This is a genomic window from Rahnella contaminans, from assembly GCF_011065485.1.
Classification (GTDB): Bacteria; Pseudomonadota; Gammaproteobacteria; order Enterobacterales; family Enterobacteriaceae; genus Rahnella; species Rahnella contaminans.
The window spans coordinates 172399-403084 of record NZ_JAADJS010000005.1; the positions used below are offsets into that span (position 1 = coordinate 172399).

Consider the following 230686-nt stretch of genomic DNA (forward strand, 5'->3'; position numbering starts at 1 on the left):
TCCTGCGTGATGAACCTGAAGTAGTTCGTCACACGCTCTGGCAGGCCGTGATAATGGTTACGACGCAGTTTGTCATCCTGAGTTGCCACACCCGTTGCGCAGTTATTCAGGTGGCAAATACGTAGGTATTTACAACCCAGCGCCACCATCGGGCCGGTACCGAAACCGAAGCTTTCAGCGCCAAGGATTGCCGCTTTGATGATGTCCAGACCGGTTTTCAGGCCGCCATCCACTTGTAAACGAATCTTGTGACGCAGGCCGTTAGCCACTAACGCCTGTTGTGTTTCCACCAGACCCAGTTCCCACGGACAGCCCGCGTATTTGACCGAAGACAGCGGGCTAGCGCCGGTGCCGCCGTCGTAACCTGCGATGGTGATCAGATCTGCATATGCTTTTGCCACGCCGACCGCGATGGTGCCCACGCCCGGTTCTGAAACCAGTTTTACCGAAATCATTGCTTTCGGGTTGACCTGTTTCAGGTCGAAGATCAGCTGTGCCAGATCTTCGATGGAATAAATATCGTGGTGCGGCGGTGGAGAAATCAGGGTCACGCCCGGCACGGAATAACGCAGCTTCGCGATGTACGGCGTCACTTTATCACCCGGCAACTGGCCGCCTTCGCCTGGTTTTGCACCCTGCGCCACTTTGATCTGAATAACGTCTGCATTCACCAGATAGGCTGGCGTTACACCGAAACGACCCGATGCGACCTGTTTGATGCGTGACACTTTATTGGTGCCGTAACGCGCAGGATCTTCGCCGCCTTCGCCGGAGTTAGAACGTCCGCCGATGCTGTTCATCGCTTCGGCCAGAGACTCATGCGCTTCAGGGCTTAACGCACCGATAGACATTGCCGCGGTATCAAAGCGGGTAAACAGACCTTCGGCCGGTTCTACCTGATCAACCGGAATCGGCTGGCCTTTCGGCGTGACTTTCAGTAAGTCGCGCAAGGTTGCTACCGGACGTTCGTTGACCAGTTTTGCATAGACTTTATAGTCGTCGTAATCGCCGCTGTTCACTGCGGTTTGCAGCGTGGTGACGACGTCAGGGTTGTATGCGTGATATTCGCCGCCGTGGACAAATTTCAGCAGACCGCCCTGATCCAATGTTTTGCGTTTCAGCCAGGCGCGTTTGGACAGGTTCAGCAGATCCTGTTCAAAGTCGCTGTAACCGGCACCGCCGATACGGCTGACCACGCCGTTGAAGCAGGTGTTGCACAAATCTTTCGCCAGGCCGACGGCTTCAAACAGTTTCGAACAACGGTAAGAGGCGACGGTGGAAATGCCCATTTTGGACATGATTTTGTACAGACCTTTGTTGATGCCGTTACGGTAGTTCAGCATCACTTCACGGTATTTTTTCTCGATGACCTGCGAATCCACCAGCTTGGCCAGCGTTTCGTAGGCCAGATATGGATAAACCGCGGTCGCACCGAAGCCGATCAGCACAGCAAAGTGGTGCGGGTCGCGTGCGCTGGCGGTTTCAACAATGATGTTGGCGTCGCAGCGCAGGCTTTTTTCCACCAGACGCAACTGCAACGCGCCGACGGCCATTGGTGCAGGCAGCGGTAAGCGGTTTGGTGCGATGTTGCGGTCAGACAGCACCAGCAGAACCGCGCCGTTACGCACTTTCTGTTCGCCTTCGTCACAGAGTTTCTGAACGAACTGCTCCATATTCTGCTCGGTCGGATCGTAAGTCAGATCCAACGTTTCCGCGCGATAGTGTTTGCTGTCGAGCGTGGTGAGCTGTTTGAAATCAGACCACAGCAGGATTGGCGATTTGAAGCTCAGACGGTGCGCCTGACCTTCTGCTTCGCAAAATACGTTCATCTCGCGGCCAATGCTGGTCGCCAGAGACATCACGTGCGCTTCACGCAGCGGGTCGATTGGCGGGTTGGTCACCTGCGCAAACTGCTGGCGGAAGTAGTCATACACGATGCGCGGACGGCTGGAGAGCACGGCAAATGGCGTGTCGTCGCCCATTGAACCGACGGCTTCCTGACCGTTCTCACCCAACACGCGGATGATCTGATCGAGTTCTTCGCTGCTGTAGCCAAACTGTTTCTGGAAGGTTTCCAGCGTGCTGTCATCGAGTTCGCGGCTGCCGACCTGATCTTCCGGCAGGTCTTCGAACGGCACCAGGCGCTGAACGTTTTTCTCCATCCATTGCTTATAAGGATGGCGGCCTTTCAGGTCGTTATCGGTTTCAGCTGAGTGGTGGATCTTGCCGCTGCGGGTGTCGATCACCATCAGCTCGCCTGGCCCGACGCGGCCTTTTTCGACCACTTCGTCCGGCTGGTAATCCCAGATCCCTACCTCAGAGGCACAGGTGATGAGCTTATCTTTGGTGATGACATAACGCGCCGGACGCAGACCGTTACGGTCGAGGTTACAGGCGGCATAACGGCCATCTGACATCACGATACCGGCCGGACCGTCCCACGGCTCCATGTGCATGGAGTTAAAGTCGAAGAATGCGCGTAAATCGTCGTCCATATCCGGGTTTTGCTGCCAGGCTGGCGGAACCAGCAAACGCATGGCGCGCAGCAAATCCATACCGCCTGCCAGGAACAGTTCCAGCATGTTATCGAGCGAGCTGGAGTCCGAGCCGGTTTCATTCACGAACGGTGAGGCATCTTGCAGATCGGGGATCAGCGGCGTTTTGAATTTATACGCACGGGCGCGGGCCCACTGGCGGTTACCGGTGATGGTGTTGATTTCGCCGTTGTGCGCCAGATAGCGGAAAGGCTGAGCCAGTTGCCAGCGCGGTACGGTGTTGGTCGAGAAACGCTGGTGGAACAGGCAAATTGCTGATTCCAGGCGCAGGTCGGCCAGATCTAAGTAGAAGCGTGGCAGATCCGCAGGCATACACAGGCCTTTGTAGATCGTGACCACGTTGGAGAAACTGCACACATAGAAGTCTTTATCCTGAATGCGTTTCTCAATACGGCGGCGCGCCATATACAGACGGCGTTCCATGTCACGCGGACGCCAGCCGGCGGGCGCGTTAACAAAAATTTGTTCGATGCGGGGCAGGGAGGAAAGCGCGATTTCACCGAGTACGTCCGGGTTAGTCGGAACGTCACGCCAGCCCACCACGGACAGCGTCTCGTTTTGCAACTCTTCTTCAACAATGCGACGGCTCGCCTCAGCTTCTTTTTCATCTTTGCTGAGGAACAGCATGCCGACGGCATAGTTTTTCGCCAGGCGCCAGCCGCGCTCTTCGGCAATCATGCGGAAGAAGCGGTCAGGTTTTTGTAAATGCAGGCCGCAACCGTCGCCGGTCTTGCCGTCAGCAAGGATCGCGCCACGGTGTTGCATACGGGCCAGTGCGTGGATCGCGGTACGCACGACCTTATGGCTAGGTTCGCCTTCTATATGGGCGATCAGGCCGAAACCACAGTTGTCCCTCTCTTGGGATTTATCGTACAACATAACGTGAACCTCCCCAGGCTCTGCGAGACTCTCACACCAACCGCGAGCGGACTTATTCACAGAGCGGACCCGCAATTTCGCGCACTCTTGCGGTGCGTTAATTGCCCGGGCATCTCCGTCAAAGGCCTCTCGTGATGGTTCTCACAAGTGGTGGTTGACTTGTTTTAATGAGGGAGTCTTCAATTACTGCATAAATATGACGAGTTGCTCACCCGTCGAGATTGCTTCCAGCGGACTCCCAACTTAGCGAGAAAGCACAAGGAGGTCAAATGGCGAATTAACTTATATTAAAAGTGATATAAAGACATTTAATTATTTGAAATATATATGATTTATGGTGTTTTTAATGGCGTAATGTCGGTGGGGTAATGCGTGTAAAGTGTGAGCTGACTCACTATGGGAAAAGCTTCATATCTCCGAACCGTGCTGGCAGGTCCGTAATTCCCAGTATTTTATACTGGAAAACACTGCGGGCATGCGGTTTGTCACTGTTTTTAACCTGACAGTAATAATGTACTAATCGGCTCTTCGTAATAAGAATTATTTATACTGGCGTGAATGATTTTATTTGCAGTAATAATGAATATTTATGCCTGCGCGGAGTGCGCCGACTGAGAATGAATTCGGAGAGAATAAGGAAAAGATGTTTGCTGCGCGGCAGTTGGCAAAGCCTGTGACGAAATTAAGCCGGCCGATATTAATAATATCACGGCGTAAATTAGTCAATAACTCTGCCCTTATTTCCTGCATTGCACCATGGCAAGCCCCCGCAAGGTGCATCTCACAAACTTCATGCTCAATCTTGCCTGCAGACTCACCACGGCGAGGTTTTGCGGTATGATTCAGGCGACTTCGTTTTAAGGGAACCGTTATGAAGCAAATCCGGGTTTTAGCGCAGTATTATGTCGATCTGATGGTCAAGCTGGGGCTGGTGAGATTCTCTCTGCTGCTGGCGTCTGCGCTGGTGGTGCTGGCGATGATTGTCCAGATGGCGGTGACCATGCTCCTGCGCGGGCAGGTTGAAAGTATCGACGTCGTTCGCTCCATCTTCTTTGGTTTGCTGATTACGCCCTGGGCGGTGTATTTCCTGTCGGTGGTCGTTGAGCAGCTTGAGGAATCACGCCAGCGTTTAGCGCGTCTGGTGGATAAGCTCGAAGAAATGCGCCACCGCGATCTCGAACTGAACCAGCAGCTTAAGGACAACATTACGCAGCTGAATCAGGAAATCGCCGACCGCGTGAAAGCCGAAGAGGCGCGTCTGGCAGTGGTGGACAAGCTGAAGCTTGAAATGCATCACCGCGAACAGGCGCAAATTGAACTGAGCCAGCAATCGGCGCTGTTACGCTCATTCCTCGATGCTTCCCCGGACCTGGTTTACTACCGCAATGAAGATAAGGAATTTTCGGGCTGTAACCGTGCGATGGAATTGCTGACCGGCAAAAGCGAAAAACAGCTGATTGGCCTCACGCCGAATGATGTGTATACCCCGGACATTGCCGAAAAAGTGGTGGAAACCGATGAGAAAGTCTTCCGCCACAACGTTTCCCTGACTTACGAACAATGGCTGGTCTATCCGGACGGGCGTAAAGCCTGCTTCGAGCTGCGCAAAGTGCCGTTCTACGATCGCATTGGCAAACGGCATGGGCTGATGGGCTTTGGCCGCGATATAACCGAGCGTAAGCGTTATCAGGACGCGTTAGAGAACGCCAGCAGGGAAAAGACCACTTTCATCTCTACGATCAGCCACGAGCTGCGTACGCCGCTTAACGGCATCGTCGGGTTGAGCCGCATTCTGCTGGACACCGAACTCGACAAAGAACAGCACAGTTATCTGAAAACCATTCACGTCAGCGCAATCACGCTCGGGAATATCTTCAACGACATTATCGAAATGGACAAAATCGAGCGTCGCAAAGTGCAGCTCGACAATCAGCCGGTGGATTTCACCGAGTTCCTGTCCGATCTCGAAAACCTCTCCGGCCTTCTGGCACAACCGAAAGGTCTGAAATTCGTCATGGATCCGGATTTACCGCTGCCGCGCAGTATTACGACGGACGGCACGCGTTTACGCCAGATCCTGTGGAACCTGATTGGTAACGCCGTCAAATTCACCCGCGAAGGGGAGATTGTGCTGAGCGTCCATTACGAAGCCAACGACATGCTGCGTTTCGTTGTCCGCGATTCCGGCATGGGCATCCCGCAGGACGAGCAGGACAAAATTTTCGCCATGTACTATCAGGTGAAAGATCAGAACGGCGGCAAACCGGCGACAGGAACCGGTATCGGGCTGGCCGTTTCAAAACGTCTGGCGCAAACCATGGGCGGCGATATCACCGTCAGCAGCGAACCGGGCAAGGGTTCCTGCTTCACGCTGACAGTGCGCGCGCCAAAGCTCGATGCGCCGGTCGCCGAAGTGGATGAAGAAGAGGATATGCCGCTGCCCGCGCTGCACGTGCTGCTGGTGGAAGATATCGAGCTGAACGTGATTGTGGCGCGTTCGGTGCTGGAGAAACTCGGGAACAGCGTGGAAGTGGCGATGAACGGTCACGACGCGCTGGAGATGTTCGATCCTGACGAATTTGACCTCGTCCTGCTCGATATCCAGCTGCCGGACATGACCGGGCTGGATATCGCCCGCAAACTGCGTACCGATTACGCAGGCAAGCATCTGCCGCCGCTGATTGCGCTGACCGCCAACGTTCTCAAAGATAAGAAAGAGTATCTCGATGCCGGAATGGACGATGTGCTGAGTAAGCCGCTGTCCGTCTCTGCGCTAACCGGCATGATCCAGCAGTTCTGGGATCACCAGCCTGAAGTTTCAGTAATGGAAAAGGAACCTGTCGAAATGAAAAACAGCGAAACGTTGCTTGATACCGCCATGCTTGAACAGTACATCGATTTGGTTGGGCCGAAACTGATTTATCAGAGCGCAGATATGTTCGAAAAGATGATGCCGGGCTATCTCGCGGTGCTGGATTCCAACATGACCGCGCGCGACCAAAAAGGGATTGCGGAAGAAGGCCACAAAATCAAAGGAGCGGCGGGTTCCGTAGGGCTTAAGCACCTGCAACAACTGGCGCAACAAATTCAGACGCCGACGTTGCCTGCGTGGTGGGATAACGTTCAGGAATGGATTGATGAGCTGAAAGCAGAATGGCGTCATGACATACAGGTGTTACGTGACTGGACGGCAAACGCTGAAAAAAAATAACCCCAGCCGAAGCCGGGGTGCGCGAATACTGCGCCAACACCAGGGAAAGAGGTAACCCACGATAGTTATAAGGGTTCGGTTTTCGCAGGTCTTGGAATTCAGTCTTAAAGTCTAATACATCCTGTAGCAATCAACATAACAAATATAAGCAGGACTGTTACAACATTCATTAAAAACTGTGATGTAGATTAGTCTTTGTCTATACAAAACATCAAGTCTTTATCGCAGGATTTTTGACAGAATACAAATGAAGCCTGTTGATGTTGTACCGGTGTCATGCAATTTTGCTTATGGAAGTGAACAATGTCATGCCATTTTGCTGCTTGTTTCGCCGTTAATTTAACCTGAAAATCGGCGTTGGAATGGCTGAATTCACTGACAAGTACTTGTTATTCATCATTTATGCGATTATTGCGTTGTCTTCAGTATTTTGATTTCGATCCATTTTTAAAAATTGTGATGAGTGAAAAAATTTCACTTAGGATGATCAGGTTTTTATCGGGTTAAGTCGCCAGTCTGCAGGCAGTTTTCTGCCATTTTTTACTGTGCGATTTGACTTAGTCAGCACCACGGTATACCGGAAAATGGTGAAAATTCGTTCACTTTTGGCATTTTCATTTATTAGCATTGTTAATGTTTATTTATTGAGTTTATTCACAAGTAATTTACATGCTGTCTTTAAATACCCGATGAATGAAAAACTGGAAATGCCGACGACTATGACGGAACCCCTTGATGCCAGTGATCAAAACGCAATTTTGAAATGGAGTTTTTAAGGATGAGTTATGCTTTTTCGCACAATTGTTAGCAGGATTGTGGAGCATTTCGCTAGCCCGCATTATCGGGTCTCCGTTGGGATTGATTAGATGGTCAGATGTGTTGTGGAAACCGCAGAATGAAGAAATTTGCTGGAAAGGGCATTTGGGGAAAACCGGTATTATGGCTGAAACGTGCCGTAATACTGTTGTTTGGCTTATGGGTTGCGGGCATCGTACTTTTTGCTTTTTTACCCGTTCCTTTTTCTGCCGTGATGGTCGAACGTCAGGTTTCCGCCTGGCTCACCGGTGATTTCGGGTATGTGGCGCATTCCGACTGGGTGCCTATGAGCGAAATTTCTGCGCCAATGGCGCTGGCGGTAATGGCTGCAGAAGATCAAAAATTCCCCGAGCATTGGGGCTTTGATGTGGATGCCATCCAGTCAGTTCTGGATAAAGACGGCGGAAAAATGCGCGGAGCATCTACGCTTTCCCAGCAGACGGCTAAAAATCTCTTTCTGTGGGATGGCCGCAGTTGGATGAGAAAAGGGCTGGAAGCGGGTCTGACCGTGGGGATTGAAACGGTCTGGACGAAACGCCGGATCCTGACGGTTTACCTGAACATTGTTGAGTTTGGCGACGGTGTGTTTGGCGTCGAGCAGGCCTCACAGCATTTCTTCCATAAACCCGCCAGCCGCCTGACGGCTTCGCAGGCCGCATTGCTGGCCGCCGTATTGCCGAATCCTCACCTGTTTAAAGTCAACGCACCGTCGGCCTACGTGCTGCGTCGTCAGCAGTGGATCCTGAGGCAAATGAGCCAGCTCGGTGGGGAATCTTTCCTGCAAGAGCATAAACTGCATTAATTCATGCGGTTTCAGGGCGTAAAAAAGGACAGCCTGAGCTGTCCTTTTTGCGTTAACCGACTGAATTATTTAACGTAAGTAAACGCTGTCGTCACGTGTTTCACGCCACTGACACCGGCAGCAATCCCCGCCGCGGATTTACCTTCTTCCTGCGTAACCAGGCCGAGCAGGAACACTTCGCCATTCTCGGTCGTCACTTTGACGTTGGAAGATTTAACGGAATCGCTGGTCAGCAACTGAGAGCGAACTTTCGTGGTGATCCACGTATCCACAGAGGCGGTGCCCATGCTGACTGGTTTGCCGGTGCGGATCTCGTTATACACTTCCGTTGCGCCTTCTACGCCCATCGCAATTTGTTTCGCACGGGAGGCCATATCAGCGGACGGCGCCTGACCGGTTAACAGGACTTTACCCTGATACGCGGTGGCGACAATGCGGGCTTCATCTTTCAGTTGTTTATCTTTGCTTATCGCGTTGGAAACACGGGCTTCCAGCGTGCTGTCATCAACCTGAGTGCCCACAGTGCGCGGGTCAGTGGTGGTTTTAGTTGCGACACCGGCTGCACCAACAACCGCAGCCGCAACACAGCCTTGTAACAGAAGGGCGCTTAACAATACAGCTAAGAGAGGGCTCGCCTTCATTGGATCTCCTTAATCGTCCTGGTGTGGGAACAGCGTATTATCTATCAGGTCACAGAGGCAGTTTACTGTGAGCATATGCATTTCCTGAATGCGGGCGCTGCGATGGGAGGGGATCCGGATCTCAACATCATGAGGCCCCAGTAAACCCGCCAGTTCGCCGCCGTCATAACCCGTCAATGCGACAATCGTCATATCGCGGGTGACCGCTGCTTCAACGGCTTTGACAATATCACGGCTGTTGCCGCGGGTAGAAATCGCCAGCAAAACATCGCCAGCCTGACCTAAAGCACGCACCTGTTTGGCATAGATTTCTTCGTGCAGCCGGTCATTAGCAATCGCTGTCAGAACAATATTGTCTGCACATAGTGAGATTGCAGGAAGGCTCGGACGTTCAGTTTCAAAACGATTAATCAGACTAGCAGAAAAATGCTGCGCATTTGCCGCAGAGGTGCCGTTACCGCAACACAGGATTTTGTTGCCGTTGAGCAGCGATTGCACCAGCGTCATCGCGGCACGGGAAATCGCGTCAGGCAAGGCTTCAGCCGCTGCAATCTGGGTTTGGATACTTTCGGTAAAGCAGACTTTGATTCTATCCAGCACGGGTTTTCGTCCAGTCAGTCGTCGTAATATTTATTCCGCATTGAATGCATCGGGCAGCCATTCTAACTGGCTGCCGGTGATGGCTAAAACATCAAAACGGCAAGGTGATGTGTCAAAGCTTGCGTTGTGGCTTGCAAGCCAGAAAGATGCCGCGCGTAACAAGCGCTGTTGTTTTTGACGCGTTACGCTGGCCGCAGCGCCGCCAAAATTTGCATTGCGCCGGTAGCGAACTTCAACAAACACCCAGGTTTGTTGGTCACGCATGATCAGGTCAATTTCACCTGCACGACAGGCCACATTGGCCGCCACAAAGGTTAATCCGGCTCTTTCAAGATAGCGTCGCGCGTAAGCTTCATATTCGGCTCCGCACGACCGCGTTTTTGACAAAAAATTTATCATCAGTACGTCCTTGTACTTATTTCGTACGGAGAATTCCGGTTTCTCTGCGCAAGTTAACTGCGTTTCTTATGAAGAAACCGGAACCAGCGAGCCCTGACGGTATTGCAGCCACGGCAGTTTGCGATGAATCACGCAGTTTTCATTGGCACTTAAATCACCGGTACTGCCGGAGACCTGGAAGCCAGGCAGCGTCCGCATTTGTGAGAAGTGATTTGCCAGACTCCAGGCATCAATCCCCATGGCGTACAGACGAACCAGCGAGTAATCGTTGCCGAATTTCGCCGCGGCCTGCTGCATCAGCGCAGGGTTAGAACCCGCCAGTAATGGAATGTCGCTAAATTCCACGCCTTCCATTTCCAGACGATAGTCCGGGCCCGCTCCCGCCTGATAGCTGCGTGAACTTGCGTAGACGGATGGATGAGAGCGGCCACTAACCGCCAGATCCAGCATCGGTTTAATCAGCGTGAGTTCGCTCTGAGTCGCTACGACGTAAACGGAATCCACCGCACCGCCGGTGCTGCCTTGCGTAATCTGCGCATCGGTTGGCGGAGCCGGAATGGTAATACCGCCAATCGTGACACCCTGCGCTTGCGCGGGAACTGCACTGTCGCTTGCGGTAACCGGCGCACCGGTCAGGCGTATGCCGCTGCCAATAGATGAACGTAATTCACCGGCAGAGCCCAGCCCTTGTTTCAGGACAGTTTGCCCGCCCAGTTTCTGCCATTCATTGGCAAATGCCTGCGCAATACGGTCACCGAAGGCACCGCGTGGAACCAGTAACAACGGCGAACGTTTCTGTTCTGCCCACATGTGACGGGCGGCATCCTGTGCTTCGTCTTCCGGCGAGAGCGCAAAGTAACAGATATTCGGACTGTTTTTCTCAGTTTCTGGCTGATTGAGCGCTAAAACATTCAGAGGCGTCTGGGCGTTACCCAGCTCATTCACCTGATCTTTCAGCAACGGCCCGACCACCAGTGTGGCGCCGTCCTGTTGTGCCTGCGTCAGTAACGCTGCCAGAGGCTGACCGTTGGTGTCATAAACTTTTACCTGCGCATTGCTGCTGGCAACCGGCGCAACGTCAGGCGTTGGTGCAGGCTGGGCTGGTGCGGTTTGTGGCTGCGCAGTGGTATCCGGGGCGGACGTGCTGACCGCAGCATTCGGATCAACCGGCGTTGTCTGCGCTTGTGCGTTAGGATCGGCTGCCGTTGCCGGTTGTGGCGCGGCCTGACTGACCTGGCCGTTCATCGCCGCATTGAAGCCCTGCTGAATAGCATTGCCGTAAACCTGTGCAGGCCCGCTCATTGGCAGGAACAGCGCAATTTTACCGGTAGACGCAGGCTGGAAAGTCAGCACATTATTCAGCTGTGTCGGCAGGGTTTTGGCCGCCGGATTGACCGGATAACGGCGCTGCCAGTCTTTGATACCGGCTTTCAGTAAATCAGGATCTTGCTTGTTGCTCTGCCAGACACTCAGCAAATCCAGCCAGCCTTGCAGGGTATTTTCATCCGCGTTAATCACGATGCTGTTAACGTCCTGCGCAGACATTTGTGTCAGCGCGGTCCAGGTTTCATCAATGTTCGTCTGATGAAGCTGGCCCTGCAACAGCGGTTCCTGCGCGATGTAAGCACGGATCAGGCCAAGGCTGGTACGGCCCTGGCTGGCATCAATTTGCGCCTGGTAATAACGGGCTTTCTGGTCATTGTTCAGTTTGGCCGGGTCGACCTGGCTCAGAGTGGTTGCCGCTGCCGGGTAATTCTTCTGGGCCACCTGAACTTCTGCACTGGTCAGCTGCTGTTCAACAGTTTGTGCTGCGGTCAGATTTTGCGGCACTTTGGCGAGTTGTTCGGCGGCCTGAGGCACTTTGCCTTCACGTATCAGGGCACGGACTGCAAGCAATTGCCAGTCAGCCTTGTTATCATCACCGCTTTGTTGTGCCTGCTGCAGATAATAATCAGAGCTGCCGGACGCTGCACCCTGGACACTTTCAGTCGGTGCCTGCGGCGCCTGACCGGAACAGCTGGCGAGAAGCATAGCCACGATGATGGCAGGGAGTAAACGTCCCGAACGGGTACGAAAAGTCATTGAGGAAGGCATTCAGTTTCCAGTGATGTTTTTTCAAGATGCTCAATATTAAATCGGCAATCCGGATGAAACAATGAATCAAGACGATCAAGCAGATATTTCTGCCTCAACGCTGTATATCGTACCGACGCCAATTGGCAATTTAGGGGATATTACCCAACGCGCGCTGGCCGTACTCAACAGTGTAGATTTGATTGCCGCAGAAGACACCCGCCATACCGGATTGCTGCTGCAACACTTCGCGATCAGCGCCAAAATGTTCCCGCTGCATGACCACAACGAACAGCAAAAAGCCGAGCATTTGCTGGCGAAATTGCAGGAAGGCCAGACTATCGCGCTGGTTTCTGATGCCGGTACACCGCTGATTAACGATCCGGGTTATCACCTCGTGCGCCGCTGTCGTGAAGCGGGCATCCGTGTCGTGCCTTTGCCGGGGGCATGTGCTGCCATTACCGCGTTGTGCGCCGCCGGTTTGCCCTCCGACCGTTTCTGTTACGAGGGGTTTCTGCCTGCTAAAACCAAATCCCGTAAAGACACTTTGCTGGCGCTGATCGAAGAACCGCGCACGCTGATCTTCTATGAATCCACGCATCGTCTGATCGATAGTTTGCAGGATATGGTCGAAGTTTGGGGGCCGCAGCGTTATGTGGTGCTGGCGCGTGAACTGACCAAAACCTGGGAAAACATTCACGGCGCGCCGGTTGGCGAACTGCTGGCATGGGTGCAGGAAGTGGAAACCCGCCGTCGCGGCGAAATGGTGCTGATTGTGGAAGGCCATAAAGTCGATGTGGAGGCGTTGCCCGCTGAGGCCCTGCGTACGCTGGCGCTGCTGCAAAAAGAGTTACCGTTGAAAAAGGCCGCCGCGCTGGCCGCAGAAATCCATGGCGTGAAGAAGAATGCGTTGTATAAATACGCGCTTGATGAGCAAGAGGGTGACAAATAGGGCGTAATACCCTATTATCCGCCGCGGAGTTGACCAGACAGTCGCCGCTTCACTGCCGTCCCTTTCGGGGGAGACAGGTGGAGGGGAGGAAAGTCCGGGCTCCATAGGGCAGGGTGCCAGGTAACGCCTGGGAAGCGCGAGCTTACGACAAGTGCAACAGAGAGCAAACCGCCGATGGCCCACGTAAGTGGGATCAGGTAAGGGTGAAAGGGTGCGGTAAGAGCGCACCGCGCGGCTGGCAACAGTTCGTGGCAAGGTAAACTCCACCCGGAGCAAGGCCAAATAGGGGTTCACATGGTACGGCCCGTACTGAACCCGGGTAGGCTGCTTGAGCCAGTGAGCGATTGCTGGCCTAGACGAATGACTGTCCACGACAGAACCCGGCTTAACGGTCAACTCCCTCGTCAAAAGAAAGCCCGCGTAGTTAAACTACGCGGGCTTTCGCCTTTCTGCTATCCGCAAAATCCGTTATCCGCGAATGTTAAACCGGCATGTCGATCAGCAAAGCGCGTAACGGCGTGCTGGCAGAAACAGTCAGGCTGTTTTCCTGATGAATAAACGCCCCGTCTCCGCAGGCCAGTTTTTGCGATTCGTGGCTGACTGACCCTTGTGCATCTATCTGCCCGTGAATCGATTGCAGATACGCCCGCGGGCCACGAACTGGCAGGGAAATCTGTTCACCCGGTTTTAAATCCAGATGATGTATCCAGACATTTTGCCGCAATTGCAGGCTGCCGTTTTTGCCGTCCGGTGATGCCAGCAGGAAATGTTTCGCATCCGGCAGCGTCATTTTCTGGGTTAACGGATTTTCATGTTCGGGGCAGGCGTCCAGCCATAACTGCATGCGCGTCAGCGGCTGGTTCGCGCGGGTATTCAGTTCGCTGTAACTGACGTTTGCCTGCGTGGAAAGCAGCGCCGCTTCACCGGCTTCGACCCGCACGCTGTTACCTTCGCTGTCGCGGTATTCCGCCGAGCCCTGTAAAACCAGATTCAGCACATCAACCCGCGGATAAGTCCGTGGCTGGAAGCTGGCACCCGGCGCCAGCACTTCCTGATTCAGGACGCGCAGCGACGCATAGCCCATCAGCTTCGGATCAAAGTAATGTCCAAAGGAGAAAGTGTAACGTGCCTGCAGCCAACCAAAGTCAGCGGTGCCGCACTCTTTTGCCGTTCTGCTGGTGATCATGGCGGTCGCCTCTCTTAAAAATTTCGATGTATAAATGGTAAGCGTCTGGACGTGCGATTGTTAGCCAGTTAATCTGGTCGCTATATTCAAATTTCCTGACAGAGAAAAGAATGGCTAAGGATCGCGCACTCACACTGGAAGCCTTACGGGTCATGGATGCCATTGACCGCAGAGGAAGTTTTGCCGCCGCCGCTGATGAGCTGGGCCGCGTCCCGTCTGCGTTGAGCTATACCATGCAAAAGCTGGAAGAAGAGCTGGACGTGGTGTTATTTGACCGTTCAGGTCATCGGACAAAATTCACCAATGTGGGCCGGATGTTGCTTGAGCGTGGCCGTGTCCTGCTCGAAGCCGCCGACAAACTGACCGTCGATGCCGAAGCGCTGGCGCGCGGCTGGGAAACGCACATCACCATCGTTTGCGAAGCGTTATCGCCTGCCGCGCAGTTGTTCCCGCTGATTGAAAAGCTGGCGCTGAAAGCCAATACGCAGGTTTCTCTGATAACGGAAGTGCTGGCCGGTGCGTGGGAGCGTCTGGAGCAGGGGCGTGCGGATATCGTCATCGCACCCGATATGCATTTCCGCTCTTCCACCGAAATTAACAGCCGCAAGCTGTACAAACTGGTCAGTGTCTATGTGGCAGCGCCGGATCATCCTATCCATCAGGAAGCCGAACCGTTATCGGACGTCAGCCGGGTGAAATACCGCGGGATTGCTGTCGCCGATACTGCCCGTGAACGCCCCGTGCTCACCGTTCAGTTACTGGATAAACAACAGCGGCTGACGGTCAGTACGATTGAAGAAAAACGTAAGGCGTTGCTGGCCGGATTAGGCGTAGCGACGATGCCTTATCCGATGGTCGAGAAAGACATCGAGGAAGGGCGTCTGCGGGTGGTCAGTGCGGAATATAACCGTGAAACCGACATCATTATGGCGTGGCGTCGCGACAGCATGGGCGAGGCGAAAGCCTGGTTCCTGCGTGAAATTCCAAAGTTACTGGCAACGCGGGAAGCGAAGTAAAATGCCCTTCCCCTTTATGAAGGGGGAAGGGAAAAGACAAGATTAAAAGCGTTTGTCGCGGCCGTGCTCAGACTCTAAGTCCTGTGCCGGTCCGGTAGAAATAATGCCGTACGGATTGATGGTCGCGTGGCTGCGGTAATAGTGATTACGGATATGCGCAAAATCCACCGTTTCACGGATGCCGGGCATCTGGTAGATATCGCGCAGGAACCCATACAGATTCGGATAATCGCTGATGCGGTGACGGTCGCATTTGAAATGCGTGACGTAGACCGGATCAAAGCGAACCAGCGTGGTCCACAGACGGAGATCGGCTTCGGTGAGCTTGTTGCCTGTCAGATAGCGGTGTTTACCCAGTAATTCCTCAGCGCGTTCCAGCGCATCAAACACGCCATTCACCGCTTCGTCGTACGCGTCCTGAGAGGTCGCAAAACCGGCTTTATACACGCCGTTGTTGATTTGCGGATAGACCCACTCATTAATCTCATCAATCGACGGGCGTAACGACGGCGGATAATAATCCCCGGCTTTTGCGCCCACGGCATCAAATGCGCTGTTAAACATGCGGATGATATCTGCCGATTCGTTGCTGACAATCGTCTGCTGCTTTTTGTCCCACAGGATCGGTACAGTCACGCGGCCTGTGTAATCATTCTGCGCACGCAGATAGATTTCATACGCATAATTCAGATGATATAAATCATCGCCGGTAGCGGCCGGGAAATCGGTTCCGAACGTCCAGCCATGTTCCAGCATCAGCGGGTGTACGACGGAAACAGGGATAATGTCTTCGAGCCCTTTCAGGGCGCGCATCAGCAGTGTCCGGTGTGCCCACGGACAGGCCAGTGAAACATAAAGATGATAGCGGTCGCGCTCAGCGGTAAAACCGCCGACGCCGTGCTCGCCCGGTGCACCATCGGGTGTGATCCAGTTACGGAACTGCGCCGCAGAACGTTTGAAATGACCGCCGGTAGATTTGGTGTCATACCAGGTGTCCTGCCATTTGCCTTCGACCAGTTGTCCCATGATATTTTCCTTACTGTCAGTGACCTTTCAGAATTAAAAAGGGCGAGGTGATTAATCACATCGCCCTGCAGGTGCTTTTTTATTGTCTTATTGAATTATAGCCTGGGTTACAGCGCCCTGGTGCCGGAGCAGTGATTACCAGTTTTTCTTGATCAGACGGTCGATGCTGAATGCGCCCGGGCCTGAAGCAAACAGAACGAAGAAACCGCCAGCGATGGATAGGTTTTTCATGAACATCATCTGGTTCACGCCCTGTGCAAAATCAGTATGGAAGATCAGCGCCGTCAGGATGGTGAAGATGGCTGTGATCAGCGCAGTAGTGCGGGTGAAGAAGCCGAACAGGATTGCCAGACCGCCGCCAAATTCTAACAAAATAGTCAGTGGCAGGAAGAAGCTTGGAACGCCCATGGAAGTCATGTAACCCGCGGTTGCGGTGTAACCGTTAATTTTTCCCCAACCGGCAACGATGAACAGAATTGGCATCAGGATACGGGCTACCAGTAAAGCAGTGTCTTGTAACTTAGTCATTTTCTTCTCCAAAACGTAGTGTGCTCAAATTGAGCTTAAAGTGTTACCGGTCCGGTCAGAAAATGTTTCTCGCCGTTACCGCATCAGTTGATGACGAGATAATAAGTCTAACGATTACGCTTTGTTAGCAAGTAAAACTGTTGGAATGATTCAAATAAATTGAACGGCGGAAGGATTGTTATTCAAAAAGAAAAGGGTCGGATGAATAGTCATCCGACCCTTTGATGTGAATGTCGCTAAGCTTATTTGCTGGCGAAAGTCTTGCGGAAAAGCCGGACGGTGCCCCAGATACCAAATGCCCGCCGTGACCAGCGCACAATGCTGCTGGGATGGCGGATGCCGTAGACGGCAATCAGGCTGGAACCCACGACCAGATACTTACGCATATCCACGATTTTCACCCAGCCGCGATCAATTTTCGCTGTGGCATCCAGCCAGTCAGAACCCGCCTCAGATAGCTCGGCGCGCTGGCGCTCAATCTGGCGCAGAAGTCTGACTTTTTCGATAGCGCGGTTAGGGATACTCATAGATTGTCATCCTTTTCCAGCAACGCCCGATCGATATCCAGCTGTTTGCGGGTGAGGCTCAAAAGCGTTGAACGTTTGGCTTTTGCCAGCGTCATCGCGCCTAAAACCACAGCAAGGAACAGCAGAACACCGGTCGCCGTACCGATCGCAATCAGGCGATATGCCGGGTCAATTGCCCAGAAAAGGAGGACCAGCAAACTCATAAGACCAAAGGCGGTAAAAATCAGGGTAATGCCAGCCATGAGCAGCAATTGGAAAATATTGGCCTTTTCCTCTTCCAGCTCAACAACAACCAGCCTGACACGCGTTTCAACCATGCCCACCACCACGGTGGCGATGCGTGAAACGATGTCAAAAAGCCCTTTACCCGGTCCCTGTGGTGCCGGTTTTATCGGTTCAGACATAATTAGCGACGGGCTAACAGAACGCCAATCACAACACCGACAGCGGCACCAATACCGACGCCTGTCCACGGTTTTTCATGTACGTAATCATCGGCTTTGCCAGCGATTTCTTTGGTCTGAGTGGCAATCTTATCGCCCGTATCGCTCAGACGTTCGCGGGTATCTTTCAGCAGGGATTCTGCTTTGCCGCGTAACTTATCGAGTTCAGCTTTCGGCTTATCGGTAGAGGTCTGAAGAACTTCTTCCAGCGTATCTGCCAATGACTTTAATTCAGCGCGCAGTTGTTCTGATGTATTACTAGCCATGTGTAAGTCACTCCATACGTTAACTGATTCGAACTTTTAACATAGCGGATATTCAGGTGATCGCAAATGCGAATTGTCTGTTTTAAAAAGCAAGATCCCGCATTAAAGCGCCGGCCGGGCGCTTTAAGAGAGGGGATTACAGACCCTGAGCCTGTTTAAGTTCAGACTGTGCTTCTTCCAGTTTTTGCTGCTTTTTGGCGATTTTTTCGTGATTGCCATTCGCCTGAGCTTCTTTCAGTTCCTGCTCACGTTCGCGGACTTTCTCACGTTTTTCTTCGACACGTTTCTGGTTTTCAGCTTTAAGCCCAGCATCGGTGCAGTGCGCTTTATTCTCACGCAGTGCCTTTTCCAAACCGTCGACGCGGTTCTCGTTTTTGTGCAGGCGGGCTTCGTCGATCTGTTTCTGAATTTCGTGCTGTTTCGTCACGCAGCTTTCTGGCTGAGGCGCAGCAAAGCTTGCGGTGGTGAATAACATTGCCGGGGCTAAAACGAGTGCAGATAAAGTGATTTTCATCGTCGGGCTTCCTTTTGATGGTTAAGTGATTGTGGCACTTATTTCCGTGAGTAGAGATTTTTTGAATAACTAGCCTTGAAATCATATCACTGACAAATGGGTTGTGATATCAGACAAATCCGCTGTCAGTTACCCTACCTTTAAACGATCACGGTCCAGCTTGGTCAGCCAGGCTTTGGTATGTGGCGGTTCGCAATATTGAATCACAAAGCCTGCGGGCAAAATGGTTTGCAACACGTCCTGTGCCATTTTGCGCTGTGCAGCAGAATCGAGCTGAACGACCAGACCATCTTCCAGCGGAGTAATACTTTTGATATGAATGCCGCGCTCGGTCAGGCTCTGGTAAACATAAAAACCATCGGGCAGTGCCACGCCAGAACGTGCCGGGCGGATTTGCAGCGCGCTGGCCGGTGCCGGAAGACGCGATATCGCCAGCCCAATCATGGCCGCGGCGGCCAGCAGGATAAACAGCGCTGGCCAGATAAATGAGTGCTTTCTCAACAGGCGATTCATTATGCGCTTTTGCCTTTGTTCTGGCGGTCAGCGTGCTTTTTACGCCACAAAACGACAATGGAACCGATCAGCCCGCCAATCAGCAAAAGCACCGGCAGCAGCATCAGGCAATTCATCACCAGATCTTCGTATTTTAGGAACAGCGGCGTTTTGCCCAGGAAATACCCTAACGAGGTCAGGATCAGGATCCAGAGCAGACCGCTCACCCAGTTGAAAAACTGGAAACGGCTGTTGCTCAGGCCCGATAAACCGGCAATTGTTGGCAGCAGAGTGCGGACAAAGGCCAGAAAACGGCCAACCAGCAGCGCGGAAAGCCCGTGTTTATGGAACAAGGCGTGTGCACGTTCGTGATATTGCACCGGCAAATGGGCCAGCCAGCTTTGTACTATCCGGTTATTCCCCAGCCATTTCCCCTGCGCATAACTGAGCCAGCAGCCAAGGCTGGCGGCGGTCGTCAGCAGGAAAATCGTCAGCGGGAAATTCATGGCACCTTTGGCAATCAGTACTCCCACGAGGATCAGCAGGCTGTCGCCAGGTAAAAAAGCCGCAGGCAGTAAACCGTTTTCCAGAAAGATGATCATGAATAAAATCAGGTACAGCGCCCAGACCAGAGAAGGGTTGGCGAGGGTGACATAATCTTGTTGCCAGAGGGCATCGATAAGCGAGCTGATAATTTCCATCTGTCGTGTAAAACTCCATCATTTTCAGTGGGTCAGCATTGACATCAGCGGAGAATATGTCTCGACGCGGCCTGTAAGCTGATAAGGTCGCCATTTCCCTGGCGGGCTATCTGGTTTTGAATTCATCGGGGATTTACACGTTTAAAGCGCTGTTTCATGCCTCGTAAACGCGTAAAAAAACGGGTCTAACTGTAACAAAATAACAATAACTCAGACAGGTAAATATAGCGCGTTGAGACCGATCATTTAAGTCCGGCGCACGTAATGGAAAGGGGTTTTACATTGGCTGACACTACTCGACAGTGTCTGACAGGATAATGCGAAATCACGCAGATGGGGAGAAAAGGCCGGTTGGAGAGAATTTCCGGCCTTAAGGGGAATTTATTTGGTATTAAGCAGCGGTGGATCCAGATGAACAACCGGATTTTCTGAATAGAGATAACGGTCTACGTTAAATTCAAAATCATCGCTTGTGGCGCGGAAAAGCATTTGTTTGGTATTTTCCAGATGCTGCCACATGGCAAGTTTCGAGGCATGCGGATCACGGCGAATCAGTGCTTTAAGGATCAGGTCGTGATCTTCGCACCAGCTCTCAATCGATTTCTCATCAATGTGCTCGTGCAGCTTACGCCAGTAAGGGTTATGCAACCGCTGGCTCCACATTTTTTCAACGATAGTTGAAAGCGCATTATTCTGCGTGGCTTGCGCTACCTGCACGTGGAACTTCAAGTCCCATTCGGAATCACGGAAACGATCTTCCTGGCGCGCGTGCTCCTGAATTTCCATCAGGCGCATGATGTCCTGTTTGGTCACTTGCGTGGCGGCGAACTCCGCGATATTGCTTTCAATCAGCTGACGCGCCTGAAGCAGCTCGAACGGGCCAGCGGTGCCAAACTCGATGCCATTATCAGGTACCACCAGATGGCGCTGCTGATTTGACATCACATGAATGCCCGAGCCTTTACGGACTTCCACATAACCTTCAACTTCCAGCATGATGATCGCTTCGCGCACCACTGTGCGGCTGACGTCCATCTCATCGGAAATGAGACGTTCAGCAGGTAACTTCTCGCCAACCGGATACACACCTGTTTCGATTCGTTCCTTGAGCGTGGCAGCCAGTTGTTGGTAAAGGCGTCTGGTGTCTGTGGATTCCATATGAGTGCTCTTTAAAAGTAGTGAAACCTGCAAGATGCGAGTGTCGGACAGACCTGCAAACCTATTATACAACTACCAGTATACGATTTACGAAAGGTTGATGCACCGTGCATCGGCCACAAAGGCACTGGAGAAATGTCAGAAAGAGACAAACCCGGCAAAGAATTTTACCGGGTTTGTGATTGGCGGATCAGGCTTTCGCGGTTTTCAGCGGGGCCGGGGCTGCTTCTACTGCGGAACGGTTCTGCAGTACGGTCCAGATGATGATTGCACCAAGCAGGTCGAAGACGGCAAGAGCGGCAAACAGCGGGCTGAAACCGATGGTATCGGCCAGCGCACCGACGACCAGAGCAAACATGGTACTTGCCATCCACGCCGCCATTCCGGTCAGACCGTTGGCTGTCGCCACTTCGTTACGGCCAAACACGTCAGAAGACAGAGTAATCAGCGCGCCGGACAGTGACTGGTGAGCAAAACCACCGATGCACAGTAAAGCGATTGCCGCGTACGGGCTGGTGAACAGGCCAATCATGCCAGGGCCGATCATCAGGACCGCACCCATGGTAACCACCAGTTTACGGGAGACAATCAGGTTCACTTTGAAATACTTCTGGAACAGCGGAGGCAGGTAGCCGCCAAGGATACAACCGAGGTCAGCGAACAGCATCGGCATCCACGCAAACATCGCGATTTCTTTCAGGTTAAAGCCATACACTTTGAACATGAACAGCGGGATCCAGGCGTTGAATGTGCCCCAGGCAGGTTCAGCCAGGAAGCGTGGCAGCGCGATGCCCCAGAACTGGCGGTTACGCAGGATCTGCCAGGCAGACATTTTCTTGCCGTTGGTGGTCTGGTGCTGTGCTTCCTGACCATCGAGAATGTAATCGCGTTCTTCGTTACTCAGTTTTTTCTGATCTTTCGGGTGTTTGTAGAACACCAGCCAGCTCAGTGCCCAGATCAGGCTCAATGCACCGGTGATGATGAAGGCGAGCTGCCAGCTGTGCATCAGGATGCACCAGACAACCAGCGGTGGCGCAATCATCCCGCCGATTGAAGAACCGACGTTAAAGTAGCCCACGGCGATAGAACGCTCTTTGGCCGGGAACCATTCACTGCTGGCTTTAAGGCCGGCAGGGATCATCGCGGCTTCAGCCATACCGACAGCACCACGGGCGATCGCCAGACCGCCCCAGCTGCTGGCCAGCGCGGTCGCCATACAGAAGATGGCCCACATAATGGCGAACATGGCGTAACCGACTTTCGTGCCCATGACGTCAAGAACATAACCGGCAACCGGCTGCATCAGGGTATAGCAGGCGGAATAAGCCGCGATAATATAAGAATATTGCTGAGTGGTGATGTTGAGCTGAGTCATCAGCGTCGGTGCTGCGGCGGCAATGGCGTTACGTGTTAAATAGCCTAATACAGTGCCGCATGTCACCAGTGCGATCATGTACCAGCGTAACCCTTTAATCTTACCCATTTAACTCTCTCCCAGTAAATAATCCGGCAATGACAACGCACGCTGTCATGGCGTATTTCGCACCACGCTGCCTGAGCATGGGCTTCTGGCTTCCTTAAAGTGTTTTCCGGGGATATCGCCGCCAGATGATTTCACTGGGAGCGGCCCGATGTTTACGCACTGGTTTATTGTTATCTGTGCGTAAGATCCGATGAGCGTCCTGAACACCAGAATTGTTGCTTCGCCATGAGGCTGACTGCGCCTGGGAAGTGTTTTGCCCGGGCAACAGCGAAAGGACGTGGCAGGTAATCTCTGACGCTCTTGTCCGGGCGAAGCAAAGATAACTTGTCATACAGATTTAAAATTTGAATGACATCACAAAACCACATTTAAATTGTGTGGTTACTTAACTTTTTTAACTACACACTTATTTAATTGAATTTACTGAGAAAATTGATTTTTAGTTGATCCTGTTCACACTTTTATGTGAAGGATTAACATCAGAGACCGGATAACTGAAACGAAATTGGTGTAACAACTTTACGGGTTGATCACATTTCGTCCGTACGCTTAACGCGGCGGTGTTTTGAGTACAGATCGTGCGTTTTATTGTGCTGTTAATCAGAAGAACCCGAGGAAATGGCGCAGGTGCGAGGCGGGAGAGGTTGATCAAACGGCGGCATCACGTGGAAAAGGTGAAATTGGTTTTGTCACATTTGGTACGAAATAACCTGTCATACAGATTTAAAGTTTGAGTGACATCACAAAATGACACTCTGATTGTGAGGATAATAAGTACCCGTGCAGTAAGGCTTCAACGTTATTATTTTACAGAGAGTTAGTGAGTTTATTGGGTCCTGAATTGCCTGCTATTACCGGCACATACCCCTAAAAAGAGCTGGACGACAACCTGAATTGGTGTGATAACTTCGCACCATTGAGAGACAACTCTACAGATTTCATGATGAGGAACCTAAGATGGCGCAGTTTTTAACAGAAGACTTCCTTCTCGACACTGAATTCGCACGTCGCCTGTATCACGACTACGCGAAAGATGAGCCAATTTTCGACTACCACTGCCATTTGCCGCCTGAGCTGATTGCTCAGGACTACAAATTCAAAAACTTGTATGACATTTGGCTGAAAGGCGATCACTACAAATGGCGTGCGATGCGCACCAACGGTGTTCCTGAACGTATGTGTACTGGCGACGCCACTGACCGCGAGAAATTTGACGCGTGGGCCGCTACGGTTCCTCACACCATCGGTAACCCGCTTTATCACTGGACGCACCTTGAGCTGCGTCGTCCGTTTGGCATTACCGGCAAACTGCTTTCCCCGTCCACCGCAGGCGAAATCTGGGAACGCGGTAATGAATTACTGGCGCAGGACAACTTCTCTGCCCGCGGCATCATGAAACAGATGAACGTGAAAATGGTCGGCACAACCGATGATCCGATCGATTCTCTGGAACATCATAAAGCTGTCGCCCAGGACACCCGCTTTGATATCAAAGTGCTGCCAAGCTGGCGCCCGGACAAAGCTTTCAACATTGAAGCCGCCACGTTTGCGGATTACGTGAAGAAACTGGAAGCTGCGGCTGATGTTTCCATCACCCGCTTCAGCGATCTGCGTGATGCGCTGAAAAAACGTATGGATCACTTCGCGGCGCACGGTTGCAAAGTTTCCGACCACGCGCTGGATGTTGTGGTGTATGGCGAAGCGGATGACGCCACGCTGGACGGCATTCTGGCCCGCCGCCTGAACGGTGAAACGCCAACCACAGAAGAAATCGCCCAGTTCAAAACCGGCGTGTTGCTTTATCTGGCTTCTGAATATCAGCGCCGTGAATGGGTGCAGCAGTACCACATTGGCGCGCTGCGCAATAACAACACCCGTATGTTCCAGCTGATCGGCGCAGACGTCGGTTTCGACTCCATCAATGACCAGCCGCTGGCAGAACCGCTGTCCAAACTGCTGGGCGCGCAAGGTCTGGCCGGTGGCCTGCCGAAAACCATTCTGTACTGCCTGAACCCGCGTGATAACGAAGTGATCGGCACCATGGTCGGTAACTTCCAGGGTGAAGGGATGCCGGGCAAAATGCAGTTCGGCTCCGGCTGGTGGTTCAACGACCAGAAAGATGGCATGCAACGTCAGATGACGCAGCTCGCCAATCTGGGCTTGCTGAGCCGCTTCGTGGGGATGCTGACCGACAGTCGCAGCTTCCTGTCTTATACCCGTCATGAATATTTCCGTCGCATTCTGTGCCAGATGATTGGCCGCTGGGTAGAAGACGGCGAAGCGCCGGCAGATATTGAACTGCTGGGCAATATGGTGAAAAACATCTGCTTCGATAACGCCAAACAGTATTTCCAGATTGAACTGAACTAAAAGCACGACGGAGCGCAGATTCCTGCGCTCCTGATAAAACACAGAAATAACAAACTATTATCCCAATAAAGAACGACGGCCACGGGACAAAGTGATGTCCTCAAAGACCGGCGTCTGACCAAATTAAGGTGAATGTGAGATGCAAAGGTTAAATCGCCGTGACTTCCCAGGCCGTCAACATCCAGACAAAATTATCCAGTTCGGTGAAGGCAACTTTTTGCGGGCGTTTGTCGACTGGCAAATAGATTTGCTCAATGAACATACCGATCTGGATGCCGGGATCGTGGTCGTTCGCCCGATTGACACCGATTTCCCACCTTCACTGAGCACGCAGGACGGTCTGTACACCACGATCATCAGCGGCCTGAATGAGCAGGGCGAAACCGTGCGCGACACGCGCATCATTCGTTCCGTAAACCGCGAAATCAATATTTACCATCAGTTTGACGAATATCTGGCACTGGCCCGCGATCCGAATATCCGCTTTGTGTTTTCTAACACCACCGAAGCGGGTATCAGTTATGTCGAAAGCGACAGCCTGAACGACGCGCCTCCGGCCAGCTTCCCGGCCAAACTGACCCGTCTGTTGTTCGAACGCTTCACTCACTTCTCCGGTGCCGCTGATAAAGGCTGGGTTTTACTGCCGTGTGAACTGATTGATTATAACGGCGAAGCCTTACAGGAACTGGTGTTGCGCTACGCACAGCAATGGGCATTGCCGGCGGCGTTCACACAGTGGCTGGAAAACAGTAACACCTTCTGCTCGACGCTGGTTGACCGCATTGTGACGGGCTACCCGCGCAGCGAAATCGACAGCCTGCAGGAAGAACTCGGTTATCAGGACAGCTTCTTCGACAGCGCCGAACACTTCTATCTGTTCGTGATCCAGGGGCCAAAAAGCCTGGCTCAGGAACTGCGTCTGGACAAACTGCTGCTGAATATCCGTCTGGTTGACGACATCAAACCGTATAAAGAACGCAAAGTGGCGATCCTCAATGGCGCGCACACGGCGCTGGTGCCGGTGGCCTTCCTGGCAGGTCTGAACACCGTGGGCGAATCAATGAACGATCCGCAAATCAGCCGCTTTGTTGAACTGGCCATCGCCGAAGAAATCTCGCCGGTGCTGGATTTGCCACAGGATGAACTGACGTCCTTCGCGCAGGCGGTGCTCAGCCGTTTCCGCAATCCGTTCATTCAGCATCAGTTGCTGTCGATTGCCCTGAATGGCATGACCAAATACCGCACCCGCATTCTGCCGCAGCTGCTGGCGAGCCAGGCAAAGAATCAGCTTCTGCCTCCGCGCCTGACCTTTGCCCTGGCAGCGTTGCTGGCGTTTTACCGCGGGGAACGTAACGGTGAAATTTATCCTCTGCAGGACGATGCCCACTGGCTGAGCCGTTTCTCCGGACTGTGGAGCGATGTGCGTAACGGCAGCCTGCCGTTAATCGGGCTGGTCGAAACCGTGCTGGCGGATGAAGAACACTGGGGACGTGACCTGAATACCGTGCCGGGTCTGACGGCGAAAGTGACCGAACAATTGCAGGCGATTGAAGATCGCGGCATGCGTGATGCGTTGGCGGCTTATAGCTAAGAGAGCAACTATGCAAAGTATCATTCAAATTCATACCGCTGATAACGTCGCTGTGGCTTTACGCGATATCGGGGCGGGCGAGCAAGTTGAAGCGGGCGGGTATCGTGTTGTTCTGGCTCAGCCTGTGGTCCGTGGTCACAAATTTGCTCTGCGCCCGATAGCGGCCGGGGAAAATATTGTGAAATATGGCCTGCCGATTGGTCATGCGCTGGCGGCGATCGAACCGGGCGTGCATATCCATTCACAAAACGCTAAAACCAATCTCAGCGATCTGGACGAATACCAGTATCAGCCGGATTTCGCCACCGTGCCTGAACAGATGGCTGATCGCGAAGTGCAGATCTACCGTCGTAAAAACGGTCAGGTTGGGATCCGGAACGAGATTTGGCTGATCCCAACAGTCGGCTGCGTGAACGGGATTGCGCGCCAGATCCAGTCACGTTTTCTGAAAGAAACCAATGACGCAGAAGGCACCGACGGCGTTTTCCTGTTCACCCATCCGTTTGGCTGTTCGCAACTGGGCGATGACCACGTGAACACCCGCACCATGCTGCAAAATATGGTGCGCCATCCGAACGCGGGCGCGGTGCTGGTGATTGGTCTGGGTTGTGAAAACAATCAGGTAGACGTCTTCCGTGAAACGCTGGGTGAGGTTGACGAAGATCGCGTGCGCTTTATGACGTTGCAAAAATTCGACGACGAAGTGGAAGCGGGTCTGGAACGTCTGCGCGAACTGTATGCCGTAATGCGTGACGATAAACGCGTTCCCGGTAAACTCAGCGAGCTGAAATTCGGTCTGGAATGTGGCGGTTCTGATGGCTTGTCCGGTATCACCGCGAATCCGCTGCTCGGGCGTTTTTCCGACTATGTGATCGCCAATGGTGGCACTTCGGTGCTGACCGAAGTGCCTGAAATGTTTGGTGCCGAACGTATTCTGATGAGCCGCTGCCGCGATGAAGGCACGTTTGAGAAAACCGTTCACATGGTGAATGATTTCAAACAGTACTTCATCGAACATAATCAGCCGATTTACGAGAACCCCTCCCCGGGCAACAAAGCGGGCGGTATTACCACGCTGGAAGAAAAATCGCTGGGCTGTACGCAGAAAGCAGGGCAAAGCCCGGTGATGGATGTGCTGAAATACGGCGAACGTCTGACGACGCCGGGCCTGAACTTGCTGAGTGCGCCGGGTAACGACGCCGTGGCAACCAGCGCGCTGGCCGGTGCCGGTTGTCATATGGTGCTGTTCAGTACCGGTCGCGGCACGCCTTACGGCGGTTTTGTTCCGACGGTAAAACTGGCGACCAACAGCGAACTGGCGATGAAAAAGCCACACTGGATCGACTTCGATGCAGGTCGCCTGATCCACGATGTCAGCATGGATCAGCTGCTGGGTGAGTTTGTGGATCTGATCGTTGCGATCGCGGATGGCCGCAAAGCCAAAAACGAAATTAACGATTTCCGTGAACTGGCGATCTTTAAAAGCGGTGTCACATTGTAACTCTTCCGGATACTCGTTAGAATGAAACGGCGTTTCAAATATGAAGCGCCGTTTGCTTTTTCTACGCATCCTACGAATGAGATCTCCGAAAAATGACGTATTACTGGTTTGCCCAGTCAGTCGGTGTTCTGGCCTTTGTGGTCGGTATCACGATGTTTTTCAACCGCAGCGACCGTCGCTTTAAACAGCAGCTTTCCGCCTACAGCGCCATTATCGGCGTGCATTTCCTGATGATGGGAGCCGCACCGGCAGGCATGAGCGCCTTGCTGAACTCCCTGCGAACCCTGATTTCCCTGCGTACGCGCAATCAGTGGATCATGGTAATTTTCATCGTGCTGACGCTGGTTCTCGGCCTGAACCGCGCACATCACTGGGTGGAATTATTGCCGGTCGGCGCAACGGTCGTCAGCACCTGGGCGCTGTTTCGCACCAGCGGGCTGACCACGCGCTGCATCATGTGGTGCTCAACCTGCTGCTGGGTATTCCACAACATCTGGCTTGGTTCGATAGGCGGTTCGCTTATCGAAGGCAGTTTCCTCGTCATGAACGGCTTTAACATTATCCGCTTCCGCCGGTTACAGCTGCGCGGCATCGATCCGTTCGAGGTCGAGAAAAAGATTGTGCAGAAGATGGATGAAAATAAAGCGACGGAGTAGGGATCACTCCGCCGGAAGAGAATTTACTCGTCTAATTTCAGCGGCGGCAATTGAGAAAATATACTCAGCAGGCCTTCGCCCCAGCCTTTGCGGATCATGTCAAAATACGGATGGGTTTCGGTGATCCGGTGCTGCTGCGCAGCACTGAAACTGTGGGTCGGATAGGTCATCACATCCAGCGGCAGGCCGACGGAAAGATTGCTGCGCAGCGTAGAGTCCATCGAAATCAGCGCGCATTGCATTGCCTGATCCAGCGGCGTCTCGAAGTTCAGCACGCGATCAATAATCGGTTTTCCGTACTTGCTTTCGCCAATCTGGAAATACGGCGTATCGTGCGTGGCCTCGATGAAATTCCCCTGCGGATAAACATGGAATAACCGCAGACCTTCGCCTTTTATCTGGCCGCCCAGCAGCAAGTTGCAGCTGAAATCCGTGTTTCCGCCCTGGTTCGCACCGCTGTCGCGGGCGATGACTTCGCGAACCGTGTCGCCCAGCAGGCTCGCGGCGTCATACATGGATTTCACGTTGAGCAGGTTTTCCCGCTCATCGTCTACGCAGCGGCGATGCAGCAGGCTGATAATGCTCTGTGTGGTCGCCAGATTTCCGGCGCTCTGGATCACCAGCACGCGCTCATCACTTTGATGAAAAACATGCAGTTTACGGAAAGTGGAAATATGGTCCACTCCGGCGTTGGTGCGTGAATCTGAAACAAACACTAGGCCAGAGGACAAGCGCATGGCCACACAGTAAGTCATAAAAAATTTTCCTCAGGCGTCAGGTTTATTGTGGCACGTCGAGCATCGCAACGGCTGCGACAGTGCGCATATCTTCGCTGCCTCCACCCAGCCGGATACCGCGGACCGGGCACGCATCAAGATAATCTATGCCGATAGCCAGTTTCAAATGCTGATTCGGTTTGCAGGTGTTGTTGGTAACATCAAAGCTCTGCCAGCGATCATCCAGCCAGGCTTCCGCCCAGGCGTGCATGGCAACATGTGTCGAATCTTCTGAGTATAGATATCCGCTGACGTAACGCGCCGGGATCCCCAGACTGCGGCAGCAGGCGAGGAAAACGTGGGTATGATCCTGACATACGCCGGTTTGCGCTGAAAAAGCCTGCGAGGCACTGTCTTTCACCGTGGTGCTGCCGGGGCTGTAAGGCATTTTCAGCAGTAATTCGCCCATCAGATTGCACAGACTTTCATGCTGATCCTGCGGGCGATAATAGCGGCTGGCGAAATCGCGGATCGCGCCGTCGGCCTGTGTCAGCGGGCTGGTGCGCAAAAAAACCAGCGGCGATAAATGCCCGCAATTATCATCTTCTGTGTTGTCTTCAATTTCGACCACGCCGTTGGCTTCGATAGTGATTGCCTGATGCGGCTGATCCAGCGTCAGCACGTGTAATACGTTGCCGTATGCGTCCAGCGTTCGGGTGGCGTACTCCGGCAGCGTCAGATCCCATGAAAGGATCTTCTGATGGCTGGAATCCTGCGGCGTCAGGCGCAGATATTGCGTACTGTGTTTGACCTGCTGCGCATAGGTGTAATGCGTCTGATGACTGACATTCAGTTTCATTATTGTGCCTCCAGATAGGTTTGATGAATGCTCTCAGCGATGGCGTTGGTCTGGCCAAGAAACTGCATTAACCACGGGCTGAGGCCCATTTCGACTATCTCGTCCATTTCGGTGAAGCGGAGCTGAGCGTGAAGGGTATGAATGCGGCGACGCGGCAAATTTCCCGCTGACCCGCCGATTTCCTCCAGCTGTTCGGCGATAATTTCTACACAGGACAACAGGGATCGCGGCAGTTCGCGGCGCAGTACCAGCAGTTCGGCAATGCGTTTCTGGCTGAGCTGCTGTTTGTAGAGCGTATGGAATGCTTCGCGGGCACTGACGGCGCGCAATAAGGTGTCCATCCGGTAGTATTCGCGCACAGGATCCTCATCGGCATTGAGCAGCTGATTTTTGGCGTCCAGCAGCCTTGCGGTGCTGTCAGCCCGCTCAAGCATGGTGCCCAGGCGGATGAAATTCAGGGCATCGCTGCGCAGCAAAGTGCCAAACATCGCGCCACGGAACAGATGTGAGCGCTCCTTAACCCAGTCGAAGAAAGAATCCGCGCCCGCCGATCCGACGCCCTGACGTCGGATCAGTTTCATCTCAATCCAGGTGGCATTGATGCTTTCCCAAACTTCAGAAGACAGACTACCGCGCACCGCGTGCGCATTGTTCCAGGCCATTTGCAGACAGCTGAAAATGCTGCTGTGGTTGAAACTGTCCAGCGCGAAAAAGTTGAGCAGATTGCCCATTGTTTCCTGCGGATAGTGTTCATTGAATAATGTGCGGGTGCCGGTCATGGTCAGCGGGACCAGCAGATCGTTATTTTCGTCGCGGGCGCTGACGTCACGGATCGACATCATCGACAGCTTATTGGTCACGTCCAGCAGGCGTGCGATATTCTCGGCGCGTTCCAGATAACGCGCCATCCAGTAAAGTTCGCTGGCTGTTCTGCTTAGCATGCGTCACCCTCCGTCGGATCTTCCGACTCTTCTTCCAGCACCCAGGTATCTTTGGTCCCGCCGCCCTGAGATGAATTTACCACCAGCGAGCCTTCCGCCAGCGCAACGCGGGTTAAGCCGCCCGGCACCAGACGGATTTCAGCGCCGGTCAGGGCGAAAGGCCGCAAATCGATATGCCGCGGGGCCAGCCCGTTCTCCACAAACGTCGGGCAGGTTGAGAGCGCCAGCGTTTCCTGCGCGATATAGTTTTCAGGCCGCGTTTTCAGCAACTGGCGGAAGCGTTCGATTTCAGCCTTGCTGGCGGTCGGGCCAATCAGCATGCCGTAACCGCCTGCACCATGAACCTCTTTCACCACCATTTTTTCCAGATTCGCCAGCACGAAAGACAGGTCACTCTCTTTGCGGCATTGCCAGGTCGGGACGTTATTAAGGATCGGATCTTCGGCCAGATAGTAGCGGATCATTTCCGGCACATAGGGGTAGATCGATTTGTCATCGGCGACGCCGGTGCCGATCGCATTCGCCAATACCACGCCACCGGCGCGATAAACGGAAAGCAGGCCGGGCACGCCGAGCATCGAGTCGGCGCGGAAGGCCAGCGGATCGAGGAATGCGTCGTCGATACGGCGGTAGATCACATCGATTTTGCACGGGCCCGCAGTTGTACGCATAAACACCGCGCCGTCCTTCACGAATAAATCGACGCTTTCCACCAGTTCCACGCCCATTTGCTGCGCAAGGAAACTGTGCTCGAAGTACGCGCTGTTGAACCTGCCGGGTGTCAGAACCACGACGGTCGGATCGTTAACCGGTGTGCTTTCACGCAGCGTTTGCAGCAGATGGGAAGGGTAGCGAGAAACCGGCGCAATGCGCTGTTCTGCGAACAGTTCCGGGTATAACCGCATCATCATTTTGCGGTTTTCCATCATGTAAGAAACGCCGGACGGTGTGCGCAGATTATCTTCAAGCACGTAATATTCGCCGTCGCCACCCCGCACCATATCGGTTCCGGCGATGTGCGCGTACGTATCCCGGTGAAGATCGATGCCCTGCATACAAGGCTGATACTGATCGTTTGCCAGAACCTGTTCGGCCGGAACGATCCCTGCTTTCAGTATTTTTTGATCGTGATAGATGTCGTGCAGAAAAGCATTCAGCGCCTGAACGCGCTGACGAATGCCGCGATCGAGCATTTGCCATTCGCTGGCCGGGATGATCCGCGGAACGCTGTCGAACGGGATTAAACGTTCTGCGCCATCATCTTCACCGTAAACGTTAAAGGTAATTCCCACCCGATGGAATAACAGCGCGGCTTCCTCTTTTTTGCGCTGGACCGCCTGTTGATCGGCTTGCTGCAACCATTGCCAGTAGGCCTGATAATGGCTGCGGTGCGTCCCGTCAGCCATTAACATCTCATCAAAAAAGGGTGAATCGGAAAGGTCAATCTTGATCATCATCACCTCACAAACTGGACAGGCCGCAATTGAATCGTTCAATAACAATGAAGATCAGGCATAAAGTGTGCCAGCGTGCAAAACGGGCTGAAAATCAGGGGAAATAAGGGGGGACTGCTTAATTATAGAGCGTTAAAGGGTTTCTTTGCCTGAAAATAGGGCAAAAAAAACCAGCCCGCAGGCTGGTCTGGTGCATCGGGGACGCGGATTAACGGCGGACGGCGATGGCTTCGATTTCGATTTTCACGTCTTTAGGCAGGCGGGCAACTTCAACGCATGAACGGGCCGGGAAAGGCGCTTTGTGCTCGGTGAAGAAAGCTTCGTACGTGGCGTTAACGGTGGCGAAGTCGTTCAGATCTTTCACGAAAACGGTAGTTTTCACGATGTCTGACACTTTCAGGCCAGCGGCTTCAACGATAGCCTGGACGTTTTCCAGAGACTGACGCGCCTGAGCGGCGATGTCGTCGGCCACGGCACCGGTTTTAGGATCAACAGGGATCTGGCCTGAAGTGATGATCATACTGCCCAGATCCACGCCCTGAACATAAGGACCGATTGCGGCGGGTGCGTTTTCAGTACTGATTTCGCGGGACATAATGTCTCCTGATTTTGGGTTATGGGTAAAAATCCGGTCGTCAGTATACCTGCTCAGTCGTTGTTGAGCACAACCTGATGTTCGAACTCTTTCTCACAGTATTTGCATTTCAGGTGAACGCCATCTGCGCGCTGTTTCACCGCAAAGCTGGAATCCACCGGTTCAAATCGGCTGATGCAGTTGCCGTTCGGGCAGCGTAAAACCCCGATAATACGGTCCGGCAACGTCGGCATCAGCTTCTTCACAACTTCATAATTATCAATGCGGTTCACCGTAGCGCGCGGGGCATAGACCGCCAGCTGATTAACCTGTTCGTCGGTCAGAAAGGTGTTTTCAATTTTGATAATATCTTTGCGGCCAAGCTCGCCGGAAGGCAAATTCAGGCCGACGGTAACGCGTTGTTCTGTCTGCGTAAATTTAAATAACGACAGCAATTTAAAGCCGACCTGCGCCGGAATATGGTCGATTACCGTGCCGCATTTAATGGCTTCAACCTGAAGTTTATTGTCGTGAGTCATGATCGTTTTCTCCTCAAGCTGACTGTGCAATATCTGCGTTCAGAACCAGCGCCAGTAAAGCCTGACGCGCAAAAATCCCGTTACCGGCCTGCTGGAAATACCAGGCGTATGGCGTTTTATCGACATCCGGCGTGATTTCGTCGATGCGTGGCAGCGGGTGCAGGACTTTCAGGTGCGGCTGAGCGCCGTTCAGATCCGCCGCGCGCAGGACGAACTGGGCTTTGACGTTGGCATATTCAGACGGGTCCAGACGCTCTTTCTGTACGCGGGTCATGTACAGAATGTCGATTTCCGGCACGACGTCATCGATGCTGCTGTGCAGGCTATATTCGATGCCTTTCTCTTCCAGCAGCGCCAGAATATAGCCCGGCATGGCGAGTGCGTCGGGGGCGATAAAGTAGAAGCGGTTGCCGTTAAATTTCGCCAGCGCCTGCGCCAGAGAATGAACGGTACGGCCATATTTCAGGTCGCCGACCATCGCGATTTTGATGTTATCAAGACGTCCCTGCGTTTCCTGAATGGTGAACAAATCCAGCAAGGTTTGCGTCGGGTGCTGGTTCGCGCCGTCACCGGCGTTGAGAACCGGAATGCCGCCGGAGAATTCTGTCGCCAGACGCGCCGCGCCTTCCTGCGGATGGCGCATCACGATGGCATCCACGTAAGTGCTGATCACCGAAATGGTATCGGCCAGCGTCTCGCCTTTTTTGCCGAGCGACGTATTGCTGCTGTCAGAGAAACCGACGACGGAAGCCCCGAGACGATGCATGGACGTCTCAAACGACAGGCGCGTACGGGTTGAGGCTTCGAAGAAACAACTGGCGATCACTTTGTGTTTCAACAATTCCGGTTGCGGATCCGCTTTCAGGCTGGCCGCGGTGTCGAGCACCAGCTCCAGCTCCTCGCGGCTGAGATCGTTGATAGAAATGATGTCTTTTTGATATAGCGGGTTAGCCATAGTCATTCTCCTGTTTCTTTGTTCTTAAAAGAAATTCGCTCAAAAACCGATGTTCTTAAATTCCGGACAAAAAAAAGCCCCTCAATGAGGGGCTTTCAGTAAAACGGTAATGCCACGGAAGAACAACGGCAGCGGGCTGCCTGATGGCACGGTGTTTGGTCGATCATCTGAGCACAAAACGTGGCAATTGTTCATAGGTTCTCCCGGCAAATTGTGGCGCATTATACGCGCGTCACCGGCGACATCAAGCGGAAAAATGGACTAAGGCAAACGATTGCTGCTCGGGTTTCCTTTGACCATCAATACCTGCCTGATTAACTGACAAACCTGCCCGATCTCGCGGGTTTCCCTTGGCGCGACGAAGACGGCGGTGCTGGATGCGATGACGCCGAGAACCTCATGCAATCCCTGATGGTCAATGATTTTCCCCACCGCCCGCCCGTAGCCCGACGACACATGCACGATGACAAACTGCGGGTTGTAATCCACGCTGGTCACCATCTCAGTGACCGGGCGCAACGCATCGGGAACGGGCTGATATTGCTCATTCAGCGCGTACATTTTTTTGCCTTTGGCATTCTGGATCTTCACCACCCCCAGCGTTTTCAGCAGCCGCGATACCGTGGACTGGCTGATATTCCGGTATCCCGCACGCTGAAATTCACGGCGCAGCGCTTCCTGTGAAGCAAAACTTTTGCTGGCGATCAGCCGGTGACACAAGATCAACTGCTCGTGTTCTTTTTCAAGTGCAGACAACGTTCTTTTCATGGTCATATTCCCTGATGAATAAAGGACGTCAACATGGCAAAAAAATCATCATCAACGAAGGGTTAAAACAAAGAACCCAGACTCAGCGCTAACATTAGCAACACCAGCAGTATCCCGAGCAAAGGCGCAACCCATTTCAGCCAGCGGACATAGGGCACGCGCGCAATGGCCAGACCGCCCATGACGACCGCTGATGTAGGCGTCACCAGGTTCACAAGACCGGAAGCTGACTGATATGCGGTGACCACCAGTTCGCGGCCGATGTGCGCAAAATCGGCCAGCGGGGCCATGATAGGCATGGTCATCACGGCCAGACCCGATGAAGATGGCACCAGAAAAGACAACACAACTTCGAGCAAAAACATCACATTGATGAACACCACATTGGAGAGCCCGGAAACAATGTTTTCGGCGCTGTGCAAAATGGTGTGCGTGATCATGCCGTTATCCATCACGACCACGATACCGCGCGCGATCCCGATGATCAGCGCGACGCCGAGAAGATCGCGTGCGCCGTCAATGAAAGTGGTGGTCAGCTCGGTTTCGCTCATCCGGGCAATTAACCCGACAAAGATGGCGGCGGCAAGAAAGACGGCGGAGATTTCGCCCATCCACCAGCCTTTGACGGAGACGCCATAAATCATCAAGACAAAGGCCAGCGCGAAGATCGTTAAAACGATTTTCCGCACGCCGGTAAACGGCAGCAGCTCTTCGCGGCGATCGCCGAGGAAGTGTTCGCGGTTTGATTCCCATTGATCGGCGACGATTGACAGCGACGGGTCCCGACGAACTTTACGGGCGTAGCGCATCACCCATACAACGCATATTAGCCAGCCAACCACCAGAATGACTGCGCGCAGGCCGATGCCACTGGTGAAAGGAATGTCGGCGGCATTGGCGGCGATCACGGTTGCAAAGGGATTAATGGTGGAACCGAGGGTTCCGATACCTGCGCCGAGGAGAACTGTCGCGGCGGCTACCAGCGGGTCGAAGCGGGCGGCCATCATGACCGGCACCAGCAGGGTGTAAAATGGCAGGGATTCCTCGGCCATGCCATAAATAGTGCCCCCGGCGGCAAACAGCGCCATCAGGATCGGGATCATCCATTCTTCTTTGCCGCGCAGGCGATGAGTCACCCGTTCAATCCCCGCATCAATGGCACCGGTTTTGGTCACCACGCCGAGAAAACCGCCGATAATGAGGATAAACAGCGCCACGTCGATTGCGCCCGCCTGCCCGGTAACGTGGTTATAAAGGCCATCAATGGGGGCAAGAAAGATATCGATAATCCCCTGAGGATTACCGGCAACAGCGTGATAAGTGCCGGAAACCGGGACTTCTTTCCCAAGACCGGCGTTCATCGCCATGTTGTATTCGCCGGCGGGGATAATCCAGGTCAGGCCCGCGACGACGGCGATAAGAATAAAAAGAATGGTGTAGGCGGAAGGAAATTTGAATGTACGCATCAACATAATCCTTAAAAAAGGCGTGAAGACCTCAGACGGGCTTCACGCAAAAAATTCAGGCATCGCCCAGGGTGGCCACCATGACCGCTTTTATGGTGTGCATGCGGTTTTCGGCCTCATCGAACACAATGGAATGCGCCGACTCGAAAACGTCATCCGTTACTTCCAACCCTTTCATTCCATAGGCGATTTCCAGCTCTTTCCCGAGGGTAGTTTCTTCGTTGTGAAACGCGGGCAGGCAGTGCATGAATTTCACATCAGGATTGCCGGTGGCTTTGATGACGGCGGCATTGACCTGATACGGCGTCATCAGGCTGATGCGTTCGGCCCAGGCAGATTTGGCTTCGCCCATCGAAACCCAGACATCGGTGTAGAGGAAATCCACCCCGTTCACGCCTTCATCGACGTGCTCGGTCAGCAAAATGCGGGCACCGGTGGTTCCGGCTATTTTCCGGCACTCACTGACCAGCGCAGCGTCTGGCCAGAAGGATTTCGGTGCGACCAGGCGGATGTCCATGCCCATTTTGGCGGCGCCGACCATCAGCGAATTGCCCATGTTGTTTCGTGCATCGCCCAGATAGGCAAAGCTTAATTCGCTGAGTTGTTTTCCCGGCGCGTGTTCGAGCATGGTCATCAGGTCGGCGAGAATCTGTGTGGGATGAAATTCATCCGTCAGCCCGTTCCAGACCGGGACGCCGGAAAACTCGGCCAGCTCCTCAACAATCCTTTGCGCAAAACCCCGGTATTCAATGCCGTCGTACATCCGGCCCAGCACGCGGGCGGTGTCTTTCATCGACTCTTTATGACCAATCTGGCTGCCGCTCGGGCCGAGATACGTCACTTTTGCTCCCTGATCGAAAGCCGCCACTTCAAACGCACAGCGGGTTCTCGTGGACGTTTTTTCGAAAATCAGCGCGATATTTTTGCCGAGTAAATACTGCTGCTCCCGGCCACTCTTTTTGTATGTTTTCAGGGTAAAGGCGAGATTAATCAATTGCTGGATTTCATCCGGCGTAAAATCCAGAAGTTTGAGAAAATGACGGTTTTTTAAGGTGTTACTCATAGTTTTATTCCTTTCATGACGTTATTACGACGCACGGATGGAGGTGCCTCTCAGGCCCGCGAGAATCGCTTCGCCGTCGGTCAGGGCACCGATCCCGGCTAATCCGTGGCAGGCATCGACAAACTGGCAGGCTGCGGCGATTTTTGGGCCCATAGAGCCCGCATCGAAAGTCATTCCGGCCAGGTCGCGTGTGGTGGTCTGTTGAAGCGGACGCTGCGTTGGTTTTCCCCAGTCGAGGTACACCGCATCAGCGTCGGTGAGGATCAGAAGCGCATCGGCGTGCAGTTGCCGGGCGAGCAGGGCGGCCGAGAGATCTTTGTCGATGACCGCTTCCGCGCCTTCCAGTCCTTTAGCGGTTTTGCAGACCGGAACACCGCCGCCGCCATTGCAAATAACCAGATGTCCGTCCTGAAGCAGCGCGTTGATCGCGTCGGTTTCGATAATGCTTAGCGGTTGCGGCGAGGCCACGACGCGGCGGAAATGCTGCCCGTCCGCTTTCATCGCCCAGCCCTTTTCTGCGGCCAGCGCAGCAGACTGTTCGCGGGTGTAAACCGGCCCGATGTATTTGGTCGGATGATTGAAAGCCGGATCCAGCGGACTGATTTCCACCTGTGTGAGCAGCGTGCAAACGCGGATTTCCGGCAGGCAATTTTTCAATTCCTGTTGCAGGAGATAGCCGATCATTCCCTGCGTCTGGGCGACCAAAATATCCAGCGGATAAGGCGAAACGGCGGTATAAGCACTGTTTTGCAACGCCAGTAATCCGACCTGCGGTCCGTTGCCGTGAACCAGCACAACACGCCATTGCTGACACAATGCGCTGAGTGTTTCTGCCGCCAGCTGAATATTTTTCCGCTGAATGCTGGCTTCCAAAGGTTCGCCGCGACGCAGCAATGCATTGCCGCCCAGTGCGACGACCAGTGTGGGTTTTGTCATGGTATTTTCCCTGGTGTGGTTTTTCAGATGTCGTCGCGTTCCAGCGGGCAACTCATGCAACGAGCGCCGCCACGGCCACGCCCGAGTTCATCTCCGGGAATAGGCAGCACGGTGATCCCGGCCTTATCGTATTTTTCGTTGGTCCACGTATTGCGCTCATAGCCAATCACGACGCCGGGACGTACGGTCAGCACGTTGTTGGCGTCATTCCATTGTTCGCGCTCGGCTTCAAAACTGTCGCCACCGGTGGTGATCAGTTTCACTTCATCCAGCCCCAGCGCTTTTTCGATGGCTTTCAGGAAATGCGGTTCTTCCTGACGACGAAGGCCCCCGCGGCCGTCATCGGTCAGAGTCCAGCACTGCGTGGTGTCACGTACGACTTCGGGATAAACCGAGAAAGTGTCGATATCGATGTGGGTCATGACGGTGTCGAGATGCATACAGGCGCGGTGTTTTGGTAATTCCAACGCGATAACTTTGGTCGCCTGCTGATGTTTAAACAGAGAACGGGCGAGGAACTCAACGCCCTGCGGTGTGGTTCTTTCTGACATCCCGATTAACACTGCGCCGCGACCAATGACCAGGACGTCGCCGCCTTCCAGCGTGGCATGGTCGTAATTGAAATCATCGTCACCGAAATAAGTAATGAATTCGTTATCGCTGAATAATGGATGCCAGCGATATATGGCACGCAGATTATTTGTTTCGCGCTTTCTTGCCGCTTTGGCCATCGGGTTCACGGAAACCCCGTTATATATCCAGCAGGAGGTATCGCGGGTAAATAAATGATTCGGCAGTGGCTTAATAATAAAATCATTCGCCATATGGGTATCAACGACCATATTGTGGATAGTCGAAGGGATCTCGTTATAAGTTAATCCGCCACTCATGAAACGCGCCGTTTGCCGGTGAGGAAGATCGGCCAGCCAGCCACGGATCTCTTCAGCAAATTGCGGCCCCAGACGGTAGTCGGAGATCTGCATATTCAGCAGCCAGTCTTTGGCCTCGCGATTATCCAGCGTTTCGGTCAGTAAATCAGTCAGAAGCAGAACTTCAACCCCTTGCTGGCGCAGTGTCTGGCTGAAAACATCATGTTCCTTACCGGCTCTTTCAACGGAAAGTACGTCATCAAATAACAGTTCCTGGCAATTCGAAGGGGTTAAGCGTTGCAAGCTTAAATTAGGCCGGTGCAGCATGACGCTGTGCAGTTGACCTATTTCAGAACCGACATAATGCCTTTTCATATTTATTCCTTTCTTATGAAAAAAGTAATCTGGTTAATATTTCAGGCAAAACGAAACCTTGATGAATAAATGGAGTTATTCAATCTTTTTTCATCTCGTCTGCAACGAAGTGAATAATATTCCGCTGAAGCATTTAAGATGTGATTCCGATCTCATCAGAATGAATGAATACAATGGAGTGATAATTAATTGATGATGCGCATTGTTTATTTTATTAATCAATTATCCGTTATGAATAAATAACGTGTGATAGGAGTAATTATTTTACTTGTTAGAAAAATGACTGGTTGGGATATAATTCATGCAATCGTAATGCATTGAAATAAAGGGGTTTAAATTATCATACGCATAGGGATTAAATTTGTTTGAATAAAAATCCTAAAAATGGGAAATAATCAAAATAATTATTGTGATTTCAAGCGGTTTTTATATTCGTCATTTTGTGATCGGCAGAGGAGTTTTTGAAAATATCGTTTCAGACCAGTCACCTGGTCGCGGGTATTTGTGGCTGAAGATGCAATCTATGCACTACGGATGCATAACCATTCTTCTAAGGCACGCATAAAACCGGGAAAATTAATTTTAGCGAAAAAGGGAAATCTTGATCTGAAAGGTAGCCACCCGTACATAAAGAGGATTATTATTTCTGAAACAACGTTTCACTAATGAATCACTCTCACGAGGTTATGATGATCACCGGAAACATCCATCAACTGCATTTAGTGCCTTATCTGCCCGCTGAACTGCGCGAAGCCATTGAGTATGTGAAGAAAAATATCACGGCGGAAACCCCCCTGGGTAAACACGATATCCACGGCAATGACGCGTTTGTTCTGATTTCAAATGATTCAACGGCGCCGCAGGCAGATCGCCGTGCGGAGTTTCATGCCCGTTATCTGGATATCCAGATTGTCCTGAACGGAACGGAGGGAATGACGTTCAGCAATCTTCCTGCGGGGTACATTGATACCGACTGGCTGGAAGATAAAGACATTGCGTTTCTGGCTGCCGGCGAGCAGGAAAAAACCATGATTATGCAGGCCGGTGATTTCGTGGTGTTTTATCCGGGCGAGGTGCATAAACCGCTGTGCGCCGTTGGCGAATCGGCTAACGTGCGCAAAGCGGTCGTCAAAATGGACGTCAATAAGCTGTCTGTTTAATACATTGTCAGTTTAACGCTTTGTTCGTTTGAACAACTTCATCCGCCAGCGACGCAGCCTGCCGAGACGTTCTGGCGCTTTGAGCTTGTGTTTGATCCACACTACCTGCCACGGCTGGAGCCTCATCTGGCCGTTAAACACTTCTCCGCCAATCAGATCTTTGCCTTCCACCGCCAGTTTCAGCATTTGTGAATGATCGCTGATGTTAAACACGCAGGTGATCCGATCTTCGCTCTTTGGATCATAACGTTCCATGGCGAATAACGATTTGCCCAAATCAAACACACGCTGGCCAGCCTGCGGCGAAAATGCCGGATGCGCGCGGCGGTGTTTAATCAGTTCCTCTAAGCCGTAAAACACGCGGGAGCGCAGGCTGTCTTTCTTCTCAAGTTCAGCTTCCAGCGTACCCAGCTCCAGCTTTTTACGGTTGATGCGGCGGTTAATCCCGGACTGATGCATACCGTCGAGATCGTTCTCGCTGCCGAGCAGGCTGTGGATGTAAATGGCCGGTACGCCGATAAACGACAGTAACAATGCCTGCGCCGCCAGGAACTTACGGGCTTTCAGGTCAACATCATCTCCCGGCTCGGTCAGCGCACTCAGGTAATTAATATTCAGCTCGTAAGGCGAATGGGTACCGTCGCCGTTGTCTTTATACGAGACCCGACCTTCTTTGCGCAGCGTTTCCTGCGCCATGTATTTACGTTCATCATCGCTGAGGAAGGTTTCCGTCGGGCGTAGCCCAATGCCATCGTGACTCGCCAGAAAGTTGAAATACGTGGTGTCCGGGTAGCGCGCTTCCGCGTTCAGGCTTTGTGCCCATTGCGTCAGCGTCGTGGTGTCCTGACGTAAAAATGCATGAAGCGTCAGCGGCGGCAGCGGGAACTGATACACCATATGTGCTTCATCACCTTCACCGAAATAACTGATATTTTCGTGATGCGGCACGTTGGTTTCCGTAATGAGCCGTGTACCGGGGATCACTTCGTCGAGGATCGTGCGCCAGACTTTAATAATGTTGTGCGCCTGCGGCATATGAATGCAGCGTGTGCCCACTTCTTTCCAGATATACCCGATGGCGTCGAGGCGAATAGATTGCCCGCCGCTGGCCGCGTACTGTAACAGTACGTCGATGCTCTCCAGCAGAACCTGCGGATTTTTGAAATTGATATCCACCTGATCTTCGCTGAACGTCGTCCACAGATACAGCTCGGTGCCGTTGGCTTTAATAAAAGGCGTCAGCAGCGGAGAGGCGCGCGGACGCACCACGCGGCTGTAATCCAGCTCGGGATTCGAGGCAATAAAGTAATCTTTGTAATACGGATCGTCGTGCAAATAGCCCTTCATCCATTCGCTGGAGCGTGAGATGTGGTTGATCACGCAGTCAAACATCAGATTGAAATGAGCGGAAAGGTGATGAATGTCGGACCAGCCGCCGAGATGTTCGTCGATCCGGCGATAATCAATAACGCTAAAACCGTCGTCCGAGCTGTAGGGATACATCGGCAGAATGTGGATGTCGCTGACGATCTCGCGCAGATAGGTATTGGCGAAATGGTTTAAGGTTGCCAGCGGCGGTTGGTCGCCATGACGAATGTTGTCGCCGTAGGTGATCAGATAAATATTGGTGCCATCGACCCAACTTGTCGTGCGATGTTTGCCGTAATTCCATTTTTCAGCGAGATGCAGGATTTTTTTCAGCAGGTCAGCAATGTGTTCTCTGGGGTAAATCCGGCTTAAAAGACTTTCCAGCCGCAGGACATACTCGAGATTAACTGAGCTCATAGCGGTTCCTTCTTACAGAATTCTTTTTGTATGAAAAATAACAGCGCTCTGAAAAGGTTAGTTGAAAATACGGGGCGCGGGCAGCGGAAGGGCGATATAGCAGAGGATTCTGGGGGAATAACGCGGCATCACTTTGCCTTGTCGCAAAATGATGCCGGATAAAATCAGGCGTTGCCGAGGGTGGCGACCATCACCGCTTTGATGGTGTGCAGACGGTTTTCAGCCTGATCGAAGACTACGCTGTGGCTTGATTCGAACACTTCGTCGGTAACTTCCATGCCGCCGTGCAGACCGTATTCTTCCGCCATTTGTTTGCCGAGTGTGGTCTGGTCATCGTGAAACGCAGGCAGACAATGGAGGAATTTCACCTTCGGATTGCCGGTCAGCGCCAGCATGGCGCTGTTAACCTGATACGGACGCAGCAGATTAATACGCTCTTTCCAGGCTTCTTTCGGTTCACCCATCGATACCCAAACGTCCGTATACAGGAAATCGGCATCTTTCACGCCGGTCGCGATATCTTCTGTCAACGTTATGCTGCCGCCATTTTCTTTTGCCAGATGTTCGCAGGTGGCGACCAGTTCGGCTTCCGGCCAGCAGGCGGAAGGTGCAACCAGGCGCAAATCCAGCCCGCACAACGCCGCCGCTTCCAGTAGCGAGTTCCCCATGTTATTACGGGTATCGCCCAGATAGGCCAGACGCATACCTTTCAGCGGCTTACCCGGCAGATGCTCCTGCATAGTGAGCAAATCCGCCAGCAACTGCGTTGGATGGAATTCGTTGGTCAGACCGTTCCAGACCGGGACACCGGCATATTGCGCCAGTATTTCCACTTTATCCTGACCGTAACCACGATACTGAATACCGTCATACATCCGGCCAAGCACGCGGGCAGTGTCTTTCATCGATTCTTTATGACCTATCTGGCTGCCGCTTGGGCCGAGGTAGGTGAGTTTTGCCCCCTGATCGTAAGCGGCAACTTCGAAAGAGCATCGGGTACGGGTCGAGTCTTTTTCGAAGATGAGCGCGATGTTTTTGCCTTGCAGGCTGGCCTTCTCGGTGCCGTTTTTCTTAGCGGCTTTTAATTCTGCGGAGAGTTTCAGCAGGGACGAAATCTCTGACGGGGTAAAATCCAGTAACCTGAGAAAATGACGTTTACTCAACAAACTCATGATGTCGCTCCATAGCACGTTAGCATTTCGGATTGAATTTAAATTCAATTTAACTGTATGAATATGCAATTACAACCCCGAAGCAAAAACTTTGTCGTTTATAGTGGAGGCGCGCCCTGTGGTGTGTGAAAATAGCGGTCAAACGTCACATTGATTGAGGACTGAGATATGGCAAACCGTGAATTGCTGGACGAACAACGTGAAGAGACTCGCTTAATCATCGAAGAGCTGCTGGACGATGGCAGCGATCCTGACGCGCTTTACACCATTGAACATCACTTATCTTCAGAGAAGTTCGAAGTTCTGGAGAAAGCAGCGGTTGAGGCTTTCAAGCTGGGTTACGAAGTTACCGACCCTGAAGAGTTAGAAGTTGAAGACGGTTCTGTGCTGATGTGTTGTGACGTAATCAGCGAAATCGCGCTGAAAGCGGAACTGATCGACGCTCAGGTTGAACAACTGATGAATCTGGCCGAAGCTAACGGCGTCAACTACGACGGCTGGGGCACTTACTTCGAAGGCGATGACGACGAAGAAGGTGAGGAAGGCGAAGACGAAGATTTCGTTGATGAAGATGATGACGGGAAACGTCATTAATTTTTATCGCGAGTAATATAAAAAAACCGGGCAATGCCCGGTTTTTTTATTTCCGCCAGTTCAGAAGAATTAAAGTACTTCCCCGTTGCTCTCAATCACTTTCTGATACCAGCCAAAACTCTCTTTTTTCGAACGTGCCATCGTGCCGGTGCCGTCGTCATTTTTATCGACGTGGATAAAGCCATAGCGTTTGCTGTACTGGCCGGTGGTGAATGACACGCAGTCAATACAGCCCCACGGCGTGTAGCCCATCAGATCCACACCATCTTCCAGCACGGCTTTCTTCATCTGTTCGATGTGCGCTTTCAGATAAGCGATGCGGTAATCGTCATGAATAACGCCGTCGTCACCCGCTTTATCGATAGCGCCAAAGCCATTTTCGACAATAAACAGCGGTTTCTGGTAACGCTCGTACAGAATGTTCAGGGTATAACGAAGGCCAACAGGATCAATCTGCCATCCCCAGTCGGATGCCTTAACGTGCGGATTCGGGACGCTGCCTGCAAAGCCGGATAACCCGTTATCATCACTTGGGTTGTGCGCTGAAATCGCGTTGCTCATGTAATAGCTCAGGCCGATGTAGTCCGCGCAGCCTTCTCTCAGTGCCTGCAAATCTCCGTCTTCCATTTTGATGTTGAAGCCGCGACGTTCCCATTCTTTCAGTGCATACGCAGGGTAATAACCGCGCATATGCACATCGCTGAACAGGAAGCGTTCATGCATCGCTTCGACCGAATACATCACGTCATCCGGGTGGCAGGAGAACGGGTACAGCGGCACCATGGCGATCATGCAGCCAATCTGGAAATCCGGGTTGATCTGATGGCCGAGTTTGACCACTTTGGCGCTGGCCACGAACTGGTGATGCAGCACCTGATACAGGGTTTCTTCGGGGTTTTCCTGTTCGGTGAATACCACACCGGAGCAGCAATAACCGAACAGCGGATATTTCCAGTTGCGCTGGTTATTGATCTCGTTGAAGGTCATCCAGTATTTCACTTTGCCTTTGTAACGCTCCATCACGACCTGGCTGAAACGCACAAAGAAATCCACCACCTGACGGTTTTTCCAGCCGCCGTATTCCTTCACCAGATGCCATGGCATTTCGAAGTGAGAAAGGGTGATCACCGGCTCAATATTATGTTTGAGCAGCTCATCAAACATGTCGTCGTAGAATTGCAGACCCGCTTCGTTTGGCTGTAATTCGTCACCGTTCGGGAAGATGCGCGTCCAGGCAATCGAAGTACGGAAACATTTGAAGCCCATTTCGGCAAACAGCGCGATGTCTTCTTTGTAGTGCGAATAAAAATCGACGGCTTCGTGGTTAGGGTAGCTGTAACCCTCCAGCACGCCGTCTGTCATCACGCGATCGACGCCGTGTGCGCCGCCGGAAAGCACGTCGCAAATGCTCACGCCTTTGCCGCCTTTGTTCCAACCGCCTTCAACCTGATGTGCTGCAACTGCGCCGCCCCATAAGAAATCTTTCGGTAAATGTTGACTCATTTTCGTTCTCCCTTGAGGCGGGCTGTGGCAGCCCGCGTGGTAAATGTAATATCCGGTTTAATTCATTTCTGCCTGTGCGGCGCGCTGACTTTCAGCCTGGATCTTTTTCGTGGCCGCGACATCGGGCTCATCTTTGAAACCGACCAGCCAGGTAAACAGGGCGCCGAGCACAAAGGCGACGGTAATCGAGAGCAGGAAACCGAGGAACTGCGGCATGTGGCCTTCTTTGAAGAATACCGGCAATACCGCAATGCCCGGCAAACAGTAGCTCCATGACACGGCGTTGAAGGACCCGGCAATCGCACCGCCGATACCACCCGCCACGCAACTGCACAGGAAAGGTTTTTTCAGGCGCAGGGCCACACCGTAAATCGCAGGTTCGGTAATCCCAAACAGGCCGGTAACGCCCGCGGAGAGGGAAATCCCTTTCATTTCACGGCTGCGGGTTTTCAGATATACGCCAAACATACTGCCGGTCATTGCAAAGACGGCGGATGCCTGCAGGCCGGTAAAGGTGTCATAACCCAGCGTTGCGTAGTTGCCGACAGTAACTGGCGTAATGCCCCAGTGAACACCGAGTGTGACCAGCGGTTGCCAGAAAGCACCGACAACAAAACCGGCAATGGTCGGGCTGAGGTGATAGAGATAGTTGTAAACGCCGCCAATCGCGCCGCCGATCAGGTTGCCGATCGGGCCGAATACCAGAAGCGTCATCGGTACCATAATGGCGATACAAAACATCGGGGTGAACAGGTTGCGGATGACGACTGGCAACACTTTATTGAAGAAGCGTTCGACGTAAGACATCGCCCAAACCATCAGGATGATCGGAATAACTGACGCGGTATAGCTGAGATATTTCACCGGTATCCCGAGGAAATCGAGCGTTGGCGAAGCCAGCGGAATGCCGACAATGTTAGTCAGGATGCTGGCGATTTCCGGATTGTTCACGGCTTCACGCATCAGTTGCTGCATGGCCGGGTCGGCGGAGTTGATCGAGGTGATTTTGAACGCGGTCAGCATGTTCATATAATCAGGGCTGATCAGCGCACAGGCCGTAATGACAGCGGTAAACGGATGGACGTTGAATTTTTTTGCCGCCGTAAACGCGATCATGACCGGCAGGAAGGTAAACGCCGTCCAGGAAACGAAATTGAGAATACGGTAGGTGCCGCTGCCTGAGTCCATAATCCCGACGGCTGCGAGGAAAGAAATGATCCCCTGTAAAATACCGCAGGCGGCGAGCTGATAAAGGAATGGCGTGAAGATACTGGAAATGACATCCATCACGCGGCTGACGATGCCGACGTTCGGCGCAGAGACCGGCGCGTTTTCGTCGACGTGGATCAGTTTCAGAACCTGTTTATAAGCGTCGCTGACGTGGTTACCAATCACCACTTGCATCTGGCCGCCGGCCTCAATCACCGTGATCACGCCCTTGACGCGTTTTAATTCTTCTTTATCGACGGCTTTATTATCTTTCAGAACAAAACGTAAACGGGTGGCGCAATGTGTGATGCTAATCACATTATTATCACCGCCAATATATTTAACAATTTCCTGAGCTGTCTGAGCGTAATCAATGGCCATTATTTATTATTCTCCTGCGGGTAAACAGAGGTGAGCTTTTTTGTTTTTTTACTCGTTGGCAGGAGTGTAGCAAAAGAAAGGGTATTGTCACGATATAACAAAAAACAACTCAGGTGATTTGTTACACCTTAAAAACACCCTGTTTTTTCATTGCGCTGAGTCACGTTTTATTAAAGGTAATTTCTTTCCAATCGTTTCGATAATATAAAGTACGGGGATCTGCGTTGTAATATTGTACTGGCCTTCTAATACAATTTGCGGCATGTGGTAGGAGATGTTGAGGTCTGCCATACGCGCCAGCGTTGAGTTTTCGCTGTTCGTCAGGCTGATGATCTGGCAGTTGTGCTGGCTGAACTGTGTAGCGAACCGTAATACTTCCTCCGTCTCCCCTGAGACAGAAAGAATAATAGCGATGGCATCTTTATACATATCGCTGTTAATCGGAAAATAAGGATCGTCAATAAAGGTACTGAATTTCCCGACGTTTGAGAAAAAACGTGCGCTGTATTTCCCTAATGAACCTGATGTTCCTACGCCGACAAATATAATTCGCTGCGCGTCGGAAATTCTTTTGGCCGCCTGATCTAATAATTCATCAAATTCGCTGTTATTAATACTTTTGAAATAGCTGATTATTTCACTGATGCCAAAGGAGACCGGCGGTTTTTCTTCATGTTCTAAAAACAATTTAAAACGGATACGAAACTCAGAATATCCTTCACAATCCATTTTTTTGCAAAAACGCAGAACCGTGGTGGTGGATACCCCGGCGGCATCTGCCAGCTCACGGATAGTCATGTACATCACTTTATCGCCATTTTTGACGATGTAGTTATAGACCGTCAGTTCCAGTTCGTTTAACGCTGAAATGGCTTTATGTGTGAACATGAGATGCCTGTTTTTTTATGGATTGCGAAAAGGATATCAGAGGTATTTTAACATCGTCACTTCACAATCGACATGCCCCGTATTGCCCAGTGAGCCATTAATATGTTGAAAACCCAGACGCTCATACAGCGCGATCGCCTGCGTCAGACTGGCAGTTGTTTCCAGATAGCAGCGCGCGAATCCGTTCTGGCGGGCATGTTCCATTGCCTGTAACGCCAGTCGTTTCGCCAGACCCTGGCCGCGCAGCGAAGGCAGGAAATACATTTTTTGCAGTTCGCACAAATCATCTTCGCCGCCAGAAAGCGGTGCAACACCGCCGCCGCCGGCGACTTTACCGTCGACTTCCACCACCCAGTAAGCGCAACGTGGCTGACTGTAGCTTTCATACAGATGATCCAAATTCGGGTCTGCTACGGTATAGCCTTTATCGGCAGTCAGGCCAAATTCAGCAGATACATGGCGGATCACGTGTGCGATAGCCGCGTTATCTTCAGGGCGAATCGGGCGCACCAACACGCTGACAGGAAGGGAGGTCGTCATATTGCTCACTCAGTTTCAAATAATAAGATAAATAAACAGACCGTTTTAATACCATCTAAGGGCAGGTGGGTGCAACGTTACCGGCTGTTATCGCAGAATAAAAAAGGCCGCTTTCGCGGCCTTTGTCATCTCATGTATTTACCCGGATAACCGGCACCAAAATTACAGAGCAGCGATTGTTGCTTTCTGTTCTGCAATCTTGATTTTGGCTTCACCGCAGGCTGCCAGACGTTCGCGCTCTTTTGCGACTACGGCTTCCGGCGCACGCGCCACAAAACCTTCGTTAGACAGTTTGCCTTCGATAGACGCAATCTCGCCATCCAGCTTCGCCATCTCTTTGTCCAGACGCGCCAGCTCGGCATCTTTGTCGATCAGACCGGCCATTGGGATCAGCAACTCAGCGCCTTCAACCAGTTTGGTGACAGACACAGGGCCTTTGTCACCTGCAGGCAGAATGGTAATGGATTCCAGACGCGCCAGAGACTTAATGAAGCTCAGGTTCTGTTCAACACGACGCTGTGCATCGGCACTCGCGCCGCGCAGCAGCAGTTCCAGCGGCTTGGCCGGAGACAGATTCATCTCGGCACGCACGTTACGGATAGCGATGATCGCCTGCTTGATCCACTCAAGATCGGCCAGCGCCAGTTCGTCTGCTTTCGCCGCGTCAAATTCCGGGAAAGGCTGCAGCATGATGGTTTCTGCTGTGATGCCTTTCAGCGTTTTCACGCGCTGCCAGATGGTTTCTGTGATGAAAGGAATGATCGGGTGCGCAAGACGCAGCAGACCTTCCAGCACTTCAACCAGCGTATGACGGGTGCCGCGTAGTTGTGCTTCGCTGCCACCGTTCATGACCGGTTTAGTCAGCTCCAGATACCAGTCGCAGAACTGGTTCCAGGTGAATTCATACAGAATGCTGGCAGCCAGATCGAAGCGGTAGTTATCCATCGCTTCACGGTAAGATTTCACCGTGCGGTTATATTCCGCGAGGATCCAGCGGTCAGCCAGTGACAGCTCAAGTTCGCCACCATTCAGGCCACAATCCTGATCTTCGGTGTTCATCAGTACGAAGCGGCTGGCGTTCCACAGTTTGTTACAGAAGTTACGGTAGCCTTCAAGACGCTTCATGTCCCAGTTGATGTCACGGCCGGTAGAAGCCAGTGCCGCCAGCGTGAAGCGCAGGGCATCGGTGCCGTGCGGTTCGATGCCGTTCGGGAATTGCTTCTCGGTGCGCTTGCGGATTTTTTCCGCCAGCTGCGGCTGCATCATGTTGCCGGTACGTTTTTCCAGCAGATCTTCCAGCGAAATACCGTCAATCATATCCAGCGGATCGATGACGTTACCTTTGGACTTGGACATTTTCTGCCCTTCGTCGTCGCGGATAAGACCGGTCATGTAAACGGTGTTAAACGGAACCTGTGGCTTGCCATTCTCGTCTTTCACGAAATGCATGGTCATCATGATCATGCGCGCAATCCAGAAGAAGATGATGTCGAAGCCGCTCACAACAACGCTTGAAGGGTGGAAAGCTTTGAGATCAGGCGTCTGTTCTGGCCAGCCCAGTGTAGAGAATGTCCACAGGCCGGAAGAGAACCAGGTGTCGAGCACGTCTTCGTCCTGAGTCAGCACAACGTCTGCGCCCAGATTGTTTTCACTGCGGACTTCCGCTTCGTCACGGCCAACGAATACGTTGCCTTCGGCGTCATACCACGCAGGAATACGGTGTCCCCACCACAGCTGACGGGAAATACACCAGTCCTGAATGTCACGCATCCAGCTGAAATACATATTTTCGTACTGTTTAGGTACGAACTGGATTTCACCTTGCTCAACGGCCTCCACCGCGACTTTCGCCAGTGGCGCAGTGCGGACGTACCACTGGTCAGTCAGCATGGGTTCGATAACCACGCCGCCACGGTCACCGTAAGGTACGGTCAGGTCGTGAGGTTTGATTTCTTCGAGCAGACCGGCTTCGTCAAATGCAGCGACGACCGCTTTACGCGCGGCAAAGCGCTCCAGGCCACGGAACTGTTCAGGGATATCGTTAGCACAGGCATCGCTTTCTTCGCCGTTAGTGTCGAACACTTCAGCAGTCTGGCGGATATCGCCATCGAAAGTCAGAATGTTGATCATCGGCAGACCGTGACGTTTACCGACTTCATAGTCATTAAAGTCATGCGCAGGCGTGATCTTCACACAACCGGTGCCCTTTTCCATGTCGGCATGTTCGTCGCCCACGATGGGAATACGGCGGCCTACCAGCGGCAAAATGATTTCTTTGCCGATGAGGTCTTTATAACGCGGATCTTCCGGGTTAACGGCCACGCCGGTATCACCGAGGACGGTTTCCGGACGGGTGGTCGCGACAACCAGATAATCTTTGCCTTCAGCGGTTTTCGCGCCGTCAGCCAGCGGATAGCGCAGGTGCCACATGGAACCTTTAGATTCGCGGTTTTCAACTTCGAGGTCGGAAATCGCGGTGCGCAGTTTTGGATCCCAGTTCACCAGGCGTTTGCCACGGTAAATCAGATCTTCTTTATACAGGCGTACGAACACTTCGCGCACGGCGTTGGACAGGCCTTCGTCCATGGTGAAGCGCTCACGCTCCCAGTCCACGGAATCGCCGAGACGGCGCATCTGACGGGTAATGGTGCCGCCGGATTCTGCTTTCCAGTCCCAGATTTTGTCGATAAACGCTTCACGGCCGTAGTCGTGACGGGTTTTGCCTTCTTCGGCTGCGATTTTACGCTCAACCACCATCTGCGTTGCGATGCCCGCATGGTCGGTGCCCGCCTGCCACAGAGTATTTTTACCCTGCATGCGCTGATAGCGGATCATGGCGTCCATGATGGTTTGCTGGAAAGCATGACCCATGTGCAAGCTGCCGGTAACGTTCGGCGGCGGGATCATGATGGCAAAGCTTTCTTTACTGGTATCACCATGTGGCTTGAAATAGCCCTGTTGTTCCCAGTGCTCGTAAAGCGGCTGCTCGATGTCTTGCGGGTTATATGTCTTATCCATTTCGCTTCGTATTTTCGTCGGTCGATGTGGTGACTGAGGGCGGCGTGGCCGTCGTCAAAGAGAAACCCACGCTGCGATAGGCTTTGTAGCGTTCGCGCGCAAGCTGTTTAAGGGAATCTTCGTAAGGAACGAAGTCTACCACTTCATGGAAAGCAGTAGCAAAATCTGCAAATTCAGGCAGGAGGCTTATCAGCAGGTCGCGTGGCGCATTGCCGCGCTTACCCGGCCAGCAAAGCTCCACCGGTGCACCAAATCTCGGGCCTTCACCCGCCAGATTGTGTGGCACAAAATGGTTTGGATCACGCTTCCACAGCGCTTCATCCAGACGCTCGGCCTGTTTTTGATCTTCACAGGCCAGCAGAACACGTTTGCCCATCCGGTAACGTTCGGCGGCGACCTGACAGGCCAGCGCTTCGTGTGAGCTGAGCTCGCCACTTGCATCCGGCGCATCGAGAAGAAAGAAGGTTGCCTGTTTCATGATGAGTTCACTGTGCTGCTGAGAAAAAACAGGGGCGCAACTGGGTGCGCCCGCCTGTGAAGGGTCTGAGGATATTTCCAGACCCTGACTGGAGAATTATACCTTATTTAGCGAATGAATCATTCATCGCCATCAAGGCCAGCGCGGTTCAGCAGGAACTGCGCCAGAAGTGCGACCGGACGACCGGTTGCGCCTTTGTTTTTACCTGAACGCCATGCGGTACCGGCGATGTCCAGATGCGCCCAGCTGTATTTACGGGTGAAGCGCGACAGGAAGCAACCCGCGGTGATTGCACCACCCGGACGGCCACCGATGTTCGCCATATCAGCAAAATTGGAATCCAGCTGTTCCTGATATTCATCCGCCAGCGGCAGACGCCACGCGCGGTCACCGGCCTGTTCGGACGCGCCGATCAGTTCGTGTGCCAGCGGATTGTGGTTCGACAGCAGACCGGTGATGTGATGGCCAAGGGCAATCACGCAGGCGCCGGTCAGCGTGGCGACGTCAATCACCAGCTCAGGATCAAAGCGTTCAACGTAAGTCAGTGCATCGCACAGCACCAGACGGCCTTCTGCGTCGGTATTGAGCACTTCAACGGTCTGGCCGGACATGGTCGTCAGAATATCGCCCGGACGGAACGCCTGACCGCCTGGCATGTTTTCACAGCCTGCCAGCACGCCAATCACGTTGAGCGGCAGATTCAGTTCAGCCACCACGCGCATTGCGCCGTAAACCGCTGCGGCACCGCACATGTCGTACTTCATTTCATCCATATCAGCCGCTGGCTTAATGGAAATACCGCCGGAATCGAAGGTCAGACCTTTACCGACGAGCACGATAGGCTTAGCGTCAGGATTAGGATTTCCTTTATATTCCATCACCGACATCAGTGATTCGTTTTTCGAACCCTGACCTACCGCCAGATACGCATTCATCCCCAGCTCTTTCATCTGCTGTTCGCCGATTACGCGAGTGGTGATGTTGGTGCTGAACGCATCTGCCAGCTGACGGGCCTGCGACGCCAGATACGCGGCGTTACAGATGTTCGGTGGCATATTGCCGAGATCTTTTGCGGCTTTGATACCGGCAGAAACCGCCAGACCATGGGAAATTGCGCGCTCACCGCTGGTCAGTTCACGGCGTGTCGGCACGTTGAAGACCATTTTACGCAGCGGACGGCGAGGTTCGGTTTTATTGCTTTTAAGCTGATCGAAGGTGTAAAGCGATTCTTTGGAGGTCTCGACCGCCTGACGCACTTTCCAGTAAGTATTGCGCCCTTTAACGTGCAGCTCGGTGAGGAAGCAAACGGCCTCCATAGAACCGGTGTCGTTCAGGGTGTTGATCGTTTTCTGGATCACCTGTTTGTACTGGCGCTCATCCAGCTCACGCTCTTTGCCGCAACCAATCAGCAAGATACGTTCGGAAAGGATATTCGGTACATGATGCAGTAACAGGGTCTGGCCCACTTTGCCTTCAAGTTCGCCACGGCGGAGCAGGGCGCTGATGTAGCCATCACTGATTTTATCGAGCTGTTCGGCAATCGGTGACAGGCGGCGAGGTTCGAAAACGCCGACTACAATACAGGCACTGCGTTGTTTTTCCGGGCTACCGCTTTTTACGCTGAACTCCATGCACTCTCCTGAATCTTAAAGACAAGGGCGGGAGGTACGGCTAGAATGAGTCGCCGGAGACACTCTCCCGTCATTGTGTTAACGACCTGTGTTAACCTTAAACGGCGTTAGTTTTTATTTTGGCGGCTATAAGCAAGTTCCTATAGGACACCCCAAATCTCGGTGTTGTAATACTATTTTAGCTGCGAAGGTTGCCATATGATGAGAATAAATGACGGATTAGCGATGAAACTAGCGATTTTCCTTCAAAAAGACAAGTTTTCACAGGCGTATTAAGCGTGATCATCATTAGATATCTGGTTAGGGAAACCTTCAAGAGCCAATTTGCCATTCTGTTCATTTTACTTCTTATCTTCTTCTGTCAGAAGCTGGTCAGAGTGCTTGGAGCAGCGGTCGATGGCGATATCCCAACAAATTTAGTTCTGTCACTTCTGGGGCTAGGTATTCCGGAAATGGCGCAGCTTATTCTTCCACTCAGCCTGTTCCTTGGTCTGCTGATGACGTTCGGCCGGTTATATACCGATAGCGAAATTACCGTCATGCATGCGTGTGGCCTTGGAAAACGCTCACTGGTTATCGCGGCGCTGGTTTTGGCGCTGTTTACGTCATTTTTCGCCGGGATTAATGCCATCTGGCTGAGTCCCTGGTCGTCAAAACATCAGGACGCGGTTCTGGCGGAAGCGAAAGCTAACCCGAGCATGGCGGCGATGGTTGAAGGCCAGTTCCAGCAGGCGCAGAACGGCAATGCGGTTCTGTTTGTCGGCAGTGTAAAAGGGAAAGAATTCCACAACGTTTTCCTCGCGCAGTTACGCCCGAACGGCAACCAGCGACCTTCCGTCGTGGTGGCAGATAAAGGGCACATGTTGCAGCGTGCTGACGGTTCACAACAGGTGATGCTGGATAAAGGCACGCGTTACGAAGGCACCGCATTGTTGCGTGATTTCCGTGTTACGGACTTCACCGATTATCTGGCGGTTATCGGCCATCAGACCGTGCAACTTGACCCGAATCAGTCTGATCAGATGACCATGACGCAGCTCTGGAATTCCAATGAACCGGAAGCCAGTGCAGAGCTGAACTGGCGTTTAACGCTGATCGTTTCCGTGTTTATTATGGCGTTGCTGGTGGTTCCGCTCAGCGTGGTCAACCCGCGTCAGGGCCGCGTTCTGAGTATGCTGCCGGCTATCCTGCTCTATCTGATTTTCTTCCTGCTGCAAACCTCCCTGCGGTCTAACGGCGCGAAGGGCAAGCTGGATCCGTTCCTCTGGATGTGGGGAACGAACCTGCTCTACCTGGCACTGGCACTGGTGCTTAATGCGTGGGATACCTTGCCGGTTCGCAAGATCCGGGCGCGTCTGAGAGGAGTTGCCTGATGTTTGGCGTATTAGACCGTTACATTGGTCGCACTATCTTCAACACCATCATGATGACGTTGTTCATGCTGGTGTCACTCTCCGGCATCATCAAGTTTGTCGATCAACTGCGTAAAGTCGGGCAGGGAGGCTATTCCGCCGCCGGTGCCGGGTTGTACACCTTGCTTAGCGTGCCAAAAGATATCGAGATTTTCTTCCCGATGGCGGCGTTACTGGGTGCATTGCTTGGCTTAGGTACGCTGGCAACACGCAGCGAACTGGTGGTTATGCAGGCTTCCGGTTTCACCCGTATGCAGATAGCCGCTTCCGTGATGAAAACGGCGATCCCTCTGGTGCTTCTGACCATGGCGATTGGTGAATGGGTGGCGCCGCAGGGCGAACAAATGGCCCGTAATTACCGTGCGCAGGCGATGTACGGCGGTTCGTTGCTTTCCACTCAGAACGGTTTATGGGCGAAAGACGGGCACGACTTTATCTACATTGAGCGTGTGGCTGGTGAAAAAGAGCTGACAGGCGTCAACATCTATCACTTCAATGATCAGAACAAATTGCAGTCCGTCCGTTATGCCTCTTCGGCAACCTTTGACGGCGGTGAGTGGAAACTCTCTCAGGTGGATGAGTCTGACCTGACAGATAACCTGCAAATCACCGGTTCTCAGACGCTGACCGGCGTGTGGAAAACGAACCTGACGCCGGACAAACTGGGCGTGGTTGCGCTGGATCCTGACGCATTGTCGATCAGCGGTCTGCACAACTATGTGAAATATCTCAAGCAGAGCGGGCAGGAAGCTAAACGTTATCAGCTGAATATGTGGAGTAAAATCTTCTCGCCACTGTCTGTCGCGGTGATGATGCTGATGGCGCTCTCGTTCATCTTCGGACCTCTGCGCAGTGTGCCGATGGGCGTGCGTGTGGTTACCGGTATTTGCTTCGGTTTCCTGTTCTACGTACTTGACCAGATCTTCGGCCCGTTAAGCCTGGTTTATAACATTCCGCCGATCCTTGGCGCACTGTTACCAAGCGGATTGTTCTTCGTCATCAGTATGTTTTTGCTGCTGAAAAAAAGATAAACTTGCCCGTGCGGATAAACAAAAAGCAGGCCTTTCATGAGCCTGCTTTTTTTACGTCTGAAGATTGTGAGCCGGGCGTTAAATCTCGTTATTACGCACCAGATCCGCCACCAGATCGTTCACACCATCACTCATATTCTTAAACTTGGTCAGTTCACTGCGGGTGACCACCACGAACACGCCGACACCGCGTTGGGGTACCATTGCAACATACGTGATAAAGCCGCCACCGCCGCCGGTTTTCTGAATGATGCGCGGCAGCAACGGCGTCGGAGCCATCGTTACCCAGCCCATTCCCAGTGAATCCGCCATGCCCGGAACATCCATCCCTTTCAGCGAGACCAGATCGGTACGCTTGTAATACATCTTTTGCGCCATTTCAGCCGTGGTGGTGCGCTGCCCGAGGAACTGACGCATCCAGCGGCCCATATCGGCTGGCGTGGAATAAATCCCACCGCTGCCCGCGGCTGCAATGGTGTTAATGCAAGGACTTGGACGCAGACCTTCCATCAGGCGCGAACACTGGCTGGCGTTTGGCGTCAGCGTTGTATCGATCATGCCCAGTGGCTGAGTAATCTGATCACGCAGCAACTGCGTGTAAGGCTGATTAGCCGCTTTCGATAACGCATCAGAAAGCAGGTCAAACGCCAGATTGGAGTAAGACGCGCGGGCACCCGGCGGCACAGTGAGTTTCGCGACACTCAGCCAGGTCCAGCGATCGCTTTTCGTCGGCCAGGTGAACACGGCACGATGCGCGACACCGCCCGGCTGCTCGCGTGGCAGTCCGCTGGTGTGCGTGGCCAGATTCAGCAGCGTAATCGGATTAGTGCCGCTGTAAGAGGGCACGCGGGCACCGGCCGGAGCGTATTTACGTAGCGGATCGTTAATGCTGACTTTGCCTTGCTGCGCCATTTTCACCAGCACTTCGCTGGTAATGAGTTTGGTCAGCGACGCGATACGTACCACGGAGTCTTCACGCGGACGGATATCGGAACCCGGTTTTGTTTCCCCGAAACTGCGGAAAACCTGCTGATTATTATCAACGACTACCAGCGCCATTCCCATTGCGCCGCTGCCGTAAAAGATGTGTTCTGCATGGTCATCCACGACCTGCGACGCCAGACGCGCATTGGCCTGCGCGTGGCTCCATAAAGGCGTACTGGCGAGGGCCAGCGCGAGGAGCGAAAGTGAGAGTTTTTTCAACAAGCTGGTATCCATCAACAGGGCATAATCTATTCGTGATTTGTATACTAATGCGAAGTTTGATAAACGGCATCGGAAAAACGAAGACAAATCGAAGTTTTTTGTCAGCAAAACCCCTCCGGATTGCGGTTCGTGTCTGTTTTTTCAACACTTAAACCGTACAACACGGGATAACTATTGCGTGACCGGCTGGGCTGGGTATAATGCCCACGTTTTCCGCATACTACTTTCAGTGCCGAAGTGGCGAAATCGGTAGACGCAGTTGATTCAAAATCAACCATCGAAAGATGTGCCGGTTCGATTCCGGCCTTCGGCACCATCGGAACATCAATAGACGTCAACGGACGTCTTTTTTTGTGCCTGAAATTCAGTATCCGCAAGGCTTTCCTCGCTTTTTCACTCAACCTAAGTCAACCTGATTCAATCTACATCAACTTACTGATGCGGGTACAACTGCGGGTATATCCCGGTTCGATAATGTTTGTACCCACACAGAACCCTTGAAAGGATACTTATCATGGCTCTGAGTGATGTGAAGGTTCGTTCGGCAAAGCCTGAAGCAAAAGCCTACAAACTGACTGACGGTGATGGCATGGTTTTGCTGGTTCACCCCAACGGCTCCAAATACTGGCGGCTACGTTATCGCTTCGGTGGTAAAGAGAAAATGCTGGCGCTGGGGAAATACCCTGAAGTGTCGTTGGCGGATGCTCGGGCACGCCGGGACGAAGCCCGTAAGCTGTTAGCTAATGGCGTCGATCCCAGTGAGAACAAGAAAGCCGTTAAGGTAGAGCAGGAGCAAGAGGCAATAACGTTTGAAGTGGTTGCCAGAGACTGGCATGCCAGCAACCAGAAATGGTCGGCGTCGCACAGTGCTCGTGTATTGAAAAGCCTGGAAGATAATCTCTTCGCTGCTATCGGTAAGCGGAACATTGCTGAGTTGAAGACACGGGATTTGCTTGTACCCATCAAAGCGGTGGAGTCATCCGGGCGTCTCGAAGTTGCGGCTCGTTTGCAACAAAGAACTACCGCGATTATGCGCTTTGCTGTGCAGAGTGGGTTAATCGACTACAACCCTGCGCAAGAAATTGCCGGTGCGGTTGCTACGGCTAAAAGACAGCATCGTGCGGCATTAGAACTTAACCGCATTCCCGAATTACTTCATCGAATTGATCACTACTCCGGTAGGCCGTTAACCCGGTTAGCTGTTGAACTCACCTTGTTGGTTTTCATCCGTTCAAGCGAGCTACGCTTTGCTCGCTGGTCAGAAGTGGATTTCCAAACTGCTATGTGGACGATTCCGGGCGAGCGTGAACCGCTGGAAGGTGTCAAACACTCTCAGCGCGGCTCTAAGATGAAGACCCCGCATCTTGTTCCCTTGTCGCGACAAGCTCTCGCCATTCTGGAAAAGATCAAAAGCATGAGTGGAAACCGCGAATTGATTTTCGTTGGTGATCATGATCCTCGTAAACCGATGAGTGAAAACACAGTTAACAAATCACTACGAGTCATGGGCTACGATACGAAAGTGGAAGTATGCGGTCATGGTTTCAGAACCATGGCTTGTAGTTCATTAATTGAATCAGGATTGTGGTCGAGGGATGCAGTGGAGCGGCAGATGAGCCATCAGGAGCGTAGTTCTGTGCGTGCGGCTTATATCCATAAGGCGGAGCACTTGAGTGAACGCAGGCTAATGCTGCAGTGGTGGGCGGATTATCTGGATGCGAATCGGGATAGGGGGGTAAACCCGTTCGATTTTGGGAAGTATTTCAAGATCTAAATGTTTCTAAGTACCCATTGGACAGTACCGTATGGCAAGGGTGTGGATATTTGAGAATATAAATTTCAAATATGTATTTTTGAGTATCCATGAGAAAATGCCTAAACATTTAGGTTGATACAATAAAGCTGTATTATGTGAAAATGAATACTTAACAGACTAATGATCAACATCTTAGGATGGTATAATGAATGACTACTCCGATGTAACACGTTTATACACTATGGAAGGCGCAACGCATCTGTATTCAAGCGAACCTGCCTTACTGACTACTGCTGATCTTTACCAAGTCAATCGCAACCCTGCCTATCTGAAGGCATTAGAGGGCTGTAATATTTATCTTATTACTTGCCGTGAAAGGATATTTATAAAGCCAGAATACTTTTCACTGAATGGTAGAACTGTTACTGGCTCATTTCTTGTTAACAGAGTGACTGGATTCACTGAGGTACCGTTTGAGTATTACATCTCTAAAGAAATGGTGCCAGAAGAAGATCGGATCATTGATATTGCAGTTGATTTAAACGGAACCAAACTTGTTGTAATAACTGACAATATCAAACAGATTGTATCTGTTAGTAACTTGATCGCTGAAGCCCGTTCAAATTTGCTTCCCACCGATACTGATTTAAAGGTTATGTATGTTGGCCAAGGTATTGGGCGGAAGGGGACGCGTACTGCTGTTGACAGATTGCGAGCTCATTCAACTCTACAACGTATTCTTGCAGAAATGAGTACTCATTTTCCAGCATCCGAAGTATTGCTGCTACTTTATCGGTTTGAGCATGGACGAACCATTATAAGCAATGGTGGCAATATGAATGTAGAGCCGCTTTCTTCAATAGCAGAAGATTCTCTACATTTCAACAGACTAAGTAATGTTAAATTGACACGTGCTGATATAGTTTCTTTAGCTGAGGCGGGATTAATAAACTATTTTAAACCCGAATATAACGTTTTGATCAAGCATTCAGATTTTGCATCAAGATCACGCATGAAAATTCTTAACCGCCTTTTGAACAGTGGTATTACCGGTCTGATAATAGAGATTGGTAGTGCAAATATTCGTTCTAGAATTGGAACCGAACATGCTATACCAAAGAATCTCGCAGATTTATATACATCAGATGTTTTAGAGGGAAAAAATATCAAGGATGCAGAGATACGTAAGCAATGGCAATCCGATCTGTATGTCCAGAGCCATAGTCATTGTGCCTCATTTCCTCTAACAAACACATATGAAAGAAATACCTTTTTGCATGGAACTATATTCATCGATGATAGTGAAGTTCCATTCAATACTTAAATTGAGTTGAAATAACTCCAAAGGGAGGGTGCTCTATCAAAAAGGTTTTCTTACAAAGGATCTGATTAAAATATTACATTTATTAGGATAAGTGTATAGAGAATGAGATATCCTAATCATATAACAACAATACTGATAGAGATCGGGTTGTATGTGAAACAACCCGATTAAATAGATCAAACTCTCGAGAATGGAACTGCATGCTTTATATACATATTAAAAAATTGTCCCTTAGAAGGGGCTGATTTGAATTGCTCGTAAAGATGCTCATTAACATTATAGTATTGGTAAACAGCCCCATCCTTAAATTCGATTTCCATGGTTTCACTGGCGGAATCATAACCAGCAGACATAATGTTTGATGATGATACGGCGTCGCGGTGCATATTTAGCTCTCCTCAGGTTCATCTTCGATTGGTGAACGGGTGATTTCAAGTTTTTGGACAACTGCGTTAGTCTGCTGACTACGCCAGGAGGCAACCACGCGGTCATAGCCTTCGGCTGAACGCCTACTCGCCCAGGCTTGGGTGACCTTGGGATCGTTACTACGGGGTAAGTGCTTTTGGCAGGGCAAGGTAATGCGACAGCGGACAGGGAGTCGAGCAGCTTCCCCAGTGATTATGGCTTCACCAGTTCTCAACACGGGTAAAAGGTCCATCAGCCCAGCTAAGTTGTCCGGCAAAGTTCCTTTCACGCGCGCACGATCTACGGGATTTGATAACCGAAGCGCGATGATCGTGCCACATTGAGATAAAACGGTCTCATCTATTTCTGCTGGTCGCTGGGACACAATCATAGCACCTACACCATATTTACGGCCTTCTTTTGCTATGCGTTTTACCACTTCAGAAGCGACTGTTCCAGCATCAGGTCCTAGATAACGATGAGCCTCTTCCATCACTACTAAAAGAGGACGCTCTACACCTCCCTCTGATTTTTCTCGACTCCAAAAAAGTGCTTCATAAACAATACGTAATATAGAACCGATAAGTCGAGTCAAAACTCCACTGGGGACCCCGGACAAATCCAATATTGTGATTTGCTTATCATGGCCGAGCCAACCTTCTAACAATTTGTCGAGATCTGTTTTAACTGTTCCCGTAAGGTCTGGCTCCCAATCGCCAGGATGAAGAAGAAAATCATAGCGGCGATCTAGTAGGCGGGAACGAAGTAAATTTAATGGTCTTCGAATACCTCTAGCTGCTGTGTTGGTGAATGGTCCTTTGGCGCCCATAGCATGAGGTTGATACTTTGGCGCGACCAAGGCATCTGCATCCCCGGATTCTTCAAGTGCAGGTTCATCACGATTTGCACCGATATAGGTGGTTGTTTCAAAATCAACTAATTCATACCAAAGTTGTTTTAAGCTAAACGGCACGGGGCTATCTACAGTAAGAGTTCTGGAATCAATACCTGACTTTGGATTTAATTTAATACCCTTGTCTTTTAACTCCACAATTTTATCTGTAAAGGCAATTTCGTGAGCTTCAGAAAGCCCTCCTGTTATGAAATCTAAAAGTTCACCAGCCTCTAAAGCCCAATATGGAACAAATAACGGTTTTTGATCTTGATTAGGGGTTGCACTGAAGACAGTCGATACATCTTCCAAAGCTTTGGTGTATTCACCATGGATGTCGAGCATAAGGATACGAGCGCCAGGTGATCCCTGAATTTCATCTTTCCGAATAATTGATCTCAGGAGGCTAGCAACAGTTGTGGATTTACCAGCCCCAGTTGACCCTAGTATTGCTGAATGGCGCGTTACAAGAGCATCTAAGGAAAGACGTACGTCAATGTTTTCCGCGCTCGCAAGATGCCCTATGCTCACTTGGTCGTCACCGATTGAACCGTAAATTCTTCTTAGATCAGCTTCAGTAACCAAGTGTACTGAGTCATTTATATTAGGATGCTGGCTTAAGCCTCTTTCGAATTGACCACCGACAGTTTCACCGGCAAGCTGGACTGTCATCCATCTACCTGAGTCAATTTCAGAAATATCAGTTTGTGAGGGTGCAGCTGTGGCCCCGACCTCAGAAACAATACCAAATAGATCCTGATAGCCTTGAGGAATTCTAACAAAACTGCCAACTTGGCCAACTCTATATGTATGCCCTTTAATGACGGCAAAACCAGAGTCTAAGGACTCAGCAAGTTTTATCGTGAGGGTGGCACCAGAAACAGCACTAACGACACCTAAATATGTCGGATCATTACCGCTCATTTTTGGCCTTCCTTTAGCTGAACCTCAATTATGCCGCTACCCTGAGTTTCATCATCAGATCTATCTGGTTCATCTCTTTTCAAAGATTGTGCGATCAAGTCATTAGCTTGAGCTAATGCACAGAAGCGAGCAAAAGCTGCAAAGTCCCCTAATAGAAATTGATTTGGTCCTTTCGGCCATCGCGCTGCCCAGAAACTTTCACGAATACTTCCCCAGTTTTTAGGTAACTCCCCTGGACGCCATTTTCCTGGAACTCCTCCAATGACGGCACCATCTGCTGCATAGACGCTCAAGTTAGGCCTGTCACTTGCTAATTTTACAGCAGGTTCTTCCTTTGCAAGATCTTGATATTGAAACGCCAATACTGCGGTATTGGCGTTCATAGCCAAACTTTCATCAAGAACTGCGCAAATATGTGCATCCCTAAATGAAAATCCAACCGTGAGCAACAAAGAGTCGGGTGTAAGTAAAAACCTTTTAAGTCTCTCAAAGAGAGCCGAATAAGGTTGTTTTTGAGTTAGGTCATATTTTAAATGATCTGGATAAACTAATTCGGCGGCTTCTCTCCCATGCCCTCGGATAACAGCACCATCTTCCAAGGCCCAACCTAGGGAACCATGCATTTTCCACAGTTTTGCCCATCGAGCTGGTAAGTCGTCGCCTGCTACTGAGACTGGGTCAAAGAAAGGCTTACTCCCTCCAGAAAATCCGTCAAAATAAGGAGATCTAACTCTTTCAAATGCTTCTTCGAAAAGAAAATCATAGTTCGTGGTGAATATTTCTACAGAATTAGAACGAACGGTACCAGTAATCCATGCGATTAAATCAGAATATGCGTTACGTTCTTTAGGTAAATATACCCCGACAATTTCAGAAATTTTTTTACAGATATCTTTGCCAAGTTGCTTATACTCTTCTGAGTCTAGCCCCTCTACTTTCGTGTTCCCCAACGCTTGTTCTAATAAACGGATACGTGATAGCACTGACTCAATATTAGCGGTACTTCCCAAACTTGCTTTTATTGCTTCGACCGCTTTCGTTTGAATCTCTGTTAGCCCAGAGGTTGCCTGCAGCGTCAATGCCTCTACGCCTGGAATAAGCGATTTTCCGTTTGGGTCAATTTCATTCTTATCATTTACGCGGATTGCGAGTGGCGCTCCTGCGCCAACAAGAATTCCAATACGCTTCCTACCCTGTGATAGTACCTGTCGCAGATCAGACATAAACCGATCTGGATTGTGGAACGTTTCCATGGTCTCCCCTTACTAGATGTGGCTAACGAACGCACTCCGTGTAGCCCTAAAAGTTGATAGCCTCCTGCATAGCAGTTACCCCAACAATCTATCTAATCCAAAATTCTAAACTTTAACATTCTTGGGACCAGAAAAATTTTCTTAACCGTTGAGAGAGTATTAGTAGCAGATTAAGCACTTCGGACAATATGTTCATCTTGGATTTATTTGACTTGCTTCATGGTTGTCAATATTGGCGTGATGGAGGTCACACATTGAAGCCGCTTAGTTACGATTGAATCTAATTTAGATGAAGTGGATAGATGCTGTTTAGTTCCACAACCTTGTGGCAAGAACGTTTCATGCCCGGCTTTGGGAAAACTGCCATTTTTTGTTTATGAAAACTCTGGTTGAGCTTCGTCTGCTTCCTTGCTCTACGGTAGTTGCATCAAACTTGTACCCGTTTTGGCAAAGTGCAATTAAATCAGGCTGAATTTATGAGATAATCTTGGTCAATGTGACTTTGCATACAGTGTCGGATGCCCGCTTAAAGACTAACTATTATGGGGTTTCCACTTGTCAGTCCTGGCCATTAAGGCGATGGACTTAGATTGTTTTTCATAAGAAAAAGAGAATGCATTACATGGCCAAATTACCAACCAAGAAAGCTAGCAAAGGCTTCGAAGAGACTCTTTGGGATACTGCCAATCAACTGCGTGGCAGCGTGGAATCCTCCGAGTACAAGCACGTAGTGTTGAGCTTGGTATTCCTGAAATTTATCAGTGACAAATTCGAAGCCAAGCGTAAGCAGTTAATTGATAACGGACAGGAAGCCTTTGTCGATATGGATGTCTTTTACCAGCAGGATAATGTCTTTTTCCTGCCACAAGAGGCACGTTGGTCTTATGTCAAAGCCCGCGCGAAGCAAGATGATATTGCGGTGATCATAGATACGGCTCTTTCAACCATAGAGAAGTGCAACGCGTCGCTGACAGGAGCTCTGCCTGATAACTACTTCTCCCGTCAGGGATTGGAGGTGAAGAGGCTCGCTTCTCTCATTGATAGTATTGAGAACATTGATACGCTCGCCAGCGAATGCGATCTGACCGAAGAGGACCTCGTGGGCCGCGTCTACGAGTATTTCCTTGGCAAGTTTGCCGCCAGCGAAGGGAAAGGTGGTGGAGAGTTTTATACCCCAAAAGCAGTGGTGACTCTTCTTGCTGAAATGCTTGAACCCTATCAGGGTAAGATCTATGACCCTTGCTGTGGATCAGGCGGCATGTTTGTGCAATCTCTAAAGTTTGTTGAAAGTCATCAGGGTAAGAGCAAGGACATCGCCATTTACGGTCAGGAGCTGACCAGCACCACCTACAAGCTGGCCAAGATGAACCTTGCTGTGCGCGGTCTCTCCGGCAATTTAGGAGAGCGTCCAGCCGATACCTTCTTTGCCGATCAGCACCCAGATCTCAAGGCCGATTTCATAATGGCCAATCCACCCTTTAACCTGAAGGACTGGCGCAACGAGGCGGAGTTAACCAACGATCCACGTTTTGCCGGTTTTCGCACTCCGCCTACCGGCAACGCTAACTATGCCTGGATCCTGCATATGCTATCCAAGTTGAGTGAAGACGGTACTGCGGGCTTTGTGCTGGCAAATGGCTCCATGAGTTCGAATACTGGCGGTGAGGGAGAGATTCGCCAAAAGCTGATTGAAGATGACCGTATCGAATGCATGATTGCCTTGCCGGGGCAGCTTTTCTTCACCACCCAGATCCCAGTTTGCCTGTGGTTTATTAGCAAAAATAAACAAGCAAATCCTCAATATGGTTACCGCGATCGTCGCGGTGAGACCTTGTTTATCGATGCCCGCAATCTTGGCACTATGGTAAGCCGTACCCAAAAAGAGCTGACCAAAGAGGATATCGCTACTATAGCCGATACCTTCCATGCCTGGCGTAGTAGCGAGAGCGAACTCGAGCGCCGTATTGATGCAAAAGAGATTGGTGTCGAGACATATCAGGATCAAGCTGGTTTCTGCAAGGTTGCGACCCTTGATGAAATTAAGGCCAACGACTTTGTCCTCACTCCCGGACGTTATGTCGGAGCCGCTGATGTGAAAGATGATGGTATCGCATTCGAAATCAAGATGCAGGAGTTGGCACAAACTCTTTATCGACAGTTGGATGAAGCTAAGGAGCTGGATCAGGCAATCCGGGGTAGTATGGAGGTGCTGGGGTATGGGAAGTAAGTGGATAGAGTGTGAGCTTGGAGATGTACTTGAGCTTAAGCGTGGCTATGACCTACCTAAGACAGCTAGGTTTGAAGGTAGAACACCAGTGGTATCCTCATCTGGTGTATCTGGTTTTCACAATGAGAGTAAGGTTACTGCCCCAGGGGTAGTAACAGGACGATATGGCACTATTGGTGAAGTATTCTATTTAGATAACGATTTTTGGCCTCTAAATACTACGTTGTATGTGCGTGACTTCAAAGGTAATGACCCTTTATTTATTTATTATCTTCTTAAGACACTCTCCTATTCTGATTATACGGATAAGGCAGCTGTACCTGGCATAAATCGTAATCATATCCATAAAGCAAAAGTAAAAATTCCAGAAAATGTTGATTGTCAGAAAAAGATTGCTCAAAAATTAAGAAATCTTGATAACAAGGTCCTTCTTAATCGACAAATCAATCTGACCCTGGAAATAATGGCTCAGACCTTATTTAAATCGTGGTTTGTTGACTTTGATCCTGTAATTGATAACGCACTTGATGCGGGCTTCTTTGAGCAGAATGCAGAGTTACCCGAAGAGTTGCTGCACCGTGCTGAGACCCGCAGAAAACTACGAGCAAGTGATGATTACATACCACTCCCTGATGCTTTACGTCAGCAATTCCCAGCAGCTTTTGAATTATGCTCTGAGCCTTCCCTTGGTCTGAGAGGTTGGGTGCCACTAACATGGAAAGTAAATACAGCAGGTGACGTATTTACTGTGAAAGGTGGCTCTACGCCAAGCACTGCCAACCCTGAATTTTGGGAGGGTGGCGATTTCCATTGGACTTCTCCCAAAGACCTCTCAGGTGGTAGTGATAAAATTTTGCTAACAACTGAGCGTAAAATCACTTCAGCAGGATTGCAGAAAATCTCATCAGGATTATTACCTCCGGAAACGGTGCTAATGTCTTCTCGTGCACCTGTCGGCTACCTGGCTTTGACCAAAATTCCTACAGCAATAAATCAGGGCTATATCGCAATAACTGAAACGAAATGCCTGTCGCCGGAGTTTACGTTGTATTGGCTTGATTCAAACATGGACATAATTAAAAGCATGTCCGGAGGTACCACTTTTGCAGAGATTAGTAAAAAGACGTTTCGTGGTATACAACTAGTCATTCCAAGCATTGATGTTGTAAATTTTTTCTCGACGATAGTCGGTTCTTACTTATCCAAAATAACTAAAAATTCTGAAGAATGCAGCACGTTAGAAGACCTCCGAGATTATTTATTGCCAAGGTTAATCAATGGTGAATTCGAGGTTAATTCATGACACAAAATGCATTTCGCCTCAGCCTGAGTACAAAAGCGATAGCGGAGACAGATTCTGCTATTCATCTTATTGAGCAGAAAGAGAGATTAGAGGCAGCTATCCAAGCTCAAGATTCTGCTCTGTCGATCGACCTGTCAAAGGCTTTCCTTGAGTCAATTTTTAAAACCATAATTTCAGACCGATTGGAAGAACCAGACTTACGTAAAGAGTTTTTTCCACTTTTCAAGGACGTAAAGGATCAGTTGTCATTCAGTGACGATGCGGGCATTGCTGATAAGATTTCTCGGCTTGCAGGTATGATAGTCAATGTAACTAATGAGCTTCGTAATAGGTACGGGGCAGCCTCCCATGGAAGTGATGGTTATCACCAAAGCGCTCTGCGCATGAGCGATGTGGAATTTATAGCTTCTTCAGTTGATGGCCTGGCAGCATTTCTTTATAAAAAACATCGTGAAACACTTGAGCCTGAGAATCATTATCGTATTCGCTATGAAGATTATCCTGATTTTAATGATTGGCTTGATGGTCAGTTTGATAGTTTTTCAATGCGTTTATCCGAGAAAATAGCTATAGAATACCTCGCAAGCCAAATGCTATTCGAGCAAGATCCCGCCACTTATAGGGAGATGTTACTTCAATTTACCTCAACAGAAGAATCGGAGGATGAAGATGACTAGTCCCTTGCACTTCACAGAATCAAAGCTGGAACAGGCTATTATTTCCCTACTGGGACAGCACTCGAATGCGGAAGGCCAACCCTGCTATCCTCATTTTGCTGGTAGCAATGTGCCGCGCAAAGAGAAAAGTGAGGTGCTGATTACGGACGACCTGCGTCAGTATCTGGCCATCCAATATCAGGCTGAGGGGATCACTGAAGAGGAGATTTCTCACATCCTGCATCAGCTGCAGGCTCTGCCTGCCAGCGATCTCTACCAGAGCAATAAAACCTTCTGCCGCTTGCTCAGCAATGGTTTTTTGCTGAAACGTGAAGACCGTAATAAGAAAGACCTCTATATCGAGCTGATGGATACCAGCACCCTGTCAGAGCAGTTAGCCAGCTTATTTACAGGGCATGGCAAAGAGATAGCCGAGGTGGGCAATAATATCTACCGATTGGTTAATCAACTGGAGATAGAAGGCCAGACACGTGACGGCGGACTGCAACTGCGTATCCCCGATGGCATCTTGTATGTGAACGGCCTGCCGCTGGTAGTCTTCGAGTTTAAATCGGCGGTACGTGAAGAAGAAGCCACCACCTATGACGCTTGGCGCCAACTTTGTGTACGCTATAAGCGCGATATACCTAAGCTGTTTGTCTATAACGCGCTGTGTATTCTCAGTGACGGGGTGAACAATAAGCTGGGAAACCTGTTTGCACCTTACGAGTTCTACTACGCCTGGCGCAAGGTGAACGGTAACGAGTCCACCGAGCAAGATGGTATCAATGGTCTTTACACTCTGATCCAAGGGCTATTTCATCCGGCCCGTTTGCTGGATGTGTTGAAGAACTTCGTTTTCTTCCCAGACACCAGCAAACAGGAAGTGAAGATCTGCTGTCGCTACCCGCAGTATTACGCCGCCCGCAAGCTTTACTACAACATTAAAAAAGAGCGCAAGCAGATAGCGGCCAACGGCGATAATATCGGTGGCACTGGTAAAGGGGGAACCTACTTTGGTGCTACTGGTTGCGGCAAGAGCTATACTATGCAGTTCCTTGCCCGGTTGTTGATGAAGAGCGTCGATTTTGCCAGTCCGACCATTGTTCTAATTACCGACCGCACCGATCTTGATGAACAGCTCGCGAAGCAATTCTGTAATGCCACCGCTTTTATCGGCGATGCAGTGATTGAACCGGTCACCAGCCGTCAGGATCTGCGAGACAAGCTTGCCGGATGCGCTAGCGGCGGGGTTTTCCTGACCACCATCCACAAGTTTACTGAAGATATTCAACTGCTCTCCAGTCGCAGCAATATCATCTGTATTTCTGACGAAGCCCACCGAAGCCAGATAAACCTCGACCTAAAGATCAGCATCGATGCTGAAACCGGAACGGTAAAAAAGACCTACGGCTTTGCTAAGTATCTACACGACTCGCTGCCTAACGCTACCTATGTTGGCTTTACCGGCACCCCTATTGACGCCACTCTGGATGTATTTGGCCCTACCATCGATAGCTACACTATGACCGAGTCGGTTAACGATGAAATCACGGTGCGGATTGTCTACGAAGGGCGAGCTGCCAAAGTGGTGCTTGATAACAGTAAGCTGGAAGAGATCGAGCAGTATTATCAAGAATGCGAAAAACTGGGTGCCAGTGAACACCAGATTGAAGAGAGCAAGAAAACCACGGCCAATATGAATTCTATCTTGGGCGATCCGGATCGCATCGAGGCATTAGCTAAGGATTTCGCCCAGCATTACGAAAAACGGGTGACGGAAGGTTCGACTATTAAAGGCAAGGCGATGTTTGTCTGTGCCAGCCGCGAGATTGCCTACGATTTCTATAAGAGTCTGAAGCTACAGCGCCCCGATTGGTTCGAGGCGAAACAGGCTATCGATGGTGCCACTCTTACCGAGCAAGAGAAGAAAGAATTGATGAGTCTTCCTCTGGTCAACATGGTCATGACCCGAGGCCAAGATGATGATGAGGCCATGTATAACTTGCTCGGTACTAAGGAGTACCGCCGTGAGCTAGACAAACAGTTCAAGAACCCTAAGTCCAACTTCAAAATTGCCATCGTGGTGGACATGTGGCTAACCGGTTTTGACGTGCCCGAACTTGATACCATTTACATCGATAAGCCGCTGCAAAAGCACAATTTGATCCAAACTATCTCGCGGGTAAACCGCCGCTTTGAGGGCAAAGAGAAGGGCTTGGTAGTCGATTACATTGGCATCAAAAGTCGAATGAATATGGCGTTAGCGATGTACTCGAAGGCTGATAAATCCAACTTTGAAGATATCCAACAGTCGCTGATTGAGGTGCGTAATCACCTACACCTGCTTGCTCAGGTGTTTCATAATTTCGATAGCCGCGGTTACTTCTCTGGCACACCGGCGCTACAGCTGGAATGCCTTAACCGGGCCGCCGAGTTTGCTTTGCAGACCAAGAAGATTGAGCTGCGCTTTATGGGATTGGTGAAACGCCTGAAAGCCGCCTATGACGTTTGCGTGGGTAGTGAAGAGATCACTCAGGACGAGCGTGAGCGAATTCATTTCTATCTGGCCGTACGCTCTATCGTCTACAAGCTTACTAAGGGCGATGCGCCAGACACCGCGCAGATGAATCAGAAAGTGCGTGAGATGATTGCCGAGGCGCTCAAGGCTGAAGGGGTAGAAGAAATCTTCACCTTAGGCGAAGATAAAGCCGAGACTATCGACATATTTGATGACGAGTACATGGCTCGTATCGGCAAGATCAAGTTGCCCAACACCCGGATGCAACTACTGCAAAAAATGTTGGCAAAAGCCATCAGCGATTTTCAAAAGGTGAACCAGCTGCAAGGCATTAATTTCTCCAAGCGTTTCCAGGCATTGGTTGAACAGTACAACCAGCGCAAAGAGAACGACGTGCTAAACGGTGAAGAGTTCGACACGTTCACTCAGCAGATGGCCGACATGATCTACGATATTAAGTCCGAGATGATGTCGTTTGCTGATATCGGCATCGACATGGAAGAGAAGGCCTTTCTCGATATCCTCGCGCATATGTGCGAGAAGTACGATTTCACCTATGACAAAGATAAGATGTTGGAATTAGCCAAGGATATGAAGGTGATTGTCGATGACAGTGCCCAGTACCCCGACTGGAGCAACCGCGATGACATTAAGGCCAAACTCAAGGTAGACCTTATCCTGCTGCTACACCGCTATGGCTTCCCTCCGGTTGCCAATGATGAAGTCTACAGGAGCGTTCTGGAGCAGGCGGAAAACTTTAAGAAGTATCTTCATAGCTGATTTATCAGATTGAGGTTTGGCATGACGTTTCATGTGTAACTGATTGCCACCTCAAGCTGAACTGACTCTGATTTTATAGGTACTTTAGAGTCATTTTAAAAGTGTCCAACCCCAATGGTTAAAACAGTTGGAAAGGTACCTATACGCTAGGTATATCACTTACCCACATCATCCTCTCCCCGGGCTTTCCTGTTATTTGGTATGGCACAACCCATAATTTTAAGGTGTTAGAAAAAGCAAAGTGCTGCGGTATCGGTTGGCTAAAGTCATCATGCGCAGGGTAAATCAGATACATTTCGCCACTCCCATCAAGATATTTTTGGCCGTAGGCAAACATTTGATAGAAGTCAGCTTGTGCCAGCCCATATAGTGATTTTGTGTGCTTGCTGCCATTCACCAGCTTCCATTTCGTATCCATCACCATTTTGGTTTGAACTGGTAGGCGTGATTGAATTAACAAGTCTGGGCGAAGCTTAAAGCAGTCGTGAAATCCATGTTTCACAAGAGAATAAGTGGAAACCTGTGGTTGAACTTTAAAGTGAGGGGGAAGCTCGTGGGGGAGGGTTTGTGCAACAAAAGACTCAAACACCGCTTCCATAGGGAACAAGAGCGATATCGCATTAGTATTTCCCTGCAAGGCACTTGGGCTCATTCCTCTCAGGATCAATTGCGCCCACGCCATTGGCTCGTTGTAATGAGACATACCACGATCGAGGCGTAAGCTGTTTATATCACCGTCAATATCCCGGCTAAGTGGAATACCGTCAAACGCAAAGCGCAGTTCGTAAAGCCAGCGTTGATTCTCTGATGACAGCTGCAGACTAAGTAACTTATCCAGTGCGGAGTGTAAGAGACGATTGGCTGCACAATCAGGCATATAGTCATCATAATTGACACAAAACTTATGGCGATTCACCGAGTTATGTCTCAGCTGTGCAGAAAGCATCAGCTTGCCCTTCATAAAAGCCAGATTACCTTGCTCACTCACATAGTCGGAGCGTAAACCTTGTTTAAGCAATTGGCTGACGCTAAGCAAGAACTGACTGATAAAAATCTCAAGCAAAGGCATACGCTGAGCCTGAAGAGTGGCCTGTTGGGTTTGAATATGTCGAAACCCAGGCAGATGGCTTAGCATTGTCAGCAATGTTGCACGTGCATTCGCAGCTGTGAGGTTTTTACCAACCTTGGGCAGTATCTCAAGCTGGAAACCGTGAGGTGTTGAAAGCATCCCCGCGTAGTTTTGCACCTGAAGCAATTTGAAGCCTGAGCGAGAGGTGAGTTTGAGAAACTGGCTTCCTTGAATGCTTGCCAGGCTAAGTGCTTCTAAATAATTGAAGACATGTTGAGGCACCAGCTTCACGCCAACGGAAGCCGCTTTTCCACTCCCTAGCAGGTCATATTCAAAAACTGAGATAACTTCACCCATGATTTACAGCCTGCTCATCGAGGGGGGGCCTGCTGGGGCTGATAAATTGAACGATAAGCCTGTGGCATATTCCAGATCTCTTGATCGAAATCTTCGAGCTCGTAAGCTGTCGATTGCTGCTTATGGCGTTGTAAACCATGGTTATTACCAAAAAGCGTATCGAAATCGTCTGTTTTCTCAATCACGAATTGCAGGCTGTCGTCTTGCTTTTGGTTGTCAGCCAGCACCAACCTGATCTTGTTCCAGTCATCGAAAAAGTATTCCTGTAAAAGCGGAATGATCTTTTTCTGGAATGCGATCTTCAATTGTTTAAACGCAGCTTCTTCATCACCGGCATCGAGTGCATTTTTTACTGGCATAAAGAACGCATGTCCCAGAGTATGCTCACGATCGTAAAGCGCTTCTATGCGGCTATTGAGTTTCTCTAACAACGGCTCGAGCTCTATGCCTTTCACCTTAGCTCCACTCAGTAAAGAGAGATCTGGCATCATTTCGACAAAGTCAAAGCGGCGGCGTAAAGCCGTGTCCATCAGAGCTAAAGAACGGTCTGCGGTATTCATGGCTCCGATGATGTCGACATTGGCGGGTACGCTGAAGTGATCACCGCTATAAGACAGTTGCAGGCTCATTGCATTGGACATACCCGTACGCTTGTCTACTTCAATGAGTGAGATTAGTTCACCAAAGATCTTGGATATGTTTCCGCGATTGATCTCATCAATGAAAATGGCGTAGCGATGTGCTGGATCGGCATTGGCACGCTGACACAGCCGCATAAAGATACCCGGCTCAATAGGGTAAGAGATGTTGCCACTTTCGTCAGAGCGAGCGCGGATACCCTCAATAAATTCTTCGTAGCCGTATGATTGGTGGAACGTAACAACCGAAAATCGTTGAATGGCTTCGGCAGATTTTGGACCACGTTTAAGTTCGGCGTAGAGTTCTACCAAATCCTCCACTTGCTCGAGCTGTGAATCAACTATCAACCACTCGCTGTTATCTGTTTTGTTAAATACGGCAGGCTCACGCCGATTCTTATAATCAACGGTTAACGACTCGGGAACTGTATAGGCTTGCAAAGCCGCCCAGGCAGTATTCGATAGGTTGCCATTACGACCGTTTAATAATGCCTTACGTTGAAACCACATATGTTCAATAATTTGGCGAACTTTGGCTCGTTTCCCAAGATCGAGCAGCACCAGCGTTATAACCTGCATCCAGTTCAACGATTCAAGGCGAGAATCCAGCCAGGCATCACGATCAGCAGGAACTGCATGAGAAGTGTACTCTTTCATTTTTTGCTGCAACGTGAAGGTCTTGCCAGTGCCTGGGGGGCCAAAGAAGATCACGTTAGTTGGTGAATGTGGAATGGTCTTGTTCTCGACGGGCTCACTGCTGGTTATGGATGTCGTGCTAGCTACTTTCTCCTGCTTTTGTTCATTATCGCGTTCACGGAGCAATTCATAGAGATGCCAGATGGCCATATTCACGTAATAAGGATCTTTGTTAGGAGATTTGGCGTGTATGGCTTGTTTCAAATCATAGTTTTTCTGTAACCAATTTCCGGTCAGTACCAAACCGAGATGGAAGTGTTGATTTAGGAATTCTGCTGCTTTATTAAAAGCATTCTCATCCACAGTACTGGTGAAGTTATCTGGCGAGAACGCGGCAAAGACACGATTTCTTAAACTCCAATACATGCGCTTAAGCTGTCCGGTCTCTTTAGCCTGCTGTAGCGCATTGCCTACGTATTGGTAGGTTGCTTCATTCGGTTGCTGACGAATCCGTTCGGTGAGTTCTCTAAGCAATGGGAGGCTTTGCTGATATTCTGCTAATGATGGAACGCCCTGACGAATACTGGCAATACCGTTATCGCGTTCATACCAGAGCCTCTTGACTAAATCATCCGTTTCAGGCGCAGAAAAAGTTGAGGTTTGTTGTAGCAAGGTCGTAAATTCACGGTATCGCTGATCCCACTTGGAAGCTGAGTAATTTTTATCTTTCGCCAGGACATCAATCAATTCACTGATCGTCAGCTTGCCTGCTTCAATACTATCAACAAGATCCATCGTAGTTTTTCCTTTGATGCCACATTTCTTACAAGGTAGCCAATGAGCTGTTTTATGATCTATCTTACCAAGCATGAGTTTGCAGCCAAGTGCCATGAGTAAGATTTTCAATGGAAAGTACAGTTTTGACATGTCATTGAATTGATTGCTCTCAAACGAGTTTTTGGCATCTTCACCTTAAGTCGCGATTATCAAGTTACTTTGTTGTGCTGAAGCGCTGTTGGTATCAATAGAGTATGAGCTGTGCGGATACTAATGCAGGGCATGCTCCCTTCTTGGGTCAGCAAGGTGCGATGATTTTGAGTTGGAAGAGGAAAGTACGGGGAGTTGTGTTCGCACCTAAGTAAAGGCCTGAACAATTTAGTCAGAAAGCGTGAAATTACGCTGTGCGCAGGTGTCGTGTAGCAACGCACAACTTATCAGAATAGCTTGCCCAGCAGCTTAATAAAGAAAAACACATCGCTAAAACTGCTGATACCTCTGAATAAATGGGCTGCGAATATGTTCGCTTTGAAGTAGTCCTTCATGCCCGATTTATCCCCAACGCGATTGCGGTAAAGCCCCAAAAAGTGACGAGCCTCCACCAGCGCATGCCGGTACAAAAATACCTTTATTTTTTTGTTTTGTTCCGCTAACTCGATGATTTCCGCGATCACTTCAACATAGCTTATAGCACGAACATCATAGTAATCCGGTCGGTGTGTGATAGAGGTCTTAGTACTGATATAGATATAGTCCTTAACATCCAACACGCAGAACCGGCCATTGCTCGCTGCAAGATGAACCGTCCAAAGAATGTCTTTATGGCTCCTACCAGGCTGGAAGCGCAGTGAATGCTGCCTGACATAGGATGACCTGACCATTTGCAGCCACAGGTAATGTGGCCATTCACGGCGTGTTACACAGTGTCTTATCCACTCATGCCCTGACAGAATCGCCCCATATGGTTGCTTTCGGTGGACTGCTCTTCGATAGTGGTGGTCAGCATCAGAATGCCAGCCATTAAAGATCATGACGTCGGCCTGCAATGCACTAGCTGCTTGCCATCTTTTTTCAATGAACCCATCTGCTATATCGTCGTCCGCATCAAGGAATATAACCCACTCTCCCTGGTGCAAGGCTAGAGCAGTATTTCGGGCAGCATAGACACCTTGATTGGCCTGCTCGATCAGAATGAGCCGGTCATCGTGGATTTGTCGGACAATGCTGCCGGTACCATCGGTAGAACCGTCGTCAACAACGATAAGTTCAATAGCTACGTGGTTTTCGCTAAGGATTTTATTAACCAGACAACCAATGGTCGCAGCGGCGTTGTAAACAGGGATAATGATGCTAACGTCGATTTTATTTTTCATGCTGAATTACGACCTCCTTTCGTTACCGTCGTTCTGACGTCTGATCGGGATAATTCGTCTTTCCCTGATTTCCTGGTCGATATCAAATAAGCACTCATCGCAAAATTCTTTATCGAGTGAGAGCCATCGCTCAAGGACACCTCTTTTTTTGTTGCAACGTGCACATCTCTTCATCTTTCTGCGCCCTGGAGATCTCATTCTGTGGGTTACATGGAAAATGGACGTAGCAAGCCTCAGCTAGATAACTAACCGTAATTAAAGGCTTTTCTGCGAGCAATGTATGATAAGGATAACTAGGCAGGGCGCATGAAAGATAATCGTTTTGATAGATCAGTTTCTCGATATTGATCGTTCGTGCCGATCGATATGGTGTGTGGCTAAGTTAAAAGGGAAAGGTGGAACGTGGCCTAGAAGCGCTTAGCCCGGAGTTCGCTCAATGCTATAGATTCCAGAATGGCAATTTATACAATGCTTATTGCCAACGTAATCCTCGCTACAGAGTACGCAATGCCAGTGAGTAGGCGGTTTGCTGGATGTATCGATAGCATAAGTGACCTGCCGTAGTTTTCTGATGCGGGCAGCTTCTTTCTCCAGCGGGTCGACCCAGGCGCACATCATCAGTTCGTGGTGAGATATTGAGTGCTGGATATGTTCAAACCAGGGGCCTTCTTTCTCATCCTCTTTATGTAAGATAAGCCTGCAGCCGCAGCTGGCGCAGGTCCAATGGCCTCCTGTTTCGTCAGAGGCCTCTTTTGCATTAACAAATTTGTTCCGGGCATTGTTGGCCAAATAGCATTTTAAAATCCGCATGAGTTTTTCCTTTGAGCCGTGCTTTAGGCCGACGGATGACACGCATGGGCAAGCCGCCCCTAAATGGGTAATGCTAGTCAGGCTATCGGCGGAGTTAAATCTGGGAGGGAGAGGTTATTGGCGGGATTGGTCGATACGCTGCTGTAACCAAGCTTCTACTTCGCTTTGCAACCAACGAGAGCTTCTGCCCAGCTTAATGGGTTTCGGGAACTCGCCGTTTTTTATAAGGAAATAAAACCATTTATCCGTCAGGCCTGTGAGCCGGGTGATAAACGCCATCGTCACCAGTTGGTCGTTAAGAACGCTGTAGTCTGTGGTCATCGTCTTTCTCCTTGAGTGAATGGGAGAAGGAGTCGGGTCAGGGAAACGCAGACTCCTTCAAACGATGAGGCACTGGCGTATTTTTTAACTGACCTTCCGCCGTCTGCCCGCTGCCGGTGGAGCAGGGATGTCACTTAACTGGCAGATAACGCCCATAGTCTTCTGCTCCTGCTTGCTGAGATAGCTCAAGATGTACTGCATACTCTTGCGGCCCTTAATGTCGTCGTAGGGCGTTACCCATTCACCCCGTGCTCTGTACTCCTCCCTGGGCTCGCACCGGTGTGTATGTCCTTCTCCCCATGTCACGTATTTCCAGGTATCCCTGAGCGTTTCATAGACGGTCCATGCACGGCGGTGTTTCTGACCATTGAGGTAAAACGACGCGTGGATGTGAAAACCATGTCGCTCGGTATGCTCCAGTACCCATGCGTAGCCCACCAGCCCCTTAATATCTTGGCTACGTTGAATCAGTAAGGTGATATCGGCCACTGTAGAGTGAATATCGCCCTCACCATGGGAATCACTGTCCTGCAGATACGAGAAGTCCACCCGTAGCATCAGCAGCTTGGAATAACGCTCAAATAATTGATCCTGATGACGTCGCAGCTTTCGGTTCAGGGTCGGGTGCTGAACATAACTAAGATTGATATCGTTAATGTCGCGGTATGACATGTCTGGTTCTCCATGTGAGTGTAATCGTCATGGGAATGGACATTGGCGTCAGTTTTGAAATGGGATGCAGGTGAGCGGCATTGTAATCTCAGTACAGTACTGGTTACTTAACTCGTGGTGTTGGTCCGGTGAGAAGGGGGAATAGTTATGAAAGTGCTTCTCTATGAAATATCATTTTATTCCTTAATTAAACGCTCGCCCTTCAGGCTGATGAACCCGCCGAAAAGGTAAATCCATCGTTGTTTAAGGCCCCCAATGGAGGTAGAGAACCTCCCCGCCGATAGCCACCTTGCTATATAAATTTTGTGCAAAAGCTGCTAAGGGTTAATGCATTGACTTATAATGATTTAGCTATAACATGTATGTTAATTTACATAACTTGTATGTTTTAAAAATGAACAGCTACTACTCAGCTCGCCAGGCCAAAAGCATCGGTAAATCCTTTACGACATTATTCCAGAATCTTTCTGCTGACGGCTCGGTCAAGGCCCTGAAATTCTCTTTTGTGATAACACCGCTGGATGGGAAGACTGCTTATCATGACGACAGAGGTGCTGAGCATTCAAAGAAGGTTCATCTTGCTCTGAAGCTGTTTTTGAACCACATGCGGGTGCTTAAATATGGGAAGTGCGTTACCGGGTATTCATGGCTAATGTGCAACGAAAAGCGTGTAAACCGACCCTATATTTATATGCTGTTTTACATAACCGGGAGTACTGGCGCCGATAAAGTTGCGGAATGCCTGCGCGATTTATGGATACGTTCGGTTGAAAAGGCGAGCCTGAAAGAAGGCTGGTACGGTTACCCGGTGGTGTTCAACTATAATCTTGAATTGGGCAACAAGGTTTTTTGCAAGGGTAATCATGCACTACTGGATGGTAATGTCGAGTGTCAGAGCGGATCATTCATTTTCGATGACCTTTGTGGCGGTACGGCTAATTTTAAAATTAGCTCGGATAATCCGAAATTGTTCCTGAGTTACCTGGGTTCACTCAGATTGAGCATGCGCTCAATTTCCGGTGTGAGAGCATGGGGCTGTTCGCAGCTAAAAGATAAAAACTAAAAAAATTACAGTTATATATCATCTTACTGAATTCCCTTCCGTATCACTTCAACAGGCCATCCACCCGGATGGCCTTTTTGCTATCTGGAATCTACCATGAAAAAACCTTCAGGTTATGCCCTGATCCGCCGTCACCTGCGGCGCTATCCACGTTCTTTACGCCAGTCCTTAATCCATGAGCTGGACCAGCTTGTTACCTGCGAACCGGTGATTGGCATCATGGGCAAAACTGGCGTCGGCAAATCGTCGCTTTGTAACGCGCTGTTTCGCAGTGAAGTCTGTGCTGTTAACGCGGTTGAAGCCTGTACCCGCGAGCCTCAACGGGTTCGTCTGCGCTTTGGCTCTCACTATTTGACGCTGATTGACCTGCCCGGCGTGGGAGAAAGTCTGCAACGTGATGACGAGTACCGCGAACTCTACCGGGAACTGATGCCACAGCTTGATATGGTGCTGTGGGTGTTAAAGGCGGATGACCGCGCCTTCACGATAGAGGAGCAGTTTTATCAGGCGGTCTTTGTCGGGTACAACGGGCCGCAGCCTCCATTGATATGGGTACTGAATCAGGCGGACAAAACCGAACCGGCAGAGCAATGGAACTGGTCTTCCGCGCAACCCTCAGTGCTGCAGGCTGAACATATTGCTCAGAAACAACAGGCTGTCGCCCGCCAACTGGGAATTGCAGAGCGTGATTTGCTGGTCATCTCCGTCAGGGGGCGTTACCGGCTGTCGCGCCTGGTGGAGGCCATGATTACCCGTCTCCCAAAGCAGACCCGCAGCCCGCTGGTGCCGCACCTGCAAACCGGCTATCGCACTGAAGTCGTGATTAGCAGCGCCCGCACCGGCTTTGGCGAGGCGGTCGTGGAGGTGATTGACCGCATCATTGATTTGGCCCCGCTACCGCAGGTTGCCCGCTCGGCCCTTCAGACCGTGACGCATACCGTGGCCCGCGCCGCCCGCACGGTCTGGTCCTTCTTCTTCGGTTGACTTTCTCCGTGCATTCCACATTTCGATAAGTTTTTTCGTTCATACACGATCGAAATTCTCGATCGACCCGATCGGATATCTTCATTATCCAGGCGAAAAACCCACTTATAAAATCCCCGGGCACACATTCACTGAGTCAGCGCGACAGCGCACCTGTCGCATCACAAGGAGCCAATATGAACATGTTCTCTGCCGCCGCCGCCGTAATGGCGTTGCTGGCAGGCCTCGTCTCATCTGCGGTAAGCGCAGAAAATGACGTCATCAAAGTCGATATCCAGAAAAGTGGCTGGGAGTGCAATGACTGTGTCTACGTCACTGTGACTGCCCGCACGGAGCGGATTCAGATAAAAAATATCGATGTAAACCGGGGCAAATGCCCGCAGCTGAAGCAGGGCGTGACCACCATTCAGGGTCAGAAGATGGAGGGGTGGTGGCCCAATAAAGACCCGTTCACGCCCCGTACGATGCAGTTTGCTGACAGTCTGACCTGGCGATTTGGCAACACGCTCTGGCAGAAGGGTATTACCTGCAATGTTATTGAAGCCCGGATATTCACTGACCTAGGCGTATTCACTTACAGCTGAAACCATGATGAAAATAAAACAAACAACCCAAAAAATTGTCTCCCTGTTGATAATGGTCAGTCTGGCAATGAGCGTCGGAGTATCTGCGGCACCCGCCGGGAATGAGTCCCGACTGATTACAGATGAGGCCGGATATCTGGTCTGCCAACGGTGTGGCCCGGACCACAAGGACATCTACCTGATGGCAGAGTATCCGGCGGGCTCGCGGGAGAAATCCGTGAATTATCACCTGGTCCGGGATATGAGTCGCTACACCTTTCTGATGTCTTCGGATGCCCCGGCGACTGCGGTGAATCAGACGCCGGATTTCTGGTACATCGATAAGCAATCATCCACCCCGGCGCTGAACAGCATTGTCTTTGACGACGATAATTCGGCACTGTCATCCGCAGAGCACATCACCGTGACAGAGGCTGGTGGCAAGACCCGGCTCAACGTTATCTGGGCGAATGGGAAGCGCAACATCTTCATCCTCGATAATCCTTAACCCTTACCCAGTCAGTACCCCCCCAGCGCCCTGCTCATTCGAGCGGGGCGTTTTCTTTTGTGCCTTCAGATAAGGAAACAACCATGAAATTAGCCAGCCGTTTTGGCGCGGTGAACCTTGTTCGCCGTGACCGCCCGCTCACCCACGAGGAGCTGGCGCACTATGTGCCGAGCGTGTTCAGTGAAGACAAGCATGAATCCCGCTCAGAACGTTATTCATATATTCCGACCATCACCCTGCTTGAAAACCTGCAGCGTGAAGGGTTCCAGCCCTTCTTTGCCTGTCAGACCCGCGTGCGGGACCCCGGCAAACGTGAACACACCAAACACATGCTGCGCCTGCGCCGTGAAGGGCAAATCACCGGTAAGCAGGTGCCGGAAATTATTCTGCTGAACAGTCATGATGGGTCCAGTTCCTATCAGATGCTGCCGGGACTGTTTCGTGCTGTTTGTCAGAATGGGCTGATATGCGGGGAGAGTTTTGGAGAAGTACGTGTGCCGCATAAAGGCAACGTGGTGGAGAAAGTCATTGAGGGGGCATACGAAGTGCTGGGGATATTTGACCGGGTGGAGGAGAAGCGCGATGCGATGAATTCACTCATGCTACCGCCACCTGCTCAGCAGGCGATGGCGAAAGCGGCACTGACTTACCGTTTTGGGGAAGAGCATCAGCCGGTCGCAGAGTCACAAATTCTTGCGCCACGCCGCTGGCAGGATGAGAGCAATGACCTGTGGACCACGTACCAGCGCATTCAGGAAAACCTGATTAAAGGCGGTCTGTCCGGTAGAACGACCAAAGGCAAACGGGCCCATACCCGCGCAGTGAAAGGCATCGATGGGGATGTGAAGCTCAATCGTGCCCTTTGGGTCATGGCTGAAAACATGCTGGAGCTCGCATCATGACCGCGCAGAAAGAAAAGGGCCAGAGCCTGCTTCCGGCCGGACCTTTTACCCGCCAGCAGGCGGAGTACGTCACCGCGGCATACCAAAACATCTTCATCGAGGATGACCAGGGAAGCCATTTTCGGCTGGTCCTGCGCGATGCGAATGGCCGGATGCTGTGGCGGGACTGGAACTTTGAACCGGAGGCCGGGACCGGGCTTAATGCGTACATCCGGGACTACGGCATCCTGCAGGGCCCTCTCAGCCGCCTGCCTTATTAACCACATTGCCACGCATTCATTTTTCCCCTGACCCGCCAGCCTGAACCGCTGGCTTTTCATTACCGGAGAAACCCATGACTGACACCACAACTGAACTCATCATTTCCCCCGCTGTTGTTGCCGACGAGCAGCGTATCCACTTCTGGCCGCAGCACTTTGGCAGCATCCCGCAATGGATAACACTTGAGCCCCAAATCTTCGCCTGGATGGACGGTCTGTGTTCCGATTATCACGGCGGCATCTGGACCTTTTATACGCTTAACAACGGGGGCGCGTTTATGGCCCCGGAGGCTGATGAAGACAACGAAGATAAATGGACGCTGTTTAACAGAATGAACGGTAACGGGGCTGGACTCCCCCGCGAAGCTGCAGGGATAGTCGTTTGCCTGATGGCATACAGCCACCATGCCTGTCGTACCGAATGTGACGCGATGACTGAGCACTATTATCGCTTACGCGACTACGCGCTGAACCATCCGGAATGCAGCGCCATTATGTATCTCATTGACAGAGGAATGCCTGACATGAATACCGTATTATCCCCGGTGTCATCGCAGCCTGAACTCTTTCCGCTGACGGTTATGGCCCAGCATGGTTGTCTGCTCCCCGCGACATCTGGATTGACGCCCTATGCCCAACGGACCATCCGCCGCGCTATCAACCTGCTGGATAAATATCTTCGTCAGCCAGGCATATCATTTACCTCAAGTACGGGAGCCCGTGACTGGCTTCGGTTACAGCTGGCAGGACAAGAACGGGAAGTGTTTATGGTGCTCTATCTCGATAACCAGCATCGTTTACTGGAGAGTGAAACGCTATTTGCCGGTTCGATTAACCATGTCGAGGTCCATCCTCGAGAGGTAGTGAAGTCAGCGCTTCGCTTCAATGCAGCAGCTGTCGTGCTGGCGCATAACCATCCATCCGGCGACCCAGAGCCCAGCCAATGCGATCGCAACATTACCGGTAGGCTTAAAGAATCCCTGGCACTGGTTGATGTGAACACGCTTGATCATTTGGTCGTCGGTTCAGATGGCATTGTGTCGTTTGCGGAGCGAGGGTGGATATGAAAATCATCAGTAAACGCCAGGCAATGGCTTTGTACCGACAGCATCCAGGCTCCCGGCTGTTTCACTTCTGTACCGGCAAATATAAATGGTCTGGAAGTATCTGCCATTATGCTGGCCGGGAAGTTCAGGACATACGCGGTGTTCTGGCCGTGTTTGCTGAACGCCGTCAGGACCGCAATGGTCCCTATGTCATTCTTAGAAGTGTCACTCTCAATTAATCCTTCCCTTTAATCAGGAACAATAATGAACAATCACTCAGACCCCGGTACCAAACCGGAGAATCCCACCTGTCAGCAGTGGGGGCTTAAACGCGCTATTACACCCTGTTTTGGCGCTCGTCTGGTACAGGAAGGCAGTCGAGTGCACTTTCTCGCTGACCGAGCCGGGTTTAACGGTGCTTTCAGCGATGATGACGCGCTGCACCTGGATCAAGCCTTTCCGTTGATACTCAAGCAACTGGAGCTGATGCTCACCAGCGGAGAACTCTCTTCACGGCATCAGCACTGTGTCACGCTTTACCACAACGGACTCACCTGCGAAGCCGATACGCTTGGTAGTTGCGGCTACGTATACATCGCTGTTTATCCCACTCAACTTTAATCTCTTTCACGGGAGCCATCAATGAAGTTTCTACCTGCAACAACTCTGCGTGCAGCGAAGTCATGCCCGCCACCTGTCGCTATCTGGCAAATGTTACTTACTCATCTGCTATCGGCATAGTCTTTACCAAGTTGACTTTAAACGGAGACTTAGTGTCCGCTTTGTGCCAATAGCGGACATTGATGGCACATGGTATGTTAGTTAAAGAGTGCAGGTCATGCCCTGTATTCCGCCGTGGTACAATTGTTGCACAAATCATTGTAGCAACGAATAAAACCACCATATTAAAAGCAGTTCACAATCCGTTTATTCTTGAATTTTAATAGCGCAGGTCATACATGGATATTCGTTCACGCAAGAAAAATTTTTTAGATTCGTTAGATTCAACAGAAGTGATACGCAAAGCAGTAAGTCTTGCTATAGATTGCATGATTGATAATGATAATAGTAGTGAGGATACCCCCTTAGTTGTTACCAGCTATGATGACTTCTGTAGGAACCAGGTGCTGAAGTATGTACAGGAATTTTGTGAAGCTGCGTACCCTGATACGGATAAATATTACTTTATTCCTAACATGCTTCACATTAACGGTAGAACTAGTGAAGAAGCCTGTATTAATTTAATTAAACTCTTAAGAGTTACAAAAGGCATTCTATTCTGGTCAGATGCCCCATCGTGGTTTGCTAGCCTCCCCGACGGGTTATTCCATGTTGTTAACATTGATCAAAAAACCGTCACTCGCGGCCTTAATAAGAAAAACTCTCAGCCGACGATCATCAATAAAGAGTACAGTGTAGACACACTACTATCTGAACTATTTTTGAATGGCGCGCACATGGAACAATCCAACGCAAACAACGTTGTTGAGGCAGACATGAAGTTCTATGATGAATGCCATGCTGGATTAATCAGACCAATACCCGCTCCAGTAGGCGAGTCATATGATGAAGAGATCAAAATTAATTCTCCATATTGGCAGAAGCTCGCGTGTGTAGCGTTACGCCGCTATCAGTCAAAGGAATGTCATGACGGAATGCAATGGGATACAACCGATAATGGCTGGATTGATGTTGTTGCGTATCCGTTCATCAAAGAAATACAATCACTTGATAATAGTGGTTATCGCCAATGTTTAGTTGGGCTGGTCACAATAAACATTTCAAACGCAAATTACCCGTACCTATCTACCGTTTGGATACATCCATTTTATCGCAGGGGAGGGTTATTAAGTAAGTTATGGCCAAAATTACAAGAGCGATATGGAAGTAACTTCGAAATTGAGCAACCTAATGAAAATATGAAAGCATTTTTGAAAAGTGTGAAACATGCAGGTTACTAATTTATGAATCAGCCAGTTGAGTTATTGATGGTGTGAATGAGTGGAGTAACAGTTCAACGTGATCCTATGCAGATTTTTAACATGCCTCGGGTTGCTTCAAGTTTGAGAGATTCGGTCAATCGGCGGTTGGTGGACTGACCGCATTTGCGGATGACAAGTCCTTCGGCACCTGAAACCTGGTAACAATTGATAAGCCGTCACGCCTGACGTTCTGAGATTCCTGGCTGTGATGCCGCATCGCGACGGCGTAGTGACCTGCTTCCCGTTCAATAAAATATATCAATACCAGTCATGCCCACCTTGACGATGGTTGGCATCACCAACTTCCGCTTTTCTCTCAAAGCTGACCTAACGGTGCCTCATGCGGTCTGCTTCGTGCCAAAACCGGACGTTGCTGACACCAATAAGAAAAACATTTTCGTGATACCACTCACGCTATTGCTCCTGGTTCTGAATATTCTCCAGTCATGATCAGGAATAACCAGTTTCAGCCTTGACAATGAAATAGGGGACATCAAACTTTGCCTGCTACAAAGATTAGTAACATAGGATTTAATTTAAACACAATATTTCCTCACATGAGGAAAATAATTTCTCGCCACAGTAATTAGCTACACAGGAAATTAATCTGTCAATATGAATTGTTTTAAAAAATTAATATTTGGCATCTGGCGTAATAAATACCTACGTATTGCGAAAGAAAAATTTAGTTAGGGGTTTGGGTTAGGGAATTGTTTGATAGGAGGTGGGATTTAGGGATTTGGCTACATAAGAAATTGAATAGAAAGGCTCTAAATATTGAGAGCCTTCACAATACGAAGCACGCTATATTAAAAAAATAAAATTAGCCATCATCTTGGATAGCACAGATACAATTTGCTAGCCGTGTCGGTTTTAAAAGTCGATAAGCATATTTATCTTTTAAACGCTGAATATGCCCTGCCAATGTGTATCCACTACGTCTTGACAGGTTACTTTTTAAATCGGATTCAACTTTAGTATAGTCTTTCACAAAAGCATTGTTTGGTGACTCAATCATAGCTTCTATAATATCAGCCAACCCTTTAAAACCCATTTTTAAATTGTCTAGAGCGACCACATTTAACTCTTCAATGGTTAGTGTCAGGTCAGAACTTATATCTGTTACACTATCACTTTTAAAAGCGACAACCCATTGTCCATGAGCAATCCTATTCCTGAGTGTGCTTGGCGTTTTCACATAGTCAATGATTAATTTTTTAATATAAGTCTCAGCGGAAGATAATTGAACAGGATTGAATGTTGGTGCTGATAAAACTTTAGCGTGAGCTAGTTTTAAGCACCTACGCCATTTAGCCTCCATTCCTTTCCTGTTTTTTATATCCTCTATTTCGCTTAATTCAAAACCATAAGGTGTATGAATTAATTTTGAGAATAACGCCTCAGTCCAAGCAGAATAAATTAGCGAAAGAGTTTTCGTATGGATTCTTGCCTCGGTAACTCGATCATTTTTTAAGGCAAGATTCAAACCAATCTTAGCGATGCGCCAAGCGCGATCCAATTCTTTTACGTTCTTTGTTTGAGATTGGAACACGATAAGTTGTTGGGCTCTATCCATAACACGCCTTAGGATGAAATTTGTGACTCACAAGTATGGAAAAAACACTTAGAAAATATTTTTTCCATACCTGGAATTGAACCAGGAACCTCCTTCAAACCTCAATAGATGCAGATTTAAAGGCGCTCTACCAAATTTGAGCTATATGGGCACAGGTATAGTTACAAACAGGTTATGTTTTGTCAATTTTTTTCGGCAACCCAATGTTCAGCCATACAATGGATGTAATCGACTAATGCATGAGTAGAAAATTCAGACTGATAGCCATCATCAAAGCTATAAAATAAAGCTAGCTGCGCTGATCTGCTTACTGTGTTTAATACGCCAAGTTTTAAGTAATAACTTCATCATACTGCGAATGTCTTCTCTTCGCTCATAGCTGACTACAAGTGCTTAGATTCTGCCCACCTTGTACCAGAAGCTGTCAATGTTAGTATTGTGATGTATCGATCAACGAGTGAAGGTTAGGAGAAATGATTGTAACCAGGGAAAGCATGAAAAAATGGATCATCGAGTGTCTTCAGGAACGGGGTGGTAGTGCTTGGCCACGTGAAGTCTCAAAGTATGTATGGGACAGCTACGAGGCTGAGCTTAGGGATTCCGGCGATATGTTGTATACGTGGCAATATGACATTCGTTGGGCCGCTCAACAATTGAGAAACGAGGGTACTCTAAAACCAGTAAATAGACGCAGAGATTTGCCATGGGAACTAGCAAAGCAAAGCAAGAGTTAACGTTCATTTCGCAGCCAAATCTGACTTTGTTCTGAGTGGATGGTAATTGATACCTCTGAAGAAAACGTTCCTGCCTGCCTGAATCTTGCGTTGACTGCCATATCGGTGTTCTACTTGTATGGCTTTATACCCATTCGTGATGTCTATTTTTTATACGGATTTTAACTTGTGGGTACAAGTGCGGGTATAACTATTTATTCCTGCTTATAAAATACACTGATATCAGTTTATTAGGTGTGAAATTCGAGTCCGGCCTTCGCACCATTAGTATGAAAATCAAGTCACCCACGGGTGGCTTTTTTTATACCTGAAATCCTTCCCTTCTCTTTTTATCCCTATGTGTAATATACGGAAATTAAAAAATCCATTATGTAGATGCATTTCTAGCCTGAACGATATCCCTTCTGCTATGCGGCGTGTCATGAATACCTGAGTTGAAGATGGCATGATCTATTCAAGAACAGTACAATCCCCCTATCTATTTTTGCGCGATGTCTCGCTGACCTGCCCCCAAGGTTAGATACAACGCTCAGTTAGTAATGTCGGATCCTTCACTCTCAGAATTACCCTTCCTCCAGCCCACCGCAAATTCAGACGGCGTCTGATAATTCAGCGCTGAGTGCGGGCGGCACTCATTATAATCCTGACGCCATTCACTGATAATTTTCCTTGCATGACTGACGTCACTGAACCAGTGTTCATTCAGGCATTCATCGCGAAAGCGTCCGTTAAAACTCTCAATGAATCCGTTCTGTGTCGGCTTGCCGGGCTGGATAAGTCGCAGCTCCACGCCATGCTCAAAGGCCCATTGATCGAGCGCGCGGCAGGTAAATTCCGGGCCCTGATCAGTTCTTATCGTCGCCGGATAGCCGCGAAACAGCGCAATACTGTCCAGAATACGCGTGACCTGCACGCCTGAAATCCCGAAGGCAACGGTTACAGTCAGGCACTCCTTCGTGAAGTCATCCACGCAGGTCAGGCTCTTGATCCTCCGACCGGTCGCCAGCGCATCCATGACGAAATCCATCGACCAGGTTAGATTGGGTGCCGCCGGGCGGAGCAGCGGCAGACGTTCTGTTGCCAGCCCTTTACGTCGTCGTCTACGTTTTACCCCCAGGCCACTGAGATGATAAAGCCGGTACACGCGCTTGTGATTGACATGAAGCCCTTCGCGGCGCAGCAGCTGCCAGATGCGGCGGTAGCCAAAACGTCTGCGCTCCAGTGCCAGTTCGGTGATGCGTCCGGATAAGTGCGCATCTGACGCCGGACGCTGCGCTTCGTAGCGGCAGGTCGACAGGGACAAACCTGTCAGCCTGCAGGCACGACGTTGCGACAGACCGGTCGCATGACACATCAGTACCACGGCTTCCCGCTTCTGGTCTGTCGTCAGTACTTTCGCCCCAGAGCCACCTGAAGCGCCTCCTTATCCAGCATGGCTTCGGCCAGCAGCTTTTTGAGTCTGGCGTTCTCTTCTTCAAGCGACTTCAGGCGCTTAACCTCGGGCACCTCCATACCGCCATACTTCTTACGCCATGTGTAAAGCGTGGCATCGGAAATGGCGTGCTTGCGGCAGAGTTCACGGGCGGATACCCCGGCTTCAGCCTCGCGGAGAATACTGATGATCTGTTGGTCGGAAAAACGCTTCTTCATGGGGATGTCCTCATGTGGCTTATGAAGACATTACTAACATCGGGGTGTACTAATCAACGGGGAGCAGGTCAAATCTTACTGCCAATGGCCTCCGCGATGGATATTCCATCGGTTCCAGCAGAACTGTTCTCAAAATTCCAAATCAGCTTCTATTCAGAACCTGTTGATGCAGTTTATAAAGCTTTAGGATGAGCTAGCATAAAAGCAGACTACATAAAGTAATTCCACAGCCTCGCTTAAATTTTCGAGGCTTCGGATTTAATTTCGAGTGCTAACTCAGTCAGTGCGATCATCCGGTCATATCGCATTATTAGTTGGTAGAAAAATATTGAGATGAAGGTTAGCCCTATATACCCGTAAGCGATAGCGGTTACCCAATTATAAGCACCTGGGATTTTGATTAATGTTGCTATGGTAGCCACGACGCCAGGAAGAATACCGAACTTATCAATAGGTCCGATCATAAGTGTCATTCGTTTTTCCAGACATGTTCTTTCATGCTTGACCTCTAAAATTCCTAGTCGCAATTCTTCATTTTTCAATTTAGTGAGGTATGGGAGATATTTCCCATCTATAAAAAACTCAGATTTTATATTGAGATCAACTGAATCACGAAAAGGCAGAGAAAATGACCTTTTTATTTTTGCTCGGTGTGAGTAGATTTTATATGCATTCATGACAGGAAGAGTGATATAAGCTAGTAGAAGTAGAACTATACTTGATAATTTAATCCAATCATTTTTAGTTATATGATAGATAAAAGCAAGTGTTACAGAAATGGCAACTAACACAATACACAAAAGCAGGATAAATACGTCAGAGTCATGTTTTTCTTTTTTTACTCTCTTTCTTTTTTCTTCAATCTCAATTAATTTTAATATATTAAGGTATTTAGTGCTCATCATTATATCCTTATGTTTTTTAAAATAACCGAGATATTCTATCTTATTTGATTTATTTTTGCACAATCATCGATATATATAATTTATTTTCAGATTGGGGTTGATCATTAGTTATAGTAGCTTCAAGATATTTCCTCTTTCTGATAGCCGCATTACACTCCTAAATTCCCCCCACACTCAGGAAGATCCCCCATGCCTCTGGAACCCGAAATCGCCTCCCTCGTTAGTGATTTTATCGCCGCAGGTCGTCCGTCATCACGCAGTCAGACTTATGAGGCACGTCGTGCCGGGTATGTTGATAGCACGGTTTTAGCAGGGGAGATCGAGCAGCGCGTAAATGTTGAAGATGTGGTTATCGATGGCATTTCATTGCGCGTTGTGTCGCCTTCAAATGCGGATGAAATACTGCCTGCGGTGATCTATTTTCATGGCGGCTGTTTTGTGAGTGGCGGTTTTGCGACGCATGATAATCAGTTGCGTCAGCTTGCCTTTTTCAGCGGCTGTCGGGTGATTGCAGTTCAATACCGTTTGGCACCTGAGCATGTTTATCCGGCAGCGCATGATGATGCAGAACGTGCTGCAAATCTGATCCGGGAACATGCCGGGAGGCTGGGTGTTGATCGCCGCCGCCTTGCCTTTGCGGGAGACAGCGCGGGCGCACATATTGCCCTTATAACAGCGCTTCGTCTGCGCGATGCGGGGCATTGGTTGCCTCAGCAATTGGTTCTGATTTACCCGATGATTGACGCCACTGCGTCATCTGCCAGCCATCAGCGTAATGGTTTTGATTACGTCCTCACCAGCGACACGTTGCTCAGCGGTTTTGAAGCTTATTATCCTGACACGGATTTTATGCATCCCGAAGTCAGTCCGTTATGGCGTGATGATTTCTCCGGGCTGCCGCCGGTGTATATCATTACAGCCGAATACGATCCGTTATGCGATGAAGGTGAAATGTTGTTTACCCGACTGACGGAACAGGGCGTCAGCTGCACAGCGCAGCGTTATCCGGGCGTTATCCACGGTTTTTTCCAGCTTGGCGGAATCAGCCAGACGGCGCGAAATGCCATGCGCGATATCGCAGCCCGCCTCAGCACTCTGTAAGCCATGAATTTTCAGACAAAAAAAAGCGGCCTGTCAGGCCGCTGAAGACACAGGGAATCAAACAAATGGAACAAGCGCATTAGATTTTAAAACAGTTAACCTTTCACCCCGCCTGCCGTCAGGCCGCCGACCAGCCAGCGTTGGGCTATCAGGAACACTGCCGTAATCGGGATGGCAGACAGAATTGCGGCAGCCGCGAAGTCGCCCCACAGGTAGTTTTGCGGGTTGAGATACTGCTGCATACCCACCGCCAGGGTGTAGCTGTTCACGTCGCGCAGTAACAGCGATGCTACCGGCACTTCGGTAATCGCTGCGATGAATGACAGAATAAAGACCACTGCCAGAATCGGCACCGACAGCGGCAGCAGCACCAGGCGGAAGGCCTGCCACGGAGTGGCACCGTCGAGTGAGGCGGCTTCTTCCAGCGAGCCGTCGATGGTTTCGAAATACCCTTTGATGGTCCAGACGTGCAATGCGATGCCGCCCATATACGCGAAGATCACGCCGCCGTGGGTGTTCAGCCCGAGGAACGGCACGTACATGCCGAGGCGGTCGAAAAGGGCGTATAACGCCACCAGAGAAAGGACCGCCGGGAACATCTGGAAGATCAGCATCCCTTTAAGCAGCGAGCTTTTACCGCGGAATTTCATACGGGCAAAGGCGTAGGCGCAGGTAGTGGAAAGCGCCACGATCCCGACGGCGGTGATCCCGGCGATCTTGATCGAGTTCCACAACCACAGCATCACAGGGAAGGGCGGCGGCGTAATGCTGCCGTCACTGTTGGTCACTGCAATTCCCAGCGCCAGTTTCCAGTGATCCCACGAGACCTGATCGGGGATCAGGCTGCCGGTGGCGAAGTTACCCGGCCGCAGCGAGATGGCGAACACCATCAGCAGCGGGAACAGGATCAGCGCCAGAAAGCACAGCAGCAAAAGATGCGTCACCAGTAATCTGACTTTTTGCGACTTAGGCTTAACCATTGGCATTTTCTGTTTCTCCTCAGTCGAATTTCATGCGTGAAGCTTTCAGGTTCACGATAGCCAGCGCGCCTACCAGCAGGAAGATCAGCGTGGCAATCGCCGCCGCCAGCCCGAAGTCCTGCCCGCCGCCACCTTCGAAGGCGATGCGGTAGGTATAACTGACCAGCAAATCGGTGTGTCCGGCCGGTGTGGTGGTGCCGAGCATGTCCGGGCCGCCGTTGGTCAGCAGCTGGATCAGCACGAAGTTATTAAAGTTAAAGGCAAAACTGGCGATCATCAGCGGCGTCAGCGGCTTGATTAACAGCGGCAGCGTGATGCGGAAAAAATTCTGCATCGGCGTGGCACCGTCCATTGCCGACGCCTCATAAAGGTCGTCAGGAATGGCTTTCAGCAGGCCCATGCACAGGATCATCATGTACGGATAACCGAGCCAGGTGTTGACGATAATGATCATGCTTTTGGCGGTCATCGGATCGCTGAACCACGCCGGTTTGATACCAAACAACGCGCTGAGCATCAGGTTGATTTCCCCGAAGCTCTGGTTGAATAACCCTTTGAAAATCAGTATCGAAATAAAAGCCGGAACCGCATAGGGCAGGATCAGCAGGATGCGGTACGCTGCTTTGCCTTTAAGCTCTTCCCACTGCACGACGCAGGCCAGCACCATGCCGACGGCGACGGTCAGCACCACGGTCAGCAGCGCGAAAACAATCGTCCAGACGAAAATAGACAGGAAGGGTTTTTGGATCCCTTCGTCATGCAGTACACGCAGGAAATTTCCCCAGCCGATCCCGACGGTAAAACCGGGGCTGAGTTGTTCGGCCTGCCATTCACCCTGCGAATTCACTGCCTGATAGAAACCGGTTTTCATGTTCGGGCGATAAATCGTGCCAGTCTGTACGTTGGTCAGCTGCTTATGGTCTTCGCCCAGCTTGTACAGCGGCTGCGTGCCGGAGAACTGGCGCAGGGAACTCATGCGCAGCGTTTCGCCGTCGGGTAAGTGAGCCGAAAGCTGGCCCAGCGCCGCCCGGTTTTGAGTTACTACGCGCAGCCCGGCTTTTTCAGCAGAAGGGGCAGTTTGCGGAAGCATCTCCAGCGTTTGTGGCGCAGAAGCGTTAAAGGCGAAAGGTGGAGAAACCAGCGTCTCGCTGTTATCCGCTGACGTCAGCGCCAGCTGCCATTTATCACCTGCCGGATAGAGGGCAAAGTTCAGCGCTTTTCCGCCCTGAAACTCACGTCCCATCAGAACGGATTGCGTACGTTCGAACGTCAGCTGGTTGGTGCTGCTGTAGTTGGTGAAGGCGATCGCGATGGTACAAATCAGCGGGAACAGGACAAACAGCCCCATTCCTGCAAGTCCAGGGTAAACGTAGCGCCATGAATACGCGTGACGGTTACCGTAAATGTATAGGCCGAGGCTGGACAGTATCAGCGTCAGAACGGCAAAAAGGGTTTCACCCTGCGCATACATCAGCACGATCAGATAACCGGTAAAGCAGGCGAGCAGGCTGATCACCAGCCATTTTAACGCAGTGCTGAACGGCCGTTTTTTTCGAGCATTCATAGGGAAATCCTTTTATTCACGGCGCGGAACCCGTGAGTCCCGCACCGTTCATTGAGCTAATGCTTCGGCATTACTTGGTAATGCGTGTTTCGACGTCTTTCAGGGCTTGAGGAACAGTCTGACGGCCATTTACTGCGTTGATGATGGCGCTGCGTTCTGCGTACCAGAAGGCGCTCATCTGCGGAATGTTTGGCATGATTTCGCCATTCTTGGAGTTAGCCATCGTAGCGGCGATGCGCGGATCTTTTTCCAGCTGTTCCTGATACGTTTTCAGCGCCACGGCGCCCAGTGGTTTGTCTTTGTTGACCAGAGCCAGACCGTCGTCGGTGATCAGATAGTTTTCCAGGAACTCTTTCGCGAGTTCTTTGTTCGGGCTGGCGGCGTTGATCCCGGCAGTCAGTACACCGACGAACGGTTTAGACGGTTTGCCGTGGAAGCTCGGCAGCAGCGTCACGCCGTAGTTGATTTTACTCTTGTCGAGGTTTGACCATGCCCACGGGCCGTCGATGGTCATCGCGGTCTGGCCTTTGTTGAACGCGGCTTCGGCAATGGAATAGTCGGTGTCGGCGTTGATGTGTTTGTTTTTCACCAGATCGATGATGAATTGCAGGCCAGCCTGAGAACCTGCGTTATTTACGCCGGTGTCTTTGATGTTGTATTTGCCGTTTTCATACTTGAACGCGTAACCCCCGTCAGCGGCAATGATTGGCCAGGTGAAATACGGTTCCTGCAAGTTCCACATGATGGCGCTCTTGCCTTTGGCGCGCAGCTCTTTGTCCAGCGCAGGGATTTCTTCCCAGGTTTTTGGCGCTTCTTTAATGATGTCTTTGTTGTAAATCAGCGACAGCGCTTCGACCGCAACCGGGTAGCCGATCAGCTTGCCGTTAAAGGTCACGGCGTCCCAGGTGAACGGGAACAGTTTGTCTTTGAAGGCCTGATCCGGGCTGATTTCAGCCAGCAGGCCGGATTGTGCGTAACCGCCAAAACGGTCGTGCGCCCAGAAGATGATGTCAGGGCCGTCGCCGGTGGCTGCCACTTGCGGATATTTTTCTTCCAGTTTGTCCGGATGTTCTACCGTGACTTTAATGCCGGTGTCTTTCTCAAACTTCTTACCGACTTCCGCCAGACCGTTATAGCCCTTGTCACCGTTGATCCAGATGACCAGCTTTCCTTCTTCTATTTTGGCAAACGCGGAAGATGACAGCACCAGGGTAGCCAGCGCCGAAAGTGCCAGTGTATTTTTCATGATCTTCTTAATGCTGAGGCTCATAATCCAGTCCTTTTATTCCTGTTAGGAGTCGGTTTTCTTCCCGTCTTAGACGGAAAAGGCAAGGTACGACGCCAGTGTGGATTTAACCCGTCAGGGCTTCATCATCCCCCCCTCTACGCCCCCGTCCCTCAGAATGTGATCCCGCCGACACTCTCAGGCGTTATGTGGCTTATCACTCAAAAAAATGGTTCGTTTTTTGCCATTCAGATCACGAATTTGATTTTTGACGTGAACTTTCATCCGGTTGCATGAATTGGTCATCCTCCCTGCTCCTCCCCCATGAAAAACTTTGTTACGGATGATTACGCTTAACCGCTAATCCTTCACTCTTCGTTGCATTGAGATTTCCCGCTGGCAGCAAGTACAGGAGTTCAGGATGGCGAGCGTTTCCCTTAACAGCGTGTACAAAGCCTTTGGCGAAACCGTGATTTCCAGCGACATCAATCTGGAAATCGAAGAGGGCGAATTTGTAGTGTTTGTCGGGCCATCGGGCTGCGGCAAATCGACGTTGCTGCGCATGATTGCCGGCCTGGAAGACATCACTTCAGGTGAGTTAAAGATTGGTGATAAACGTATGAACGAAGTGCCACCTGCGGAACGTGGGATCGGCATGGTGTTCCAGTCTTATGCGTTGTATCCGCATTTGTCCGTCGCTGAAAACATGTCTTTCGGCCTGAAACTGGCGGGCGCGAAAAAAGCTGAAATCAACCAGCGGGTGAATCAGGTCTCCGAAGTATTGCAGCTGGCGCATCTGCTCGACCGTCGCCCGAAAGCGCTTTCCGGCGGACAACGTCAGCGCGTGGCGATTGGCCGTACGCTGGTCGCTGAACCGACGGTATTCCTGCTCGATGAGCCGCTTTCCAACCTCGATGCCGCGCTGCGTGTGCAGATGCGTATCGAGATTTCCCGTCTTCATAAACGCCTGAAACGCACCATGATTTACGTGACGCACGATCAGGTCGAGGCGATGACGCTGGCCGATAAAATCGTGGTGCTCGACGCCGGACATATCGCGCAGGTCGGTAAGCCGCTCGAACTCTATCACTATCCCGCCAACCGTTTTGTCGCCGGTTTTATCGGCTCTCCGAAAATGAATTTCCTGCCGGTGAAAGTCACCGGCGCTGAACCTGCACGCGTGCAGGTCGAGTTGCCAAACCGTCAGCAGGTCTGGCTGCCTGTCGAAGGCACCGACGTGAAAGTCGGCAGCAACCTTTCACTGGGTATCCGTCCTGAACATCTTCTGCCAAGCGACGTCGCGGAAGTGACGCTTTCCGGTGAAGTCCAGGTCGTCGAGCAACTGGGTAATGAAACACAGATCCACATCCAAATTCCGGCAATTCGTCAGAACCTGGTGTACCGCCAGAACGACGTGGTGCTGGTAGAAGAAGGTGCAACATTCGCCATCGGGTTGCCACCACACCGCTGCCATCTGTTCCGCGAGGACGGAACTGCATGTCGCCGGTTACATCCCGAATCTGGTGTTTGAAAGCACGCGATCCCCTACAGGAGAAAATGATGATTACAATGCGTAGTTCTTCCCTGGCGCTGGCAGTGGCTGCCGGAATCCTTTCTACACAAGCAATGGCAGTAGATTTTACCGGTTATGCCCGTTCGGGCATTGGCTGGACGGGCAGCGGCGGCGAGCAGCAATGTTTCAAAGCGACAGGCGCTGACAGTAAATACCGTCTGGGTAACGAGTGTGAAACCTATGCGGAGTTAAAACTCGGTCAGGAAGTGTGGAAAGAAGGGGATAAGAGCTTCTACTTCGACACCAACGTAGCGTATTCCGTATCACAGCAGAACGACTGGGAGTCAACCGATCCGGCTTTCCGCGAAGCAAACGTGAAGGGTAAGAACCTGATCGAATGGCTGCCGGGCTCCACCATCTGGGCCGGTAAGCGTTTCTACCAACGTCATGACGTTCACATGATCGACTTCTACTACTGGGATATTTCAGGTCCGGGTGCCGGTCTGGAAGATGTGGATCTGGGCTTTGGTAAATTGTCTCTGGCAGCGACCCGTAACACCGAAAGCGGCGGTTCCTACGGCTATATCGCCGATCAGCGTAACGAAGTGCCAACGTCTAACGACGTGTTCGACGTTCGTCTGGCAGGCCTGCAAACTAACCCGGGCGGCGTGCTGGAATTAGGTGTGGATTACGGTCGTGCCAATGCGCGTGACGGGTATTCCTTCGCAGACAATGCGACCAAAGACGGTTTCCTGGTAACTGCGGAACACACGCAAAGCATCTACAACGGCTATAACAAATTCGTACTGCAATACGCCTCTGACTCCATGACCGATCCGGGTCAGGGCGCGGCAAACGGCCACTCCAACGGTGCCGCTATCGATAACAACGGCAGCATGATCCGCGTTCTCGACCACGGTGCCATCGACTTCAACGATACCTGGAGCCTGATGTACGTGGCGATGTATCAGGACGTTGACCGCGATAACAATAACGGGACAACCTGGTATACCGTCGGTGTCCGTCCGATGTACAAATGGACCCCGATCATGAGCACCTTGCTGGAAGTCGGTTACGACAACGTGAAATCCCAGCGTACCGGCGATCGCAACGGTCAGTACAAAGTCACCCTGGCGCAGCAATGGCAGGCTGGCGACAGCATCTGGTCACGTCCGGCCATCCGCGTGTTTGCAACCTACGCAAACTGGGATGAAAAATGGGGCTACGACACTGACAGCGGCGCAAACAATGGTTTAGCGATGAATGACACCAGCACAAGAACCTTCAGCCGTGGTAATGACGATGAAGTGACATTTGGTGCCCAGATGGAAATCTGGTGGTAATTCTCTTTGTCCTTTGAGCCGCAGGTGCGTTAGCTGCCCTCACTCACCCCGGTCACATACTTGTGTATGCTCCCGGGGATGAGTTCAGTTGCCGCCTTCCTGCAACTCAAATGACGTCGAGAATCTTTGCCAGTTTTCAAAAGTACAAGCAGTAAAGAAGATGTGCTGGCTGGCGGTTGTCCGCTGATGACCGCCAGCCTTCATGGTGATTTCAAAGGAAACAATAATGAAAAAGAATCTGCTGTCACTGTGTCTGTCGCTGAGCCTGCTGGCTGCTGCACCTGCGGTCGTGAATGCTGCGCAGAATGATGCGAATACCGCTCCGGCGATTTCCAGCCAGACCTTACGCAACCTTTCATGGACGCCGCTGGTTCCGCCAGTGACGCAGGATGTGACACTTGGAACCTCCAGCGCACAGATTAATCAGGGGCAAATTCAGGGTGCCGTCGGGGCATTTGCATTGCCTGCCGACCGGGGTTCACTTGAAATTACGCTGACCAGTATCGCGACCGGTAAAACCGTGTATGCGCCAAATGTTCTGGTGCTGGATGAGCAGATGCGTCCGGCAGCCTTTTATCCTTCCAGCTATTTCCCGTATCAGAAACCAGGTATCGTCTCCAGCGACCGTCTGGAAGGCACGCTGAAACTGACGCCTGCACTGGGCCAGAAACAAATTTATCTGCTGGTTTACACCACCCGTCAGGATCTGGCTGAAACTACGCAGATGGTGAACCCGGCGAAAGCCTTCGCCGCTGGCGTAGGTAACGCCGTGCCGGATATCCCGGATCCGATTGCCCGTCACACCCCAACCGGTACGCTGAGCCTGAAAGTCACCGCTGAACAGAAAACCGGTAACGTGATGATTGGTCAGTTCCTCCCGTCATCCGCACCGGCGGCCGCTGCGCCGGTTGTGGTCGGCAGCACCCAGGCACCTGCACCCGTGGCAGCCCCGGCGAAACCGTCTGAACCCATGCTCAGCGATTCAGAAACCTACTTTAACGACGCGATTAAGAAAGCAGTGAAAGCCGGAGACGTTGATAAAGCCCTGAAACTGCTCGATGAAGCCGAACGTCTGGGTTCGAAAACTGCCCGTAAAACCTTTATCGAAAGTGTGAAACATTAAGTGTTTTAACTCCTCCCCCTGCGAAGGGTGAGGTTGGGAGGGGGTTTTAAGGGCTAACACTTTGTTTAAATACATTTTAAGTTCTTGGTTTTGAACTTCATACCCCACCCCAACCCTCCCCTTCGCAGGGGAGGGAGCACACCGTGCCATACCACAATATCCTCATTTCTTTTTCTCCCTTCTATTTGTTACCCTGTTGTTAATTCATTCGGCGGGGGATCTATGGCGTCTGCAAACTGGGTCGATTTATCGAAAGATAAAGACAGCGGGATCGAGACGATCCACGCCCATTTCGAAGGCCATGCGTACGATCCTCACTGGCATGACAGCTATTTAGTCGGCGTTACCCAATACGGATTGCAGCAATTCAGCTGCCGTCGTCAGAAACATCAGAGCCTGCCGGGTAAAGTGTTTATGCTCGAGCCGGGCGAAATTCACGACGGCGATGCGGTGCAGCCCGGTGGTTTTACGTACCACATGTTGTATCTCGACCCGCAATGGCTGGGCCGCGAACTGGCAGCACGACGCGATTCCCTTTCTTCTGCCGGTGACCCGAGTTTCGAAAATACCTTAGCGCAGGATCCGCAGCTGGCGCAGGCGACGTCGCTGGCGTTTCAGGCACTGCATGGCAATGACTTGCGTATCGTCCGCCAGACTGCGCTCGACGGATTGCTCAGTGCGTTGGGCGGGCATCTCACCTGGCAACCACCACGTCCGGAGGGCGAAGCGCCGTGGTCACGTGTGGCGCATCGGGCGCGGGAATATCTGCACGCGCATTTGCACGAGGATATCGGCCTTGAGCAACTGGCGGCGGCGACCGGTGAAAGCCGTTTTGTGGTCAGCCGTGCGTTTAAAGCCGAATTCGGATTGCCGCCGCATGCGTATCTTATTCAGCTGAAACTCACCCGTGCGCGGGAGGGGCTGGCGCTCGGACACACGCCGGCCACCGTCGCAGCAGATTTAGGGTTTGCCGATCAGAGCCACCTCGGGCGCTGGTTCCGCCGTGCTTATCAGCTCACGCCAGCACATTACCGGCGTCTGTGCACAAATCTTCCAGATTGAGAAAAAGTGACGGGTTAAGCTCAGATTTCAACTGAAACGGAGCCTGTCATAATGAATACGCCTGCCACCCCTTTATCTTCGCTGCCCGAACGCTGTGTGATTGTCATCAACCAGCAACTCGCCGCCGGACATGCCGCTAATGCCGCCGCTGTACTGGCGCTGACGCTCGGACAACGCCATCCGGCGCTGGTGGGCGCGCCGCTGATTGATGCCGATAACCGTGAACATCCGGGGCTGATCCCGATCGGTATCAGCGTGTTAGTGGCCGATGCGGAGCAACTGACGCAACTGCATCAGCATCTGCTTAATGACGATGATATGGACGGCATTATTTTCCCGGTCGAAGGTCAGCAGACCACTGACTATGCGGCGTTTCGTGAAGCGGTCGCCATCGTGCCAACCGGTGATTTAGTGCTGCTGGGGATCGCGCTGGCGGGGAAAAAGAAAGTCGTCAGAAAGCTGACCGGAAAACTCGGCCTGCTGGGCTGAATTTGTCATTTAACCGTCATATTCCTTCTCTATTCTCCTGATATTCAAAATATCAGGAGTTTCACCGTGCGTAAGTCACTTGTCGCTTTACTGCTTTTCACTCTGGGTTCGACGTTTGTTGTTCAGGCTGCTGACGAAGCGAAGCCGTTCATCACTTCTGAACAGCTTGATCTGACGAAGTATTTGCCTGCGCCACCAGCTGATGATTCCGCTCAGACCAAAGCCGAGCTGAAAGAATTACTGGAAATTCAGGCGACCCGTACGCCGGAACAGGAAAAAGCGGCGATTGCCGATGCTGAAGAAAACGTCTGGCGTTATGCCGATGTGATGGGCCCTGATTTTACAGCCGAAAAACTGCCGAAAACCGCCGCGCTGTTTGACCGCGTCGTCGCGACGGAAGACGTGGTGGACGATCACGCCAAGAAAGCGTTTAACCGCCCACGCCCGTATATGCTGGATGAGCAGATTCATCCACTGCTTAAAAAATCCAAATCCGGTTCATGGCCCTCCGGGCACTCCACCATTGGTTACCTGATGGCGACCGTGCTGGGCGAAATGGTGCCGGAAAAACGTAATGCGCTTTTCACCCGCGCCGCCGGTTATGCCGAAAATCGCCTGGTGGCCGGTTTTCATTACCGTTCTGATACCGTGATGAGCCGTACCGGTGCCGCGCTGATTGCGCAGAGAATTTCTGAAGAGCCTGAATTCAAAGCTGAATTTGACGCCGCAAAAGCCGAGCTGCGGGCACAGATGGGCCTGAAATAACCACATTTCTCTCCGGCAGTATCCCTACCCCTGAAGCGTTACATTCAACAATGTAACGCTTTCATTTTTCGAAGATTCTCTGGAAGACATCCCGCAAATCCCTGTTTTGCCTCTTGGTCTGTTTCGCGGCTTTCCGGTAAAGTGGACAGCGTATAACAGGCTGAGGAAAGCACAAATGGAATACAGATTTAAGCGGGTAGAATCACCGGTCGGATTACTCACACTGGCGGCAAAAGGCGACAAGCTGACGGCTATCTTGTGGGAATGCGAAATCGATGGCCGGGTGAAACTGGGCGAAATGATGGAAGACCCGACGTTTCCCATTTTGCTGAAAACCGAACAACAGCTGAATGAATATTTTGCCGGTAAACGCACGCGCTTTGAGCTGGATCTTGATTTCACCGGCACCGAGTTTCAGAAAGAAGTCTGGGCGGCACTGCTGGAAATTCCCTTTGGTGAAACGCGCAGCTACAGCGATATCGCCCGACGTATTGGCCGCCCGAAAGCCGTCCGTGCCGTGGGTGCCGCCAATGGCCGCAACCCGATTTCCATTGTCGCGCCGTGCCATCGGGTAATTGGTGCGTCCGGAAAACTCACCGGTTTTGCGGGTGGTCTGGATAACAAAGCATTATTACTTAAGCTGGAAGGCCGTAAATCCTAGGGTTTTTATCGGGTAAATAAATCACTTGATGTCCGCTTGTCAGTCGATGCATAGTCAAAAAATAAGCAGCAAATAACAAAGACAACATCACTTACGAAACGGAGTTTTACCCTCATGGATCAAATTCATTCCCTCGAACAGTTCTTATCCTCAGTTCAGCAACGCGACCCGCATCAGGTCGAGTTTTCTCAGGCCGTTCGTGAAGTCATGACCACGCTCTGGCCGTTCCTCGAACAAAATCCGCAATACCGGCGTTCTTCTTTATTAGAACGTCTGGTGGAACCGGAGCGCGTGATTCAGTTCCGCATTGCGTGGGTTGATGACAAAAATCAGGTACAGGTAAATCGCGGCTGGCGCGTGCAGTTCAGCTCGGCCATCGGCCCGTATAAAGGTGGCATGCGTTTCCACCCGTCGGTCAATTTATCAATTCTGAAATTCCTCGGTTTTGAACAGACGTTTAAAAATGCGCTGACCACGCTGCCAATGGGCGGCGGGAAAGGCGGCAGTGATTTCAATCCGAAAGGTAAAAGCGAAGGCGAAATCATGCGTTTTTGTCAGGCGCTGATGCTGGAGCTTTATCGCCATCTTGGGCCGGATACGGACGTACCGGCGGGCGATATCGGCGTCGGTGGGCGTGAAGTCGGTTATATGGCGGGGATGATGAAAAAACTCTCCAACAACACTGCGAGCGTGTTCACCGGTAAAGGCCTGTCGTTTGGCGGCAGTCTGATCCGCCCGGAAGCCACCGGTTATGGCCTGATTTATTTCACTGAATCCATGCTTAAACGTCACGGTCTGGATTTTGAAGGCATGCGCGTGGCGGTGTCCGGCTCGGGTAACGTGGCGCAATATGCGATTGAAAAAGCCATGTCGCTGGGCGCGCGCGTGATTACGGCGTCAGATTCAAACGGTACCGTGGTCGATGAAGCCGGTTTCACGCCGGAAAAACTGGCGCTGCTGGCGGAAATCAAAGCCAGCCGCGATGGCCGCGTATCTGATTACGCACAAAAACTGGGGTTGACGTATCTCGAAGGCCAGCAGCCGTGGAATGTGCCGGTAGACATCGCGCTGCCGTGCGCTACCCAAAATGAGCTGGGCGTGGAAGCGGCCCGGGTGCTGATCGCCAACGGCGTAAAAGCCGTGGCGGAAGGCGCAAATATGCCGACGACCATTGAAGCCACTGACCTGTTCGTTGAAGCGGGCGTGTTGTTCGCGCCGGGTAAAGCGGCCAATGCTGGTGGCGTGGCGACGTCCGGGCTGGAGATGGCACAAAACGCCGCGCGTCTGAGCTGGAAAGCTGAAGAAGTGGACGCACGCTTACGTCACATCATGCTCGATATTCATCATTCATGCGTGGAGTACGGCGGTGAAGGCAGGCAGACGCAGTATGTGCGCGGCGCCAATATCGCCGGTTTCGTGAAAGTCGCGGATGCCATGCAGGCGCAGGGCGTGCTGTAACCTGAAAGTCCGTTGCAGAAACAATATAGCCACCTTTGCAGGTGGCTTTTTTACAGGTCAGAGGCTGAGCTTAGAAGTGTGTGTTCAGGCTCATGTAGAAAGTCCGGCCCGGTTCGTTGTAGGTTGCTGCACCCGCGCCGTACATATAGGCGTTAGTGGTAGCGTTACCCACGGTCTGGGCATTACCCGCGCGGAACTGACGCTTGTCGAACACGTTATCAATACCGGCGGTTACGCTGACATTTTTAGTCGCAACGTAGGTGCCGCTCAGGCCGACCACTGAATACGGGCTGACTTCATTCTTCTCACTTCCGGTTACGGCTTCACCTTTGTAGTTGTATTTTTTCGGCTTCTGACGGCCATACCAGGTCAGGGTGGACTGCACGGAGAAATCTTCCGTTGCCTGCCAGCTCAGCGTAGAGTTGATCGTAAATTCAGGGATGATCGACAGATAATCGCCGGTCTCTTTGTTTTTACTTTCAATCATGTAAGTCCCGTTGTTATTCCAGGAAATGGTACTGGTGACCGGAATATTCAACGTCCCTTCCAGACCCTGAACGACGGCTTTAGGAACGTTTTGCCATTTATAAACGTCAGTGGTGCCCGTCGTTGATGTGCCGGTTGGCAGATAACCCGCCTCGATTTTGTTGCGGTAATCGTTACGGAAGTACGTCACGCCTGCCTGATAGCCGTTGCGGTGGAACTCAAGACCGATCTCTTTGTTGATGCTGGTTTCTGCATCGAGATCTTTATTCCCTACCAGATAACAGCCACCGCCGCTGGCGGCACAACCCTGGCCTTTACTGTAAAGCACGTAGTTCGGGTTGGTCTGATACAGGCTTGGCGCTTTGTAGGCACGCGCGATCCCCATTTTCAGCGTGAAGTCATCGCCCAGTTCCTGAGACAGGTTCAGGGAAGGACTCCAGTTATTGCCGACAATAGAATGATGATCGAAACGAAGGCCCGGAACCAGCATCGTGCTGTCGGTCAGTTCGATGTTATCTTCTGCAAACAGCGAGAAGATTTCCGCCTGCGAATACGGGCTGCGACCGGTGCTGTCGATACCGTCAATGGCACCGCCGAGCATAGACTGAACGTTGGAAGACGGGTCTTTCATCTTTTGCTGGTTCCATTCAGTGCCCAACGTGGCGGTTTGCGGCACGCCTAAATCAAACGGAATGCTGACTTCGCTGTGCGCAAGAATGTCGCCCAGCGCGATGGTGTTGAAGCTGTCGTCAGAGAAGATCCCCTCCGTGCCGCCCGCCAGACCTTCATCCATGCGTGAGTTACGGGTTTTTTCGTACTGCACATAGTTGGTGGTGGAAACGCCGTTGTCCCATGCGCCTTTGTACGTCAGGGCGTAGGACTGGCGGTAAATACGGTTGGTCTCTTTGCCGTACATACTTTTAACCAGCGCGCTGGTATTGGTGTTTTGCGTGTCACCGGCGTACAGGTTGCCCTGACGGCTGTTGGACACCTCAAACTCAAGTGACTGCATGCGGGCGAAATCCCAGTGCAGCATGGCGTCGATATTTTTATTGATGACGCCTTCGCGACCGGCCGGAACGGTGTCGGCATAGGTGCCGGTGCGTTCGGACTGATGGCCGTCGTTGATATACTGCGAATCAGCCTGTGTTTTGCTGTAGCCGCCAAACAGACGGAAACTGAACTGGTCGCTGAGCGGGCCGGACAGGCTGAAATCGGTGCGTTTCGTTGAACCTTCTTCTTTATGCTGTGGCGCGTTCATGTAGGTATTCCATGAGCCGTGCCATTCGCTGGTGTCTTTTTTGGTGATGATATTCACTACGCCGCCCGCCGCACCGTTGCCATAACGCGCGGCCGCCGGGCCGCGGATCACTTCGATGCGATCAATCATATCTGGCGGAACCCAGCTGGTATCGCCGCGGGTATCACGCTCGCCGCGCCAGCCCTGACGCACGGAGTTGCGGCTGTTCACCGGTAAACCGTCGATCAGGATCAGGGTGTTTTCCGGGCCCATGCCGCGGATATCAATCTGGCGGTTGTTCCCGCGCTGTCCGCTGGTGGAGTTACCGGTCAGGTTTACGCCGGGCATGGTGCGGATCAGTTCGTTGATGTCGCGTGCCGGTGGGCGTTTTTGGATTTCATCAGACGTAATGGTGGAAACACCCGGAGCCTGAAGGTTTTGCTGTGCAGCGGTGACGACCAGCGTGTCTTCGGTTTTTTTCGGCGTTTCAGCGGCCGTAGTCCCGGTTTCTGTTGCGGTTGTTGCGGAGGTTTCTGCTGCGCTGACGGGGAAAGTAAGCGCTGATCCCAGCCCGATTAAGGTTGCCAGCGAATAGTGTGGTAGCCTGCTTTTCATGTCGGATTCTGCCCTGAAATTCCATCCTTTCCTGAAAAATAGCGAGATTGAACAGGAGGATGGCCTGTTGTGTGTGTAGTTTTTGTTGACCCGCGTTACGGGCGGTAACACACTATTGCAAATAAAAACAATTATCAATTAGATTCCCATTCCTAATTTGTAGGGAAAGTGTAAAGCGCCATACCGGGAATGTTTTTTCTTGTCTGCCAGAAGGCTGTAAAGCGTAAAAAATGATGAAATATCAGCATCCGCAAAAACCTGCGGCTCAGGTCATGTTGTTGGAACCTCTGGCTGGAAGTGCCGCGTGGTGGAATGAAATTGCTGCGCGGGGAACGCCGTGGACGGAACCTTCGCGCGAAGGTTTTTATCGTGTGACGTTCTTCTGGCGGGATCCGCAGGGCAACGAAACGACTTCGGAGACCCAGCGTGTCTGGATCAACATCAACGGCATCACCGATCACCATCAGTCGTCGCCGCCGCAGAGTTTGCAGCGGCTGGCCGGAACGGATGTCTGGCACTGGCAGACCGAATTGCGTGCGGACTGGCGCGGAAGCTACAGCCTGATCCCACGTACCGAATCCGGCGCTGAATTTCCGCAAAATAACGATGACTATCAGAGCATGCTTGCCGCGCGTGAATGGTGGAAAAAACTCTTCCGCCACGCGACGCACGATCCGCTGAATCCGCATCGCCCGTGGCCCGGTGCAAAATCCCATGCGTTGTCCGGCCTGCATATGCCGGAAGCGTTGCCACAGCCCGCCTGGGAAGAGTTTGATCTTGATGGCCCGAAAGCGCCGCAAGCTCCGGCGGCGTTACAAACATTCCGCTGGAAAAGTGCGCGTCTGGGGAATATGCGAAACGTCTGGGTGTTTACCACCGGCGAAAGCCAGGAGCCTGCCTTGCGCCCGCTGGCGATCCTGCTCGACGGCCAGTTTTGGGCGAAACAGATGCCCGTCTGGCAGCCACTGACGCAGCTCACGCGCGAAGGGGCGCTGCCCGACGCGGTGTATGTGCTGATCGATGTTATTGATATTCAAACCCGCAGCCGCGAGCTGACCTGCAATCCGGAGTTCTGGCTGGCGGTGCGGGACGAGTTATTGCCGCAGGTGAAAAAACGGGCCGCGCACAGCGATAACGCGCAAAAAACGGTGGTCGCGGGGCAGAGTTTTGGTGGCCTTTCGTCGCTGTATGCCGGTTTGCACTGGCCTGAACGTTTCGGGTGCGTGCTGAGTCAGTCGGGGTCTTTCTGGTGGCCGCGCCGCCATCGTCAGCAAGCCCGTGATGCTCAGCAAGAAGCGGAAAGCATCCTGTCGCAGGTTGAAAAAGGGCTGGGGGAACGCAGCCATTTGAAAATCTTTATGGAAGCCGGCAGAAACGAAAAGCTGATTTATGACGTGAATAATCAGATGGAGGCGCTGCTGAAACCGACCCCCAATCAGGTGCGTTACCGGGTGCTGGAAGGCGGGCACGACGCGCTGTGGTGGCGCGGCGGTTTGCTCGACGGCCTGTGCAGTCTGTGGGATGAGACGCAGTGGGCCGCCGGAGATCCTCCGTCAAACGGCTAAATTGCCGAGTGGAATAATTAACGGCGTATGTGACACCGGGCAGTCGATGATTGAGCAACGCAATCCGAAAACCTGCTCAATCAGTTCCGGCGTCACGATATCGGCAGGCGCGCCTTCTGCGAGGATTTTTCCGTCGCGCATGGCGATAAGATGCCCGGCGTAGCGGCAGGCCTGATTCAGATCGTGCAGCACGACGACCAGCGTCCGGCCATTTTCCTGATTCAGGCGACACATCAACTCCATCAAATCAATCTGATGGGCGATATCCAGCCAGGTCGTCGGCTCGTCCAAAAGCAATAGCGGCGTTTGCTGCGCCAGCACCATGGCAATCCACACCCGCTGCCGCTGCCCGCCGGACAGTGAATTTACCGTGCTTTCCGCCAGTTCATAAACTCCGGTTGCCCGCATCGCGTCATCGACTGCCTGCGTATCCTGCGCATTCCAGCGGCTGAACAGATTCTGGTGCGGATAGCGCCCGCGACCGACCAGATCGGCCACCGTGATATCACCCGGCGCGGTCGAACTTTGCGGTAATAAGCCCAGCCTTTTTGCCACGTCTTTCGTGCCGTAATCGCCAATCAGTTTTCCGTCGAGAAAAACCGTGCCGGACTGCGGCTGCATCAGGCGGCTCAGCGTACGTAATAACGTCGATTTTCCGCAGGCGTTAGGCCCGATAATCACCGTTAGTTTTCCTTCTGGGATCGACACCGATAAATCCCGCGCAATGACTTTTTTGTCGTAACCGAGCGTCAGGTTCTGCGCATACAACGGTGAAAAATGTTCAGTCTTCATGAGCGGCGGGACTCCCGGATGAGCAAACCAATCAGATAGATACCGCCGAGACTGACGGTGAGCACGCCGACGGGCAGTTGATAAGGGAGGAAGAGACGTTGCGCCGCGACGTCTGCGGCGAGCAGCAGCAGTGCGCCGGTCAGCGCGGCAAAAAATAACGCGTGCTGCTGGCTGGCGCACAGGCGTCGGGAAATCTGTGGTGCCACCAGCGCGATAAAGGAAATGGGTCCGGCCAGCGCCGTCGCGGCGGCGGTTAATGCCACACCCGCCAGCATCAGTAGCAGGCGTGAACGTTCCACCGGGACACCCAGCGCGCACGCGGTATCGTCACCCATTTCCAGCAAACGCATTCGCGAGGAAAGCAGCCGGGCGAGGAACAGAGCCAAGACAATCAGGGCGATCACCGGCAGGCTTTTTTCCCATGTAATTCCGTTGAGCGAACCCGCATGCCATAACCCGGCGGTGAGCGCAGACTCAAGCGAGGCGTTGATAATCAGCCTGGTATTGCCCGCAATCAGCAGTGCACGCACACCGATACCGACGATAATCAGGCGGAAGGTTTCGACGCCCTGACGCCATGCCAGCGCATAAACCAGCAGCGCACTGACGATGCCTCCGGCCATGGCGCAGATCATGGTTTCAGCCGCGCTGGCGTTGAATAGCACGATGGCCAGCAGAACGCCGCTGTAGGCGCCGGTGTTAAAACCGATGACGTCCGGGCTGCCCAGCGGATTGCGCAGCAGCGACTGGAAAATCGCGCCGCTGACGCCCAGTGCCGCGCCGGTGATCAGTGCCATCACCACGCGCGGCAGACGCCACTGAGTCACAATAATATGCAGGTTTTTTGGGCCATCGCCCAGAAGGGCGCTGACGACCTGAGCCGGTTTCAGCGCCAGCGTGCCGCTGCCCAGCGCAAATATCGCCAGTAAGAGTGTGCATAAAGCTAACCCAAGCGCTGTCAGAAATGGCCGCGAAATTAGCGGGTTTTTTTTCAGCGTGCGGGATTCAGATAATATCTGGCTCATGGCTAACCTCTGCGCAATCCGCCGGGGCGGCGAACCAGAAAAATAAGCACCGGCGCGCCGATAAAGGCGACGACGACAGAAACCCGCAACTCACCGGCGACCAGTAGCCGTCCGGCGATATCTGCCGCAAGCAACAGCGTCGGCGTGAGGATCAGCGTCCACGGCAACAGCCAGCGGGGATCCGCACGGCAAATCCAGCGCGCCATATGCGGCACCATCAGCCCCACAAATGCGACAGGGCCGACGGCTGCTGTCGCGCTACCGCATAACAGCGTGATGGCCAGTAATCCCAGCAGCTGGGTCGTGATGATTTTAGTGCCCAGCGCGGTCGCCAGTTCACTGCCCATTGTCAGATTATTCAGGGAACGGGTCATCAGCAAGCTCAGGAAAATGGCGAAAAGGATCGGCGGTGTGACGGTGCGGATCACCGCCATGTTGCGGATATCCAGCGAACCGGCCTGCCAGAAGCGAAGCTGATCGTAAACCTGCGGATTCAGCAGGGAAATCCCCGACGAGAATCCTTCCAGAACGGCCGCCAGCGCAACGCCTGCCAGTGTGAGACGAACAGGGTCAAGCCTTCCGCGCCCGAGTGCACCAATCATGGCGACCAGCAACGCCGCTGATAAAGCTCCGGCAAACGAGAACCACAGATAACCGCTGACATCGGTGACACCAAAGAAGGCAATTCCGAGAACGACCGCAAACCCGGCACCGGCGTTAACGCCAAGAATACCGGGGTCGGCCAGCGGATTGCGGGTCAGGATTTGCATCAGCGCGCCTGATAATCCGAGCGCCATTCCCGCCAGTAAACCTGCCAGCGTTCTCGGCAGCCGGGCGTCGGTCACGATCACGCAGTCAGCACCGGTGCAGTGCCCGTTGAGTGCTGAAATCACGGTGCTGAAAGAAAGGGATTTCCCGCCCAGCAACAGACTCAGCGCCATCATCAGAACAAGCAGCAGCACGGCAAACAGTATTCCGGTGGCCTGTCGCGGAAATTGCCCCGGCGATGAAACGCGAGGCGCAGGAATTGCGTGCATACGACGAGGCATCAGCGGGCGGTGAACAGGGTTTCAAGCTGCGTCAGCATATTGCTGGCGCTGTAATAATCCAGCCTGAAAGTATCATCGCCCATCGCATAAACGCGCTTACCTTCTACTGCGGGTAATTTCGCGAGGAACGGATTGGTCAGCAGACGCTCAGCGTCGGTTTGACTGGCAGAGAACAGCAGCAGGGTCTGGCCGTTTAGCGCGTCAGGCATTTTCTCTCCGGAAAGCTGAATGATGTCATGACGTTTGCCCTGACTCAGGCTGGCGGCAATATTCAAAGGCACCAAGGCCAATTTAAACCCTAACTCTTGCAGCAACTGTCCCTGCGGCGAGACGGGGGTCCAGAGATTTGATGTTTTGCCATCGGCGCTGTAAACCAGCGCAGAAACAGGCTGCGGTGGCAGTTTTATAGCTTTTTTTAATGCAGCTTCGCGCGCCTCAAACCGGGCAATAACGGCAGCAGCATCGGCTTCCTTGCCGGTTGCCTGACCTAATTCCTTCGCCAGATCCTGCCAGCTTTTGTTGTCATAATTAACCACCATGACCGGCGCAATCGCGGACAGCTGATCATAAAGCTTCAGGGCGGAATCACCGCCGGTGGCCGCAATAATAATTAAGTCCGGAGCCTGACCGGCAATGGCTTCGGCATTCGGTTCGCCGATGTACAGACGTTCAACTCCGCGCTGTTTCGCGATATCTCCCCACTGGCGGAAGAAGCCCTGCTGATCGGCAAATCGGCTGTTTGGCCCGGAAGCCCCGCTGGCAATCACGGGCGCGTTGATGGCCAGCAATGTCCCTGTGACCGTCACGCTGGTGGACACAATTCGCTGCGGAGGTTGCTGCAATGTGAGGATGCCATGAGAAGTTTTTATCTCGCGAGGCCAGCCTTCCGCAAAGGCGTGAGTGGTGAAAATCAGTGATAAAAACAGCCCGGCAATCCCTGCAAAAATGCGAAAACCAGCGCTAATCATTGGATCCATTCCCTAATCTTTAATGTTAATGGTTCTCATTATTATATTTGAGCGAGGCCGGGTCAATCGCGGGAGGGGAGAATGAGGGTAAAGGTCTGGTTAAGAAGGGAGTTATGGTTTCTCGCTTAGCTTCTTTGAATCTGATTTTTGTTCCTATGCAAGATGCTTAATTCGCTAACAAACATCTGAAAATTTCAATTTTTTGAACTTGCATGCTGATGAACATTTCAGCAGGCGTATGTTTGCACAACTCAATAACTCACAGCAGGTGTTAAGAATGGCTATACCCATTTATTTATGGCTCAAAGATGATGGTGGTGCTGTGATTCGTGGTGGCGTAGACGTCAGGGGGCGGGAAGGGAGTATTGAAGTAACGGAAATTCAGCATAATGTTGTGTTACCGACGGATCGCCAAACAGGAAAAATAACCGGTACACGAATTCATACTAGTTATTATTTTGAGAAGGAAATTGACGATTCCAGCCCGTATTTATATAAGGCATTAACCACCGGGCAGCGATTGAAAAATGCCGAATTCAAGTTTTATTCGATTAACGATTCCGGTCAGGAAGTCGAATATTTTAATACGCTTTTAGAAGGTGTGCGCGTGACTTCCATTATGCCAGTAATGTTGGATATCAAAGCCCCTCTCTTTGAAAAAAAAGGCCATATGGAGTGTGTAGAATTCGTATATGAAAGAATAACGTGGCGGTACGTTGACGGTAATATCATTCACTCTGATTCGTGGAATGAAAGGAAAGGAGCTTAAGATGGCATGGGAATATGACCGCGCAAGCGGAACGTTAACGCATAACGGCACGGTGAAAACGACCGGTTATTCTGGCAAGGGGCACTACAAAAATCATCCTGAAACGGAAGCTATACACGCCCCGCATGGAAGTCCTGACGCCGCTCCACTTCCCTCCGGCAGTTACACTATCTCGGCGCCGTTTAATTCACATGTCACCGGCGCTTATGCTATGCGCCTGAATCCAAATAGTTCGAATACCATGTTCGGGCGGGGTGACTTTGAAATACACGGAGATAGTCGTCAACATCCGGGCGAGGCGCTGTGTTGTGATCGCGCCATCCGTCCGTCGAGAAATCTGGGCAAGTGGTGATCGTACGTTGAAGGTTAAATGATGAGGAAAATAACGCTAACGTTAATTGCCAGTCTTTTGCCACAGATTGGATATTGCCAGACGTCGTCGGATAGTCTGCATGAACGAGTCATATTTGCTATTGCTCATAATGACGCTGCCGCCTTAACGAGTCGTGACTATGAGGAGATTCAGAATAAAATTACACGCGGAGACACCGAGTACATATCTCTTTATCCTGAATTAACTCAGGAACCGTTTTTAGGTGCCGCTGCATTTCAGGAAGGCATCGATACAGCATTGGCGCTGGCGCTGACAGTTAATACGCCAGCAACTTTAAAGCAGGTTACGCCGCATAATATTAACATTGTCTGTGGAATGCCATTTATAGAACCCACGGAAAAAATGATTGAGCGCTATTACACCAGCGCACACGCGCAGTTAGCAGGAACAGGAAAGAGCGGAGCAGCGTGTCTCGATATTCTCGAAGGTCAGATGAAAGATATCAAAGCAGCGGATAAAGCTGGAAAAATGGAATGGGGAGAAGATGAGTACTGATCACTCTCACGGTAATTGGTCAGAAGAGTGGATAGGTTTTATTGCAGTCAACAACCGGTAAGCACTCTGATTATCCGTGCAAAAATCTCCGGTTTAAACTTTAAAAAAACAAAGGACTCACGTTTTTTGACGCAAGTCCTTGTTTAATTTGGTGGCCCTTGCTGGACTTGAACCAGCGACCAAGCGATTATGAGTCGCGTGCTCTAACCAACTGAGCTAAAGGGCCGAGGTGCGGGATTATACGGTAAACCTTGCTAACAGGTCTATATGTGTTCGGTTTGTATGCGCGTTTTGTGCACAGTTCTAGTATGTTGTGTTCGCAGACTTTTTTACCCATAACTCGAGCAAATACGTCTCAGGAAAACAATATGCTTACAGATATCCTCGTGGAGGATCTTCAGGTTGTGTTCTGCGGCATTAATCCCGGTCTTTCGTCCGCCCACAAGGGTTATCCTTTTGCGAATGGCAGTAACCGTTTCTGGAAAGTCATTCATCAGGCGGGTTTTACCGGGCGTCAGTTAGCGCCGGAAGAGTGGCAGCAGTTGCAGGATTTCGGTTGTGGTATCACGGCGCTTGTAGCGCGTCCGACGGTTGAAGCCAGCGAGCTAAATCGTGATGAACTGCGTGATGGCGGTGAGATGCTAAAAGAGAAAATCTTGCGCTATCAGCCGCGTGCATTAGCCATTCTGGGTAAGCAGGCCTTCAGCAAGGCGTTTGGCATCAGCAAAGTGAACTGGGGGCATCAGGCGCTGAAAATTGGCCGGACAGAGGTCTGGGTTTTGCCAAATCCCAGCGGGCTGAACCGTGCGACGCTCGATGAGCTGGTCGCTTCATATCGTGAGCTGTATACGTCGCTGAATCCCTGAATTTCTGGTGAATCCGGATAAAAAAAGCCCCGCCATTTCCAGAGAAAGGCGGGGCTTTTAATGGCTGACAGCCTGAGGACGATTAATCGTCCAGGAAGCTGCGCAGCACTTCGGAGCGGCTTGGGTGGCGCAGTTTACGCAACGCTTTCGCTTCGATCTGACGGATACGTTCACGGGTAACGTCGAACTGTTTGCCCACTTCTTCCAGAGTGTGGTCAGTGTTCATGTCGATACCGAAACGCATACGCAGAACTTTCGCTTCACGTGCGGTCAGGCCAGCCAGAACGTCATGCGTCGCAGAACGCAAGCTTTCAGACGTTGCAGAATCCAGTGGCAGCTCGAGGGTAGTATCCTCGATGAAATCACCCAGATGCGAATCTTCATCGTCGCCGATTGGCGTTTCCATGGAGATTGGCTCTTTCGCGATTTTCAGTACTTTACGGATTTTGTCTTCCGGCATCAGCATACGCTCAGCCAGCTCTTCCGGCGTAGGTTCGCGGCCCATCTCTTGCAGCATCTGACGGGAAATACGGTTGAGTTTGTTAATCGTCTCAATCATATGTACCGGGATACGGATGGTACGCGCCTGGTCGGCGATGGAGCGGGTGATAGCCTGACGGATCCACCAGGTCGCATAAGTTGAGAACTTATAACCACGGCGATATTCAAACTTATCAACGGCTTTCATCAGGCCGATGTTACCTTCCTGGATCAGGTCGAGGAACTGCAGACCACGGTTGGTGTATTTCTTGGCGATAGAAATAACCAGACGTAAGTTTGCTTCAACCATCTCTTTCTTCGCGCGACGGGCTTTCGCTTCGCCGATCGACATGCGACGGTTGATATCTTTAACCTGCTCGATAGTCAGGCCAGTTTCTTCTTCGATCTGACGCAGTTTCATCAGGCCGCGCTGTACATCTTCGGTGACTTCTTTCAGCTTCTCAGACCACGGTTTACCCATCGCCAGAGCTGCATCGAACCAGGTATCGCTGGTTTCGTTACCGGCGAACAGATTGACGAAGTTTTTCTTCGGCATTTTGCACTGTTCAACGCACACTTTCATGATCAGACGTTCCTGAGCACGAACGCGATCCATCATGGAACGCATGCTGTTGACCAGAAAATCGAACTGTTTTGGCACCAGACGGAACTGCTTGAACACATCAGAAAGTTTCAGGATTTCTTCTGCTGCGCTCTTGTGACTACGGCCATTTTTCTTGATGACCAGACGCGTCGCTTCATGCTGTTCACGCAGTTCGGTAAACTTCTGGCGAGCCAGTTCCGGGTCGATGCTGTTGTCGTCTTCAGCATCGTCGTCTTCATCTTCGTCTTCGTCGTCATCATTCTGCTCTTCAGTGGTCAGTTCAGAACCCACGTGAGTTGCAGTTGGCGCGATTTCTTCTTCGGCGTTAGGGTCAACAAAACCCGTGATCAGGTCAGACAGACGAACTTCACCTGCTTCAACACGGTCATATTGCTCTAACAAATAAGTGATAGCTTCAGGATATTCAGCAACGGAGCACTGGACCTGATTGATACCGTCTTCGATACGTTTGGCGATGTCGATTTCGCCTTCACGGGTCAGAAGTTCAACGGTACCCATCTCGCGCATATACATACGCACAGGGTCGGTGGTACGGCCAATTTCAGATTCAACGCTGGAAAGTACCTGCGCCGCCGCTTCTGCAGCGTCTTCGTCGGTATCAGGGCGGTTTTCGGCCAGCATCAAATCATCGGCGTCCGGTGCTTCTTCAAGTACCTGGATGCCCATGTCGTTAATCATCTGGATGATGTCTTCGATCTGGTCGGAATCGACGATATCTTCCGGCAGATGGTCATTGACCTCAGCATAGGTCAGATAGCCTTGCTCCTTACCACGGGTGACAAGTAGCTTAAGCTGTGACTGCGGGTTTTGCTCCATAAGACGGTATCCACACTTCAGAGTATTTGGGTTGGTGTCGGTCGGGTAACATCGCCAACAATAACGTTAGGGGCGTTTATTGTGCCGCGGCCCACCAGGGCGGCTCTGCGCAGGGCCATGCCCCGCTATATATCGGCACTTAAGCCGTGTTTTCTGTGGTAACGCCTGAAGCCTTACCTTTATATGTTTTTGTTAACTCTTTCTCGCTAACACCTGATTCAGGGAACTGACTTCTGTACGTTCCTCTGGACTCAGGCCATGCGTCCTGGCTTTTGCTATCAGGGTTTCAAGCCGCTGCTCTAAAATAGAGTCATACAGGCTGGCCAGCGTGGCACGAAATTCTTCTTCGACCATCTCCTCTACGATCATGTGGTTCCATGTCGCCAGAGTTTCAAGTTGCTGGTAGAACTTATTGTCACGATACAGTTCCAGTAATTGGCCTGTTGTGAGCCCTGGCTGGGCTAAGCAAGTAGTCACTAACTCGCTGAACAGATCTAATCCTGGTTGCTTCGCTTGCTCCAAACCTTGCAGCGAGGGTATAAGTGTAGCCAGTTGTGGGTTTTGTACCAGTAACCCTATAAGTATACGCATGGTTGTGCGTTTTAGCTGGGGCGCCTGGTAGACATTGCTCCCTTCTGCCTGTTTAGGCATCAGCTTTTCTAACTGGCTGTCATCTAAAATGCCGAGCTTATTCCCTAACTGCTGACGCAAATACATCCGTAACGTTTCACCGGGAACCTGGCGGATCAGCGGCAATGCCAGCATGCTCAATTTGGTCCGCCCGTCAGGGCTGCTCAAATCAACCTGCGGCATCAGCGAATCAAACAGGAAAGTGGAAAGCGGCATTGCCTGTTCCATCCTTTGTTCAAACGCATCTTTGCCTTCTTTACGCACCAGCGTGTCCGGATCTTCGCCGTCGGGTAAAAACATAAAACGCAGCTGACGGCCATCGTTGAGATACGGCAATGCCGTTTCCAGTGCGCGCCACGCGGCTTCACGCCCCGCGCGGTCACCGTCATAACAACAAACGATGTTATCCGTGCTGCGGAACATCAGCTGAATGTGGTCCGCCGTCGTGGAGGTTCCCAGAGACGCAACGGCATAATCGATGCCGAACTGCGCCAATGCGACGACGTCCATATACCCTTCAACGACCAGCAAACGTGCCGGAGAAGGGGCTTTCAGCTGTGCTTCATACAGGCCGTACAACTGGCGGCCTTTATGGAAAATCTCGGTTTCCGGTGAGTTCAGGTATTTCGGCGTATCGTTGCCCAAAACCCTGCCACCAAATGCAATCACACGGCCACGTTTGTCGCGTATCGGGAACATCACCCGTTCACGAAAACGATCATAGCTTCGTCCGTTGTCATTGGTGACCAACATACCGGCGTCGATCAGAGACGCTTTATCATCGGCATTCTTACCGAAACGCTTTAACACGTTGTCCCAGCCCGGTGGGGCGAAACCGATGGCAAAATGATTGATGACGTCTTCACTTAAACCGCGCCGGGCAAGATAGTCTCTGGCCGGTGCACCCGCCGGTTGTTTAAGTGATTGCTGATAGAACTCGCTAAGCGGTGCCATCAGCTGGTAGAGGCTTTGACGCTGATGACGCTCCATCTGAGTCGGGCCAGTGCCTGCTTCATACGGCACTTCCAAACCTTGCATTGTCGCCAGTTCCTCAATGCTTTCGACAAACTCCAGTCTGTCATAGTTCATCAGGAAATCGACGGCATTGCCGTGGGCACCACAGCCGAAACAGTGATAAAACTGCTTATCGCCATTTACGGTAAATGAGGGTGTTTTCTCATGGTGGAAAGGGCAGCACGCGTGATAATTTTTACCCTGTTTCTTGAGCTTTACACGAGCGTCGATCAAATCGACGATATCGATACGAGCCAGCAAGTCATTGATAAATACGCGCGGAATTCTCCCAGCCATAAGCCCCTTACTCACTAGCCTATAAACGAGAACAAGCCGCGCATTCCTTTCGGAAAGCACGGCCTTCGTATGCTACTACGCAGTCTGCGCGTTCTTGATATTGCAAATCACGCGATTTGGGGTTGCCCCCGAAGATTAATACAGACGAGTGCGGCGTGCGTTTTCGCGAGCCAGTTTCTTGGCGTGGCGTTTTACTGCAGATGCTTTAGCGCGTTTACGTTCGGTAGTCGGTTTTTCATAGAATTCACGACGACGAACTTCTGCCAAAACACCTGCTTTTTCGCAGGAACGCTTGAAGCGACGCAGAGCTACGTCGAACGGCTCGTTTTCACGTACTTTAATTACAGGCATGTGCCTCTCACCTCGATAAAATCGGTTTGTTTGCTGATGTTGTACCAGCACATTTCAAAATGGTGCGGAATTTTACTCCAATTCGCGTCGTCTTGTAAAGCACAACGGCAAATTGAAGCGGGCGCCTTTTGCAACCCTTCTGCAACATAGTGCGCTCGCTTTTGCGTCGGGCGGCGATTATATACCAATCAATCCAAATTGCTCGACATTAATTGCCGGCCGCGTGAGGAATTCCTACACCAGTGCAGCACTGGTCGGGGCTTGTGTGCTAAACTGCGCGCCGCGAGTTAGCGCGAAACTATGACGGAAAGAGTGATGCGAGTACTGGGTATAGAAACGTCCTGCGATGAAACCGGAATTGCAGTTTATGACAGCGAAGCCGGTCTGTTAGCCAACCAACTGTATAGTCAGGTAAAACTGCATGCAGATTACGGCGGTGTTGTGCCTGAACTGGCCTCGCGTGACCATGTACGTAAAACAGTACCGCTTATTCAGGCTGCGCTGAAAGAGGCCGGGCTGACCGCTCAGGATATCGATGGCGTGGCGTATACCGCCGGTCCGGGGCTTGTCGGTGCGTTGCTGGTCGGCGCAACCATCGGGCGTTCTCTGGCGTTTGCCTGGAATGTGCCGGCGGTGCCTGTTCATCATATGGAAGGCCATTTGCTGGCCCCAATGCTGGAAGATAATCCGCCTGATTTTCCGTTTGTCGCCTTGCTGGTTTCTGGTGGCCACACGCAGTTAATCAGCGTGACAGGCATCGGTGAATATACCCTGCTGGGTGAGTCCATCGACGACGCCGCAGGCGAAGCATTTGATAAAACAGCCAAATTATTAGGGCTGGATTATCCTGGCGGCCCGTTGCTGTCGAAAATGGCGGCGCAAGGTGTTGCCGGGCGATTTACGTTCCCGCGTCCGATGACCGACCGTCCGGGGCTGGATTTCAGTTTTTCCGGCCTGAAAACATTTGCCGCCAATACGATCCGCGGTAATGACGGCGATGCCCAAACCCATGCCGATATTGCCCGCGCATTTGAAGATGCCGTGGTGGATACGCTGGCCATTAAGTGTAAACGCGCACTGGATCAGACCGGTTTTAAGCGCCTGGTCATGGCCGGTGGTGTCAGCGCAAACCGTACGTTGCGCGCGAAATTAGCCGAAATGATGTCTAAGCGTGGAGGCGAAGTATTCTATGCTCGCCCTGAATTTTGTACCGATAACGGTGCGATGATCGCTTATGCGGGTATGGTGCGCCTGAAAACGGGTGCAACGCCGGACTTAGGGGTGACCGTACGCCCGCGCTGGCCGCTGGCTGAGTTGCCGCCAGTCTGAGCGGGGCTGCGTTGTTAAACTAGGGCAAAAAAAACGACCTTCATTGAGGTCGTTTTTTTGTGTCTGAAATCTGACGTTATTCTGCTTTTTCGTCTTTCGCGGCTTTACGCTTTTTCTTCAGCTTATCCCAGATTTTCCCTTCCTGACCGCGCCACAAACGCTGAATATTGTCGTGATGACGCAATAAAATCAGGCAGGAAAGCATGGCGACCGGGAATGTGAATTCAGGTTTAAACCACCAGACGTAGAAAGGTGCGATGAGCGCACTGACAATCGCGCCCAGCGAAGAGTATCCGCTGAGCAGTACGGTCAGAAGCCATGTGCCGGTCATCAGGCCGGTTAAGTCCCAGCCGATAGGTGCAATGGCACCGAAAGCGGTGGCCACGCCTTTGCCGCCTTTAAAACGGAAGAAAACCGGGTAGATATGGCCGACGCACGCCGCAATGGCGGTCAGACCGAGATACATCGGAGGAATGTTCAGACGGTACGCCAGCCAGACGGGCAGCATGCCTTTGAGGACATCGAAAATCAGAACGGCCGCTGCGGCCACACGTCCACCCAGGCGCAAAACGTTCGTAGCACCGGGATTGCCAGAACCTGCCGTGCGCGGATCCGGTAAGCGGGCGACCCGGCAGACCAGAATCGCACTCGAAATTGAGCCGCAAAGGTAGGCGAAAATAATCATTCCAAGCGCGGTAGCACTCATAAAGCCGTTCCGTCTAATAAGGGTCGTTTTAATCGCAACATCCATGGATAATACGCATTTTCTGCTGGAAGTGGTATCCGGCTGGGCCAAAAACAGAGAATCGCGTGATGGATATCGTATTTATTGAGCAACTAAATGTAATCACCACTATTGGCGCTTACGACTGGGAACAGACCATTAAACAGAAACTGGTGTTCGATATCGAAATGGCGTGGGACAACCGAAAATCCGCCGTCAGTGACGATGTTAATGACTGTTTAAGCTACGCCGATGTCAGTGACGCCGTCATAGAACATGTCTCCTCACAGAATTTTGCCCTGGTTGAACGTGTTGCCGAAGAAGTGGCGGCGCTGCTCCTGGCGCGTTTTAACTCGCCGTGGGTACGCATTAAGCTCAGCAAACCCGGCGCGGTCGCGCAGGCGGCGAACGTTGGCGTGGTGATTGAGCGCGGAAAACGCAGTTAAATCCTGCCCTGAATAAAATTCAGAATCCGGTCGTATTTTAATTGTCATAAAAAAGCGTTAAAAGAGCACTCGGGGCTACGGGGCACCCTTTGCAGAAGCGGCGCAGATGAGCCGCTTTTTTATTGTTTGTTGTTTTAGCTGTTTTTTCCGATTAGCGGATACTTAATAGGGTTGGGTCGATAATGATTGCTGAAAGTCATTCATTGCTTGTAGCGGCTATTTTGGGTGTTGTTGAAGGGCTGACGGAGTTCCTGCCTGTCTCCTCGACTGGTCACCTGATTATTGTGGGTAATCTCCTGGGCTTTACGGGAGATACGTCGAAGTCCTTTGAGGTGGTTATTCAGCTGGGATCGATTCTGGCTGTGGTTGTGATGTTCTGGCGTCGATTGTTTGGCATGATTGGCCTGCATTTTGGCAAGCCACCAGCTCATGAAGGCACGGGGACGCGCCGTCTGAATCTCGGGCATATTATTTTGGGGATGATCCCGGCGACCGTACTAGGTTTGCTTTTGCATTCACAAATTAAATCTCTTTTCGAGCCTAAATACGTCATGTACTCGCTGGTTGTCGGCGGTGTTTTACTGATTGCCGCTGAATTGCTAAAACCCAAAAAACCGCGCGCGGAAGGGCTCGATGACATTACCTACGTGCAGGCGTTTATGATTGGCGTTTTCCAGTGTCTGGCGCTCTGGCCGGGATTTTCCCGTTCGGGTGCAACCATCAGCGGCGGGATGTTAATGGGCATCAGTCGTTTTGCGGCGTCTGAGTTCTCCTTCCTGCTGGCGGTGCCAATGATGATGGGCGCGACGGCGCTGGATTTGTATAAGAGCTACAGCTTCCTGACCATGGCCGATTTGCCGATGTTCGCGACCGGTTTTATCAGCGCATTTATCATCGCGCTGATTGCCATTAAAACCTTCCTGGCGGTGATTAAGCGTATTTCGTTTATCCCGTTTGCTATCTATCGCTTCTTTGTTGCGATCGCCGTGTACTATGTCTTTATCGCCTGATAATTGCTTAGCGCAACAATAAAAAAGCCCCGCAGGATATTCACCCTGCGGGGCTTTTTTGACAGATGATACGGGTTAACTCGCCACTTCCTGCTTTTGTTTCCAGTCTGCCAGTGCTTGTGTCCGGCGCTTTTTAAGCTCATCGCGGATTTCTATTCCCTGAAAACCGGCATCCAGCACCTCTTTATTGCTAATGCTGCTCGCCACTTTGAAGGCTTCGCGCAGGTAATCACCCTGCGGATAAGGGTTATTTTCGAACGTTGTACGCCCCCGTGCGTCAGCTTCGCTGGTCATGATCATCTGTTCCAGACGCTGCGGTTTACGCCAAACGTCGATGGTATCGAACAGTTTCAGCAAGGTTTCCGGGCGCAGCTTATTCACGGTGTGGATGAGGTCATGGAACTCGGCCACCAGTTTTGCCAGATCGCGGATATGTGTCGGCACTTTCAGGCGCTGACAGATATTCTCCACCAGTTTCACACCCGCCGGACCGTGGCCATGATGAGCCGGCCAGAATTGCGGCGGGGTCAGCGCTTTGCCCACATCATGGCAAAGCGCTGAAAAACGTACATCCACTTCCGGCGTCAGTGTGCTGGCGATTTTCAGTGTCATCAGCGTATGAATGCCGGTATCAATTTCCGGATGCCATTTCTCCGGCGCGGGCACGCCAAACAACGCATCGATTTCAGGGAATAACACTTTCAGCGCACCGCAATCCCGAAGCACCTGGAAATACACCTGCGGATCCTGCGTTTGCAGTGCCTTTTCGGTTTCTTTCCAAACGCGTTCTGCCGTCAGGGCTTCCAGCTCACCGCTTTCGGCCATCTGTTGCATCAGCGTCTGTGTTTCAGGGGCAACGGTAAAACCTAAATGAGCAAATCGCGCCGCGAAACGGGCTACGCGCAGAACGCGTAACGGATCTTCTCCAAACGCATCTGAAACGTGGCGCAGCAGGCGCAATTCGATATCACGCTGGCCGTGATAAGGGTCGAAAAGTTCACCGCTGTCACTTTTGGCGATAGCGTTAATAGTCAGGTCACGCCGCATCAGATCCTGCTCGAGCGTGACATCCGGCGCGGCATAACAGGTAAAACCGTTGTAGCCTGAACCCGATTTTCTTTCCGTCCGCGCCAGCGCGTATTCATCATGAGTTTTGGGATGCAGGAACACCGGGAAGTCTTTGCCGACCTGCTGGTAGCCATTTTCCAGCATGTATTCAGGCGTTGCGCCGACCACCACCCAATCGTGTTCAGACACAGGCAGGTTTAATAAACTGTCTCGGACTGCGCCGCCGACCAGGTAAATCTCCACGCAATAACTCCTGAAATAAGTCAATTCCAACGCATTATGCTGCTGAAAGCCGAGCAGGGCGCTCTGCCTTTATCATAGCAAAGTTGTGTGGTTGATTTGCAGATTGATGCAAACACGAAAAGGCACCGGAGTGCCTTCACGTTGAACGAAAGTTGGAGCGGGTTAAGCGATCAGCTCATCCAGCGATCTTTTTTCCTGCGACGTGGAACCAGGTGCGGCAATACCAGACCCAGCACCAGACCGACACCGGCAACACCACCGCCGTACATAAACCATTGTAAAATAATGGTACGTTGCTTGTCGTCTAGCTGAACATTCACCGCGTCTACTTTCTTCTGCGCAACGATCAGCTGATTTTTCAGATCCTGATTTTCTTTCTTCAGGTTGTTGATGATGCTGTCGCTGGAGCCGACTTTCGTCTGCATTTCCGCGGTACGCTGGTTCCAGCTGGAATCAATATTCGTCAGCTTATCGGTTAGCGTTTTAACCTGTTGTTCCAGATCCGGAACGCGGGTTCGCAGGCTTGGGACATTACTTAACTGGTCGAGAGGGATCCACGCGGTTTTCCCTTTCGAGTCAACGATTTCGCCATATTTAGTGCTGTCGTTGACGCTGCGCAGGGTGACTTCATCACCGGCATTCAGCGTGCCAACAATACGATACTGATTACCCGGACCGCTGTGGATATAGGTGATCAAATCGTCGGAGATATAGCGCTTCTCGTCGGCGTGGGCAGTCCATGTGATGCTTAAACCAAGCAAAGCGAAACCAATTAGGCGTAATTTCTGCATTATTTCATCGTTTCTTTGTGAATTTAGGGAACGTGAAGTGCGGATCCGTTTTATCGGGATACGTCTTCTGGCAACCGCCATTTTCAGGCCATTGCGGCAAATTATTCGGTCAGTGCAATAAAAGTTTGGTTATTGCGAAACTTTGGAAACCGATATTAAGGGCAACAGTGTGACGACGCAATGTATAAACCGGAATGAGAACTATCTTACAATCCCGCAACATGCGGCTTGCGCGCTGTGCTTATGGTAGAATTGGAGCGACGCGTTAATCCCTTATTGGCAGCAAAGAATCGGTGTGAAGACTCCTATGACCGTAGAAATAGAATTAAAATTTATCGCCACCCCGGCCGCAATCGCCGAACTTCCTTCGCAGCTCGCGGTTTTCAACGCTGAGCACACCGCGCCATCGAAACTGACCAACATCTATTTTGAGACCGCGGATAACTATTTACGTTCGCATGATATTGGTCTGCGTATCCGTGGCTTTGACGATCAGTATGAAATGACCATCAAAACCGGCGGAAAAGTGGTGGGCGGCCTGCATCAGCGCCCGGAATATAATGTTGAGCTTAAAAAGCCGGTGCTGAAACTCAGCGCGTTTCCGAAAGATATCTGGCCGGAAGGGTGTAAGCCTGCTGCGCTGCAAAAAGAACTGACACCGGTGTTCCGCACCGATTTCACCCGCGAGAAGTGGGTGATCACTTACGGCGAAAGTGAGATTGAGCTGGGCCTGGATCAGGGTGTAGTGATCGCCGGTGAGTTGTCTGAGGCGCTGGCCGAAATTGAGCTTGAGCTGAAAAAAGGTAATACCGGGGATTTACTGAAACTGGCGGCAGAAATAGGGGCGCACGGCGGTTTACGTCAGGGCGGTTTCAGCAAAGCGGCTCGCGGTTATCATCTGGCGAAGGGCAATCCTGCGCGTGAGATCAAACCGTTGCCGGTGTTTAAAGCTCAGCCGAAAGCGACGGTGGAACAGGCAATGTCCGCCATGTTCGAACTGGCGCTGGATCACTGGCAATATCATGAAGAATTGTGGGTTCGTGGCGACAAAACCGCGCGTCTGACCGTTCTGCAGGCCGTCGAAACCGTGCGTCAGATTCTGGCGCTGTTTGGCGGACTGGTACCGCGTAAAGCGTCATCGGAATTGCGTACGTTGCTGACCGATCTGGTGCCTGTTCTGGAACAGAAATCTGCTGATGCGCAGGAAATTTGTTACAGTGCCAGCTACCTGAAATGCAAGTTAGTGCTCACTTCCTGGCTGGCCACTTCAGGCTGGACACCATTCATCGATGATAAATCAGCGAAAAAACTGGAAGGCTCCTTCAAGCGTTTCGCAGATATTATGCTGGGCCGTACCGCCGCAGATCTGAAAGAGGCGTTCGCGCAGCCGCTGACCGAAGAAGGGTATCGCGATCAGCTGGCGCGTCTGAAACGTCAGATTATTACCTTCCATTTGCTGGGCGGGGCTTATCCTGAAAAAGATGTCGCTGCCTACATTGCTGGCTGGGCGGACCTGCAGCAGGCCATCGTTCAGCAGCAGCATGCCTGGGAAGATTCAGCCCGTTCTCATGCAGTGATGATGGATGCGTTCTGGTTAAACGGACAACCTCGTTAATTGACTGATAAGCCTGGGCTAATTGCCCGGGCTTTTTTTTGCAAGGAATCTGACTTCATGTTGCCACTTTCTTCTGTTTTGCAAAGCCATGCGCAGAGTCTGCTAGAGCGCTGGCGTGAACATCCTGAAAACCTCCCGCTCCCCGAAGATCAACAGCTGGCCGTGTTAACCAGCAGTGAATTCGTCACGGACAGTTTGCTGGCGTTTCCACAGTGGTGGCATGAAATCAATGAGAACCCCCCTCAGTCTCAGGAGTGGCAGCTTTATCGTCCGTGGCTGGAAGGAACACTGACCGGTGTGACGGACGAAAACGGGTTAATGAAAGCGCTGCGTCTGTTCCGCCGCCGTATTCTGACCCGCATCGCCTGGTCGCAAGCGGCACAAACAAGCGAAGCAAAAGATACGCTGCATCAGCTGAGTGAACTGGCGGAATTGCTGATCGTCAGCGCCCGCGACTGGCTGTACGACGCCTGCTGCCGCGAATTCGGTACACCGGTGAATGCGGCGGGCGAAACGCAAAGAATGCTGATCCTGGGGATGGGGAAACTCGGCGGCGGCGAACTGAATTTTTCATCCGATATCGACCTGATTTTTGCCTATCCGGAAAACGGTCAGACCCGGGGCGGACGCCGCGAACTGGATAATGCCCAGTTCTTCACCCGCCTGGGACAGAGGCTGATCAAAGCACTGGATCAGCCGACCATCGACGGTTTTGTTTACCGTGTCGATATGCGTCTGCGTCCGTTTGGCGACAGCGGGCCACTGGTGATGAGCTTCCCGGCGCTCGAAGATTATTATCAGGAGCAGGGGCGTGACTGGGAACGCTACGCGATGGTGAAAGCGCGCCTGATGGGCGGTGCGGATGACGCCAGCAGTCAGGAACTGCGCAAGATGCTGATGCCATTTGTGTTCCGCCGTTACATCGATTTCAGCGTGATCCAGTCATTACGTAATATGAAAGGAATGATCGCCCGCGAAGTCCGCCGCCGGGGTCTGAAAGACAACATCAAACTTGGCGCAGGCGGTATCCGCGAAATTGAATTTATCGTGCAGGTCTTCCAGCTGATCCGCGGTGGCCGTGAACCGGCATTGCAGCAACGGGCACTTTTACCGACGCTGCAGGCGCTGGAAAATCTGGGCTTATTGCCGGTTGAACAGGTTTTGCAACTGCGCACCAGTTATCTGTTCCTGCGTCGTCTGGAAAATCTCTTGCAGGCGATAGCCGATGAACAAACACAGACCTTACCTTCCGATGAACTCAATCAGGCGCGTCTGGCGTGGGGCATGGATTACGCCGGCTGGCCGCAGCTTCTGGATGCAGTAAATGCTCACATGCAGGCCGTGCGTGTGGTGTTTAACGATCTGATTGGTGATGACACGCCGGACGCGGAAGATGACCAGCAGCAGGCGCAGTTCAGCAGTTTATGGATTGATGCGCTTGAGCCTTCCGAACTTGCGCCGCTGGTGCCTCAGCTTGAGGAAAACGCCCTGCGCCATATTCTGCAACAGATTGCGGAATTCCGCCGTGATGTGGATAAACGCACCATCGGGCCGCGTGGCCGCGATCAGCTGGATTTGCTGATGCCGCGTTTGCTTGCGCAGGTTTGCACCTATAAAAATGCGGACGTCACGCTGCAACGCCTGATGCAGTTGCTGCTCAACATCGTCACCCGCACGACCTACATTGAGCTGCTGGTCGAATATCCCGGCGCGCTCAAGCAACTGATTCGCCTGTGCGCGGCCTCGCCGATGGTCGCGAATCAGTTGGCACGTCATCCTTTGTTGCTCGACGAACTGCTCGACCCGCGCACCCTTTATCAGCCGATTGAGCTGGGCGCTTACCGTGATGAACTGCGCCAGTATCTGATGCGCGTGCCGACGGAAGATGAAGAGCAGCAGCTGGAAGCCGTGCGCCAGTTCAAGCAGGCGCAGCATCTGCGCATTGCCGCCGGAGATATTTCCGGTGCGCTGCCGGTCATGAAAGTCAGCGACCATTTAACCTATCTGGCCGAAGCGATTCTTGAAGTCGTTGTGCAGCAGGCGTGGGATCAGATGGTCGTAAAATACGGTCAGCCAGCGCACCTTCAGCACCGTGAAGGGCGGGGTTTTGCGGTTATCGGTTATGGGAAATTAGGCGGGTGGGAACTGGGTTACAGTTCAGATCTGGATCTGGTTTTCCTGCTTGATTGCGCGCCGGAGGTGATGACTGACGGCGAACGCGTGATCGACGGGCGTCAGTTCTATCTGCGTCTGGCGCAGCGAATTATGCACCTCTTCAGCACGCGCACATCGTCGGGCATTTTGTATGAAGTGGATCCGCGTCTGCGGCCTTCCGGCGCTTCCGGCATGCTGGTCAGCACCATCGAAGCGTTTGCCGATTATCAGGCCAACGAAGCCTGGACGTGGGAACATCAGGCGCTGGTGCGCGCGCGCGTCGTTTACGGCGACCCGATTCTCACGCAGCAGTTTGATGCCACGCGGCGTGGCATACTCTGCCGTCAGCGCGACGAGGCGGAGCTGCGCAAAGAAGTCCGCGAAATGCGTGAGAAAATGTACCAGCATCTCGGCAGTAAAAAAGCCGGTGAGTTTGATCTGAAAGCCGATCCCGGCGGCATCACGGATATTGAATTCATTGCACAATATCTGGTCTTACGTTTCGCCCACGATCAGCCAAAGCTGACGCGCTGGTCTGATAACGTCAGGATTTTTGAGCTGATGGCGCAATACGACATCATGCCGGAAGACGAGGCCCGTAATCTGACCCATGCTTACGTGACGCTGCGCGATGAAATTCATCATCTGGCGTTACAGGAGCACAGCGGAAAAGTTGCCGCTGACAGTTTTGCCGGTGAACGTGCGCAAATCCACATCAGCTGGGAAAAATGGCTGGGCTGAGGGTTTTTATTCGAGGGACAGGCGCTTGTGATATTATCCGGCGCACTATTTCTATGTTGAGTTTTGCCTGTTTTGGAGTCTTGGGATGAAAGTGACTTTGCCTGATTTTCACCGCGCGGGTGTGCTGGTGGTCGGTGACGTAATGTTAGACCGCTACTGGTATGGCCCGACCAACCGTATTTCACCGGAAGCTCCGGTACCGGTCGTGAAGGTGAATACCATCGAAGAACGCCCTGGCGGCGCGGCTAACGTGGCGATGAACATTTCGTCCCTCGGTGCCTCTTCCCGTTTGATCGGCCTGACCGGTGTGGACGATGCGGCGCGCGCGCTGAGCGAGCGTCTGGCGGAAGTGAAGGTAAACTGCGATTTCGTGGCGCTGCCTTCTCACCCGACCATCACCAAACTGCGTATTCTTTCCCGAAACCAGCAGCTGATTCGACTCGACTTTGAAGAGGGTTTTGAAGGCGCTGATCTGCAACCGATGCTGACCAAAATTGAACAGGCGTTGCCGCAAAGCGGTGCGCTGGTGCTGTCGGATTACGCTAAAGGTGCGCTGACCGAAGTGCAGAAGATGATACAGCTGGCGAGAAAAGCCGGTGTGCCGGTGCTGGTGGATCCTAAAGGTTCTGACTTTGAACGCTACCGTGGCGCGACGTTGCTGACACCGAATCTTTCCGAGTTTGAAGCGGTGGTGGGCTGTTGTAAAAACGAAGACGAAATCGTGGTTCGTGGCATGCAGCTGATTGAAAACTTCGAGCTTTCTGCGCTGCTGGTGACCCGTTCAGAAAACGGTATGACCTTGTTGCAGCCGGGCAAAGCCCCTTTCCATATGCCAACGCAGGCGCAGGAAGTGTATGACGTGACCGGTGCCGGTGACACGGTGATCGGTACGCTGGCTGCGGCGCTGGCGGCCGGGAATACGCTGGAAGAATCGTGCTTCCTGGCAAACGCTGCGGCGGGTGTTGTGGTCGGGAAACTCGGGACATCGACCGTTTCTCCGGTCGAGCTGGAAAATGCCATCGGCGGGCGTTCAGACGTGGGCTTCGGCGTGATGACTGAAGAACAGCTGAAAGCCGCGGTCGCAATGGCGCGTCAGCGTGGCGAGAAAGTCGTCATGACCAACGGCATTTTTGACATCCTGCATGCAGGCCATGTGTCTTATCTGGCGAATGCCCGTAAGCTCGGCGATCGTCTGATTGTCGCGGTGAACAGCGATGCTTCTACAAAACGTTTGAAAGGCGAAACCCGTCCGGTGAATACGTTGCAAAACCGTATGATCGTGCTGGGTGCGCTCGGCGCGGTTGACTGGGTTGTGTCGTTTGAAGAAGATACGCCACAGCGTCTGATTGCCGGGATCTTACCGGATCTGCTGGTGAAAGGCGGCGACTACAAACCGGAGCAAATTGCCGGTAGTGTTGAAGTCTGGGCGAACGGCGGCGAAGTGCGCGTGCTGAATTTTGAAGATGGTTTATCTACCACCAAAATCATCAATCAGATCAAAGCGCAGGACTGATTTTCTGCGGTTGAATTTCTGATGTTCGCACCGAAGGGCTTATCTGATAAGCCCTTTTCTTTTTGATTTTTCACTCAAAAAAACCAAACGGAAGTGACTCTGTTGTGAGCGGATTAAAACAGGAATTAAGTCTGGCGCAGGGCGTCGGACTGCTCTCCACTTCATTATTGGGAACCGGCGTTTTCGCGGTGCCTGCGCTTGCCGCACAGCTGGCGCAAAACGACAGTCTGTGGGCATGGCCGGTGCTGATCCTGCTGGTGTTCCCGATCGCGATTGGCTTTGCCGCACTGGGCCGGCATTTCCCGAGTGCAGGCGGTGCCGCGCATTTCGTGGGAAAAGCGTTCGGGCCCCACATGGCGCGCGTGACCGGCTGGCTGTTTTTGTCCGTTATTCCGGTCGGATTGCCCGCCGCGCTGCATATTGCTGCCGGTTTCTGGCAGGCGGCTTTTGGCTGGAGCAGCGAAAATCTGCTGCTGGTTCAGCTGGGAACGCTGCTCGTTATCTGGTTTTTGGGCACACGCAGCGCGGGATCCAGTGCGAATATCCAGACGCTGATCGCGCTTTTGGTCGTCGCCCTGGTCGTGGCAATCTGGTGGAAAGGAGATATCACGTTGCCGGAAATCCCGCTGCCTGCGGTACGTGATGTTTCGCCCTCCAGTCTTTTTGATGCGCTGGCCGTGATGTTCTGGTGCTTTGTCGGGCTGGAGGCGTTTGCGCATCTGGCGACAGAATTTCGTCATCCGGAACGTGATTTTCCGCGCGCGCTGCTGATCGGCATGCTGGTAGCCGGCGCCGTGTACTGGGGCTGTACGGTCGCGGTATTAAAATTCCATGCGTGGGGCGAAGGGCGGGAAGCGGGCGCGTCATTACCGGGGATTGTGGTACAGCTTTTCGGGCAAAAAGCGCTTTGGGTGGCCTGCATTATTGGTTATCTGGCCTGCTTTGCCAGCGTGAATATTTACACGCAAAGCTTCGCCCGGCTGGTGTGGTCGCAGGCTCAGCTGAAACCTGAAAGCAAACTGGCACAACTTTCTGCCCAGCAGGTGCCGGTAGCGGCGCTTAATCTGGTGGTGGGCTGCTGTATGTTGTTCACGTTACTGATTTACTGGCTGCATTTGCCGCTCGGGGCGCTGATTACCTACGCCAACGGGATTTTCATTCTGATCTATCTGTTGTGCATGATTTCCGGAGCAAAAATCCTGACGGGCCGGTCAAAATGGATGGCAACGCTCGGGGCGATTTTGTGCTGCGGGCTGCTGGCGATGGTTGGCTGGAAATCGCTGTATGCGCTGGTGGTGTTCGCGGCGCTATGGGGATTGCTGCCACGGGTAAAAACGGTGCTTCGTCCGCAATAAAGCCTGAGCAAAATAGATGAAAAAGGCCTGCGCAGCAGGCCTTTTCTGTTTCCGGCGGACTTATGGTTGCGGAAATTCAGGCAGGATTTTGCGGTTTTTCCGCTTCGTTCAGTTTGCCTTCCAGCGCGGCCAGACGTTGTTCCAGCACGGCCAGTTTTTCGCGGGTACGCAGCAAAACCTGGGTCTGCACGTCAAACTCTTCGCGATTGACTAAATCCATACGGCTGAACTGCGCCTGCAATACCTGACGGATTTTCTTCTCGGCATCTTCACCAAACTCACGGATCCCTTTCGGCATCGATTCGTGAACCTGGCGGGCAATTTGTTCAATTTTTTTCGGGTCAATCATGTTATTTCCTTTTCTCGAAGGCGGTGCTTTTCTTTAGTGTAATCGCTGAAGCTGTTTCTATAAACCTTCAGAGGCACTAAATGGCCAAACCACAGGATTGCTCTGCTCATTTATTGGCGTTATAGTTGCCTTGCTTATTCTCAGGGCGGGGTGAAAGTCCCCACCGGCGGTAAACCACAGAATACCGGAAGGTGATCATAATCCCTTCCAAGTGGAAGCCCGCGAGCGCTCAATCCTTCGGGGTTAGAGGTCAGCAGATCCGGTGTAATTCCGGGGCCGACGGTTAAAGTCCGGATGGGAGAGAGTAACGATTCAAGCCGGGCAAATTTTTGCCCGCTGCGTTATTTTTTATAACTGTAGCACGCCTTCTGGCTGCTTCAGCTAGCCTCCTCAAGACGCCCTGATTCTGGTAATCCACATACAGAACATGAGGTTATTTTTACCATGAATCAGACCCTACTTTCCGAATTCGGTACATCCACTGAACGTGTTGAACGTGCTCTCGACGCGATGCGTAATGGCGTGGGTGTGTTGGTACTGGATGACGAAGATCGTGAAAACGAAGGCGATTTAATCTTTGCCGCCGAAAACATGACCGTTGAACAAATGGCGCTGACTATTCGCCACGGCAGCGGCATCGTCTGCCTGACCATGAACGAAGACAGCCGTAAAAAGCTCGATTTGCCGATGATGGTTGAGAACAACTCCAGCCCGTTCCAGACACCCTTCACCGTGACAATTGAAGCGGTTGAAGGCGTGACGACCGGTGTTTCAGCGGCTGACCGCATTACCACCATTCGTGCGGCCATCAAAGACGGAGCGAAACCTTCTGACCTGAACCGCCCGGGGCATATCTTCCCGCTGCGCGCACAGGCAGGCGGCGTGCTGACCCGCGGTGGTCACACCGAAGCGTCAGTGGATCTGGCCACACTTGCCGGGCTTAAGCCGTTCGGCGTGCTGTGTGAACTGACCAACGATGACGGCAGCATGGCACATGCGCCGGAAGTCATCGTCTTTGCCCGCGCGCACAATATGCCCGTGGTGACGATTGCCGATCTGGTGGCTTACCGCCAGGCGCAAACCCGTCAGGCAAGCTGACTAACCGGTTGTGCGCATTAAGAAAGGCCGCTTATGCGGCCTTTTTGCTATGTATTCCTGCATTTTGTCTGAACCGAAAATTCCCGCCCATTGCCTTTGATTTGCCTCTTCAAATTTATTGAACATCTCCTTCATGGTTATCCGGCTGTAACCGCCACTGAAAAAGAGTACCGTATTTTCATCACGCGGAAGGCGCTTCGCCGCTCCGCTCTTTTTCAGTCTGCGGTAAGGAATTAATGATGACGACTCAACGTATGCCCGCACTCTTCTTAGGCCACGGCAGCCCGATGAATGTGCTGGAAGATAACGTTTATACCCGTGCCTGGCATGCGCTGGGCGAATCTTTGCCACGTCCAAAAGCGATCCTGGCCGTATCTGCCCACTGGTTTACCCGCGGCACGGCGGTGACGGCGATGGAAAACCCGCGCACCATCCATGATTTTGGTGGTTTCCCGCAGGCGCTGTTTGATAAACGTTATCCGGCACCGGGTTCACCGGCGCTGGCGAAACGGGTTCAGGAATTGCTCAGCCCGGTAAATGTGATGGCCGATACCAGCGAGTGGGGGTTTGACCACGGCACCTGGGGCGTATTGATCAAGATGTATCCGGACGCCGATATTCCGGTGATCCAGCTGAGCATCGATGGCACGCAGCCGCCGGAATATCACTATGAACTGGGCAAAAAGCTGGCCGCGCTGCGTGACGAAGGCGTGATGATTGTCGCCAGCGGTAACGTGGTACATAACCTGCGAATGGTGAAATGGGACGGCAACGGCGAGCCGTATCCGTGGGCGATTGCGTTCGAAAAGTATGTGAAAGATAACCTGAGCTGGAAGGGCGAGGCGAAAGATCATCCTCTGGTGAAGTTTATGGAACATGAAGGCGGCGCGTTATCGAATCCGTCTCCGGATCACTATCTGCCATTGCTGTATGTTTTAGGTGCGTGGGAGGGTTCGGAGCCGATCACACTGCCAACGGACGGGATCGTGATGGGATCGCTTTCCATGCTTTCTGTTCAGGTGGGATAACGCTCAAAAACAAAAAGGATAATGAATTCCTTCATTATCCTTTTTTACGCGTTTTATCCGACAATGGTATGTGGATAGAAACGTGACAGATCCTGCGTGATCAGCGCTTTATCTTCGCGGATGCCAATCCCGCAAGGCTGATCGTTGACCAGCCAGCTGCCGATCAGCGTGTAACTGCCTTCGAATACCGGCAACGGATGGAACTGTTGCACGATCATGCCTTCTGCACCATACGGGCCGTCAACACTGGCCACTTCATGGCCTTTCTCGATGACTTTGATGTTAGCGCCTTCGCGTGAAAACAGTGGCTTCACGACGTAGTGATCCAGTTCCGGGTGAGCATCTTCAGCAAAATACGCCGGTAACAGATTCGGGTGATCCGGGAACATTTCCCACAGCAACGGCAGCAGGGCTTTGTTCGACAAAATGGCCTTCCAGGCAGGTTCAAGCCAGCGAACACCGGCGTCTTCCAGCTTGGTGGCGAACACTTCGCGGAACATAAATTCCCACGGATACAGCTTGAACAGGTTGGAAATCACCTGATCCTGTGTATCGGTAAACTGCCCACGCTCGCCCAGACCGATTTCTTCGATAAACAGGAATTCGCTGGCCAGTTCAGCCTCCAGCGCGCAGTCCTGTAAATACTGAACGGTGCCGCGATCTTCTTCGGTGTCCTGACAACAGGCGATGTGCAGCAACGAAAAACCGTGCTCGTTCTTCAGCTCGCTGAAACGCTCGATCAGCTTTTCCTGCAAACTGTTGTACTGATCGGCATCCGGCGGCAAGTTACCCGCAGCGATTTGATCTTCGAGCCACAGCCACTGGAAGAAAGCCGCTTCATAGAGAGAGGTCGGTGTATCGGCGTTATTTTCCAGCAGCTTGGGTGGATTCACACCGTCATAGGCCAGATCCAGGCGCGAATACAGCGAAGGTTGTTGCGTACGCCATGAACTGCGGACAAATTCCCAGACGTGTTTTGGGATCTGGAATTTCGCCATCAGTTTGTCGTCATTCACCACACGCTCAACCACTTTTAAGCACATCTGATGGATGTCGGCAGTGGCGTCTTCAATCTCTTCAATCTGCGCCAGCGTGAACTGATAATAAGCATCTTCACACCAGTAGGGTTCGCCATACATGGTGTGAAAATTGAAGCCAAACTCCGTGGCTTTTTCGCGCCAGTCCGGGCGCTCATTAATCGCTAAACGTTTCATTTTATCTCTTAGCCACCCATGCTGCGGCCAGGGCTGCGAGGTGCCGCAGAGGAGCTGCGTTGCATTGAGGTTTGTTTGGCTACGCTGTCGCCGAAGCCACCGCGTGTAATGGTGTTTGTGACTGCCGGTTTTGGTGCCATGGCGGTTTTCGGCACGTTCATGGTGCGGCCACCTGCGGTTGCCGGGCCATAGTTTTTGCCGGTGGCATCGACGAATTTGCCGTTTGCCGGGCTGGCCGGGTTTTTAGAGCTGAAAAGAGGCTGCTGCGCGTAAGCGCCGCCGCTCATCATCCGGCCCATCATGTAACCTGCCATCAAAGGCATCCACATGCTGCCACTGCTCTGGCCTTCGGCTGAAGCGACACCAGCCTGCGCGGGAGCCTGAGTACACTGGCCTTCGCCGAACTCAGCAATACAGTCTTCACGGCTGGCGTATTTAGGTGCCGTTTTTGCCGCTTCTGTTTTGGCTGCGTTGTAGGCATCGACGCACTGCGTGCTGCCGGACGGATTGGCTTTCGTACAGTCGTCAGCATTCTGATACAAGGAAACCGTTTCGTCGGTTTTCTCACAGGCAGACAACATAAAGACGGCGCTTACCGCCAGTGCGACAGGTGTGATCCGAGAGCTACGCCATGATTTACGGAAGGTAGCCAGGTTAACGTGTTGTGTCCGTTTCATCGTTCTTATCCCATGTGTAGGGCTTTTTTGCCCTTTCCCAGTAGGGCCTAAGAATAGGGGAAAGTGGGTGATTGTTAAAGCAGCGAAGGCAATTGTTACGAGACTTTACAGAGGGGCGTGACGGAGGCAAAAAAAAGCAGCCTTTTCAGGCTGCCCTGGTCTTTACGATGAAAAAAGAAACCTGCCAGATTTAGTTCTGGAAAGGGTTGCCGCTTTTCTTCGTCGTGCGGGTTTGGGTGGTTGCGCTGGCTTTTTCAGTACGCGGTGCAGCCGCCGTGCTGTTGCCATAACCGTCCGCCGTGGCGTCCTGCTGCGGGGTTTCAGGTGCAACCTGATCCGGTGCCGTTGGCACAGGTTTACCCAGAGCACCATTCAGTGCCAGCAGATCGCTTTCGTTCAGCGTACCCAGTGCTGACTTGATGTTCAGCTGGTTGATCAGATACGTGTAACGGGCGCTGGAAAGCTGTTGTTTGGCGTTATACAGCGTGGTGGTCGCATCCAGCACATCAACGATAGTACGTGTACCCACCTGATAGCCGGCTTCCATCGCATCTAAAGAACTCTGAGCAGAAACAACGGCTTGTTTATAGGCGTTGATGCTGCTGATAGAGGCAGAGATGTTGTTGAAGGAAGAACGTACGGTCTGAACAACGCTGCGGTGCGCGCTTTCCAGTTGTTCGCTGGCGCCAACAAAATTGTACTGAGCTTGTTTGACCTGAGAGGTTACAGAACCGCCGCTGTACAGTGGCAGAGAGAAGCTCAGACCAATTTTGTTCTGGCCTGCATCGGCATCCTGGTAGCTGGAAGAACCGCCAGTTTTGTCGCCGTGGTATTTGGTATTGCTGATACCGGTAGACGCGGTCAGATCAACCGTAGGCATGTGGCCGGTTTCCGCATAACGGATTTGCTCACGAGCCAGATCCTGTGACAGACGTGCAGACAGCAAGCTCAGGTTGCGGCTTTCTGCTTCTTTCAACAGGGTGGCTACCGGCTGCGGACGCGTGGTGTTGAAGTTATCCACGTTCAGGGAAGAGAGTTGCGGATAGTACATGCCGGTCACCTGACGCAGAGATTCCAGTGCGTTATCCAGGTTATTGCGGGCAGTCACTTCGTTAGCCAATACGGTGTCGTATTGTGAACGGGCGTTTTGCACGTCAGTGATAGCCACCAAGCCAACATTAAAACGCTGCGTGGTTTGATCCAGCTGACGATAAATAGCCTGTTTCTGCGCTTCGGTATAAGAGAGTGAATCGATCGCACTCAATACGTTGAAATAAGCCGTCGCAGAATTCAGGATTAAAGATTGCTGGTCAGTCTGGTAAGACACATCCTGAATACCGGCAGTTTTTTCCTGCAAGGTCAGTGCGCGCCATTTTGACATATCAAAAAGGGTCTGCGTTAATTGCAGGCTGGCGCTGCCAACATCACTATTAACGCCATTCGCATCGCGGTAGCCATTGGTATAACCATAATCCGCACCCAAACCGAGTTGCGGTAATAAAGGACTGCGGCTTTCGTTGATTTTTTCGAATGCAGCATCCCGGTCAGCAGCGGATTTGCGCAGGTCCGGGTTACTCGTCCTGGCTTGCTGATAGACCTGCATCAGGTTTTCGGCCTGGCTTATCGTACTGAAGCCGCCCAGGCTGAGTCCGATGAGAAGGGGGAGCAGTTTCTTCATTTGCATTCCTTGTTGTGCAGCAATGTTGTTATGTATGGTGGCGCAGTCAAATAAACCAATAGACGCGGATTCTAGCAGAGTCAGGCTAGCGGGGAGGTTGGCTTAACGTGCCTTCCCCGCTGGATGTGCCTAAATCTATCACAAACAACCTTGATTATTATTAACGCATTTTCATCAAACTGACCTCAAAGGACGATAAATTGCCTTTATGAGGGAAGAGGAAAACAATCCATGTGTGCATTCAAAAGTTCACCGGTTAGTTTCGGTAAAGATGATGTAGAAATTATTGCACGTGAGACGCGATATAAAGGTTTTTTTTCTATTATTGCATATCGGTTTCGTCACCGGCTGTTTAATGGGGAAATGAGCGGCGAAGTTGTGCGTGAAGTTTTCGAAAGGGGCCATGCAGCGGTGCTGCTGCCTTATGATCCGCAGCGCGATGAAGTCGTGCTGATTGAACAGATCCGCATCCCATGTATTGATTCCAGTGATACCCCATGGCTTCTGGAGATGGTCGCCGGTATCATTGAAGAGGGCGAGACAGTCGAAGACGTCGCCCGCCGTGAAGCACTTGAAGAAGCGAACATTGTGGTAAAACGCTGTAAACCGGCTCTGAATTACCTGGCCAGCCCGGGCGGAACCAGCGAGCGTCTTTCTATTATGGTCGGCGAAGTTGATGCGACAACGGCAGAAGGAATTCACGGTCTGGAAGCAGAGAATGAAGACATCCGGGTGCATGTGGTCAGCCGCGAACAGGCTTACCGCTGGGTGGAAGAGGGAGCGATAGATAATGCGGCGTCAGTGATTGCCCTGCAATGGCTGCAGCTACACCATGAATCCCTGAGAAAAGAGTGGGCCAACGAATGATTAAGCGCTATACCCCTGATTTCCCTGAAATGATGAGATTGTGCGAAACCAATTTCGCACAATTGCGCCGTTTGATGCCGCGCACCGATGAGCCCGGTGAAACAGTGACATATCAGGTGAGTAGCGCCACATATTGCCTGACGATCCTCGAATCGACGCGCTATACGTCGCTGGTGGAAATCAAACAGACCGCACCGGCCGTCAGTTACTGGAGCCTGCCTTCACTGACGGTTCGCCTGTATCACGACGCCATGGTGGCCGAAGTGTGTGCGAGTCAGCAGATCTTTCGCTTCAAAGCACGCTATGATTACCCTAATAAAAAGTTGCATCAGCGTGATGAAAAGCATCAAATTAACCAGTTCCTGGCGGACTGGCTGCGTTATTGCCTTGCGCACGGAGCGATGGCAATTCCGGTGTGTTAGACAGACTTCAACAACAAAGGAAACGATTTGGAAAGCCTGTTTAAACTGCCTTTGGTGAATGGGGCCAAAGTCAGAATTCTACAGATTACAGATACCCATCTTTTTGCCGGTGAAGATGAGACATTGCTGGGCGTGAATACGTTTAACAGCTATCGCGCGGTGCTGGACGCTATAAAAGCACAGCAGCGCGAAGTCGATATCATCGCGGCAACCGGTGATCTGGCTCAGGATCAGTCGGTGGAAGCCTACCATCAGTTTGCCCGTGGTATCAGCGAACTGGCGGCACCCTGTGTCTGGTTGCCCGGTAACCATGATTTCCAGCCTGCAATGGTGAATGCCTTGCAGGAAGCCGGGATCAGCCCCTCCAAACATGTCCTCCTCGGTGACGACTGGCAGATAATCCTGCTCGATACGCAGGTTTTCGGCGTGCCGCACGGAGAGTTGAGCGAGTATCAGCTGGAATGGATGGAACGTTGCCTGAATGCGTATCCCGATCGCTTTACCCTGCTGATGCTTCATCACCATCCGCTGCCTTCTGGCTGTACCTGGCTCGATCAGCACAGCCTGCGTAACGCGCACATGCTGGCGAATGTTCTGGTCAATTACCCGAAAGTGAACACGCTTTTGTGCGGCCACATTCATCAGGAGCTGGATCTCGACTGGTACGGACGTCGTCTGTACGCCACGCCGTCTACCTGCGTTCAGTTCAAACCGCATTGCACTAATTTCACGATTGATACCGTCGCACCGGGATGGCGTTATCTCGATTTGTATCCTGATGGCCGTGTCGAAACCCAGGTTTTCCGTCTGGAAACCAGCGAGTTTCATCCTGACACCGAGTCGGACGGGTACGAATGAATACCTTACTTTACCTGCACGGTTTCAACAGCTCACCGAACTCGGCCAAAGCCACGTCGCTCAAAAACTGGCTGGCGAAGAACCATCCTGAAATCGATATGGTGATTCCGCAATTACCGCCGTATCCGGTCGATGCGGCTGAGCAGTTAGAAAACTTAGTGATCCGTCATGCCGGTAAAAAGCTGGGCATTGTCGGTTCCTCGCTGGGCGGGTATTACGCCACCTGGTTGTCGCAATGTTTCGCCGTGCCCGCGGTGGTGGTTAACCCCGCTGTGAAACCGTATGAACTGCTGATCGACTTCCTCGGGCAAAACGAGAACCCCTACACCGGCCAGCAATATGTGTTAGAGTCACGCCACGTTTACGATCTGAAAGTCATGCAGATTGAACCGCTGGAGTCGCCGGATTTACTCTGGTTACTGCAACAAACGGGCGATGAAATCCTCGATTACCGTCAGGCTGTGGCGTATTACACTGCTTGTCGTCAGACGGTCGAACCTGAAGGAAATCATGCATTTGTCGGCTTCGAACGCTATTTTTCGCCGATTGTAGATTTTCTTGAGCTGACGGCAGACTAACATCGTCAGGGTGACGTTTTCCCCGGATGTTTCGCGTCTGCTTTCTGCCAGTGCTTCCGCCCGCCCAAATACTTTATCGTTAGCCCACAAACCTATGAGCCACGAATAATCAACGATGAGCCAGTCAACTTATAACGCGGATTCCATAGAGGTCCTCAGCGGACTTGAACCGGTGCGCCGCCGTCCGGGCATGTATACCGATACCACCCGGCCAAACCATCTCGGCCAGGAAGTCATAGATAACAGCGTCGATGAGGCATTAGCCGGTCACGCAAAGCGTATCGAAGTGATCCTCCACGAAGATCAGTCTCTCGAAGTCATTGATGATGGCCGCGGCATGCCGGTAGATATCCACCCGGAAGAAGGCGTGCCTGCCGTTGAGCTGATTTTCTGCCGTCTGCACGCAGGCGGTAAATTCTCCAATAAAAACTACCAGTTCTCCGGCGGCCTGCACGGCGTGGGGATTTCGGTGGTGAATGCCTTATCCAAACGTGTCGAGGTGGCGGTAAAACGCGGCGGCGAAGTGTATGAAATGGCGTTTGAAAACGGCGACAAAGTTGAAGATTTACATGTCACCGGCACCTGCGGTAAACGCACTACGGGTACCAGCGTACATTTCTGGCCTGACGGCAGTTTCTTCGACAGCCCGCGTTTTTCGGTCAGCCGCCTCAGCCATTTGCTGAAAGCAAAAGCCGTCTTGTGCCCTGGCGCTGAAATCATTTTCAAAGACAAAGTGAATAACACCGAACAACGCTGGTGTTATGAAGACGGTCTGACCGACTACCTGATGGAAGCGGTGAACGGCCTGATTACGCTGCCTGAAAAAGCATTCGTCGGCACGTTCGCCGGTGACACCGAAGCGGTTGACTGGGCGCTGCTGTGGCTGCCGGAAGGTGGTGAACTGCTGACGGAAAGCTACGTCAACCTGATCCCGACCATGCAGGGCGGTACGCACGTTAACGGTCTGCGTCAGGGGCTGCTGGATGCCATGCGTGAATTCTGCGAATTCCGCAATATCCTGCCGCGTGGTGTGAAATTGTCGGCGGAAGATATCTGGGAGCGCTGCGCGTATGTGCTTTCGGTGAAAATGCAGGATCCGCAATTCGCCGGCCAGACCAAAGAACGCCTGTCTTCACGTCAGTGCGCCGCTTTTGTTTCCGGCGTGGTGAAAGATGCATTCAGCCTGTGGCTGAATCAGAACGTACAGGCCGCAGAACAGTTGGCCGAGTTGTGTATTTCCAGCGCTCAGCGACGTCTGCGTGCCGCCAAAAAAGTGGTGCGTAAGAAACTGACCAGCGGCCCGGCGCTGCCGGGCAAACTGGCGGACTGTACGTCGCAAGATCTGAACATGACCGAACTGTTCCTGGTGGAAGGGGATTCCGCAGGCGGTTCTGCCAAGCAAGCGCGTGACCGCGAATATCAGGCGATCATGCCGCTGAAAGGGAAGATCCTGAACACATGGGAAGTCTCTTCTGATGAAGTGCTGGCCTCTCAGGAAGTGCACGATATTTCCGTGGCGATCGGTATCGATCCGGACAGCGAAGATCTGACCCAATTGCGGTACGGCAAAATCTGTATCCTTGCGGATGCGGACTCCGACGGTTTGCACATCGCTACCTTGCTGTGTGCGCTGTTTGTCCGTCACTTCCGTTCGCTGGTGCGCGGCGGTCATGTGTATGTGGCGATGCCGCCTTTATACCGAATCGATCTGGGCAAAGAAGTGTTCTATGCGCTGGATGAGCAGGAAAAAGAAGGCGTGCTGGATCAGCTGAAACGTAAGAAAGGCAAGCCTAACGTACAGCGATTCAAAGGATTGGGTGAAATGAACCCGTTGCAGTTACGCGAAACCACGCTGGATCCGAACACCCGCCGTCTGGTGCAGCTGACTATCGATGAAGACGATATCGATCAGACGCTGCGCATGATGGATATGTTACTGGCGAAGAAGCGTTCTGAAGATCGCCGTAACTGGTTGCAGGAAAAAGGCGACACCGCCGAACTGGACGTCTGACCCTTCAGATTGCCGCATAAAAAATGCCGGGCGCTTTGCAGCTCCGGCATTTTTTTAGTAAAGCCCGTCAGACAATCAGGCTTTCTCAATAATATGGATCACCACATCCAGCACGTCGGCTTTGATGTTTTCGCGGTGCTTGTCCATATGTTCAGCCTGCTGATGCGCTTCGAGATGCGCCAGGCTTTCCCAGTCTTCCAGCATAAAGATGGAATCAGGGACCGTTTTTCGCCACGGGATCTGACCGTTGAAATCAACGTAAGGCTCGTAACGGTGACAACCTTTTTCTGCCAGAACGTCCGGCAGCAGGGCGGTAATTTTTTCCATAACCGAATCGCGACGGCCTGGTTTTACTTTGATTTCAGCAATAACAGTGATCATAAAAACCTCTTTCCCGGGTGACCTTCAACCTTAGGCCTGACCGAATACATTTTCAAGGTGAGCGCGGTAGCGGGCGAAATCCCCTTCCACGTCAGGCTGTTTAATCACGTCGTTACACATAAAGGTCGGCAGCGTGTCGAGGCCAATAAACTGGTTAGCTTTGTGCTGTGCGAGATAAACGCCGTCAACGCCAACGCCGTGGAAGAACTGCTCTTTATCTTCGAACGCTTCCAGCGGGGCATTCCAGGTGACAGAAAGCATGTAGCTTTTGCCCTGCAACAGGCCACCGGAACCGTATTTTTTGGAATCATCAGAACGGGTACGGCCATCGCTGGCGTACAGTTTGCCGTGACCTTCGGTGAAGACTTCATCGACGTATTTTTTCAGCGTCCACGGCATGCCCATCCACCAGCCTGGCTGCTGATAAATGATGGCATCGGCCCACAGATAACTTTCGATTTCGGTCTGTACGTCATAACCCTCCTCAAGAACCGTGACGCGCACGTCGTGGCCCGCGTCACGCAGGAAACTGCTGGCGACGTCGGTCAGGCTGTTGTTCAGGGCACCTTTAGAGTGGGCAAAAGTCTTGCCTGCATTGATAATCAGGATGTTGCTCATGGTCTTTTCCTTAAATTGAATTCTGGCTCTCAGGCTGTTATCACGTAGTGTACCCAACTCCGCAGGGAGGAAAAATGTGATATTGCGCACAAGACTATTGACTCAGATGCAATAATGACAAGAAAAAACGTTGGATTTTGCCATCTGGCGTTCTGAAAATCGCTTAAAAACCCCGCACAAACACAGCAACTGTGACAGCCATGCGGCAGATGATGTACTATCGCGAACATCATTGCCCTGCGGCAGCCGCCTTGGTGCGCCAGCGGGTGCAAGCTTCCTAAATTTCCAAAACGATAACGCCACGGGTCTGAGGATTAAACATCAATGAGCGAAATGACTCATGACGGAACAGAGCGTTTAGCACTGCACACGTTTACCGAGAACGCCTATCTCAACTATTCCATGTACGTCATCATGGACCGCGCGCTGCCGTTTATCGGCGACGGGCTGAAGCCGGTACAGCGCCGTATTATTTATGCGATGTCCGAGCTGGGCCTGAGCAATAACGCCAAATTCAAAAAATCTGCACGTACCGTCGGTGACGTGCTGGGTAAATACCATCCTCACGGCGACAGTGCCTGCTACGAAGCCATGGTGCTGATGGCGCAGCCATTCTCTTACCGTTATCCGCTGGTTGACGGGCAAGGGAACTGGGGCGCGCCGGATGATCCGAAATCCTTCGCGGCGATGCGTTATACCGAATCGCGGCTGTCGAAATACGCCGACGTTCTGTTACGCGAGTTAGGGCAGGGAACGGTCGATTACGTGCCGAACTTTGACGGCACCATGCAGGAGCCGAAAATGCTGCCTGCACGTCTGCCGAATATCCTGCTCAATGGCACCACCGGCATTGCGGTCGGGATGGCGACGGATATTCCGCCGCATAACATCCGTGAAATCGCTGCTGCTGCGGTTGCGCTGCTGGAAAAACCGAACAGTTCGCTGGAAGATTTGCTGGAATTCGTTCAGGGACCCGATTTCCCGACCGAAGCCGAAATCATTACGCCACGCAATGAAATCCGCAAAATGTATGAATCGGGCAAAGGCTCGGTGCGCATGCGCGCGGTCTGGCACAAAGAAGACGGCAGTGCGGTGATCACCGCGTTACCGCATCAGGTTTCGGGCGCGAAAGTGCTGGAGCAAATCGCTAACCAGATGCGCGCCAAAAAGCTGCCGATGGTCGAAGATCTGCGTGACGAATCCGATCACGAGAACCCGACCCGTCTGGTGGTGGTCCCGCGTTCTAACCGTATCGACCTGGATCAGGTGATGAATCACCTTTTTGCGACCACCGATCTGGAACGCAGCTACCGAATCAACATGAATATGATCGGCCTTGATCACCGTCCGCAGGTGAAAGGTCTGCTGGAAATTCTGACCGAATGGCTGGTTTATCGTCGCGACACCGTACGCCGTCGTCTGAATTACCGTCTCGATAAAGTGCTGAAACGTCTGCATATCCTCGAAGGTTTGCTGACGGCGTTCCTCAATATCGATGAAGTTATTCACATCATCCGTACTGAAGACGAGCCTAAACCGGTGCTGATGCAACGCTTCGAGCTGTCGGATACTCAGGCAGAAGCTATTCTTGAGTTGAAATTACGCCATTTGGCAAAACTCGAAGAAACCAAAATTCGCGGCGAGCAGGATGAACTGGCGAAAGAGCGCGATCAGCTTCAGGCGCTTCTGGCGTCAGAACGCAAACTCAGCACGCTGATCCGCAAAGAAATTCAGGCCGATGCCGAAGCCTTTGGTGACGAACGTCGCTCGCCAATCACCGAGCGTGAAGAAGCGAAAGCCATGAGCGAGCACGACTTTGTGCCGTCTGAGCCGGTGACCATTGTACTTTCCGAATCTGGCTGGGTGCGCAGCGCTAAAGGCCACGATATTGACGCGTCCGGCCTGAGCTACAAAGCGGGTGACAGCTTCCGCGCCGCAGCGAAAGGCAAGAGCAATCAGCCGGTGGTGTTTATGGATTCCACCGGACGCAGTTACGCGCTTGACCCTACTACGCTGCCTTCGGCACGCGGGCAGGGCGAGCCGCTGACCGGTAAACTCACGCCACCGCCGGGTGCGACTATCGAACACGTTCTGATGGCTTCCGACGATCAGAAACTGCTGATGGCCTCCGATGCCGGTTACGGTTTCGTCTGTACCTTCAGTGATTTAGTGGCGCGTAACCGTGCCGGCAAGGCCATGATTACTTTGCCGGATAACGCCAAAGCGTTCGCGCCAATTGAAATCAACGGTAACGATGACATGCTGCTGTCGCTCACCGCCGCAGGCCGTATGCTGCTGTTCCCGGTGGCTGATTTGCCGCAATTGTCGAAAGGTAAAGGTAACAAAATTGTTTCCATTCCTTCGGCACAGGCGGCGAGTGGTGAAGACAAACTGGCTTGGCTGCTGGTTCTGCCACCGCAAACGTCCATCACGCTGCACGTTGGTAAACGCAAACTGGTGATCCGTCCGGAAGAGTTACAGAAATTCCGTGCAGAACGTGGCCGCAAAGGAACACTTCTGCCACGCGGCCTGCAACGGGTTGATCGCGTTGAAGTCGACGCGCCTGTCCGTGCTTCCGGCGGTGACAGCGAAGAATAGAACGGCTGTTGACCTTATCCAGTCAGGGCACATTTGTGCCCTGAACTCTTTTTAAGGGAATGCAGTGGCCTGAGACTGTTGTGCAGTGCAAAGATTTTACATTTGTATCAATAAAACCGTTGTGCCCTGCTGAAGGAGGCTTGAGAATAGTTCACCTCACAGGGAGCGAAACTGCACAGGTTTCTTACCGGCTTCGGCTGTAGTTTTAAGAGGATGTTATGCTATTTATTTTGCGTCTGATTATCGTGGTGGTTTACTCGATTCTGGTCTCTGTTTTTGGTTGTATTTATTGTCTTTTCAGCCCGCGTAACCCGAAACATGTGTCGACTTTCGGTAAGCTGTTTGGCCGCCTGGCACCGGTATTTGGCCTTCGCGTTGAAAAACGTATTCCTGCAGAAGCAGTGAATAACGGCAACTGTATTTACATTGCCAACCATCAGAATAATTACGACATGGTGACGGCCTCAGCCGTTGTCATGCCAAGAACGGTGACTGTGGGCAAGAAAAGCCTGGCCTGGATCCCGTTCTTTGGTCAGCTTTACTGGCTGACAGGCAACCTGCTGATTGACCGTGATAACCGCGCCAAAGCGCACGGCACCATTTCTCAGGTGGTGACCCAGATTAAGAAAAAAAATCTGTCGATCTGGATGTTCCCGGAAGGTACCCGCAGCCGGGGTCGTGGCCTGATGCCGTTTAAAACAGGGGCATTCCACGCCGCTATCGCCGCCGGTGTGCCGATCGTGCCGATTTGCGTGTCGAACACCAGCAACAAGGTGAAGCTCAACCGCTGGTCTAACGGACTGGTAATTGTGGAAATGCTGCCACCTATCGATACCACCGGTTACACCAAAGATCGTCTGCGCGAACTGTCCGAACACTGCCGTCAGATCATGGCGGATAAAATCGCCGAGCTGGACGCCGAAGTCGCACAGCGCGAAGCCGCAGCAAAAAAATAATAGCGTTTTTTATTTACGCCCTGATGACGACGGGTTGCAGGTTTTTAATATCCCTGCGGCCCGGCGGCGTCAGAGCAGAAATTCTGTTGCCATTGATGGCGATGGTTATTAACACAGCTCTTGATTTTGTTTTCATGGAGAAGATATGTCACTCAGTCGTCGCTCGTTCCTGCAAGCCTCCGGCGTGGCTCTTGCCGCAGGTGCTCTGCCATTTAAAGCAGAAGCGAGTGGTTCGCAACCGGCATTACCCGTTCCCCCGCTGCTGGAATCCCGCCGCGGGCAACCGCTGTTTCTGACGTTACAGGCGGCCCACTGGTCATTCCTGGGTGGCGCTAAAGCGCCGGTGTGGGGCATCAATGGCATGTATCTTGGCCCGACAGTCAAAGTGCATAACGGTGATGACGTAAAACTTATCTACAGCAACCGCCTGGCTGAGCCCGTTTCGATGACCATCAGCGGATTGATGGAGCCGGGAACGCTGACCGGCGGCGCGGCGCGCATGATGCAGCCTGGCGTTGACTGGTCGCCGGTATTGCCCATTCGTCAGGCAGCCGCCACCTGCTGGTATCACGCGAATACGCCCAACCGCATGGCGCCGCACGTCTATAACGGGCTGGCGGGGATGTGGATTGTTGAGGATGAAGTCAGTAAAAATCTGCCGTTGCCCAACCATTACGGCGTTGATGATTTCCCGCTGATCATTCAGGACAAACGGCTGGATGGTTTTGGCGTGCCACAATATGATACCCCGGCTTCCGGTGGATTCTTTGGCGATACCATGCTGGTCAACGGCGTACAAAGCCCGTATGTCGAAGTGTCCCGCGGGTGGGTACGTTTGCGTTTGCTAAATGCGTCGAATGCGCGCCGTTATGAACTGAGCATGACCGACAACCGTGCGTTCCACGTTGTGGCTTCCGATCTCGGTTTTCTGCCTGCGCCGCTGACGGTGAAACGTCTGTCGCTTGGACCGGGTGAGCGCCGCGAAGTGCTGGTGGATATGTCACAGGGCGAAGAAGTCTCGATTACTGCGGGCGATGCGGCGGGTGTTATGGACAGACTGCGTGGTCTGTTTGAGCCCTCGAGCATTCTGGTTTCTACCATCGTCCTGACGCTCAAACCTACCGGCCTTTTACCGCTGGTCACCGACAATCTGCCGATGCGTTTACTGGCCGATCAAATCATGACCGGCAATGTGGTTCGCAGCCGCGACCTGCGTCTTGGCGACAGCCAGCCGGGTATTAACGGCGCGATGTGGGACATCAACCGCCTCGACCTGACCGCACAGCAAGGGACGTGGGAACGCTGGACCGTGCATGCGGATATGCCGCAGACCTTCCATGTCGAAGGCGTGTCTTTCCTGGTGAAAAGCGTGAACGGTGCGGCACCGCTGGTGGAAGATGCCGGATTCAAAGACACCGTCTGGGTTGATGGCGACGTGGAATTGTTGGTGTTTTTCAATCAGCCTTCGTATGACCATTTCCCGTTCACCTACCGCAGCGGAACGCTGGAACTGGCCGATCGCGGTTCCGCAGGCAACATGCTGGTTCAGCCGTCGATGTAATGGCAGAGCGCCTACGCATCAAAAGAAAACCCGCCACTGGCGGGTTTTTTGTTTACAGCTGCGGGAAAATTACAGGTCTTTCGCCGGATCCGGCCCCAGACGCTGTTCTTTATCCAGCTTGGTGACTTCCGCCAGTTCTTCTTTCTCCAGCTTGAAATCAAATACGTCGAAGTTTTCGCGGATACGTTTTGGCGTCACGGATTTCGGGATAACAATCAGCCCGTTGTCCAGATGCCAGCGGATGACAATCTGCGCCGGCGTTTTGTTGTATTTCTCAGCCAGTTTCTGAATCAGAGGCTGATCAAACACACCTTCGCCGCCCTGTGCCAGCGGGCTCCAGGATTCGGTGGCGATAGTGTGCGTGGCGTTCCAGGCGTGCAGCTGACGCTGTTGCATCAGCGGGTGCAGCTCAATCTGGTTCACCACCGGGAAAATACCGGTTTCATCTTTCAGTTTCTGCAAATGCTCCAGCGGGAAATTACAGACGCCGACGCTTTTCGCCAGCCCTTGTTCTTTCAGTTTCAGCAGCGCTTTCCACGCATCGACATAATGGCCCTGCGCTGGCTGCGGCCAGTGGATCAGATACAAATCGACGTAATCAGTTCTCAGCTTTTTAAGGCTGGTTTCCAGCGCCTGTGGGGCGTTTAACTGATCGTCATTCCACAGTTTGGTGGTAATAAACAGCTCTTCGCGGGGAACGAGATTGGCGGCAATCGCTTCGCCGACGCCTTCCTCATTTTTGTAGATAGCGGCCGTATCGATATGACGATAGCCGGTTTCAATGGCCGTTTTCACCGCGCTGGTGGCTTCCTGATTACTGGCTTTCCATACGCCAAGTCCTAACTGAGGCATCAGGTTGCCATCGTGAAGTTTAATGATGGGTTGCGTTGCCATGAGGTTCTCCTTTCAGGGCAGAGTGCCCGCCGCAAAGCACGGGCACAGAGTAGTGAAGGCTTCAGCCTGACGTTAAGTCTAGTTAACGAAACGTCATCTTGCTGAGCAGGCTACTTATTTTATTGCGAACGCTTGTTACGCGTTCATATCCAGAACGACGCGGTAACGCGCTTTTCCTTCGTGCAGATGTTCAACCGCATCGTTAATTTTGCTCAGCGGGAAGTGCTCAACCTGCGGGGTGATTTCGTGACGGGCACAGAACGCCAGCATGTCGGCCAGACGCGAAGGTGAACCGGTCGGTGAACCAGAAACCTCAGCCTGTTTGCTGATAAGCGCCATCACATGCAAAGGAACGGCTTCCGGTACGACGCCCACAAAGTGCAACCGGCCTTTCGGTGCCAGCGTGCCGATAAAGGCATCCCAGTCCAGTGAGGCGTTGGCCGTCACCATGATGAAATCCAGTTCACCGGCGATTTTCTTCAGTTCATCGCTGTCGCGGGTGGCGACCACGCGGTGTGCGCCGAGTGACAGAGCTTCATCACGTTTTGCCAGAGACGAGGTAAACGCCGTGACTTCGCAGCCCCACGCATTCAGGAAGCGCAGCGCCATGTGGCCTAAACCGCCGATACCGACGACCCCCACGCGGTGCGTTGGCAGAACGCCAAACTGCAACAGCGGGTTAAACACAGTGATGCCGCCGCAGAACAGCGGGCCCGCGCTGGTAACGTCTACGCCTTCCGGAAGCGGGATCGCCCACGCCCAGTGACTGCGTATGCGATCCGCGAAGCCGCCGTGATGACCGATAATCGTGGCTTCAACATCGTGGCAAAGATGCTGATCGCCGGACATACAAGGGTGGCAGTGCATACAGCTGCCACGGTTCCAGCCCACGCCCACAATCTGGCCAACTTTAAGCCCTTTGTTGCGCGCATGGTCGCCGATTTTGACAATTTTACCGACTACTTCATGGCCCGGCACGAACGGATATTGGGTGATGCCCCAGTCGTTATTGAGCATTGAGAGATCGGAGTGGCAGACGCCGCAGTAATCAATGGCGACTTCAATTTCTTCGTCACCGATTGGGCCGGCGTCGAATTGGAAAGCTTCAAGAGGCTGATTCGGGCCGGCAGCGGCCCAGGCGTTAAACGTATTTTCGGCAGCGGTAGGTGCAGACATAATTCTCTCCTGACATTGAATTTTTGAAAATTAGGGAGTTATTGAGAAATCGGGCCGGTGACAAAACGTTTGTCACGAACAGCGTATGAAAGGTACGTTCATACAGACTAGCAGTTCACTGCATTTGTGCAGGAAGATGCGACTGCGGAAAGAGGGATTAACTGTAAGAGAAAATCGCCGCAAGGAAGATGCACATTTCTGCCAGAGTCTTGCCTGATCCTGCAAGTCTCTGTAGAAAATGAAACGCCTGTGGCAAAATCGATGCCAGTTTATCGTCTATCCGGAGCAGGAATAATGGAAAATGTGGACAGCTTGTGTGCCCGTCTGGCGGCGCGAGTGGCGCATCTTAGCGGGAATAAAAACCTCAGTCCGTCGGCGGTGCCACAGGTTACGCTAATGCACACCACACGTTACCATCCGCGCCAGCCGGTTTTGTACAATCCTGGCGTAGTGATCCTCTTTCAGGGTCGTAAAGTCGGTTATCTGGGCAAGAAAACCTTCTCCTACGATCCGCATAATTATCTGATGCTGACCGTTCCCCTGCCGTTCGAATGTGAAACGTTCAGCAGCCCCGAAGAACCGATGGCCGGGATCCAGATCAGCATTGATACGCTGATGTTGCAGGATTTGCTGATGGACATGGGGGATGAAACCGTGGCGCGTCAGAAAGATTCTTCAACCGGTATCAATTCAGGCGTTCTGGACGATGATATTTTATGCGCGACCGAACGCCTGCTGAGCGTTCTGGATAAACCGCTTCACGCCCGCGTGCTGGGGCCGAAGATCATCCGCGAAATCCTGTTCTTTATCCTGACCAGTGAAAACGGCGGCGCACTTCAGGCGCTGGTTAACCGCCACACGCACTTTAGCCAGATTGCCAAATCCCTGCGTCGCATCGAAGCGCAATATGCGGATAACCTCAGCGTGGAAGCGCTGGCGAGCGAGGTGAACATGAGTATTTCGGCATTTCACCACAACTTCAAAGCGGTAACGAGCACGTCGCCTTTGCAGTATCTGAAAACCTACCGGCTGCACAAAGCGCGAATGCTGATGATTTATGACGGCGTGAAAGCCAGCGTGGCGGCGTTGCAGGTGGGATATGAAAGCGCATCGCAGTTCAGCCGCGAGTTTAAGCGCTATTTTGGGGTGACGCCGAGCGATGAAATGGCCCGCCTGCGCGAAGGCAGTTCGGGCGTTTTAGCACTGGCGGATGTGGCCTTTAAAGCGTGATATGCGTGCTCAGAAACGGCATTTACGTTTTTTCCACACCACCAGCAATCCACCGGCAAGCCCGATAACCAGCAGCAGAACCGGTAAAATCATCAGACCCGCCATGACCTGATCCTCATGGCGCTTCACTACCGGAATGTGGCTCAGCGCGAAGCCCAGCGAAATCACCACCCCTACCCACAAAATCGCGCTCAGCCAGTTAAAGAACTGGAAGCGCGCATTGTTCAGGCCGGAAATACCGGCAATGGTCGGTAACAGCGTGCGGACAAACGCCAGAAAACGGCCAACCAGCAGCGCCGTCAGCCCGTGACGGGTGAACATCTGGTGCGCGCGCTGATGATAATGTGCGGGAAGCTGTAGCAGCCAGCCTTTGACCATCTTCGTGTGTCCGAGCCAGCGCCCCTGAATATAGCTCAGCCAGCAGCCGAGACTGGCGGCGGTCACCAGAATAATCATCGTTGGAATGAAGCTCATCACACCTTTGGCGATGAGCGCACCGGTCAGCAGCAGAAGGCTGTCGCCCGGCAGGAAAGAAGCGGGAAGAAGTCCGTTTTCAAGAAACAGCGTCGTGAACAGTACAGCGTAGATAACCCAGAGAAGATTCGGGTCGGCGAGCATACTGAAATCATGCCGCCAGAGTGCATGAAAAATGTCGCAAATAACTGCCATATTCTGTCCTGTTGCTAATCATTAAAAACTGTCACTTGCCAGTGTACCAAGGATCCCTTGTCCGTATGTTGATCTGAGGCGGCTGTAAAAAGACAGAACACTCCGGCGATAGTTCACCGGAGCTATAGGTAGAGCTTACAGATTATTCTCATTTTGCGAATGAAAATCCGACAGATACCTTACCGATCTGCGCGGTGTGTCGCAATCTCTCCCGCTCAGGCTGCTGCAATTCTCTCAAATGCGGCAGAAAGGTCGGCAATCAGGTCATCGCTATTTTCCAGCCCGATGTGAAGACGCACCAGCGTACCGGTAAAATCAACGGTTTCTGCCGGACGGATCGCCTGAATTTCTTCCGGCTGATTGGCCAGAACCAGCGATTCAAAACCGCCCCAGGAATACGCCATGCTGAAATGTTCGAAGTGATCGAGATAGTCGGAAAGCTGCTGTTTGCTCAGGCGCTGCTTGAGGATGAACGAGAACAAACCACAGCTGCCGGTGAAATCGCGCTTCCAGAATTCGTGGCCTTTGCTGCCCGGTAACGCCGGATGGTTTACGGTTTCCACTTCCGGCCGCTCTGACAGCCACTTCGCAATACGGATACTGCTTTCTTCATGCTGTTTCAGCCGCACGCCCATCGTCCGCAGTCCGCGGCTGGCAACGTATGCGGTGTCGGCGTCAACCATTTGCCCCATCAGATAAGAGTGCTCGCGCAACTGTTCCCAGCAACGTTCGTTGGATACCGCCGTACCAATCATGGCGTCGGAATGGCCGACGATATATTTGGTCCCGGCCTGAATGGAAATATCGATATCAAATTCCAGCGCCTTGAACAGAATGCCCGCCGCCCAGGTGTTGTCGATCATAATCACCACGTCCGGAGATACGGCGCGCACGGCTTTCACCATTGCCGGGATATCCGGCACTTCCATGGTGATCGAGCCCGGTGATTCGAGGAAAACGACTTTGGTGTTGGGCTGCATCAGCGAACCTAACTCCGCGCCAATGTCAGCACGGAAATAGGTGGTGGAGACGCCGAGTTTTTTCAGCACTTTTTCGCAGAAATCTTGTGTGGGTTCGTAAGCGGAACCCGCCACCAGAATATGGTCGCCGGTGCCCACAAACGACAACACCGCATTGCTGACCGCCGCCGCGCCGCACGGATAAAGCGCGCAACCCGCGCCGCCTTCCAGCTCAACCATCGCCTGTTGCAGGGAGAAGTGCGTCAGGGTGCCGCGGCGTCCGTAAAACAGCTCGCCGTTGGCGCGGTTGGCGGTGGCGTGTTTTTTGTCGGCCACGGTTTCAAATACCAGTGATGACGCACGCTGGATAACCGCATTCACTGAGCCTTGCGTAAACTTCTTGTCCCTTCCGGCGCTGACCAGCGCGGTTTCAATTTTTTTAGACGACATAATCCGTATTTCACCCTGTTTGTAGCGCGGCACACTGTGGCATCCGCTGATATGCAATTAACTTAACATGATGAATTTCAGGGATCAGGCTTTTGGCGGGTGGATGAGAAAATTTCAGCAACACGGTCAAAAAAAGCCCGTCTTCACGACGGGCAAGGGAGAAACACGGGCTGGCGTCAGCCGGTATAAACGCCGAAAAGTTTGGGCAGGAACAGCGAAATGGTCGGGATATACGTCACCAGCATCAGCACCGCAAACAGCACGCAGTAGAACGGCAACATGGCTTTCACCACTTTTTCGATGCTCTGCTTACTCACTGCACTGGCGACAAAGAGCACCGAACCGACCGGCGGAGTGATAAGCCCGATCCCCAGATTCACCAGCATGATCATGCCGAAATGCACCGGATCAATGCCGAGTGATAAGACCACGGGCAACAGGACAGGCGTGAGGATCAGAATGATCGGCGCCATATCCATGAGTGTGCCGATCAGCAGAAGCATGATGTTGATCCACATGAGGATCACGTATTTATTGTCGGAAATGGAGGTGAAGAATTCAGTGATGCGCATCGGCAGCTGCATGTAGGTCATCACCGCGCCAAAGCTGGCGGCAAAGCCAATCAGAATCATCACGATGCTGACGGTTTTGACCGTGCGGTACATCAGTTTCGGCAGTTCGCTCCATTTATAATCGCGGTAGATAAACATAGTGACGAAGAACGACCATAAACAGGCGATGGCGGCGGATTCCGTTGCGGTAAATATCCCGCTGAGAATACCGCCCATGATGATGACCACCGTCATCAGCCCCCACAGTGTGTCGATAAAAATCTTCAGTGCCTGACGGAACGGCACCCGTTCGCCTTTCGGATAACCGCGTTTGTGCGCGAATAATACGCACATCACCATCAGCGTCAGGCTGAGCAGCAAACCGGGCAGAATACCGGCGATAAACAGCGCGGCAATTGAAACGGTGCCGCCGGTGGCCAGTGAGTAAATCACCGAGTTATGGCTGGGCGGTGTCAGAATCGCCTGCACCGAACCACTGGCTGTGACGGCAGCGGCGAAATCGCGCGGATACCCTTTTTTCTCCATCTCCGGGATCATCACCGAACCAATTGATGCAGTATCCGCCACCGAAGAGCCGGAAATCGCCCCGAAAAATGTCGATGCCACGATGTTCACCAGCGACAGACCGCCGCGGATAAATCCGACAAAAATATATGCAAAACTCACCAGCCTGCGGGCAATGCCGCCTTCGGCCATAATCGCACCCGCCAGAATAAAGAACGGGATCGCCAGCAGCGAAAACTTGTTCACGCCGTTAGTCAGCTGAATCATCAGCGCTTCAAACGGCAGATCAATCCACCACGCGCCGGCCAGCGCGCTAAGCCCGACGGCATAGGCGACCGGTACGCCAATCGCCAGCATCGCCGCCAGCGTTAACAACAAGATTAATGCATCCATATCAGACTCCGGTCAGGCGTCAGAATTGCCCAGCATCACGACAGGCCGCTGGTGCTGCGGTCCGGCAATGATCTGCTCAATGATGAATAACAGCGTCAGCGCAGAACCTACCGGCAACGGCAGATAGGTTTGTCCGGCAGTCAGCAGCGGGAACTCCGCGACCGGCTGCTGCCAGAGTTCACTGCACAATTGCAGGCTGTACCAGAAAATAAACACGCTGATCGCCAGCATCATCAGGTCAGCCAGCAAGGCAGAGAATTTTTTCATCGCAGGCGGCAGACGGTCGGTGACCATGGCGACGACAATGTGCGAACCCGCGCGGTAGCTGACGGCGGCACCGATAAAGGTGAATGTCACCATGCACATAATCGCGATGGGTTCAGGCCAGGAGAGGGCGCTGTTCAGGACGTAGCGGGCGAAAATACCGATGGGAATGACCGCCACCATCAGCAATAAAGCCAGCCCGGCCAGCCACATTGCGCCACGATAAAAGATGTCCATCAGGGTGTGATAACCGGAAACCATAAGTTCCTCCGCTGAAGTGTCGGGAAAGAGGCAGCGGACGCTGCCCGGTTCAACGAATTACTGAACGTCAGCGATTTGCTGCATCAGTTCCTGATGGTCTTTACCGAATTCATCGCGCACGGATTGCGTGGCTTTCACGTAGGTCGCCGGATCGATATCCTGGAATTTCACGCCGCCCGCTTTCATCGTCGCCAGCGCTTTCTCGTTATAGGCTTTCCACAGCTCGCGCTGCTCGTCCTGCGCCTCTTTGGCCAGTTTGAGGATCAACTGCTGGTCTTCGGGTTTCAGCTTGTCCCACTTCACTTTTGAATACAGGAACAGCTCCGGAATGATGAAGTGGCGGCTGTAGGTGTAGTTTTTCACCACCGGCAGATAGTTGTGCGCGACAAATGTCGGCGGGTTATTTTCCGTGCCATCGATAACCCCGGTTTGCATCCCGCTGAACACCTCACTGACGCCCATCGCCACCGGGTTTGCGCCCATGGCTTTCAGCGTCGCCAGCGCAATCGGGCTGCCCTGAACGCGGATTTTCATGCCGTGCAAATCTTCCGGTTTCACCACCGGTTCTTTAGTGATCAGGTTACGTGTTCCGCCGTCCATCCAGCCGAGAAATACCAGACGCGAGTTGGGATTGCTGGTGATCTTGTCGCCGATTGATTTCCCAATCTGGCCGTCCAGCACCTTATGCATGTGGTCTTCATCGCGGAAAATATACGGGAGGGTGAATACGTTGATTTCAGGGAGAATCGAGGCAACCGGCGTCATGGATACGCGGATAATATCCAGAGCGCCCAGTTGTGCCTGCTCGATTTCCTGTTTTTCATCGCCGAGCACACCGCCGGGGAACGTTTTGATTTCCAGGCGTCCGTCGGTTTGTTGTTGCAGCTTTTCGCCCATGTGCTGAACGGCGACCACATTGGGATAGCCCTGCGGATGCACATCGGCGGCTTTCAGCGTTTGCGCGGCAAGAGCAGGGGGAAATAACAGGGTGGCGGAACTCAGGCAAAGGCTGAGAAGTGCTTTCTGCATTTTCATCAGTTTGTCTCCAGGGTACTCGGTAAGGGAAAGAAAATGAGAGCAAGCGTCGATCAGGGCGAACGGAAGAACCGGCCTGTTCATTATGAAAAAGGTCTAAATAAGCTTTTAAATTATAGGGATACAAGACGTGCCGGTGTGCGGTCTTCGCCTGTGCAAGCACCTTATCCTATTTTGTGTTGTGCGGTATTTGAGCGTTATCACAAACTCATAACAAATGTAAAAAGGTGTTACTTAATATTTAAAACGTTGTTTTGCCTTTAGTAATGAAAGTCAGATGATTGATTTACCATGTGATTTTTGCAGGAAATGTGATGAAGGTGGAATTGTTCATCCTTTATGCAAACCCGATAAACCTTGTCATCTGTCAATGACACGCGGGCCGCGAGGCGCGACAATGTAAATAATAATGAGAACGACTATCAATTAGGGCTTTTTCTTTGATATCATTCGGCGTTATTCATTCCTTCTACACACTGATTCTGGCTGGAGGCGACGCGTGAAAACGGCTCGCAATAAGATGAAAGAGGCGACTTCACTACTGATGTCGTTAATGTTGGTTGCTGGCTTAAGCGGCAACGCGATGGCCGCACCTGCGACGCCTGCGGCACAAGCCGTGACTTCTGCGGCGGCTCAACCTGCAACGGCTGACACCCCGGCACCGGCTTCAGCTGATGCGACCCCTGCTCCGTTAATGCAACCTGCGCCGACCGAAGCGACGCCTGTCATTCCTACCGATTTGTCTGTATTAGGCATGTATCACCACGCTGACGTGGTGGTGAAAACTGTGATGATTGGCCTGCTGCTGGCTTCCGTCGTCACCTGGGCGCTGCTGTTTAGCAAAGGCGCTGAAGTCTTCAGCGGTAAACGGCGCATGCGTCGCGAATTCGATGCGTTGTCTTCCGTGCGTACGCTGGATGAAGCCGCTGAGCAGGCCGAAAGCTTTGCCGCCAGCAGCATCAGCGCGCAGATGATTCGCGATGCGCAGAACGAACTGGAGTTGTCTGCCGGTTCCACCGACAACAACGGTATTAAAGAACGTACCGGTTTCCGCCTTGAGCGCCGCGTCAGCGCCGCTGGCCGTTACATGGGGCGTGGCAACGGCATACTGGCGACCATCGGGGCAATTTCTCCATTCGTCGGCCTGTTCGGTACAGTCTGGGGCATCATGAACAGCTTCATTGGTATCGCGCAAACGCAGACCACCAACCTTGCGGTCGTCGCACCGGGTATCGCTGAAGCCTTGCTGGCAACGGCTGTCGGCCTGATTGCTGCGATCCCGGCCGTGGTTATCTACAACATTTTCGCCCGTACCATTACCTCTTACCGCCATCAGGTAGGCGATGTGGCGGCGCAGATTATCCTGTTACAGGGCCGTGATCTGGACCTGGCTGCCAGCGAAGGCGATGCGCCACGCGGTCAGACGGGTCAGTTACGCGTAGGGTAAGAACAGATTATGGCTATTCGGTTAAACGACGATATCGACGAAAGCGGTGAAATGCATGACATCAACGTCACGCCTTTTATCGACGTCATGCTGGTGTTACTGATTATCTTCATGGTGGCAGCGCCGCTGGCTACCGTCGATGTGCGGGTAGACTTACCGGCCTCGACGGCAAAAGCGCAGCCGCGTCCTGAGAAGCCGATCTTCCTGACGGTGAAATCTGACAAGCAGCTGTTCCTCGGTGATAACCCGGTAAACAGCGACAACCTGACCGCGATGCTCGACCAGCGCACGCAGGGCAACAAGCAGAGTACGATTTTCTTCCGTGCGGATAAGACCGTGGATTACGAAACGCTGATGAGCGTGATGGATAACTTGCGTAAAGCCGGTTATCTGAAAGTCGGTCTGGTCGGTGCTGAACAGACCGGTGCTGCGGTGAAATAAATCCTGACGCCCCAGACGCACAAAAACAGAAAAGGCCAGCATTTGCTGGCCTTTTGCTTTCCTGAAACACTAAAACTCAGGTCACCGGCGCCGGGTTAAACACCGCCAGCGCATTGTGGATGCCCCAGGTGTCTGACCAGGTTTTCTTACGGCCGCTGGCGATATCCAGAATAAAGCGGAACAACTCCCAGCCGACGTCTTCGATAGTCGCATCACCGGTTGCGATCGTCCCTGCGTTGATGTCCATCAGGTCATGCCAGCGGTTTGCCAGCGTGGTACGCGTCGCCATCTTAATGACCGGAACTGCCAGCAGGCCGTAAGGCGTACCGCGACCGGTGGTGAACACCTGCACGGTAATGCCTGACGCCAGTTGCTGCGTACCGCAGACAAAATCGCTGGCAGGTGTGGCGGCGTAGATCAAACCTTTTTTCGTCGGACGCTGTCCGGGTGACAGAACTTCCGAGATAGCACTGGTGCCGGATTTGGCGATCGAGCCGAGCGCTTTTTCGACCACGTTCGCCAGACCGCCTTTTTTGTTGCCCGGCGACGGGTTGGCGCTGCGATCGGTCTGGCCCATCGACAGGTAATTATCATACCAGGCCATTTCTTCCAGCAGGCGTTTCCCGACATCCACGTCAGCCGCTCGCGGTGTCAGCAGATGGATGGCGTCGCGGACTTCGGTGACTTCGGAGAACATCACGGTCGCGCCGCAGCGCACCAGCAGGTCCGATGCAAAGCCGACTGCCGGGTTCGCCGTAACGCCCGAGAACGCGTCACTGCCGCCACATTGTGTGCCGACGACCAGATCCGACGCCGGGCAGGTTTCGCGCTGGCGGCTGTTCAGGCGCTGAAGATGGAACTGCGCGACGGTGAGAATATCGTCCACCATCGACTGGAAGCCGACGTGCTGTTCATCCTGCAAACGCACGATGTGGGTGTCATCGAGCGAAATCGCCTGCACGTCCGGCGTACCTTCCAGCAAACGTTCCGGCTGCAATTTCTCGCAACCCAGCCCGACGACCATCACTTCGCCGCCAAAATTCGGGTTCAGCGCCAGATTGTGGATAGTACGGATCGGCACAATGGCCGCGGGCGCGTTGATTGCCACGCCGCAACCGTAAAGGTGATTGAGTGCAACAACGCCGTCGACATTGGGGAATTTTGGCAATAAATCACGCTCGATGATTTTCACCACGTAATCCACTACGCCCGCCACGCAGTGAACGCTGGTGGTGATCCCCAGAAGGTTCTTCGTGCCTACGCTGCCGTCATCATTGCGATAACCTTCGAACGTATAACCTTCCAGCGGCGGCAACGGTTGCGGGACACGTGTCGCCAGCGGCAGACTGTTGAGTTCCGGCGCAACCGGCAGCTCTACCAGGGATTCATCAATCCAGCCGCCTCGCGCGATATCCCGAACGGCATAACCAATGACTTCACCATAACGAATTATATCGCCGCCTTTCGCAATAGGGGTTAAAGCCACTTTGTGGCCTTGCGGGATATGCTCAATTAATTCCAGACCGTTAGAAAATCGGGTGCCGGCTTTTAAACCATTGTCATTAACAATAATAGCAACGTTATCGCTTTCATGAACCTTTATAAAAAGCGCTTCGGTAGCATGTTCTTTATCTTTATTACGTGACATAACTGTCTCCGCTTTATTAAATATCCTGAAAGAAGGCTTCAGGTAATTCTCTGAACGTTACGCTGACACTCTTGCTGTCCGTACGGAAGAGGGAGTTCATTATAAAGGACTGATGCCGGAAGCTCATTGTGCAACTGACCAGCTTTTTGCCCGCAGAGCGTTATTCTGTGGGGCAGGTGACAGATTAAATGTGATGAACATCACCCTTTGTTTTGCAGGGATATCCGGTTTTCACAATCTGTGATTTTCCTCCCACGCTGATGTGTGTATGCAAAAGAATAGTCACAATAACATCGTGCATTCTTGTGCGATTGCACAGTGTTATTTTGAGCCCTGTTTTTTATACTGTATTGGCTCTCAGGAAGCATTTTGGAACACCCTGTGGGTTAATTTAACGCAAGGATAAATGCACGAAACGCGGGTTTTATATAAGTTTTTTTCGCAGGAAATAATAGAAAATAGAAAAATAAAACAGTATTCCAAAACTGAATTTTTTCCTGCGAAAAATTCTGCATAAATAGTGTGATGTGCAACATGAGAGTTCAGCTCCGGCCCGATGCTGCTGAACCTAAGCGTCTGAAACTCGAAAACAGTAAATTGCGATGGCGGGTTTTCCGGGCACTCCGGCTCCCGCTCCATAACGAGGTTAGAGATGAGTAATCAAATGATTCCAAACCGGTTCCGCCAGGACTTATTGCAAGGGAAAACCCTGATTGGCTGCTGGTCAGCGCTGTGCAATCCGATCTCCACAGAAGTGCTCGGTGTGGCGGGTTTTGACTGGCTGCTGCTTGATGGCGAACACGCGCCGAATGATGTCACGACGTTTGTTCCGCAGCTGATGGCGCTGAAAGGCAGCCGCAGTGCGCCGGTTGTGCGCCCGCAATTTAATGATCCGGTCGTCATCAAACGCCTGCTGGATATTGGTTTCTATAACTTCCTGATCCCGTTTGTTGAAACACAGGAACAGGCCGAACGCGCCGTGGCATCTACCCGTTATCCGCCAGCGGGGATCCGCGGCGTTTCGGTTTCTCATCGCAGCAATATGTTCGGCACCGTGCCGGATTATTTCACCAGCATTAACGACAACATCGCGGTTATGGTGCAGATCGAAAGTCAGCAAGGCGTCGACAACCTTGATGCGATTGCGGCCGTTGACGGCATCGACGGCATCTTTGTCGGCCCGAGCGATCTGGCAGCGGCCATGGGACATCTCGGTAATGCCGGACACCCGGAAGTTCAGGCGGCAATCCGTCACATTTTTGAACGTGCAAAAGCACACGGCAAGGCCAGCGGCATTCTGGCACCGGTTGAAGCGGACGCACGTCGCTATCTGGACTGGGGCGCAACCTTTGTTGCCGTCGGTAGTGATTTAGGCGTTTTCCGCGCCGGTACTCAGGCGCTGTGCGATCGCTTTACCCAGTGAACCGGTCTCATCACATCAATATAAAGAGGATACCCGAATGAAAATTGGCTTTATTGGTTTAGGCATCATGGGCAAACCTATGAGCAAAAACCTGCTGAAAGCAGGTTATGAGGTTGTCGTGATGGACCGTAATCAGGACGCGGTCGGCGAAGTTGTGAAACTGGGCGCAACGTCCGCGGAAACACCGAAAGCGGTCGCTGCGCTCTCTGACGTCATCATCACCATGTTACCGAATTCACCGCAGGTCAAAGAAGTGGCGCTGGGCGAAAATGGCCTGATTGAAGGCGCGCGTCCGGGTACGATTTTCATCGACATGAGTTCTATCGCACCGCTGGCCAGCCGTGAAATCAGCCAGGCGCTGACCGCGAAAGAAATCGCGATGCTCGATGCGCCGGTTTCCGGCGGCGAACCGAAAGCCATCGACGGCACCATGTCCGTCATGGTCGGCGGAGATAAAGCGGTCTTCGAAAAATGCTATGAAATCATGAAATCCATGGCCGGTTCCGTGGTGCATACCGGTGATATCGGCGCAGGAAACGTCACCAAACTGGCGAATCAGGTCATTGTGGCGCTGAACATTGCGGCGATGTCCGAAGCGCTGGTGCTGGCGACCAAAGCGGGCGTGGATCCTGATTTAGTTTTCCAGGCGATTCGCGGCGGTCTGGCGGGAAGTACGGTTCTGGAAGCAAAAGCACCGATGGTGATGGATCGCAACTTCAAACCGGGATTCCGTATCGATTTGCATATCAAAGATTTAGCCAACGCGCTGGACACTTCTCACGGCGTCGGCGCGCAACTGCCTCTGACCTCGCTGGTCATGGAAATGATGCAGGCACTGAAAGCGGATGGTCACGGGCAATCTGACCATAGCGCCATTGCACGCTATTATGAAACCTTAGCGAAGGTTGAAGTTACCCGTTAGTCTGTGGTGGCAACGTGGCCTAAAATCGTCAAACAGGCCGCGTTTCCCTTCAGGCAGGATGCAAAACTGACAGGACGCTTTTCCACTTCGGCGCGTGCAGTTTATGAAGGTAATGACTTTATGAAAATAGTGATCGCACCGGATTCATACAAAGAAAGTTTGTCTGCTTTGGATGTGGCAAAGGCCATCGAGAGTGGTTTCCGTGAGATTTTCCCCGAGGCGGAGTATGTCAAACTGCCGGTTGCTGACGGTGGTGAAGGCACCGTCGAAGCGATGGTGGCGGCGACCGGAGGCCGCGTGGTTAAGGTGACTGTCACCGGGCCGCTGGGCACGCCACTTGAGGCTTTCTTCGGGCTCTCCGGGGATGAGAAAATCGCTTTCATTGAGATGGCGGCCGCCAGCGGGCTGGAAAGTGTGCCTGCGGCGCAGCGCAACCCCCTCAAAACCACCTCTTTCGGTACGGGCGAGCTGATCCATTCCGCGCTCGACCATGGCGTTAAACATTGCATTATTGGCATCGGCGGTAGCGCCACAAATGACGGCGGGGCAGGCATGATGCAGGCGCTGGGCGCAAAACTGCTGACCAAAGAAGGCAAGCAAATTGGTCAGGGTGGTGGCGAGCTGGAGAAACTGCACCATATCGACATCAGCGAACTGGATCCCAGAATTAAAAAATGCCGCTTTGAAGTGGCCTGTGATGTCACCAATCCGCTGACCGGAAAAGACGGCGCTTCTGCGATCTTCGGGCCGCAAAAAGGCGCGACGCCAGAAATGATCGAACAGCTCGATGGCTATCTGCATCATTATGCGCGGGTGATCAAAAAGGATCTGGGCATTGACGTTGAGCATGTTCCGGGTGCCGGCGCGGCAGGCGGAATGGGCGCGGCGTTGTTCGGATTCTGCCATGCTGAACTTCGTCAGGGTATTGAGATTGTCACGGACGCGCTGGGTCTTGATGCGCTGGTGAAAGACGCCACGCTGGTTATCACCGGCGAAGGGCGCATCGATAGCCAGAGCATCAACGGTAAAGTGCCGATTGGTGTCGCGCGGGTCGCCAAGCGTTATAACAAACCTGTCATTGGTATCGCAGGCAGCCTGACCAAAGATGTGGATGTCGTTTACAGCCACGGACTGGACGCCGTTTTCAGTGTGCTTTACAGCATTTGTACGCTGGATGATGCTCTGAAAAATGCCGCAGACAATCTGCGCAAGTCGGCACGTAATATTGCCGCCACCATTAAGTTATCGCAAAAACTCTGAGCTGAAACGGTCAGTATAAAAAACCGGTGTCCAGGCCCAGCCTGCGCCGGTTTTTGTATTTTATTTGCGGCGATTTTACGTTAGGTTTTAGAGACATTCGCCAATGAGAAAACACGCATGTCAGAGACTGATTTTTCGAAGCAGCCGGTAGAAACTCAAACCAAAGGATTAGGAACGCTGAAAGCCGGTGCGCTGACGGGCGATATCCGCGCGCAGGGCTGGAATATTCTCCGTGAAGACGTCAGCCTGCCGGTCGCCGTTCTGCTTGAAGAGAGAATCGAACACAACCTTTCCTGGATGCGTGAATTTATCCAGCGCTACCGGCTGAAACTGGCACCGCACGGCAAAACGACCATGAGCCCTGAACTGTATCAGCTGCAAATGCAATACGGCGCGTGGGGCATCACGCTGGCAACCGCGCCGCAGGTGAACGTGGCATTTCAGCACGGCGTCCGCAAAGTGATTATGGCGAATCAGCTGGTCGGTAAAGGCAATATGGCGATGATCGCCGGACTGCTGCGCGAAGATCCTGATTTTGATTTCACCTGCATTGTGGATTCAGCCGAAAACGTGGAAACGCTCGGGCACTATTTTGCCGGCCAGCAGCTCAGATTGCGGATCATGTTTGAATACGGGATTGTGGGTGGCCGCACCGGGATCCGCACAGATCAGCAGGAAGCCGACGTACTCGCCGCCGTGAAACGCTGGCCGCAATCGCTGGCGCTGGTGGGCGTCGAACTTTATGAAGGAGTCAGCAACGACGAAGCGGTGATCCGCACTTTTCTGCGTCATGTTCTGGCACGCACCGAAGTGCTGGCGCAGGCCGGGGAATTCGCTGAATCCACGGTGATTTTAACCGGTGCCGGTTCGGCCTGGTTTGACGTAGTGGCGGAAGAACTGACGCGGGAAGATCCGCATCTGGATGCGCAAAAGCGTTATACGCTGGATATTATTTTGCGTTCGGGTTGCTACGTGACGCATGACGTTGGTGCATATCAGGCGGCGCTGGAACGTATGCAAACCAGCAATCCGGTGGCGCGTGAGATGAACAGCAGTTTACAACCCGCGTTGCAGGTCTGGGCGGCGGTGCAGTCTTTGCCGGAACCGGGCAGGGCGATTATCGCTTTAGGCAAGCGCGATGCGGGTTATGACGCCGGTTATCCGAAAGCCGCCGGGCATTTCCGTCCGCACAGCGCCACGCAGGCCGGTTACACCACCGTGGTGCCTGCGCCTGAGAACTGGAAAGTTTACGCGATGATGGATCAGCATGCGTTTATGTCGATCCCGGAAAATGCGGATCTGAAAGTCGGCGATATGCTGGTGTTTGATATCTGCCATCCGTGCCTGACGTTCGACAAATGGCGTCAGTTATTGCTGGTTAATGAACAATGGGATGTCACCGGCGCGGTGAAAACCTGGTTCTGATGCGCTGATTTGCAGAAACCAAAACGCCCGGCATGATCGGGCGTTTTATTTTGCGGTTTTACCTCGGCAAATATGCCACCGCAGCCTGTTTCACATTTTCGATTTCGTCGAGCAGCTCGAACCATTCCGGCTCCAGCGCATCGACGCTCACGCCCTGACGCAGTTGTTGTTCGATGTAGAAACACAGCTGTTTCAGGCGCGGCACGCCGCTGTAGCTGCAACTGCCGTGCAGTTTATGGATAAGCGCCAAAATATCGTTATCCGGCTCGTTACGCGTGATGGCTTCCACCCGTTCGGCCACCTGCGGCAGGAACTCCACCAGCATTTGCAGTAAATCCTGCGCCAGCGCGACTTTATTGGCGGACTGGCTCAGCGCCAGCTGCCAGTCGAGCGTACTGATTGGCGCGAGTTTTTCTTCGGTTTGTAACGGCGAATTCAGCTGCGTCTGATGAGAATGATGACGCGACAGCACATTTTTCAGCATGCTTTCGTCGATGGGTTTCGCCAGATAATCATCCATGCCGAGTTTCAGCAGTTGTTCGCGCTCGCCGCTCAGCGAGTGCGCGGTGACCGCGACGACCGGCGTATTCGCGTGGCGCGCCATCTGGTGAATGATTTCGCTGGCGCGGATACCGTCGATATCCGGCATCTGGATATCCATCAAAATAATATCCAGATCGGTATGACGCGCGACTTCAATCGCTTCCTCACCGCTGTGGCACAGCACGGTGGTTTCCACCAGTTCTTCGAGCAACGCGCCAATCAGTTTGAGGTTCGCCGGGTTATCGTCCACCGCCATCGCGGTCAGCGGCAGGCGCGAAGTCCGGCCTTCTTCGTTGTTAATCACCCTGACCGAGGTCTGTTGTTCTTTAAGCAACAAAGGCAGCAGGCGGATGCTGGACATCGGTTTGATCAGGCAAGCCTGCACGCCGCGTCGTTTCAGTTCTTCGGCATCGACCTGGAACTGGCTCGGCAACGCCAGCAGAAGGTGGCGCGTCATGCTCAGCACTTTTTTCAGTTTGCCGTCGTAATCGGAGAGCGTCTGATCCGGTTTGACCGGAATGCTGCACAGCATCATGTCGTAATACGCATCCGGCAGCGCCGCCAGCGTGGTGCGGTGGGTGATATCAAGCGGTGTGGCTTGCAGGATTTCCATCGTGGCTTTCGCCGCCGCCGGGTTGGCTTCGACGTAGGCCAGACGTTTGCCTTCAAGGCCGCTCATAGAAACCGGCGTCACGTGGCGGTTTTCATTGAGTTCCAGCGTGACGTGGAACCAGAACGTCGAACCGCGGTTGATCTGGCTGTAGAAGCTGATGTCGCCGCCCATTTCTTTGACCAGACGCTGAGTGATGACCAGCCCCAGACCGGTGCCGCCGTGACGGCGTGAAATGCTGGCATCTGCCTGACGGAAGGCCTGGAAAAGCTGCGACTGCTGGCGCTCGGAAATCCCGATGCCGGTATCGTGGATCTGCACTTCCAGTTCCACTTGCAAATTATTCTGCGAGCGCAATTCAACATTGATATCAATGTTACCGCTTTCGGTGAATTTAATCGCATTTCCCAGCAGGTTAGTAACCACTTGCTGCATGCGCATCGGGTCGCCGAGAACGTTTTCCGGCACGTTGTTGTGGACGTTCAGCGTCAGCTCCAGCCCCTTATCATGCGCGGTGTGGGCGAGCAGGATCACCACTTCATCGAGCATTTCACGCAGGGCGAAGGGAATATGTTCGAGCACCAGCTTGCCGGCTTCCAGCTTCGAGAAGTCCAGGACGTCATTAATGATGGTCAGCAGGTGATTCGCGGAACGCTCGATGGTTTGCAGGTAATCCGCCTGCGTTGGCGAGAGCGGTGTTTTCAGCGTCTGACGGGTGAAGCCAATCACGCCGTTCAGCGGCGTACGCAACTCGTGGGACATATTGGCCAGGAATTCAGATTTAATACGCGCGGCTTCCTGCGCACGTTTTTTCGCGAGATCCAGCTCGACGTTCTGGATTTCCATCTGCTCAAGCGTTTCACGCAAATCTGACGTGGCCTGATCGATGTTCTGCTGCACTTCTTCGTGATACGCCGTCAGCGACATCGCCATCGAGTTGATGCCGTTTTTCAGCATGCTCAGCTCGCCCGGCATATTGCCTTCCACGCGGCTGTCGAGCTGGCCGCGGCGGATACGGTCAACCGTATTGACCATATTGCGTATGGGGCCGGTGACGTCGCGCATCAGGCGGTAAGCAAACAGGGTGGCGATCCCCAGACACAGCAACAGCAGCATGGTGGAAACGAACGCTTCCTGATATTGCGCAAGGCGCACGGAACGTAAATCCAGCTCAATGGCGATATAGCCTAGCATGTGTTCCTGAGACAACATGAACGCTTCATCATCCGTTTCCGTGTGGTTTTCGGCCTGAATCGGTGTGCGCAGGATTAACATATCGCCGGCGCGAACTTTGGTCAGGCTGCGCGGAATATCGTCGACACTTTTCACCTGCAACGGACTGCCTTCGCGCAGCGAGTTGGAGGTAGCGAACAGTTTGTTGTCGCCGTCGAAAACGCTGATGCTGCGGACAATATCTGAGTGATTGCGGTGCAGGCGGCTGATCAGGCGCTTCACCGGTTCGCGTTCGCGGAACGTCATGCCGTATTCGCTCGCGACCGCCAGAGGTTCGATAATGCTTGCTCCGGCGTCTGTCAGCTGGTTCTGCAACTCGTTGTAGCGGTGCACCACAAAGAAGGTGCTGAGCAGCAAACCGATCATTAACGTCGGTGCCAGAATCAGGATCATCATCCGTGCGCGAAGGCTATATTTGGTCATGAGGTTCCAATGTGGGAGAATTACCTAAAGTAAGCTTAATAAACCAGCGTGCAATCGACAATAATGGCTCAATTCTACTCTCCGAACCGCCGCGTGACGACCCGGCAAACGATAACTGTGACCGCCACCGACCTTGATGCTTTCGGGCAGGGTGTTGCGCGTCACAACGGCAAAGCGGTATTTGTCAGTGGTTTACTGCCTGACGAACAGGCGGAAGTCACTTTAACAGAAGATAAAAGCAAGTACGCCAAAGGGCGTCTGAAACGTTTGCTGAATACCAGTGCCGAGCGCGTAAAACCGCAGTGCCCGCATTATTCGACGTGCGGAGGCTGTCAGCAGCAGCACGCCAGCGAGGCGCTGCAACAGCGCAGTAAAGCGGCGTCATTGTTGCGCCTGATCTCCCGCGAAACTGGCGTGCAGGCGCAGGAACAGCCGGTGATTGCCGGTCCGCAATACGGCTACCGCCGTCGCGCGCGTCTGGGATTACAAATCGCCGGCGTTAAACCGGGACGTAAAGCCGGAACCGTGAACGGTCCGCTGGTGATGGGATTTCGTCAGGAAGGGTCGAACGATCTGGTTGCCATCACAAAATGCCCGGTGCTGCGCCCTGAACTGGAGCAACTGTTGGTGCCGGTGCAGAAATGCCTCTCCTCGCTGACGGCGGCGAAACGCCTCGGGCATCTGGAACTGGTGCTGGCGGATAATGGTCCGCTGCTGGTGCTGCGTCATCTTGATCCGCTCAGTGAAACCGACCGTGCGCGTCTGACAGCATTTGCCGCGCTACATCAGCTGACGATTTTCCTGGCGCCCGACAGTGATACGCTGGAGCGTTTATGCGGCGAGACGCCTTATTACCAGATTGAGGGTTTGAATCTGAAATTTGGTCCGCGTGATTTTATTCAGGTCAATGATGCGGTTAACCAGCAAATGGTGGCACAGGCCTTGCAGTGGCTGGAACTGACACCTGAAGATCGCGTGCTGGATTTGTTCTGCGGGATGGGAAATTTCACCCTGCCGCTGGCAAAAAGAGCTAAGCAGGTTGTCGGCGTCGAAGGTGTTGCTACACTGGTGGCGAATGGGCAAGATAATGCCCGGAATAATGGATTAGATAATGTGTCGTTCTTTCACGAAAATCTGGAAGACGATGTCAGTAAGCAACCCTGGGCGGCGCAAGGCTTCACGAAAGTCCTGCTGGATCCGGCCCGGGGCGGCGCTGCTGGCGTAATGACGCAGATTATTAAGCTTGCCCCGAGGCGCGTGGTGTACGTGTCCTGCAATCCCACGACTTTGGCCCGGGACAGTAAAATTTTGTTGGAGGCGGGTTATCGCTTAGCTCAGGTTCGTATGCTGGATATGTTCCCGCACACCGGGCACCTTGAATCGATGGCTCTGTTTATCAACCCGTCTGATACAGGCGTTGTATCAGAAACGTAGGGAGAGGGTATGGTTGCGGTAAGAAGTGCACATCTGAATACGGCTGGCGAGTTTGCGCTCGACGATTGGATCAACAGTTTAGGGCTGTCCAGCCAGCAATCATGTGAGCGTTTAGCCGAAACCTGGCGCTACTGCGAACAGCAAACGCAGGGCCATCCTGACGCGTCACTTCTGCTTTGGCGCGGTCTGGAAATGGTTGAAATCCTCTCGACCCTCAGCATGGATAACGACAGTATGCGCGCCGCGCTGCTGTTCCCGCTGGTCGATGACGGCATCATCGACGAAGAAACCCTCACGCAGCAATTCGGCAAAGGCATCACGGATTTGGTTCACGGTGTCCGTGATATGGACGCCATCCGCCAGCTGAAAGCCACACAAAACGATTCGATGGGCTCCGAGCAGGTGGATAACGTCCGCCGCATGTTGCTGGCGATGGTGGAAGATTTCCGCTGCGTGGTGCTCAAGCTCGCAGAACGTATTGCGCATCTGCGTGAAGTCAAAGACGCGCCGGAGGAAGAGCGCGTTCTGGCTGCAAAAGAGTGTACCAATATCTATGCGCCGCTGGCGAACCGCCTGGGTATCGGCCAGCTCAAATGGGAGCTGGAAGATTTCTGCTTCCGCTATCTGCATCCCGACGAATACAAACGCATTGCCAAACTGCTGCACGAGCGACGTATTGACCGCGAGCAGTACATCGACGATTTTGTCTCGACCGTTAAAAATGCGATGGCGGAAGAGGGCATCAAAGTTGATGTTTATGGCCGCCCGAAACATATCTACAGCATCTGGCGCAAGATGCAGAAAAAATCCCTGTCCTTCGATGAACTCTTCGACGTGCGCGCCGTGCGTATCGTGGTGGAACGTTTGCAGGATTGCTATGCCGCGTTAGGGATTGTGCACACCCATTTCCGCCATCTGCCGGATGAGTTTGACGATTACGTCGCTAACCCGAAACCAAACGGTTATCAGTCGATACATACCGTTGTTTTGGGGCCGCGCGGTAAAACGCTGGAAGTGCAGATCCGTACCCGCCAGATGCACGAAGACGCCGAGCTGGGCGTCGCCGCGCACTGGAAATACAAAGAAGGTACCGCCGTGGTCGGTGGCCGCAGCGGTGGTTATGAAGGGCGCATCGCGTGGTTGCGTAAACTTATCGCGTGGCAGGAAGAAATGGCCGATTCGGGCGAAATGCTCGACGAAGTGCGCAGTCAGGTCTTCGACGACCGCGTTTACGTGTTTACGCCAAAAGGCGATGTTATCGATCTGCCGATGGGCTCCACGCCGCTCGATTTTGCGTACCACATCCACAGTGATGTCGGTCACCGGTGTATCGGGGCGAAAATCGGCGGGCGTATCGTGCCGTTTACCTATCAGTTGCAGATGGGCGATCAGATTGAAATCATCACCCAGAAGCATGCGAACCCAAGCCGCGACTGGCTGAATCCGAGCCTCGGTTATGTCACTACCAGCCGCGGACGTTCGAAAATTCAGAACTGGTTCCGTAAGCAGGATCGGGATAAGAACATTATTGCCGGTAAACAAATCCTCGACGATGAACTGGATCGGCTGGATATCAGCATCAAAGATGCCGAGAAACTGCTTCTGCCGCGCTACAACGTGAACTCGCTCGACGAGGTTCTGGCTGCGATCGGTAACGGCGATATCCGCATCAACCAGATGGTTAACTTCCTGCAATCGCAGCTGAAAAAGCCGAGCGCGGAAGAACTGGATAAAGAAGCGCTGCGCCAGCTGACGCAGAAAACCACGCCACCACCGACGCGTACCAAAGATAATGGCCGCGTCGTGGTCGAAGGCGTGGGCAATCTGATGCACCACATTGCCCGTTGTTGCCAGCCAATTCCGGGCGATGAAATCGTCGGCTACATCACGCAGGGGCGCGGGATTTCCATCCACCGCGCCGATTGTGATCAACTGGAAGATTTGCGCTCGAATGCGCCGGAACGCGTGGTAGACGCCGTGTGGGGCGAAAGCTATTCCAGCGGCTATTCACTGGTGGTGCGTGTGGTCGCGAACGACCGCAGCGGGCTGCTGCGTGATATCACGACTATTCTGGCCAACGAAAAGGTGAACGTGCTGGGCGTAGCCAGCCGCAGTGATACCAAACAGCAACTTGCAACCATCGATATGGATATCGAAATCTACAACCCTCAGGTTCTGGGGCGCGTGATTGCCAAACTGAATCAGCTTCCTGACGTTATTGAAGCGAAGCGACTGCACGGCAGTTGATTATCTTTATCTCAAGGCCCGCCAGTCGGGCCTTTTCTATTTTTATTCCGCCAGAAAAAATTTTAAAACGGACGGGCGCCATGACTGAAACTCCTTTGCAACGTTTGCTCACCATCATGAAAACTCTGCGTGACCCCCAAGCCGGTTGCCCCTGGGATAAAGAGCAGACATTCGAGACTATCGCGCCATATACGCTGGAAGAAACCTACGAAGTGCTGGACGCGATTGCCCGCAAAGATTACGCCGATGTGCGCGACGAACTGGGTGATCTGCTGTTCCAGGTGGTGTTCTACGCGCAAATGGGCAGCGAGCAGGGATTGTTTGAATTTGACGATATCTGCAACGCTATTTCAGACAAATTAGAGCGCCGCCATCCGCAGATCTTTGGCACTGAAGCGGCCTGGTCGAAAGAGGCTAGCAGCAAAGACGTGCTGGTAAAATGGGAAGCGCGTAAGGCGCAGGAGCGGGCGGAAAAATCCCTGCATTCCGCGCTCGATGACATTCCGTCTGCTCTGCCAGCGCTGATGAAAGCACACAAAATTCAGAAGCGCTGTTCCAATGTCGGCTTCGACTGGACGACGCTCGGGCCGGTGCTCGACAAAGTGTACGAAGAAATCGACGAGGTGATGTTTGAAGCGCGTCAGGCCGTGATCGACGAGGAGAAACTGGGTGAGGAGATCGGCGATCTGCTGTTCGCGACCGTTAATCTTTCACGTCATCTCGGCCATAAAGCGGAAGATGCATTGCAGGCCGCTAACCGCAAGTTTGAGCGTCGTTTCCGGCAGGTTGAGGAGATTATTCGCAGCAAAGGGTTAAATATGGAAGACGCCACGCTAGAACAGATGGAAGCTGCCTGGCAGCAGGTGAAAAAGCAGGAAGACTGAGATCGGCGAATACGACTTTGATCGGCGACAAGATCTGACAATGCTGAAACGGTTAAGCTCAGTGTCATTCAGGGGCTAAAACGCTGATCGGCGAGCATTAAAGTCCAACAAATTGAAATCTAAGATGTTTTAGTGAGTTATGCGAACAGTAATGCATGTTTTATCAGCTAACTGTTTGTTTTTGAAAGACTGAGAGGGAAGGGCTGAAAGGCAAAACCTTTCTGAACTGACGGCAAGGAAACGATGATGGACAGCAAAACGATTATTTGTGGCGCACACAAGGTTCCGGTATACTGTTTTCCCGTCTTGGTTACTCCATCATCTTTAAACCTAACCTCTCAGGTTCAGCATGACAACTAATTATATTTTTGTGACCGGCGGGGTCGTATCCTCTCTGGGTAAAGGCATTGCCGCAGCCTCTCTGGCGGCTATTCTCGAAGCCCGTGGCCTCAACGTGACCATCATGAAACTGGACCCGTATATCAACGTGGATCCGGGTACGATGAGCCCTACTCAACACGGCGAAGTCTTCGTTACCGAAGATGGCGCTGAAACCGATCTCGATCTGGGTCACTACGAGCGTTTCATCCGCACCAAGATGACTCGCCGCAACAACTTCACCACGGGCCGTATCTATTCTGACGTGCTGCGCAAAGAGCGCCGCGGCGATTATCTCGGCGCGACCATTCAGGTTATCCCGCACATCACCAACAACATCAAAGAACGCATCATTGAAGGCGGCGAAGGCCACGATGTCGTGCTGGTTGAAATTGGCGGTACTGTCGGTGATATCGAATCCCTGCCGTTCCTGGAAGCGATTCGTCAGATGGCGGTTGAAGTGGGCCGTGAACATACGCTGTACATGCACCTGACCCTGGTGCCGTACATGGCCGCTGCCGGTGAAGTGAAAACAAAACCGACCCAGCACTCTGTGAAAGAACTGCTGTCTATCGGTATCCAGCCAGACGTGCTGATCTGCCGTTCTGACCGCGCTGTTCCTGCTAATGAGCGTGCAAAAATTGCGCTGTTCTGTAACGTGCCGGAAAAAGCGGTTATCTCCCTTAAAGATGTTGATTCCATTTATAAAATCCCGGCCCTATTGAAATCTCAGGGTCTGGACGACTATATTTGTAAACGTTTCAGCATCAACGCGCCGGAAGCCAATCTGTCCGAGTGGGAACAGGTTGTTTACGAAGAAGCGAATCCGGGCGGTGAAGTCACCATCGGTATGGTCGGTAAGTACATTGAGCTGCCAGACGCGTATAAGTCTGTGATTGAAGCGCTCAAACACGGTGGCCTGAAAAATCGCCTGACCGTGAACATTAAACTTATCGATTCACAGGATGTCGAAACCCGTGGCGTCGAAGTGCTGAAAGGCCTGGACGCAATCCTAATCCCGGGTGGTTTCGGTTATCGAGGTGTGGAAGGGAAAGTCGCGACAGCCCGTTATGCGCGTGAAAACAACATTCCTTATCTGGGTATTTGTCTGGGTATGCAGGTTGCGTTGATTGAGTTTGCCCGTAACGTTGCGGGTATGGATAACGCCAACTCAACGGAATTTGTGCCAGACTGTAAGTTCCCGGTAGTCGCCCTCATCACTGAATGGCGCGATGAAGAAGGTAACGTCGAAGTACGTTCCGAAGACAGTGATTTAGGCGGAACCATGCGTGTAGGTGGTCAGCAATGTCACCTGAACGAGGGTAGCCTGGTTCGCGAGATGTACGGCGAGCCGACAATAGTTGAACGCCATCGTCACCGTTACGAAGTGAACAATATGCTGCTGAAACAAATCGAAGCCGCAGGTTTACGCGTAGCCGGTCGCTCTGGCGATAAGCAACTGGTGGAAATTATCGAGCTGCCAAACCATCCGTGGTTTGTTGCTTGCCAGTTCCATCCAGAATTTACGTCTACGCCGCGTGATGGTCATCCGTTGTTTGCAGGCTTCGTGAAGGCTGCCGGTGAGTATCAGAAGCGTCAGGTAAAATAAAATACAGGGGAAACGACGTGTCGCAGATGCGTCGTTTGTCTGAAGCTTTAGTTAACTTGTACTGAGGAAATCCTAATGTCCAAAATCGTTAAAGTCATCGGTCGCGAAATCATCGATTCACGTGGTAACCCGACTGTAGAAGCTGAAGTTCATCTGGAAGGTGGTTTTGTTGGTCTGGCTGCTGCGCCATCAGGTGCTTCTACCGGTTCCCGCGAAGCGCTGGAACTGCGTGACGGTGACAAATCCCGTTTCCTGGGTAAAGGCGTTCTGAAAGCCGTTGCTGCTGTTAACGGTCCAATTGCTCAGGCTGTATTGGGCAAAGACGCAAAAGACCAGGCTAACATCGATAAAATCATGATCGACCTGGACGGTACCGAAAACAAATCTAACTTCGGTGCTAACGCGATTCTGGCTGTTTCCCTGGCTGCTGCTAAAGCGGCTGCTGCTTCTAAAGGTCTGCCACTGTACGCCCACATCGCAGAACTGAACGGCACCCCAGGCAAATACTCTATGCCACTGCCTATGATGAACATCATCAACGGCGGCGAACACGCTGATAACAACGTTGATATTCAAGAGTTCATGATTCAGCCTGTTGGCGCGAAAACGCTGAAAGAAGCCATCCGTATGGGTTCTGAAGTTTTCCACACCCTGGCTAAAGTTCTGAAATCTAAAGGCATGGGTACTGCTGTTGGTGACGAAGGTGGCTACGCGCCAAACCTGGGTTCTAACGCAGAAGCTCTGGCTGTGATCGCTGAAGCGGTTAAAGCAGCAGGCTACGAACTGGGCAAAGACATCACTCTGGCGATGGACTGTGCGGCATCTGAGTTCTACAAAGATGGCAAATACGTTCTGGCTGGCGAAGGCAACAAAGCTTTCACTTCTGAAGAGTTCACTCACTTCCTGGAAGACCTGACCAAACAATACCCAATCGTTTCTATCGAAGACGGTCTGGACGAGTCTGACTGGACTGGCTTTGCTTACCAGACTAAAGTTCTGGGCGACAAAATCCAACTGGTGGGTGACGATCTGTTCGTAACCAACACCAAGATCCTGAAAGAAGGTATCGACAAAGGCATCGTTAACTCCATTCTGATCAAATTCAACCAGATCGGTTCACTGACCGAAACTCTGGCTGCGATCAAAATGGCTAAAGATGCTGGCTACACTGCCGTTATCTCTCACCGTTCAGGCGAAACTGAAGATGCAACCATCGCTGACCTTGCGGTCGGTACTGCTGCTGGCCAGATCAAAACCGGTTCTATGAGCCGTTCTGACCGTGTTGCTAAATACAACCAGCTGATCCGTATCGAAGAAGCGCTGGCGGCACAGGGTACTCCTGCTCCGTTCAACGGTCTGAAAGAAGTTAAAGGTCAGTAATTATTGCCCTGTAACGCTTTCTTAAAAACCCGCTCCGGCGGGTTTTTTTATGCCTGAAAAATGGTGTCGGGCAAATCTGCCATACTCATTTACAGCACAAGTTTGGCCTCACCCGTCTTATCTGTGATAATGCGCGCTGATTTTTTAGAGATGACTGAGAAAACGATGCAGTACCCGATTAATGAGATGTTCGAAACCCTGCAAGGGGAAGGTTATTTTACCGGCGTGCCGGCGATTTTTGTGCGCCTGCAAGGCTGCCCGGTGGGTTGCAGCTGGTGCGACACCAAACACACCTGGGATAAAATTGCCGATCGGGAAGTCGATATGCAGCGCATTCTGGTCAAAACCGAAGAGAGTGATGCCTGGGGTAACGCGACGTCAGAACAGTTGCTGGACGTCATCGCACAACAGGGTTACACCGCCCGTCACGTGGTGATCACCGGCGGCGAGCCGTGCATTTATGACCTGACCGAGCTGACCTCTTTGCTCGAGAAAAACGGCTTCAGTTGTCAGATTGAAACCAGCGGCACGCATGAAGTGCGTTGTTCAGTGAATACCTGGGTCACCGTTTCACCTAAAGTGAATATGCGTGGCGGGTACGACATTCTGCCGCAGGCGCTGAAACGTGCTGATGAAGTGAAACATCCGGTGGCGCGTCAGCGTGATATCGACGCACTGGAAGCATTGCTGGAAACGCTGACCGACAGCAAATCACGCATTATCGCGTTGCAGCCTATCAGCCAAAAAGAAGAAGCCACCAGACTGTGCATTGCGACCTGCATTGCAAAGAACTGGCGGCTGTCGATGCAGACCCATAAATACTTAAATATCGCCTAAATAGCCATATCGGGTGGATCAGCCTTTATAGACGCAACCCGCTGTGCAAGTTTCTTTCACGCGCACGGCGGAAAGTAAAGGCAGCTTCGGCTTCATCTCATTCCAGATCCATTCCGCCAGCACTTCGCTGGTTGGGTTTTCCAGGCCCGGAATATCATTCAGATTATAATGATCGAGGCGGTCCAGCGTCGGGTTGAATGCAGCTTTCAGATCGGCGAAATCCATTACCCAGCCTGTGTGCGGATCCACTTCACCGGTGATTTCTATACGAACGGTAAAAGAGTGGCCATGCAACCGGCCGCATTTGTGTCCGGCAGGGACGTGCGGTAAATGGTGTGCGGCTTCGAACTGAAAATCTTTAAATAATGTGGTGGTCATGAGGCTGTCTCGTTGCTCGAAAAAACGCGGCATAGTACCGGAATACCGGCTTACGTGCCATGACTTAACTGCGCTTTTCTTCACCAAATCCTGACTTTTACTCTCTTTACTCCGCCCGCATTGCTGGCTTACAGTGAGCCGGTAGAAACTAACCTGTTGAGATAGTGAATGATTACTGTGCTTCGTTGCGCTGTTCTGGCGCTGTTGTTCTCTGCCAGCGTGCAGGCAGAAACCACGGCTCCCGCACAGGAAGCCGCGCCCGCCGCGGCTAAAACCGTTCAGCCTGCGGCAAAAGTGCCACCGGTCGCCAAAACGGCTATACCGAAAGCTCCGCTGATATTCCCGCCGGGTGCCGGTGTCATGCATGTTACTCTGGCTCAGAGTAAAAAGACGCTGGAAGTCTTCACCTACCAGCCCGCAGAGGCTGATGAAAATACGCCGGTAGTGATGGTCATGACCGGCGTTGACCGCAACGCGGCAACCTACCGTAATGACTGGATAACCGTTGCAGATCAGTATCATTTGCGCGTTATCGTGCCGCATTTCAGCGAACAGGAATTCCCGGGCGCGGCGGGGTACAACCTTGGAAATCTGGTGGACAGCAAAACGCACCGCCGTCTGCCTAAATCTCAGTGGGCGTTCAGCATGGTCGATAATCTGTTTACGACGTTGCAAAAGCAGGGCGTGACGGGCCAGAAGCAATACTATTTGTTCGGGAACAGCGCGGGCTGCCAGTTCGTTCACCGCATGCTGACGTTATTGCCTGAGCCGAATGTCAAAGCTGCCGTCTGCGCTGCGGCCGGCTGGTGGACATTGCCGGATACCGATCAGCGCTGGCCGTATGGCTTGCGTGAAGCGCCAGTGGCGGTAAACCAGCAACAGCTCAATGATTATTTTGCGAAACCGGTGCTGATTGCCGTGGGCGCTGAAGATGACGATCCGGAAAATCATCTGCTGCGTAAATCCAAACAGGCGATGGCGCAGGGGACCAACCGGCTGGAACGTGCAGAAAGCTATTTCACCACATCCCAGCAGCGTGCCGAACAGAACAATACGCCGTTCAACTGGCACTTTATGGACCTCTCTGACATCGGCCACAGCGGCAGTAAAATGTCGGTCTTTGCCGCCGGCCAGTTTGCGTGGTTCGAGCAGCATAACGCCTTCCATCTCTGAGACTTGAGCGTAAAAGCCGTGTCCTGAAAAAATTTCATCACCCCGCTCCGGCGGGGTTTTTCTTTTACTTTCCGTCACTTTGAAAATGCCCGCGAAGTGTGTGGGAAATTTCATAGCGATTTCAGTACGATAAAAAACTCCCTTTACCACTTTTTCAGATAGAACTTACCGCTAAATCCTCTTAGTCATTTTGGTTATTTATTATTTCCATCACTTCTTTAATTGTTATTATCCGGCTCGTTAACCTTACACTTTCTGAAGGTCTTTTCCGCGCGTAGGTATCCCCTGAAAGCCGCTGAAGGCCGGATTGATGACTGGCTTATGCATAAGGGAATTCGTACTGCGATGACGACTCAGGCTCCTCCAATTTCACTGCTCCCGCTGACCCCCGAGCAACTGGCACGACTTCAATCGGCAACGAGTGATTATTCACCGACTCAGATGGCCTGGCTTTCCGGTTATTTCTGGGGGATGGTTAACCAGCAACCGGGCGCTGTGGCCGCGCCGGCACCGGTGCCGGCAGCAGCATCGATTACCTTGATTTCTGCCTCGCAAACCGGCAATGCCCGCCGCGTGGCCGAACAGTTACGTGATGACCTGATTGCCGCAAAACTGAATGTGAATCTGGTGAATGCCGGTGATTACAAATTCAAGCAAATCGCGCAGGAAAAACTGCTGCTGATTGTGGCGTCGACGCAGGGCGAAGGCGAGCAGGCGGAAGAAGCCGTCGCGCTGCATAAATTCCTGCAATCCAAAAAAGCCCCAAAATTCACGGACACGGCTTTTGCGGTGTTCGCGCTTGGCGATACCTCTTATGAGTTCTTCTGCCAGGCCGGTAAAGACTTCGATACGCGTCTGGGCGAACTGGGCGCGGAGCGTCTGTTAGACCGCGTAGATGCGGACGTTGAATATAAAGAGACTGCCGCCGGATGGCGCAAGCGCATAGTTGAAGTGCTGAAACAGCGCGTACCAGCAGACACTTCCGCGCATGCCGCGCCGACGCTGGCGGGCAGTGTAAATCAGATCGACAGCAGCCCGTATACGAAAGAAGCACCGCTGACGGCGACGCTTGCGGTGAACCAGAAAATCACCGGCCGCGATTCGGATAAAGATGTGCGTCATCTGGAAATCGATCTCGGTGATTCTGGTCTGCGTTACCAGCCGGGCGATGCGCTGGGGATCTGGTTTGAAAACGATCCGCAGCTGGTGCAGGAAGTCGTGGAACTGCTGTGGCTGAAAGGCGATGAGACGGTCGGCATCAACGGCAAATCAATGCCGCTGTCTGAAGCCCTCCAGCATCATATCGAGCTGACGCAAAACACCACGCCAATCATTGAGAAATACGCCGCGCTTTGCCGCGATGAGCATCTGACCGGATTGCTGGCCGACAAACCTGCGCTTTTGCAATACGCGCAAACCGTGCCGTTTGTTGACATGGTGCGCCGGGCACCGACTGAACTCGACGCTCAGCAACTGGTGGATTTACTGCGTCCGCTGACGCCGCGCCTGTATTCGATTGCCTCGTCACAGGCCGAAACCGAATCCGAGGTGCATATCACCGTTGGCGTTGTGCGTTATGACATTGATGGCCGTCCGCGTTCCGGTGGAGCATCAGGTTATCTGGCTGACCGTCTGGAAGAAGACGGCGAGGTGAAAGTCTTCATCGAGCACAACGACAATTTCCGTCTGCCAGCTAATCCTGAAACGCCGGTCATTATGATCGGGCCGGGCACCGGGATTGCGCCGTTCCGCGCGTTCATCCAGCAGCGTGATAACGACGGGGCCAGCGGCAAAAACTGGCTGTTCTTCGGCAATCCGCACTTCACCGACGATTTCCTTTATCAGGTGGAATGGCAGCGCTACGTGAAAGACGGCCTGCTGACCCACATCAGTCTGGCGTGGTCGCGTGACCAGGCGGAAAAAGTTTACGTACAGGACAAGCTGCGCGAGAGCGGCGCTGAAGTCTGGCAATGGTTGCAGGAAGGCGCGCACGTCTATGTTTGCGGCGACGCCAACCGTATGGCGAAAGACGTAGAGCAGGCGCTGCTGGAGATTATTGCCGAATATGGCGTGATGGATCTGGAAACCGCCGACGAATATCTCAGCGAGTTGCGTCTGGATCGCCGCTATCAGCGTGACGTTTACTAATCTGGCGTTTATAAAAATTAGAGCGATGAGTAAAAACTTATGAGCAAAAAGTTGTGGAGTGAACTCAATCCCGGCCCCGGTCCGCTGATTGTCGATGCGCCTCTGGCCGACGCCGAACGCCTGAAAAAGGAAAGTCATTTCCTGCGCGGAACCATTGCCGATGATTTAAAAGACGGCCTGACCGGCGGTTTCAACGGTGACAATTTCCTGTTGATCCGTTTCCACGGCATGTACCAGCAGGACGACCGCGATATTCGTGCTGAACGTGCTGAGCAAAAGCTGGAGCCGCGTCACGCCATGATGCTGCGTTGCCGTCTGCCGGGCGGGGTGATGACGCCTTCGCAATGGCTTGGCATCGACAAATTTGCCGAAGACAGCACGATCTACGGCAGCATCCGTATTACTAACCGTCAGACATTCCAGTTCCACGGCATTCTGAAACCGAACGTAAAACCGGTGCATCAGTTGCTGAATAAACTCGGCCTGGATGCACTGGCGACCGCCAACGACGTTAACCGTAACGTGCTATGTACGTCGAATCCGGTGGAGTCTGAACTGCATCAGGAAGCGTATCAGTGGGCGAAGAAAATCTCCGAACATCTGCTGCCGCGCACCCGTGCTTACGCCGAAGTCTGGCTCGATCAGGAAAAAGTCGAAACCACTGACGAAGAGCCGATTCTGGGCGCGACTTATCTGCCACGTAAATTCAAAACCACCGTGGTGATCCCGCCGCAAAACGATGTTGATCTTCATGCGAACGATCTGAACTTCGTGGCGATTGCTGACAACGGTAAACTGATCGGTTTTAACGTACTGGTCGGCGGCGGTCTTTCTATCGCACACGGCGATAAAGCGACTTACGCCCGTACCGCCAGCGAGCTGGGCTTTATCCCGCTGGAGAAAACGCTGGCCGTAGCCGAAGCCGTGGTGACCACGCAGCGGGACTGGGGTAACCGTACCAACCGTAAAAACGCCAAAACGAAATACACGCTGGAACGCGTTGGCGTGCCGGTATTCAAAGCTGAAGTGGAAAAGCGCGCGGGAATTCAGTTCGCTGAAATCCGCCCTTACGAATTCACCGGCCGCGGCGATCGTATCGGCTGGGTGAAAGGCATCGACAAACAGTGGCACCTGACCCTGTTTATCGAAAATGGCCGTATTCTGGATTATCCGGGCAAGCCGCTGAAAACCGGTCTGGCAGAAATTGCTAAGATCCACAAAGGCGATTTCAGGCTAACTGCTAACCAGAACCTGATCGTGGCCGGTGTCGCCGAAAAAGACAAAGACGCGATAGAAACGCTGGCGCGTAATCACGGCCTGATCGACGACGGTGTTACAGAGCAGCGTAAAAATTCAATGGCCTGCGTGTCTTACCCGACGTGTCCGCTGGCGATGGCGGAAGCTGAACGTTTCCTGCCGGAGTTTGTGACCAAAGTGGAAGGCATCATGCACGGTCATGGCGTAGGCGATGAACACATCGTTCTGCGCGTGACGGGCTGCCCGAACGGTTGTGGCCGTGCACTGCTGGCGGAAATTGGTCTGGTGGGCAAAGCCCTCAACCGTTATAACCTGCACCTCGGCGGTAACCGCGCCGGGACGCGCATTCCGCGGATGTACCGCGAAAATATTTCAGACGCAGAGATCCTGACAATCATCGACGAACTGGTAGGGCGCTGGGCAAAAGAGCGCGAAACTGGCGAAGGTTTTGGTGATTTCGTGATCCGCGCGGGGATCATCAGACCGGTGCTTGATCCGGCCCGTGATTTCTACGACTAACCGTTACGACTGACAGGAGGCACCATGAGTTCATTGAATCTGACTCTGGCCGAACTGAACGACATGCCGAAGTCCGGACAGGCCCTGGCGCTGGCGGAAATTAACGTCAGCCTTGAAAAACTGTCTGCACAGGAGCGTGTGCAGTGGGCACTGGAGAATATGCCCGGTGAATTTGCGTTGTCCTCCAGCTTTGGTATTCAGGCGGCCGTGAGCCTGCATCTGGTGACGCAGCAGAAACCGGACATTCCGGTGATCCTCACGGATACCGGTTATTTGTTCCCGGAAACCTACCAGTTCATTGATTCGTTAACTGAGCAGCTCAGCCTGAACTTGAAGATCTTCCGTGCGGAGCAATCGCCTGCCTGGCAGGAAGCGCGTTACGGCAAACTGTGGGAGCAGGGCGTCGAAGGCATTGAGAAGTACAACCACCTCAATAAAGTTGAGCCGATGAATCGTGCGATTCAGACGCTCGGCGTGCAGACCTGGTTCGCCGGTCTGCGTCGCGAACAGTCCGGCAGCCGTGCGCATCTGCCGGTTCTGGCGGTTCAGCGTGGTGTGTTTAAAATCCTGCCGATCATTGACTGGGATAACCGTCAGGTCTTCCAGTACCTGAAAGAACATGGCCTCAGCTACCATCCGCTGTGGGATCAGGGCTATCTTTCCGTCGGCGATACCCATACCACGAAAAAGTGGGAAGAAGGGATGAAGGAAGAAGAAACGCGTTTCTTTGGGCTTAAACGAGAGTGCGGCCTGCACGAGTAAATCCCCGTCATACTTCGAGTTGCAGATGCGTTGGCTGCGTGCACATACCCCGGTCACATGGTTATCTATGCTCAAGGGGATGCGTTTACTTGCCGCCTTCCTGCAACCCGAATTATTTAGGGGATTCCTGTTATTAGCGTCTCTACGACTCTTCTTTAAATCAGGCGTGTTTCGCCGGTTTCGCCAGATCCCTGAGCAGCGGGAACAACACTTTCACGGTATCCCGCGAGCGTTTTTCAATGCGGCCCGGCAGCGCGGTATCGAGATATTGCAGGTTATCGAACTGGCTCTGATAGCGGGTTGTGCCCAGCGGGAAGTGGCTGCTGACGGCGCGTTGTTGCTCGCCATCTTTCTTGCCTAATGCATAATTCGTGGCCGTCACGTTCAGCAGCGGTAATCGCGCTTCATCCAGTGCGCCGATGCCGTCGCAGCAATGCGTATTGTCATGGCTTTCCGCCGGGATCCCCAGACTGTGCGCAATCTTGATGGCGCGGACGCGGGTTAGTTTTGCCACCGCCGCAGAGGTATTCACGCCGCTGTTGAAATACAACCGGTCGCCGGTAATCAGTGAATTCAGATTGATCACCAGCAGTGTGTTTTTCTTCTCTTCAGCGCTCATGCGGTTCACAAAATCCTCCGCACCTTTCGCACCGGTTTCTTCGGCACTCAGCGCCACAAAGCGCAGGCTGTAATGTGTGGGAATGGCCTGCATGCGTTCGGCCAGCTCAAGCATCACACCGACGCCTGACGCGTTATCATCCACACCCTGCAAGGTCAGGCCGCCGAGATTATGGTTGGTGTCGCTGTCGCTTTGCGGCACATAAGTATCAAAGTGCGCCATCACAATAATCTGCTGCGGAACGTCGCCGGGGCGCGCGGCAATAACGGACGTGGCGTGAATATTCTGCCAGTTTTTTTTGCCGTCGTTGCTGGTGTACAGATAGCGGGTATCGAATCCGCGCAGATCGCTTTTATACCCTAATTTATTGAATTGCTGATTCAGATAATCTGCCGCGATAAGTTCAGCAGGGCTGCCTGCCATGCGTCCCGGAAAATAGGTTGCGATATGACGAATTTGCTGACTGGCGATTTCACCCATCGCCGGAAGTGGCGACGAAGCAGCCACCGCATGACTCATTAAGACGCCGCTCAACCCGATGGCGAGCAGCGTCCGCTTCATGCGTAAAAAAGAAAACATAGCCAAAAATCCTTGTTTGCGGGTCAATATGACCGGAAAGGGCACTACACCTGACAGGCCGCGTGTGGCGGTCTTTGTGGGCGATATAGTATGCGATTGTCGGCGCTAATAGACAATTTCCCGTTATCTCAAACCGCTCTTTTTGTCGCCCGGAACGGCCGGAAGAGTTCATGAAAAATATTCAGGCTGGCCGGAGTATAAAAAAAGCAGCCCCTGACGGCGCGCTATATTCCATTTAGTAACTAATCATTCCTTTTCGTCATTTCAGATCAATTATTGCCTGCACGTATAGTTTGATGATTAATCCTGATAATCAATAAAGGCCTTTGTGGACTATCTACCAATATTTGCCGACCTCAAACAACGCCCGGTGCTGGTTGTTGGTGGTGGCGAAGTCGCTGCCCGCAAAATAGATCTTCTCCTGCGGGCGGGTGCACAAGTTCGGATAGTTGCACAGGCACTTTCCCCCGAGCTGGAACAACGTGAGCATGCCAATGAAGTCAGCTGGCTGGCGCAGGCATTTCTGCCAGAGCAGCTCAATGATGTGTTTCTGGTGATTGCTGCCACTGATGACGCCGCGCTGAATGCGGAAGTGTTCGAACAGGCCAGTCAGCGTCATCTTCTGGCGAACGTCGTTGACGATCAGCCTAAGTGTTCCTTTATCTTTCCTTCGATAGTTGACCGCACGCCGATTGTGGTCGCGGTTTCCTCCGGGGGTAAAGCGCCGGTGCTGGCAAGAATGTTGCGTGAAAAACTCGAAACGTTGCTGCCAAACAGCCTGGGGCAAATGGCGGAAATCGCCGGTCGCTGGCGCGGCAGGGTCAAAGCGCAGTTCAGTTCCATGCGTGCACGCCGTCGGTTCTGGGAGCAGGCTTTTGCCGGTCGCTTCGCCAGTCTGGCTTCTGCGGGGAAACTCGCACAGGCGGAGAAAGCGTTGCAAGAACAGTTAGAAAGTGCGGAAGACATCGCGCAAAACGGCAATGTCACGCTGGTCGGTGCCGGGCCGGGTGATGCAGGATTGCTCACCTTACGCGGTTTGCAGGTTATGCAGCAGGCTGATGTGGTGTTGTACGACTATCTGGTCAGCGACGACGTGCTGGATTTAGTCCGCCGTGACGCGGACAGAATTTGTGTCGGCAAACGAGCGGGCAGCCACTCGGTGTCGCAGGAAGAAACCAACCGTCTGCTGGTCGAACTGGCTCAGCAGGGGAAAAAAGTCGTGCGCCTGAAAGGCGGCGACCCGTTCATCTTCGGACGTGGCGGTGAAGAACTCCAGGCGGTGAAAGCGGCCGGAATTCCTTTCCAGGTCGTTCCGGGTGTCACCGCTGCCGCTGGCGCAACGGCGTATGCCGGCATCCCTCTGACGCATCGTGATTACGCGCAGAGCGTGATGTTTGTGACAGGGCATTGCCGCTCTGATGATAACGGCGTGCAGTGGGAGACGCTCGCCAAAGGAAAACAAACGCTGGCGATTTACATGGGCACGCTCAAAGCGGCTGAAATCAGCCAGCAGCTGATCGCTCACGGACGTGCAGCAACGACACCTGTCGCGGTCATCGGACGGGGAACGCGAGCCGATCAGCAGGTGCTGACCGGAACGCTCGATAATCTTGAACATCTGGCTCAAAAGGCGCCGGTACCGGCGCTGCTGGTGATTGGTGAAGTGGTGGCACTTCATCAGCAACTGGCGTGGTTTGGGCATCATCCTGAAACTGACGGGACTCAACGCCCGTCGGTTGTGAATTTGGCTTAAAGGATCTGTTATGGACGAAAAACGACTGACTCATTTGCGGCAACTGGAGGCGGAGAGTATCCATATCATCCGTGAAGTGGCTGCTGAATTCGCCAACCCGGTGATGATGTATTCCATCGGGAAAGACTCCTCGGTGATGCTGCACCTGGCTCGCAAAGCTTTCTTCCCGGGCACGCTGCCGTTCCCGCTGTTGCATGTGGACACCGGCTGGAAATTCCGCGAAATGTACGAATTCCGTGACCGTACGGCGAAAAACTACGGTTTCGAGCTGCTGGTGCATAAAAACCCGGAAGGCGTGGCGATGGGCATCAACCCGTTCGTTCACGGCAGTGCCAAACACACTGACATCATGAAAACCGAAGGACTGAAACAGGCGCTGAACAAATACGGTTTTGACGCGGCTTTCGGCGGCGCACGCCGTGACGAAGAAAAATCCCGTGCCAAAGAACGTATTTACTCGTTCCGTGACCGTTTTCACCGCTGGGATCCGAAAAACCAGCGTCCGGAGTTGTGGCATAACTACAACGGCCAGATTAACAAAGGCGAAAGTATCCGCGTGTTTCCGCTCTCCAACTGGACTGAACTGGATATCTGGCAGTACATCTATCTGGAAAATATTGAAATCGTTCCGCTCTACCTGGCTGCGCCGCGCCCGGTTCTCGAGCGTGACGGCATGCTGCTGATGGTGGATGACGATCGTATTGATCTCCAGCCGGGCGAAGTGATCGAGAAGAAAATGGTGCGCTTCCGTACGCTGGGGTGCTGGCCGCTGACCGGTGCCGTGGAATCCGAAGCGCAAACGCTGCCGGAAATCATCGAAGAGATGCTGGTTTCCACGACCAGTGAGCGTCAGGGACGGGCGATCGACCGCGATCAGGCCGGTTCGATGGAACTGAAAAAGCGTCAAGGGTACTTCTGAGGAGCCGCAGCTAATGAATAATGCAATTGCACAACAAATCGCGGAGCAGGGCGGCGTCGAAGCTTACCTGCACGCTCAGCAACACAAAAGCCTTCTACGCTTCCTGACTTGTGGCAGCGTCGATGATGGCAAAAGTACGCTGATCGGGCGTCTGCTTCACGATACCCGCCAGATTTACGAAGACCAGCTGTCCTCGCTGCACAATGACAGCAAGCGTCACGGCACGCAGGGCGAAAAACTGGATCTGGCTTTACTGGTTGATGGCCTGCAAGCGGAACGCGAACAGGGTATTACCATCGATGTTGCTTACCGTTATTTCTCCACTGAAAAGCGTAAGTTCATCATCGCGGATACGCCGGGGCACGAACAGTACACCCGTAATATGGCGACCGGTGCATCGACCTGCGATCTGGCGATCCTGCTGATCGACGCCCGTAAAGGTGTGCTGGATCAAACCCGTCGCCACAGCTTTATCGCCACTTTGCTGGGGATCCGCCATCTGGTTGTGGCTGTGAACAAAATGGATCTGGTCGATTTCAGCGAGTCTGTGTACGAGCAATTTAAACAGGATTATCTGGATTTCGCTCAGCAGCTGCCGACCGATCTGGACATCAAATTTGTACCGCTTTCCGCACTGGAAGGCGATAACGTGGCGACGCCAAGCGAAAAAATGGGCTGGTATACCGGACCAACGCTGCTCGACGTGCTGGAAACGGTCAACATTATTAACATTCGCGAACAGCAACCGATGCGTTTCCCGGTGCAGTATGTGAACCGTCCAAACCTCGATTTTCGCGGTTATGCCGGTACGCTGGCGTCGGGGTCTGTCCGCGTCGGTCAGAAAGTAAAAGTTCTGCCGTCAGGTGTGGAATCTACCGTGGCACGCATCGTGACCTTTGACGGTGATTTGCAGGAAGCCTGGGCAGGCGAGGCGATCACGCTGGTGCTGGCCGATGAACGTGATATCAGCCGCGGCGATACGCTGGTGGACGCGGATGAAACCGTTAAACCGGTGCAGAATGCGAAAGTGGACGTGGTGTGGATGGCGGAGCAACCGCTTAGCGTCGGCCAGAGCTATGACATCAAAGTTGGTGGCAAGAAAGCCCGTGCGCGCGTGGAAAATATTGAGTATCAGGTCGAGATCAACTCACTGACTCAGCGCGTGGTGGAAAACCTGCCGCTCAACGGTATCGGCCTGGTCGAACTGACCTTTGACGAACCGCTGGTGCTGGATAATTACCAGAGCAACGCGGTGACCGGCGGGATGATCTTTATCGATCGCCTGACGAACGTGACCGTGGGCGCTGGTCTGGTTCGCGAAGCGCTGGAAGAAGTTTATCAGGAAGCGGATAAATACAGCGCGTTTGAGCTGGAACTGAACAGCCTTGTTCGCCGCCACTTCCCGCACTGGGGCGCGCGCGATTTGCTGGGTGGAAAATAAGATGGCGTTGCATAACGGCTCCTTCTTAAAAGACGATAATGTTGTCTGGCATCCGCACGCGGTGACGCGCGCGGATCGCGAGAAACAGCATGGTCATCGCGGCGCAGTTCTGTGGTTCACCGGGCTTTCGGGCTCGGGGAAATCCACGGTGGCGGGTGCACTGGAACAGGCGCTGCATGCGCAGGGTATCAGCACGTATCTGCTTGATGGTGACAACGTCCGCCACGGGCTTTGCCGTGATTTAGGGTTTACGGATGACGACCGTCGCGAAAACATCCGGCGCGTTGGTGAAGTGGCAAAACTGATGGTGGATGCCGGTCTGGTCGTGCTGACCGCCTTCATTTCTCCTCATCGCGCTGAGCGGGACATGGTGCGTAATTTGCTCGGGGAAGGGCAATTTATTGAAGTGTTCGTTGATACGCCGCTGGCGATTTGCGAGGCGCGTGATCCTAAAGGTTTATACAAGAAAGCGCGCGCGGGTGAACTGAAGAATTTCACCGGAATTGACTCTGAATATCAGCCGCCGGAAGTGCCGGATGTGCATCTTAATGGTGAACAATTGGTAACACATTTGGTTCCCCAATTATTAGATGTGATGCGTCAGCGCGCTATTATCAATCCCTGAATGTTTGCCGGCCAAACGCCAGAGAGCGTGCCGGTTTACACTGAATACAGGGATCATCTATGCAAGCTTTACTCAGCAGACTTGTCAGCCGGATCCGGGTCGAAAACACCCGCTATCAGAGGCTGGCGCAGGTCACAAACAGTTCAGACATCGACGAGCCGTCCTACTCTATGCAGGGCGGGTTCATTGGCTTCGTCTTTTACTGGCTGGCCTTTGCAATCCCTTTTATGGTCTATGGCTCCAATACCCTGTTTTTCCTGCTCTACACCTGGCCTTTCTTTCTGGCGCTCATGCCTGTATCCGTTCTTATTGGCATTGCGCTCAGTATGTTCTTTCGTGGTGGCTGGTTTAAAACGTCGGTTACCAGCGCAATCTGCGTTATCAGCATGTTCTGGACGGTCTTCTCATTTCTATCGGGCTGGTGAGTCAGGCAGACTCTTTTCCGGTTCCTTTTCTTCGGGGATGTCGTCCGACGGCCCTGCGTTTTTCAGGCGGTTTTCCCTGTAATTCTCCTTCACGATGTAACCCATTGTGTCATTCTCACCCATAATTGAGTGCGTAAGTCTGATTCTCGCAGGCATTTACCCTGCCACAGTGGAGTCAGAGGGAAAGTTGTGGGATGATTGTCCGGCTTTTTTAGGGGGCGGGGATGGGCAAACTAACACTGCTTTTACTGATTTTACTTGGCTGGCTACAGTATTCACTGTGGCTGGGCAAGAATGGTATTCACGACTACGTTCGTGTAAACGATGACGTTCAGGTGCAACAAGTTAATAACGGCAAACTGAAATCACGTAATGATCAACTTTTCGCAGAAATCGACGATTTGAACGGCGGTCAGGAAGCGATCGAAGAACGCGCACGCAACGAACTGAGCATGATCAAGCCCGGTGAGACTTTCTATCGCCTGGTGCCTGACAACAAACGAGCGCCGGGCAGCACCGTATCGCAAAGCAACCCGAATCAATAGCCATGAGCCATACTGCAGTTTCCCTTCCAGAGGTCATTGCCGTGTTACCGGCTGCCGGAATCGGCAGCCGTATGCAGGCCGAATGCCCCAAGCAATACCTGACTATCGGTGGTAAGACGCTGATAGAACACTCGATCCGTGCCTTGTTGCACAGCAGCAACGTCACCAAAGTTATCGTGGCGCTGAGCCCGCATGACACTCAGTTCCGGCAGTTACCCGTCGCCAGCGATCCACGGATCCAGCTGGTTACCGGCGGAAATGAGCGCGCCGAATCTGTGATGGCAGGCCTTGAGGCCGCGGGGGATCATGGCTGGGTGCTGGTGCATGACGCGGCGCGTCCTTGTCTGCATCCCGATGATCTGACAAACCTTCTGGCCATTTCTGCGGTCAGCAAAACTGGCGGGATCCTCGCCGCACCAGTTCGTGACACCATGAAACGTGGTGAGCCCGGCGCGCATGCGATCGCCCATACGGTGGATCGTCAGGAACTCTGGCATGCGCTCACGCCGCAATTCTTTCCTCTCGAATTATTGAAAACCTGCCTGCGCCGCGCACTGAATGAAGGCGCTGTGGTCACTGATGAAGCTTCCGCAATGGAATATTGTGGTTTTCATCCTATGCTGATCCCGGCGCGGGCCGATAATATTAAAGTCACCAGACCAGAAGATCTGGCACTGGCTGAATTCTACTTAACCCGCTTGTATCAGGAGGAGAACGCATAATGCGTATCGGTCACGGTTTTGATGTACATAAGTTTGGCGGCGAAGGCCCGCTGGTGATCGGTGGTGTGCGTATTCCTTATCCGCAGGGGTTACTGGCGCATTCCGACGGCGACGTTGCGCTGCATGCGGCCACTGACGCACTGCTGGGCGCGGCAGCGCTGGGTGATATCGGCAAGCTTTTCCCGGACACCGACCCGGCCTACAAAGGCGCGGACAGCCGTGAACTGCTGCGTGAAGCCTGGTGCCGCATTCGTGCAAAAGGCTACAAGCTGGGCAATCTCGATATCACGATCATCGCTCAGGCACCGAAAATGGCGCCGCACATCCCGCAAATGCGCGTATTCCTGGCCGAAGATTTGCAGTGCCATATGGACGACGTCAACGTCAAGGCGACCACAACTGAACAACTGGGCTTCACCGGCCGCGGCGAAGGTATCGCCTGCGAAGCCGTTGCACTGCTGATTAAGGAATGATGTTGTGGAAGATTACCGCATGATAGATATGTCCCGTCTCACCTGGTTGCTGGGTAAACCCACCGCCACCGGCCTGCTGAAAGCCAATCCGGAAGACTTTATCGTCGAAGAGGATTTGGGTTTTGAACCGGATGGCGAAGGTGAACATCTCTTAGTGCGGATCCGTAAAAATGGCTGCAACACGCAGTTTGTTGCCGAGCAGCTGGCGCGTTTTGCCAAAGTGCATCCGCGCGATGTCAGCTACGCAGGGCTTAAAGACCGGCACGCGGTAACGGAACAGTGGTTTTGCCTGCATCTGCCCGGTAAGGCAGATCCTGATTTGAGCCAGTTCAATCTCGAAGGTTGTGAAGTGATCCGTGCCTCGCGACATCGCAAGAAAATGCGTATCGGAACCTTGAAAGGCAATGCGTTTACGCTGGTTTTGCGACAGATAAGTGACATCGATAATGTCGAAGAACGTCTGGCGAAAATTGTTGAGCAGGGCGTACCGAACTACTTCGGCACGCAGCGTTTTGGCCGCGGCGGCAATAATCTGGTGCAGGCGAAACGCTGGGCAACCAATGAAGCACGCCCTAAAGAGCGCGCCAAACGTAGTTTCTATTTATCCGCCAGCCGCAGTGCGATGTTTAACATTGTCGCCAGTCAGCGTCTGGCGGAAGGCACCGTCCGTCAGGCAATACTGGGCGATGCGTTGCAACTCAGTGGCCGCGGAAGCTGGTTTGTGGCGAAAGCGGAAGAGTTTGAATCGCTGCAACCGCGTGTCGAAAGCGGAGAACTGCTGGTGACGGCGCCGTTGCCGGGTGACGGGCCGTTAGGCACGTCAGAAGAGGCCGAAGTCTTTGAGCTGGCTTGTCTGGCCGGGCAGGAAGATTTGCTTTCACTGCTCAAACGCGAGCGTGTTGAACCTGCGCGTCGAGCCATTATGCTCCAGCCTTTGCAAATGAAATGGCAGCGCTGGGATGACGTCACTCTGGAACTTAAATTCTGGCTACCGGCGGGCAGTTATGCCACCAGCGTAGTGCGTGAACTGATGCATCTGGATGAAATGAATGCGGATATTACTGAGTAACGACGACGGCGTACTGGCTCCCGGCATTCAGGCACTGGCCTGCGCGCTACGTGAATTTGCGGATGTAAAGCTGGTCGCCCCTGACCGTAACCGGAGCGGCGCGTCAAACGCGCTGACGCTCGACGGTCCGTTACGTATTCAGTCCTATCCGAACGGCGATACCGCAGTCATCAACGGTACACCGACCGATTGCGTGTATCTCGGCGTCAATTCGCTGATGCGCCCGAAGCCGGATATTGTCGTTTCCGGCATCAATGCAGGCCCGAATCTGGGCGACGATGTGATTTATTCCGGCACCGTCGCGGCGGCCATGGAAGGGCGTCATCTGGGATTTCCTGCGCTGGCGGTTTCACTCGACGGTCATCAGCATTATGACACGGCAGCGATTATTACCTGCCAGCTGCTCAGGGCGCTGGCGCGCGAACCTCTTCGTACTGGCAAAATTCTGAATATTAACGTTCCGGACCTGCCACTTTCCGAAATCAAAGGGATTAAGGTGACGCGTTGCGGTAGCCGCCATCCTGCTGAGCAGGTATTTTGTCAGCAGGATCCGCGCGGACAAGACTTGTACTGGATTGGTCCGCCGGGCGATAAGTTTGACGTCGCACCTGACACCGATTTTGCGGCGGTCGCGCAAGGTTATGTTTCCGTGACGCCATTGCAGGTGGATTTGACCGCCTACGCGGCTCAGGATGTCGTGGTCTCATGGTTGGAAAAGGCCGGGGTGAGCGCGAATGGTGAATAAGCCGATGTATAACCTGCTGGAGCAACTCCGGCTGCAGGGCATTCATGATGAAAAACTGCTGCATGCCATCGAGTCCGTACCGCGTGAGCGCTTTGTGGATGAGGCGTTTCAGCATAAAGCTTACGAAAATACCGCGTTGCCGATTGGCTCAGGCCAGACCATTTCTCAGCCTTATACCGTGGCGAGAATGACGGAATTACTGCGCCTGACGCCGACATCCCGCGTGCTGGAGATCGGCACCGGATCGGGATACCAGACGGCCATTCTGGCGCATCTGGTTGAACATGTGTACTCGGTTGAGCGTATCAAAGGGTTGCAGTGGCAGGCCAAAAGACGTCTCAAGCAGCTCGATTTGCATAACGTCTCCACACGTCACGGCGATGGCTGGCAGGGGTGGCCTTCACGTGGCCCGTTTGATGCCATCATTGTTACCGCTGCACCGCCTGAAATACCTCAAGATTTACTGCAACAACTCGAGGAGGGAGGCGTGATGGTGTTGCCCGTCGGCGAAGAAAGCCAGACTCTCCAGCGCGTCACCCGACGTGGTGATGATTTTGTTGCGGAGACCGTAGAAGCTGTCCGTTTTGTGCCGCTGGTGAAAGGCGAACTGGCCTGAACCCTGACGCGCGCAGGACTAACCCCTTAAAATTTAAATACAACTGTTATATGGTGCTGTACTGGCGATGTTGATAGCATCCACTACAGTTTTTTATGGCACGGTCCGTTCCGGGAGAAAACCTGAACGGGTATGTTGCCTGCGCGTACAGTGTCTGATGACACGAAATGCGCCAGTTGGCGCGGTGTGCGCGGATAAAGAGATATTCTGAGATTGCCGTAACGGGGGAAAATATGAGCACGGGAAGCCCAATAAAAACACTAAGCCGCATTGCAGTGTGTACATTTATCAGTGCCTGGATGGCGGGATGTTCGAACAATTCCAACACATCCGCGCCGATCAGCAGCGTTAATGGCGGCGGAAACAGCGGCAGTAGCAGTCAGAATACTCTGAATTCCCCTCCGCAAATGGCGCCTGCCGTCGGCCCAGGCGGACACATTGTGTACAACCGCAGCTATAACTCGATCCCTAAGGGAAGTTACAGCGGAAGCACCTATCAGGTGAAGCGCGGAGACACCTTATTCTACATCGCATGGATCACCGGCAATGACTTCCGGGACCTTGCTGCGCGCAATAATATCCCTGCTCCGTACAGCCTCGAAGTGGGTCAAACAGTCCAGATAAATAACGTTTCTTCTGCCGCCAGCACGAGCAGTACGACGGCCGTCACCGACGCCACAAATAGCGGTGTTCCGAAAGTTCCTACTGGGGGAATGCTCACAGGTTCTGTGGTTGCATCTCAACCAACTACCACGTATTCTGAATCTTCTGGTAAACAGAATGTAGGTAAGATGTTGCCTACATCAGGTGCAGTCACCACCACAACACCTGTTGCTGTAGCCAGCACTCCCGTCGCCACATCAACGAATAATGGCGGTCCGGTTTCCTCCTGGAAATGGCCGACTGACGGGAAAATTATCGATAATTTCTCAGCTGCTGAAGGGGGAAATAAGGGGATCGATATCGCTGGTTCGCGTGGACAAGCTGTCGTAGCAACTGCCTCGGGGCGCGTTGTTTATGCCGGTAATGCTCTTCGCGGTTACGGTAATCTAATCATCATCAAACACAATGATGATTACCTGAGCGCCTATGCACATAACGATACAATGCTGGTCCGGGAACAACAAGAAGTGCAGGCGGGACAAAAAATAGCGACGATGGGTAGCACCGGAACCAGTTCAGTAAGATTGCATTTTGAAATTCGTTACAAGGGGAAATCCGTAAACCCGCTGCGTTATCTTCCGCAGCGATAAATCCGGGCAGAGCATCGATTCTGCCCTCGGGACCACGGGTAGGAGCAGCTTATGAGTCAGAATACGCTGAAAGTTAACGAGTTACATGATGATGTAGATTTCGATGAGAACAGCGCTGAAGCCTTTGACGAGAAAGCAATAGTCGAAGAGACTGCCGACAACGATGCTGAAGAAGAATTGTTGTCGCAGGCTGTAAGCCAACGAGTGCTGGACGCAACTCAACTGTACCTCGGTGAAATCGGTTATTCCCCTCTGCTGACCGCAGAAGAGGAAGTTTATTTTGCACGACGCGCGTTGCGGGGAGATGTGCCTTCCCGCCGCCGTATGATTGAAAGTAACCTGCGTTTGGTGGTTAAAATTGCCCGCCGCTACAGTAATCGCGGTCTGGCACTGCTGGATTTGATCGAGGAAGGCAACCTGGGTCTGATCCGTGCGGTTGAAAAATTTGACCCTGAGCGGGGCTTCCGTTTCTCTACCTATGCAACATGGTGGATCCGTCAGACGATTGAACGGGCGATCATGAATCAAACCCGTACCATTCGTTTGCCAATTCACATCGTTAAAGAACTGAACGTTTATCTGCGTACCGCACGCGAACTTGCACACAAACTGGACCATGAACCGAGTGCCGAAGAGATTGCTGAGCAACTCGACAAACCGGTGCATGACGTCAGCCGTATGTTACGCCTGAATGAGCGTATTACCTCTGTAGATACCCCGTTGGGTGGTGACTCAGAGAAAGCGCTGTTAGATATTCTGGCAGATGAAAAAGACAACGGCCCTGAAGACACCACGCAAGACGACGATATGAAACAGAGTATCGTGAAGTGGTTATTCGAGTTGAATGCAAAACAGCGTGAAGTTCTGGCACGTCGTTTCGGCCTGTTAGGTTATGAAGCTGCGACGCTGGAAGATGTGGGTCGTGAGATTGGCCTGACACGTGAACGTGTTCGTCAGATTCAGGTAGAAGGTCTGCGTCGCCTGCGTGAAATTCTGCAGGGGCAAGGGCTGAGCATCGAAGCACTGTTCCGCGAATAGCTTTTCGTTAAGAAAAACTGTTCGCCGGAAAGACAGTTCGATATCAAAAAAACGGTGGGTTAATCCCCACCGTTTTTCATTTCTGCCGCCAGCCGCCGCGGCTTCTACACCATATCTTTCAGACGGTAAATCCATTCCAGCGCCTGACGTGGCGAGAGAGAATCCGCGTCCAGAGATTCCAGCGCTTCTACTGCAGGCGACACTTCTTCTGCCAGCAGCGTCAGTTGCGGACCATCCACTTTGCTGGCGGCGGCGTTGCTGGACAACGTTTCCAGCTCTTTCAGTTTCTGGCGAGCACGTTTAATGACATCACGCGGGACACCCGCCAGCGCCGCGACGGCCAGACCGTAACTTTTGCTGGCAGCGCCATCCTGCACGCTGTGCATAAACGCAATGGTATCGCCGTGTTCTATGGCATCCAGGTGAACATTGACCGTTCCTTCCATTTTTTCCGGCAGCGTCGTCAGCTCGAAATAATGGGTCGCGAACAACGTCATAGCTTTAATGCGGCTGGCCAGATTCTCGGCGCACGCCCACGCAAGCGATAAACCGTCGTAGGTCGATGTGCCGCGCCCGATTTCATCCATCAGCACCAGGCTGTTTTCCGTGGCGTTATGCAGAATATTCGCGGTTTCGGTCATTTCCACCATAAAGGTTGAACGGCCAGAAGCCAGATCATCTGCGGCGCCGACGCGGGTGAATATCCGGTCTACGGGGCCGATAACCGCAGTATCCGCAGGAACGTAGCTGCCAATATGCGCCATCAGAACAATCAGCGCCGCCTGACGCATATAGGTACTTTTACCGCCCATATTCGGGCCGGTGATGATCAGCATCCGGCGCACCGGAGACATGTTCAGCGGGTTGGAAATAAACGGTTCTTTCAGTACCTGTTCCACGACCGGATGGCGGCCACCGGTGATGTTGATGCCGGGTTTCTCGCTCATTGTCGGGCAGGTATAACTGAGCGTGTAGGCACGTTCTGCGAGATTACTCAGAACATCCAACTCGGCCAGCGCACTGGCGCTTTGCTGCAGAGCGGGCAGGTGCGGCATCAGCAAATCAAACAGCTCTTCGTACAGCGCTTTCTCCAGCGACAGGGCTTTGCCTTTGGAGGTCAGAACCTTATCTTCATACTCTTTCAGTTCCGGTATGATGTAACGCTCGGCGTTTTTGAGCGTCTGACGGCGGACATAATGAATAGGAACGAGATGGCTCTGGCGGCGGCTCACTTCGATGTAATAACCATGTACACCGTTAAATCCGACCTTCAGCGTTTCCAGGCCCAACTTCTCGCGTTCGCGAATTTCTAAACGGTCAAGATAGTCTGTTGCGCCGTCAGCCAGTGCGCGCCATTCGTCCAGTTCCGCGTTATAGCCTGGCGAAATCACACCGCCGTCACGCACCAGAACCGGCGGAGCTTCAACAACCGCACGTTCAAGTAGTTCGACCAGCTCTGTAAATTCACCGGTTTGCTCCACCAGTGTAGCGACATGCGCGGCGTCAGCATCTTGCAAAATCCCCCGGATCTCGGGCAGTTGCTGTAACGCATGACGCATACGGGCGAGGTCGCGTGGCCGTGCGCTGCGCAGGGCAAGGCGCGCCAGAATACGTTCGAGATCGCCGACCTGACGCAGCACGGGCTGCAAGTCGGCGGTCAGATCCTGTAATGCTCCGATTGCCTGCTGACGATGGGTCAGCATTTTGATGTCGCGGCTTGGCATGTGGATCCAGCGTTTGAGCATACGGCTGCCCATCGGTGTGACGGCCTGATCCAGGACTGCCGCCAGCGTATTTTCCACACCACCTGCCAGATTTTGTGTCAGCTCCAGATTACGGCGCGTCGCCGCATCCATAATGATGCCGTCCTGCTGGCGCTCCATCGTCACGCCACGAATATGCGGCAGGGCGGTGCGCTGGGTATCTTTTACATATTGCAGCAGGCAACCGGCGGCGCGGAGTGCCTGAGTGGCCTGTTCCACACCAAACCCGCTAAGATCGCGGGTGCCGAACTGGAGATTCAGCTGTTGCTTTGCGGTTTCGAGCTCAAATTCCCACATCGGACGACGGCGCAGGCCGCGGCGGGAAGCAATAAGCGGCATGGCTTCAAAGCTTTCCGGATACAGAAGTTCTGCCGGATTTGTACGCTGTAATTCAGCGGCCATGGTTTCCAGATCGTCTGGCTGAGCGACACGAAAACGACCGGAGCTGATATCCAGCGTCGCATAGCCAAAGCCACGTCCGTCTTGCCAGATGGCCGCGAGAAGGTTGTCATGACGCTCACTCAGTAAGGCTTCATCACTGACCGTGCCTGGCGTCACGATCCGCACAATTTTGCGCTCAACCGGCCCTTTGCTCAGCGCCGGATCGCCAATCTGTTCAGCGATGGCGACGGATTCGCCCAGTTGCACCAGCTTGGCCAGATAGCCTTCAACGGCGTGATAAGGCACACCGGCCATCGGAATCGGTTCGCCCGCCGAAGCGCCACGTTTGGTCAGGGAAATATCCATCAGCTGAGACGCACGTTTTGCATCGTCATAAAACAGTTCGTAGAAGTCCCCCATACGATAAAACAGCAGAACTTCCGGGTTCTCCGCCTTAAGACGCAGGTACTGCTGCATCATGGGGGTGTGAGCATCCAGCCCGCTCATATCACTACCTTTATTCTTGATTTCATTCAATTTTAAATCATCCTGTTGGCTCGTACCGCCCGGGGCAACGACTTTACAACGGATCCTAACGTGAGTAGAGGTAAAAAACCACGATGCGTTTTGAAGTTGCGTAATGCTCCGCAAATCACCGTGGATCAGGATCTTCGTGCATCGTTGTAAAGACGTTTATTTTCAGTTTTTTCGGCCCTGATAATGCTCTACCATATCCCCCACCTCTTTTATTGCATGGTTACGGATATCCGATGCGCCTCCTGGCAGTCATTATTCCCCTGGTTTTAACACTTTCTGCTTGTAGCAGTAATAAGCCTCCGGCTCAGCCTGAAGGCCCGCGCAATCCTTTCTCTGACGGAAGAAATGCCAGCGGCAATTCGGTTCCCAGCGGGGGCTTTCTGTTGCAACCCGAACATACTGGCGCAGTGCAGTCCGGTGATTTCGCGTACGATCCGGCCATGAACCGGTTTGTGGACAAAATGGTCAGCGAGCATGGTTTTGATCGCCAGCAACTGCATGATGTGCTGGCGCAAACGAAACGACTGGGCTTCGTTTTACGTCTGATGGATCAGCAAGCGCCATCTGGCCCGCCGTCAACCGTGCCAAATGGTGCCTGGAACCGTTATCGCAGCAAATTTATTACGCCGGATAACGTCCAGAATGGTGTCGTGTTCTGGAATCAGTATCAGGATGCCTTGCAGCGTGCGGAGCAGGTTTACGGCGTACCGCCGGAAATCATTGTCGGTATTATCGGCGTCGAAACCCGTTGGGGCCGCGTCATGGGTAAAACCCGCATTATCGATGCGCTGGCGACCTTATCCTTTGCCTATCCGCGCCGGGCGGATTACTTCTCCGGCGAGCTAGAAACCTTTCTGCTGATGTCCCGTCGTGAGGGGGACGATCCGCTGAGCCTGCGCGGTTCGTTTGCGGGTGCGATGGGTTACGGTCAGTTCATGCCATCTTCTTATAAAGATTATGCCGTGGACTTTAACGGCGACGGCCATGCCAATCTGTGGGATCCGATTGATGCTATCGGCAGCGTAGCCAATTACTTCAAGGCGCACGGATGGACGAAAGGCGCACCCATTGCGGTGCCAGCCGCCGGGCAGGCACCGTTGCTGGAGAATGGCTTCAAGACAAAATATCCACTTTATACGCTGACGGCGGCGGGTCTTAGCCCGCTGGGTTCTCTGGGGGGTTATCAGGAAGCGAGCCTGTTGCGTCTGGATATGGGCACCAGTTACCAGTACTGGTACGGGCTGCCAAACTTCTACACCATCACCCGTTACAACCACAGCGTGCATTATGCGATGGCGGTATGGCAGTTGGGTGAAGCGGTGAAAGCGGCGCGCTGAACCTGATTTCCTGCTTTATCACGGAGGGCCGCTTGTTGTGGCCCTTCTTTTTGCCTTTTATTCCAATTCTGAATACATCGCGCAAAACGCACCGACGGGACTCACACAGCGAAAGAGAAATGCTAACATCAGGTTGAATTCAGCTGACCCGCCAGGATGGAATATGGACGAAAAACGTTTACATGAATTGAGTGCAGAAATCGGCACTGAGCTTAAATCTCAGGGATTGTGGATCACCTGCGCGGAATCTTGCACGGGCGGATTAATTGCCAAGGCCATTACGGACATTGCCGGAAGCTCGGCCTGGTTTGATCGCGGATTTGTTACTTACAGCAATGCGGCCAAGCATGAATTGCTCGGCGTGTCTGAAAGTACGCTTGAGCAATATGGCGCGGTGAGTGAGCAGGTAGTGCATGAAATGGCGCAGGGTGTATTGCACGCCGCGGGTGCGGATGTGGCCCTTTCGGTCAGCGGCATCGCCGGGCCTGACGGCGGCTCAGCAGAAAAACCTGTCGGCACGGTCTGGTTTGGCTTCGCTGGTAAAGACGGGCGTGTCGTGACGACAAAACAACAATTTTCTGGCGATCGAGAAGCAGTACGTTTGCAAGCTGCTGTTTTTTCGCTACAAACTGCGTTATCTGAGTTTCTGCAAAATTAGGCTTGATACTGTATGAGCATACAGTATAATTACTGCCAATTACCTGTACATAAATTATATTCAGTGATGCAGGTTGGATGTTCCCCTGTATCAGACGAGGAGTAAAAATGGCTATTGATGAGAATAAGCAAAAGGCGTTAGCTGCAGCACTGGGCCAGATTGAAAAGCAATTCGGTAAAGGCTCCATCATGCGTCTGGGTGAAGATCGCTCTATGGACGTGGAAACGATCTCTACCGGCTCTTTGTCTCTGGATATCGCGTTAGGCGCTGGCGGTTTGCCAATGGGTCGTATCGTGGAAATCTACGGGCCGGAATCTTCCGGTAAAACGACGCTGACCTTGCAGGTTATCGCTGCTGCACAACGTGAAGGCAAAACCTGTGCGTTTATCGATGCGGAACACGCACTGGATCCTATCTACGCTAAGAAATTGGGCGTGGATATCGATAACCTGCTCTGTTCTCAGCCGGATACCGGTGAGCAGGCGCTGGAAATTTGTGATGCGCTGACCCGTTCAGGTGCGGTTGACGTTATCATCGTTGACTCCGTCGCGGCTCTGACACCGAAAGCTGAAATCGAAGGCGAAATCGGCGACTCACACATGGGCCTCGCGGCACGTATGATGAGCCAGGCAATGCGTAAACTCGCGGGTAACCTGAAAAACGCCAACACCTTGCTGATATTCATCAACCAGATCCGTATGAAAATCGGTGTGATGTTCGGTAACCCGGAAACCACAACCGGCGGTAACGCACTGAAATTCTATGCTTCTGTTCGTCTGGATATCCGTCGTATCGGCGCTATCAAAGAAGGTGATGTGGTTGTCGGTAGCGAAACGCGTGTGAAAGTGGTGAAGAACAAAATTGCTGCACCATTCAAACAAGCCGAATTCCAGATCATGTACGGCGAAGGCATCAACATCAACGGCGAGCTGATCGACCTTGGCGTTAAGCACAAGATGATCGAGAAAGCCGGCGCATGGTACAGCTACAACGGTGAGAAGATTGGTCAGGGTAAAGCAAACTCCTGCAACTTCCTGAAAGAAAACCCGAAAGTAGCTGCTGAGCTGGACAAAAAACTGCGTGACCTGCTGCTGAGCGGCACCGGCGAACTGAGCGTTGCCACGACAGCTGAAGACGCTGACGACAACATGGAAACCAGCGAAGAGTTTTAATTTCGCGGTTATCTGACGTCACAGTCGATAAAATGCCAGCCTGGTTTCAGGCTGGCATTTTGCATATCTGAGGGACTCCGATGTCCACTGAAAAAGCACCGAATCAAAATGTCATCGATCTGAAACGACTTCTTGAAGAAGTTGAACAAAACAATGAATCCACACTGTTTGCACCTCAGGAAAAAGACGCCAATGCGGCGAAAATTAATACACTGATCAGCCGCGCGATGCGTCTGCTGTCTCAGCGTGATCACGGTGAAGCTGAACTGCGCCGCAAACTGCTTATCCCGCCAGTCCCCTTTGTAAAACCCCAAAATAAACAAAGCCGCTGGTCTTCACGTAAACGACCAGACGAAAATGCCTTTGATGAAGATAATGCGGTAAAGGCGCGCCCGGAACCACGCCCGGTGCCGGAAGAGATCCCAGAGGAACATGTACAGGCAGTTATCGACTATTGCTACCAGCATCACTGGCTTGATGATGCCAAATTTGCCAGTCGCTATATTTCCGGTCGCAGCAATAAAGGCTACGGGGCACAACGTATTCGTTCGGAATTACTGCAAAAAGGTGTCGATAAAGAAATCATATCGACGGCACTGGAGGAAACGGAGGTTGACTGGTGTGTTCTGGCGCGGGATATTGCCGTCAGAAAGTTTGGAGAAAATTTACCGAAAGACTGGAAAGAAAAATCGAAAGTTCTGCGTTATTTGCTTTACCGAGGCTTCTTTCAGGAAGAAATACAGTCGATTTATCGCGATTTTGACGATTGACCGCATACGGTATTTTACTTCCCTGCGCAGAAATTTTATCTTATCCGCACTTTTTCGTTCGTGAGCTGTACAGATTGCTGCCATATGCAGCGTTATCCGGCTCAAGAGCCGTTCTTCCAGCATGATTCCGGGATATTTATGAGCAAGAGCACCGCTGAGATCCGTCAAGCGTTTCTCGATTTCTTCCATAGTAAGGGACACAACGTTGTTTCAAGCAGTTCGCTTGTCCCGACAAACGATCCGACACTGTTGTTTACCAATGCCGGGATGAACCAATTTAAAGACGTTTTCCTCGGTCTGGATAAACGCGACTACAGCCGTGCCACCACATCTCAGCGTTGTGTGCGTGCAGGTGGTAAACACAACGACCTCGAAAACGTCGGCTATACCGCCCGTCACCACACCTTCTTCGAAATGCTGGGCAACTTCAGCTTCGGCGATTACTTCAAGCACGACGCAATCAACTACGCTTGGGAATTACTGACCGGCGAAAACTGGTTTAATCTGCCGAAAGAAAAGCTTTGGGTCACCGTCTATGAGACTGACGACGAAGCGTTTGAAATCTGGGAAAAAGAAGTCGGCGTTCCAAAAGAACGTATTATCCGCATTGGCGATAATAAAGGCGGCGCTTACGCTTCTGACAACTTCTGGCAGATGGGTGATACCGGTCCTTGCGGTCCTTGCACCGAAATTTTTTACGATCATGGCGACCATATCTGGGGCGGCCCTCCGGGTTCTGCTGAAGAAGATGGCGACCGTTACATCGAAATCTGGAACATCGTTTTCATGCAGTTCAACCGTCAGTCTGACGGCACCATGCTGCCACTGCCTAAACCTTCCGTCGATACCGGGATGGGGCTTGAGCGTATCACCGCTGTTATGCAGCATGTGAACTCAAACTATGACATCGACCTGTTCCAGAAACTGATCGCCGCCGTTGCTGGCGTCACTGGCGCGACCGATCTGACCAGCAAATCTCTGCGCGTTATCGCTGACCATATTCGCTCTTGCGCTTTCCTGATTGCAGACGGCGTGATCCCATCGAATGAAAACCGTGGCTACGTGCTGCGTCGTATCATTCGTCGTGCGATCCGTCACGGCAATATGCTGGGCGCGAAAGAGACCTTCTTCTACAAACTGGTTGCTCCGTTAATTGACGTGATGGGCCCGGCTGCGGCTGAGCTGAAAGAACAGCAAGCCATGGTTGAGCAGTTGCTGAAGACTGAAGAAGAGCAGTTTGCCCGTACACTGGAGCGTGGTCTGGCGCTGTTGGACGATGAATTATCTTCTCTGCAAGGCGATACGCTGGACGGTGAGATTGCTTTCCGTTTGTACGACACCTTCGGTTTCCCGCTGGATCTGACTGCGGACGTGTGCCGCGAGCGCAATCTGAAAGTTGACGAAGCCGGTTTTGAAAAAGCGATGGAAGTTCAGCGTCGTCGCGCACGTGAGTCCAGTGGTTTCAGCGCGGACTACAACAGCATGGTACGTGTTGACGGTGTTACGCAGTTCTCCGGTTATGAGCATCTGCAAGGTCATTCCAAAGTTGTGGCGCTGTTCATCAATGGTCAGCCAGTAAATGAAATTCAGGCGGGCGATAACGCTATCGTCGTTCTGGATGACACACCATTCTACGGCGAGTCCGGCGGACAGGTTGGCGATAAAGGCATCCTGAAAACGGCTGCCGGCACGTTCGACGTTTCTGATACCCAAAAATATGGCAAGGCCATTGGTCATCAGGGCTCGCTGAGCGCAGGCAAACTGAGCGTTGGTGACAGCGTTGAAGCCGAAGTTGACGTTGAGCGTCGCGAACGTATTCGTCTGAATCATTCCGCGACTCACTTGCTGCACGCTGCACTGCGTCAGGTACTGGGCAAGCACGTTGCTCAGAAAGGCTCGCTGGTAAACGATAACTATCTGCGTTTCGACTTCTCGCATTTCGAAGCGATGAAGCCGGAAGAGATTCGTCAGGTCGAAGATCTGGTGAATGCGCAAATCCGTCGTAACTTGCCAATTCAGACCACCATCATGGATTTGGATGAAGCGAAAGAAAAAGGTGCGATGGCGCTCTTTGGTGAAAAATACGAAGACAGCGTGCGCGTGCTGACCATGGGTGATTTCTCCACCGAGCTGTGCGGGGGGACACACGCCAGCCGTACGGGTGATATCGGCCTGTTCCGTATTCAGAGTGAGTCAGGCACGGCAGCAGGTGTTCGTCGTATCGAAGCGATTACCGGTGAAAACGCCATTAATGCACTGCATCAGCAAAGTGATTTGCTGCAAGATGTTGCGCACATGGTGAAAGGTGATGTGAACAGCATTACTGATAAAATCCGTACTCTGATTGAACGTTCCCGTGTGCTGGAAAAAGAACTTCAGCAGGTGAAAGGGCAACAAGCTGCGCAGGAGAGTGCTTCACTTTCCAGCCAGGCGAAAGAAGTGAAAGGCGTTAAGCTGTTGGTCCGTCAGCTGGATAACGTAGAGCCTAAAATTCTGCGTACGATGGTTGATGACCTGAAAAATCAGTTGGGTTCAGTGATTATTGTTCTGGCAACCATCGCTGACGATAAAGTCAGCCTGATTGCGGGCGTCACGAAAGATCTGACGGATCGCGTCAAAGCAGGGGATCTGATTGCTTCTGTCGCCCAGCAGGTGGGTGGTAAAGGCGGTGGTCGTCCTGATATGGCGCAGGCAGGGGGAAGTGACGTTCAGGCATTACCGGCTGCACTGGCAACAGTAGAAGCCTGGGTTGAATCCCGGCTGTAATAAGAAATAAATAGCTAACCAGGAAGCGCCATAATGTATTGTGCAATATGGCGTTTTCGGTCTTAATGGCAGGGTAGGCCTCGCGATAAAAGTCGCGACAATGATGATATCGGCTAAACTTAAAGTACTATGGCTTGAGTTGCGGGCCGCTTACAGTTTACGTAGGGGTCATGGCTTACGTTTTACCTGCTTATGATAGATAATGGCCGGGAAACTGAGAGACCCGACTCTTTTAATTATTCAAGGAGCAAAGAATGCTTATTCTAACTCGCCGAGTTGGTGAAACCCTCATGATTGGCGATGAGGTTACTGTTACCGTTTTAGGTGTTAAAGGTAATCAGGTGCGTATTGGTGTGAATGCGCCGAAAGAGGTTTCTGTTCACCGTGAAGAGATTTATCAGCGTATCCAGGCTGAAAAGTCTCAACAGACGAGTTACTGATTTACGAGGCGTCTCGTCGATGACGAGGCGCTGAACTTCCTTTCTCCTCTTTTTTGATTTTTCTCCCCTTAATTTACTGCCTCCCCAGTTTTTATTTTCCTTCTGCGGATTCTTCCAGACCTGTCATTTTTTAAAAGCTAAGCCTTTTTTCTGACCACTGAGCCCCTTTATTGCCTTCAAACTGCTCAGGTTGTGCGTGAAATGTCCAAACGAGTGATTGTTAGGAAAAAAGGGTTTGACTTATAAGGGCCAGAAAGTAATATGTGCGCCACGCAGTGCCGATGAGCTTAAACAAAGTTAGTCAGCACACTCGCAAGAGGCGTATGGTGAGGTGGCCGAGAGGCTGAAGGCGCTCCCCTGCTAAGGGAGTATGCGGTCAAAAGCTGCATCCGGGGTTCGAATCCCCGCCTCACCGCCATTTAAAATGCACCCATAGCTCAGCTGGATAGAGTACTCGGCTACGAACCGAGCGGTCGGAAGTTCGAATCTTCCTGGGTGCACCATACTTTCCTGAACGTATGTTGATTTGCAATCAAATGAGCGTGACGGGCAAAGGCGAAAGCTGATGTAGTGCGGAAAAATGGTCAGGTAAATCTGCAGTAAGAATCAAAATGCACCCATAGCTCAGCTGGATAGAGTACTCGGCTACGAACCGAGCGGTCGGAAGTTCGAATCTTCCTGGGTGCACCATTCTTCCTCTTAGTATTTTCCGAAAAAACTCAGCACGACCCTAATGCACCCATAGCTCAGCTGGATAGAGTACTCGGCTACGAACCGAGCGGTCGGAAGTTCGAATCTTCCTGGGTGCACCATATTCCAAACATGTCTGAGCGACGACTTTCATATAGAGTCCTCCGGCATGTTAGAAAAACCCGCTTTGGCGGGTTTTTAGCTTTCTGCTTTTCCTCTCTGATTTTCCTCCCTTCTTTTTCATTTCCCTGATTTTTCTGACGTGTTCGGATGTGCTGTAGGTGTGGACAAAATGCGACTTTCGCCAGACTTTGCGATAAAGTAGTTTTCCTGTTTTTTCGTGATCATGGAGCATTCGATGTACGATCGATACGAAGGGCTAATATTTGATATGGATGGCACCATATTGGATACCGAACCTACGCACCGTAAGGCATGGCATCAGGTATTGACCAAATACAGTATGCATTATGATGTCGAATCCATGGTCGCTCTGAATGGTTCTCCAACCTGGCATATTGCCCGGTTTGTTATCGACAGCAATAACGTCGAAATGGATCCCCATCTCCTTGCCGCAGAGAAAACCGCTGCTGTGCAGGAAATGTTGCTTGATACCGTACGTCCTTTGCCATTAATTGATGTCGTGAAGGCTTATCATGGCCGCCGGCCAATGGCGGTAGGGACGGGCAGTGAGCACTGGATGGCTGATGCGTTATTGCGTCATCTTGGGCTGCGCGATTGCTTTGATGCGATCGTGGGTGCAAATGATGTACAAAACCACAAACCGGCACCCGACACCTTTTTACGCTGCGCTGAGTTAATCGGCGTGCCTCCTGAAAAATGCGTTGTCTTTGAAGACGCAGATTTCGGTATTGAGGCGGCCCGGCGCGCCAATATGGATTTTGTGGACGTGCGAACGCTGTGAGTAGCGTTGTGGCGCTGGCTTCATTATTTGGCAGCAGTTTTCTCAGCGCGACATTATTGCCCGGAAATTCAGAAGTCTTATTAGTCGCTTTATTGTCAGCTGGCAGCGCAATGCCAGCGGCACTGGTTTTGTCTGCAACTGTTGGCAATACCTTAGGAGGCATAACCAACGTCATCATCGGACGCTTTGTGCCGCAGCCCAAACCGCAACGTGGACTTGATGTTGCACAGAACTGGCTGAAGCGTTTTGGACCGGCGGCATTATTGCTAAGCTGGCTGCCGGTGATTGGCGATGTGTTGTGCGTGTTAGCAGGTTGGCTGCGAATGCCATGGGGTCCGGTGGTCTTTTTCATGTTGATTGGAAAAGCAGTGCGTTACATCGTTTTGGCTGTTGTGACGTTACAGGGGCTTTCATGGTTAGGTTAGATTGGCATCAGTTATCAATTATGGTCACATCTATGCAGATTCAGTATGCTTGCAAATTAATGGTTTCACCGAGCGGGAGGTCAATTTGATCCCGGATGTATCTCAGGCGCTTTCCTGGTTGGAAGCCCATCCTCAGGCATTAAAAGGTATTCGTCGCGGTATTGAACGTGAAACGCTGCGGGTCAATCCCGATGGTTCATTAGCGACGACCGGACACCCGGAATCTTTAGGGGCTGCACTGACGCACCGCTGGATAACCACCGATTTTGCTGAAGCTTTATTAGAATTCATTACGCCCGTCGATGACAATATTGAGCATCTGATGGCGTTTCTGCGTGATATCCATCGTCACGTGGCTCGTGAACTTGGTGACGAGCGGATGTGGCCATTCAGCATGCCGTGCTTTATCGAGTCCGGACAGGATATCGAGCTGGCACAGTACGGTTCATCTAACGTCGGGCGCTTTAAAACGCTTTACCGTGAAGGATTGAAAAACCGTTATGGCGCGCTGATGCAGGTGATTTCCGGCATCCACTATAATTTCTCGCTGCCGCTGTCTTTCTGGCAGGAACGTCTGGGTGTTACGGATGTTGAAAGCGGGAAAGAAGCGATTTCAGCGGGCTACTTTAAGCTGATCCGCAATTATTACCGCTTTGGCTGGGTGATCCCGTATCTGTTTGGTGCGTCACCTGCGATCTGTAAATCCTTCCTGAAAGGGCGTGAAACAGATCTGCCATTTGAATATACCGATTCCGGATTGTGCTATCTGCCGTACGCCACCTCGTTGCGTCTGAGTGATTTGGGCTATACCAACAAATCACAGAGCAATCTGGGGATCACGTTTAACGATCTGGAAACGTACGTTCAAGGCGTGAAGAAAGCGATTCGCACCCCGTCTGCGGAATACGCGGAAATGGGTGTAAAGAAAGACGGTAAATATCTGCAACTGAACACCAATGTGTTACAGATTGAGAACGAACTTTATGCGCCAATCCGTCCAAAGCGGGTCACCAAATCAGGTGAAAGCCCTTCTGATGCACTGATGCGCAGCGGGATCGAATACATTGAAGTCCGCTCGCTGGACGTCAATCCGTTCTCACCTGTGGGTATTGATGCGACTCAGGCGCGTTTCCTGGATTTGTTTTTGGTATGGTGTGCCTTAGCGGACGCACCGGAAATGAACAGTGATGAGCTGCTTTGTACGCGCAAAAACTGGAATCGGGTGATCCTCGAAGGCCGCAAACCAGGCCAGACGATTGGTATTGGTTGCAACGATGAGCGCAAGCCGCTGGTCAGCGTCGGGAATGCGTTGTTTGATGATTTGAGCCGTGTGGCGCAGGTTATGGACGAGCAGAACGGCGATCACCTTTATCAGGATGTCTGCAAAGAACTGGTTGCTGCGTTTGATGATCCTGAACTGACGTATTCTGCGCGGATCCTTAAAGATCTGAAACAGCAGGGCGGCGTGGGTAGTCTTGGGTTGGAACTGGCAGAAAAGTATCGCCAGATGCTGGTAAGTGAACCGCTGGAAGTTTTAGATGCCAGTGCATTAATGGCAGAGCAGGACGGTTCATGGCAACGTCAGCGTGCACTGGAAGCGGGTGATACGCTAAGCTTTGAAGAATATCTGGCTGCGAACGCAGGCAGTAGCGATGAGTAGAAAAGAAAAAGGCCACAATCAATGTGGCCAAATAAACATCTCTGTTTACAGGGATGATGATAACAAATGCGCGTCTTTCACTAATTAAGACCCGCATGCTGGGAAAAGGTTTCCTGAGTTCGTAAAAAAAATTAATTTATTTAGGAGAGGTGACGATATGCCACTGTTGGATAGCTTTACCGTAGACCATACCCGTATGGCAGCACCTGCTGTTCGCGTCGCAAAAACCATGAAAACCCCGCACGGGGATACCATCACTGTGTTCGATCTGCGCTTCTGCCGCCCGAATATTGAAGTGATGCCTGAACGCGGTATTCATACGCTGGAGCACCTGTTCGCAGGTTTCATGCGTAACCACCTGAATGGCAACGGCGTGGAGATCATTGATATTTCCCCAATGGGCTGCCGTACGGGTTTCTACATGAGCCTGATCGGTGTACCGGAAGAGCAATTTGTTGCTGATGCCTGGAAAGCGGCGATGGCAGATGTTCTGAAAGTGAAAGAACAGCGTCAAATCCCTGAGCTGAATGAATATCAGTGCGGTACTTACGAGATGCATTCCCTGAAAGAAGCTCAGGAAATCGCGCAACATATTCTCGATCACGACGTAGTTGTGAACCGTAACGACGATCTGGCTCTGCCAAAAGAAAAACTGTCCGAACTGCACATCTAGTTTTAGCGTGTTGCAGGTAAAAAAAAGACGCGTTCATCGCGTCTTTTTTATGTCTGTTATTCAGCGGATTAGCGTTGATTTACGCTGGTTTGCAAGGGCTGTAACGGGCGAACCTGCACCTGTTTGATCATATTGTCCTGCACGTCGAGAATTTCGACTTCGTAATCTTCAATGCGCAAACTGGTGCCGATAGTCGGGATATCTTCCAGCACTTCCAGAAGCATGCCGTTGATGGTTCGTGGCCCGTCGGCAGGAAGATGCCAGTTAAACGCTTTGTTCAGCTCACGGACGTTCGCGCTGCCTTCAATCAGTACAGAACCGTCGCTTTGCGGTGTCACTTCTTCAGCCAGAGTAGGTGACATCGACGTGGTAAAATCACCGACGATCTCTTCAAGAATATCTTCGACCGTCACCAGCCCCTGAATGTCACCGTATTCATCGACCACAATGCCCACTTTCTTTTTATTGCGCTGGAATTTCACCAGCTGAATGTTCAGCGGCGTACCTTCCGGAATGTAGTAAATCTCGTCCGCAGCGCGCAGCAGGTTTTCTTTGGTGAATTCTTTCTTCTCGGTCATCAGGCGATACGCTTCGCGTAAACGCAGCATGCCGATCGCATCATCAAGCGAGTCGCGGTAGAGCACGATTCGGCCATGCGGTGAGTGCGTGAGCTGGCGGATGATGGACTTCCAGTCGTCGTTAATGTCGATGCCGACGATTTCATTGCGCGGCACCATGATGTCATCAACGGATACTTTTTCGAGATCCAGAACGGAAAGCAGCATGTCCTGATTACGGCGTGAGATTTGCGAGCGCGATTCATTCACGATAGTACGCAGCTCTTCTTTGCTTACGGCATCACTCAGGCTGGCGGTGGTTTTGATACCAAACATACGCATCAGCAGACGCGAGAGGCTGTTCAGGATCCACACCAGTGGCATCATGATTTTTTGCAGCGGACGCAACAAAATGCTGCTCGGAAAAGCAATGCGTTCAGGATTGAGGGCTGCGAAGGTTTTCGGCAGAACTTCAGCAAACAGCAGAACCACGAAAGTCAGCACACCGGTGGCAATCGCGACCCCGGCATCGCCATACAAGCGGATACCCACAATGGTTGCCAGAGCGGAAGCAAGAATGTTGACCAGGTTATTGCCGATAAGCACGAGGCTGATCAACTGGTCCGGGCGTTTTAACAGCTTTTCGACGCGACGCGCCGCGCGGTTACCCTGTTTGGCCAGGTGACGTAACCGGTAACGGTTGAGTGTCATCATACCGGTTTCGGAGGCTGAAAAATAAGCCGAAACCACCACCATGATGATCAATGTGATGATCAGGGTTGTTGTCGAGACGTGCTCCAACGGGTATTCCTTTTAATTAATGAACCATGATTTGCTGGATCAGGCGACTGCCAAAATAGGCAAGAGTCAGAAGAATGGCGCCTGCCATGCTGAACCATACCACGCGGCGGCCACGCCAGCCTTCGTGATAATGGCCCCACAGCAGGACGATATAAACGAACCATGCCAGTATCGATAAGACAGCCTTGTCGATATTCTCCGGGCTGAACAGGTTGTTCAGATACAGTAATCCGGTGCACAGCGTCAGCGTCAGTAAAATGACGCCAATCTGGGTGATGTGAAACAGTTTACGTTCAATGCTCATCAGCGGTGGCATATCGGGAGTAAATGTCAGGCGTTTGTTCTTCAACTGGTAATCAAGCCACGCCAGTTGCAAGGCGTAAAGCGCTGCGATCATCAGCGTAGCATAGGAGAATAACGCCAGGCCGATGTGTACCAGCAAGCCTTTGCTTTCTTCCAGATGCGTGATGAATTCGCCCGGAAGGAAGGTGACGAACGCCAGATTGATCAGCGAGAAGCTGTAAACGATCGGTAAGACAAACCAGCCGCGATTACGTGAGGCAACAATAGTCATCACCGTACCGATGATTAAACTGACCACTGAACCGATGTTCACCAGACTCAGGTTCTGGCCGGTGCTGACATCGAATATGCGTTGCTGTAATGCCACAGCGTGGCAAATAAGCGCTACCACAACAGAAATCAGTGCTAAACGCCGGTATGCGCTGTTCTTCCGGATGATGCTCGGAATGATCAGTGCAAGGCTGAGCAGATAGGCCAACATGGCGACGAGAGCAAAAACTGACATAGCGTTTCAGTAGCATCGAAAAGTGAATGAGAACCGCAGTATAACGTTACCGGCGTCACGCTCCAACCTATCTGAGATGCCAAAGCAGAGATCGTCCGCGCTTCGTGTTATAATCCCGCAATTACGTCGCAAGAGCGGCCTGTCATTACGTTGAGCAAGAGACGATGTTTGAGAATTTAAGCGATCGATTGTCGCGCACACTGCGCAATATCAGCGGCCGCGGGCGGCTGACCGAAGAAAATATCAAAGAGACATTACGTGAAGTGCGTATGGCGTTACTGGAAGCGGACGTTGCGCTGCCGGTCGTTCGCGACTTCATCAACCGGGTGAAAGAGAGCGCTGTTGGCCATGAGGTCAATAAGAGTCTGACGCCGGGTCAGGAATTCGTCAAAATTGTCCAGAAAGAACTGGAAACCGCGATGGGCGAGGCTAATACCGAGCTCAACTTAGCGGCGCAGCCACCGGCTGTCGTTCTGATGGCGGGTTTACAAGGTGCTGGTAAAACCACCAGCGTCGGTAAACTGGCGAAATTCCTGAAAGAAAAGAAAAAGAAAAAAGTGCTGGTGGTCTCCGCCGACGTTTATCGCCCTGCGGCGATCAAACAGCTGGAAACCCTGGCGCAGCAAGTTGACGTGGATTTCTTCGCGTCCGACGCGCAGGAAAAGCCGGTGGATATCGTCACCCGCGCCCTGCAACAGGCCAAACTGAAATTCTACGACGTTCTGATTGTCGATACCGCCGGCCGTTTACACGTCGACGAAGCGATGATGGACGAAATCAAACAGGTTCATGCCGCGATTAATCCGGTAGAAACGCTGTTTGTGGTCGATGCCATGACCGGCCAGGATGCGGCGAATACCGCGAAAGCGTTCAACGAAGCGCTGCCGCTGACCGGTGTGATCCTGACGAAAGTCGACGGTGACGCCCGTGGTGGTGCTGCGCTGTCGATCCGCCACATCACTGGCAAACCGATTAAATTCCTGGGTATGGGTGAAAAAACCGATGCACTGGAGCCGTTCCACCCGGATCGTATCGCGTCCCGCATTTTGGGCATGGGCGACGTGCTTTCTCTTATCGAAGATATTGAGAGCAAAGTTGACCGTGCACAGGCTGAGAAACTGGCCAACAAGCTTAAAAAAGGCGATGGTTTTGACCTGACCGACTTCCTCGAGCAGCTCAAGCAAATGCGCAATATGGGCGGCATGGCGAGCATGATGAGCAAATTGCCGGGCGTGGGTCAGTTGCCTGACAACGTCAAATCTCAGATGGATGACAAGGTTCTGGTGCGGATGGAAGCGATCATCAACTCGATGACGATGAAAGAACGCGCCAAACCAGAAATTATTAAAGGTTCCCGCAAGCGCCGTATCGCGCTGGGTTCCGGCATGCAGGTGCAGGACGTTAACCGCTTACTCAAGCAGTTCGACGATATGCAGCGCATGATGAAGAAAATGAAGAATGGCGGCATGGCGAAAATGATGCGTGGCATGAAGGGTATGATGCCACCAGGTTTCCCGGGCCGTTAATCGACATCACTGTCTATATATCAGCCACATAGGCGGCTCATGCAAAATGCGGTCTGGGCTCTTTACGCTTTAGATTGCTTTTTGCGCCAAAATGAGTAAAATTTTCGGGCTTTTTATATTGCAACCAGACCCCGTTCCCCGATGGGGTCTGGTTGTTTTATTAACTAAAGAGGATGTTATGGTAACAATTCGTTTAGCACGTGGCGGCGCAAAAAAGCGTCCGTTTTATCAAGTAGTAGTGACCGACAGCCGCAACGCTCGTGACGGTCGTTTCATCGAACGCGTAGGTTTCTTCAACCCATTGGCTTCTGGCCAGGCTGAAGCACTGCGTCTGGACCTGGATCGTATTACCCATTGGGTAGAGCTGGGTGCAACCGTTTCTGATCGCGTTTCTTCGCTGATCAAAGACGCTAAGAAAGCAGCTTAATCTGTCGCGGTGGTGGCAATGAGCAAGCAATCCAATCCAGTGGTACCCGCTGAGCCGTTAGTACTCGGCAAAATGGGTTCAACATACGGCATTCGTGGTTGGCTCAGAGTGTTTTCATCCACCGAAGACGCTGAAAGCATCTTCGAATACCAGCCCTGGTTTATCCAGCGTGCCGGTAAGTGGCAAGTTGTCGAGCTGGAAGGCTGGAAACGCCACACTCAGGACCTGATTATCAAAGTCAAAGGCGTTGATGACAGGGATGCAGCGAATCTTCTGACCAATTGCGAAATTGTTGTTGATTCAAAGCAGCTACCTCCACTGGAAGACGGCGACTACTACTGGAAAGACCTTTTTGGTTGCCAGGTAGTGACCACTTCCGGTTACGAACTGGGAAAAATCATCGATATGATGGAAACCGGTTCTAACGATGTGATGGTAGTCAAAGCCAACCTGAAAGATGCCTTCGGACTCAAGGAGCGGTTGATTCCGTTCCTCGATGGGCAGGTTATCAAGAAAGTCGATCTCACTACTCGCACTGTTGAAGTAGATTGGGATCCTGGTTTTTGACCTCCGTAACGTTTACTGATGTAAACAACGATGGGTTGAGCGATAAAGCATTCGAAAGGGGTAGGCTATGTGGATTGGTATAATTAGCCTGTTTCCTGAGATGTTCCGCGCAATCACCGATTACGGGGTAACTGGCCGGGCAGTTAAAAATGGCCTGTTGAGCGTAAATTGCTGGAGTCCTCGTGACTTCGCATACGACCGACATCGTACCGTGGACGAGCGCCCTTACGGCGGTGGTCCCGGCATGCTGATGATGGTGCAACCTTTACGGGAAGCTATTCATGCAGCAAAAGCAGCGGCAGGCGAAGGTGTGAAAGTGATTTATCTTTCACCTCAGGGACGCAAGCTGGATCAAACCGGTGTGTGTGAACTGGCGGCCCATCAGAAAATTATTCTGGTTTGTGGTCGTTACGAAGGGATTGATGAGCGCGTAATCAAAACCGAAATTGATGAAGAATGGTCAATTGGCGATTATGTTCTCAGTGGTGGAGAGTTACCGGCAATGACGCTGATTGATTCAGTTTCCCGCTTTATACCGGGCGTTCTGGGTCGTCAGGCTTCAGCAGAAGAAGATTCTTTCGCTGACGGATTGCTCGATTGCCCCCACTATACCCGCCCTGAAGTGTTGGAAGGCATGGAAGTTCCGCCAGTTTTACTGTCGGGAAACCACGCTGATATACGTCGCTGGCGCCTGAAACAGTCGCTGGGTCGAACCTGGCTTAGAAGACCTGAACTTCTGGAAAACCTAGCTCTGACTGACGAGCAAGAGGTGTTGCTGAGAGAGTTCCAAAAGGAACATCGGCTCAGTCAACAAAACTATGAAGGGAACGCTTAAGTGTTACGCTAAGCCCTCCCGATATATCAGTTTACCTAGGGTAAGAGACATATTATGAGCAATATCATTAAACAAATCGAACAAGAGCAGATGAAGCAAGACGTACCTGCATTCCGTCCAGGTGATTCCCTGGAAATTAAGGTATGGGTCGTTGAAGGTTCTAAAAAGCGTCTGCAGGCATTCGAGGGCGTGGTTATCGCTATTCGTAACCGCGGTCTGCACTCTGCATTCACTGTTCGCAAAATTTCTAACGGCGAAGGTGTTGAGCGTGTATTCCAGACTCACTCCCCAGTAATCGACAGCATTACTGTTAAACGTCGTGGTGCCGTTCGTAAAGCTAAACTGTACTACCTGCGTGAGCGTACTGGTAAGTCAGCTCGTATCAAAGAGCGTCTTAACTAAGGTATCGCTAACGCGACATCGACTAGTTAATAGAGAACAAGGGGTTAGCCATCGGCTAACCCCTTTTTTGTGTTCAGTGGCGGCAAATTGACTACGCAGCAGGGCACTGGCTGCCGGGTTTTGAGATGACCCGGGCGACGGATTCGTGGGTGGCAAACGTACAGCTGCATTCAATATTCTGGCACTGATGATAACGCTCTTTGGTCGATTCACTCAGATAGCGGCTTGAACGGGTATGAGCGACTTTTCCACACAGCGGGCAATGCATCATAAAAACCTCCGGCATGACAGGTAAGCGATGGAGTCATTATGAAATCCATAACTTGCAAAAGCAAGTTATAATTGTGATATTGAAGATTTATAGGTGATGTCTGCAATATAAATCTTCAAATCCAATGTCGTGGTAAACCCTTTGGCATTGATGTCATGTTTTGCCGAGTTAATGACCCAATTCTCATTATCAATAACCTCCTTAAAACCTTGTACATTGACAGGCGTTTGCGCACTCAGGTCTGCCCGCCCAAGTGCCAGCTGAATAGTGAAGGAAGACGAGTCGTTCTGGATTTGGTTAAAAACAGAATCAGCCGCACGTTTTGCCGTTTCCTCATCAGGATAAATTTTACTCAGCTGAAGAGGGTTTTGATTTTTACCCGCGATATAGCTGTTGTCTGCATCCCCTTGGTTCTGGCCAGCGGTTCGTTTGAGATCGACGTTGCTGGTGGTCGCCGTTTTGACGTCATGCCATTGCGCTTTCACACCGCCATACGCCAGTTGATCAACCAGTTTAAAGGCGTATTTATCCCCATCACTGCGCTCGATGGTTCTCCACGGCAATGCCTGACCGGACGCGGTACGTCCTACGCTGGCTTTGTAGAAAATGATCGAACCGTTTTTGACTGTTACCTGAGCGCCGTAAATTTGCGCCAGCCGTGTCAGGAAATAGCTGTCAGCTTCGTTCGTCTGATCGATGTGCGAGATCTTGATGCTATCCAGCTCCGCCGGGATCACCGGAAGGGTGAGTTTATTCCGCGCAGAAATGATACGAACGATCGCGCCCAGCGTGTAATCGTCATACGACTGGCTGAGTTTGGTATCAAAGGAACCACTCAGGTCTGCACTGCGGGCAGTGACGGTGATGATGTCCGGTGCGCCGGAATACGTCACCGTATCGACGATAAAATAGCCGCAGTCATATAACGCCAGCTTTGACCACCCGAGATGCAAATGCAAAACGGTTCCCCGGGCAGGCATCTGCAACCGACCATCGCTGTCGTCGAAGGTCAGGTTCAGAGTATCCGCCACAAAACCGCTGTTATCTGTAACGGATAAGCTGATGATACGGCTGGAAATATTCTCTTCCAGGACTTTGTTTTTTACCGTCAGGGTAAACGCCGGCGCAATGCGTGCGCCAGCCGGTAACTGATAATCGGTAATCATAGTCAGACTCCCTGAACGAAGTTGCTGACTGCCGAACTGGCCTTGTTAAATAGCCCTTCAGCCTGAGCCAGCAGATCGCCAAACATGGCTGCCTGAGATTCATCGACGCGTTTTAAACTGACCGAAAAGCTGATGCTCCGTGCCTGACCGTTCGAATTAATTTCGGTGTTATCGTGTGTCATGTTCTCAATAATAAACATACCGTAGATGGTTCCGCTGCCTTCGATCAATGGCCACGCCCGCCCGGACTCGGCCATACCTTCTAAAACTTGCAAATAGCTTATTCCACCGGTAACTTCCGGCAAAAGCAGCCCGCTGAGTTTCATCGACTCTTTACCCAGCCCCAAAAACTGGGAAACCGGACGTTGCCCGATACGGGTGTTTTCCTGCCAGTTGTAATTTACTTCCCGGTGAAGCGTCTGATAGGGAAGGGTATTTAGTTTAAAAACGAACAAACCCAGTGACATCATCATCCGTAAAACCCTCCGTTAGTAAACTGGCTGTACCCGGCGTTGGTGGCGTTCCATTCCCGCTCGTTCATGGTGTTTGCGATAAGCTCGCGAATTTGATTCTGATCGGTGTCCGGCGTGGCGGTGAAACTGACATTGACGGTGGTTGCGCGGTTGTCGGTCAGGTTATTCGCCACACTGTTTTTGGCCGGCTGATACATGCCCAGAATGCCGCCCGTAGGGGAAATGCTCTCCACTGGCGGCGTTGACATATCCGGGGCAGCGCCAGGTTCGTCGCCGCCGAGAATAGAATCCCACCCTTTTTTAGCCCAGCTAAAGATTTCGCCGATCTGGGAAACCGCCTTGTTCAGCGTGACAAAAACTTCACCGATTGCGATGCCGACTTCTTTACCTATATTGGTGAAGCCACTCAGTTCGTCCTGACTGAATTTTATCGGTTCGAACAAATCCGTGATCCAGCCCAGCGCGCTTTTGAAAGGTGCAAACGCTTCACTGACCGGCCCCATTACGGAACTAAAGCCTTCAATTATGCCGCCAACAACGGCACTGATCGGCTCCCAGAGTTTCACCACGGCAATGCCAATACCGGCTATCAGCGCGATGACGGGCAGAAGTGGAAGCCCGATGGCGGCGAAAGCCGCGGTAATCGCGCCGCCCGTGCCGGTAAAAATGGTGCCTAACAGACCGGCACCGGCGATCAGCATGTTTACACCGCTCAGAACCGGCGCAATGACCATGCCCAGCGAGCCCAACCCGCCAACAATCCCGGTGACGCCTAATGCCAGCCCGAGCAGTGAACTCACCAGCTGCGGATTATCGGTGATCCAGGTATTAAGCGTGTTTAGCCATCCGGAAGCTGTCTGCGTCAGCTCGCGCAGCGCAGAATTCTGACCTTCGAACAGGTTTATGCGCAGCGTGTCCCAACCTGCGAACAGCTTTTTGACGTCACCATCCAGATTGTCGCCTTTCACCGTCACGGCCATTTTCGCCTCCGGCGTGGCGCTATTCAGTTCGCCAGGCGTTTGAGCCAGAACCTGATCGGCATTCATGCCTTTTGCAGCCAGATCTTTTTGTTTCGCCACGACTTCAGAAGGCGCATGGCCGGAAACCGCCATGGAAAGCCCCTGCTGGCGCAGTGCAGCAATGCGCGGATCACCATTTTTCAGGCGGAGGAGAGACTGAACCTCGGAAATCCCGGCCTCAAAATCTGCGCCGGGTTTGAGAACGCTTTTGGCCAGCTCGAGTTTCGGCTGTGCAAAAGCGAGGGCCGACGAAGCCGCGCTTTTGAGCTGCCCGGTTTGCTGTTCACGCGTCTTGTATTGCTGCCCGATTTCCAGCCCTTTTTGTTCTATCATCATCGGTCGTTGCAGGCGGCGTTGTTCCCCGGGCTGTTCTTTTGCGGCTGTTTTTACGCCGCGATAGGCCTGCTTTTCGGCCGTTTTATCCGGCTCGAAAATCGACTCGCGGAGCGATAAAGAAGCATCAGTAATATCTTGCGACATCGTGCTGAATAAATTCTTGTCGGGCACGGTCATGTACGTCTGCCAGGCGTTGGCCGTCGCCTTGCGCAGCGACGCCAGTTCGTCGTTCATTTTTCCCAGCGTCGTGGGTAACTGTTCGAGATTACTCATCTGTTTTTACTCCGCTGCGTTGCAAAGCCTTATGCCGCCAGTTCAGGAGCTCCGTCAGCGACATGCCGCCCATTTCGGACGGCGGCCAGTGGAAGATCACCGCGATGTCTGCCATCAGATCATCGACGGTGAGACGGGACGCGATTTTTACGCCTCCGGTTTCGGTGATAAAAAACCAATCACCTTGCCTGCCAGCGCAATCAGGTCCGGCAATTCAAGGCGCGCGCATTCTTCTTTGGTCAGGTTGGGCATCGTGATGCGCGGCAAAATAGTGATTAACGCGTCAACATCCGCATTGGCCAGTGCCGCAAGGCCGATACCGCGCAGGCTGCCCGCGGTCGGTTTAGTGACCTGGATTTCGGTGATTTCGGTTTCACCGCGTTTTAGCGGAACATCCAAAATGACGGTGTTGTATTCAGTCTGGCTCATGATTTTTCCTGTTAAAGGAGAAGAAGCCGGCAAGGTTCTGCCGGCTGAGGGAAGGGGGTTACAGGCCGAGCGCGGTGCGGTGTTCCGCCAGGCGGTCAACGCCATTGACGATTTCCACCATATTGACGGTGTCGATCTCAATCAGCTCTTTGCCGTCGATGGTCAGCTTGAAGTAAGTACACTGCGTGGTGACTTTGGTTTCAGTGTCTTCGCCCTGTTTGTATTCGCCGAAATCAAACTCTTTGTGGCGGCCACGCATCATCACTTCGACTGCGGAAACGTCACCGGTGTCGTCGCGTTGCAGTGAACCGGCAAAGCGCAGCGGAATATCCGACGTGCTGCCCCATTGCTGTAAAACCAGCTCATCCAGGCCGCCGATAGACCATTCCAGGGTCAGCGCGTCGTCGTCCAGACCGAAGTCCACGGCGACCGAACCGCTCATGCCGCCGCCGCGATAATTCTCCAGCTTGCGGGTCAGTTTCGGCAGGGTCAGGGAAGAGACCAGGCCCAGATAGCTGTTCCCATCGTTGAACAGGTTCAGGTATTTCAATTTCTTAGGAAGTGCCATGAGTCATTGTCTCCTTAGCTGTTAATGGACGCGGCAAAATTCACCAGATAAGAGTCGGTGATGCGCTGGCGCAGGGTCAGATCTTCCAGTGGAGGAACCGGGGTGTAGTCGTAATCGATAAACAATTTCCCGGCTTTCAGGGTTTCAGCGGTGTTCGCGGTTTCGTCGTACCAGCAGTCGCCGTCGATGATGTAACCGGCTGATTTCATTTCACGCATTTTGGCTTTAATGCCGTCGATCATGTCGCGAACCAGCGTCGGGGTCATTGGCTTATCGACCGCCCACATATGTGCTTCAGCCATCGTGTCCGCCAGAACCTGCGCCGTGCGGGTATAGTTTTCAAACAGGAAGAGGGTGTCATCGCTACAGGTACGGTTGCCCCAGAAACGGAAGCCGTCTTTGCGCACCAGTGTGGTGACGCAGGCTTCGTTCAGCAGATCGGCGTCAGTGCCGCTAGCCTGCAAATCCCAGAAGACGCTGGCAGAAAGGCCGGTAACCCCGTTGACGCCCACGTTGGATAACGTTTTGTGCCAGCCGGTTTCCTGGTCAATTTTGGCGCGCAGGCCCAGGGCTCTTGCGGTGGCATAAGCAACGTCAGGCTGGCTGGTGGCAGTATTCCAGTTCACGAAATCAGGCCAGATCAGCATCAGTTCGCGCTGGCTGAAGTTATCGCGATACTTGATGGCATCGGAAATATTTTTTGCGCCATACACGCCGACATAGCCGAAAGCGCGCAGCTGCTGGCAAACGCCTGCCAGTGCCGTGGCAACGGCCTGATTATCCAGCCCCGGAACGCCCAAAATACGCGGTTTCACGCCAAGTTCTGCCTGTGCGGAAAGCAGCGCTTTCATGCCGGTGTAGCGGCCATTGGCATCGGAACCGCCAATAATATTGGTGGTCGTTTCTGCTTCATCTTCACCTGTCGCGACGCGTACTACGACGGTGACCGGTTTACATTGATCGGCAATCGCCAGCAGTGCTGCACGCAGCGTACCGGAAGTGCCCGCTTTACCGCTGGCGGCCAGAACGTCGGTGATCAGAACCGGCGTGTTGAGGGGAAATAAAGTGGCATCCGCATCTTCTGCGGTACACACCATGCCGATAATTGCTGTTGAAACGGTGGAAATAACGCGGGTGCCGTCGTTGATTTCGACGACGCGTACGCCGTGATGATAATCAGCCATCAGGTCGACTCTCTCTGTTGTGGGTGGTGAAGCAAGGATGCCGGTTCACAAAAGAAAGCGCATTCGATGGCAGGCGTGGCAGGAGTGGCACAACAGAGGGGGGAAAAAAAAGGAGATAAAAATTAATTATCTCCTTGATACTAGATTAGTTTGAACAGACTTATGATTTACATGAAGTAAAAAGAAATAATTTAGGCTGCACGAACGATGTAATTAAATGCAATGCTCCGCGGACGATTTTCATTAGCCGTTGGTACAACCCGGGAAGCGTCAAAATAGAAGTCATCGTTTCGATTAACTTTTGTGTTGGCGGTGGGCTCGTTCGCGTCTCTGGCACCAGAATCATAAAAAGCACCGCTGAATCCGTCGAATGAGACGCCTGTTGTACCACTAACCATACCTGTAATATTTCGTATCGCATCTCCCTGGCTGCTCAGCAGTGTCCGTCCCGTATCGACCCCTCGTCCATCATCCCAGCCACGAATAAATTCGCCTCGCAAATCAGGCAACAAACCCAGAGGGTAAACAGCGGCAAGTTTTGGATACTTTGCCTTATCAAATGCCGCGCCATTACATTTTAACCACCCTGCTGGTGGCGTTGCTGTCGGCCAGGGGAGGGGAATACCCACCGGCAGATCGTATTGCGGATGTGGATTCGCTGCCGCCACATGGTTCGCCATCACATTGTCTGCGTACGCTTTGACCTCAATGACTTTATCATCGACATATTTGCGCGTCGCCAGCACCACCGACGGGTCAATTTTCAGCGTCACTGCGTCTGTGCTGTTTACCACTAAGATCATGCGAACCGTCTGAGTCCGGCCGCTGCCTTCCTGCAATTGCGGTTTATAAGTTTCCGGGCAGTTGGCAATGGCAATCAGCGTATTGTCCTGATCGAATAAGCCAATCTCACGGATCCAGAACCCCCCCTGATCTTCTGGAATGATTTGTTCAGCAATGATCTGGTTGGTATTTGCCGGATCAACTGTGAGTGAGTTGAGTGAGGCTCGACGTTTTTCGCCGATCAATTTTGTTTGCGCGGGATCGGGGGTTGGCAAAATACCGCCACCGTCTCCCACTGCCATTTGTGTCAGGCTAAGTTGTGTACCCAGCGCAGTCGCATTAGCCAGTTTCGCTGCACCCAGATTGGTCAGCAACGCATAATATTTAGCTGTCATAATTAACTCTCAGGTTGTCGATTAAATGAATGGCTGAACCGCTATATACAGAGCCGGAGGCAGTAATGGTTTCAGGGAAATAGGGATAAACCGTCAGCTCTTCGCCGTCGTAAGTCGCTGCGGCGAGATAAAAATCTCCCGTGACGTCCAGATTGATAGACAGACCAATCAGATGGCGGCTACAGGGTTTAGCATCGGTGATCAGGCGTTCGAGTTCCTGATACATTTCTTCTGTAATGCCCGTTTCAAGAACGCCGACATCGAGGCGAAAAGTGCCGGGAGCATCCCTGGTCTGCCACCATTCGGTGACGCGAATTAAATATCCCAGCGGTTCAACAACCCGGCGTAATGCGCCGATGGTGCCTTTGTGTTTATGCACGAACCAGGCGGCGCTAACGGCAGAGCGTTTTGCCTGTTCGGTCCAGTTCTCATCCCATCGGTCGACCGAAAATGCCCAGGCCAGATAAGGTAATAATTCCAGCGGGCAGGAATCAGGATCCCAAAGTTTACGCAGAGGTACGTTGATATTGCCGATTTGAGAAAGCGCCTGAGCCGCGGCAATTTCAAGCTGTGTTGAGCCAGAGGGAAGGAGCCGCTCATTCATCCGAGCCTCCGACGGTAAGCGAGTAGGCCGTACATAAAGAGGCCTGAGTTTTATCAAGCACGATGTCCGCCATCGGCGACGACAGCTCGACCCGCTGAACGCCTTCAACATGCAAGGCGGCATAGATTGCAGAAAGCCGGATGTCCCGACCTAGCCGGCTTTGCGTGTTGATATAGGTTTTGAGTTGCGCTTCAGAAGCTGCGCGGACAGGCTCAATTTCTGGCGTTGGCAAGACATAGAGCACGGCATTAATCTGATAAGGCACAATTTCAGCGGCCTGCACTGTGACGCGATCGGCAACCGGACGGACATCTTCATCGTTCAGGGCTTTTTCTACCGCAATGAGCAAATCACCGGAGGCAGCGCTGTTGTTGTCGCGTGACAGAATAGTCACTGTCACTACCGCGGGCGACGGGCTGATTGCCGATGCATCCGCAATACGTCCGTCTGCCGAGCGGGCATGATATTCGTAAGCGCCCGTCGGACCGGCCACGCTTAGTCCTTCAAACGCCTGAGGGATGCGCATACGTAAATCGCTATCGGTTTCCAGAATGGCTGCTGTTGGCGGAATAGTGGTGGTATCCGCAGGCTGCAAAATCAGACGCTGGACGTTGAAATTCGCCGCCAGCTGATCCAGATCGCTGCCCGTGGCATACGCCACCATCACCGCGCGGGCGGCTTCGTTTACCCGCTGGCGCAGGATCAGTTCGCGGTAGGCATTCTCTTGTAAGAGTTTGACCAGTGGCTCGGATTCCAGCGTCAGCGTACGGCTGATGGCTTCCTGCTGATCGGCGGGATACAGGGAAACCAGCGTGGTTTTACGTTCTTCAAACAGACTTTCATAATCCAGTTTTTCGACCACATCGGGGGCCGGTAACTGGCTCAAATCGATCGTTGCCATAGTGTCAGCTCACAGGAATATTGAGAGAGAAATCGGTTGCCGTATCGCTACGGTTTCCGGTCAGTTCCACGACCATTTTGCCGGTGTAACTGGTGTCAAAAGTAATGGCCGAGAGTGAAATACGCGGTTCCCAGTGCAACAAAGCGGTGTAGCAGATCGCCATCATTTGCAGGCGCAGTGCGTCGTTTTGCGGCTGGTCGATGAGCGATGAAAGCAGTGAACCGTAGTTCCGGCGCATCACCCTGGAACCGACCGGTGTGTTCAAAATATCGCTGACGGACTGGCGGATATGATCGAAATCTTCAATTGCCGTGCCGTTGTTTTTGTTCATCCCCAGGTACTTTGGATTACTCATTGCGGGCCTCCGGTTTGACCGCCGCCAGTCTGAACGCCGCTGTGGCGATGGGTGTGCACAACGATGCCGTTGGACGTCAGGCTTCCGCCGCTGTGGGTTAAATTGCCGGTCAACGTGCCACCTTGTTTAACTTCAAGAGAGCCGGTGGTCAGTTTGCGGGTGCAGACGACTTCCGGCGTATCCAGCGTGATGCGTGTGGCGGCGGTGCAGCGGATTTCCGGCGCGGTGACATCAACCTGCTCCGACGCGTCGATCACCGCCGTTTTGATGCCGCTGACTTTCAGGGCGCCGTTCGCCGGTTCGTACTCAAAAATCGCGCCGTCCGGAAATGCCAGATGCAGGGCATCTGCCGAAGCCGACGGTGCCGGTGAGGCATTGGAAAACACGGCCGGTAAGACGAATGCGGTATTGAGCTCGCCGCCCATCGACAGCAGTAAAACCTGTTCGCCCGGAGAGGGCGCCCACCAGCTGCGGGTCCGGCCCGCGCGGTGCGTCATCCACGGCAACCACGCCGTCACGTTGCTTCCGGTCGTAACGCGGCAGCGGGCGTTGGGTAAATCCAGTTCTGACACTGTTCCGATGCGTACCAGATTGCCAATCAGACGCATGATGTCGTTGAGTTGAAAGTTTGTATTCATGGGATTAAGGATGCCGTTTCACAGGGTTGAGCGACAACTGATGGCCGTCTGCCAGCGGATGGCACAACAGTTGTTATCGGGTTATTCGGTCCAGCTGCTGATCAGTTCTCCGTTGAGATAAACCTGGCGCGGCAACGCGACGTTCTCCGGCAGCGGCGGTTCCGGCAGGTGAGTGATCGTCCGTACAAAATTTTCGTCGGCGACCTGAACGCGCTCAGTGAGTTGCAGCGTGAATGACAGCGCTGCGCCCGGCTGCACAAAAGCAAAATCGGTCAGCCGGTGCGCCGCGTTGCCGAGAATCTCAGGCTGATTGATCCGGAGCCAGTCGAGGATGGCGACCACCATCTGGTCAGTCAGACTTTCATCGGGCGCGTCGTCGCTGCTGACGCTTAACGTCAGCGGATAGCGATATTCGAAAGAAAGTGAAGAGGCCGAGGTGGCGACGACATTTCCCGCGCCGGTGGTCATCACCAGCTTTTCAGGGGCGGATTGGAAAAAGGGGATTTGCTCAATCAGCCGTTGTTTTAGCTGTAGTGGTTTTTGCATGTTGTGCCTCCTGACACTTTTTGATGGTCTCAATCTGCAGGCCGCAGCTCAGCAGGGCGGATTCCAGCTGGAGAATATCGGCGCTCAGCGCCGCGTTAGTGCGCGGATGGCTGGACGGAACCGGGCAGGAACTGACCGCCGGACAGCCAATGTAAATAATCGCTGGCGGAGCTGAAGGCTGGCCGGTCGTGCAGCCGGCTAACATCAGCAGGCAGCTCAGCGTCAGCCCACTGGCGCGATTGCGGATTGTCATGAAGGCTCCTTTGCCGTTCCTGTTCCCGGGACTGCATCACCTGCGCGGCGGTGCTCAGGTCTTGACGTAACGCCAGTTCGGCGTCCGCGCGTTGCTGCATTTGCTGATTCAGCTCTGTAATCAGTTGATCCCGCTGGTGTAATTGCACGGTCAGCGCGTCGTGCTGCTGAACGGCGTTGTTGAGGTCGTGCTGTAGTGAACGGTTGGAAAGCAGCAGGATGACGATTAACAGCGCCATTCCTGCCAGAAGTGCCAGCATTGCTTTCATTCAATTCCCTTCAGGCAAACGGTGAATTCGGCGTTTCTCCGGCGTTCCAGCCCGCTGCTGCGCTGGCCTTTCACATAAACCCAGCGAGGAAGTTGTCCGCAGGCCTGCCGCCATTGTTGTTTGTTGATGAAATACGCCAGCGTGGATTTGCAAGCCGCGCCGGTACCGACGTTAAAACTAAATGACACCACGGCATCAAAGACCGGCTGCGGCATGTCGGCGGACATGCACTTTTTGACGGCGCGCTCGGTTTGCTGGATATCCTGCAACAGGTTTTCAGCCGCCTGATGCTCGCTGATCGCTTTTCCGGGAACCACGCCTGCCGTATGGCCAATGCCGCTGGTCCAGACGCCCGCGCTGCACTGATAGGGTTGCAGCTGGCAACCTTCAAAGTCAGTAATCAGTCGAAGCCCTTCATCTGAAACCTGTAAGGCGTGATAACCGGGCAGCGCCGCCATCAGCGCCAGAACCGCGGCGGCGCTGCACCGCTTAAGAGTTGAGGTCTTCATAGGTGTTCGGATTCAGGTTGCTGCGCGCCAGAAGCTGGAAGCTTTTACGCCGGTAATACCAGTTGACGAGAAAAGTCCCGACGCCCACGCCGGAGCCGACTAAAAAGGCCACATCCTGTGATGTCAGACCCGCCAGCCAGGTCAGCGACGTGGCAATGAAATAGGCGCAGGCAGAGCTGATGCGTTCAGTATTCAGTCCCATAACTTGATCGCTTCCTGAACCGGTTGTTCAGCGATATCAGGCATTTCAACGGCGGTGCCGTGAGGCAATAACGGGCCTAAGTCCGCGATGCCTTTATTGGCGGCGTACACTTTTTCCACGACAACCGCAGTGCGGCCGTAATAACGCCAGCACATGGAATCGAGGGTATCGCCCTGTTCTGCATAGAGTTTCATCGGTTTTCTCCGCAAGTGAGTGAAATCGTCAGGAGGTGAAATCAGTCTGCGGAATATGGCCGGAGGCAGCAATCTGAGAGGGTTGTTAAACGTGTGGCACAACAGGGAATTGAAGAGGGAGAAATGGCGGGGCGCTTAGCCCGAACAGAAGCCGGAGGAGTAAGCGCCACAACAGGAAAATACCGCCCGCAGATCAGGTTTTCAGTGTGCTTCGTCTGCACTCCCGTGGTAACAGAGCGCGTCCTGATCCTCACCGGTCAGAGCCTGGCCAGCCAGTTCAGAAATCAGTGACATCACGACAAGAAATTCTTTTGGATTGCATTGCGCTGTCTGCGAAATGTCTGCGATCAATTGTATCCTGGACAACGTTAGCTGTTGTTTAGTCAGGTTTTCCATTTTCTCCCCTCGCCAGATACTGTGTTTATATACAGTATTCTTTAATTGATCTAATACGTCAACACTCAGAGCATTTTAAAAAATATAATTCATTGAATTAATGCGGAAATTTTTATTGGCGCGGTTTTTGTATGGATTTCAGCATTCACGGCAGGGAAACCGATCCACAGTTATTGACAGAACTCCAAGGTGAGTAAAAAGGCGGAGTTTCAGGGCGTGACTGGCGGTGACGGACAATGCGCCATTGTTCGGTATGCGTCAGGAATATCTGCGACTCGCCGATATGCGGCGCATAAATGCCGATGACTTTTTGTCGCGGTTCATCGTAGGCGTTGAGCTGTTCACTGATCTTGCGGGCAACGCGCACGGTCTGATCTTTTCGCCGGATATGGATACCACCCTGCGCCTGAATGTAACGGGAAAAGCTTCCCTGATCCGCCGAGCTGCGAACTTCTTCAACACGTTCGTCAAACCGGCTGGCGAGGCTCTGGTTTCTGATTCGGCGGCACTCGCGCCAGGCACCGACAGAAGGGATGCCAATGGCGTGAAACTGCGGGATCCGCCAGGTCGATGCCCAGGCGGTGACGGCGGTGGCGACATCGGTCAGCAACCGGCCAGAATCATGATCGGTTTCGCCTTCCAGCGCGTAGCCATCGATATTTTTAGCGACATATTTGGCAATGTACCCGGCAGCGCCTCCGCGGTTGAGCGGTTTGCAGTGAAAACGGGATTCCGCTGCACCGGGTTCGTCGGGATCTTCTTCAAGCGCGTAACGGCGCATCACGTCGATCACTTTTTGCTGCTGTTCAGGCGGCGTGAACAACATCATATGCCAGTGTGGCGTTCCGTCGTGATGGGGCTCAACTACGCGAACTCCGTACACTTTCAGGCCTTTATCTTTAAACGTGGTGCGGATCTTTGCCCAGACGGCGACCAGGTATCTCTGCGCATTTTTAGGCGTAAAAGCGTGCTGATTCCATTTGGGATTGAACGTCGGGGCTGAATGCGGACTGTAAGTTTTCATCGGATGGTATTTTGACGGCGTCGTCATCGTGATGAACAGGCCCCGATCCTGCTGCTGACAGGCAACATCTTCGACGCCGGCAATCAGCGTCATCAATTCCATGCGCCGCAGTTTAGGGTTCGAAACGCTGGCTAAAACGGTATCCAGCAGGCTCAGTCTGTCACCGGATTCGACGTTTTCCAGCTCACACTGCTTCAGGTAATTGAGCGTGGAGAGGCGCCGGGAAACCACGTCACGGATGGCATTTTTGCTGGCATAAGGCGAAGTAGACCGGTTTACATAACCGCAGGCGATCATCAGCGCTTCGCGCCACAGACGCTGCTGCGAACGCAGTTGCCTTTCCCACCATTCACCGCTGACCAGCCGCGAAATACTGGCGACCGCCGCCTGCGCGGTCATCCGGCCTTTTTGCCATGCATTCCAGTACAGTGGCTGTACACGAACGGAACGCGCCATCGCCGACAGATGCCCGAAAATCTCACGCTGCGTGCTGTCTTGCAGTAAAACGTCCGGTTCAGACACCTGTTCCAGCCAGCGTTCACAATGATGTTCGTAAGCATCCTGCATATGAATGGCCAGAGTGTTTGCCAGCCGTTTCAGTGCGTCATCATTCAGGTCGGGCAGGCGGTTGAAAGTTTCCTCTTCTGTCAGCAGCTTTTCCGAATACTGGCGGTAAAGTCTGTGGCGCGCGCTGACCCGCTGAATTCGCGGCCATAATCGCTGTACAAACACGGTCATCAGGAAATGAAATGCCGGACGCACGCCCTTTGTCTCCAGTAAAAACTGATACCGCTGATGCAGGGGCGCGCGCAGGCAGCGCGGAAGGGCGGCAATCTGAGAAAGTGCCGCCTGCTGGCGTTGGCAAAAATCACGGTTCAGCGGTTTTTCCAACGGGCTGCTTATTGCCGGGCGCGGCGCATTCCACCACCACGGACCGGCTTCATTTTTTCCGGTCAGGGGAGCGAACGCAGAAGATGACGTTATCTCCGGCAAATTAATTTTCATAAACTATTTCCCCCAAACGGTTTTGCAGAAAAAAGGCAGCAAGATGCCTTCCCGGAAAAGGAATATTTCCAGAATGAATTTATTAAAAACTGAAAAAGAAAAGTTACTTATACGGGGCGGTAATTCTTTTTCCTGAGCTCATTAATCTCCTGACACTCAATACAACGCTGAACGCCCGGAATAATCTTTCTGCGCTTTTCCGGAATGACACTCCCGCAATCCTCACAGAAGTATGCAGACGGGGCACGCGTCGTGTGGGTTGCGCGGGCGATTTGTTCCTGTAAAACAGTTAACTGATATTCCTGGGATTCATCCATCCAGTCTGCCATCAGCAAAATTCTCCTGTATATCGCGCGGTAAAATGGCGCAGGGATAATATGGCCTGAGCAATTTTTAATTGCTCCTCGGGTTTTAATTCTGAATACGTCAATAAGGTATGACGGCGCTTAAGTCCGGCATGGAAACATAATGTGGTTTTCAATTTATCCGAAGCCTGATCAAAAATTGTTTCCAGTTTATTTTTTCTGTCAGAAAAATAGGTTTCCTTTAAATGCGCGATCTGGCGCAAGCCTGTGAGTCGCTGCTGCTCTGTGCCTAAAAACATAACCCCTCCTCAATGACCCCATTCCGTGAGCAGGAGATCCTCCTCTCTTTGCCGCCTGTTGCTTCAGGAACGCATTGCGGATTCTCCACTGCGCCGTAAATTTGGTATCATGGCTTTCTATTGGTACATTACATAATCAA

210 protein-coding genes, 6 tRNA genes, 1 other RNA gene, 5 pseudogenes and 1 riboswitch (1 of these 223 cut by a window edge) are annotated in these 230686 nt (G+C 52.3%); of the genes and pseudogenes, 113 read left to right on the forward strand and 109 right to left on the reverse strand.

All coding sequences use genetic code 11. The annotated features are described in order from the left end of the window. Positions 1 to 3434 carry the 5' portion of a glutamate synthase large subunit gene (gltB, locus tag GW579_RS20035; RefSeq protein WP_152327321.1) on the reverse strand. Its footprint begins 1024 nt before the window's first position, so the window shows 3434 of its 4458 coding nt (coding positions 1-3434); the start codon lies at positions 3432 to 3434; the stop codon falls past the left edge of the window. A gap of 871 nt (positions 3435 to 4305) precedes the next feature. On the opposite strand from gltB, the gene arcB reads away from it, so the two are divergent. Both arcB and mtgA read left to right on the forward strand, forming a co-directional pair. Beyond that, positions 4306 to 6645, forward strand: coding sequence for an aerobic respiration two-component sensor histidine kinase ArcB (arcB, locus tag GW579_RS20040; RefSeq protein ID WP_165061363.1), 2340 nt, complete (start codon positions 4306 to 4308; stop codon positions 6643 to 6645). An 895-nt stretch (positions 6646 to 7540) separates the two neighbouring features. Beyond that, positions 7541 to 8263 carry a monofunctional biosynthetic peptidoglycan transglycosylase gene (gene mtgA / locus GW579_RS20045; RefSeq protein WP_165061366.1) on the forward strand — a complete coding sequence of 241 codons (723 nt, stop codon included), beginning with the start codon at positions 7541 to 7543 and terminating at the stop codon, positions 8261 to 8263. A gap of 65 nt (positions 8264 to 8328) precedes the next feature. On the opposite strand, the gene dolP is transcribed toward mtgA, so the two are convergent. The 4 genes from dolP to GW579_RS20065 all read right to left on the reverse strand — a co-directional run bounded on the left by dolP (position 8329) and on the right by GW579_RS20065 (position 11997). Then, positions 8329 to 8904 (reverse strand): division/outer membrane stress-associated lipid-binding lipoprotein, encoded by a 576-nt coding sequence (dolP, locus tag GW579_RS20050; protein WP_152327318.1) that lies wholly within the window; start codon positions 8902 to 8904, stop codon positions 8329 to 8331. A 9-nt stretch (positions 8905 to 8913) separates the two neighbouring features. Beyond that, on the reverse strand, positions 8914 to 9504 hold the full coding sequence (diaA, locus tag GW579_RS20055; RefSeq protein WP_013577230.1) for a DnaA initiator-associating protein DiaA: 591 nt from the start codon (positions 9502 to 9504) through the stop codon (positions 8914 to 8916). Between the two features lie 30 nt (positions 9505 to 9534). Continuing rightward, positions 9535 to 9903, reverse strand: coding sequence for a YraN family protein (locus GW579_RS20060; protein WP_152327317.1), 369 nt, complete (start codon positions 9901 to 9903; stop codon positions 9535 to 9537). Between the two features lie 66 nt (positions 9904 to 9969). After that, entirely contained in the window at positions 9970 to 11997 is a 2028-nt protein-coding gene (locus GW579_RS20065; protein WP_165061369.1) for a penicillin-binding protein activator, read from the reverse strand. Between the two features lie 61 nt (positions 11998 to 12058). Between GW579_RS20065 and rsmI the strand changes: the two genes are divergently transcribed. Both rsmI and rnpB read left to right on the forward strand, forming a co-directional pair. After that, positions 12059 to 12928, forward strand: a complete 870-nt coding sequence (rsmI, locus tag GW579_RS20070) for a 16S rRNA (cytidine(1402)-2'-O)-methyltransferase (RefSeq protein WP_152327315.1) — start codon at positions 12059 to 12061, stop codon at positions 12926 to 12928. Between the two features lie 25 nt (positions 12929 to 12953). Further along, positions 12954 to 13332, forward strand: an RNA gene (gene rnpB, locus GW579_RS20075) — RNase P RNA component class A. Between the two features lie 77 nt (positions 13333 to 13409). Here rnpB and GW579_RS20080 read toward each other — a convergent pair. After that, complete coding sequence (locus tag GW579_RS20080) at positions 13410 to 14114, reverse strand: pirin family protein (RefSeq protein WP_152327314.1); 705 nt, start codon at positions 14112 to 14114, stop codon at positions 13410 to 13412. 110 nt (positions 14115 to 14224) lie between these two features. Between GW579_RS20080 and GW579_RS20085 the strand changes: the two genes are divergently transcribed. Next, positions 14225 to 15130, forward strand: coding sequence for a LysR family transcriptional regulator (locus GW579_RS20085; RefSeq protein ID WP_152327312.1), 906 nt, complete (start codon positions 14225 to 14227; stop codon positions 15128 to 15130). 42 nt (positions 15131 to 15172) lie between these two features. Here the strand turns inward: GW579_RS20085 and GW579_RS20090 are convergent, their stop codons facing one another. The 10 genes from GW579_RS20090 to GW579_RS20135 all read right to left on the reverse strand — a co-directional run bounded on the left by GW579_RS20090 (position 15173) and on the right by GW579_RS20135 (position 22268). Continuing rightward, positions 15173 to 16156 (reverse strand): glutathione S-transferase family protein, encoded by a 984-nt coding sequence (locus GW579_RS20090; protein ID WP_165061372.1) that lies wholly within the window; start codon positions 16154 to 16156, stop codon positions 15173 to 15175. A gap of 135 nt (positions 16157 to 16291) precedes the next feature. Beyond that, positions 16292 to 16684 carry a DoxX family protein gene (locus GW579_RS20095; protein WP_101074992.1) on the reverse strand — a complete coding sequence of 131 codons (393 nt, stop codon included), beginning with the start codon at positions 16682 to 16684 and terminating at the stop codon, positions 16292 to 16294. Between the two features lie 242 nt (positions 16685 to 16926). Beyond that, complete coding sequence (locus tag GW579_RS20100; RefSeq protein WP_152327310.1) at positions 16927 to 17211, reverse strand: YqjK-like family protein; 285 nt, start codon at positions 17209 to 17211, stop codon at positions 16927 to 16929. Further along, a complete protein-coding gene (locus GW579_RS20105; RefSeq protein ID WP_152327309.1) occupies positions 17208 to 17615 on the reverse strand; it encodes a phage holin family protein in 408 nt (135 codons plus the stop codon). Before GW579_RS20105 ends, GW579_RS20100 begins: the two co-directional genes overlap by 4 nt. 2 nt (positions 17616 to 17617) lie before the next feature. Beyond that, the gene (locus GW579_RS20110; protein ID WP_152327308.1) at positions 17618 to 17920 is read right to left on the reverse strand and encodes an ElaB/YgaM/YqjD family protein; all 303 of its coding nucleotides are present in this window, start codon (positions 17918 to 17920) and stop codon (positions 17618 to 17620) included. Positions 17921 to 18056: 136 nt separating this feature from the next. Beyond that, positions 18057 to 18434 (reverse strand): DUF1090 domain-containing protein, encoded by a 378-nt coding sequence (locus tag GW579_RS20115; RefSeq protein WP_152327307.1) that lies wholly within the window; start codon positions 18432 to 18434, stop codon positions 18057 to 18059. Positions 18435 to 18563: 129 nt separating this feature from the next. After that, positions 18564 to 18935, reverse strand: a complete 372-nt coding sequence (gene mzrA / locus GW579_RS20120) for an EnvZ/OmpR regulon moderator MzrA (protein ID WP_371819843.1) — start codon at positions 18933 to 18935, stop codon at positions 18564 to 18566. Between the two features lie 11 nt (positions 18936 to 18946). After that, entirely contained in the window at positions 18947 to 19627 is a 681-nt protein-coding gene (locus GW579_RS20125) for a DedA family protein (RefSeq protein ID WP_152327305.1), read from the reverse strand. Between the two features lie 381 nt (positions 19628 to 20008). Then, a complete protein-coding gene (exuR, locus tag GW579_RS20130) occupies positions 20009 to 20785 on the reverse strand; it encodes a transcriptional regulator ExuR (RefSeq protein ID WP_152327304.1) in 777 nt (258 codons plus the stop codon). A 190-nt stretch (positions 20786 to 20975) separates the two neighbouring features. Beyond that, positions 20976 to 22268 (reverse strand): MFS transporter, encoded by a 1293-nt coding sequence (locus GW579_RS20135; protein WP_152327303.1) that lies wholly within the window; start codon positions 22266 to 22268, stop codon positions 20976 to 20978. A 957-nt stretch (positions 22269 to 23225) separates the two neighbouring features. Between GW579_RS20135 and uxaC the strand changes: the two genes are divergently transcribed. From uxaC to GW579_RS20155, 4 genes are all read left to right on the forward strand, one after another. Next, entirely contained in the window at positions 23226 to 24638 is a 1413-nt protein-coding gene (gene uxaC, locus GW579_RS20140; RefSeq protein ID WP_152327302.1) for a glucuronate isomerase, read from the forward strand. Between the two features lie 139 nt (positions 24639 to 24777). After that, on the forward strand, positions 24778 to 26229 hold the full coding sequence (locus tag GW579_RS20145) for a tagaturonate reductase (protein ID WP_165061375.1): 1452 nt from the start codon (positions 24778 to 24780) through the stop codon (positions 26227 to 26229). A gap of 10 nt (positions 26230 to 26239) precedes the next feature. Continuing rightward, positions 26240 to 27730, forward strand: a complete 1491-nt coding sequence (locus tag GW579_RS20150; RefSeq protein WP_152327300.1) for a UxaA family hydrolase — start codon at positions 26240 to 26242, stop codon at positions 27728 to 27730. 92 nt (positions 27731 to 27822) lie between these two features. Then, a complete protein-coding gene (locus GW579_RS20155; protein ID WP_165061378.1) occupies positions 27823 to 28386 on the forward strand; it encodes a YgjV family protein in 564 nt (187 codons plus the stop codon). A gap of 23 nt (positions 28387 to 28409) precedes the next feature. Here GW579_RS20155 and GW579_RS20160 read toward each other — a convergent pair whose 3' ends face one another. The 12 genes from GW579_RS20160 to arcA all read right to left on the reverse strand — a co-directional run bounded on the left by GW579_RS20160 (position 28410) and on the right by arcA (position 39901). Continuing rightward, a complete protein-coding gene (locus GW579_RS20160; protein WP_152327298.1) occupies positions 28410 to 29141 on the reverse strand; it encodes a proteasome-type protease in 732 nt (243 codons plus the stop codon). 25 nt (positions 29142 to 29166) lie between these two features. Further along, on the reverse strand, positions 29167 to 29961 hold the full coding sequence (locus GW579_RS20165) for a transglutaminase family protein (RefSeq protein WP_165061380.1): 795 nt from the start codon (positions 29959 to 29961) through the stop codon (positions 29167 to 29169). Next, entirely contained in the window at positions 29961 to 30902 is a 942-nt protein-coding gene (locus GW579_RS20170) for an alpha-E domain-containing protein (RefSeq protein WP_152327296.1), read from the reverse strand. The genes GW579_RS20165 and GW579_RS20170 overlap by 1 nt, the downstream gene beginning before the upstream one ends. Next, positions 30896 to 32356 (reverse strand): circularly permuted type 2 ATP-grasp protein, encoded by a 1461-nt coding sequence (locus GW579_RS20175; protein WP_152327295.1) that lies wholly within the window; start codon positions 32354 to 32356, stop codon positions 30896 to 30898. The genes GW579_RS20170 and GW579_RS20175 overlap by 7 nt, the downstream gene beginning before the upstream one ends. 208 nt (positions 32357 to 32564) lie before the next feature. Beyond that, entirely contained in the window at positions 32565 to 32951 is a 387-nt protein-coding gene (gene ridA / locus GW579_RS20180) for a 2-iminobutanoate/2-iminopropanoate deaminase (RefSeq protein WP_101075009.1), read from the reverse strand. 53 nt (positions 32952 to 33004) lie between these two features. Continuing rightward, positions 33005 to 33469, reverse strand: coding sequence for an aspartate carbamoyltransferase regulatory subunit (gene pyrI / locus GW579_RS20185; RefSeq protein WP_101075010.1), 465 nt, complete (start codon positions 33467 to 33469; stop codon positions 33005 to 33007). Positions 33470 to 33482: 13 nt separating this feature from the next. Beyond that, positions 33483 to 34424: an aspartate carbamoyltransferase gene (pyrB, locus tag GW579_RS20190; RefSeq protein ID WP_152327294.1), complete on the reverse strand. Its 942-nt coding sequence runs from the start codon at positions 34422 to 34424 to the stop codon at positions 33483 to 33485. 261 nt (positions 34425 to 34685) lie between these two features. Next, entirely contained in the window at positions 34686 to 35192 is a 507-nt protein-coding gene (locus GW579_RS20195) for an arginine repressor (RefSeq protein WP_152327293.1), read from the reverse strand. Between the two features lie 62 nt (positions 35193 to 35254). Further along, the gene (locus GW579_RS20200; protein WP_165061383.1) at positions 35255 to 36658 is read right to left on the reverse strand and encodes a YfcC family protein; all 1404 of its coding nucleotides are present in this window, start codon (positions 36656 to 36658) and stop codon (positions 35255 to 35257) included. Between the two features lie 55 nt (positions 36659 to 36713). Further along, positions 36714 to 37721, reverse strand: a complete 1008-nt coding sequence (argF, locus tag GW579_RS20205) for an ornithine carbamoyltransferase (protein WP_152327291.1) — start codon at positions 37719 to 37721, stop codon at positions 36714 to 36716. Positions 37722 to 37745: 24 nt separating this feature from the next. Beyond that, entirely contained in the window at positions 37746 to 38657 is a 912-nt protein-coding gene (arcC, locus tag GW579_RS20210) for a carbamate kinase (RefSeq protein WP_152327290.1), read from the reverse strand. 23 nt (positions 38658 to 38680) lie between these two features. Further along, complete coding sequence (arcA, locus tag GW579_RS20215; protein ID WP_165061386.1) at positions 38681 to 39901, reverse strand: arginine deiminase; 1221 nt, start codon at positions 39899 to 39901, stop codon at positions 38681 to 38683. Between the two features lie 689 nt (positions 39902 to 40590). Between arcA and GW579_RS20220 the strand changes: the two genes are divergently transcribed. Then, entirely contained in the window at positions 40591 to 41061 is a 471-nt protein-coding gene (locus GW579_RS20220) for a NanQ anomerase/TabA/YiaL family protein (RefSeq protein ID WP_165061614.1), read from the forward strand. 12 nt (positions 41062 to 41073) lie between these two features. On the opposite strand, the gene GW579_RS20225 is transcribed toward GW579_RS20220, so the two are convergent. Beyond that, entirely contained in the window at positions 41074 to 42846 is a 1773-nt protein-coding gene (locus GW579_RS20225) for an alpha-amylase family glycosyl hydrolase (RefSeq protein ID WP_152327288.1), read from the reverse strand. Between the two features lie 164 nt (positions 42847 to 43010). Continuing rightward, positions 43011 to 44018, reverse strand: a complete 1008-nt coding sequence (argF, locus tag GW579_RS20230) for an ornithine carbamoyltransferase (protein WP_165061389.1) — start codon at positions 44016 to 44018, stop codon at positions 43011 to 43013. Between the two features lie 168 nt (positions 44019 to 44186). On the opposite strand from argF (GW579_RS20230), the gene rraB reads away from it, so the two are divergent. Next, on the forward strand, positions 44187 to 44612 hold the full coding sequence (gene rraB, locus GW579_RS20235) for a ribonuclease E inhibitor RraB (protein ID WP_104924309.1): 426 nt from the start codon (positions 44187 to 44189) through the stop codon (positions 44610 to 44612). Positions 44613 to 44681: 69 nt separating this feature from the next. Here rraB and GW579_RS20240 read toward each other — a convergent pair whose 3' ends face one another. The 7 genes from GW579_RS20240 to pepA form a co-directional block, all read right to left on the reverse strand. Further along, positions 44682 to 46115, reverse strand: a complete 1434-nt coding sequence (locus GW579_RS20240; protein ID WP_165061392.1) for a 6-phospho-beta-glucosidase — start codon at positions 46113 to 46115, stop codon at positions 44682 to 44684. 57 nt (positions 46116 to 46172) lie between these two features. Further along, entirely contained in the window at positions 46173 to 47705 is a 1533-nt protein-coding gene (locus GW579_RS20245; RefSeq protein WP_165061395.1) for a PTS transporter subunit EIIC, read from the reverse strand. 147 nt (positions 47706 to 47852) lie between these two features. Continuing rightward, entirely contained in the window at positions 47853 to 48593 is a 741-nt protein-coding gene (locus GW579_RS20250; RefSeq protein WP_152327284.1) for a MurR/RpiR family transcriptional regulator, read from the reverse strand. Positions 48594 to 48629: 36 nt separating this feature from the next. After that, entirely contained in the window at positions 48630 to 49133 is a 504-nt protein-coding gene (locus GW579_RS20255; protein ID WP_165061398.1) for a GNAT family N-acetyltransferase, read from the reverse strand. A 162-nt stretch (positions 49134 to 49295) separates the two neighbouring features. Next, a complete protein-coding gene (locus tag GW579_RS20260; RefSeq protein WP_165061401.1) occupies positions 49296 to 52151 on the reverse strand; it encodes a valine--tRNA ligase in 2856 nt (951 codons plus the stop codon). After that, on the reverse strand, positions 52144 to 52629 hold the full coding sequence (locus GW579_RS20265) for a DNA polymerase III subunit chi (protein ID WP_101075028.1): 486 nt from the start codon (positions 52627 to 52629) through the stop codon (positions 52144 to 52146). The genes GW579_RS20260 and GW579_RS20265 overlap by 8 nt, the downstream gene beginning before the upstream one ends. A 119-nt stretch (positions 52630 to 52748) precedes the next feature. Next, positions 52749 to 54260 carry a leucyl aminopeptidase gene (gene pepA / locus GW579_RS20270; RefSeq protein WP_101075029.1) on the reverse strand — a complete coding sequence of 504 codons (1512 nt, stop codon included), beginning with the start codon at positions 54258 to 54260 and terminating at the stop codon, positions 52749 to 52751. A 278-nt stretch (positions 54261 to 54538) separates the two neighbouring features. Here pepA and lptF point away from each other — a divergent pair, with 278 nt between their 5' ends. Together lptF and lptG are read left to right on the forward strand one after the other, a co-directional pair. Next, positions 54539 to 55633, forward strand: coding sequence for an LPS export ABC transporter permease LptF (lptF, locus tag GW579_RS20275; RefSeq protein WP_152327280.1), 1095 nt, complete (start codon positions 54539 to 54541; stop codon positions 55631 to 55633). Beyond that, on the forward strand, positions 55633 to 56703 hold the full coding sequence (lptG, locus tag GW579_RS20280) for an LPS export ABC transporter permease LptG (RefSeq protein WP_152327279.1): 1071 nt from the start codon (positions 55633 to 55635) through the stop codon (positions 56701 to 56703). Before lptF ends, lptG begins: the two co-directional genes overlap by 1 nt. A 78-nt stretch (positions 56704 to 56781) precedes the next feature. On the opposite strand, the gene ampH is transcribed toward lptG, so the two are convergent. Further along, positions 56782 to 57921, reverse strand: a complete 1140-nt coding sequence (ampH, locus tag GW579_RS20285) for a D-alanyl-D-alanine-carboxypeptidase/endopeptidase AmpH (protein WP_152327278.1) — start codon at positions 57919 to 57921, stop codon at positions 56782 to 56784. A 219-nt stretch (positions 57922 to 58140) separates the two neighbouring features. Between ampH and GW579_RS20290 the strand changes: the two genes are divergently transcribed. The 3 genes from GW579_RS20290 to GW579_RS20300 all read left to right on the forward strand — a co-directional run bounded on the left by GW579_RS20290 (position 58141) and on the right by GW579_RS20300 (position 60989). Then, positions 58141 to 58225: transfer RNA gene (locus GW579_RS20290), tRNA-Leu, on the forward strand. A 198-nt stretch (positions 58226 to 58423) separates the two neighbouring features. After that, positions 58424 to 59683, forward strand: a complete 1260-nt coding sequence (locus GW579_RS20295; protein ID WP_163354315.1) for a tyrosine-type recombinase/integrase — start codon at positions 58424 to 58426, stop codon at positions 59681 to 59683. A 187-nt stretch (positions 59684 to 59870) separates the two neighbouring features. After that, positions 59871 to 60989 (forward strand): hypothetical protein, encoded by a 1119-nt coding sequence (locus GW579_RS20300; RefSeq protein WP_163354317.1) that lies wholly within the window; start codon positions 59871 to 59873, stop codon positions 60987 to 60989. Positions 60990 to 61165: 176 nt separating this feature from the next. Here GW579_RS20300 and GW579_RS20305 read toward each other — a convergent pair whose 3' ends face one another. The 3 genes from GW579_RS20305 to GW579_RS20315 are packed head-to-tail and all read right to left on the reverse strand — an operon-like array spanning position 61166 to position 64463. Next, positions 61166 to 61375: a KTSC domain-containing protein gene (locus tag GW579_RS20305; protein ID WP_020885377.1), complete on the reverse strand. Its 210-nt coding sequence runs from the start codon at positions 61373 to 61375 to the stop codon at positions 61166 to 61168. Between the two features lie 2 nt (positions 61376 to 61377). Then, a complete protein-coding gene (locus GW579_RS20310) occupies positions 61378 to 63210 on the reverse strand; it encodes an ATP-binding protein (protein ID WP_165061404.1) in 1833 nt (610 codons plus the stop codon). After that, complete coding sequence (locus GW579_RS20315; RefSeq protein WP_163354321.1) at positions 63207 to 64463, reverse strand: SIR2 family protein; 1257 nt, start codon at positions 64461 to 64463, stop codon at positions 63207 to 63209. The genes GW579_RS20310 and GW579_RS20315 overlap by 4 nt, the downstream gene beginning before the upstream one ends. Before the next feature lie 622 nt (positions 64464 to 65085). Between GW579_RS20315 and GW579_RS20320 the strand changes: the two genes are divergently transcribed. Genes GW579_RS20320 through GW579_RS20335 form a run of 4 tightly spaced genes read left to right on the forward strand, consistent with a single transcriptional unit; the run spans position 65086 to position 71950 of the window. Further along, positions 65086 to 66690: a class I SAM-dependent DNA methyltransferase gene (locus tag GW579_RS20320; protein ID WP_163354322.1), complete on the forward strand. Its 1605-nt coding sequence runs from the start codon at positions 65086 to 65088 to the stop codon at positions 66688 to 66690. Continuing rightward, positions 66680 to 67993: a restriction endonuclease subunit S gene (locus GW579_RS20325; protein ID WP_163354324.1), complete on the forward strand. Its 1314-nt coding sequence runs from the start codon at positions 66680 to 66682 to the stop codon at positions 67991 to 67993. The genes GW579_RS20320 and GW579_RS20325 overlap by 11 nt, the downstream gene beginning before the upstream one ends. Then, positions 67990 to 68670, forward strand: coding sequence for an abortive infection family protein (locus tag GW579_RS20330; protein ID WP_163354326.1), 681 nt, complete (start codon positions 67990 to 67992; stop codon positions 68668 to 68670). Before GW579_RS20325 ends, GW579_RS20330 begins: the two co-directional genes overlap by 4 nt. Then, positions 68663 to 71950 carry a type I restriction endonuclease subunit R gene (locus GW579_RS20335; protein WP_163354328.1) on the forward strand — a complete coding sequence of 1096 codons (3288 nt, stop codon included), beginning with the start codon at positions 68663 to 68665 and terminating at the stop codon, positions 71948 to 71950. The genes GW579_RS20330 and GW579_RS20335 overlap by 8 nt, the downstream gene beginning before the upstream one ends. Before the next feature lie 139 nt (positions 71951 to 72089). On the opposite strand, the gene GW579_RS20340 is transcribed toward GW579_RS20335, so the two are convergent. The 6 genes and pseudogenes from GW579_RS20340 to GW579_RS20365 form a co-directional block, all read right to left on the reverse strand. Next, positions 72090 to 73376 carry an McrC family protein gene (locus tag GW579_RS20340; RefSeq protein ID WP_165061407.1) on the reverse strand — a complete coding sequence of 429 codons (1287 nt, stop codon included), beginning with the start codon at positions 73374 to 73376 and terminating at the stop codon, positions 72090 to 72092. Further along, a pseudogene (locus tag GW579_RS20345) lies at positions 73369 to 75445 on the reverse strand (McrB family protein). The gene GW579_RS20340 and the pseudogene GW579_RS20345 overlap by 8 nt, the downstream one beginning before the upstream one ends. A gap of 419 nt (positions 75446 to 75864) precedes the next feature. Then, positions 75865 to 76800 (reverse strand): glycosyltransferase, encoded by a 936-nt coding sequence (locus GW579_RS20350; RefSeq protein WP_165061413.1) that lies wholly within the window; start codon positions 76798 to 76800, stop codon positions 75865 to 75867. Between the two features lie 417 nt (positions 76801 to 77217). Beyond that, the gene (locus tag GW579_RS20355; RefSeq protein ID WP_019106746.1) at positions 77218 to 77610 is read right to left on the reverse strand and encodes a putative zinc ribbon protein; all 393 of its coding nucleotides are present in this window, start codon (positions 77608 to 77610) and stop codon (positions 77218 to 77220) included. Positions 77611 to 77724: 114 nt separating this feature from the next. Then, positions 77725 to 77931, reverse strand: a complete 207-nt coding sequence (locus GW579_RS20360; protein WP_019106747.1) for a helix-turn-helix transcriptional regulator — start codon at positions 77929 to 77931, stop codon at positions 77725 to 77727. Positions 77932 to 78015: 84 nt separating this feature from the next. Continuing rightward, positions 78016 to 78603: a YagK/YfjJ domain-containing protein gene (locus tag GW579_RS20365; protein WP_165061416.1), complete on the reverse strand. Its 588-nt coding sequence runs from the start codon at positions 78601 to 78603 to the stop codon at positions 78016 to 78018. A 394-nt stretch (positions 78604 to 78997) separates the two neighbouring features. Between GW579_RS20365 and GW579_RS20370 the strand changes: the two genes are divergently transcribed. The 12 genes and pseudogenes from GW579_RS20370 (at position 78998) to GW579_RS20425 (ending at position 85890) form a co-directional block, all read left to right on the forward strand. Continuing rightward, the gene (locus tag GW579_RS20370) at positions 78998 to 79666 is read left to right on the forward strand and encodes a hypothetical protein (protein WP_235937440.1); all 669 of its coding nucleotides are present in this window, start codon (positions 78998 to 79000) and stop codon (positions 79664 to 79666) included. Positions 79667 to 79762: 96 nt separating this feature from the next. Next, a complete protein-coding gene (locus GW579_RS20375) occupies positions 79763 to 80650 on the forward strand; it encodes a GTPase family protein (protein WP_165061419.1) in 888 nt (295 codons plus the stop codon). A gap of 176 nt (positions 80651 to 80826) precedes the next feature. Further along, positions 80827 to 81234 (forward strand): hypothetical protein, encoded by a 408-nt coding sequence (locus tag GW579_RS20380; protein WP_019106751.1) that lies wholly within the window; start codon positions 80827 to 80829, stop codon positions 81232 to 81234. A 4-nt stretch (positions 81235 to 81238) separates the two neighbouring features. Beyond that, the gene (locus tag GW579_RS20385) at positions 81239 to 81721 is read left to right on the forward strand and encodes a hypothetical protein (RefSeq protein ID WP_235937441.1); all 483 of its coding nucleotides are present in this window, start codon (positions 81239 to 81241) and stop codon (positions 81719 to 81721) included. An 83-nt stretch (positions 81722 to 81804) separates the two neighbouring features. Beyond that, positions 81805 to 82623 (forward strand): DUF932 domain-containing protein, encoded by an 819-nt coding sequence (locus GW579_RS20390; RefSeq protein WP_165061422.1) that lies wholly within the window; start codon positions 81805 to 81807, stop codon positions 82621 to 82623. Next, entirely contained in the window at positions 82620 to 82883 is a 264-nt protein-coding gene (locus tag GW579_RS20395) for a DUF905 domain-containing protein (protein WP_165061425.1), read from the forward strand. Before GW579_RS20390 ends, GW579_RS20395 begins: the two co-directional genes overlap by 4 nt. A 74-nt stretch (positions 82884 to 82957) precedes the next feature. After that, positions 82958 to 83392 (forward strand): annotated as a pseudogene (locus GW579_RS20400) (antirestriction protein); the annotation flags it as partial. Between the two features lie 15 nt (positions 83393 to 83407). Beyond that, positions 83408 to 83950: a RadC family protein gene (radC, locus tag GW579_RS20405; RefSeq protein ID WP_165061620.1), complete on the forward strand. Its 543-nt coding sequence runs from the start codon at positions 83408 to 83410 to the stop codon at positions 83948 to 83950. Then, positions 83947 to 84168 carry a DUF987 domain-containing protein gene (locus tag GW579_RS20410; protein WP_071600415.1) on the forward strand — a complete coding sequence of 74 codons (222 nt, stop codon included), beginning with the start codon at positions 83947 to 83949 and terminating at the stop codon, positions 84166 to 84168. Before radC ends, GW579_RS20410 begins: the two co-directional genes overlap by 4 nt. A 25-nt stretch (positions 84169 to 84193) precedes the next feature. Further along, the gene (locus tag GW579_RS20415) at positions 84194 to 84550 is read left to right on the forward strand and encodes a type IV toxin-antitoxin system YeeU family antitoxin (RefSeq protein WP_165061428.1); all 357 of its coding nucleotides are present in this window, start codon (positions 84194 to 84196) and stop codon (positions 84548 to 84550) included. 21 nt (positions 84551 to 84571) lie between these two features. Beyond that, positions 84572 to 84661: pseudogene (locus GW579_RS20420) on the forward strand (TA system toxin CbtA family protein); the annotation flags it as partial. Positions 84662 to 84888: 227 nt separating this feature from the next. Beyond that, positions 84889 to 85890 carry a hypothetical protein gene (locus GW579_RS20425; RefSeq protein ID WP_115644089.1) on the forward strand — a complete coding sequence of 334 codons (1002 nt, stop codon included), beginning with the start codon at positions 84889 to 84891 and terminating at the stop codon, positions 85888 to 85890. A gap of 98 nt (positions 85891 to 85988) precedes the next feature. Here the strand turns inward: GW579_RS20425 and GW579_RS20430 are convergent. The 3 genes and pseudogenes from GW579_RS20430 to GW579_RS20440 all read right to left on the reverse strand — a co-directional run. Further along, positions 85989 to 86147: pseudogene (locus tag GW579_RS20430) on the reverse strand (ISNCY family transposase); the annotation flags it as partial. Between the two features lie 587 nt (positions 86148 to 86734). Then, a complete protein-coding gene (locus GW579_RS20435) occupies positions 86735 to 87487 on the reverse strand; it encodes a hypothetical protein (protein WP_115644088.1) in 753 nt (250 codons plus the stop codon). A 1263-nt stretch (positions 87488 to 88750) separates the two neighbouring features. Next, positions 88751 to 89871, reverse strand: a protein-coding gene (locus GW579_RS20440) for an IS3 family transposase (protein WP_165061431.1) whose coding sequence is annotated in 2 segments (ribosomal slippage) — positions 88751 to 89613 and positions 89613 to 89871 — 1122 coding nt in all. Because the reading frame shifts where the segments join, the coding sequence is not laid out codon by codon here. Between the two features lie 60 nt (positions 89872 to 89931). Here GW579_RS20440 and GW579_RS23855 point away from each other — a divergent pair. Further along, positions 89932 to 90063, forward strand: a pseudogene (locus tag GW579_RS23855) (hypothetical protein); the annotation flags it as partial. 44 nt (positions 90064 to 90107) lie between these two features. Here GW579_RS23855 and GW579_RS20445 read toward each other — a convergent pair. After that, positions 90108 to 90776: a hypothetical protein gene (locus GW579_RS20445; protein WP_152327276.1), complete on the reverse strand. Its 669-nt coding sequence runs from the start codon at positions 90774 to 90776 to the stop codon at positions 90108 to 90110. A 189-nt stretch (positions 90777 to 90965) separates the two neighbouring features. Between GW579_RS20445 and GW579_RS20450 the strand changes: the two genes are divergently transcribed. Further along, on the forward strand, positions 90966 to 91877 hold the full coding sequence (locus GW579_RS20450) for an alpha/beta hydrolase (protein WP_165061434.1): 912 nt from the start codon (positions 90966 to 90968) through the stop codon (positions 91875 to 91877). A 95-nt stretch (positions 91878 to 91972) separates the two neighbouring features. Here the strand turns inward: GW579_RS20450 and malG are convergent, their stop codons facing one another. The 3 genes from malG to malE all read right to left on the reverse strand — a co-directional run bounded on the left by malG (position 91973) and on the right by malE (position 95691). After that, a complete protein-coding gene (gene malG / locus GW579_RS20455) occupies positions 91973 to 92863 on the reverse strand; it encodes a maltose ABC transporter permease MalG (protein ID WP_165061437.1) in 891 nt (296 codons plus the stop codon). Between the two features lie 13 nt (positions 92864 to 92876). Further along, a complete protein-coding gene (malF, locus tag GW579_RS20460; protein ID WP_165061439.1) occupies positions 92877 to 94421 on the reverse strand; it encodes a maltose ABC transporter permease MalF in 1545 nt (514 codons plus the stop codon). Between the two features lie 70 nt (positions 94422 to 94491). Continuing rightward, a complete protein-coding gene (gene malE / locus GW579_RS20465) occupies positions 94492 to 95691 on the reverse strand; it encodes a maltose/maltodextrin ABC transporter substrate-binding protein MalE (protein ID WP_165061442.1) in 1200 nt (399 codons plus the stop codon). A gap of 376 nt (positions 95692 to 96067) precedes the next feature. Here malE and malK point away from each other — a divergent pair, with 376 nt between their 5' ends. The 8 genes from malK to gdhA all read left to right on the forward strand — a co-directional run bounded on the left by malK (position 96068) and on the right by gdhA (position 104060). Beyond that, positions 96068 to 97177, forward strand: a complete 1110-nt coding sequence (malK, locus tag GW579_RS20470) for a maltose/maltodextrin ABC transporter ATP-binding protein MalK (RefSeq protein WP_120133221.1) — start codon at positions 96068 to 96070, stop codon at positions 97175 to 97177. A gap of 26 nt (positions 97178 to 97203) precedes the next feature. Beyond that, positions 97204 to 98502: a maltoporin gene (locus tag GW579_RS20475; protein WP_165061444.1), complete on the forward strand. Its 1299-nt coding sequence runs from the start codon at positions 97204 to 97206 to the stop codon at positions 98500 to 98502. Between the two features lie 226 nt (positions 98503 to 98728). Beyond that, positions 98729 to 99625: a maltose operon protein MalM gene (malM, locus tag GW579_RS20480; protein WP_165061447.1), complete on the forward strand. Its 897-nt coding sequence runs from the start codon at positions 98729 to 98731 to the stop codon at positions 99623 to 99625. A gap of 222 nt (positions 99626 to 99847) precedes the next feature. Then, complete coding sequence (locus GW579_RS20485; protein ID WP_165061450.1) at positions 99848 to 100687, forward strand: AraC family transcriptional regulator; 840 nt, start codon at positions 99848 to 99850, stop codon at positions 100685 to 100687. A gap of 51 nt (positions 100688 to 100738) precedes the next feature. Beyond that, complete coding sequence (locus tag GW579_RS20490) at positions 100739 to 101176, forward strand: DUF2000 domain-containing protein (protein WP_165061452.1); 438 nt, start codon at positions 100739 to 100741, stop codon at positions 101174 to 101176. A gap of 66 nt (positions 101177 to 101242) precedes the next feature. Beyond that, positions 101243 to 101941 (forward strand): acid phosphatase, encoded by a 699-nt coding sequence (locus GW579_RS20495; protein ID WP_152327267.1) that lies wholly within the window; start codon positions 101243 to 101245, stop codon positions 101939 to 101941. 175 nt (positions 101942 to 102116) lie between these two features. Then, the gene (locus tag GW579_RS20500) at positions 102117 to 102602 is read left to right on the forward strand and encodes a methylated-DNA--[protein]-cysteine S-methyltransferase (protein ID WP_152327266.1); all 486 of its coding nucleotides are present in this window, start codon (positions 102117 to 102119) and stop codon (positions 102600 to 102602) included. A 114-nt stretch (positions 102603 to 102716) separates the two neighbouring features. Then, entirely contained in the window at positions 102717 to 104060 is a 1344-nt protein-coding gene (gene gdhA, locus GW579_RS20505) for an NADP-specific glutamate dehydrogenase (RefSeq protein ID WP_165061456.1), read from the forward strand. Between the two features lie 70 nt (positions 104061 to 104130). On the opposite strand, the gene GW579_RS20510 is transcribed toward gdhA, so the two are convergent. Then, positions 104131 to 106401 carry a TonB-dependent siderophore receptor gene (locus tag GW579_RS20510; RefSeq protein WP_165061459.1) on the reverse strand — a complete coding sequence of 757 codons (2271 nt, stop codon included), beginning with the start codon at positions 106399 to 106401 and terminating at the stop codon, positions 104131 to 104133. Positions 106402 to 106634: 233 nt separating this feature from the next. On the opposite strand from GW579_RS20510, the gene fes reads away from it, so the two are divergent. Continuing rightward, on the forward strand, positions 106635 to 107966 hold the full coding sequence (gene fes, locus GW579_RS20515) for an enterochelin esterase (protein WP_420821559.1): 1332 nt from the start codon (positions 106635 to 106637) through the stop codon (positions 107964 to 107966). Here fes and GW579_RS20520 read toward each other — a convergent pair. Genes GW579_RS20520 through fepB form a run of 4 tightly spaced genes read right to left on the reverse strand, consistent with a single transcriptional unit; the run spans position 107955 to position 111800 of the window. After that, positions 107955 to 108758 (reverse strand): ATP-binding cassette domain-containing protein, encoded by an 804-nt coding sequence (locus tag GW579_RS20520; protein ID WP_152327263.1) that lies wholly within the window; start codon positions 108756 to 108758, stop codon positions 107955 to 107957. The genes fes and GW579_RS20520 overlap by 12 nt on opposite strands. Then, positions 108755 to 109783 (reverse strand): iron-enterobactin ABC transporter permease, encoded by a 1029-nt coding sequence (fepG, locus tag GW579_RS20525; RefSeq protein ID WP_165061465.1) that lies wholly within the window; start codon positions 109781 to 109783, stop codon positions 108755 to 108757. Before fepG ends, GW579_RS20520 begins: the two co-directional genes overlap by 4 nt. A 2-nt stretch (positions 109784 to 109785) precedes the next feature. After that, entirely contained in the window at positions 109786 to 110820 is a 1035-nt protein-coding gene (gene fepD / locus GW579_RS20530) for a Fe(3+)-siderophore ABC transporter permease (RefSeq protein ID WP_165061468.1), read from the reverse strand. Positions 110821 to 110831: 11 nt separating this feature from the next. Next, positions 110832 to 111800 carry a Fe2+-enterobactin ABC transporter substrate-binding protein gene (fepB, locus tag GW579_RS20535; protein ID WP_165061623.1) on the reverse strand — a complete coding sequence of 323 codons (969 nt, stop codon included), beginning with the start codon at positions 111798 to 111800 and terminating at the stop codon, positions 110832 to 110834. 277 nt (positions 111801 to 112077) lie between these two features. Here fepB and tssD point away from each other — a divergent pair, with 277 nt between their 5' ends. The 3 genes from tssD to GW579_RS20550 are packed head-to-tail and all read left to right on the forward strand — an operon-like array spanning position 112078 to position 113458. Next, positions 112078 to 112569 carry a type VI secretion system tube protein TssD gene (gene tssD, locus GW579_RS20540; RefSeq protein ID WP_152327260.1) on the forward strand — a complete coding sequence of 164 codons (492 nt, stop codon included), beginning with the start codon at positions 112078 to 112080 and terminating at the stop codon, positions 112567 to 112569. 1 nt (position 112570) lies between these two features. Beyond that, positions 112571 to 112921 (forward strand): DUF2778 domain-containing protein, encoded by a 351-nt coding sequence (locus GW579_RS20545; protein WP_235937442.1) that lies wholly within the window; start codon positions 112571 to 112573, stop codon positions 112919 to 112921. 18 nt (positions 112922 to 112939) lie between these two features. Continuing rightward, entirely contained in the window at positions 112940 to 113458 is a 519-nt protein-coding gene (locus GW579_RS20550; RefSeq protein WP_165061471.1) for a hypothetical protein, read from the forward strand. Between the two features lie 149 nt (positions 113459 to 113607). Here the strand turns inward: GW579_RS20550 and GW579_RS20555 are convergent. Next, positions 113608 to 113684 (reverse strand) — tRNA-Ile (locus GW579_RS20555). Between the two features lie 142 nt (positions 113685 to 113826). Between GW579_RS20555 and mug the strand changes: the two genes are divergently transcribed. Beyond that, complete coding sequence (gene mug / locus GW579_RS20560) at positions 113827 to 114324, forward strand: G/U mismatch-specific DNA glycosylase (RefSeq protein WP_152324067.1); 498 nt, start codon at positions 113827 to 113829, stop codon at positions 114322 to 114324. A gap of 82 nt (positions 114325 to 114406) precedes the next feature. Here mug and rpoD read toward each other — a convergent pair whose 3' ends face one another. The 3 genes from rpoD to rpsU form a co-directional block, all read right to left on the reverse strand. Beyond that, positions 114407 to 116245: an RNA polymerase sigma factor RpoD gene (gene rpoD / locus GW579_RS20565; RefSeq protein WP_095923569.1), complete on the reverse strand. Its 1839-nt coding sequence runs from the start codon at positions 116243 to 116245 to the stop codon at positions 114407 to 114409. A 192-nt stretch (positions 116246 to 116437) separates the two neighbouring features. Then, the gene (gene dnaG / locus GW579_RS20570; RefSeq protein ID WP_152324066.1) at positions 116438 to 118186 is read right to left on the reverse strand and encodes a DNA primase; all 1749 of its coding nucleotides are present in this window, start codon (positions 118184 to 118186) and stop codon (positions 116438 to 116440) included. 135 nt (positions 118187 to 118321) lie between these two features. Then, positions 118322 to 118537, reverse strand: a complete 216-nt coding sequence (rpsU, locus tag GW579_RS20575) for a 30S ribosomal protein S21 (RefSeq protein ID WP_001144069.1) — start codon at positions 118535 to 118537, stop codon at positions 118322 to 118324. 315 nt (positions 118538 to 118852) lie between these two features. Between rpsU and tsaD the strand changes: the two genes are divergently transcribed. Further along, positions 118853 to 119866, forward strand: a complete 1014-nt coding sequence (gene tsaD / locus GW579_RS20580) for a tRNA (adenosine(37)-N6)-threonylcarbamoyltransferase complex transferase subunit TsaD (RefSeq protein WP_152324065.1) — start codon at positions 118853 to 118855, stop codon at positions 119864 to 119866. Between the two features lie 76 nt (positions 119867 to 119942). On the opposite strand, the gene plsY is transcribed toward tsaD, so the two are convergent. Continuing rightward, positions 119943 to 120572: a glycerol-3-phosphate 1-O-acyltransferase PlsY gene (gene plsY / locus GW579_RS20585; protein WP_165061474.1), complete on the reverse strand. Its 630-nt coding sequence runs from the start codon at positions 120570 to 120572 to the stop codon at positions 119943 to 119945. Between the two features lie 107 nt (positions 120573 to 120679). Here plsY and folB point away from each other — a divergent pair, with 107 nt between their 5' ends. Both folB and bacA read left to right on the forward strand, forming a co-directional pair. Continuing rightward, positions 120680 to 121036 (forward strand): bifunctional dihydroneopterin aldolase/7,8-dihydroneopterin epimerase, encoded by a 357-nt coding sequence (gene folB, locus GW579_RS20590; protein WP_152324063.1) that lies wholly within the window; start codon positions 120680 to 120682, stop codon positions 121034 to 121036. Between the two features lie 185 nt (positions 121037 to 121221). Continuing rightward, a complete protein-coding gene (gene bacA / locus GW579_RS20595) occupies positions 121222 to 122046 on the forward strand; it encodes an undecaprenyl-diphosphate phosphatase (RefSeq protein WP_152324077.1) in 825 nt (274 codons plus the stop codon). A 75-nt stretch (positions 122047 to 122121) separates the two neighbouring features. Here bacA and GW579_RS20600 read toward each other — a convergent pair whose 3' ends face one another. Together GW579_RS20600 and GW579_RS20605 are read right to left on the reverse strand one after the other, a co-directional pair. Further along, complete coding sequence (locus GW579_RS20600; RefSeq protein WP_152324062.1) at positions 122122 to 123357, reverse strand: multifunctional CCA addition/repair protein; 1236 nt, start codon at positions 123355 to 123357, stop codon at positions 122122 to 122124. 170 nt (positions 123358 to 123527) lie between these two features. After that, a complete protein-coding gene (locus tag GW579_RS20605; RefSeq protein WP_152324061.1) occupies positions 123528 to 124148 on the reverse strand; it encodes a TIGR04211 family SH3 domain-containing protein in 621 nt (206 codons plus the stop codon). A gap of 307 nt (positions 124149 to 124455) precedes the next feature. Between GW579_RS20605 and GW579_RS20610 the strand changes: the two genes are divergently transcribed. From GW579_RS20610 to yjeH, 4 genes are all read left to right on the forward strand, one after another. Further along, the gene (locus GW579_RS20610; RefSeq protein ID WP_165061477.1) at positions 124456 to 125763 is read left to right on the forward strand and encodes a CYTH and CHAD domain-containing protein; all 1308 of its coding nucleotides are present in this window, start codon (positions 124456 to 124458) and stop codon (positions 125761 to 125763) included. Between the two features lie 57 nt (positions 125764 to 125820). Beyond that, entirely contained in the window at positions 125821 to 128658 is a 2838-nt protein-coding gene (gene glnE, locus GW579_RS20615) for a bifunctional [glutamate--ammonia ligase]-adenylyl-L-tyrosine phosphorylase/[glutamate--ammonia-ligase] adenylyltransferase (protein WP_165061480.1), read from the forward strand. Between the two features lie 85 nt (positions 128659 to 128743). Beyond that, positions 128744 to 130171 (forward strand): bifunctional D-glycero-beta-D-manno-heptose-7-phosphate kinase/D-glycero-beta-D-manno-heptose 1-phosphate adenylyltransferase HldE, encoded by a 1428-nt coding sequence (gene hldE, locus GW579_RS20620; protein WP_165061483.1) that lies wholly within the window; start codon positions 128744 to 128746, stop codon positions 130169 to 130171. Between the two features lie 104 nt (positions 130172 to 130275). Further along, positions 130276 to 131526: an L-methionine/branched-chain amino acid transporter gene (gene yjeH, locus GW579_RS20625; RefSeq protein WP_152324057.1), complete on the forward strand. Its 1251-nt coding sequence runs from the start codon at positions 130276 to 130278 to the stop codon at positions 131524 to 131526. A 76-nt stretch (positions 131527 to 131602) separates the two neighbouring features. Here yjeH and ubiK read toward each other — a convergent pair whose 3' ends face one another. Further along, entirely contained in the window at positions 131603 to 131875 is a 273-nt protein-coding gene (ubiK, locus tag GW579_RS20630) for a ubiquinone biosynthesis accessory factor UbiK (protein WP_152324056.1), read from the reverse strand. Positions 131876 to 132007: 132 nt separating this feature from the next. Next, positions 132008 to 132185, forward strand: a riboswitch (FMN riboswitch). Between the two features lie 134 nt (positions 132186 to 132319). On the opposite strand from ubiK, the gene ribB reads away from it, so the two are divergent. Together ribB and ygiD are read left to right on the forward strand one after the other, a co-directional pair. After that, a complete protein-coding gene (gene ribB, locus GW579_RS20635; protein WP_152324055.1) occupies positions 132320 to 132973 on the forward strand; it encodes a 3,4-dihydroxy-2-butanone-4-phosphate synthase in 654 nt (217 codons plus the stop codon). A 239-nt stretch (positions 132974 to 133212) separates the two neighbouring features. Then, positions 133213 to 134001, forward strand: a complete 789-nt coding sequence (gene ygiD, locus GW579_RS20640) for a 4,5-DOPA-extradiol-dioxygenase (protein WP_165061626.1) — start codon at positions 133213 to 133215, stop codon at positions 133999 to 134001. Between the two features lie 53 nt (positions 134002 to 134054). Here the strand turns inward: ygiD and GW579_RS20645 are convergent, their stop codons facing one another. The 3 genes from GW579_RS20645 to tolC all read right to left on the reverse strand — a co-directional run bounded on the left by GW579_RS20645 (position 134055) and on the right by tolC (position 137570). Further along, positions 134055 to 135215 carry a glutathionylspermidine synthase family protein gene (locus tag GW579_RS20645; protein ID WP_165061486.1) on the reverse strand — a complete coding sequence of 387 codons (1161 nt, stop codon included), beginning with the start codon at positions 135213 to 135215 and terminating at the stop codon, positions 134055 to 134057. 8 nt (positions 135216 to 135223) lie between these two features. Further along, complete coding sequence (locus GW579_RS20650; RefSeq protein ID WP_165061489.1) at positions 135224 to 135892, reverse strand: DUF1190 family protein; 669 nt, start codon at positions 135890 to 135892, stop codon at positions 135224 to 135226. A gap of 190 nt (positions 135893 to 136082) precedes the next feature. After that, a complete protein-coding gene (tolC, locus tag GW579_RS20655; RefSeq protein WP_165061491.1) occupies positions 136083 to 137570 on the reverse strand; it encodes an outer membrane channel protein TolC in 1488 nt (495 codons plus the stop codon). Between the two features lie 231 nt (positions 137571 to 137801). Between tolC and nudF the strand changes: the two genes are divergently transcribed. The 5 genes from nudF to parE all read left to right on the forward strand — a co-directional run bounded on the left by nudF (position 137802) and on the right by parE (position 142306). Further along, on the forward strand, positions 137802 to 138437 hold the full coding sequence (nudF, locus tag GW579_RS20660) for an ADP-ribose diphosphatase (protein ID WP_152324051.1): 636 nt from the start codon (positions 137802 to 137804) through the stop codon (positions 138435 to 138437). Continuing rightward, on the forward strand, positions 138434 to 138859 hold the full coding sequence (locus tag GW579_RS20665) for a DUF1249 family protein (RefSeq protein ID WP_095923552.1): 426 nt from the start codon (positions 138434 to 138436) through the stop codon (positions 138857 to 138859). The genes nudF and GW579_RS20665 overlap by 4 nt, the downstream gene beginning before the upstream one ends. A gap of 27 nt (positions 138860 to 138886) precedes the next feature. Further along, positions 138887 to 139717 carry a 3',5'-cyclic-AMP phosphodiesterase gene (cpdA, locus tag GW579_RS20670; RefSeq protein ID WP_165061493.1) on the forward strand — a complete coding sequence of 277 codons (831 nt, stop codon included), beginning with the start codon at positions 138887 to 138889 and terminating at the stop codon, positions 139715 to 139717. Beyond that, positions 139714 to 140295 carry an esterase YqiA gene (yqiA, locus tag GW579_RS20675; protein ID WP_152324049.1) on the forward strand — a complete coding sequence of 194 codons (582 nt, stop codon included), beginning with the start codon at positions 139714 to 139716 and terminating at the stop codon, positions 140293 to 140295. The genes cpdA and yqiA overlap by 4 nt, the downstream gene beginning before the upstream one ends. A gap of 115 nt (positions 140296 to 140410) precedes the next feature. Continuing rightward, positions 140411 to 142306 (forward strand): DNA topoisomerase IV subunit B, encoded by a 1896-nt coding sequence (parE, locus tag GW579_RS20680; protein WP_152324048.1) that lies wholly within the window; start codon positions 140411 to 140413, stop codon positions 142304 to 142306. Between the two features lie 75 nt (positions 142307 to 142381). Here parE and GW579_RS20685 read toward each other — a convergent pair whose 3' ends face one another. After that, on the reverse strand, positions 142382 to 142687 hold the full coding sequence (locus GW579_RS20685; protein WP_152324047.1) for a putative quinol monooxygenase: 306 nt from the start codon (positions 142685 to 142687) through the stop codon (positions 142382 to 142384). A gap of 30 nt (positions 142688 to 142717) precedes the next feature. Further along, entirely contained in the window at positions 142718 to 143305 is a 588-nt protein-coding gene (locus GW579_RS20690) for an NAD(P)H-dependent oxidoreductase (protein ID WP_152324046.1), read from the reverse strand. Positions 143306 to 143629: 324 nt separating this feature from the next. Here GW579_RS20690 and parC point away from each other — a divergent pair, with 324 nt between their 5' ends. The 3 genes from parC to ftsP all read left to right on the forward strand — a co-directional run bounded on the left by parC (position 143630) and on the right by ftsP (position 148420). Then, complete coding sequence (gene parC / locus GW579_RS20695; protein WP_152324045.1) at positions 143630 to 145903, forward strand: DNA topoisomerase IV subunit A; 2274 nt, start codon at positions 143630 to 143632, stop codon at positions 145901 to 145903. Between the two features lie 218 nt (positions 145904 to 146121). Further along, a complete protein-coding gene (locus GW579_RS20700) occupies positions 146122 to 146859 on the forward strand; it encodes a 1-acylglycerol-3-phosphate O-acyltransferase (protein ID WP_165061495.1) in 738 nt (245 codons plus the stop codon). Between the two features lie 145 nt (positions 146860 to 147004). Next, positions 147005 to 148420 carry a cell division protein FtsP gene (gene ftsP, locus GW579_RS20705; RefSeq protein WP_152324043.1) on the forward strand — a complete coding sequence of 472 codons (1416 nt, stop codon included), beginning with the start codon at positions 147005 to 147007 and terminating at the stop codon, positions 148418 to 148420. Positions 148421 to 148489: 69 nt separating this feature from the next. Here ftsP and dkgA read toward each other — a convergent pair whose 3' ends face one another. Continuing rightward, positions 148490 to 149314, reverse strand: a complete 825-nt coding sequence (dkgA, locus tag GW579_RS20710) for a 2,5-didehydrogluconate reductase DkgA (RefSeq protein ID WP_152324042.1) — start codon at positions 149312 to 149314, stop codon at positions 148490 to 148492. 135 nt (positions 149315 to 149449) lie between these two features. After that, positions 149450 to 150490 (reverse strand): NADPH-dependent aldehyde reductase Ahr, encoded by a 1041-nt coding sequence (gene ahr, locus GW579_RS20715; RefSeq protein WP_152324041.1) that lies wholly within the window; start codon positions 150488 to 150490, stop codon positions 149450 to 149452. Positions 150491 to 150784: 294 nt separating this feature from the next. Here ahr and GW579_RS20720 point away from each other — a divergent pair, with 294 nt between their 5' ends. After that, positions 150785 to 151720, forward strand: a complete 936-nt coding sequence (locus tag GW579_RS20720) for an AraC family transcriptional regulator (protein WP_152324040.1) — start codon at positions 150785 to 150787, stop codon at positions 151718 to 151720. A gap of 9 nt (positions 151721 to 151729) precedes the next feature. On the opposite strand, the gene GW579_RS20725 is transcribed toward GW579_RS20720, so the two are convergent. From GW579_RS20725 to GW579_RS20745, 5 genes are all read right to left on the reverse strand, one after another. Beyond that, complete coding sequence (locus GW579_RS20725; RefSeq protein WP_101078434.1) at positions 151730 to 152389, reverse strand: DedA family protein; 660 nt, start codon at positions 152387 to 152389, stop codon at positions 151730 to 151732. A 215-nt stretch (positions 152390 to 152604) separates the two neighbouring features. After that, on the reverse strand, positions 152605 to 153798 hold the full coding sequence (gene metC, locus GW579_RS20730) for a cystathionine beta-lyase (protein ID WP_165061497.1): 1194 nt from the start codon (positions 153796 to 153798) through the stop codon (positions 152605 to 152607). Between the two features lie 176 nt (positions 153799 to 153974). Beyond that, positions 153975 to 155267, reverse strand: coding sequence for a TRAP transporter large permease (locus GW579_RS20735; protein ID WP_165061499.1), 1293 nt, complete (start codon positions 155265 to 155267; stop codon positions 153975 to 153977). A gap of 12 nt (positions 155268 to 155279) precedes the next feature. Further along, a complete protein-coding gene (locus tag GW579_RS20740; RefSeq protein ID WP_152324037.1) occupies positions 155280 to 155792 on the reverse strand; it encodes a TRAP transporter small permease in 513 nt (170 codons plus the stop codon). A gap of 57 nt (positions 155793 to 155849) precedes the next feature. After that, the gene (locus GW579_RS20745) at positions 155850 to 156827 is read right to left on the reverse strand and encodes a TRAP transporter substrate-binding protein (RefSeq protein ID WP_165061501.1); all 978 of its coding nucleotides are present in this window, start codon (positions 156825 to 156827) and stop codon (positions 155850 to 155852) included. Positions 156828 to 157347: 520 nt separating this feature from the next. On the opposite strand from GW579_RS20745, the gene exbB reads away from it, so the two are divergent. Further along, positions 157348 to 158274: a tol-pal system-associated acyl-CoA thioesterase gene (exbB, locus tag GW579_RS20750; RefSeq protein WP_206739003.1), complete on the forward strand. Its 927-nt coding sequence runs from the start codon at positions 157348 to 157350 to the stop codon at positions 158272 to 158274. A 9-nt stretch (positions 158275 to 158283) separates the two neighbouring features. Continuing rightward, a complete protein-coding gene (gene exbD / locus GW579_RS20755) occupies positions 158284 to 158715 on the forward strand; it encodes a TonB system transport protein ExbD (RefSeq protein WP_152324034.1) in 432 nt (143 codons plus the stop codon). A gap of 76 nt (positions 158716 to 158791) precedes the next feature. Here exbD and garD read toward each other — a convergent pair whose 3' ends face one another. Further along, entirely contained in the window at positions 158792 to 160363 is a 1572-nt protein-coding gene (gene garD, locus GW579_RS20760) for a galactarate dehydratase (protein ID WP_152324033.1), read from the reverse strand. A 652-nt stretch (positions 160364 to 161015) separates the two neighbouring features. On the opposite strand from garD, the gene garL reads away from it, so the two are divergent. The 4 genes from garL (at position 161016) to GW579_RS20780 (ending at position 165393) form a co-directional block, all read left to right on the forward strand. Next, entirely contained in the window at positions 161016 to 161786 is a 771-nt protein-coding gene (garL, locus tag GW579_RS20765; RefSeq protein ID WP_152324032.1) for a 2-dehydro-3-deoxyglucarate aldolase, read from the forward strand. Further along, positions 161770 to 162708: a 2-hydroxy-3-oxopropionate reductase gene (gene garR / locus GW579_RS20770; protein ID WP_338105870.1), complete on the forward strand. Its 939-nt coding sequence runs from the start codon at positions 161770 to 161772 to the stop codon at positions 162706 to 162708. Before garL ends, garR begins: the two co-directional genes overlap by 17 nt. A 120-nt stretch (positions 162709 to 162828) precedes the next feature. Continuing rightward, positions 162829 to 163968: a glycerate kinase gene (locus GW579_RS20775; protein ID WP_152324030.1), complete on the forward strand. Its 1140-nt coding sequence runs from the start codon at positions 162829 to 162831 to the stop codon at positions 163966 to 163968. A gap of 117 nt (positions 163969 to 164085) precedes the next feature. Then, positions 164086 to 165393 (forward strand): amino acid deaminase, encoded by a 1308-nt coding sequence (locus tag GW579_RS20780; protein WP_165061507.1) that lies wholly within the window; start codon positions 164086 to 164088, stop codon positions 165391 to 165393. A 58-nt stretch (positions 165394 to 165451) separates the two neighbouring features. On the opposite strand, the gene barA is transcribed toward GW579_RS20780, so the two are convergent. Continuing rightward, positions 165452 to 168202, reverse strand: coding sequence for a two-component sensor histidine kinase BarA (gene barA / locus GW579_RS20785; RefSeq protein ID WP_152324028.1), 2751 nt, complete (start codon positions 168200 to 168202; stop codon positions 165452 to 165454). A gap of 63 nt (positions 168203 to 168265) precedes the next feature. Between barA and rlmD the strand changes: the two genes are divergently transcribed. The 6 genes from rlmD (at position 168266) to queE (ending at position 176971) form a co-directional block, all read left to right on the forward strand. After that, positions 168266 to 169636 carry a 23S rRNA (uracil(1939)-C(5))-methyltransferase RlmD gene (gene rlmD / locus GW579_RS20790; protein ID WP_165061509.1) on the forward strand — a complete coding sequence of 457 codons (1371 nt, stop codon included), beginning with the start codon at positions 168266 to 168268 and terminating at the stop codon, positions 169634 to 169636. A gap of 9 nt (positions 169637 to 169645) precedes the next feature. Further along, complete coding sequence (gene relA, locus GW579_RS20795; protein ID WP_165061511.1) at positions 169646 to 171883, forward strand: GTP diphosphokinase; 2238 nt, start codon at positions 169646 to 169648, stop codon at positions 171881 to 171883. An 80-nt stretch (positions 171884 to 171963) separates the two neighbouring features. Beyond that, the gene (mazG, locus tag GW579_RS20800) at positions 171964 to 172767 is read left to right on the forward strand and encodes a nucleoside triphosphate pyrophosphohydrolase (protein ID WP_165061514.1); all 804 of its coding nucleotides are present in this window, start codon (positions 171964 to 171966) and stop codon (positions 172765 to 172767) included. Between the two features lie 349 nt (positions 172768 to 173116). After that, the gene (gene pyrG / locus GW579_RS20805; protein ID WP_152324024.1) at positions 173117 to 174754 is read left to right on the forward strand and encodes a glutamine hydrolyzing CTP synthase; all 1638 of its coding nucleotides are present in this window, start codon (positions 173117 to 173119) and stop codon (positions 174752 to 174754) included. Positions 174755 to 174829: 75 nt separating this feature from the next. Further along, positions 174830 to 176134 carry a phosphopyruvate hydratase gene (eno, locus tag GW579_RS20810; RefSeq protein ID WP_165061517.1) on the forward strand — a complete coding sequence of 435 codons (1305 nt, stop codon included), beginning with the start codon at positions 174830 to 174832 and terminating at the stop codon, positions 176132 to 176134. A gap of 165 nt (positions 176135 to 176299) precedes the next feature. Further along, the gene (gene queE / locus GW579_RS20815; protein WP_152324075.1) at positions 176300 to 176971 is read left to right on the forward strand and encodes a 7-carboxy-7-deazaguanine synthase QueE; all 672 of its coding nucleotides are present in this window, start codon (positions 176300 to 176302) and stop codon (positions 176969 to 176971) included. An 18-nt stretch (positions 176972 to 176989) separates the two neighbouring features. Here queE and queD read toward each other — a convergent pair whose 3' ends face one another. Then, positions 176990 to 177349 carry a 6-carboxytetrahydropterin synthase QueD gene (gene queD, locus GW579_RS20820; protein ID WP_120134241.1) on the reverse strand — a complete coding sequence of 120 codons (360 nt, stop codon included), beginning with the start codon at positions 177347 to 177349 and terminating at the stop codon, positions 176990 to 176992. Positions 177350 to 177517: 168 nt separating this feature from the next. Between queD and GW579_RS20825 the strand changes: the two genes are divergently transcribed. The 4 genes from GW579_RS20825 (at position 177518) to GW579_RS20840 (ending at position 183208) form a co-directional block, all read left to right on the forward strand. Then, positions 177518 to 178522 carry a hypothetical protein gene (locus GW579_RS20825; protein WP_165061520.1) on the forward strand — a complete coding sequence of 335 codons (1005 nt, stop codon included), beginning with the start codon at positions 177518 to 177520 and terminating at the stop codon, positions 178520 to 178522. Positions 178523 to 178867: 345 nt separating this feature from the next. Further along, a complete protein-coding gene (gene cysJ / locus GW579_RS20830) occupies positions 178868 to 180670 on the forward strand; it encodes an NADPH-dependent assimilatory sulfite reductase flavoprotein subunit (protein ID WP_165061629.1) in 1803 nt (600 codons plus the stop codon). A gap of 39 nt (positions 180671 to 180709) precedes the next feature. Continuing rightward, positions 180710 to 182446 (forward strand): assimilatory sulfite reductase (NADPH) hemoprotein subunit, encoded by a 1737-nt coding sequence (gene cysI, locus GW579_RS20835; protein ID WP_165061522.1) that lies wholly within the window; start codon positions 180710 to 180712, stop codon positions 182444 to 182446. A gap of 24 nt (positions 182447 to 182470) precedes the next feature. Continuing rightward, positions 182471 to 183208, forward strand: a complete 738-nt coding sequence (locus GW579_RS20840) for a phosphoadenylyl-sulfate reductase (RefSeq protein ID WP_152324020.1) — start codon at positions 182471 to 182473, stop codon at positions 183206 to 183208. 160 nt (positions 183209 to 183368) lie between these two features. On the opposite strand, the gene GW579_RS20845 is transcribed toward GW579_RS20840, so the two are convergent. Beyond that, positions 183369 to 184406, reverse strand: coding sequence for an aminopeptidase (locus tag GW579_RS20845; protein WP_165061525.1), 1038 nt, complete (start codon positions 184404 to 184406; stop codon positions 183369 to 183371). Positions 184407 to 184734: 328 nt separating this feature from the next. Here GW579_RS20845 and cysG point away from each other — a divergent pair, with 328 nt between their 5' ends. The 13 genes from cysG (at position 184735) to rpoS (ending at position 196030) form a co-directional block, all read left to right on the forward strand. Continuing rightward, positions 184735 to 186159 (forward strand): siroheme synthase CysG, encoded by a 1425-nt coding sequence (gene cysG, locus GW579_RS20850; RefSeq protein ID WP_165061528.1) that lies wholly within the window; start codon positions 184735 to 184737, stop codon positions 186157 to 186159. 10 nt (positions 186160 to 186169) lie between these two features. Next, entirely contained in the window at positions 186170 to 187078 is a 909-nt protein-coding gene (gene cysD, locus GW579_RS20855) for a sulfate adenylyltransferase subunit CysD (protein WP_101078459.1), read from the forward strand. Between the two features lie 13 nt (positions 187079 to 187091). Beyond that, positions 187092 to 188519: a sulfate adenylyltransferase subunit CysN gene (gene cysN, locus GW579_RS20860; RefSeq protein WP_165061531.1), complete on the forward strand. Its 1428-nt coding sequence runs from the start codon at positions 187092 to 187094 to the stop codon at positions 188517 to 188519. A gap of 1 nt (position 188520) precedes the next feature. Continuing rightward, the gene (cysC, locus tag GW579_RS20865) at positions 188521 to 189144 is read left to right on the forward strand and encodes an adenylyl-sulfate kinase (RefSeq protein ID WP_152324016.1); all 624 of its coding nucleotides are present in this window, start codon (positions 188521 to 188523) and stop codon (positions 189142 to 189144) included. A gap of 59 nt (positions 189145 to 189203) precedes the next feature. Next, positions 189204 to 189569, forward strand: coding sequence for a DUF3561 family protein (locus GW579_RS20870; RefSeq protein WP_165061534.1), 366 nt, complete (start codon positions 189204 to 189206; stop codon positions 189567 to 189569). A 224-nt stretch (positions 189570 to 189793) separates the two neighbouring features. After that, entirely contained in the window at positions 189794 to 190114 is a 321-nt protein-coding gene (gene ftsB / locus GW579_RS20875; protein ID WP_152324014.1) for a cell division protein FtsB, read from the forward strand. Positions 190115 to 190116: 2 nt separating this feature from the next. Further along, positions 190117 to 190836: a 2-C-methyl-D-erythritol 4-phosphate cytidylyltransferase gene (gene ispD, locus GW579_RS20880; protein ID WP_152324013.1), complete on the forward strand. Its 720-nt coding sequence runs from the start codon at positions 190117 to 190119 to the stop codon at positions 190834 to 190836. Beyond that, a complete protein-coding gene (gene ispF / locus GW579_RS20885; RefSeq protein WP_165061537.1) occupies positions 190836 to 191309 on the forward strand; it encodes a 2-C-methyl-D-erythritol 2,4-cyclodiphosphate synthase in 474 nt (157 codons plus the stop codon). The genes ispD and ispF overlap by 1 nt, the downstream gene beginning before the upstream one ends. A gap of 22 nt (positions 191310 to 191331) precedes the next feature. After that, positions 191332 to 192378 carry a tRNA pseudouridine(13) synthase TruD gene (gene truD, locus GW579_RS20890; protein WP_165061632.1) on the forward strand — a complete coding sequence of 349 codons (1047 nt, stop codon included), beginning with the start codon at positions 191332 to 191334 and terminating at the stop codon, positions 192376 to 192378. Further along, positions 192359 to 193123: a 5'/3'-nucleotidase SurE gene (gene surE, locus GW579_RS20895; protein WP_165061540.1), complete on the forward strand. Its 765-nt coding sequence runs from the start codon at positions 192359 to 192361 to the stop codon at positions 193121 to 193123. The genes truD and surE overlap by 20 nt, the downstream gene beginning before the upstream one ends. Further along, on the forward strand, positions 193113 to 193739 hold the full coding sequence (locus GW579_RS20900) for a protein-L-isoaspartate(D-aspartate) O-methyltransferase (RefSeq protein WP_152324010.1): 627 nt from the start codon (positions 193113 to 193115) through the stop codon (positions 193737 to 193739). The genes surE and GW579_RS20900 overlap by 11 nt, the downstream gene beginning before the upstream one ends. Before the next feature lie 233 nt (positions 193740 to 193972). Next, positions 193973 to 194992, forward strand: coding sequence for a murein hydrolase activator NlpD (gene nlpD / locus GW579_RS20905; RefSeq protein WP_152324009.1), 1020 nt, complete (start codon positions 193973 to 193975; stop codon positions 194990 to 194992). 51 nt (positions 194993 to 195043) lie between these two features. After that, a complete protein-coding gene (gene rpoS, locus GW579_RS20910; RefSeq protein WP_095923512.1) occupies positions 195044 to 196030 on the forward strand; it encodes an RNA polymerase sigma factor RpoS in 987 nt (328 codons plus the stop codon). Positions 196031 to 196134: 104 nt separating this feature from the next. On the opposite strand, the gene mutS is transcribed toward rpoS, so the two are convergent. Then, positions 196135 to 198681 carry a DNA mismatch repair protein MutS gene (mutS, locus tag GW579_RS20915; RefSeq protein ID WP_152324072.1) on the reverse strand — a complete coding sequence of 849 codons (2547 nt, stop codon included), beginning with the start codon at positions 198679 to 198681 and terminating at the stop codon, positions 196135 to 196137. A gap of 263 nt (positions 198682 to 198944) precedes the next feature. Between mutS and mltB the strand changes: the two genes are divergently transcribed. From mltB to luxS, 14 genes are all read left to right on the forward strand, one after another. Further along, positions 198945 to 200048, forward strand: coding sequence for a lytic murein transglycosylase B (mltB, locus tag GW579_RS20920; RefSeq protein WP_165061542.1), 1104 nt, complete (start codon positions 198945 to 198947; stop codon positions 200046 to 200048). 163 nt (positions 200049 to 200211) lie between these two features. Continuing rightward, the gene (pncC, locus tag GW579_RS20925; protein WP_165061545.1) at positions 200212 to 200706 is read left to right on the forward strand and encodes a nicotinamide-nucleotide amidase; all 495 of its coding nucleotides are present in this window, start codon (positions 200212 to 200214) and stop codon (positions 200704 to 200706) included. A gap of 107 nt (positions 200707 to 200813) precedes the next feature. Then, on the forward strand, positions 200814 to 201878 hold the full coding sequence (recA, locus tag GW579_RS20930) for a recombinase RecA (RefSeq protein WP_152324006.1): 1065 nt from the start codon (positions 200814 to 200816) through the stop codon (positions 201876 to 201878). 203 nt (positions 201879 to 202081) lie between these two features. Beyond that, positions 202082 to 202648: a recombination regulator RecX gene (gene recX, locus GW579_RS20935; protein ID WP_193333076.1), complete on the forward strand. Its 567-nt coding sequence runs from the start codon at positions 202082 to 202084 to the stop codon at positions 202646 to 202648. 138 nt (positions 202649 to 202786) lie between these two features. Beyond that, complete coding sequence (gene alaS / locus GW579_RS20940) at positions 202787 to 205414, forward strand: alanine--tRNA ligase (RefSeq protein WP_165061548.1); 2628 nt, start codon at positions 202787 to 202789, stop codon at positions 205412 to 205414. A 254-nt stretch (positions 205415 to 205668) separates the two neighbouring features. Then, positions 205669 to 205854, forward strand: coding sequence for a carbon storage regulator CsrA (gene csrA, locus GW579_RS20945; protein WP_013574027.1), 186 nt, complete (start codon positions 205669 to 205671; stop codon positions 205852 to 205854). Between the two features lie 325 nt (positions 205855 to 206179). Then, positions 206180 to 206272: transfer RNA gene (locus tag GW579_RS20950), tRNA-Ser, on the forward strand. 8 nt (positions 206273 to 206280) lie between these two features. After that, positions 206281 to 206357: transfer RNA gene (locus tag GW579_RS20955), tRNA-Arg, on the forward strand. Between the two features lie 110 nt (positions 206358 to 206467). Then, a tRNA-Arg gene (locus tag GW579_RS20960) sits at positions 206468 to 206544 on the forward strand. A gap of 45 nt (positions 206545 to 206589) precedes the next feature. Continuing rightward, positions 206590 to 206666: transfer RNA gene (locus GW579_RS20965), tRNA-Arg, on the forward strand. Positions 206667 to 206902: 236 nt separating this feature from the next. Continuing rightward, positions 206903 to 207469 carry a fructose-1-phosphate/6-phosphogluconate phosphatase gene (yqaB, locus tag GW579_RS20970; protein ID WP_152324002.1) on the forward strand — a complete coding sequence of 189 codons (567 nt, stop codon included), beginning with the start codon at positions 206903 to 206905 and terminating at the stop codon, positions 207467 to 207469. Next, positions 207466 to 207894, forward strand: coding sequence for a YqaA family protein (locus GW579_RS20975; protein ID WP_165061551.1), 429 nt, complete (start codon positions 207466 to 207468; stop codon positions 207892 to 207894). Before yqaB ends, GW579_RS20975 begins: the two co-directional genes overlap by 4 nt. An 85-nt stretch (positions 207895 to 207979) precedes the next feature. Then, on the forward strand, positions 207980 to 209554 hold the full coding sequence (gshA, locus tag GW579_RS20980; protein ID WP_165061553.1) for a glutamate--cysteine ligase: 1575 nt from the start codon (positions 207980 to 207982) through the stop codon (positions 209552 to 209554). Between the two features lie 157 nt (positions 209555 to 209711). Further along, positions 209712 to 210227 carry an S-ribosylhomocysteine lyase gene (luxS, locus tag GW579_RS20985; RefSeq protein WP_152323999.1) on the forward strand — a complete coding sequence of 172 codons (516 nt, stop codon included), beginning with the start codon at positions 209712 to 209714 and terminating at the stop codon, positions 210225 to 210227. 68 nt (positions 210228 to 210295) lie between these two features. Here luxS and GW579_RS20990 read toward each other — a convergent pair whose 3' ends face one another. Together GW579_RS20990 and GW579_RS20995 are read right to left on the reverse strand one after the other, a co-directional pair. Then, a complete protein-coding gene (locus GW579_RS20990) occupies positions 210296 to 211585 on the reverse strand; it encodes an HlyC/CorC family transporter (RefSeq protein WP_152323998.1) in 1290 nt (429 codons plus the stop codon). Positions 211586 to 211601: 16 nt separating this feature from the next. Continuing rightward, positions 211602 to 212393 carry a cytochrome C assembly family protein gene (locus GW579_RS20995; RefSeq protein WP_165061556.1) on the reverse strand — a complete coding sequence of 264 codons (792 nt, stop codon included), beginning with the start codon at positions 212391 to 212393 and terminating at the stop codon, positions 211602 to 211604. 164 nt (positions 212394 to 212557) lie between these two features. On the opposite strand from GW579_RS20995, the gene ffh reads away from it, so the two are divergent. From ffh to rplS, 5 genes are all read left to right on the forward strand, one after another. After that, on the forward strand, positions 212558 to 213919 hold the full coding sequence (gene ffh, locus GW579_RS21000) for a signal recognition particle protein (RefSeq protein ID WP_152323997.1): 1362 nt from the start codon (positions 212558 to 212560) through the stop codon (positions 213917 to 213919). Between the two features lie 178 nt (positions 213920 to 214097). Then, positions 214098 to 214346, forward strand: a complete 249-nt coding sequence (gene rpsP / locus GW579_RS21005; protein WP_152324071.1) for a 30S ribosomal protein S16 — start codon at positions 214098 to 214100, stop codon at positions 214344 to 214346. A gap of 18 nt (positions 214347 to 214364) precedes the next feature. Beyond that, a complete protein-coding gene (rimM, locus tag GW579_RS21010) occupies positions 214365 to 214913 on the forward strand; it encodes a ribosome maturation factor RimM (RefSeq protein WP_152323996.1) in 549 nt (182 codons plus the stop codon). A 67-nt stretch (positions 214914 to 214980) separates the two neighbouring features. Next, on the forward strand, positions 214981 to 215748 hold the full coding sequence (gene trmD / locus GW579_RS21015; RefSeq protein ID WP_104924473.1) for a tRNA (guanosine(37)-N1)-methyltransferase TrmD: 768 nt from the start codon (positions 214981 to 214983) through the stop codon (positions 215746 to 215748). A 54-nt stretch (positions 215749 to 215802) separates the two neighbouring features. After that, complete coding sequence (rplS, locus tag GW579_RS21020; RefSeq protein ID WP_013574038.1) at positions 215803 to 216150, forward strand: 50S ribosomal protein L19; 348 nt, start codon at positions 215803 to 215805, stop codon at positions 216148 to 216150. A gap of 91 nt (positions 216151 to 216241) precedes the next feature. Here rplS and GW579_RS21025 read toward each other — a convergent pair whose 3' ends face one another. The 23 genes from GW579_RS21025 to GW579_RS21130 form a co-directional block, all read right to left on the reverse strand. Beyond that, positions 216242 to 216421 (reverse strand): ogr/Delta-like zinc finger family protein, encoded by a 180-nt coding sequence (locus GW579_RS21025; RefSeq protein WP_165061559.1) that lies wholly within the window; start codon positions 216419 to 216421, stop codon positions 216242 to 216244. 65 nt (positions 216422 to 216486) lie between these two features. After that, on the reverse strand, positions 216487 to 217587 hold the full coding sequence (locus GW579_RS21030; RefSeq protein WP_165061562.1) for a contractile injection system protein, VgrG/Pvc8 family: 1101 nt from the start codon (positions 217585 to 217587) through the stop codon (positions 216487 to 216489). Between the two features lie 2 nt (positions 217588 to 217589). Beyond that, on the reverse strand, positions 217590 to 218060 hold the full coding sequence (locus GW579_RS21035) for a phage tail protein (RefSeq protein ID WP_152323994.1): 471 nt from the start codon (positions 218058 to 218060) through the stop codon (positions 217590 to 217592). Further along, a complete protein-coding gene (locus GW579_RS21040) occupies positions 218057 to 219688 on the reverse strand; it encodes a phage tail tape measure protein (protein WP_165061565.1) in 1632 nt (543 codons plus the stop codon). The genes GW579_RS21035 and GW579_RS21040 overlap by 4 nt, the downstream gene beginning before the upstream one ends. Further along, entirely contained in the window at positions 219681 to 219803 is a 123-nt protein-coding gene (locus GW579_RS21045; RefSeq protein WP_104924478.1) for a GpE family phage tail protein, read from the reverse strand. Before GW579_RS21045 ends, GW579_RS21040 begins: the two co-directional genes overlap by 8 nt. A gap of 32 nt (positions 219804 to 219835) precedes the next feature. Further along, entirely contained in the window at positions 219836 to 220117 is a 282-nt protein-coding gene (locus tag GW579_RS21050; RefSeq protein WP_165061568.1) for a phage tail assembly protein, read from the reverse strand. A gap of 58 nt (positions 220118 to 220175) precedes the next feature. Further along, positions 220176 to 220685, reverse strand: coding sequence for a phage major tail tube protein (locus GW579_RS21055; protein WP_152323991.1), 510 nt, complete (start codon positions 220683 to 220685; stop codon positions 220176 to 220178). A 14-nt stretch (positions 220686 to 220699) separates the two neighbouring features. Beyond that, positions 220700 to 221869 (reverse strand): phage tail sheath protein, encoded by a 1170-nt coding sequence (locus GW579_RS21060; RefSeq protein ID WP_165061571.1) that lies wholly within the window; start codon positions 221867 to 221869, stop codon positions 220700 to 220702. Between the two features lie 191 nt (positions 221870 to 222060). Then, the gene (locus GW579_RS21065) at positions 222061 to 223047 is read right to left on the reverse strand and encodes a phage tail-collar fiber domain-containing protein (protein ID WP_165061574.1); all 987 of its coding nucleotides are present in this window, start codon (positions 223045 to 223047) and stop codon (positions 222061 to 222063) included. Continuing rightward, positions 223037 to 223651, reverse strand: coding sequence for a phage tail protein I (locus tag GW579_RS21070; RefSeq protein WP_152323988.1), 615 nt, complete (start codon positions 223649 to 223651; stop codon positions 223037 to 223039). The genes GW579_RS21065 and GW579_RS21070 overlap by 11 nt, the downstream gene beginning before the upstream one ends. Continuing rightward, complete coding sequence (locus GW579_RS21075; protein WP_165061577.1) at positions 223644 to 224552, reverse strand: baseplate assembly protein; 909 nt, start codon at positions 224550 to 224552, stop codon at positions 223644 to 223646. Before GW579_RS21075 ends, GW579_RS21070 begins: the two co-directional genes overlap by 8 nt. 4 nt (positions 224553 to 224556) lie before the next feature. Beyond that, a complete protein-coding gene (locus tag GW579_RS21080) occupies positions 224557 to 224907 on the reverse strand; it encodes a GPW/gp25 family protein (protein WP_165061580.1) in 351 nt (116 codons plus the stop codon). Then, positions 224904 to 225545 (reverse strand): phage baseplate assembly protein V, encoded by a 642-nt coding sequence (locus GW579_RS21085; RefSeq protein ID WP_165061583.1) that lies wholly within the window; start codon positions 225543 to 225545, stop codon positions 224904 to 224906. The genes GW579_RS21080 and GW579_RS21085 overlap by 4 nt, the downstream gene beginning before the upstream one ends. Positions 225546 to 225626: 81 nt before the next feature. Further along, a complete protein-coding gene (locus GW579_RS21090) occupies positions 225627 to 226091 on the reverse strand; it encodes a phage tail protein (RefSeq protein ID WP_165061585.1) in 465 nt (154 codons plus the stop codon). After that, positions 226054 to 226296 (reverse strand): Rz1-like lysis system protein LysC, encoded by a 243-nt coding sequence (gene lysC / locus GW579_RS23860; RefSeq protein WP_229893707.1) that lies wholly within the window; start codon positions 226294 to 226296, stop codon positions 226054 to 226056. The genes GW579_RS21090 and lysC overlap by 38 nt, the downstream gene beginning before the upstream one ends. Continuing rightward, positions 226187 to 226612, reverse strand: a complete 426-nt coding sequence (lysB, locus tag GW579_RS21095; protein WP_165061588.1) for an Rz-like lysis system protein LysB — start codon at positions 226610 to 226612, stop codon at positions 226187 to 226189. Before lysB ends, lysC begins: the two co-directional genes overlap by 110 nt. Continuing rightward, the gene (locus tag GW579_RS21100; RefSeq protein WP_165061591.1) at positions 226609 to 227121 is read right to left on the reverse strand and encodes a lysozyme; all 513 of its coding nucleotides are present in this window, start codon (positions 227119 to 227121) and stop codon (positions 226609 to 226611) included. The genes lysB and GW579_RS21100 overlap by 4 nt, the downstream gene beginning before the upstream one ends. After that, positions 227102 to 227323, reverse strand: coding sequence for an HP1 family phage holin (locus GW579_RS21105; RefSeq protein ID WP_152323981.1), 222 nt, complete (start codon positions 227321 to 227323; stop codon positions 227102 to 227104). Before GW579_RS21105 ends, GW579_RS21100 begins: the two co-directional genes overlap by 20 nt. Continuing rightward, a complete protein-coding gene (locus GW579_RS21110) occupies positions 227314 to 227517 on the reverse strand; it encodes a tail protein X (RefSeq protein WP_152323980.1) in 204 nt (67 codons plus the stop codon). The genes GW579_RS21105 and GW579_RS21110 overlap by 10 nt, the downstream gene beginning before the upstream one ends. A 201-nt stretch (positions 227518 to 227718) precedes the next feature. Continuing rightward, entirely contained in the window at positions 227719 to 227913 is a 195-nt protein-coding gene (locus tag GW579_RS21115; RefSeq protein WP_152323979.1) for a hypothetical protein, read from the reverse strand. Between the two features lie 145 nt (positions 227914 to 228058). Then, a complete protein-coding gene (locus tag GW579_RS21120) occupies positions 228059 to 229942 on the reverse strand; it encodes a replication endonuclease (protein WP_165061597.1) in 1884 nt (627 codons plus the stop codon). A 107-nt stretch (positions 229943 to 230049) separates the two neighbouring features. Continuing rightward, the gene (locus tag GW579_RS21125) at positions 230050 to 230271 is read right to left on the reverse strand and encodes a TraR/DksA family transcriptional regulator (protein WP_165061598.1); all 222 of its coding nucleotides are present in this window, start codon (positions 230269 to 230271) and stop codon (positions 230050 to 230052) included. Further along, positions 230271 to 230546 (reverse strand): DUF5347 family protein, encoded by a 276-nt coding sequence (locus GW579_RS21130; RefSeq protein WP_152323976.1) that lies wholly within the window; start codon positions 230544 to 230546, stop codon positions 230271 to 230273. The genes GW579_RS21125 and GW579_RS21130 overlap by 1 nt, the downstream gene beginning before the upstream one ends. Positions 230547 to 230686: the final 140 nt, after the last annotated feature.

What these genes read in the sequence shown, in the direction of transcription:
- GW579_RS20390 (WP_165061422.1), top strand. Translation starts at nt 81,805, where the DNA reads ATGAAATTAGCCAGCCGTTTTGGCGCGGTGAACCTTGTTCGCCGTGAC.
- exuR (WP_152327304.1), bottom strand. Translation starts at nt 20,785, where the DNA reads ATGGAATCCACAGACACCAGACGCCTTTACCAACAACTGGCTGCCACG.
- tssD (WP_152327260.1), top strand. Translation starts at nt 112,078, where the DNA reads ATGGCTATACCCATTTATTTATGGCTCAAAGATGATGGTGGTGCTGTG.
- GW579_RS20195 (WP_152327293.1), bottom strand. Translation starts at nt 35,192, where the DNA reads ATGAAAAGAACGTTGTCTGCACTTGAAAAAGAACACGAGCAGTTGATC.
- GW579_RS20685 (WP_152324047.1), bottom strand. Translation starts at nt 142,687, where the DNA reads ATGATCACTGTTATTGCTGAAATCAAAGTAAAACCAGGCCGTCGCGAT.
- GW579_RS20350 (WP_165061413.1), bottom strand. Translation starts at nt 76,800, where the DNA reads ATGAAAAATAAAATCGACGTTAGCATCATTATCCCTGTTTACAACGCC.
- GW579_RS20240 (WP_165061392.1), bottom strand. Translation starts at nt 46,115, where the DNA reads ATGAGTCAACATTTACCGAAAGATTTCTTATGGGGCGGCGCAGTTGCA.
- GW579_RS20225 (WP_152327288.1), bottom strand. Translation starts at nt 42,846, where the DNA reads ATGAGCTCAGTTAATCTCGAGTATGTCCTGCGGCTGGAAAGTCTTTTA.
- GW579_RS20150 (WP_152327300.1), top strand. Translation starts at nt 26,240, where the DNA reads ATGCAAAGTATCATTCAAATTCATACCGCTGATAACGTCGCTGTGGCT.
- yqiA (WP_152324049.1), top strand. Translation starts at nt 139,714, where the DNA reads ATGAATACCTTACTTTACCTGCACGGTTTCAACAGCTCACCGAACTCG.
- GW579_RS20550 (WP_165061471.1), top strand. Translation starts at nt 112,940, where the DNA reads ATGATGAGGAAAATAACGCTAACGTTAATTGCCAGTCTTTTGCCACAG.
- GW579_RS21055 (WP_152323991.1), bottom strand. Translation starts at nt 220,685, where the DNA reads ATGGCACTTCCTAAGAAATTGAAATACCTGAACCTGTTCAACGATGGG.
- GW579_RS20415 (WP_165061428.1), top strand. Translation starts at nt 84,194, where the DNA reads ATGAACAATCACTCAGACCCCGGTACCAAACCGGAGAATCCCACCTGT.
- GW579_RS20320 (WP_163354322.1), top strand. Translation starts at nt 65,086, where the DNA reads ATGGCCAAATTACCAACCAAGAAAGCTAGCAAAGGCTTCGAAGAGACT.
- GW579_RS20355 (WP_019106746.1), bottom strand. Translation starts at nt 77,610, where the DNA reads ATGCGGATTTTAAAATGCTATTTGGCCAACAATGCCCGGAACAAATTT.
- fepG (WP_165061465.1), bottom strand. Translation starts at nt 109,783, where the DNA reads ATGAGCCAGATATTATCTGAATCCCGCACGCTGAAAAAAAACCCGCTA.
- GW579_RS20065 (WP_165061369.1), bottom strand. Translation starts at nt 11,997, where the DNA reads ATGCCTTCCTCAATGACTTTTCGTACCCGTTCGGGACGTTTACTCCCT.
- GW579_RS20360 (WP_019106747.1), bottom strand. Translation starts at nt 77,931, where the DNA reads ATGACCACAGACTACAGCGTTCTTAACGACCAACTGGTGACGATGGCG.
- folB (WP_152324063.1), top strand. Translation starts at nt 120,680, where the DNA reads ATGGATATCGTATTTATTGAGCAACTAAATGTAATCACCACTATTGGC.
- GW579_RS21110 (WP_152323980.1), bottom strand. Translation starts at nt 227,517, where the DNA reads ATGAAACTCTATGCAGAACAGGGCGATACCCTCGATTCCATGTGCTGG.
- GW579_RS20450 (WP_165061434.1), top strand. Translation starts at nt 90,966, where the DNA reads ATGCCTCTGGAACCCGAAATCGCCTCCCTCGTTAGTGATTTTATCGCC.
- GW579_RS20445 (WP_152327276.1), bottom strand. Translation starts at nt 90,776, where the DNA reads ATGATGAGCACTAAATACCTTAATATATTAAAATTAATTGAGATTGAA.
- arcC (WP_152327290.1), bottom strand. Translation starts at nt 38,657, where the DNA reads ATGACAAAACCCACACTGGTCGTCGCACTGGGCGGCAATGCATTGCTG.
- GW579_RS20295 (WP_163354315.1), top strand. Translation starts at nt 58,424, where the DNA reads ATGGCTCTGAGTGATGTGAAGGTTCGTTCGGCAAAGCCTGAAGCAAAA.
- pyrI (WP_101075010.1), bottom strand. Translation starts at nt 33,469, where the DNA reads ATGACTCACGACAATAAACTTCAGGTTGAAGCCATTAAATGCGGCACG.
- GW579_RS20310 (WP_165061404.1), bottom strand. Translation starts at nt 63,210, where the DNA reads ATGAGCGGTAATGATCCGACATATTTAGGTGTCGTTAGTGCTGTTTCT.
- GW579_RS20650 (WP_165061489.1), bottom strand. Translation starts at nt 135,892, where the DNA reads ATGAAACGGACACAACACGTTAACCTGGCTACCTTCCGTAAATCATGG.
- GW579_RS20410 (WP_071600415.1), top strand. Translation starts at nt 83,947, where the DNA reads ATGAAAATCATCAGTAAACGCCAGGCAATGGCTTTGTACCGACAGCAT.
- GW579_RS20300 (WP_163354317.1), top strand. Translation starts at nt 59,871, where the DNA reads ATGAATGACTACTCCGATGTAACACGTTTATACACTATGGAAGGCGCA.
- GW579_RS21070 (WP_152323988.1), bottom strand. Translation starts at nt 223,651, where the DNA reads ATGAATGAGCGGCTCCTTCCCTCTGGCTCAACACAGCTTGAAATTGCC.
- csrA (WP_013574027.1), top strand. Translation starts at nt 205,669, where the DNA reads ATGCTTATTCTAACTCGCCGAGTTGGTGAAACCCTCATGATTGGCGAT.
- GW579_RS20375 (WP_165061419.1), top strand. Translation starts at nt 79,763, where the DNA reads ATGAAAAAACCTTCAGGTTATGCCCTGATCCGCCGTCACCTGCGGCGC.
- GW579_RS20740 (WP_152324037.1), bottom strand. Translation starts at nt 155,792, where the DNA reads ATGGTTTCCGGTTATCACACCCTGATGGACATCTTTTATCGTGGCGCA.
- GW579_RS20385 (WP_235937441.1), top strand. Translation starts at nt 81,239, where the DNA reads ATGATGAAAATAAAACAAACAACCCAAAAAATTGTCTCCCTGTTGATA.
- tsaD (WP_152324065.1), top strand. Translation starts at nt 118,853, where the DNA reads ATGCGAGTACTGGGTATAGAAACGTCCTGCGATGAAACCGGAATTGCA.
- exbD (WP_152324034.1), top strand. Translation starts at nt 158,284, where the DNA reads ATGGCTATTCGGTTAAACGACGATATCGACGAAAGCGGTGAAATGCAT.
- ispF (WP_165061537.1), top strand. Translation starts at nt 190,836, where the DNA reads ATGCGTATCGGTCACGGTTTTGATGTACATAAGTTTGGCGGCGAAGGC.
- cysI (WP_165061522.1), top strand. Translation starts at nt 180,710, where the DNA reads ATGAGCAAAAAGTTGTGGAGTGAACTCAATCCCGGCCCCGGTCCGCTG.
- rsmI (WP_152327315.1), top strand. Translation starts at nt 12,059, where the DNA reads ATGAATCAAGACGATCAAGCAGATATTTCTGCCTCAACGCTGTATATC.
- GW579_RS21060 (WP_165061571.1), bottom strand. Translation starts at nt 221,869, where the DNA reads ATGGCTGATTATCATCACGGCGTACGCGTCGTCGAAATCAACGACGGC.
- ampH (WP_152327278.1), bottom strand. Translation starts at nt 57,921, where the DNA reads ATGGATACCAGCTTGTTGAAAAAACTCTCACTTTCGCTCCTCGCGCTG.
- GW579_RS21045 (WP_104924478.1), bottom strand. Translation starts at nt 219,803, where the DNA reads ATGGCAGACATCGCGGTGATCTTCCACTGGCCGCCGTCCGAAATGGGC.
- GW579_RS20085 (WP_152327312.1), top strand. Translation starts at nt 14,225, where the DNA reads ATGGCTAAGGATCGCGCACTCACACTGGAAGCCTTACGGGTCATGGAT.
- ygiD (WP_165061626.1), top strand. Translation starts at nt 133,213, where the DNA reads ATGACGACTCAACGTATGCCCGCACTCTTCTTAGGCCACGGCAGCCCG.
- GW579_RS20245 (WP_165061395.1), bottom strand. Translation starts at nt 47,705, where the DNA reads ATGGCCATTGATTACGCTCAGACAGCTCAGGAAATTGTTAAATATATT.
- GW579_RS20255 (WP_165061398.1), bottom strand. Translation starts at nt 49,133, where the DNA reads ATGACGACCTCCCTTCCTGTCAGCGTGTTGGTGCGCCCGATTCGCCCT.
- mutS (WP_152324072.1), bottom strand. Translation starts at nt 198,681, where the DNA reads ATGAGCGGGCTGGATGCTCACACCCCCATGATGCAGCAGTACCTGCGT.
- GW579_RS20365 (WP_165061416.1), bottom strand. Translation starts at nt 78,603, where the DNA reads ATGTCATACCGCGACATTAACGATATCAATCTTAGTTATGTTCAGCAC.
- cysJ (WP_165061629.1), top strand. Translation starts at nt 178,868, where the DNA reads ATGACGACTCAGGCTCCTCCAATTTCACTGCTCCCGCTGACCCCCGAG.
- ahr (WP_152324041.1), bottom strand. Translation starts at nt 150,490, where the DNA reads ATGTCTGCACCTACCGCTGCCGAAAATACGTTTAACGCCTGGGCCGCT.
- GW579_RS20145 (WP_165061375.1), top strand. Translation starts at nt 24,778, where the DNA reads ATGCAAAGGTTAAATCGCCGTGACTTCCCAGGCCGTCAACATCCAGAC.
- hldE (WP_165061483.1), top strand. Translation starts at nt 128,744, where the DNA reads ATGAAAGTGACTTTGCCTGATTTTCACCGCGCGGGTGTGCTGGTGGTC.
- GW579_RS20545 (WP_235937442.1), top strand. Translation starts at nt 112,571, where the DNA reads ATGGCATGGGAATATGACCGCGCAAGCGGAACGTTAACGCATAACGGC.
- mltB (WP_165061542.1), top strand. Translation starts at nt 198,945, where the DNA reads ATGCGCCTCCTGGCAGTCATTATTCCCCTGGTTTTAACACTTTCTGCT.
- dolP (WP_152327318.1), bottom strand. Translation starts at nt 8,904, where the DNA reads ATGAAGGCGAGCCCTCTCTTAGCTGTATTGTTAAGCGCCCTTCTGTTA.
- glnE (WP_165061480.1), top strand. Translation starts at nt 125,821, where the DNA reads ATGTTGCCACTTTCTTCTGTTTTGCAAAGCCATGCGCAGAGTCTGCTA.
- arcA (WP_165061386.1), bottom strand. Translation starts at nt 39,901, where the DNA reads ATGAAAAGGCATTATGTCGGTTCTGAAATAGGTCAACTGCACAGCGTC.
- GW579_RS20135 (WP_152327303.1), bottom strand. Translation starts at nt 22,268, where the DNA reads ATGGGTAAGATTAAAGGGTTACGCTGGTACATGATCGCACTGGTGACA.
- cysC (WP_152324016.1), top strand. Translation starts at nt 188,521, where the DNA reads ATGGCGTTGCATAACGGCTCCTTCTTAAAAGACGATAATGTTGTCTGG.
- mug (WP_152324067.1), top strand. Translation starts at nt 113,827, where the DNA reads ATGCTTACAGATATCCTCGTGGAGGATCTTCAGGTTGTGTTCTGCGGC.
- pyrB (WP_152327294.1), bottom strand. Translation starts at nt 34,424, where the DNA reads ATGGCTAACCCGCTATATCAAAAAGACATCATTTCTATCAACGATCTC.
- GW579_RS20330 (WP_163354326.1), top strand. Translation starts at nt 67,990, where the DNA reads ATGACACAAAATGCATTTCGCCTCAGCCTGAGTACAAAAGCGATAGCG.
- GW579_RS21105 (WP_152323981.1), bottom strand. Translation starts at nt 227,323, where the DNA reads ATGGGACTGAATACTGAACGCATCAGCTCTGCCTGCGCCTATTTCATT.
- GW579_RS20425 (WP_115644089.1), top strand. Translation starts at nt 84,889, where the DNA reads ATGGATATTCGTTCACGCAAGAAAAATTTTTTAGATTCGTTAGATTCA.
- GW579_RS20870 (WP_165061534.1), top strand. Translation starts at nt 189,204, where the DNA reads ATGCAAGCTTTACTCAGCAGACTTGTCAGCCGGATCCGGGTCGAAAAC.
- rpsP (WP_152324071.1), top strand. Translation starts at nt 214,098, where the DNA reads ATGGTAACAATTCGTTTAGCACGTGGCGGCGCAAAAAAGCGTCCGTTT.
- rpoS (WP_095923512.1), top strand. Translation starts at nt 195,044, where the DNA reads ATGAGTCAGAATACGCTGAAAGTTAACGAGTTACATGATGATGTAGAT.
- malF (WP_165061439.1), bottom strand. Translation starts at nt 94,421, where the DNA reads ATGAATGCTCGAAAAAAACGGCCGTTCAGCACTGCGTTAAAATGGCTG.
- luxS (WP_152323999.1), top strand. Translation starts at nt 209,712, where the DNA reads ATGCCACTGTTGGATAGCTTTACCGTAGACCATACCCGTATGGCAGCA.
- GW579_RS20900 (WP_152324010.1), top strand. Translation starts at nt 193,113, where the DNA reads ATGGTGAATAAGCCGATGTATAACCTGCTGGAGCAACTCCGGCTGCAG.
- GW579_RS20175 (WP_152327295.1), bottom strand. Translation starts at nt 32,356, where the DNA reads ATGATCAAGATTGACCTTTCCGATTCACCCTTTTTTGATGAGATGTTA.
- lptG (WP_152327279.1), top strand. Translation starts at nt 55,633, where the DNA reads ATGTTTGGCGTATTAGACCGTTACATTGGTCGCACTATCTTCAACACC.
- arcB (WP_165061363.1), top strand. Translation starts at nt 4,306, where the DNA reads ATGAAGCAAATCCGGGTTTTAGCGCAGTATTATGTCGATCTGATGGTC.
- fes (WP_420821559.1), top strand. Translation starts at nt 106,635, where the DNA reads ATGAAATATCAGCATCCGCAAAAACCTGCGGCTCAGGTCATGTTGTTG.
- GW579_RS20110 (WP_152327308.1), bottom strand. Translation starts at nt 17,920, where the DNA reads ATGGCTAGTAATACATCAGAACAACTGCGCGCTGAATTAAAGTCATTG.
- GW579_RS20995 (WP_165061556.1), bottom strand. Translation starts at nt 212,393, where the DNA reads ATGTCAGTTTTTGCTCTCGTCGCCATGTTGGCCTATCTGCTCAGCCTT.
- rraB (WP_104924309.1), top strand. Translation starts at nt 44,187, where the DNA reads ATGGCAAACCGTGAATTGCTGGACGAACAACGTGAAGAGACTCGCTTA.
- GW579_RS20170 (WP_152327296.1), bottom strand. Translation starts at nt 30,902, where the DNA reads ATGCTAAGCAGAACAGCCAGCGAACTTTACTGGATGGCGCGTTATCTG.
- GW579_RS20305 (WP_020885377.1), bottom strand. Translation starts at nt 61,375, where the DNA reads ATGCACCGCGACGCCGTATCATCATCAAACATTATGTCTGCTGGTTAT.
- recA (WP_152324006.1), top strand. Translation starts at nt 200,814, where the DNA reads ATGGCTATTGATGAGAATAAGCAAAAGGCGTTAGCTGCAGCACTGGGC.
- malE (WP_165061442.1), bottom strand. Translation starts at nt 95,691, where the DNA reads ATGAGCCTCAGCATTAAGAAGATCATGAAAAATACACTGGCACTTTCG.
- relA (WP_165061511.1), top strand. Translation starts at nt 169,646, where the DNA reads ATGGTTGCGGTAAGAAGTGCACATCTGAATACGGCTGGCGAGTTTGCG.
- dkgA (WP_152324042.1), bottom strand. Translation starts at nt 149,314, where the DNA reads ATGGCAACGCAACCCATCATTAAACTTCACGATGGCAACCTGATGCCT.
- GW579_RS20485 (WP_165061450.1), top strand. Translation starts at nt 99,848, where the DNA reads ATGGCGTCTGCAAACTGGGTCGATTTATCGAAAGATAAAGACAGCGGG.
- GW579_RS20510 (WP_165061459.1), bottom strand. Translation starts at nt 106,401, where the DNA reads ATGAAAAGCAGGCTACCACACTATTCGCTGGCAACCTTAATCGGGCTG.
- trmD (WP_104924473.1), top strand. Translation starts at nt 214,981, where the DNA reads ATGTGGATTGGTATAATTAGCCTGTTTCCTGAGATGTTCCGCGCAATC.
- nudF (WP_152324051.1), top strand. Translation starts at nt 137,802, where the DNA reads ATGTGTGCATTCAAAAGTTCACCGGTTAGTTTCGGTAAAGATGATGTA.
- GW579_RS20220 (WP_165061614.1), top strand. Translation starts at nt 40,591, where the DNA reads ATGATCACCGGAAACATCCATCAACTGCATTTAGTGCCTTATCTGCCC.
- GW579_RS20315 (WP_163354321.1), bottom strand. Translation starts at nt 64,463, where the DNA reads ATGGAAACGTTCCACAATCCAGATCGGTTTATGTCTGATCTGCGACAG.
- GW579_RS20610 (WP_165061477.1), top strand. Translation starts at nt 124,456, where the DNA reads ATGACCGTAGAAATAGAATTAAAATTTATCGCCACCCCGGCCGCAATC.
- yqaB (WP_152324002.1), top strand. Translation starts at nt 206,903, where the DNA reads ATGTACGATCGATACGAAGGGCTAATATTTGATATGGATGGCACCATA.
- GW579_RS21075 (WP_165061577.1), bottom strand. Translation starts at nt 224,552, where the DNA reads ATGGCAACGATCGATTTGAGCCAGTTACCGGCCCCCGATGTGGTCGAA.
- rimM (WP_152323996.1), top strand. Translation starts at nt 214,365, where the DNA reads ATGAGCAAGCAATCCAATCCAGTGGTACCCGCTGAGCCGTTAGTACTC.
- uxaC (WP_152327302.1), top strand. Translation starts at nt 23,226, where the DNA reads ATGGCGCAGTTTTTAACAGAAGACTTCCTTCTCGACACTGAATTCGCA.
- GW579_RS20665 (WP_095923552.1), top strand. Translation starts at nt 138,434, where the DNA reads ATGATTAAGCGCTATACCCCTGATTTCCCTGAAATGATGAGATTGTGC.
- GW579_RS20775 (WP_152324030.1), top strand. Translation starts at nt 162,829, where the DNA reads ATGAAAATAGTGATCGCACCGGATTCATACAAAGAAAGTTTGTCTGCT.
- ftsB (WP_152324014.1), top strand. Translation starts at nt 189,794, where the DNA reads ATGGGCAAACTAACACTGCTTTTACTGATTTTACTTGGCTGGCTACAG.
- GW579_RS20500 (WP_152327266.1), top strand. Translation starts at nt 102,117, where the DNA reads ATGGAATACAGATTTAAGCGGGTAGAATCACCGGTCGGATTACTCACA.
- GW579_RS20490 (WP_165061452.1), top strand. Translation starts at nt 100,739, where the DNA reads ATGAATACGCCTGCCACCCCTTTATCTTCGCTGCCCGAACGCTGTGTG.
- GW579_RS20325 (WP_163354324.1), top strand. Translation starts at nt 66,680, where the DNA reads ATGGGAAGTAAGTGGATAGAGTGTGAGCTTGGAGATGTACTTGAGCTT.
- GW579_RS20395 (WP_165061425.1), top strand. Translation starts at nt 82,620, where the DNA reads ATGACCGCGCAGAAAGAAAAGGGCCAGAGCCTGCTTCCGGCCGGACCT.
- rpsU (WP_001144069.1), bottom strand. Translation starts at nt 118,537, where the DNA reads ATGCCTGTAATTAAAGTACGTGAAAACGAGCCGTTCGACGTAGCTCTG.
- cysD (WP_101078459.1), top strand. Translation starts at nt 186,170, where the DNA reads ATGGACGAAAAACGACTGACTCATTTGCGGCAACTGGAGGCGGAGAGT.
- GW579_RS21100 (WP_165061591.1), bottom strand. Translation starts at nt 227,121, where the DNA reads ATGAAGACCTCAACTCTTAAGCGGTGCAGCGCCGCCGCGGTTCTGGCG.
- GW579_RS20155 (WP_165061378.1), top strand. Translation starts at nt 27,823, where the DNA reads ATGACGTATTACTGGTTTGCCCAGTCAGTCGGTGTTCTGGCCTTTGTG.
- GW579_RS20080 (WP_152327314.1), bottom strand. Translation starts at nt 14,114, where the DNA reads ATGATCACCAGCAGAACGGCAAAAGAGTGCGGCACCGCTGACTTTGGT.
- lysC (WP_229893707.1), bottom strand. Translation starts at nt 226,296, where the DNA reads ATGTTAGCCGGCTGCACGACCGGCCAGCCTTCAGCTCCGCCAGCGATT.
- GW579_RS20160 (WP_152327298.1), bottom strand. Translation starts at nt 29,141, where the DNA reads ATGACTTACTGTGTGGCCATGCGCTTGTCCTCTGGCCTAGTGTTTGTT.
- GW579_RS20520 (WP_152327263.1), bottom strand. Translation starts at nt 108,758, where the DNA reads ATGAAGACTGAACATTTTTCACCGTTGTATGCGCAGAACCTGACGCTC.
- malM (WP_165061447.1), top strand. Translation starts at nt 98,729, where the DNA reads ATGAAAAAGAATCTGCTGTCACTGTGTCTGTCGCTGAGCCTGCTGGCT.
- GW579_RS20435 (WP_115644088.1), bottom strand. Translation starts at nt 87,487, where the DNA reads ATGGATAGAGCCCAACAACTTATCGTGTTCCAATCTCAAACAAAGAAC.
- eno (WP_165061517.1), top strand. Translation starts at nt 174,830, where the DNA reads ATGTCCAAAATCGTTAAAGTCATCGGTCGCGAAATCATCGATTCACGT.
- fepB (WP_165061623.1), bottom strand. Translation starts at nt 111,800, where the DNA reads ATGATTAGCGCTGGTTTTCGCATTTTTGCAGGGATTGCCGGGCTGTTT.
- GW579_RS21085 (WP_165061583.1), bottom strand. Translation starts at nt 225,545, where the DNA reads ATGAATACAAACTTTCAACTCAACGACATCATGCGTCTGATTGGCAAT.
- radC (WP_165061620.1), top strand. Translation starts at nt 83,408, where the DNA reads ATGAATACCGTATTATCCCCGGTGTCATCGCAGCCTGAACTCTTTCCG.
- GW579_RS20690 (WP_152324046.1), bottom strand. Translation starts at nt 143,305, where the DNA reads ATGAGCAACATCCTGATTATCAATGCAGGCAAGACTTTTGCCCACTCT.
- barA (WP_152324028.1), bottom strand. Translation starts at nt 168,202, where the DNA reads ATGACCAAATATAGCCTTCGCGCACGGATGATGATCCTGATTCTGGCA.
- mtgA (WP_165061366.1), top strand. Translation starts at nt 7,541, where the DNA reads ATGAAGAAATTTGCTGGAAAGGGCATTTGGGGAAAACCGGTATTATGG.
- GW579_RS20745 (WP_165061501.1), bottom strand. Translation starts at nt 156,827, where the DNA reads ATGAAAATGCAGAAAGCACTTCTCAGCCTTTGCCTGAGTTCCGCCACC.
- ridA (WP_101075009.1), bottom strand. Translation starts at nt 32,951, where the DNA reads ATGTCCCGCGAAATCAGTACTGAAAACGCACCCGCCGCAATCGGTCCT.
- ribB (WP_152324055.1), top strand. Translation starts at nt 132,320, where the DNA reads ATGAATCAGACCCTACTTTCCGAATTCGGTACATCCACTGAACGTGTT.
- GW579_RS20200 (WP_165061383.1), bottom strand. Translation starts at nt 36,658, where the DNA reads ATGCGTACATTCAAATTTCCTTCCGCCTACACCATTCTTTTTATTCTT.
- rlmD (WP_165061509.1), top strand. Translation starts at nt 168,266, where the DNA reads ATGGCTCAATTCTACTCTCCGAACCGCCGCGTGACGACCCGGCAAACG.
- GW579_RS20840 (WP_152324020.1), top strand. Translation starts at nt 182,471, where the DNA reads ATGAGTTCATTGAATCTGACTCTGGCCGAACTGAACGACATGCCGAAG.
- GW579_RS20370 (WP_235937440.1), top strand. Translation starts at nt 78,998, where the DNA reads ATGAACAGCTACTACTCAGCTCGCCAGGCCAAAAGCATCGGTAAATCC.
- GW579_RS20700 (WP_165061495.1), top strand. Translation starts at nt 146,122, where the DNA reads ATGCTATTTATTTTGCGTCTGATTATCGTGGTGGTTTACTCGATTCTG.
- tolC (WP_165061491.1), bottom strand. Translation starts at nt 137,570, where the DNA reads ATGAAGAAACTGCTCCCCCTTCTCATCGGACTCAGCCTGGGCGGCTTC.
- ffh (WP_152323997.1), top strand. Translation starts at nt 212,558, where the DNA reads ATGTTTGAGAATTTAAGCGATCGATTGTCGCGCACACTGCGCAATATC.
- GW579_RS20340 (WP_165061407.1), bottom strand. Translation starts at nt 73,376, where the DNA reads ATGGGTGAAGTTATCTCAGTTTTTGAATATGACCTGCTAGGGAGTGGA.
- parC (WP_152324045.1), top strand. Translation starts at nt 143,630, where the DNA reads ATGAGCGAAATGACTCATGACGGAACAGAGCGTTTAGCACTGCACACG.
- GW579_RS20165 (WP_165061380.1), bottom strand. Translation starts at nt 29,961, where the DNA reads ATGAAACTGAATGTCAGTCATCAGACGCATTACACCTATGCGCAGCAG.
- pyrG (WP_152324024.1), top strand. Translation starts at nt 173,117, where the DNA reads ATGACAACTAATTATATTTTTGTGACCGGCGGGGTCGTATCCTCTCTG.
- pepA (WP_101075029.1), bottom strand. Translation starts at nt 54,260, where the DNA reads ATGGAGTTCAGCGTAAAAAGCGGTAGCCCGGAAAAACAACGCAGTGCC.
- mazG (WP_165061514.1), top strand. Translation starts at nt 171,964, where the DNA reads ATGACTGAAACTCCTTTGCAACGTTTGCTCACCATCATGAAAACTCTG.
- GW579_RS20125 (WP_152327305.1), bottom strand. Translation starts at nt 19,627, where the DNA reads ATGGAAATTATCAGCTCGCTTATCGATGCCCTCTGGCAACAAGATTAT.
- GW579_RS21050 (WP_165061568.1), bottom strand. Translation starts at nt 220,117, where the DNA reads ATGAGCCAGACTGAATACAACACCGTCATTTTGGATGTTCCGCTAAAA.
- lysB (WP_165061588.1), bottom strand. Translation starts at nt 226,612, where the DNA reads ATGAAAGCAATGCTGGCACTTCTGGCAGGAATGGCGCTGTTAATCGTC.
- GW579_RS21065 (WP_165061574.1), bottom strand. Translation starts at nt 223,047, where the DNA reads ATGACAGCTAAATATTATGCGTTGCTGACCAATCTGGGTGCAGCGAAA.
- GW579_RS21025 (WP_165061559.1), bottom strand. Translation starts at nt 216,421, where the DNA reads ATGATGCATTGCCCGCTGTGTGGAAAAGTCGCTCATACCCGTTCAAGC.
- GW579_RS20720 (WP_152324040.1), top strand. Translation starts at nt 150,785, where the DNA reads ATGGAAAATGTGGACAGCTTGTGTGCCCGTCTGGCGGCGCGAGTGGCG.
- queE (WP_152324075.1), top strand. Translation starts at nt 176,300, where the DNA reads ATGCAGTACCCGATTAATGAGATGTTCGAAACCCTGCAAGGGGAAGGT.
- argF (WP_152327291.1), bottom strand. Translation starts at nt 37,721, where the DNA reads ATGAGTAACACCTTAAAAAACCGTCATTTTCTCAAACTTCTGGATTTT.
- GW579_RS20090 (WP_165061372.1), bottom strand. Translation starts at nt 16,156, where the DNA reads ATGGGACAACTGGTCGAAGGCAAATGGCAGGACACCTGGTATGACACC.
- GW579_RS20380 (WP_019106751.1), top strand. Translation starts at nt 80,827, where the DNA reads ATGAACATGTTCTCTGCCGCCGCCGCCGTAATGGCGTTGCTGGCAGGC.
- GW579_RS20250 (WP_152327284.1), bottom strand. Translation starts at nt 48,593, where the DNA reads ATGTTCACACATAAAGCCATTTCAGCGTTAAACGAACTGGAACTGACG.
- GW579_RS21120 (WP_165061597.1), bottom strand. Translation starts at nt 229,942, where the DNA reads ATGAAAATTAATTTGCCGGAGATAACGTCATCTTCTGCGTTCGCTCCC.
- GW579_RS20265 (WP_101075028.1), bottom strand. Translation starts at nt 52,629, where the DNA reads ATGAAACAGGCAACCTTCTTTCTTCTCGATGCGCCGGATGCAAGTGGC.
- argF (WP_165061389.1), bottom strand. Translation starts at nt 44,018, where the DNA reads ATGAGTTTGTTGAGTAAACGTCATTTTCTCAGGTTACTGGATTTTACC.
- GW579_RS21115 (WP_152323979.1), bottom strand. Translation starts at nt 227,913, where the DNA reads ATGGAAAACCTGACTAAACAACAGCTAACGTTGTCCAGGATACAATTG.
- GW579_RS21080 (WP_165061580.1), bottom strand. Translation starts at nt 224,907, where the DNA reads ATGAGTAATCCAAAGTACCTGGGGATGAACAAAAACAACGGCACGGCA.
- malK (WP_120133221.1), top strand. Translation starts at nt 96,068, where the DNA reads ATGGCGAGCGTTTCCCTTAACAGCGTGTACAAAGCCTTTGGCGAAACC.
- GW579_RS20605 (WP_152324061.1), bottom strand. Translation starts at nt 124,148, where the DNA reads ATGCAGAAATTACGCCTAATTGGTTTCGCTTTGCTTGGTTTAAGCATC.
- parE (WP_152324048.1), top strand. Translation starts at nt 140,411, where the DNA reads ATGAGCCAGTCAACTTATAACGCGGATTCCATAGAGGTCCTCAGCGGA.
- GW579_RS20645 (WP_165061486.1), bottom strand. Translation starts at nt 135,215, where the DNA reads ATGAAACGTTTAGCGATTAATGAGCGCCCGGACTGGCGCGAAAAAGCC.
- GW579_RS20845 (WP_165061525.1), bottom strand. Translation starts at nt 184,406, where the DNA reads ATGTTTTCTTTTTTACGCATGAAGCGGACGCTGCTCGCCATCGGGTTG.
- nlpD (WP_152324009.1), top strand. Translation starts at nt 193,973, where the DNA reads ATGAGCACGGGAAGCCCAATAAAAACACTAAGCCGCATTGCAGTGTGT.
- garL (WP_152324032.1), top strand. Translation starts at nt 161,016, where the DNA reads ATGAGTAATCAAATGATTCCAAACCGGTTCCGCCAGGACTTATTGCAA.
- gdhA (WP_165061456.1), top strand. Translation starts at nt 102,717, where the DNA reads ATGGATCAAATTCATTCCCTCGAACAGTTCTTATCCTCAGTTCAGCAA.
- cysN (WP_165061531.1), top strand. Translation starts at nt 187,092, where the DNA reads ATGAATAATGCAATTGCACAACAAATCGCGGAGCAGGGCGGCGTCGAA.
- GW579_RS20105 (WP_152327309.1), bottom strand. Translation starts at nt 17,615, where the DNA reads ATGTCTGAACCGATAAAACCGGCACCACAGGGACCGGGTAAAGGGCTT.
- pncC (WP_165061545.1), top strand. Translation starts at nt 200,212, where the DNA reads ATGGACGAAAAACGTTTACATGAATTGAGTGCAGAAATCGGCACTGAG.
- GW579_RS20475 (WP_165061444.1), top strand. Translation starts at nt 97,204, where the DNA reads ATGATGATTACAATGCGTAGTTCTTCCCTGGCGCTGGCAGTGGCTGCC.
- ftsP (WP_152324043.1), top strand. Translation starts at nt 147,005, where the DNA reads ATGTCACTCAGTCGTCGCTCGTTCCTGCAAGCCTCCGGCGTGGCTCTT.
- GW579_RS20335 (WP_163354328.1), top strand. Translation starts at nt 68,663, where the DNA reads ATGACTAGTCCCTTGCACTTCACAGAATCAAAGCTGGAACAGGCTATT.
- GW579_RS21125 (WP_165061598.1), bottom strand. Translation starts at nt 230,271, where the DNA reads ATGGCAGACTGGATGGATGAATCCCAGGAATATCAGTTAACTGTTTTA.
- GW579_RS21090 (WP_165061585.1), bottom strand. Translation starts at nt 226,091, where the DNA reads ATGCAAAAACCACTACAGCTAAAACAACGGCTGATTGAGCAAATCCCC.
- metC (WP_165061497.1), bottom strand. Translation starts at nt 153,798, where the DNA reads ATGTCGTCTAAAAAAATTGAAACCGCGCTGGTCAGCGCCGGAAGGGAC.
- ispD (WP_152324013.1), top strand. Translation starts at nt 190,117, where the DNA reads ATGAGCCATACTGCAGTTTCCCTTCCAGAGGTCATTGCCGTGTTACCG.
- GW579_RS21035 (WP_152323994.1), bottom strand. Translation starts at nt 218,060, where the DNA reads ATGATGATGTCACTGGGTTTGTTCGTTTTTAAACTAAATACCCTTCCC.
- GW579_RS21130 (WP_152323976.1), bottom strand. Translation starts at nt 230,546, where the DNA reads ATGTTTTTAGGCACAGAGCAGCAGCGACTCACAGGCTTGCGCCAGATC.
- ubiK (WP_152324056.1), bottom strand. Translation starts at nt 131,875, where the DNA reads ATGATTGACCCGAAAAAAATTGAACAAATTGCCCGCCAGGTTCACGAA.
- GW579_RS20100 (WP_152327310.1), bottom strand. Translation starts at nt 17,211, where the DNA reads ATGAGTATCCCTAACCGCGCTATCGAAAAAGTCAGACTTCTGCGCCAG.
- GW579_RS20095 (WP_101074992.1), bottom strand. Translation starts at nt 16,684, where the DNA reads ATGACTAAGTTACAAGACACTGCTTTACTGGTAGCCCGTATCCTGATG.
- alaS (WP_165061548.1), top strand. Translation starts at nt 202,787, where the DNA reads ATGAGCAAGAGCACCGCTGAGATCCGTCAAGCGTTTCTCGATTTCTTC.
- queD (WP_120134241.1), bottom strand. Translation starts at nt 177,349, where the DNA reads ATGACCACCACATTATTTAAAGATTTTCAGTTCGAAGCCGCACACCAT.
- GW579_RS20735 (WP_165061499.1), bottom strand. Translation starts at nt 155,267, where the DNA reads ATGGATGCATTAATCTTGTTGTTAACGCTGGCGGCGATGCTGGCGATT.
- rplS (WP_013574038.1), top strand. Translation starts at nt 215,803, where the DNA reads ATGAGCAATATCATTAAACAAATCGAACAAGAGCAGATGAAGCAAGAC.
- GW579_RS20725 (WP_101078434.1), bottom strand. Translation starts at nt 152,389, where the DNA reads ATGGCAGTTATTTGCGACATTTTTCATGCACTCTGGCGGCATGATTTC.
- GW579_RS21040 (WP_165061565.1), bottom strand. Translation starts at nt 219,688, where the DNA reads ATGAGTAATCTCGAACAGTTACCCACGACGCTGGGAAAAATGAACGAC.
- plsY (WP_165061474.1), bottom strand. Translation starts at nt 120,572, where the DNA reads ATGAGTGCTACCGCGCTTGGAATGATTATTTTCGCCTACCTTTGCGGC.
- GW579_RS20260 (WP_165061401.1), bottom strand. Translation starts at nt 52,151, where the DNA reads ATGGATAAGACATATAACCCGCAAGACATCGAGCAGCCGCTTTACGAG.
- GW579_RS20115 (WP_152327307.1), bottom strand. Translation starts at nt 18,434, where the DNA reads ATGAAAATCACTTTATCTGCACTCGTTTTAGCCCCGGCAATGTTATTC.
- GW579_RS20060 (WP_152327317.1), bottom strand. Translation starts at nt 9,903, where the DNA reads ATGATAAATTTTTTGTCAAAAACGCGGTCGTGCGGAGCCGAATATGAA.
- surE (WP_165061540.1), top strand. Translation starts at nt 192,359, where the DNA reads ATGCGGATATTACTGAGTAACGACGACGGCGTACTGGCTCCCGGCATT.
- fepD (WP_165061468.1), bottom strand. Translation starts at nt 110,820, where the DNA reads ATGCACGCAATTCCTGCGCCTCGCGTTTCATCGCCGGGGCAATTTCCG.
- exbB (WP_206739003.1), top strand. Translation starts at nt 157,348, where the DNA reads ATGAAAGAGGCGACTTCACTACTGATGTCGTTAATGTTGGTTGCTGGC.
- GW579_RS20825 (WP_165061520.1), top strand. Translation starts at nt 177,518, where the DNA reads ATGATTACTGTGCTTCGTTGCGCTGTTCTGGCGCTGTTGTTCTCTGCC.
- rpoD (WP_095923569.1), bottom strand. Translation starts at nt 116,245, where the DNA reads ATGGAGCAAAACCCGCAGTCACAGCTTAAGCTACTTGTCACCCGTGGT.
- garD (WP_152324033.1), bottom strand. Translation starts at nt 160,363, where the DNA reads ATGTCACGTAATAAAGATAAAGAACATGCTACCGAAGCGCTTTTTATA.
- GW579_RS20780 (WP_165061507.1), top strand. Translation starts at nt 164,086, where the DNA reads ATGTCAGAGACTGATTTTTCGAAGCAGCCGGTAGAAACTCAAACCAAA.
- malG (WP_165061437.1), bottom strand. Translation starts at nt 92,863, where the DNA reads ATGCCAATGGTTAAGCCTAAGTCGCAAAAAGTCAGATTACTGGTGACG.
- dnaG (WP_152324066.1), bottom strand. Translation starts at nt 118,186, where the DNA reads ATGGCTGGGAGAATTCCGCGCGTATTTATCAATGACTTGCTGGCTCGT.
- GW579_RS21030 (WP_165061562.1), bottom strand. Translation starts at nt 217,587, where the DNA reads ATGATTACCGATTATCAGTTACCGGCTGGCGCACGCATTGCGCCGGCG.